We start from the raw sequence: 224,381 nt of genomic DNA, 5'->3' as shown, positions 1-224,381 counted from the left end.
GAGAGTGATTCGAGTCACATTTCACGCTGCGCGGGGACTCGAGGGTTTGATTTCCGGCGCTTGCACTTGTTCGCATGGTCGGGAAGGCCGGGATCGGGACCGATCCGGTCGGCAGCCGGAGCGGGTCATCGTGAGCGCTCCGGACACCGCAGGACCGCGGTGCGTCACCACTGCAGGGGCGCACCGCGTTTCGTTGGGATCAGCGGTGGCCGGCCGCCCCGAGGCCCGGGCAGAACGACGTTCGGAGAATCGTGCCTGCTGCACGCGCCGCCCTCAGCTCCACCTTCGGCAAGCTCGCACCCCTGGTGCGGCGGGCCGTCCACAGCAAGGTCGCACTGGTCGCCACGGCAGCCGTGGTGGTCCTCGCGGTCGCCGGCACCACGCTCGGCTACCAGTCGCTCAAGACGACCGTCACCCTCTCCGTGGACGGGGAGGAACGCGAGGTCTCCGTGATGGGCGGCAGCGTCGCCGACGTCCTGGATGCCGAGGGCATCGACGTCAGCGACCGTGACGTGGTCCAGCCCGACCTCTCCGAGGACGTCTCCGACGGGAGCAAGGTCTCCGTCCTCTACGCCAAGCCGGTCGAGCTGACCGTCGACGGCGAGACCAGCACCCACTGGGTCACCGCGACCGACGTCCAGGGCGCACTGGCCCAGATCGGCCCGCAGTACACCGACTCGCGGCTCTCCACCAGCCGCGACCTGGACATCGACCGCGACGGCGCCTCGATCGACGTGGTCACCCCGAAGAAGCTGACGCTGGTCCTGGCCGGGGACAAGCCGGTCACCCGCGACATCACCGCGCTGACCGTCAAGGGCGCCCTGAAGCAGCTCGGGATCGAGCTCGACAAGCACGACTCGATCAACCTCGAGCCCAAGGCCACCCTGGCCGACGGCGACCGCCTGGTCTTCACCGACGTCGAGGTGAGCAAGAAGAAGGTCAGCGACGAGGCCTTCGACGTGGCCACCATCGAGCGCGAGGACTCCTCCTCGCCCGAGGGCACCGAGACGGTCGTCCGTGAGGGCAGCTCGGGCCTGCGCGACGCGACGTACCGGGTCGTCACCCGCAACGGCGAGGTCGTCCGGCGCGAGCTGATCACCAGCAACGTGACCACCGAGGCGGTGGCCCGGATCGTCGAGATCGGCACCAAGGAGGAGACCGTCGCCGCGAACTACGCCGGCGGGAGCACCGTGTGGGACCAGCTCGCGCAGTGCGAGTCCGGTGGCAACTGGGCGATCAACACCGGCAACGGCTACTACGGCGGCCTCCAGTTCAACCTGGGCACCTGGCAGTCCTACGGCGGCAGCGGCTACCCGCACCAGAACTCGCGTGAGCAGCAGATCGCGATCGCGGAGAAAGTGCGCGCGGCGACCGGCGGCTACGGCTCCTGGCCCGGCTGCGCGGCAAGCCTGGGCCTGCCGACCTGATCGCCGACGACCCGACAGCTCCGACGGCCGGCCGTCCCGACCCCACCACGGGGACGGGGCGGCCGGCCGCGGCGTTGACATGTCATCCACCTCGGCCTGCACCGCTCGCCTGCTCCCCCTACGCTGGTGTCATGTCCGACGCGATCGATCAGCCCGCGGGTCTCCGGCTGCTCGGTCCGGCGGAGGTCCGCGAGCTCGCCGCCGCCCTCGACGTGCGGCCCACCAAGCAGCGGGGCCAGAACTTCGTCATCGACGCCAACACGGTCCGGCGCATCGTGCGCGAGTCCGGGGTCGGGCCCGGTGAGGCGGTGGTCGAGGTCGGTCCCGGTCTCGGCTCGCTCACCCTCGCCCTGCTCGAGGCGGGCGCCGACGTCACCGCGATCGAGGTCGACCCGGTGCTCGCGCAGGCACTGCCCGGCACCATCGAGCGGTTCGCGCCCGCGGCCGCCGACCGGCTCCGGGTGGTCGAGGCGGACGCGCTCCGGGTCACCGAGGTGCCCGGGCCCTCGCCGACCGCGCTGGTCGCCAACCTGCCCTACAACGTCTCGGTCCCGGTGCTGCTGCACCTGATGGCGCTGCTGCCGGACCTGCGGCACGGGCTGGTGATGGTGCAGTCGGAGGTCGCCGACCGCCTCGCCGCTCCTCCCGGCTCCAAGACGTACGGCGTGCCGTCGGCCAAGGCCGCCTGGTTCGCCGAGGTCCGGCGGGCCGGCGCGATCGGGCGCAACGTCTTCTGGCCCGCGCCCAACGTTGACTCCGGGCTGGTCGCGTGGACCCACCGACCGCCGCCCTCGACCGCGGTCACCCGACCGGAGGTCTTCGCCGTGATCGACGCCGCCTTCGCGCAGCGACGCAAGGCCCTGCGCGGTGCGTTGCGCACCCTGGCCGGGTCGTCGGAGGCGGCCGAGGGCGCGCTCCGGACCGCCGACGTCGACCCCCTGGCGCGCGGCGAGTCGCTGGGGATCGAGGAGTTCGTCGCGATCGCCGAGGCGGTGGCGGCCCAGCGGGCGGACCAGTCGGCGTCCGGGGGTGAGGCGGGATGACGGCCGCCGCGCTGCCTCCCTCGGCCTCGGTCACCGTCCGGGCGCCCGCCAAGATCAACCTGCACCTCGGCGTGGGTGCCGCCCGCGAGGACGGCTACCACCCGCTGAGCACGGTCTACCAGGCCGTCGGCCTCTACGACGACGTCACCGTCACCGAGGCCGAGGGATGGTCGGTCGAGCTGGTCCGCGCCGACGACGCCGTGCCGCTGGACGGGGAGAACATCGCGATCCGCGCCGGGCGGCTCCTGGCCGAGCACCACGGGCTCGACCTGGCCGCCGCGATCAGCATCGACAAGGGGATCCCCGTCGCCGGCGGCATGGCCGGCGGGTCCGCCGACGCGGCGGCCACCCTGGTGGCGCTGGACCGCCTCTGGGACCTGCGCACCCCGGACGACGCCCTGCTCTCCCTCGCCGCCGAGCTGGGTAGCGACGTACCGTTCGCGCTGGTCGGCGGCACGGCGCTCGGCACCGGCCGCGGCGAGATCGTCGAGCCGGTCCAGGACCGCACCGAGTGCTGGTGGGTGGTCGTCCACTCCGACCGCGGCCTCTCCACGCCCTCGGTCTACGAGCGGTTCGATGTGGTGGCGCCCGACGCTTCGGTCGAGCCGGAGGTGCCCGTGGCGCTGCTGGGCGCCCTCGAGGAGGGCGACGTCGCCGCGCTCGGAGCGGCGCTCGGCAACGACCTGTGGGCGCCGGCGCGGGACCTGCGGCCGGACCTGGCCGAGGTCGAGGCCGACCTGCGCTCGATGGATCCGATCGGGCTGCTGCTCTCCGGCTCGGGCCCGACGCTGCTGATGCTCTACGACAACGTCGACGCGGCGCGGCGCGCCCTGGTCGACGTGGTCGACCTGGGTCTGCAGGCCTCCATCGCCCCGGGGCCCGTCGCCGGGGTGCACCTGGTCACCTACGGTTCGGCCTGACGGGCCTGGGCCGTCAGCACCGTCCGAACCCGACTCCACACCTGCGAAGGAGCAGTGGACTCCGTCCGATGAGCCACCCCACCCGATCCCCGAGCTGGCCCGCCGTGCTCGTCCGCACGACCATCGATCGCGAGGACCGATGAGCAACCTGGTGAACCTGGAGCGCGTGTCCAAGGCGTTCGGCGTGCGCCCGCTGCTGACCGACGTCTCGCTCGGCGTCGCGGCGGGGGAGCGGATCGGCGTGGTGGGCCGCAACGGCGACGGGAAGTCCACCCTGCTGCGGGTGATGACCGGCGAGGAGACGCCCGACGAGGGCCGGGTCTCGCGCCAGCGAGGTCTGCTGATCGGCTACCTGCGACAGGCCGACGAGTTCGCCGACGACCACACCGTCCGCGAGATCGTCCTCGGCGGACGCTCCGACCACGAGTGGGCGGCGGACTCCGGACTGCGCGAGATCGTCGAGGTGCTCCTGGCCGGGGTCGAGCTGGACCGTGCGGTCGCCGGTCTCTCCGGCGGCGAGCGCCGCCGCTGCTCGCTGGCCCGGTTGCTGCTGGGCGAGCACGACCTGATCGTGCTGGACGAGCCGACCAACCACCTCGACGTCGAGGCGATCGCCTGGCTGGCGCGTCACCTGACCGCCCGTTCCTCCGGCCTGATCGTGGTCACCCACGACCGCTGGTTCCTCGACGCCGTCTGTCAGCGGACCTGGGAGGTCCACGACGGCGTGGTCGACTCCTACGAGGGCGGCTACGCCGCGTTCGTCCTCTCCAAGGCGGAGCGTCAGCGGCAGGCCGCCGCCAGCGAGGTGCGGCGTCAGAACCTGGTCCGCAAGGAGCTGGCGTGGTTGCGGCGCGGAGCCCCGGCACGGACCTCGAAGCCGAAGTTCCGGATCGACGCCGCCAACTCCCTGATCGAGGACGTGCCGCCCCCGCGGGATCGCCTCGAGCTGCAGCGCTTCGCCACCCAGCGTCTCGGCAAGGACGTGGTGGACATGGAGGACGTCGACCTCAAGCGTGGCGAGCGGGTGCTGCTCGACCACGCCACCTGGCGGCTCGGCCCCGGCGACCGCGTCGGCATCGTCGGCGTCAACGGAGCCGGCAAGACCACGGTGCTCTCGCTGCTGGCCGGCGAGCTCGCCCCCGACCACGGCCGGGTGCGCCACGGACGGACGATCGCGTTGCAGCACCTGGGCCAGCACGTCGAGGTGGTCGACCCGGAGGCGCGGGTGCTGTCGACCATCGAGTCGATCAGCCGGGTGACCCGCACCGCCGACGGCGACATCTCCGCCTCCTCGATGCTGGAGCGGTTCGGGTTCACCGGCGACAAGCTCACCGCCCGCCTCGGCGACCTCTCCGGTGGTGAGCGCCGCCGCTTCCAGCTGCTCCGCCTATTGCTGACCGAGCCGAACGTGCTGCTGCTCGACGAGCCGACCAACGACCTCGACATCGAGACCCTCAACGTGCTCGAGGACTTCCTGGACGGCTGGCCCGGCACGCTGGTCGTGGTCTCCCACGACCGGTACTTCCTGGAGCGGGTGACCGACTCGACCTGGGCCCTGCTCGGCGACGGCCAGATCGCGATGCTGCCCCGCGGGGTGGACGAGTACCTGGAGCGGCGCGCGGCATCCCTGGCGAGAGGTCAGGAAATCACGGCCGAGAGGTCAGAACCCGCGGGTCGAGTGTCCACACCGGCCACCGGCACCGGTCCGGGAGTGACCTCTGGGGCGTCCGGGCCTGACCCCTCGCCGAAGGCACGCTCGGGTTCCGCCGAGGAGCGGGCCGCACGGAAGACGGTCGCCCGGCTGGACAAGGTGCTCGCCCGGATCACCGAGCGGGAGGCCGCGTTGTCCGAGCAGCTGGCCGTGCACGCCACGGATCCCGACCGGCTCGCCGAGCTCGGTCGCGAGCTGGCCGCGCTGGGCGAGGAGAAGGAGACGGCCGAGCTGGAGTGGCTCGAGGCCGCCGAAGTGCTGGAGTAGCCGGCGGGCCGGGAGAGCGCTCCTCCCGGCCCGCCGAGGTCACTGCCGGTCGTTCACTGCCGCTTCACCGCCGGCCCTTGACCACGCGCAGGACGGCGAACGCGACGTCGCGCCGCACCTGGGCGTCGCCGGCGTAGACGACCTTGATCCGGTGCTTGCCACGCGGAAGGCGCGGCAGGGTGACCGTGGCCGCTCCGCGCTTGTTCAACGTCGCCACCCGCAGCAGCTTGCCCTTGCTCAGCAGACGAGTCTTCCCGGTGGGGACGACCCCACCGGCTGCCGTGACCCGGATGGTGGCCTGCGCTCGGTGTCCCGCCCGGACCTTCCCGGGACGGAGCCGCAAGCTCGCCTCCGAGCGGACCTTCGCCACCGGAGCTCCGGCCGTGGTCTCCAGCATGACCGGGCCGATCAGGCCGGCGTCCTGAGGCGTGTCCATCGCGTAGGCACCGTCGCTGTTCACGTCGGCCGGGAAGTAGCGGTTCTTCTTCCGCGGCGTCACGGTGATCTCGACCGTGTTGGATCCGTCGACCACCAGGTCGGTGACGTCCACCTCGTAGGGTGCCCACAGCGCAGCGCCGGCGTCCTGCCCGTTCACCGTCACCCTAGCCGCCGAGTGGACGGTGCCGAGGTCGAGCACGTAGCGCTCGCCGGCCCGCTTCTCGACGGTCACCTCGGCGGTGTAGGTGCCGTCCTCGGCCACCGAGCGCAGGCGGCCGTCGGCGACGTCGGCGTTCTTCCAGTTGCCGAGGACCGAGCCGGTGAAGGTCTCGGTCGTCACCGCGCCGCCGCGAACGCCGTCGAGGCTGTCGGAGGTCACGGTCAGCGACGTCGGCTCGACGGGCGTGCTGGCGTCGGGCGCCGCCACGTCGACACCGGTGGGCGTGCCCTCGGTGAGGTCGTCCGTGGCGATCGGGCTGTCCGTGGCGAGCAGTGCGATCCCGTTGCTCGGCGGCGTCGGGCCACCGAAGGTTCCGACGCCGTCCTGGCCCGCTGCCAGGGTGAACGACAGGTCCCCGCCGTCCGACTCCGCCTCGTGCACCGATCCGTCGTTCTGGTCCAACCAGTAGAGGTGTTCGTAGTCCTCCCCGCCCTGGAGCGCGACGGTGGTGGTCTCGGGCGAGAGGTTGCGCACGAACATCAGCTCACTGCCGTCGGACAGCGTCCGGCGCACGGTGCGCAGGTCGTCGTTGGCGGCGTGGGACAGCTCGGGGTCGACGACCCGGCGCAGCATGTTGGTCAGTGCCACCTCCGTGGTGCGGTGGTAGGCCGACGATCCGGTGAGCAGCACCTGCTCGGCGAGGTCGGCGACCTTCGCGTCCCTGGCGGCGTAGTCGCCGCCGGCGTAGCCGTCCTGGGCGTCGGGGAGAGCGCCGTAGAAGACGATCGGAGCGCCTTGGTCCGCCAACCGCTGGAGCGCCTGCATGGTGGCGACCGGGACGGTGTTGCTCTGCACGACAAGGGCGTCGTAGGCGATGGTGTCGCCGTTGACCCGGAGCTCGCCGTCGACGTACTCGGTGCTCCCGGCGGTGAGGCTGGCGTCGTTGATGACGTCCCAGGTGTAGCCGTTGCGGTGCAGCACCGGCGTCGCCCCGTCGGCGGTGGCGGTGGTGTCGAAGGGCGCGTAGACGGCCACGTCGACGCTGGGGTCGCCCTGCTGGCCGACGTAGTTGAGCCGGGCGGCGTAGTCGTTGAGCTCCCCGAAGTACGGCGACAGCGTGTTCTTCTCGGACATGTTCACGCCGATGGTCGGGAACGCGGCCCAACCGTTCTCGCCGTACTCGTCGGAGTCCACGCCGTAGGGGTAGTTCAGACCGTGGTAGAAGAAGTTGTTCACGCCGCTGGTGGCCATGATCTCGAAGCCGTTGCGCAGCGTGTCGAGCGTGTTGAGCATCGGCGTGAGACCGAGCGTGTACTGCTCCGCGGTGACCAGGTTGCGTCCGTAGAGGTGGCCGCCCGAGGCCGCGGTGCGCAGGTTGTACTCGTCGGCCTGCTCCTGCTCGGGGATGTCGACGTACTTCGCGGCGCCGATCTGATCCATCGGCGGGTTGTAGGCCTGCTGGCGGAACTCCAGGCCGTAGGAGTTGGTCGCTCGCTGGAAGCCCTGCAGGCCCTTCGCGAACAGCGTGCCGAGCAGACGACGGAAGTCGTTGAGGATCCGCGCGGAGACCTCGGTGTCGGCGCTGAAGGTCAGGTAGGGCTCGGTCGAGCCGGAGAGCTGGTTGCCGCGATAGGCGGGCATGTCGAGGTTCTGCCGGTAGACGGTGGCCAGGTACGGCGAGAAGTCGTAGCCCAGACCGTTGTTCTCGGCGTCGGCGGCCAGGTCGAAGAGGGCATCGGTGTAGTAGAGGTCCGGGCCGAGCTCGAGGCTGTCGTTGAAGAGCGCGCGGACGTTGTCGTGCTCGTTGACGATGGAATTGAGCCGTTCCTCGCCGACCCATTCGGTGACGTAGTCGTAGGTCTCACGGGCGTCCATGTGGTCGACGACGTACCAGTCAGGGCGCGCGGCGTCGACCGGCTTGGCTCCGGCGGGCAGGGAGTAGAGCGCGACGACCTCGTAGTCGGCGTCGTCACCGAGCTGGTCGGCGACCTCGGTCGGCACGTCGAAGCTGCTGGCGCCCCGGGGCACGTCGATCATGTAGCGGTCGGTGTCGTCGAGGGAGATCCGCTCGTCCCAGACGGTGGCACCGTCGTCGAAGAGCGCGGCGTCCCCGGTGACCGAGCCGACCACGCCGGTACGACGGGCCAGCAGCACACCCTGCAGCTTCGCCTCCTCCGGCGCCCACGTGGAGCCGTTGGAGTAGTGCATGCTCTTCGCCGGCGCCGGTACGGCGATCCCGCCGGCCTTGACCTCCGCGCCGCTCAGCACGGTGCGGCCGAGCGCGAGGTTGCCCTCGGCGTCTTCCAGCGTGACGTCGGCGCTGTTGGCGTTCCAGCCGGTGCCCATGTTGAGGTCGACGGTGATCCCGAGGTCCTCGGCCTTGGCCACGGCGTACTCGAGCTTGTCGTAGAAGGTGTCGGTGTAGACGTCGCGGACCTTCTCCTCGTCGCCGGGCAGCGCCTCGACGCCGAAGGGGTTGATCTCGACCGTGCCGAATCCGTGCTCGGCCAGGTAGTCGAGCTGCTCGCCGAGCACCTCGGTCTCCACCGCGCCGCCGGGCCACCACCAGCGCACCCCGGGTCGGTACTCGATGCTCGGGTCGGCGAACCCGGCGACCGAGAAGGCCCCGGGCGCGGAGGTGTCGTCGTCGGTCGCCGCGGCCGACCCGGCAGTGGGCAGCGCCGTGACGGCCATCGTGCTCAGAGCGAGCGCGGCGCCCATTCCGAGCGCGACCAGTCGCTTGCTGTTGCGTCTCATCGTCCTGCTCCTATCCGAGCGGGCCGCGGTTCGAGCGCCCCACCCATGAATCGATTCATCACAGATGTGAGGCTAGTCACGGGCATTCGTCACAGTCGACGGTTCGCGCACAGGTTGATCGAAAGCGGACGCCGGGCCGGTGGACCGACCGTGCCGGCTCAGATCAGATGCGCGCGCAGCGCGATCACCACGGCCTGGATCGTGGTGCGTGCGCCCAGGCGCTCGCGCACGCCCGCCACCCGACGCTGCACCGTTGCTTCGGAGAACCCGAGTTCGCGTGCGAGCCGGCGTCCGTCGTAGCCCCGGGCGAGGTAGCGCAGCAGACGCAGGTCGTCGGCGTTGAGCATCCCCGGGGAGCTGTGCGGTCCGCAGGTGCGGGGGGCGGTGTCCATGTGCCGACGGTGGCCGGTTCCCGGCCCGCCGGCCACCCGAAAGAGGGTCGATCTGCTGATGAGCACCATGGGGATCGCTGATGCGCAGCGCGGGAGCGCATGCGGATCTGAGCAAGGTGGTGCCCGGCCGGGGTGGGGGACGGGATAATCGACCGGTGTCCGGCATCCGCAACATCGACGTCCACCTGCTGGCGACGCTGGACCACCTGCTGCGGGAGCGATCCGTCACCCTGGCTGCTCATCGCCTGGGCGTGAGCCAGCCCGCGGTCAGTGCGTCGTTGGCTCGACTGCGCCGCCATTTCGACGACCAGCTGCTGTTGCGCCGTGGAGGTGAGTACGCGCTCACCCCGTTGGCGCAGACACTGGCCGAGCGCGTGCCCGGTGCGCTCGCCGAGCTGCGCGCGCTGCTGGACGCCGAGCACGCGTTCGACCCCGCCACCACGACACGGGAGTTCGTACTGGTCTGTTCCGACCACGTCACCACCGTCTACGGCAGCGGCCTGGTCGCGCGTCTGCGTGAAGCAGCCCCGGGGGCCTCCGTCCGATTCGTCGCGATCGGTGGTACCGGGCCCGGTGGGCCCGCCCTCGCCGACGTCGACGGACTGGTGCTCCCACGTGCCTCGATCCCGGATCTCCCCAGCATCGACCTCGCCCGGGGGGCCTGGGTGCTGGTCGCCGATCCGGACCACCCGGTTCCTGCGGGTGAGGAGGGAGTGGCGAAGATAAGCGCGCGGCCGTGGGTCAGCTTCCGCGGCGCGGGTGGCGGCCACGTGCCGCCGGTCGAATACCTGCTCAGCCAAGGGGTCGCGCTTGACCTGGACCTCCTCGTCCCGGACTTCGGCAGCATCCCGTTCCTAGTGCGGGGGACGCCGAGGATCGGCATCCTTCCCCGACGCCACGCGCAACTGTTGGCCCGGGCCGCGGGCGTGGCGGTCTTCGAGCCCCCGGTCGTGCTTCCGGAGCTGATCCTGACCATGGTCTGGGACCCGTCCAAGACGCCGGATCACGGGCATGCATGGTTCTGCGAGCTGCTCGGCCGGGAGGAGCTGTTGGCGGTCGGAGACGCCTGAGGGCTGCCGCGGCCCGTCGCGCGCCTCAGCCGCCGAACGGTGCGAGCAGCTGGCGCAGCAGGCCGGCCAGGGCGGTGCGGTCGTCCTCGGGCAGCCCGGCGAGGAGGTCGCGCTCGGCGGTGAGCAGGGCGGAGAAGGCGCCGTCCACGGCGTCCTTGCCGTCCGGGGTGAGGCGCACCAGCACGCCGCGGCGGTCCGAGGGGTCGGGGTTGCGCTCGACCAGCCCACGGGTGACCAGCCGGTCCACCCGGTTGGTCATCGTGCCGCTGGTCACCAGCGTCTCGCGGAGCAGCTTGCCGGGGGAGAGCTCGTAGGGGTCGCCGGCGCGGCGCAGTGCGGCGAGTACGTCGAACTCCCAGGACTCGATGCCGTGCGCGGTGAAGGAGGCTCGGCGGGCCTTGTCGAGGTGATGCGCCAGCCGGGAGATCCGGCTGAAGACGGCCACGGGTGCCAGGTCCAGGTCTGCACGCTCGCGCGCCCAGGCCTCGATCAGCTCATCGACCTCGTCCCTCACCCCAGGAACGATAGCGGATCTGCAAAGAATCTTGATATCAAGATACGACGGTCGTACGGTGAGCCCATGGATACGCTCGTGACCGACCTCACGCGGGTCCGGCTGACCAGCCTGACCTGGGGTGATCCGACGGACGCGGATCGCCCCCTCGCGCTGCTGCTGCACGGCTTCCCCGACACCGCGCACACCTGGCGCCACCTCGGGCCGGCGCTCGCCGAGGCCGGCTATCGCGCGGTCGCGCCCTTCACCCGCGGCTACGCACCGAGCACCCTGGCCACCGACGGCGTCTACCACCCGGCGGCCCTGATGTCCGATGCGCTCGCGCTGCACCAGCGTCTGCGCGGGGACGCCCGCGCGGTCGTGGTCGGCCACGACTGGGGCGCGATCACCGCCAACGGCGTGGCCGCGCTGCCGAGCAACCCCTTCGGCCGGGTCGTGTCGATGGCGGTCCCGCCGATCCCCGCGCTGCGGGCGCGGCCCGGTGACGCGTGGGGGCTGCTGCCGCGCCAGGCCGCGATGAGCTGGTACACACTCTTCAACCAGCTCCCCGTGCTCCCCGAACGTCGCGCCGAGCGCTTGGTCGCCCACCTCTGGCGCCGCTGGTCACCCGGGTACGACGCAGGCGAGGACCTCGAGCACCTCCGGGCCAGCCTCCCGCCCGGCGCCCACCGCACGGCCGCCTTCGGCTACTACCGCGACGCGCTCCGCCGTCGCACCCTCCCGGCCCCCTACGACTCCTGTGCCGAGCACTGGCTCGCCGCGCCGCGCGGCCCCCTGCTCTACCTGCACGGCGAGGACGACGGCTGCTGCGACGTCCGGTGGGCGGCCCGCGCGGAGGCCGCGCTGCCCTCATCGGCGCAGGTCGCCGTGGTGGCCGGTGCCGGTCACTTCCTGCAGCTAGAGCGGCCGGAGATCGTGAACGCGCGGGTGCTCGAGTTCCTCTCCCGGTCGGCGCCGGCGGAGCCGGTCCGGTCGGACTCGGCATCGTCGGAGGCCGGCGATGAGCGCTGACTGGGACCCCCAGCGCTATCTCACCTACGCCGACGAGCGCGGCCGGCCCTTCGTCGACCTGATCGCCCGGATCGACGCCGACCCGGCCGAGGGGGTGGCGTCGGTCGTCGACCTGGGCTGCGGACCGGGCAACCTGACCGCGCTGCTCGCCCGGCGCTGGCCCCGGGCGGGGGTGACCGGGGTGGACAGCAGCCCGGAGATGATCGCCCGCGCCCGGTCCGAGGTCCCCGGCCTCGACTTCCGCGTCGCCGACCTGCGCGACTGGATCGCCGACCCGGGGCGTGGACCGGTCGACGTGCTGGTCTCCAACGCCACGCTGCAGTGGGTCCCCGGACACCTCGACCTGCTCCCCGCGCTGGTCGCCGCGGTGCGACCGGGCGGGTGGCTCGCCCTCCAGGTCCCGGGCAACTTCGAGCAGCCCAGCCACACGCTGCTGGAGGAGGTCGCGGACCTCCCGGCCCATCGCGAGCACACCCGCGGCGCCGCGCGGCCCGCCGCGCACGACGCCGCCACCTATCTGGATGCTCTCGCCGCGCTCGGCTGCGCCGTCGACGCCTGGGAGACCACCTACCTGCACGTGCTCCGCGGCGAGGACCCGGTCTTCACCTGGGTGAGCGGGACCGCGGCGCGGCCGGTGCTGCAGGCGCTGCCCGACGAGCTGCGCCCCGGGTTCGTCGAGGCGTACAAGGCGCGGTTGCGGGCGTCGTACCCGATGGTGCGGGTGGGGGACGAGCCCGGTGTCGTCCTCCCGTTCCGCCGGGTGTTCGCGGTGGCCCGGGTGCCTGACCACGAGGAGGAAGCATGACCACGATGAGACTGCACCACGTCCAGGTCGCCTGCCCGCCCGGCGGCGAGCACGATGCGCGCCGGTTCTACGGCGAGGGCCTCGGCCTGACCGAGGTGGACAAGCCCGCCGACCTCGCCGGCCGGGGCGGCTGCTGGTTCCGCTCGTACGACGACAGCGGTGCCGTCGTGGCCGAGCTGCACGTCGGTGTGGAGGAGCCGTTCGCGCCGGCACGCAAGGCGCACCCCGCGCTCGTGGTCCCGGATGCGGCGGCCCTCGACGCGCTGGCCGAGCGCCTCGGCGTGGCCGGCTTCGAGGTCGACACCTCGCAGCGCACGACCTTGGCCGGCTACCTGCGCTTCCACACCTTCGACGGTGCCGGCAACCGGGTGGAGGTGCTGGCTGGGGTGTGAGCGACCGCGCCCCATGCGGATTGGTCGAGAATTCGCCCAGATCACGACCAATCGGAATGGGGCGCGCGAAGACGCCGACCACCCGACCACTATTACCGAGCGGTAACATCGGCGCCATGAGCCAGGTCCACTCCCTCTGGAAGACCGCCACCGGCCTGCCGCTGATCGGCAGCAGCCTGGGCAAGCGGGTCTTCTCGATCGCGTTCAGCCAGAAGGCGCCCTACTTCGCCACGATCCGCCCGCGGTTCACGGTGGTCGAGCCGAACCACGTCGAGCTGGTCATCCCCAAGCGGCGCGGGGTGCAGAACCACATCGGCACCGTGCACGCGATCGCCCTCTGCAACGGCCTGGAGTCCGCGATGGGCGCGCTGGCCGAGGTGACCATCGCCGCGGACCAGCGCTGGATCCCCAAGGGGATGGAGGTGGCCTACACCGCCAAGGCGACCACCGACATCACCTGCATCGCCGAGACCGACCAGGCGCAGTGGGACGCCGCCGACGGTGACCTGCCGGTGCGGGTGCGCGGGGTCCGGGAGGACGGCACCGTGGTGATCGAGGGCGTCATCAAGCTCTGGGTGACCGCCCGCAGGTGATCCGCGCTGCGGACGGCCGACGGCCCGGGCGAGCAGTGCTCGGCCCGGGCCGTCTCGTGGTGGTAGGGGAGGGTCAGCGCAGAGCGACCACCACCACGGTCGAGGTGGCACCGGTGTAGGTGTCACCGGCCCCGAGGACGGCGCGGACCCGCAGGTAGGGGACCTTCTTCGCCGTGGGCGCGGTGATCCGTGCCGAGACCGCGGTGCCGTTCAGCGACCGCGTGGCGACCGTCCGGAACGCGCCGTTGCCCTTCGCGACCTGGATCTTCACGGTGCCGGTCACCGGGGTGCCGGCGACGGCCCCGGTCACCTTGGTCCGGACCAGCGCCTTCTTGCCGCGCTTGACCGCGTCCTTCGTGGCCACCGTGAGCGCCGTCGGCGCCTTGGTGACCGCGTAGGCGGCGGTCAGCCGCCCGCTGGGTGCCAGCTCGTCGGTGCCCGCGAACTCCGCCGTCACGGTGTGCTCGCCCACCGCCAGGGTGGCGGGCAGGGTGAAGGTGGCGCTGTCCTCGTCGTCCAGGACCAGCGTCTCCTCGGTCCCGTCCACGCTCACGGTGACCTCGGCGCCGCTGCCGTCGGGGACGGTCACGGTGCCCTCCGCCCCGGTGCCGTACGTCGTCGCGCTCGCCGACAGCGAGAGCGACAGCGTGGTCTGGCGCCGGCTGAGCACGAAGGTGACCGCGTTGGAGGTGGACGACTGCGACGTCGCGGTCGCCGCGAAGACCGCGCTGACCTCGTGGGTGCCCGCCCTGAACGACGGCACGGTCAGGGTGGCGACCCCGTCCACCGCCTCCGCGGTGCCCAGCGACTCGGTGCCGTCGAAGAACTCGACGGGCCCGTCGACCTCGACCCCTTCGGCGCCGGAGACCGTGGCGGTGAGCTCGATCGGCTGCCCGATCTCGATCGCCTCGGGCGCCCAGGTCAGTGCGGTGCTGGTGGCGTCCAGCGCCGCGAACCGGCCCTCGGCGGACCGACCCGTCGCTGCCGCGGTCGCGGTCACCTCGACCGTTCCCCGGGTGACATCGGTGGGCACGGTCAGCTCCGCAGCGGCCAGGCCGGTGCCGTCGGCGACGGCGGTGACCGGGTCGATGCCGGCGGCGGTGAAGGTCACGCCCTCCCCGGCCCGGAAGCCGGCGGCGGAGAGGGTGATCGTGTCGCCGGGCAGCGGGGTCTCGTCGCTGGCGGTGACCACGCCGGTCTCGTCGAGCGAGGCCAGCTCGGCGCACACGTCGCCGGGCACGCCGTACGGCGGGAGCTCGGTGCCGACGGTGACGCCGTCGTCCTCACGGATGGTGGTGAAGACGATCGCGGACCGCCCCATCACCGCGCCGCGGGTGTTGGTGACGCTGGCCTTGAGCGAGGTGCCGGACGAGCTGCTCGCCGTGGTGTCGCCCTGCAGGGCGGCGGTGACCACCTTGCAGGTCTCGCCGGGTGCGAAGGTGACCTTCTCCATCGCGGCGCCGGCCCGGCTGCCGGTCGAGGACGAGCCGAGCAGCGAGACGTAGCCGGTGACCGGCGCGGTGGCCGGACCGTCGAGGTGGACGGCGAGGTCGTAGGTGCCGGCGGCGTCGCCCTCGTCGACGTACGGCGCGTAGACGTCGAGCACGGGCTCGGCGCCGACGGTCGCGGTGCCGACCGCGGAGCTCTCGAACGCGAGGTCGGAGAGGTACGCGGCGCCGGTGTCGACCCCGGTGAACCGGACCTCGCGCACGTCGGAGAGGTCCACGCCGGCCTCGGCGATGGTCGAGGTCGGCACCATGACCTGCTGCAGCACGAGCTTCTTCAGGTACGTCGTGCCCGTCGAGGTCTCCGAGGTGGGCAACCGGACCAGTGCCTGCGGGTTGGTCTCGGAGACCAGCCCGCTCCAGCTGACACCCGCGCCGTCGATGACGCTCAGGGTCAGGTCGGTCGCCGTGCTGACCGACTCCGCCGCGGCCATCTTCACCGAGAGGTGGTCGGCGTCGGCGACGTCGCGCTTGGCGGCGGGGACGGCCACCCGCAGCTCGCCCGAGGACGTGGTCCAGGAGAGCTGGGTGACCGGGGTCGCCGGGACGTTGCCGCCGTTGCTGGCCGGGGTCCAGTGCGGGACAGTCGAGGACGCCATCGCACCGGAGGCGCACGCCGGCAGCACCTGCGGCACCGCGCGACCGGCGAGGCTCGCGCAGAGCGTGGAGGTGGCGCCGCCGAAGGGCCGGATCAGCGAGCTGGTGCGCTCGAAGTCGGCGATCGTGGTGCGCGCGGAGGACGGCGCGGTGGCCTGGGTCCGGATGTCCTCGTCGCCGAGGCTCTCGGGCACCGCGCCGGTGCCGTCGAACATCGGCAGGAACCGCTCCTCGCCGCCCAGGGTCAGGCGGAACCAGGCGGTCATGTACGCCGAGCCCTGGTCGTACTGCTCCTGGGGCGTCATCCGGATCGAGGTCGCGGCGACGCTGGCGTCGGTCCCGCAGATCGGCTCGGTACGACGCGCGGTCGAGCCGCTCCAGTCGTCGCTGACGCTGTACTGGTAGACGCCGGGGGTCCACACCGTGTTGTAGAAGTTGTGGTTGGCGCCCATCGCCCAGGTGCCGGTGCGCAGCACGTCGTCACCGAACGCGTAGCGGCTGTCGTCCAGCATGTGCTGGCCCTGCTGGTTGGACACGTCACCGTCGCAGTAGGGGAGGATCACGTTCATCGCCACGTCCGGCACGGTCATCCGGCCGAAGTCGACCGGAGCCAGCGGCAGGATCGTCTCCAGCCCGAAGGGCTTCTCGCGCATCGTGTTGAGCACGGCGGCGGAGGTGACGCCCTCGCCGCCACGGGAGTGGCCCATCATGCCGACGTGGTCGAGGTCGAACCGGCCGACCAGGTCCGCCGGGACGACGGTGTCCAGTGCCGCGGGTGCCTCGACGAAGCCGGCCGCTCGCTCGGCGAGTGCGGCGGTGCCGCTGCTCAGCGCCTGCGCCAGGCTGACGTCGGCGTCGGTCGCGTCGTCGTGATAGCCGACGGTGCGTCCGGCGTTGGCGTCGCCGAGCATGTCGAGGGTGTCGAGGATGAGCTGACCGCGGGCCTGAGCGCCCTGGTCGGCGGCGAGCTGGTTGTCGTTGGCGTTGATCGCGTTGGCCGAGATCGAGACCACGGAGTAGCCGTGGCTGGCCAGGGCGCGAGCGGTGCCGTCGTAGCCGAGATAGCTGGGGATGGAGAGCTGGGTCGACGAGCAGGGCCAGCGGTTGGGGTTGCTGGCGCCGGTGCCGTAGCAGTAGCTGTGCCGTCCGTGCAGCAGCAGGACGACCGGGCGCTCCCCGCCGGTGGTGGGCAGGTAGAGCTTGCCCTCGAGCTCGCCCCGGATCCCGCCGATCGCGGCCAGGTCGACCGACTGGTCGCCGAACTTGTAGATCGACTCCGTCCAGTCGTAGTCGCCGGGCGCGGTCGGGTCGGCCGGTAGCGGCTCGGCGGCGCTCGCCGCGGGCAGCACCTCCTCCGTCACGGCCGCGGTGGACGGGCCGACGGCCTCGCTGGTCCAGCCGGCCTCGACCGAGCTCGCCCGGGCGACCGAGGGGTCGGCGGTGAACACGGTCAGTGACCCTCCGTCCGCCGACTCGGTGGCGATGCCGACGGTCTCCCCGTCCACGACCAGGGTCGGGGCGTCGGAGACGACGGGCAGCGGCTTGTCGAGCTCGAGGGTGATCTCGTAGCCGCCGGGTGCGGTGGCGACGGTCCACCCGTCGCCGTCGGCGACCGGGTCGGGTGCGGCGCTCGCCGCTCCGGTCAGCGGGGAGAGGGGGCTGAGGGCGGCCAGGGAGAGCGGCACGGCCAGGGTCGCCGCAGCGATCCTGGCGCGCATCCGGCCGTGGGCGCGTTTCGCAGGGAACAAGGGTGGTGACCTCGCGGGGGAGAAGGGATCGCCGCAGGGACACCCGAGACGGATGCGGCCCCGAACGTTCGCAGCGCCAGGTTTCGCGCCTCGACTTGAACCGTTTCAAAAGTATGTCGAGAGGGGCCGCTCGGTGAACGGGAGCGACATTCGAACGAGACCGCCGCCGGCCCCCGGAACGGCGACTGCCCGGCACCGCCGAGGGGCGGGGCCGGGCAGCCGGTGAGGTCGCGGGTGCGCGCGGGGCGCCCTAGTCCTGGCCGGCAGCCGCGGCTGCGACGTCGATCCGCTTCTCGCCGACGAACTTCTTCTGCACCCAGGTCGCGATCCAGGTGAGGATCAGGTTCATCACGATGTAGAGACCGGCGGTGACCAACACGGTGGGAATGATGTTCTGACCGTTGGACGGACTGTTGTAGGTCAACTTCGCCACGTTCGTGAGTCCCGGCGCGGCCACCGCGTAGCCGAGGCTCGTGTCCTTGAGCGCGACCACCATCTGGCTGATCAGCGCCGGCAGCATGATCTTGACCGCCTGGGGCAGCTGGATCTGCATCATCACCGCGGTCTTGCGCATGCCGAGGGCGTACGCGGCCTCGACCTGACCCTTCGGCACTGCGTTGATGCCCGCGCGGAACACCTCGGCCAGCACGGCTCCGTTGTAGAGCATGAGCGCGACGACCACGCTCCAGAAGGCACCGGTGTCGCCGCGGTCGATGCCCCAGACGTAGAAGACCAGCACCATTGCCAGCAGCACCGGCACTGCTCGCCAGAACTCGACGACCAGCCAGCTGAACCACCGAAGCGGGCGGTGCTCGGAGAGCTTTCCGATGCCGAAGAGTGCGCCGAAGATGACGGCGAGGATGATCGCCGCGACCGCCATCTTCAGGGTCTCGAGGACGCCGTCCACCAGGAACCGCTCGATGTAGACCGGACTGACGAAGGGCTCCCACTTGCGGCCCTCGAACTGGTTGTTGTCGGCCAGGCGCATCACGGCGACCGCGAGCAGACCGAGCAGGACGACGACGGCGAGAACCGTGTAGATCCGGTGGCGCGCAGCCGCCTTCGGGCCGGGTGTGTCGAAGAGGACGCTGTTGTTGCTCATGCGATCCTCCACCTCCGCTCGAGTCGGTGGGCCGCGAACGAGTACACCTCGACCAGCACCACGAAGATCAGGGCGAACGCGATGAAGATCTCGATCCGCGAGCCCGCGTAGTTGTTGGTCATCGAACGCATCACGTTGAAGGCTTCGACCACGCCGACCGCACCGGCGACGGTCGTGTTCTTGATCAGCGCGATCTGGACGCTGGCCAGCGGCGGGACGGTGGCGCGGAACGCCTGCGGCAGGATCACCTCGCGCATCACGCCGCCGAAGGGGAGTCCGATGGCGCGGGCAGCCTCGGCCTGGCCGAGCGGAACCGCGTTGATGCCCGACCGGATCGCTTCGGCCACGAACGCCGCGGTGTAGATGCTGAGGCCGATCACACAGGCGGTGAAGATGTTGTTGAGCCGGATGTCGCCGGCAGTGGTGGGCACCACGATGTCGACGAAGTCGAACTTGATGTTCAGCTTCGGCAGTCCGTAGCGGAACAGCAGCAGGACCATCAGCAGCGGGGTGTTCCGCACCAGGCTGACGTAGATCACGGCTGCGACGCGCAGCACGCCGATCGGGCCGACCCGCATCGCCGCGATCACGGTGCCGAGCAGCAACGAACCGATGCCGGCGATCAGGAACAGGAGCACGGTGTGCGTGAAGCCGATCAGGATGGCTTCACGGTTCTCCCAGACCACGTCCACGTGGGGACTTCCTCTCTGCTGGTCCATCAGGACCGCGGGGTGGTGCGGGGCCCGACGGGCCCCGCACCACCCTGGTGTTCAGTGGCGGGTGCCGCTCAGGCCTGGCACTCGTCCAGCGCCGGCGGCTCCGGGACCTCGACGTCGTCGCCGCCGAGCGTGGCGTTGAACGCGTCCTCCCAGTCGCCGTTCTCGAAGGACTCCTCGAGCACGCCGTTGATCCACTCGCACATCTCGGGCTCGTCCTTGGAGTAGCCGACGCCGATCCGCTCCTCGGAGAACTCGTCGCCGACGACCTTGAGCTCGCCGTCGTACTGGGCGGCGAGGCCGAGCAGGATGGAGCCGTCGGTGGACATCGCGGGAACGGTGCCGTTGGCGACGTCCTCGGCGCACTGGCCGTAGGTCTCGGCCGGGACGCCGACCGCACCCTCCTTGTTGACGTTCTCCAGCGATGTCGAGCCGGCCGCGGAGCAGACCTCCTCACCCTTCAGGTCGGCGATCGACTCCACGTCGGAGTCGGCCGGCACCAGGATCTGCTGGCCGGTGACCATGTAGGGACCGGTCTGGCCGACGATCTGGCGGCGCTCGTCGGTGATCGAGTACGACGCCAGCACGAGGTCGACGCGACCCGACTCCAGGTACGGCTCCCGGTTGTCGGAGATCGTCTCCTCGTAGTTCACCGCGTCGGTGTCCTCGGGGTCGATGCAGAGGTCGGCGACCAGCAGCTTGGCGATCTCCACGTCGAAGCCCGTCGGGATGTCCGACCCGGCGTCCATGAAGCCGAGACCGGGCTGGTCGTACTTGACGCCGACGTTGATGGAGCCGGCGTCGGCCAGCTCAGCCATCGGGGTGCCGTCGTCGAACTTGCCGTCGCAGTCGTCCTCGGCGGAGACATCGACACCGCCGTCGCCGTCCTCGCCCGCGTCTCCGCACCCAGCGAGCGTGCTTCCCGCGACGAGCAGGGCCGCCGCGGCCATTCCGAATTTCAACCTGCGCATCTTCTCTGTCTCCTCAGTGTTTGAGGATCTTGCCGAGGAAATCCTGGGCACGATCGCTCTGGGGGTTGGTGAAGAAGGACTCGGGGTCCGACGTCTCGACGATCTGGCCGTCGGCCATGAAGATCACCCGGTTGGCCGCGGTGCGGGCGAACCCCATCTCGTGGGTCACCACGATCATGGTCATGCCCCGCTCCGCGAGGTCGACCATCACGTCGAGGACCTCCTTGATCATCTCCGGGTCCAGCGCCGAGGTCGGCTCGTCGAAGAGCATCACCTTCGGGTCCATCGCCAGCGCACGGGCGATCGCCACGCGCTGCTGCTGGCCGCCGGAGAGCTGGGCGGGGTACTTGTTGGCCTGCGCTCCGACGCCGACCCGGTCGAGGAGCTCCTTGGCGCGCTTCTCGGCCTCGGCCTTGGGCTTCTTGCGCACCTTGATCGGGCCGAGGGTGACGTTCTCCAGGATCGTCTTGTGGGCGAAGAGGTTGAACGACTGGAAGACCATGCCCACATCGGCACGGTGGGCGGCGAGCGCCTTGCCCTCCGCGGGCAGCGGGGCGCCGTCGATCGAGATCGCACCTTCGTCGATGGTCTCCAGACGGTTGATGGTGCGGCACAACGTGGACTTTCCGGACCCGGAGGGCCCGATCACCACGACCACCTCGCCGCGGGCGACCTCGAGATCGATGTCCTGCAGGACGTGCAGGTCGCCGAACCACTTCTGGACACCGGCCATGCGCACCAGCGCGTCGTTGCCGCTCTCTTCGCGCACCGTCATGCGCAGTGACGCTAGCCGCGCCGGAAGGGCCGCGGCTAGTGCGACACGGGCCCCGAGACCAATCCGTGACCCGCGTGGAAGCGGCCGGGCCACCGACCCACGATCCGCTGGCCGGGGTCGCGGAGTCCTTCGCGCAGGCGGGCATGGACTTCGCGGACGTGCCGGTGATCGAGGTCGAGTTCACCCGGGCGGGCGGCAAGAGCGCCGCGGAGCGGATCCTCGCCGACCACCCCGAGGTGACCGCGATCCTGGCCATGAACGACGACATGGCGATCGGGATCCTCTCCGTGCTGCGGTCGCGCGGTGTCGACGTCCCCGGGCGGATCTCGGTGACCGGATTCGACGACGTGGCGGTCGCCGGCGACCTGGCGCCGTCGCTGACCACGATCCGGCTGCCGATGGTGACCATGGGGGAGCACGCGCTGGAGCTCGCGCTGAAGGAGCCGGCCGCGCGGGCACGGTGACGCACAGCCGGCTACGAACTGGTGGTGCGCGACTCCACCGGGCCACCGGCCTGACCGGGCCGCCGGTGCAGAGTCGCGGAGTCGTGTCGCGGAGTCGTGTCGCGGAACGGTGTCGCGGAACAGGCGGGTCGGGAGGCGGGTTGGACGTGCATGGCTGACGGCAGCGCGATGGACCCGTTCCGGGCGGTCGATGCGGTGGTGCTCGACGTCCTCGGCACCATGGTCGATGAGGCCTCCGGGATCCGCCGGGCCCTGCGTCGACACCTGCCCGGCGCGGACGAGGACGAGATCGGTCGACTCACCGCCCGCTGGCAGGAGGTCGCCGGGACGGCGCAGACCGCGGTCGTGGACGGACGCCGTGGCTTCGCCCGGGCCGCGGCTCTCGACCACGAAGCGGCGGCGACCGTCCTCGCGGAGGGGGACGCCGCCGTGGACCGCGCCACCGTCGCCGGGCTGGTGCGTGCCGCGCGGTTGCCCGACCCGTGGCCGGACTCCGCGGACCTCCTCGACCGGATCGCGCGCGACCGTCTGGTAATCGGGCTCTCCAACGCCGGGCTCGGCCAGCTCGCGCGGCTGAGCGCGCACGCGGGACTCCGCTGGCACCTCGCCCTCTCGGCCGAGGCCGCCGGGACGTTCAAGCCCGATCCCGCGGCGTACCGGCTCGCGGTGGACGCGGCCGGGGTGGCGCCGGAGCGGGTCCTGATGGTGGCGGCCCACGCGTGGGACCTGCGTGGCGCGGCGCGGGCGGGCATGCGGACGGCGTACGTGCCGCGCCCGGTCGCGGACCCGCCGCTGAGCACGGATCGCTTCGACCTGGTCGTGGGCAGCGCGGCCGAGCTGGCGGACGCGCTGGCGCCTTGATGAGGGCGGCTCGGGGCGACGGAGCCGGGTCGGGCGATCCGGGTCGGGCGATCAGGGTCAGGGTGGTCGGGTGCCGATGGGGTCGGTGAGCCACGCCTGCCCGTGCGGATCGCGCCAGATGAAGGTGCCGGGGGACTGCGTGGCGTAGGTCCAGCCGCCATGCGTCTTGGCACGGTGGTGCCCACGGCACAGTGGCGCGAGGTTGCACGGACAGGTGGAGCCCCCACCGGCGTGAGGGATGACGTGGTCGCTGTCGCAGCGCGTGGCGTGCCGGGTGCAGTGCGGGAAGACGCAGCGGGTGTTGCGCATCCGCACCTGGTCGTGGAGGCGTTGCGGGATCTCGTAGGCGTCGACCGGTGCGCAGGCCGCGAGGTCGAGCACCGGACGGACCAGGATCGTGCCGGCGGAGCCGCACCAGGCGCGGACCTGGTCGACGGTGACCGGTGCCCGGGTCTCCTCGAGCCGCGCCACGGCGCCACCGCCGGTGAGTGCGGCCTCGGTGAGATGCACGTGGAGCACCACCGTGCGGGACCGTCGTGCCCGACGACCGGTCCTCGGGCGTTCGCGGGTGTCCGGTGCGCCCAGGTCGAGGGGCTGGTCGGCACGGGCGAGGTCGCCGAGGGCCCGGGACCGCCGCACGTCGAGGGCGTCGGCGCAACCGAGGTCGGCGAGCTCGCGCGCCCGCGTCCCGATCACCGCTTCGAGGTCGAGGGCGTCCGCGGTGTCCAGCACGCCGTCGATGCCGACCGTGCCAGCTGTCCCGGCCTGGTCGAGGTGGATGTCCAGGCGGCGTCGCTCAGCAGCATCCCGGCGACGCTGCTGGGCCGCGTCCGGGTCGAACCGGGTGAGTGCCGCGTCGAGCAGCCGATCGATCTGCGCCCAGGAGCAGCCATGGGCGACGGGCGCCAGGTGGCGGTCGACGTACGCCGCGGCGACGGCAGGGAGCGGCCGGGTGAGGTCGGCGATCCGCAGACCCTTCCAGGTGGCCACCTCGCCGGCGGTGACCCGGCGCCAGGTCCGCGGCAGCCGGTGCGCCAGCTCGACGACCTGACCCACGTAGTGGCGTCCGGAGTCCAGGGAGCGTCCCAGGGTGGCGGCGAGCTCGGTGACCGCGAAGTCCGAGATCAGCGGTGCACCCTCGCCCGCGACGGGAAGCCCGGTGTCCAGCCCGCGCTCGGTGAGCGTGCAGGCGTCCTCCCCGGACCGCACCACGTGATGCTCGGCCCAGGCCGCGATGGCGACCACCTGTGCGATGCGCAAGCGGGTGAGCCCCGCCTCGGTCGCGGCGATGTCGGCGAGCCGACCGGCCTCGGTGCAGGCGTCCTCGGCTCCCGTGGGGTCGAGGACGGTGCCGAGGGCCATGACCCGATTTCATCAACCGGGTCCGACAGAAGTGCTGGTGAAGCCCCGTCGTGCGGGCGCTACGGTCGGCGGGTGGTCGACGACGACATCGCACAGTGGGACGCCGAGGCGGCCGCGTTCGACGAGCCCGCGGATCATGGCCTCCGTGATCCGGTCGTGCGCGACGCGTGGCGGGAGTTGTTGCTGAGCAGGCTCCCGGAGCCGCCGGCAAACGTCGCGGACCTGGGCTGCGGCACCGGAACGCTCTCGGTGCTGCTGGCCGAGGTCGGCTACTCGGTGACCGGTCTGGACTTCTCGCCGCGGATGATCGAGCTGGCCGAACGCAAGGCGGAGGGCGTCGACGGGGTGCGGTTCGTGCAGGCCGACGTCGACGATCCACCGGTCCCGGCGGCGTCGTACGACGTGGTGCTGTGCCGCCACGTGCTCTGGGCGCTGCCCGATCCCGGCATGGCGCTGCAACGGTGGCTCCGGCTGCTGAGGCCGTCCGGAAGGCTCCTTCTCGTCGAGGGCCTCTGGTCCAACGGTGCCGGCCTCCGGGCAGAGGAGACCGTCCGACTGGTCCGCGAGACGGGCCGGAGCGCACACCTGACGCGGTTGGCGGACCCGACGTACTGGGGGCGGACGATCAGCGACGACCGCTACCTGGTGACGAGCCTGCCGGCGCCCGCAGACCGCCCCTGAGAGCCTTCCGCCTCAGCGCCGCCACTCGTACGGCGTCGTCGCGGAGACCCGGAGGAACCCGTAGCGCTCCAGGATCGGGCGCGAGTCCTCGGTGGAGTCGCTGTGGATCAGGGTCCTGCCGCGGCGCAGGGCCGAGCGGGCCCGGGCCGCGGTCAGCGCGCGGTAGATCCCGCGTCCTCGCCACGCGGGCAGGGTGCAGCCACCCCAGATGCCGGCGACCTCGGTGCCGGGCACCGGCTCGAGGCGTCCGGCCGAGACCATCGCGCCCCCGGCCTCGGCGACCCACAGTTCCATGGCGTCGTCCGTGCCGTCCTCCAGGGCCAGGCGACGCAGCAACGCATCGGCCAGCTCCGCGCCCTCGGCGGGCGGGTCGCCGAACGCCTCGGCACACATCGCGCTCATCGCCTTGACGTCCTGTTCCGCGCGCACCTGCCGCAGCACCACCCCCTCCGGCAGCGGTACGTCGACCGTCAGCCGCGCGGCCTCCCCGATCATGATCGACTCGGTCTCCTCGGCCACGAACCCGTGCCGCAGCAGGCTCTCGTGCAGGCCGGGCGCGTCGTCGTGGGCGCGGGTCTTCCACTCCACCCGGGTGATCCCCGGGTCGGTCCGGAAGTGGTCGAGGGCGTCGACCACCAGGCGCTCGATCCCTTCGGCGTCCGCGCCGCCGAGGTCCTGGTAGGTGACGAAGCCGCGTCCGCCGGCGAAGGTCACCAGTCGCAGCGGACCGTGCGCACGCACCGCGACCGCGCTCGGCGTCTCTGCGTCGGTGCGCAGCTGCTCGTCGTAGGCGGCGAGGTAGCGGGTGCGCAGGTCCACGCCCCCATGATCCCCGGCGTCGCTCCCGCGGCGCCAGCCGATTGCCGGCGTGGGACCAGGTGCCGGACGCAGGTCCCGGACACCCGTGCGGAGGGTGTCTGCGAGTTCACGGATGGGCCGGGCGGCGCCGTACCCTGGGACGGTTATGAGCACCGCCGCGTCCGCCCGTCCGCGCACCTACGAGGTCCGCACCTACGGCTGCCAGATGAACGTCCACGACTCCGAGCGGATCGGTGGACTCCTCGAGGACGCCGGTTACGCCCCGTTCGACCGGGAGGCCTCGGACGCGGCCCAGGCCGACGTCGTCGTCTTCAACACCTGCGCGGTCCGGGAGAACGCGGACAACCGGCTCTACGGCAACCTCGGCCACCTCGCCCCGGCCAAGGAGGCCAACCCCGGCATGCAGATCGCCGTCGGCGGCTGCCTGGCCCAGAAGGACCGGACCACGATCACCCGGAAGGCGCCCTGGGTCGACGTCGTCTTCGGCACCCACAACATCGGCTCGCTGCCTGCGCTGCTCGAGCGCGCCCGGGTGCAGGAGGAGGCGCAGGTCGAGATCCTCGAGTCGCTCGAGGTCTTCCCCTCCACCCTGCCCACCAAGCGGGAGTCCGCCTACGCCGCCTGGGTGAGCGTCAGCGTCGGGTGCAACAACACCTGCACCTTCTGCATCGTGCCCAGCCTGCGCGGCAAGGAGAAGGACCGCCGTCCCGGCGAGATCCTCGCCGAGATCGAGGCGCTCGTCGCCGAGGGCGTCTCCGAGGTCACCCTGCTCGGCCAGAACGTCAACTCCTACGGCGTCGAGTTCGGCGACCGGCAGGCCTTCTCCAAGCTGCTCCGGGCCTGCGGCGACATCGACGGCCTGGAGCGCGTCCGGTTCACCAGCCCGCACCCGGCCGAGTTCACCGACGACGTCATCGAGGCGATGGCCGAGACCCCGAACGTGATGCCGCAGCTGCACATGCCGCTGCAGTCCGGCTCGGACCGGATGCTCAAGGCGATGCGCCGCTCCTACCGCCAGTCCAAGTACCTCGGCATCATCGAGCGGGTCCGCGCGGCGATGCCCGACGCGGCGATCACCACCGACATCATCGTCGGCTTCCCGGGCGAGACCGAGGAGGACCACCAGGCGACGATGGACGTGGTCCGCGCCGCCCGGTTCTCCGGCGCCTTCACCTTCCAGTACTCCAAGCGGCCCGGCACCCCGGCGGCGACGCTGCCCGACCAGATCGCCCCCGAGGTGGTCAAGGACCGCTACGGCCGCCTCGTCGAGCTGGTCAACCAGATCGCCTGGGAGGAGAACCAGCGGCTGGTCGGCAACGAGGTCGAGCTGCTGGTCGCCGAGGGAGAGGGCCGCAAGGACACCGAGACGCACCGGCTGTCGGGCCGCGGACCGGACAATCGGCTGGTCCACTTCGAGGCCGACTTCTCGGCGGTCGGCGGCGAGGCGCCGCGGCCCGGCGACCTGGTCACCACCCGGATCACCTACGCCGCCCCGCACCACCTGGTCGCGGACGGGCCGGTGCTCGGCCTGCGCCGCACCCGTTCCGGCGACGCCTGGGACGCCCGGGTCAACGGAGCGGCCCCGGCCGGCGCCGGTCAGGTCGGCCTGGGCATGCCGCAGATCGGGGTGCCGGCACCGCTGCCGCCCGCCCCCGCCTGCGGCTGACCTCGGCGAGCCCCTCCGCTCGCCCCGCATCCACCGCCGTGCGTGCGGGATCAGGTGCGTTTGGCAGGATCGGAGGATGCCCGCCGACGCACCGACCATCCTGGCGACCTCCGGAGGCGTGCTGCCCGGGGACCGGACCCGCTGGCGGGTCGGCCCGCTGACGACGTACGCCGTCGACCTGGCCGGCGTGCAGGGCCGCCCCCGAGGGTCTGCTTCCTGGCCACCGCCTGCGGCGACGCCCCCGAGCTCGTCCGCGACTTCTACGACATGGCCACCGCGGCCGGGTGGAGCCCCAGCCACCTGAGCCTGTTCCCGATGCCGAACGTCCCCGACGTGGCCGCCCACCTGCGCGCGCAGGACGTCGTGTGGGTGTGGGGTGGCAGCGTCGCCGGGCTGCTGGCGATGTGGCGGCTGCACGGCGTCGACACCGCGCTGCGCGAGGCCTGGGAGTCCGGCGTGGTGCTCACCGGGGTCTCGGCCGGGTCGATCTGCTGGCACACCGGAGGCACCACCGACTCCTTCGGGCCCGACCTGCGGCCGATCACCAACGGTCTCGGGCTGGTGCCCTACGCCAACGGCGTCCACTACGACTCCGAGGAGCAGCGCCGGCCGCTGTTCCAGCAGCTCGTCGCCGACGGCACCCTGCCCACCGGCTACGCCACCGACGACGGGGTCGGGGTGCTCTACCGCGGCACCACGTTCGTCGAGGCGTTGACCGAACGAGACGGCGCCGGTGCCTACCTGGTCGAGCGCGACGGCGACCGCGCCGTGGAGACCGCGCTCCCGGTCCGCCGGCTGCGGTGAGCGGACGCGCCCGCTGATGGGGTTCGAGGACGGTCTGGTCGGCTTCGAGCCGCTCCCCGGTGGCTGGTCGGGAGAGACGTTCCTGGCCGAGACCGCGTCGGAGCGGTCGGTGGTGCGGATCTTCGCCGCACCCCACCACCGGTCGGAGGCACCCGAGATCCAGGCGGCGCTGCACCAGCTGGTGCGCGGACTCGTCCCGGTCCCCGCCGTCAAGGAGGTACGACGCCGCCGCGACGCCGACGCGCCCGGACTCCTGGTGACCGAGCACCTGCCCGGGGTCCGCGGCGACCTGCTCCTCGCCGATCTCGACGCCGGGGACCGTGCCCGGGTCGGGGCGGTGGCCGGGGAGGTCGCGGCGACGCTGGCCGGCATGGCGACCCTGCGCTCGGGCACCTGGGCCGACGCCGACCTGCGGATCGCGCCGTACGAGATCTCCTTGCCGGGTTGGGTCGAGGACCATGCCGCCGCGCTGGCCCGGCACGGCTGGAGCGCTGCGGACCTCGGAGCTCTGGGGTCGCTGGCCGCCGAGGCCGACCCCCTGCTCCTCGCGGTGGGCCGGACCTGCGTGGTCCATTCCGACCTCAATCCGAAGAACCTGCTGTTCGACCCGTCGACGCTGCGGGTGACCGGCGTCGTCGACTGGGAGTACAGCCACAGCGGCCACCCCTGGACCGACGTCGGCAACCTGGTCAGGGTCGAGGGTGACACCGCCTTCAACGAGGCGGTGCTGTGCCAGTGGCGCGAGCGGCACGGCGGCGATCGATCCACCCTGCTGTCCGGCGCACGGGCGGCGGACCTGGTGGCGCTGGTCGAGCTCGCCGCCCGTGCCGAGGAGAACCCGGTGGCCGAGGCGGCAGCAGTGCGACTGCGGGCGGCGGTGGCCGACCCGGCCGGCTACCTCACCGGCTGAGCGGCCCGACCGCGCTCAGAGGCCGAACCCTCAGAAGCCGAACGCTCAGAAGCCGAACGCCGTCAGCGGGGCGAGGTCGCCGTCGCGGATGCCGCGCAGCACCTGCGCCTCGTGCGGGACCAGCGGCTCCGGCAGGGCGGCCAGTGGCCACCAGCCCAGGTCGGCGCACTTGGCCGGCTCCACGATCCGCGGATCGCCCAGCCAGGAGCGCGCCACGAAGAAGAAGTCGATCCGCTCGTCGATCGGCAGGTCGTGGGCGGTGCGCTGCATCGCGGTGGCGAACTCCAGGACGAGGTCGCTGACCCCGATCTCCTCGGCCGCCTCCCGCGCGGCGGCCTCGGGGGCGGTCTCCCCGGCCTCGACGTGCCCGGCCGCGGCGGCCGCCCACCGACCGTCCATGTAGCCGGTGTTGCGGCGCAGCTGGAGCAGCACCTCGGTGCCGTGCAGTCCGTCGCGCACCAGGAAGACGTAGGCGGCCGGCACGATCGCGAAGCGGGTCTTGCCGGTGGTCGGGTCGGTGATGCTCACCGGGCAGGCGGGGGCGGCGGCGGGGGAGGCGTCGGGCCGTCGGAGTCGCGCGGGTCTCCCGGAGCGCCCGGGCCGCCCTGATCGCTCTCGAACCTGTCCAGGGTCTCCTTGGCCTTGGAGGCCCCGCCCTGGATCTTGTCGCGGTACTTGCCACCGGTCTTCTGGTCGGCCAGGCCGGCCGCCTTGTCGATGCCGGCGTCGATCTTCGAGCCGTGCTTGTCGACCGCCTCGGTCAGCTTCTTCTTCGCGTCGTCGAGAAAGCCCACGAGTTCCTCCCTTTCGAATCACCGGGTCCGCCCGGTACGGCTCGTTCCACCCTACCCAGCGCGCCGCACGGGACCCTTGCCAGACTGGCCTCCGTGGGTACCCCGAAGCCGCCGATCGTCGCGATCGTCGGCCCGACCGCGAGCGGCAAGACGGCGCTCTCCCTGGACCTCGCCGAACGGCTCGGTGGGGAGATCGTCAACACCGACGCGATGCAGGTCTACCGCGGGATGGACGTCGGCACGGCGAAGCTGCCGGTCGCCGAGCGCCGCGGCATCCCGCACCACCTGCTGGACCTGCTCGACGTCCGCGAGCCGGCGACGGTCGCGGAGTTCCAGGGATGGGCGCGCGACGCGATCGAGGGCCTGCGCGAGCGCGCGACGACGCCGGTGCTGGTCGGCGGATCGGCCCTCTACACCCGGGCCGTGCTCGACCGGTTCGAGTTCCCCGGCACCGACCCGGTCGTCCGGGCCCGCCTGGAGGACGAGCTCGACCGGGTGGGCAGCGCGGTGCTGCACGCCCGGCTGACCGAGCAGGACCCGGAGGCGGCCGCCCGGATCGAGGTCGGCAACGGGCGCCGGGTGGTGCGTGCGCTGGAGGTCATCGAGATCACCGGACGCCGGTTCAGCGCGTCGCTGCCGGTGCTGGAGTACGTCGACCCCGCGACCGTCCAGATCGGGGTGGCGATCGAGCGGGACGTGCTCGAGCAGCGGATCCGGCTGCGGGTCGAGCAGATGTTCCGTGACGGCCTCGTCGCCGAGGTCGAGCGGTTGCTGGCCGACGGGCTGGCCGAGGGACGCACCGCCGCGGCGGCGATCGGCTATCGCCAGGTGATGGCCCATCTGGCCGGCGAGACGACCCTGGAGGAGGCCGCTGAGCGCACCGTGATCGCCACTCGCCGCTTCGCCCGGCGGCAGATGGCGTGGTGGCGCGACGACCCGCGCATCGTGTGGGTCGACCACGACGACCCGGGGCGGGCCGACCGGGCCGTCGAGCTCGTCCGGAGTGTCGGCGCCCGGGCTTAGGGTCGCGGCGCACCCGGAGGAAGGAACCGTCGTGACCCGCACCGTCTTCTACACCGCCACCACGCTGGACGGCTTCATCGCCGACCCGGACGACTCGCTGGACTGGCTGATGCGCCAGGACCAGGACGAGCAGGGTCCACTGAGCTATCAGGAGTTCATCGCCGGCGTCGGCGCACTGGTGATGGGCTCGACGACGTACGAGTGGGTGATGCGCCACGAGGAGGGCCGGTGGCCCTACCGCCTGCCCTGCTGGGTGCTGACCACCCGTGACCTCGCGCCGCCGTCCACCGAGGGCGCCGACGTGCGGTTCGCGCGCGGCGATGTCCGGGAGCTGTACGACGCGCTGGCCGCGGCTGCCGGGGACAAGGACGTCTGGGTGGTCGGTGGCGGGGACCTGGCCGGCCAGTTCGCCGACGCGGGCCTGCTCGACGAGCTGATCGTCTACCTGGCCGGCGTCACCCTCGGCGCCGGCCGACCGCTGCTCCCGCGCCGTCTCGACCTGGAACTGGTCGAGACGGCGCGGAACAAGGCGTTCATCGCCGCGCGATACCGGGTCCTCGGCACCCTGGCCGAGGACCGCTGAGGCGCGACGTCACCGCGTCAGATCCCGCACTGCGAGGCGCTCCAGTACTTCGAGGACTGGATGCCCAGGTGGATGTGGTCGCTGTGGTCCGGGTAGCCGGGGCCGAGGATCTGGCGGACACCGACGTAGCGGGCCTGCTGGGCGATCTTGCACATGGTCACCCCGCCGCCCGCCGGCACCAGGTCCAACCCGCGGCCGTAGAGGTGGTTGCTGTTCGACGCGCCGCCGACCCGGTCGTTGCAGGCCCGGCTGCGGTAGGCGGAGGTGACCCGCAGCGGCTGGTCGCCGAGGCGGTGCCGCAGCGCCTCGGCCCGCCACATCATCTGCATCAGGTTGCTCTTCACGGTCGCCACCGAGGTCCCGGAGACGGGGGTCGGGAAGCCGCCGTAGCAGACGTCGTCGACCTCGCTCCACGCGAAGTGGATCGGGGTGCAGTCGTTGTCCTGGAGGGCATAGATCTTGCTGAAGGTCTGGGAGCCGGCCACGCCGTCGGCGCTCAGCCCGTAGGCCTTCTGGAAGTTGATCACCGCGGTCCTGGTGGCCGGTCCGAAGGAGCCGTCGATGGCGAAGCCACGGTCGTAGCCGGCCCAGCCGGCGACCCGGATCTGCAGCTGGGTGACGTCGCTGCCGGTGGCGCCCTGCTGCAGGGTGCGGCTCCACGTGTAGCAGCCGTCGGCCTGTGCCGGCGCCGCGGTCGTGGAGACCACCGCCGCGGGCAGCAGCGGCAACAGCAACGCCGCGAGGACCAGGCCGAGAACATGTCGCGGCGAGCGCCGCGAGCGGGACGGACGAGGGGCAGGGTGCATGGCTTCACTCCTGGGGTTCCGAGATTCCGAGAAGCCCCACCCGTCGGTACGACGAGGGCGGGACGCCTCCGACGCAACCACGTCCCGCGGCGCGGCGCCAGTGGTGCGCGCGTGAACGATCGGTGATCGCACCCGCTCGCGCGGTGGAAACGATGCGGGCCGGCGGACGCCGACGCCGTAGGCTCCAGGGATGAGCCAGTGGACCGAGATCACCGACGAGACGACCCTGGTCGACCTGCTCGGGGAGCCCAACGAACGGGCGCTGGCCAAGGAGCGGGCCACCCTCACCGACATCGACCGGGCCTGGCTGGACGCCTCCCCGTTCTGCCTGCTCGCCACCAGCGGCGCGGCCGGCGGCGACGTCTCGCCCAAGGGCGACCCGGCCGGCAGCCTGGTTCACGTCCTGGACGACTCCACGATCGCCATCGCCGAGCGCCCCGGCAACCGGCGGGCCGACGGCTACCGCAACATCCTGGAGAACCCGCAGGTCGGGATGATCTTCCTGATCCCCGGTCGCGGCGACACGCTGCGGATCAACGGCCGCGCCCGGCTGGTCTCCGACGCGCCGTTCTTCGACGACCTGGTGGTCAAGGGGCACCGCCCGCAGCTCGCGGTCCTGGTGCGGATCGAGACGGTCTTCTTCCACTGCTCCAAGGCGTTCCTCCGCTCCCGGCTGTGGGACCCCGCCACCTGGGACCCCGAGGGTGAGGTGCCGCGCCGTGCGGTGATCGCCGAGCGGCTCGAGCCGTCCGGCAAGACCGTCGCCGAGCTGGACGAGTACTACGGATCGGGCTACGAGGCGGGTCTCTATGAGCAGCGCTGAGCCGGTCGTGGCCCACGGCTACCCGTACCTGAAGGGACACGGCACCCAGAACGACTTCGTGCTCCTGCCCGACCACGACGGCGGGCTGCATGGCCGCCTCGACGACGTCCGGGTCCGCGCCCTGTGCCACCGGCGGGCCGGGATCGGAGGCGACGGTGTGCTGCGGGTGATCCGCACCGAGGCGCTGGCCCGGGTGGTCGGTGAGCCGGAGCTGGCCGACCAGCACGCCGAGTGGTTCATGGACTACCGCAACGCCGACGGCTCCCTCTCGGAGATGTGCGGCAACGGGATCCGGGTCTTCGGCCGCCACCTCGCCGAGGCCGGCCTCGCCGACCCCGCCGGCCCGGTGCCGGTGGGCACCCGCGACGGCGTCAAGGTGCTCACCTTCGCCGACGGCGCCGTCGACGGCGAGATCACCGTCGACATGGGCACGCCCCGGCTGCTCGGCGACACGGCGGTCTCGATCGACGACCTGCGCTGGTCGGCGGTCGGGGTCGACCTGGGCAACCCGCACGCGGTCGCCTTCCTCGGCCCCGACCAGGACCTGGCCACGGTCGGTCCGCTGCTCACGCCGCCCGAGCACGACGCCGAGCTCTACCCGCACGGCGTCAACGTGGAGTTCGTCGTACGACGCGGGGAGCACCACGTCGCGATGCGGGTCCACGAGCGCGGCTCGGGGGAGACCCGCTCCTGCGGCACCGGTGCCTGCGCGGTGATGGTGGCGACCGCCGTCGCCGACGGCGCGGACGGGGGTCCGGACGGGGTGCGGGACACGCCGTACCGGGTGGATCTGCCCGGCGGCTCCCTCTCCATCACCTGGACCGGCGAGGACCGGATCCTGATGACCGGCCCGGCGGTGGTGGTCGCCGCGGGGACCACCGCGCTGTAGCGACCGGAGCGCAGCGGTCGGTTCCGGACAGTGACACCGATGGTGTCACGATCGGGGGTGGCCCCTATGCTCGCCGCCATGGAACTCACCGGATCCTCCGCCATCGTCACCGGCGGCGCCTCGGGCATCGGCGCCGCCGCCGCCCGCCAGCTCGCCGCGAAGGGCGCGACCGTCGTCGTCGCCGACCTCCAGGCCGACAAGGGCGAAGCCCTGGCCGCCGAGATCAACGGCGTCTTCGCCCAGGTCGACGTCACCGACACCGAGCAGATCGCCGCCGCGGTCAAGGCCGCGGCCGAGATCGCGCCGCTGCGCGCCGTGGTCAACTCCGCCGGCATCGGCTGGGCCCAGCGCACCATCGGCCGCGACGGCCAGCTCGAGTCCGCGCACTCGCTCGAGGCGTTCACCAAGGTGGTCGCGATCAACCTGATCGGCACCTTCGACATGGTCCGTCAGGCCGCGACCGCGATGAGCACCAACGAGGGCGACGCCGACGGCTGCCGGGGCGCCATCGTCAACCTGGCCAGCGTGGCCGCCTTCGACGGCCAGATCGGGCAGGCGTCCTACTCGGCCTCGAAGGGCGGCGTGGTCGGGATGACCCTTCCGGTCGCCCGCGACCTGGCCGCCGCCGGCATCCGCCTCAACACCGTTGCCCCCGGCCTGATCGACACCCCGATCTACGGCGAGGGCGAGCAGGCCGAGGCGTTCAAGGCCAAGCTCGGCGAGAGCGTGAACTTCCCCAAGCGACTCGGCACCCCCGACGAGCTGGCCAGCATGGTCGTCGAGTGCCTCACCAACTCCTACATGAACGGTGAGGTCATCCGCGTCGACGGTGGCATCCGGATGCCTCCGAAGTAGCGCCACCCGGCAGCACCTGCCAGCACCCGGGAGCGCCGCCGGCGCGGTCGTCCCGATTGCTCGGCCGCTGTTCACCACCACGTCCCCGCGCATCCGCCGCCGGTCTCCCGGCACCGGTTGCGTGCGGGGACGTGGTGCTTCTCGGTGCGACACGGCAGACCGTCCTCGACCTCCACCTGCGGCGGCGGGCCACCATCGTCGGCGGTCTGGCGACCGGTGCGATCCCGCTCGCCGCACGCCTCGGCCCGGCACTGCTGCCGCAGCGCAGCGAGCCGACCGAGGGCGTGCGCACCGGGGAGGTCACCACCAGCAGCGCGGTGGTCTGGGCGCGCGCCGCCCGTCCCGGCCGGATGATGGTCCGGGTGGTGAGCGGATGCCGCCGCGGGCTGGTCCGGGGACCGATCGCCCGCACCGAGACCGACCTGACCGCCCGGGTGCACCTGCAGGGGCTCCGGCCCGGACGTGACCACCGGATCGAGGTCTGGTTCGCCCAGCCCGACGGTGAGCGGTCGGTGCCGATGCCCGCCTCCTTCCGCACCGCGCCGATCCACACCGCGGGACAGAGCCTGGTCTGGTCCGGCGACACCTGCGGCCAGGGCTGGGGGATCGACCGTGCTCGCGGCGGACTCACCACCTACGCGGCGATGCACCGGCTCCGGCCGGACCTGTTCGTCCACCTGGGCGACACGATCTACGCCGACGAGCCGATCGAGGAGTCGGTGCGCCTCGACGACGGCAGCACCTGGCACAACCACGTCACCGCCGAGGTCAGCCGGGTCGCCCAGAGCCTCGACGACTTCCGCGGCCGGCACCGCTACCCCTTGGCCGACGACAACGTCCGCGCGTTCTACGCCGACGTCCCGACCATGGCCATGTGGGACGACCACGAGACCTGCAACAACTGGTGGCCCGGGGAGACGATCACCGACGACCGCTACACCGAGCGGCGTGCCGACGTGCTCGCGGTGCGTGGACGGCGCGCCTGGCAGGAGTACCAGCCGGTCCCGGTGCGTCAGCTGGTCCCCGCGGACGGCGACGGCTTCGCGCCCACCCGGATCCACCGTCGCGTCCCGCGCGGTCAGCACCTCGACCTGTTCTGCCTGGACATGCGTTCCTGGCGCGGACCCAACCCCGACACCGACCCGGCGATCGCGGCCGACCGGACCCCGGCCGGCATCCTGGGACGCCGGCAGGAGGAGTGGCTGATCCGGTCGCTGCGCGACTCCACCGCCACCTGGAAGGTGGTCTGTGCCGACATGCCGCTGTCCACCCCGACCAGCCGCACCACCGACCTGGACACGGTGGCCAACACCGACCACGGCGCGCCGATGGGACGCGAGCCCGAGATCGGCCGGATCCTCGCCGCGATCAGGCGGCACCGGGTGCGCAACGTGGTCTGGCTGACCGCGGACGTGCACTACACCGCCGCCCACCACTACTCCCCGGAGCGTGCCGCCTTCACCGACTTCGACCCGTTCTGGGAGTTCGTCTCCGGACCGGTCGCCGCCTCCCCGTTCTGGACCAAGGACGCCGACCTCGACCGCACCTTCGGCCCGGAGGTCGTCTTCTCCCAGGGCGAGTCCGAGGTCGGCAAGCTGGACACCGCACCGCGACCGGAGAACCAGTACTTCGGGCAGCTCGAGATCGCCGCGGACGGCCTGCTCACCGTCACCCTGCGCGACGGCGCCGGGACGGCGCTGTGGCGCCGTGGGCTCGAGCCGGACCCGGTGCTGTCGTGACGGGTGCTGTCGTGACAGGTGTTTCGTGACGGGCTGCCGGGCGCCTGGTCAGGGGCGCGTGGTCAGGGGCGCGCGTCGAGGTGCGCGGCGACCGCGTCCTCGACGGTGCCGCCGCGGGCGATCGCCGCACCGGCCACGCCGATCACCACGGCCAGGGCCAGCATCATCACGATCCCGACCTGCCAGTCGCCGGTCGCGTCGTGCAGCAAGCCGGTGGCGAAGGTGGCGGCCGCGGCGATGAAGTAGCCGACGCCCTGGGTCAGCGCCGAGAGCTGGGAGGAGCCCTCGGGCGAGCGGCTGCGCCGTGCCAGCATCGCCAGCACCCAGGTGAACGCGCCGGCCCCGAAGCCGAGCAGCACCGCCCAGAGCACACCGCCCAGTGCCAGCGGCGCCAGCAGCACGCCCAGCCAGCCGATCACGGTGCTCACCGAGAAGGCCAGGGGGAGCGCGGCGGAGTCCCGGGTCACCCGGATCAGCAGCGGCAGCGACAGCGTCACCGGGATGCCGACCGCCGTGATGATCCCGAGCAGCACGCCGGCGTGGGCAGCGTCCGCGCCGAGGTCGGTCAGCATCAGGCCCCACCAGCCGAACTGCACGTAGGCCTGCGCGGACTGCGCACCGAAGCAGATGATGAACGCCCACCCGAGCGGGGTGCGCACGATCCGGCCCAGGGTCGGTGGAGCGGCGGCACCGGCCGAGGCGCTGCCCGAGGTGCCCTCCGGGGTGGAGGCGCCGGTCGGGGCGTCGGCCGGCACCGAGCCGGTCTCCGGGGTGCGCAGCGTCGGCAGCCACCCCAGCAGCGCCAGGGCCGGCAGCACCGCCCAGGTGGCCAGGGCCACCCGCCAGCCGTCGGTCGCGTCCGCGATCGGCACGGTGAGCGCGGAGGCGAGGGTGGCGCCGCCGACCAGCGCCGCGCCGTAGACCGCACTCACGCCGGCCTCGTGCCGAGCGAAGTGCAGCTTGGTCAGCGGCGGCAGCACCACGTTGCCGACCGCGGCGCCGGCCATCGCCACCATGGTGCCGATCCCGAAGATCCACCAGGTGTCGGCGAGCGCGCGTCCGACCAGGCCGACCACGAGCGCGGCCAGCAGGGCGACGGTGATCCGGTGCACGCCGTACCGGAGGACGAGGCGGCCGGTGCCCAGCCCGACCACCGCGAAGCAGAGTGGCGGCAGGGTGGTGAGCAGGCTGACCCCGGCCGGGGAGATGGCGAGCTCGTCGCGGACCGTCGGCAGCAGCACGCTCAGGCTGCTGATCCCCGAGCGCAGCGACAGCGCCAGCAGGATCAGCGCGGCGAGCAGCACGACGGTCCCGGCGCCCCAAGTACGGCGGGAGCGGGCGACGTCGGACACACCCCGATTGTGGTCCGCGCAGGTCGGGACGAGAAAACGGGAAGCCTTCGGCGCGCCGCGCGGTTAGGGTGGTGAACGCTTATGACGAATCCTGCACAGAACTTCTCCCTCGACGCCGAGCTCGCCGCGACCGAGGCCTGGGACGACACCGACGACCTGACCGACGAGCCACGCGCCGACGCGGCCGACGACGGGTGGGAGTCGGGCATCGACCCCGAGGCCCGCTCCGTCGACCCGAGCACCGGGGCGATGGACCTCGCCGAGCGGCACGAGCTGCGCCGCGTGGCCGGCCTGCGCACCGAGCTCGAGGACATCACCGAGGTCGAGTACCGCCAGCTCCGCCTGGAGCGGGTGGTGCTGGTCGGTGTGTGGACCGAGGGCACCGTGACCGACGCCGAGAATTCGATGGCCGAGCTCGCCCTGCTCGCCGAGACGGCCGGCTCGGAGGTGCTGGAGGCGATCTACCAGCGCCGCCAGTCGCCCGACCCGGCCACCTACATCGGCCGCGGCAAGGTGGAGGCGGTCGGCGAGATCGTCCGCGCCACCGGCGCCGACACCGTGATCTGCGACGGTGAGCTGGCCCCCTCGCAGCTGAGGAACCTCGAGGACCGGGTCAAGGTCAAGGTGGTCGACCGGACCGCGCTGATCCTGGACATCTTCGCGCAGCACGCGAAGTCCAAGGAGGGCAAGGCGCAGGTCGAGCTCGCCCAGCTCAACTACATGAAGCAGCGGCTGCGCGGCTGGGGTGGCAACCTCTCCCGGCAGGCCGGTGGTCGCGCCGCGGGCGGTGACGGCATCGGTGGCCGTGGCCCCGGTGAGACCAAGATCGAGACCGACCGCCGCCGGATCAACGACCGGATCGCCAAGCTCCGCCGCGAGCTGCGTGCGATGGAGGGCACCCGGGCCACCATGCGGCAGGAGCGCCGTCGCAACGAGGTGCCGTCGGTGGCGATCGCCGGCTACACCAACGCCGGCAAGTCCTCGCTGCTCAACCGGCTCACCGGCGCCGGTGTGTTGGTCGAGGACGCGCTCTTCGCCACCCTGGACCCGACCACCCGGCGCACCCAGACCGGCGACGGCCGCGTCTACACGATGAGCGACACCGTCGGCTTCGTCCGGCACCTGCCGCACCAGCTGGTGGAGGCGTTCCGCTCCACCCTGGAGGAGGTCGCCGACTCCGACCTGATCGTGCACGTGGTCGACGGCTCCCACCCCGACCCGGAGAGCCAGCTCTCCGCGGTCCGTGAGGTGCTCGCCGACATCGGTGCCGCCGACATCCCCGAGCTGGTCGTCGTCAACAAGACCGACATCGCCGACCCGATGACGGTCGCCCGCCTGCTGCGCGCCGAGCCGCACGCGGTCGCGGTCTCCGCCCACACCGGCGACGGCATCGACGCGGCGATCGCCGCGGTCGAGGCGGACCTGCCGCGCCCGGCGGTGCCGTTCGATGCCCTGGTGCCCTACGCCCGCGGCGACCTGATCGACCGGATCCACAAGGACGGCGAGATCCGCACCCTCGAGCACACCGCGGACGGCACCCGGGTCGCCGGGCTGGCCACCGAGGCGCTCGCCGGTGACCTGGCGGCGTACGCCGTCTGACGTCACCCCCGTCGGCCGGGTCGCCACCCGGCCGGCCACCCGGTCGTCCGGCCCGGTCAGGTAACGGTTGCGCAAAGCCTGCCCCGCGAGCCCCGGATCGGGATGCGCCGCCGCGGGTGAGGACGGAGGATGGTGGTCGTGACGACCACGATGCTCCGACGGCGGCCGCGCGTCCTCGCGGCGCTCGCCGCGGCGCTGGTGGTCGCCGGGCTCAGTGCGGTCCTGGTCGACCGTGCCGGCGCGGACGAGGACCGGTGCGTGGCCTTCAGCCAGGGCGCACGCGACCGGTGGACGCTCGCCGCCGACGACGCCGCGCGGGCCGGCGAGGGTGCGCTGCGGACGCTGGTGATCGGTGACTCCTACTCCGTCGGTCTGGGCGTGGAGCCGGGCCAGAGCTGGCCGACGCGGCTGGACGGCGCGGTCCTCGTGGACGGCTTCTCCGGGTCGGGGTTCAGCCGGGAGGCGAGCGGCTGCGGCGAGCTCTCCTACGCCACGCGTGCCCCGCGGGCCCTGGCCCGTGCCGGCGACGTCGACCTGGTGGTCGTCGAGGGTGGGCTCAACGACTTCGACCAGCCCGAGGCCGACCTCCGCAACGGCGTACGACGCCTGCTCGAGGAGCTGGGCGACCGGCCCGTCCTCGTGGTCGGCCCGGTCCCCGCTCCGGCCCGCGCCGCGCAGGTCCCCGGGGTGGACGCGGTGCTCGCCGAGCTGAGCGCCGCGCACGGGGCGTCCTACCTCTCGATGGCCGAGGCCGACCTGCCCTACCTCCCCGACCTGCTGCACCTGACGCCGGAGGGGCACGCGGAGTTCGGCGACCTGGTCGCCGACGCGGTGGCCGACCTGGCCACCGTGCCGCGCGGCTGAACGCGGCCCGCCGGCCTACTCGGACTGCTTGCTGAACGCCGCGTCGAACGACGCCGCCGGCGGGGCGTAGTCGAACCGACGGAGGAACTCCAGCGCCTCGGGTGCGCCGTGCAGGCGGTCCATCCCGGCGTCCTCCCACTCCACCGAGATCGGGCCGTCGTACCCGATCGCGGCCAGCGCGCGGAAGGCGTCCTCCCAGGGCACGTCGCCGCGACCGGTGGAGACGAAGTCCCACCCCCGGTGCTGGTCGCCCCAGGGGAGGTGGGAGGAGAGGATGCCGTTGCGGCCGCCGCCCATCCGCATCCGGGTGTCCTTGCAGTCCACGTGATAGATCCGGTCCGCGAAGTCGGTGATGAACCCGACCACGTCCAGGCCCTGCCACAGCATGTGGCTGGGGTCCCAGTTGATCCCGAACGCGGGGCGGTGACCGACCGCCTCCAGGGTGCGCTGGGTCGACCAGTGGTCGTAGGCGATCTCCGAGGGATGCACCTCGTGGGCGAAGCGCACCCCGTGCTCGTCGAAGACGTCGAGGATCGGGTTCCACCGGTCGGCGAAGTCCTGGTAGCCGGCGTCGATCCGGTCGGCCGGCACCGGCGGGAACATCGCGACGTACTGCCAGATCGAGGAGCCGGTGAAGCCGACCACGGTGTCGACGCCCATCGCGCGCGCCAGTCTGGCGGTCCGCTTCATCTCCTCTGCCGCCCGGGTCCGCACCCCCTCGGGATCGCCGTCGCCCCAGACCCGGTCGCGGACGATGGCGCGGTGCCGGAAGTCGATCGGGTCGTCGCAGATCGCCTGCCCGGTGAGGTGGTTGGAGATCGCCCAGCACCGCAGGCCGTGGCGGCGCAGGATGTCCAGGCGCTCCTCGACGTAGCCGTCCTCGTCCACCCGCCAGGCGTCCAGGTGCTCGCCGGAGACCGCGATCTCCAGGCCGTCGTAGCCCCAGCGTGCGGCGTGCTCGGCCACCTCCTCCAGGGTCAGGTCGACCCACTGTCCGGTGAAGAGCGTGAAGCGCTTGCCCATCAGAGTCCCTTCCGCGTCGTCGACGAGGTGACCGCGTCCATGTCGGCCACCCCCACCTTGGCACCGTCGCGCTCCGCGGACTCCTCGATCGCGGCGAGGACCCGCTGCACCGCGAGGCCGTCCGCGAATCCGGGGGACGGGTCGGTGCCCGCCTCCAGTGCGGTCAGCAGGCCGGCGGCCTGCAGCGTGAACGTGTGCTCCCAGCCGAGCACGTGGCCCGGCGGCCACCACGCGCCGGGGCCGGGGTGGTCCGGCTCGGTCACCAGGATCCGCCGCTCCCCGTTGTCGCGGCCGGCCAGCCCGTCGGTGAAGCCGAGCTCGTTGAGGCGCTCCAGGTCGAAGCGGAGCGCGCCGCGGTCGCCGTACAGCTCCAGGGTGAGGCCGTTCTTGCGGCCGGTCGCCACCCGCGAGACCTCGACGCCGGCGGTGACGCCGCCGGCGGTCTCCAGGGTCGCCCAGGCGGCGTCGTCGACGGTGACCGGCTCGGGACCCGACGGCCCGTTCCGGGTGTCGACGAAGGTGCGCAGGTGCCCCCGCGCGCTCACCACCGGGTCGCCGAGCAGGAAGTGGACCAGGTCGACCACGTGGGAGCCGAGGTCGCCCAGCACACCGGAGCCGGCCGTCTCCCTCCGCAGCCGCCAGGTCATCGGCGCCGAGGCGTCGGCCAGCCAGTCCTGCAGGTACGCCGCCCGCACCTGCCGCACCGTCCCGATCCGCCCGTCGGCGACCAGCTCCCGGGCCAGTGCGAGGGCCGGCACCCGGCGGTAGTTGAAGCCGACCATCGAACGCGCCCCGCGCTGCGCCGCGGTCCGTGCCGCCGCGACCATCTGCTCCGCCTCGGCGACGGTGTTCGCCAGCGGCTTCTCCACCAGCACGTGCTTGCCGGCGGCCAGCGCGGCGAGCGCGATCTCGGCGTGGGAGTCGCCGGGGGTGCAGATGTCGACCAGGTCGACGTCGTCGCGGTCGAGCACCGCGCGCCAGTCGGTGGCCGCCTCCGCCCAGCCGTGGCGCGCCGCGGCGGCGTCGACCGCTCTCCGGTCGCGACCGACCAGCACGGCCTGCCGGACCGCGGGCACGTCGGGGAAGAAGGCGCCCACGTTGCGCCACGCGTTCGAGTGCGCCCGGCCCATGAAGGAGTAGCCGATCACCGCGATGCCGAGCGCGCTCATCGGTGGGCTCCTCGGGTCGCGCCGACGGCGGTCGCGGACCCGCGCTCGGGGAGGGAGCGGAGGAAGGCCAGCCCGTCGCCGGCCAGGTCGTCGGGGGAGGGGGCCAGCGGTCGCCAGATCGAGGCCGCGACCGCGATCGCGGCGTTGTCGGGGGTGAAGCTCTCGATCACCAGTGGACCGGCGTAGCCGACCTCGTCGAGCGCGCCGACCAGCCCCGGCCAGTCGGTCTGGTCCCCGCCCGGGGCGCCACGGTCGCTGCCGCACACCTGGACGTGGACCAGGTGGCCGGCGGCGCGTCGTACCGCATCGGCGCTGGAGCGCTCCTCGATGTTGAGGTGGTAGGTGTCCAGGGCCAGGCCGAGGTGCTCCCCGAGCAGGTCGTCGAGGGCTTCGAGGCCCTGGTCGACGGTGTTGACCAGCGAGGTCTCGTAGCGGTTGAGCGGCTCGATGCCGATCCGGACCCCCCGCCGCGCCGCGTGCTCGACGACCGGCGCCAAGTTGTCGCGCAGCTCGGCGTAGGCGGCCCGCCGCTCGCCAGGATCCATCCGCCAGGTCCGCCCGGTGCTCGCCGTGAACGGGCCGCAGACCGCGCCGGCGCCGACGCCCGCGGCCAGGTCGATGCAGGCCCGCAGGTAGTCCTGGGTGGCCGCCACCACCTCCGGGGCGGCGGCCACCAGGTCACGTCCCGGCGCCATCGCTCCGACCAGGTACGCCGCCAGCCCGGTCTCCTGCAACGCCGCACCGACCGCGTCGACGGTGAGGTCACCGGCGTTCTCCAACGGCAGCTCCACGGCGTCGAAGCCGAGCCCGGCGATGTGGCGGAGCAGGCCGGGCAGGTCGGGGTCGGTCAACGGCGAGGTCCACACCCAGGTGTTGACGCCGATCTCTCTCACGATGTTGGCCTTTCGGGGGAGGGAGGGGCGGCTGCGAGCCGCACCGGCGCCCGCACCCGACCACCGGCGACGGTGGTCGGGTGCGAGGCCGGCGGCGGAGCCTCGCAACCGTGGCGCGACGCGGCGCCGACTACGGGATCTGGCGGTCCTGCCAGACCTGCGGGTAGCCGGGCAGGTCCTCGCCACCGAACTTCGCGTAGTGGCCGTCGGGCATCCCGTCGTTGGCGTCGAGGTAGGCGGCCCGCTCCTCCTCCGTGATCGGGGTCTGCGGCAGCACCCACTCCGTCGGCACCTGCTCTCCGGCGGCGATCATCTCCAGCGCGAGCAGCGGGGTGCGCCACTGGAAGTTGGAGTAGACCGGAGCCAGGCCGTTGAGCCCGGTCTCCTCCCACTTGCGCAGGAAGCTCATCTCGTCCTCGCCGGTCATCACCGGGTAGTCCATCCCGGCGTCCTCGAAGGCCTCGATCGCGGCCACGGCACCGTCTCCGGCATCCATCCAGACCCCGGCCACGTCACCCTTGGTGAGCTCGTCGGTGATGATCGACTTGATCGTCTCCGGGTTGGCCTCGGTGAAGTGGTCCACGGCCTCGATGCCGGCCTCGTCGAAGATCTTCTCCGCGGCTGCCCAGCGGGTCTCCAGCACGTCGACCCCGGGCAGGATGCGCAGCGCGATGACCTTGTCCCCCTCCTCGAGGTTGTCGACCAGGAAGTTCGCGGTCGCGATGCCCCAGGCGTAGCCGCCGATCGGGTGGATGAAGGTCGTCGGGCAGTCGGTCTGCACGCCGCGGTCGAAGACCACCACCGGCTTGCCGGTCTCGCAGGCCCGCTCGACCGCCGGGGTCATCGCGGCGGTGGAGTTGGGGGAGATGACGAAGGCGTCGCAGTTGCCCTCGGAGATGAAGTAGTCGATGTCGGCGATCTGCTGGTTGTCGTCGTCACCGGCGTCGCGGGTCTCCATGTCGGAGACGACGCCGTTCTTCTTCAGCACCTCGAGCTGCTGGTTCATGGTGATCCAGCCGGTCTGTCGCCACGGGTTGGAGATCGACGCGTTGGCGAAGCAGACCTTCATCGGCTTGTTCGTCTTCCAGTCGGCGGTGTCGGTCATCGGCCCGTCGATGTACTGCAGCCACGGCTGGTCCTCCGGCCCGGAGAAGGTGGCATCCATCTGCTCCATCTGCTCGTCGTAGTCCGCCTGGACGAACCATTCCTCGCTGCTGGTGTCGCTCTCCTCTCCGGAGGTCGACTCGTCGGTGGCGTCGGTGCCGGACTCGTCGGTCGAGCACGCGGTCAGCACCGCCAGGACGGCTGCTCCGGCGAGCAGTCCCTTGAGTGGGGTTCTACGCATCAAATGCCTCCTGTTGTCGGGCCCACGGTGGGCTCGTCGGTGGTACTGGGTCCGCTGGTGCGTCCCGGGGAACCTGGTGGCGACGTCGCAGGGCGCCGGCCCACGGTCCAGGCCCGGGCGGCGAAGGCGACGGCGACGATGATGATCAGGCCCTGCACGGTGTCGCGCCAGGTCGAGGCGACCTCGAGCACGGTGAGCAGGGTGAAGAGGAGCTCGAGGGCGAAGGCGCCGGCGACCGCGGAGAGCACCCAGCCGCGTCCGCCGCCGAGCACCACGCCGCCGAGCACGACCGCGGTGATCGCCGCGAACTCGTAGCCCTCGCCGACGGTGGGGTGCACCCCGGCGTAGCCGACCAGCAGGATGCCAGAGACGGTGGCGGCCAGGGAGGAGAGCACGAACGCGCGGGTGGTGACCCACCAGGTGCGGGCCCCCGAGATCCTGGCTGCGGCCGGGTTGTCGCCGACGGCCAGCAGGGTGCGTCCATAGGGGCGGCGCATCAGCCACACCGCCGCGGCGGCGAGCACCACCAGCACGATCAGCGGGTAGGGGACCACCTCGACCACCGGGACGTCCTCGATCACGCCGCGTCCGATCTGGCGGAAGTCGTCGTTGGGTGGCGCGTCGGCGGCGCCGCCGGAGAGGTAGCGGACCAGGCCGAGCAGGGCCAGCATCATCGCAAGGGTGACGATGAAGCTCGGCACCCGCAGCAGGGTGGTCAGCAGGCCGTTGAGCAGCCCGATCCCGGCGCCCAGCGCGAACATCAGCAGCAGGCCGGTGACGTTGCGGCCGGTGTCGTCGCCGATGAAGTTGCCGGCGATCACCACCTGCGCCGCGATCACCGCGCCCATCGAGAGGTCGAACTCGCCGGCCACGATCACGTAGTACTGACCGATCGCGGCGATCGCGATCGGCGCGGTGCGACCCAGGAAGCGGATCAGCACCCCCGGGTCGCCGAAGTTGGGGTTGGCGATGACGGTGGCGACCAGCAGCACCAGCGCCAGCACGTAGATCGCGCCACCCGGCGTGGTCGCCGCGGTGAGGAAGCGGCCCAGCGGGGAGCGGGCGTGTGCGGGCAGCGGGCGGGTCCGTGGCGCGACGTCGGTGCTCATCGGGCCTCCTCGAGGGCGGAGTCGAGGACCCCGGGTCGGTCGAAGCGGGCCGGCCGCCGGTCGATCTCGCGGCGGGCGTAGACGGCCACCGCAGCCACGATCACCACGCCGCGCACCACGTTGCGCAGGAACGGGTCGACCTGCATCACGGCCATCACGTTGTCCATCACCGCGAAGATCGCGACGCCGGCGATGGTGCCGGTGACGTTGCCCTTGCCGCCGGCGAGCAGGGTGCCGCCGAGCACCACCGCGGCGATCGACATCAGGTCGTACTGGCCCTGGCTCCCCACGTTCGGGTTGCCCACCGAGAGCCGGGCGAGCAGCAGCAGCCCGGCGCACCCGGCGAGGACCGAGCAGAGCACGTGGGCGGCCAGCAGCGGGATCGTCGTACGGATCCCGGAGAGGCGGGCGACCTCGGCGTCCCCGCCCACGGCGTAGAGGTGGTGGCCCAGCCGGGTACGACGCAGCAGCAGCACCGCCCCGGCGGCGCAGGCCAGCATCAGCAGCGTCGAGACCGGCAGCGGACCGACGAAGGAGATCCCGATCATCCGGAACGACTGCGGCGCCGAGCCGTGGTTGCCCTGGTAGTTGGTCGCCAGGTAGCCGCTGATGATCAGGCCGGTGCCGAGGCTGGCGATGAAGCCGTGCACCTTGAGCACGCTGACCACGAACCCGTTGACCAGTCCGACGACCGCGGCGACGCCGAGGCCGACCACCACGCCGGGGACCATGTTGCCGCTCTCGCCGGCCATGACGCCGCCGGCGACCACCCCGGTCAGGCTGGCCACGAACGGCACGGAGAGGTCCAGGCTGCCGCCGAGCACGACGAGCGTCTGTCCGATCGCGATGAGGCCCAGGATGCTCATCGCGGTGAGGATGTCGCGCAGGTTGCCGGTGGAGAAGAAGTTCCGGCCCTCCAGCGCGGTCAGGATCGTGCCGAGGACGACCGCGCCGACCAGGACCAGGCCGACGATGCCGGTCGAGGTCAGGCCGTGCAGGCGACCGCTGGTGCTGCTGCTCACGGGCCCACCTCCTCGCCGGCCGCCGCGCTCGCCCCGGTGGCCAGCTGCAGCACCGTCTCCTCGCTGGACCCGGCGGGCAGCTCCCCGGCCACCCGGCCGTCGCGCATCACCAGGATCCGGTCCGACATCCCGATCACCTCGGGCAGCTCGGAGGAGACCATCAGCACCGCGACGCCCTCGGCGGCCAGCACCCGCATCAGCTCGTAGATGGCGTGCTTGGCGCCGACGTCGATGCCGCGGGTGGGCTCGTCCATCAGCATCACCCGCGGCTCGGTCACCAGCCACCGGCCCAGCACCACCTTCTGCTGGTTGCCCCCGGAGAGGAACTGCACCTCCTGGTCCAGCGCGCGAGCGGCGACGGCCATGTTGGAGAGCAGCCCGGGCACCTCGCGCCGCGCCCGCGGGGTCCGGAACGGGAAGACCGCGCGCACCGGACCCAGCGCGTTGTCCAGGATCGACTGGTTCAGCGCGAGGCCGGTGGCCTTGCGGTCCTCGGTGATCAGCGCCAGCCCGGCGCGGACCGCGGCGCGCGGTGACCCCGGACGCACCGGACGCCCGCCGACCCGCATCTCACCGCGGGTGAAGGGCTGGACGCCGAAGACCGCCTCCATCAGCTCCGTGCGGCCCGAGCCCTGGAGGCCGGCGATCCCCACGATCTCCCCGGCGCGCAGGGTGAGGTCGACCCCGTCGACGTACCCGTTGCCGGCGGCGCGCAGCTCGAGGCGCGGCTCGCCGACCTCGGTGCCGGGGGCGGGGTCGGGGAAGAACGCGCTCATCTCCCGGCCCACCATCAGCCGGATCAGCTCGCTGCCGTCGAGGTCGTCCGCGGCCCGGGTGGTCACCTGCCGGCCGTCCTTGAGCACCGTGATGGTGTCGCAGAGGTCGAAGATCTCCTTGAGTCGGTGCGAGACGTAGAGGATGGCCACCCCGCGCCCGGTGAGCTCCCCGATGATCCGGTAGAGCAGCTGCACCTCGTGATCGGCCAGCGCGGCGGTCGGCTCGTCCATGGATATGATGCGTGCGTCGTAGGAGACGGCCTTGGCGATCTCGACGACCTGCTGCTCGGCGACCGAGAGGCTGCGCACCGACTGCTGCGGCCGGAGACCGTCGACGCCGAGCTGGTCGAGCAGGTCCTGGGTGTCGCGGTGCATCCGGGCCACGTCGACCAGGCCGCGCCGGCGCGGCTCGCGGCCGAGCCAGAGGTTCTGGGCGACGGAGCGCTCGGGCAGCAGGTTGAACTCCTGGAAGACCGTGGAGATGCCGGCGTGCTGGGCCTGCAGCGGGTGGTGGAACGTCACCGGCTGCCCGTCCAGCTCGACGGAGCCGCGGTCGGCCACGTGCACGCCGGCGAGGATCTTCATCAGGGTCGACTTGCCCGCCCCGTTCTCACCGACCAGTCCGTGCACCTGGCCGGCCCGCAGGTCGAGGTCCACGTCGGCGAGCACGGTGTGGCCGACGAACGACTTGGTCAGGCCGCGGGCGCGGAGCAGCACCGGCGCCTGCGCGCCGGTCGCGGTCGGGTCGATCGTGGCGTCGGGGCTCGACGGTGAGCGGGTCACGGCGACACTGTGACACGCGTCACGCACTTCTGTCGAGAGTCCGGCAAAAGTCGTGAGGTAGACGTGTCGAAGTGGCGCGTGGTTGACTCCGCAGCGTGCGCGCCAGTGACGTCTTCGACCTGCTCAGGGACGGTCGGCCGCGCACCCGGGCCCAGCTCGCCGAGGTCACCGGCCTCGCCCGGTCCACCGTGTCGGCGCGCCTCGAGGCACTGATGGCACTGGGGCTGGTGGTGCCGGTCGAGGGCGTGTCCACCGGTGGTCGCCCGCCCGCCCTGCTCACCTTCAACCCCGGCGCCCGGGTCGTCGTCGGCGTCGACCTCGGCGCCACCCACGCCCGGGCCGCGATCGCGGACCTGGACGGGCGGGTGCTGGCCGAGCGCGGCACCGCGCTCGACATCGCCGAGGGTCCGGACCCGGTGCTGGCCTGGGTGGAGCAGGCCATCCGCGCGCTGCTCGCCGAGCAGCGGCGACCGCTGGCCGACCTGGCCGCGGTCGGGATCGGCCTGCCCGGTCCGGTGGAGCACTCCACCGGCCGCGCCATCAACCCGCCGATCATGCCGGGCTGGGACCGGTACGACGTGCCGGCGGCCGTGCAGCGCGCCTTCGCCGTCCCGGTGCTGGTGGACAACGACGTGAACGTGATGGCGCTGGGCGAGCAGCACGCCCACCTGCGCGACACCACCGACCTGGTCTTCATCAAGGTCGGCACCGGCATCGGCGCCGGGATCATCTCCGGCGGCGCCCTGCAGCGCGGTGCCCAGGGCACCGCCGGCGACCTCGGCCACGTCCAGGTCGCCCGGGCCGGCGAGGTGACCTGCCGGTGCGGGAACCAGGGCTGCCTGGAGGCGATCGCCGCGGTGCCCGCGGTGGCGGCCGCGGTGCGGGCCGCCGGTGTCGAGGTGCCCGGCGACCACGACGTGGTGGCGCTGGTGCGCGCCGGGGACCAGTCCGCCGTGCAGGCGGTGCGGCAGGCCGGCCGCGACCTCGGCGAGGTGCTGGCGACCCTGGTGAACCTGGTCAACCCCTCCTCGATCGTGATCGGAGGGTCGTTGGCGAGCGCCGGTGAGGGGCTCCTCGCCGGCATCCGCGAGGTCGTCTACCGTCGCTCGCTGCCGCTGGCCACCGAGCACCTGCAGATCACCACGTCCCGCGCCGGCGAGCGCGCGGGTGTGATCGGTGCGGCGGCGCTCGCGATCGGGCACGTGCTGGCGCCCGAGTCGATCGACGGCGCGGTCGAGGGCGGTGCCCCCGGCGCACCACTCGCCGCCCACGCCTGACCCGTTGACTTGGCCTTTCGCCCCGTTGACTTGGGCTTTCGGGCCCGTTGACTTGGGCTTTCGGGCCCGTTGACTTGGGCTTTCGCCCCGTCGAGTCGCCCGTTCGCCCCCACGAGTCGGCCTCTGGGGACCGTCGGGTCGATCCGTGTCCCCGGTCTCAGCCGTCCCGTGGCCGCGGACCTGTGGAGGGCCTCGGTCGACGGGGAGTGCCCACGGCTAGGGTTCTCTGGTGTCCGCCGAGCCCTCCGAGTCAACCCCGAGCAGCCCGGTCCGCGACACTCTGGCGGCCGCGGTCAGCGCACTGGGCGGCCAGCAGCGCGACGGCCAGGTGACGATGGCCGAGGCCGTCGCTGCCGCGATGACGGACCGACGGCACCTGCTGGTCCAGGCCGGCACCGGCACCGGCAAGTCGCTGGGCTACCTGGTGCCCGCGCTGCTGCACGACGACCGGGTGGTGGTGGCCACCGCGACCCTCGCCCTCCAGCACCAGCTGGTCGAGCGGGACCTGCCGCGGCTGATCGAGGCCGTGGGCACCCGCCCCGGCGTCGACAGCTCCTTCGCGGTCCTCAAGGGCCGCTCCAACTACGCCTGCCTGCACCGGGTCCGTGAGGGCGCGCCGGACGACCAGGGCGAGCTGATCCGCTCCGAGGATGCGCTCGGAGCGATGGGCAAGAAGGTCCTCGAGCTGCGTGAGTGGGCCGAGGAGCAGGCGTCCGCGAGCGGCTCGGGGGAGAAGGACGCCGCACCACGACACACCGAGAAGGAGTGGCGCCAGGTCAGCGTCAGCCACCGGGAGTGCCTGGGAGCGGCGAAGTGCCCCTTCGGGGAGGAGTGCTTCGCCGAGCGGGCCAAGGAGAAGGCGCAGCGCTCGCACCTGATCGTCACCAACCACTCCCTGCTCGCGATCGACGCCGTCGAGGGCGTCCCGATGATCCCCGACTACGACACCGTGGTGATCGACGAGGCCCACGAGCTGGTCGCCCGGGTCACCCAGGCGGCCACCGACGAGCTGTGGGTCGCCGAGGTGGAGCGGACCGCGCGCCGAGCGATGCGGCACGCCGACGGTGAGGCCCCGAACGACCTGGCCGATGCCGCCGACGCCCTCCGCGATGCCATCGCCGAGGCGCGGCCGGGACGCTTCGACGTCGTACCGGAGGAGCTGGCGGACGCGCTGACGCTGGTCCGGGATGCCGCGCGGGCCTGCGTCTCGGCGTTCCCGAAGCAGAAGGCCGACGAGGCCGACGCGGCCTTCACCCAGGCCAAGGGCGCGGTCCAGGAGCTCTTCGCGACGACCGAGCGGATGGCCGCGGGCTCCGACGCCGACGTCCTGTGGCTCACCGAGGGCACCGACCGGCTGCCGCCGCGGCTCTGCATCGCACCGCTCCAGGTGTGGGGCCAGATGCGGGACAAGCTGCTGACCGACAAGACCGCGGTGATGACCTCCGCGACGTTGATGCTGGGTGGGGACTTCAACTCGGTGGCCACCGGCGTCGGACTGAAGCCGACCGAGCGCGCCGAGCCGGGATCGCCGGTCGGGGAGGTCCGTGAGGGCGTCGAGCCGTGGATCGGCATCGACGCGGGCAGTCCGTTCGACTACCCCCGCCAGGGCATCCTGTACGTCGCGCGCCACCTGCCCCCGCCCGGGCGGGACGGGCTCGGCTCCGCCCAGCTGGACGAGATCGTCGAGCTGGTCGACGCCGCCGACGGCCGTGCGCTGGGGCTCTTCTCCAGCCGCCGCGCCGCGGAGACCGCCGCCGAGGAGGTACGCCGCCGCCTGCCGCACCTGACCACGCTGGCCCAGGGAGACGCTCAGTTGCCGGAGCTCGCTCGGCAGTTCGTGGCCGACCCGTACACCATCCTGTTCGGCACGCTCGGCCTCTGGCAGGGCCTCGACGTCCCCGGCGACACCTGCCAGCTGGTGATCATCGACCGGATCCCGTTCCCGCGTCCCGACGATCCGTTGATGAGCGCCCGTCAGCGGGCCGCCGACAAGGCGGGCGGCAACGGGTTCATGCAGGTGGCGGCGACCCATGCGGCCCTGCTGCTGGCCCAGGGGGCCGGCCGGCTGATCCGCACGCACGCGGACCGCGGAGTGGTCGCGGTGCTCGACCCCCGTCTGGCCACCGCGCGCTACGGCGGCTTCCTCAAGGCGAGCCTGCCGGCGATGTGGCCGACCACCGACCCCCAGGTGGTGCGCAAAGCGCTGGCCAGGCTGGCCGGCTCGACCAGCGCCTGAGCAGCCTGATTCAGCGCACGGGGTTCAGCGCAAGGGATCAGCGCACGAGTGCGGCGCGGACCACCTGCTTGCGGGCGTCGTCGCGTGGCACGCCCTGGCAGGTCCGGCTCCACGGGTAGCCCAGGTCGCAGCGGTAGCGGGTGCTGGCATTGACGATGCTGATCTCGATCCACTTCACCTGGCTGCGCCGGAAGTCGAACCGCTTGAACCGGTCGCCGTCCTTCTTCAGCCAGATCCGGTGGGTCGTGGCGGGTTGGCCGCGCTTCTTGACGGTGGCGAGCACCGCTCCGCCCTGGGCCACGTCGTTGAGGTCGACGCCGACCCGCAGCGCCCAGTTGCCGCGGGCGCCCGGGACGAATCGGTAGTGCCGCGCGGCCAGGTGGTCCAGGCGGGAGGTCTGCACGGTGCGGACCCGCTTCTTGGTCAGCTTGACCCGCTTGCTCAGCGGGGCGGTCGGGTACTTGTTCGCCGCGGCCTCGTCGTACGTCCGGTTCGGTCGCCGGTTGTCGGCCGCGAACCGCGGGAAGACCCGGTTGAGTGTCGTGCCGCGGGCCGCGAGCGCCTTCTCGACGCCCTGCACGCTGTAGTAGCCCTTCGCGCCCGCGCCGTCGTGCGCGAGGGACTCCCACAGCTCGCGGATCAGGTCGGGCAGCCCGGCGGTGGCGGCAGGGTAGCGGTCGGTCAGGTAGCGGAAGAAGATCCAGGTGCCGTAGTGGGCGGACCCGCCGAAGGTGTCGAGCGACTGCGCCGGACGCCCGAGCGGCCCGTAGCGCAGGTAGTTCACGTTGTCGTTGACGTCGTCGTAGAGGTAGTCCTCGGCCCACGTCGCGGTCGCTTCGAGGATCCAGGAGTCCTCGTCCACGTCGTAGGCGTACTGCACGGCGTGGAAGTACTCGTGGGCCGCCGTCACCTGCATGTTCCCCAGCGGCGTGTGCGCGGGGAACTCGCTGGCGGCGTAGTCGTTGTCGAGGACGCAGTAGGCCCAGCTCGCGACGTGCGCGGTGCCGTCCTGGTCGTCCTCGAGGACAGCCGGGTCGTCGGTGGTGCAGTAGCCGTAGAGGCCCTGCTGGCCGATCTCGCCGAGGTAGATGTCGGGCAGGTCGTTGCCGCCGAGCCCGTCGTCGGAGACCACGCTGCGATAGCCCGCGTCGGCGTAGGTGCCCACCACGTGGCTCATCTCGGCGAGCACGACCTCGACGTAGTCGGGGATGCCGTCGCCGGCGGTGCCGTCCCACGCGCCGCCCGGGCCGTCGTCCTCGGTGGGGACCGCGTTGTAGCTGTCGCCCTTCTCGCCGGCGCCGAGGGCCGATCCCTTGTTCACCCAGTGCACGCAGACCACGTCGGAGCAGGTGCTCTTCGGGGTCGCGGCCTCGCGGTAGCAGGTGACGTCGCCATAGGTGCCGTGCAGCGAGCACTTGCCGGTGCTGCCGTCGCCGGCAGGTCGGGCCAGCAGCCGCTCCGCCTCCGCCCGCTCCTCGCCGGTCAGCGAGCTGGCGCGCACCGCCAGGTCGCGCAGCGCCAGGGTCAGGTCGGACTCGGTCACCGTGCTGGTCGCGCCGTCGGCGGTGGTGGTGCCGGGATCGGCCAACGTCTCGGGCGTGGCAGTGCCGTCCTCGAGCAGGTCCTCCACCGTTGCCAGCGCGTCCTCGGCCAGGGCGGTCGGCTCACCCGGTGCCGCAGGATCGGCCGGGTCCGTCGGCGAGCTGCTCAGCCCGGGGTTGTCCATCGGGGTCGGTGCAGCCACGCCTGCAGGCATGCCGATCAGGACGAGGGCGGCGGTGGTGGCGAAGGCGGCACCGATGGACGCCGTACGACGAGAGCGCAACGTGGGACTGCTTTCGCTGGGGGAGCAGACGGAGGAGGGACCGCCTGAGCCTACGCAGCCGGTCCCTCCAACTCCATCTGACGCGACACCCGGGGCCACCCGGACGGGCGACCGGGGTGTCGCGTCAGACCCGACGCAGCACCGCGGTGACCTTGCCGAGGATGGTGGCGTGGGTGCCGTCGATCGGGTCGAACGACGCGTTGTGCGGCAGCAGCCAGACCTTCCCCTCCTTGCGCTGGAACGTCTTGACCGTCGCCTCGCCGTCGATCATCGCGGCCACGATCTCGCCGTTCTCCGCGGTGTTCTGCTGGCGGATCACCACGTAGTCGCCGTTGCAGATGGCAGCGTCGATCATCGACTCGCCACTGACCTCGAGCAGGAAGAGTTGACCGTCGCCGACGAGCTGGCGCGGGAGCGGGAAGACGTCTTCGACGCGCTCCTCGGCGAGGATCGGTCCGCCGGCGGCGATCCGCCCGACGACCGGGACGTTGGTGGCCTGCGGGTTGGCATCGCCGACGCCGGTCTCGTCGACGCTGCTCTCCTCGGCCCCGGAGATGGAACGGCGTGCCGCCATCACCTCGGGCAGGAACACCTCGATCGCGCGGGGGCGGTTCGGGTCGCGCTTGAGGAAGCCCTTCTCCTCCAGCATCCGCAGCTGGTGGGCCACGCTCGAGGTGCTGGTGAGGCCCACCGCCGCGCCGATCTCGCGCATGCTGGGCGGATAGCCGCGGACCTCGATGGAGTCCTTGATGGTGGCCAGGATCCGCTGCTGACGCGGGGTGAGGCCGGTGGCGTCCGGCGGGCCGTCGGGGAACTCGCGCACGGCTGCCTTGCCGGGAGTCTTCTTGCCCGTCATCGGATCCTCCTGGGAGTGCTGGGTGCCGTGCTGGCGCAGCGTCGGGACAGCCGTGGGGCGGAGCGAGCTGCGGGCCGGCTCGTGTGTCGACGGTAGCGCCCATCCGCGACTCGGATCAAACACCTGTTCGAAGCGGGCGTGTCGGCGCCGCGGTCGCTCGTCGCCGCCCCGAGCGGTCGCCGGTCGCCGCCGTAGGGTTCGAACATCGATTCGAACAACCTCTTGACCTCGTTCGAACAGATGATCTAACGTCGTACAGGTGTTCGATTCGAACTGATGGTCGAGAGGCCCGCCGGACTTCCCGTCGGACGCAGTCCGCGGGATCTGTCGGGGGCCTTCGCCAGAGTCTCGATCGCACGCCAACCGACCCGAGGTTCCGCTCGCGGAGCCACTTCCCCCGGAGGTCACCATGAGCACGATCACCCTTTCCCCCGTTTCCCGTACGACGCCGGCCCGCGACGTCCGCCGTGCGACGAGCTCACGCCGACCGGGTGTCCGGCTCACCCGCCGCGGGCGTGCCGTGGTCTTCGCGCTCGGGCTGATGGTCGCCTTCGGCCTCGGCATCTGGCTGGCCTCCGGCTCGATCGCCACCTCCGAGCAGGGAGAGGCGCCGGTCGAGGTGGTCACCGTCGGGCACGGCGACACGCTGTGGGAGATCGCGAGCGACGCCGCGGCGAGCACCGGCGACGGCGACGTCCGCTCGGTGATGGACCGCATCCAGGAGCTCAACGCCCTGGACTCGAGCGTGGTCTACGCCGGTCAGGACCTGCGCGTCCCGACCGAGTGACGGTTGACGGCTGAGGCGCCACGGGCCCTCGCCACCAAGACTCGTGTCCATCGCTTCGACCCCGGTGGACGCAGGGGCCCTGCCAAGGCCCACAGGGGAAGACGAGGGGCGGGATCGCCGAGATCCCGCCCTCGCGCTGTTCGCTGGGTCCGAGGTCGCACCCTCGGTGATCGCCGCGGCGTTCAGCGCGACGCGCGCCGCCCGCCCTTGGGTGTCGAGGGGTCGCGCTTCGGTCGTGGCTCCGGTGCGTGAGTCAGTCCGAGCGCGCGGGAGAGGCGCACGATGAGCATGAAGGAGAGGAACAGGCACGCCACGGCGCCGATGGCGGCCAGCACGAGGAATCCCCAGGCGGCGGCGTCGCCGTCCTGGCGGGCGGTGGCGCCGAAGTCGATCGCGGCGTACACCAGGTAGCCCCACGCGACCAGGCTGAGCGTGATGCCCCCGGCGAGCAGGAGATAGGTGGGGCGGAACCTCCGCTGCTGTCGATCGCCGGCGCGCTTCCCACTCACGGGTTCATTCTCCCTGATCGGTGGGTGCGCGTCTGCCGCAACCCGCCAGCCGGGGCGACCGGATCGGCTCGCGACACGCCTCCGCCGGCCCGCGCCGGAACGTCCGGCGCCGCGGTGACCTGCGCAAACGAGTGCGCGAGGGAGTCGGTCGAGAAGTCTTTACCCCCGGGTGTTGCATGGCTTGGGGCACAGGCGTACGGTTACCACTACATCTAGTAGTTACAGCGGTGTAGTTCTCCACATCTAGTTCACAGAACGGGTGCTGAGTACTCACAGTTCTCGACTGGATCTCCACAGCATCACCTCGTTTTTCCACACGCCACCACCGTGTCCGGCCGTCATCGACGTGCTGGACGTGCCCCCGGGAGGAGGACCCTGTGCACTGCCCGTACTGCAAGCACTGCGACACCAAGGTCCTCGACTCCAGGGTCGCCGACGACGGCGGGTCGATCCGCCGGCGCCGGATGTGCCAGGCGTGTGAGAAGCGGTTCACCACCGTCGAGGCGATGCAGTTGACCGTGCTGAAGCGATCGGGCACCACGGAGCCCTTCGATCGCAACAAGGCCGTCTCCGGCGTGCGCAAGGCGTGCAAGGGGCGACCCGTCTCGGAGGACGCTCTCGCTCGCCTGGGTCAAGAGGTCGAGCACCAGCTGCGCCTGGCCGGGAGTCCTGAGATCGCCGCTCACGAAGTGGGCCTGGCGATTCTGCCTCCGCTGAGAGCGCTGGACGAGGTCGCCTACCTGCGGTTCGCCAGTGTCTACCGTGGCTTCGAGTCCGCCGAGGACTTCGAGGCCGAGATCGCCGTGCTGCGCGCCGATCATGCGCTGCAGTCGGCCCAGCCCGATCCCGCCGTACTGGCGTCGCGGTCGGGCTGACCACAAGCTGCCCGGCAGGTAGTGGGGAAGCTGCCTGCCGGGCACCAAAACATCTCACCGGCACCCTCGCTCGGGTCGAAAGTGTCGGTGCACCCGGGGAGACTCGGAGTCATCGGGTCCGCCACCGGTGACCGCCCCGTCGCACCATTCGACCCACCGCAATTCGTCCCGCAAGTCGCCCAACCAGCCGCACCAACCAGGGGAGTACGAACAGACCATGACCGAGACGGTGAACACCTCCGCCGACACCGGCGCGTCCAGCGGCCTGAAGATCGAGCGTGTCTTCAGCACCGAGGGCGTGCACCCCTACGACGAGATCACCTGGGAGCGGCGCGACGTCGTCCAGAAGAACTGGAAGACCGGCGAGACCGTCTTCGAGCAGACCGGTGTGGAGTTCCCCGACTTCTGGTCGCTGAACGCCTCGACCATCGTCACCACGAAGTACTTCCGCGGTGCGGTCGGCACGCCGCAGCGTGAGAGCAGCCTCAAGGACCTGATCGACCGTGTGGTGAAGACCTACACCAAGGCAGGTGTGGACAACGGTTACTTCGGCTCCGCGGCGGACGCCGAGGTGTTCGAGCACGAGCTCACCTGGCTGCTGGTCCACCAGTACTTCTCGTTCAACTCCCCGGTCTGGTTCAACGTCGGCACCAGGTCGCCGCAGCAGGTCTCCGCCTGCTTCATCCTCTCGGTCGACGACTCCATGGACTCGATCCTGAACTGGTACAAGGAGGAGGGGTTCATCTTCAAGGGCGGCTCCGGCGCCGGCCTCAACCTCTCCCGGATCCGTTCGTCCAAGGAGCTGCTCTCCTCCGGCGGCACCGCCTCGGGCCCGGTCTCCTTCATGCGTGGCGCCGACGCCTCGGCCGGCACCATCAAGTCCGGCGGCGCCACCCGCCGCGCGGCGAAGATGGTCGTGCTGGACGTCGACCACCCCGACATCGAGCAGTTCGTGATGACGAAGGCGCGTGAGGAGGACAAGATCCGCGCGCTGCGCGACGCCGGGTTCGACATGGACCTCGGCGGCGAGGACATCACCTCCGTGCAGTACCAGAACGCCAACAACTCGGTGCGGGTCAGCGACGAGTTCATGCGGGCGGTCGAGGACGGTGCCGAGTTCGGCCTGCGCTCGCGCAGCACCGGCGAGGTGATCGAGACCGTCGACGCTCGCGACCTGTTCAAGAAGATCTCCCAGGCCGCCTGGGAGTGCGCCGACCCGGGTCTGCAGTACGACGACACCATCAACGACTGGCACACCAACCCGGAGACCGGTCGGATCACCGCGTCCAACCCGTGCTCGGAGTACATGTCGCTGGACAACTCCTCCTGCAACCTGGCCTCGCTCAACCTGCTGAAGTTCTTGCGCGACGACGACACCTTCGACGCGGACACCTTCCGCAAGGCCGTCGAGTTCGTCATCACCGCGATGGAGATCTCGATCTCGTTCGCCGACTTCCCGACCGAGTCGATCGGCCAGACCACCGTCGACTACCGCCAGCTCGGCATCGGCTACGCCAACCTGGGTGCGCTGCTGATGGCGATGGGCCTCGGCTACGACTCCGAGGGCGGTCGCTCGATGGCGGCCACCATCACGTCGCTGATGACCGGTACGTCGTACCGCCGGTCGGCCGAGCTCGCCGCGGTGGTCGGCCCGTACAACGGCTACAGCCGCAACGCCGAGGCCCACCAGCGGGTGATGCGCAAGCACCAGGCTGCCAACGACCAGGTGCGCACCATGCACGTCGCGGACTCGACCGTGCACAAGCTGGCCACCGAGGAGTGGGCCAAGGTGATCGAGCTGGGCAAGGTCAACGGCTTCCGCAACGCGCAGGCCTCGGTGCTCGCCCCGACCGGCACCATCGGCTTCATGATGGACTGCGACACCACCGGCATCGAGCCCGACTTCTCGCTGGTGAAGTTCAAGAAGCTCGTCGGCGGCGGCTCGATGCAGATCGTCAACCGCACCATCCCGCGCGCTCTGAAGAAGCTCGGCTACCAGCCCGAGCAGGTCGAGGCGATCGTGGACTACATCGCCGAGCACGGCCACGTCGTCGACGCCCCCGGCCTGAGGACCGAGCACTACGAGGTCTTCGACACCGCGATGGGTGAGCGTGCGCTGAAGCCGATGGGGCACGTGAAGATGATGGCGGCGACCCAGCCGTTCCTCTCCGGTGCGATCTCCAAGACCGTCAACCTTCCCGAGTCCGCGACGGTCGAGGACATCGAGTCCATCTACCTGGAGTCGTGGAAGCTCGGCCTGAAGGCCACCGCGATCTACCGCGACAACTGCAAGGTGGGTCAGCCGCTGGCCGACGGCGGCGGCAAGGCGAAGAAGGACGCGGCCGACAAGGCAGCGGCCGGAGCCGCCGCGGCCGAGGTCGTGGAGAAGGTCGTGGAGAAGGTCGTCTACGCCCCGACCCGCAAGCGTCTCCCCAAGTCGCGGACCGCCCGGACCACGTCGTTCACCGTTGCCGGCGCCGAGGGCTACATGACCTCCGGCGCACACGACGACGGCAGCCTCGGCGAGATCTTCCTCAAGCTGGGCAAGCAGGGCTCGACCCTGGCCGGCGTGATGGACGCGTTCTCGATCGCGGTGAGCATCGGCCTGCAGTATGGCGTGCCGCTGGAGACCTACGTCTCGAAGTTCACCAACCTGCGGTTCGAGCCTGCCGGTCTCACCGACGACCCGGACGTCCGGATGAGCCAGTCGATCATGGACTACGTGTTCCGCCGCCTCGCGCTTGACTACCTGCCGTTCGACGAGCGTGCTGCCCTCGGCATCTACTCGGCCGAGGAGCGTCAGCGCCACCTGGAGACCGGCTCCTACGAGCCCGTCGAGGAGACCGGAGCCGCCTCCGAGCTGCTCGAGGCCGCCCCGACGGCGAAGGGCACCCCCGCCCCGGCGGAGTCCGCTCAGCCCGCTGCCCCAGCCGAGGTGGTCGACGAGTCCGACGACGGTGAGGACCTCCTCGCCGGCGCTCCCCAGGTGGCCCGCACGACCGCCGAGCTGCTCGAGAAGATCAGCGGCCACGCCGTGGACTCCCCGCTCTGCATGACCTGCGGCACCAAGATGCGTCCCGCCGGTTCCTGCTACGTCTGCGAGGGCTGCGGAAGCACCAGCGGCTGCAGCTGATGTCAACGGCCAAACAATGTCCACGCTGGATCGGTCGCTAATGTCCTGACCTCGGCCAGCAATGTCCGGGAATCGGTCATGCGGACATTCCAGTAGGGCGTGAGACGGCCCGGTCACCGCGATGCGGTGGCCGGGCCGTCGTCGTTGGAGCGGTCTGCGCGGTCGCGGAGTGTCCCGCGTCAGCGGTCCCTGCGCCCGCGCAGCTCAGGGCGCCTGCGAAGGCCCGCAGGAGCATTGAGAGTGGCGCCGGCGTGGTGAGCGGGGGATGGGGGCAGTACGTGGGTATCCGCGGTCGATGCGTGAAACGCGGCGGATCGACTGGCCTCTACGCGGCGGAACGACGCGGCGAGACGGAGACAGCAGCGATGGCGCCTGGTCTCAACGTCCCTCGCCATCTGATCGCCGGGCTAGCCGGTTCCATATCCGTCCGAGGCGTGGAGCGAAGGCGCGATCGATCGCTGCATCGAGTTCCGCAGCCCATGTGTTCACCTCAGGCTGCCGGGAGTCGTAGTGCCGGTTTCCATGTGCGTCGAACGGGACGCTGCTGCGCGTGACCAGACGTCTGTCGTCGTGGTGAAGGAGATTTCTGTACGGGTATGCCGCTCGCCTGGCCTGAGCGAGGTCCGGCCAATCCAGCTTCTCAAGAGGTGTCTCGTCGATAACCGAGTCGGCCATCAGGAGGTATCCGGACATGTCCCCAGGACTCGTTGGAACTCCCTCAGCGCGATTTCGCCCTCGCGGCGACGTGTGCGATCACCTCGCCAGTTGTCAGCAGTGATAGCGATGGCTGCGGCGATGACACCAGAAGCCAGCGTGGTTCCCAGAGTGGCGATGACGGACACGGTTGAAGTATCGCGAGGCGCGCAGTCCGTAGGTCAAGAATCGACCCCGCGAGGTGGCGCTTTGGCACTGGTCTTGAGTGACGCCGATCCGTGCAGCCGTAGTGAAGTCTATTTCAGCGACCTGACCGACTCGTTTAGCTTCTTGAGTTGCTTCGTGATCCCGTTGATCGTTCCTGGCGGAGTGGCCGAAGCCCTTCGGTATTCATCGACGTCGAGCTCGTAGGCAATTGGCAGCACGGCGCCGAAGGGACCGCTGGATCTGACGGTGACCTTGAACCGCTTCGCCGACGCCCCGTTGAGCCAGTCAGGCGCCAGGTTGAGGTGCCATCTCATCGTGCGACCGGGTGGCATGCCGACGATCCGATATTCCGATGAGCTGCCGGACCCGCCGATCTCGCGAGGAAGCGGCGGATCGAACGCGACTGAAACGTCCGTGGCTGTCGTGGGACCTTCGTTGTGCACCACGAGCATCATGAGGTGCATTGACTCGTCATTGGGTCGAATGTCGGCCCAAACGTACGGTTGGGCCTGGTCTTCTCGCATCTGCTGCTGCAACGCGGTCTGCTGCCTCGCCGAGGCCGTCTGCTGACTGGTGAAGTACAACGCCGCCAGCGCTAGAAGCGCCGAGATTGCCGCGATCCATCCGGAGGGATCCATGTGGTCCACCCTATGCGCCAAATTTGAAGTCGATCCCATTGTGCGGCGGTAAAACGCAGCCGCTACCAAGTCTTCACATCGGCCCGCACCGCCGCGCTGGATCGTGCCTGCTCTGGGTCGTGCCTGCTCAGCGTCAGGGCGGCTTCGTCGCTTCGTGGCTCCGTTGTCTCGTCTCGCCGGCGGCTTGTCGGTCGACGCGAGTCGGCCCTTCGCGATATCTGTTGACCCGTCGTAGGAGGAGAGACGTGGCTGAAGACGAGTATCGGTACCTGTACGAGCGGCTGAGCCCAGGCGAGTTCCAGCAGCTCGTCTCGGCCTTGCTGTCGTACAAATACGCCGACTTCCGAGCGTTCCCCATCGGACAGGCGGACGGTGGACGCGACGGTTCTATCGACGACCCTGGGGCGGCCATCGTGTTTCAGGACAAATGGTCGAAGCGGGGCCGCGAGAAGGACCCGGTCAAGTGGCTGACTGACGCCATCGAAGGCGAAGAGAAGAACATTCGGGCGTTGGCCGGCAAGGGCGTGCGTCGGTACATCCTAGTAACGAACCTCGAAGGCACGTCGATGCGTGACCAAGGCCAGATGGACAAGTTCGACGTCGAGTTGCGCAAGTTCGAGAAGAAGTACGAGATGCCCCAGATGGAGTGCGTCTGGCGCCCGACGCTGAACGCCTGGGTGAACGGCGCACCCACCGAGATCGTGTGGGCGTTTGCCGACATGCTTGCCGGCTGGGACCTAGTTCGATACCTGATCAGCGAGTTCGTCGGGTCGAACCAAGACACCAGAACTCGACACCTCGTTCGCAAGATCGCCGCGGTCGCTTGGAAGGATGACGAGAAGCTCAAGTTTTCGCAGTTGGCCATCGGCAAGCACCGAGTTGCCGACCTGTACGTCGACGTGGGCGCCCGCCAGCTCCACGCTCCCGTTGCCGCCGCCGGTCAGCGCTTCAGCGATGCGAAGACCATCCCGATCTCGAGCACCCGGGTGTTGCCAAGCGCCTCGGACCACGTTGTCACCAGCGTGCTGCCGTACACCCTCGTCCTGGGTGCTCCCGGGCAGGGCAAGTCGACGCTGACCCAGTACCTCTGCCAGTCACACCGAGCGAGGTTCGTGTCAGACGACGTTCGCAAGGACGGCCTTTTCGAGCTGAAGGACGACCAGGTGCGGTTCCCTGTCCGGGTCGAGCTCGGCATGTACGCGGCCTGGTTCGAGGGCGAGGACGTTTTCGAGGAGGAGGCGCCCAAGGGCAAGCGGAAGTCGTTGAAGGACGGCTCCATCGAGCTGTTCCTCGCGGACGTCTTCGCTCACGCGACCGGCGACGCGAGCATCGACTCCCGCGCCGTGGACGACCTGTTGAACTTGGTGCCGGCGTTGGTCGTCTTCGACGGGCTCGACGAGGTCGGCAACTTCAACGCACGCAAGCGGGTCGTGGAGGAGATCGAGCGCTTCTGCGCGGCCGGCGCGGCGTACAAGACCCGGCCACGCGTGCTGGTGACGTCACGACCGAACGCGAGCGACCTGCCGGAGCCGTCGGAGGACATGTTCGAGATGGTGGCGCTGGAGCCCTTCACCGACAAGCAGATCTCGACGTACATGCAGCGTTGGTGCCTCGCGAACGAGATCAAGGCTGCCGACGGCCGCAAGGTAAGAAAGGCATTCCGGGCACGCGCCCAGGAGGCCTACATCGGGGAACTTGCGAGCAACCCGATGCAGCTGACCATCCTGCTCGACCTTCTGAACCGGGATGGCGAAGCGGCACCCACGCAGCGAACCGACCTGTACGACAGCTACGTGGAACTTCTCCTCATCCGGGAGGCGAACCGGCACCCGAAGAGCGTGAAGAACCATCAGGGCGATCTGAAGGACATCGTCCCGTTCCTCGGGTGGTACATCCAGTCCCGCAGCGAAGAGCACAACCTTTCCGGTCGCATGTCGAAGGCGGAGATCGAAGCTGCGATGGAGCACTTTCAGATCACGTACTCGAAGCCGACCGCCGTAGTCGGAGAGCTTCTCGACGCCGCCAGTGACCGGCTCTGGGCGTTGACGAGCAAGGAGCAGGGCACCTACGAGTTCGACATCCAGTCGCTGCGCGAGTACTTCGCCGCCAAGTTTCTATACAGGTTCGCCGGCGAGGAGAACCGGGAGTTCGACAAGACCGACGTTCTGCGGGCGCTCTTGTGCCGGCCTTACTGGTTCAACACCGCGCGGTTCTACGGTGGCAACGCTGACACGACCGACCTATACGTCCTCGCTGGAGGCATCGAGGATGCGGTGGAAGGCGAGTCTGACCGGCAGACCTTGATCGTGGCCTGGACGCTCCTGACGGACGGCGTGTTCAACGCCCGACCCAGACAAGCCAACCAGGTGTTGAAGGCGCTTCTGCGGGACGACTACATCCCGGTGCTCCGCGAAGCGCTCAGTCGACGTCAGATCGTCTCGCTGCCGGGTTTGCCTACTCCATCGAGCAATAGCCCGGTGTGGGACGACCTCACCCAACGGACCCTCGAGCGGTGGAGCCCGCAAGGTGTTCGAGCTGTCCGCGCCATCCATGACCTCCTGGGCTGCGGACGTGAGTTCGGCGAGTGGTGGCGCGCACAGCTGCCGTCTTTCATCGGCACCGAGCGAGAGCACGATTGGATGCGGACCGGTGCTGCGTTCGAGTCCGGCACTGGGCACGTCGACGACTCGGTCCTCGCACGTATCGCGTTGGCGAACGGCGGAGCAGAGATGTTCCTGAACGCCGGGCTGTCACCGTCACCGGGAAGCAGCCTGGAAGCGCAGCTCGTCAGCGAGGTTCTGGACGGCCAGGTCCAAGCCCCCAGCTCAACGAACTCACATCCAGCCAGGGTCGCCGTCGCCCTGTCTCCCGCTGAGATGTTTACCGACTCTCCGAGCGGCTTCACGGACAGCGGCGAGGCCGCCACGCGGCGGCGCAACGACGCAATCCGGGGACTGGGCCGGGTCCACTCACCGTTCCAGACCATCGCCAAGGAAAGGGTGTTCAAGAAGGGCGAGAAGGGTTCGACCTTTCCCTGGAGCAGAACGGCGACCGCTCTGTTCGATGAGGTCGGACACTGCTGGCTCGCGTCGACGATCGCGGTGATTGGCGCTGCGCATCCGCACAATACCGGTGCCGCGGTCTTCAACGGCACAACGGCCTTCGGCCCCAAGCACCACCCCGCAACGCTGCTCCGCGAGACTCGGGCACACGCCGACGATGAGGGTTGGTGGAAGGCTCAGCTGGACGCCGCTCAAGAGGACCTCGCCCGGGCGGAGTGGGCGTTGGCACTATGGGCCGTCGCGACCACCAAGGTTCTGGATGTGCTGTTGCCGACTTGGGCGCTCGTAGCTGGCGCTCTTCCATCCAACCGACGGACGGCGCTGGACCAAAGCGTCACATTGCTGAACGCCAGCGGTGTACTGCGTTCCCGGCCGATCCATACCGCCACTAGCGGTGGAACGACCGAGAGACTCGTATTGGCGCGGGGCGGCCGCCGCGGTGGTGGTGGGGTGAGCTTGCCATCGAGCGAACCGCCGCCGGCCCTTGCCATCACGGCGCGCGACGAGAAGTGGCTCCTTGTCGACAAGATCTCGCCGGCGCGGTACCGGTAGAACCTCACCAGACCTCTCCCCAGCGGGACGGCGCCGACCGGCTGAAAGCTAGCGACGAAACCGACGACGACGGCGCGATCCTTGTACTTGTCGGGTTGGGAGACGGAGTGCCCGTGGTCTTCTACATGCAAAACGGCGATGGCGACAGCACGACCTGCCCCATAGTGGGCGCTATGACCGCTCTAGCCCCCTGGGTAGTCGCAGAGGGTGTCGGGCGTGGCGGGGATGGTTTGGCTGGTGTCGACGAGGCCGGTGCGGGCGAGGTTGGGGAGGGTGATTTCGCGGTCGGTCTTGCTCAGGCTGCGGCGGACGTCTTCGCCTCTTTGGATGCGTCGTAGGAGTCGGGCTTGGTTGACGTTCATAGGGCCCGTGGGGTGCGCCGACGCGGCTGGCGTGGCGGTTGCCGGTGGGTGGACGTTGAGCGGGTTGAGTCGCAGGGTTTCGCCGTGGCGGGCGAGGCTGATCCCGAGGGCGTGGAGGTGGTCGGTGAGCGCCTCCAGTTCTGCTTCGACGGTCTCGATGGGGGTGTCGAGGGTGGCGGCGAGGGCGCTGAGGGTGGTCCCTGTGGTGGCCAGGGTGCTGCCGATGCGTTGGCGCAGGCGGCGCGACCGCTCCGCGGAGGTGTCAGTAGGTCTTCCGGTGCCGGGGACGGGGTGGTCGTCTGGTCCGGTTTGGTCGGGTGGGCGCAGGAGCGTTGCGGGCGGGACGCCGAGCGCTGTGGCGATGCGGTCGAGGACGCGTAAGGGGAGGTCGCCGGGGTCGGCGCCGTCTTCGACGCGGCGGATGGTGGCGGGGTCGACGCCGGCGGCTTTGGCGAGGTTTCGTTGGGAGTAGCCGCGGTCGGTTCTGAGGACGCGGAGGTGGGTGGTGTCGATCATGGGAGCTGGTGGAGCGTGATGCCGAGCTGGCGCAGGGCTCTGGTGGTGTGGTTGCGGGTTCGTTCGGCTCGGCGGCCGTGGACGTGGATGCCGAGGTCGGTCTGGGCGTCGGTGAGCGCTTTGGCCAGTGCTTTGGTGTTGTGTGGCAGCAGCGGGTCGCCGGGGGTGGCGCCGTGCTTGCTGCGTAGGTGGTGCTGGGCGCGCAGTGCGGTTGCGGCGGCGGGGCTGAGCTCGATCTCTGTGCTGGGGCAGTGGATGGTGCCGTTGGTGGGGTCGGTGTCGCCGAGGGTGATGGTGGTCAGGTCGGCGACGCCGTATCCGTGGCGGGTCAGGGCGGTGGTCAGGGCCCGGTAGGGCTGGCGGTAGGCGAGCATGGCGGCGTCGACGTGGTCCTGGGTGTGGATGGGTCGTTCTTCGTGGTGGTGGAGCCGGGTGTGGTCGACCTTGAGGTAGAGGTCGTGGTTCCAGGCGGCGATCTGCAGGCCGCGGATGTCGATGGCGAGCTCGGGGTCGCTGGGTGCGTGGTTGAGGATCGCGAAGACGAGGTCGGCGATGGTGGCCTCGGTGGCGCCGGTACGGGCGAGCGCCGTGCTGGCGTGGCCGACCGCAGTCGCGAGTCGTTGACCGACTTTCTGAAGTTGGGCGGGGTCGAGCTGGTTCTGGCAGGCGGCCCAGAAGTGGGTGAACTCGACCTGTGGGACGGCCCGAGTGACCCAGTCGGACGGGTCGGTCGGGTCTTCACCGCGTCTCTGTGCGCGCTGTGGGAGCTGTGCGTGCCGGTGATGCTGCGGGCGCCATGAGCGCTGGGGTCGGTGGTGGTGTCGTGGTTGTCGTGGTTGTCGTGGGTGGTGTTGGGGCTGGCGGTTTGGGGGATCTCGCCGGTGGTGCCGGTGCGTGTGGCCTGCCGGTCGAGGGCGTGGGCGATGGAGTCGCTGCGTGGTGGGGCGTGCAGGAGCCACAGCCGTTCGACGCCGCCTTCGTGGGCGAGTTCGCGCAGTCTGCGCAGGGTGTTGGGCCGGAGTCGTTGGGTGTGGTGGATGGTCAGGTCGGGGGTCTGGTGGGCGTGCAGCCACGCTTGGGCGTGGTCGATGTCCTCTTGCTCGTTGTGGCCCTTGCCCGCGATGTCACGGCGCTTGCCGATCGCGGCGAGGACGTCGCCGGCGATGACGTGCAGGCGGCGCAGGTTGGGGCGGATCTCGATCGCCAGCGGCCCGGTCGGGTCTTGCGCGGGTGGTGGCGCGGGGACCGGGGTGTGCGTGGTGTCGATGGTGATGGTGTCCATGTCCGGGGGTCCTGGTCGGCTTCTTGGTCGGCTTCTTGGTCGGCTTGGTGGTCGGTTTTTTGGCGGCTCAGGTGCATTGGAGCGCCTGGGGTGGGGTTACCTGCGGGGCTGGGGCAGTTGGCGAAGCGCTTGGAGGGTGGCTTTGGCGAGGGGTACGTCGAGGCGGGGGTGGTCGTTGTCCAGTGAGTCAGGCAGAGCCGTGTGTTGGGCCTGGTGCTGGTGGTGGAGTGCGAGTGCGCGGTCCAGGAACCGGGTCCAGTGGCCCAGGTTGCCGTGGCAGACCTTGTCGTCGATCCGGATCAGGAGTTGGGGGTCGGCGGTGAGGAACAGCGGATGCAGGCTTTGCAGGGTGCTGAGTAGGTTGCGGTCCTTGAGTGGGCCGACGCGTACGGTGCCGGTGATGGCGTTGGCGAGTAGCGGGTCGCGGTGGATTGCGGTGCCGACGGTCTCGTTGCCGATCAGGATCAGGGACCAGGCTGCGTCGGGTCTGTCGTGGAGCCACTGAAGTTCGCCTGCGGCCTCGGTGGTGAGGCGTTCGGCATGTCGGATGACAAGGATCCGGGGTTGTGCGGCGAGAGCGTCGACGAGGTCGTCTTGTACGTCGCGCTGCGGGAGGTCGACGTCGTCGGTGGCGACCTGGCGCAGGAGGCGGGTGTCGAGCTGTTTGGCGCTCAGGCCCGGAGAGAGGTCGAGCCAGTGCCACGGCAGTGCCTGCTCCTGGAGGTAGGCCTTCACGGCGGTCGATCTGCCAGTGCCGATAGGGCCGTGGACGAGCATTCCTTCCGCGCGGGGGATCACGTAGCCGGCGGTTTGTCGGACGTCCTTCACGGCGGGCGTGGCAACCAGGCGACGGCCGTCGCCGGACCCATGTTCGGGTCCGGCAACGGTCGCGCTCAGTGCCGCCACCGGGGCGGCCACGGGGGCGGCCACGGGGACTGCCACGGGGACTGCCACGGGGACTGTGGCGGGGGTGTTCACAGCGGGAGGGTCGGTTGGCCGGGGTCCTCGCCGATGTAGCTGGCCAGGGCCTCGTCGTTGCTGGTGAACAAGTCGGAGTAGTCGCCGGGCACGGCGGCCTCGCTGGTGGAGGGGGTGGGGACGGTGTGGTACTTGCCCTTCTTGTTCTTGGCGATGCGGATCGCGCCGTCGTGATTGTGTCGGACGCGGTTGGCGACGGTGAACCGCTGCTGGGCGGCCTGTCGTGCCTGCTTGCGGCGGGCCAGGAACTCCTCGGTCTGGTCGGCGTTCAACGCATTCTTGGGGTAGGCGGTGCCGAGGTGTTCGCCGTCGAGGAAGACCTCGATGTAGCTGCGGTCGTGGGGCAGGTGGCGGATCTCGACCTTGCGACCCGCGAAGGCGTTCATGTCGCGGTCGGGGATGACCCAGTCGATGGTGTCGAACCGGATGCCGTTCTTGCTGACCTTGCAGGCGTGCTTGGCGGTCAGGAAGTCCTGCCACAGCTGTTCGGGGGGAACCTCGGTGGTTGGGTACGGGTCGGACTGCCACATTTGCAGCGGTGTCTGCTGGGTGGTGCTGATGACGTGGTTGATGGCGTAGGTGTCGGCCCAATCGGCCAGCCAGACCAGGAGCTCGTCCTCGCTGGTCGCGTGGGTTGCCAAGGCGCTGTTGCCGCGCAGGTCGTGGGGCCCGTCGGTGTAGCCGGGGAGCTCGGCCAGGGCGGGCTTGAGGGTGCGGAAGAAGCGTTCGACGCGGCCCTTGAGGTGGGGTGCGTAGGCAGGCAGCGCGACCGGATTGATCCCGAGCCGGTTGCACGACTCGTTCATCAGGTCGGAGAGGAACTCCAGCCCTCGGTCCCACACAACCCGTACGGGGAGTCCCCCGACCACGGTGGTGCCGTCGGGGGCGGTGCGCAGGGTGATGGCCTGCATCAGTGCGACGCGGACCTCTTCAGCGGTGGGCCGGCCGAAGGTCACGACCCAGGAGAGCAGGAACCGGGTGCGTCCGTCGAGAACCACGGTCAGCCACGGCTTGACCGCCTGGGTGTGACCGTTGGGCACGACGTAGAGGGGGAGCTCGGAGTGGTCCATGAGCAGGTCGCTGAGCCGGTGGGGATAGGAGTTGCTGAGATAGACCTGCGCATTGCGATAGCCCTGGGTTCCTTCGCGTGCGTAGGCGAGCTGGCCGCTTCCCATGACGCGGTGGACCACCCGCCGGAACGTGCGGATGCTGGGGAGCTGGAGGTCCGGGCAGTCCTTCGCGAGCAGCCTCAGGGCGGCGGCCATGTTCCCCGCGCAGAGGAACACCGCGGTGCTCACGACCGCCTCGTCCAACACGGTCGTCGTGGCTCGTCCATCCCACGCGTCCCGGTCGTCCCGGTCGCAGACGGCGTTGCCGCGCTCGCCCAGGGCGCAGTGGGCCGCGTGGGCGGCGTAGGCGGTCCGAACCACTCGGTTCGGGCGGTTCGGGCGGGCCGGAAGGGGTGTGTGGGCGGGGTCGGTCGGGTGCGTGGCGGCGAGGGTGCGGCGGATGTGGCGCGTGGAGTAGCCCGAGGTCTGGGCGTGCTGACGGACCAGGGCGGGGGTCACGGTGCCACCCTCGGCCTGGATCAGGCAGAGGGCATCGATCACTTCGTTGAGGAGCGGGCGCAGGTGCTTGGGCTTGTTGGACATGGTGGTCACTTCCGGTAGGGGGTGGTCTCGAGGGCGACTGCCTCGAGGGCGGGGTCGATGAACATCGACGATGCGGAGTCGAACGTGGAGAGCAATCGCGCACCGAGGAACTTCTCGGGCCAGATCTCGGCCGCGGCGAGGACGTAGCCGGCGACCTGCAGGCGGGTCCGGGTCAGGTCGAGCACGCGGGGGCTGCCGGTCTTGATCTCGTCGAGCAGCACGCGGCCCGTGGGGTCGCGCCAGAGCAGATCGACCCGCCCGGTGCCGAGTCGGTTCTCGGAGCCGATGTACTTCCACTCGGGGGCAGTGCGAGGTGGGTGAAGTACGAGCTGACGGCGGCGAGCAGGTTTTGCCGGTGTGCCCGCGCCTCGACCGGCCGGAACCCGCTCAGCACCGAGGACACCGCCCGCGTGATGTCGGGCCAGGTCGGAGGGATGCCGCGGGCGGCGAGCGCGGCGATGGCGTGATGGGCGCGCGAACCCACGTCGGCCGCGCGGGAGAGGCCCTCGTCGTGTGGGGGGATGGTGGTGTCGTAGTTGGGGAACATGCTCGGCGACCGTCGCCACGACGCCCGAGCGTGCAATACCGGCACGTCCCCACCCCGACGGGCGCTTTCGGCCGCGGCGCCTCGAACGCGTGCACCCCGGGCGTGCTCGGGCCGGCCCCCGGGAACCGGCTCGGACCGGCAGGGCTCAAGGTGCCGAACGTGCCGGACGACTGGACCGGGGACGGGACTGGAGACGGGACTGGAGACGGGACCGGAGATGAGGCCGACCAGTCGGCTGGCGACCGTGCTGGCGCGCTCGGGGCGGGCCAGACCGTGGAACGCGCCCCCGCGTCAGTTGGCGCGGACGGACGTGGCTCGGCTCAGGCGAAGACCCGATCCGTACCAACACGGTGGTCCTCGAACCAGCCCCCGACGCAGGGAGGTCTGGAAGCTGGCGCGGTGCATCCGCCGAACCGACCGGGAGGCGCAACTGTGGCCGGACGCCCTACGCCGAACCGGCGAGGTTCTGGGAAGGCCGGTAGACGGTCGCGAGCACCGCGCAGGCCGCGACGCTGGGCGGCGACGCGGCAGGTCGGCAGTGAGGACACCACGTCACCAGCCGACCACCAACGCGGAGCCCACCTCAACCATGGGGCACATCGTCCACCGAACCGTCAGGTTCGCGGGACGAGCCTTTCGGCGACTACCTCCCAACCGTTGCAAGTCCCAGGATCGTCAGACGCACCTACTCCCGCACGCCCCCAATGGCTGTGTTCGCCGCCTGCCGGCACCATTCGGGACCCGACGTGCGACATCGAGCTTGGAGAAGGAGGAACGTGGTGAATCCTTGTGGACCGGCCTCGAGAAGATGTGCGGCACCGCCGATCGCTTCTTCCTAGCCGATCGGTTCTTCCTACACAGAGTCTGCGTGCTTTTCGGGTATGAGCATCCTTGGCCGCCACCCGGTACGCAGCATGTCGGTGACCGCGGCCGGCGCCCGGGGCGTCGCTGGACTGGTCGCGGACGCGGAGCGCGGCGAGGACACCATCATCGAGCGGCACGGCCGTGCCGTCGCCGCTGTCATCTCGTTCCAGCACTTCGCCGAACTCAACAACCTTCGCGTGGATCTGACCGCCGCCGGTCTGGTCCTAGCCCGCGAGCTCACCGACACCGGACGCCGAACCGACCTCGACGACGCCATCGTGGCCTTCGGGTTCGACCGCGCCGACCTCGAGACCGAACTCGAGACCGACCTCGAGACCGAGCGCGAGACCGAGGCCGAGGTCGAGCTTGAGGCTGAGGCCGAGGTCGACGCTGACATCGACATCGACATCGCCGCCGGTCGCGAGGACTCCCGGGCATGACCCGTTGTCGCCCAGATTCCGACCCGGTAGCGGTGGGGTGCGGTTGGTGCTCCCTCCGACGGTACGACCCAGAGCGGCCCGACCGACGACTTCCAACCGCCCCACCGCGGCATCGGTCACCGCGTCCGTCGCCCCCTGACCGACGGCGAACTCAACACCATCCGCGACGCAGCACGTCGACGCGGCAAGCACGGCGGCCTCGACGGCGCATTTCGCGCCACCTGGGATCTCTTGCTCGGCGAAGCCGAAGGCATGACGATGGCCGAAGCCCACGAACGCGGGCACCGCTTCCACCCCGCCGAGTACGCCATCCCGCGCTCACAGAGTCACGAGCTGATGCGTATCTGGATCGACCTGCGCGGGCCCCGCTACGTCAAGAAGTCCGCCGCCGGCCTCCTGTGGCTCAACATGGGGCCTGGAAGAGCGGGGCGAAGCAGAGCCACACCACGAGGGCGTCCTACGACGACACCGACCAACAGGTCGGTGTTCAGGCCGGAACGGACCTCAAGCCGGAGTCTTCCGAGTAGAACCCTAGTTTCCGACCGAGACGGGCGTGACCGGGAGGATTGGACACTCCCGCCAGATGCCGCATCTCGCGGCCGAGCTTCCCTTCCAATGCTCGCGACCATCGCCCGACCATCGCCCGACCATCGCCCGACCATCGCGCGACCGAAGTGCATGGCCGCCGAACTCAAGCCGAGACAGGCTGGACAGACCCTGCGAGGGCGTTCGGTCCATCGGGTCCGCCGTGAGAGTGGACGTTCGGGTGCGGTTCTGTCGACCTAATGCGGCGGAGGGTGACGATCGGGGATGGACGTGAACGAGCTGCGGTCCGGCGAGACCGGCTGTTGGGTGGTGTGCACGGTCGGTTCGATCCACTACGTGGATCTCGATCGTTGGTTGTACATGCGTGTTCCTGGCGAGGGCAGGAGCGCGATGGAAGGGGATCGAGAGTGGCTCCGACTGCTGCGCATCGAGCGGTGGCCGCGGGTGGGTGGTTCCTTCCTGCTGTTCGTCGACCCGCCCGATGAAGAGCTGGCACGCACGACGGAGTTGTGGCGCATCTCCTCGGAGGTGATGTCGATCGAGAGGCAGCCCTTGTGACCAGCTTGTTGACCGTGCTGACCGTGGGGATGGAGCACTGGGCGTGGGCCCCAGAGGCCGGCTGACGGCTCGACCCAGCCGGCTCCTGCTACGCCGTAGCGATGGCTCCGTGTGTGCGTCACGATGCTGGTCTCCGGTCCCGATCTCAGTCCCGGTTGGGAGGTGGCCATTGGAGAGCTCGGCCCACGACGAGTGTCGCCGCCGCGGCCCAGACCGGTTGCGGCATCCAGGCGTGACCGTTGAGGCAGGAGGACCACAGTTGCTTGGAGAAGCCGAAGCGTTCGGTCAGTCTCGCGGCGTCGTGGGGGCGGGCGTGGGTTCTGATCAGGCAGGCGATGGTGTGTTGTGCCTGGGCGACCTGCCGGGACCGCTCGTCTCCTTCTGCCGGCAGATGGGAAGCGAGATCCGGCCGCTGCCCGAACTCGTGAGGATTGGTGAAGTACGCCCTCGGATAGAGAAGGCGGGTGTCGAGGCGTCGGCGTCGTGCAGGCATGGGGCGGACCGTGACTCCGTGAACGGTGCGTGCAATGGCTCGGCGGATGGAATGACAGACGGGTCGACGGGAGGCTTGGACGGATGGCTCGGCGGCTGGCCGGTGACGACTCCGCGCTCCGGTCGCGCTCCGGTGGCGCTCCGGTGCGGTGCGGTCGCGCTCCGGTGGTGTGGTGCGGTGTGGTGTTGATCGCTGCCCGATCGGATCGGTGCCGGCGGTCCTGCTGGGTCGGAGGCGGTACCGACCGGCCGACCGGCCGACCGGCCGAGTGATCCAAAGGTCAGCACAGCCGTGTCGGGCCGTGAACCGGCGGGACGGAACGTCCACTCAGCCCGCTCGTTCACTGGACAGTCCGCGCCAGCTCGGCTGCAGGCTCGGCGATCACAAGTGCGGCGAGCACACTGACCGAGAGCGGGCCCCAGCGCGGCCCTCGGGGTGGCCCAGAGTTCGGCGTCGAGGCGGCGGAGCGGGGCTCGATCGGAATCGGAGGCGTGTTGACCGGACCGGAGCCGAGCGACCCGGCACGCGGAGCGTGGTGGCTGGAGCAGGACACCATCCGCGCGCTGATGGCGATCGATCGTGCCGATGTGTACAAGGCCGGTCGTCTCGCGGCTCACCTGAGCCTCACCCCGGACGGGGGCGTGGAGTTCGGATACACCCGGGAGTGGCTGCGCAACCGGGGCGCCGCGATCGCCACGACTCTGCCCCTACGACCCGCACCGGTTCGTGGGGACCGGGTGCCGGTGTTCTTCGCCGGCTTGCTGCCCGAGGGCCGACGCTTTCAGACGCTTCTCGGTGCCGTCCGAAGGGCCGGGCACGGCACCGGGCCGGGCGGTCGCGCCGGCACGCCAGGCCCGCGTGCCCCGCTCGACCTTCGGCCCGAGCAACCACCTACCCCGGGCGAGGAGTTCCGCCTCCTCCTGGCCGTGGGCAGCAACACCGTCGGCGACGTCCAAGTCGTGCCCGCCGATCACCCACCAGCATGGGCGAGGCCGTGCCTACGTGGGCCTGACTTCGCCCACTTCTCCCAGATGTCCTTCACAGATCTGGTCACTGCTCTCGGGACGCAGGTGGACCCGGTCGCCCTGCCTGGCGTGCAGGACAAGGTCTCCGCCGGCCTCACCCACGATGCGTGCAGAGTCGCCAAAGATGGCGGCGAGCAGCACCTGCTGCTCAAGCTGGTGGCGCCGCGGTACCGCTACCTCGTCGAGAACGAGCACTTCTTCCTCACCGCCGCCCGTGGTCACGGCATCCCCGCGCCCACCACACGGATCGTGCACGACAGCGACGGTGCTGCTGCGCTGGCGGTGTCCAGGTTCGACCGTGTCCTCACGTCCGAAGGGGTGCAGGCGTTGCCGGTCGAGGACGGCTGCCAGGTCCTCGGTCTGCGGCCGGAAGCGAAGTACACTGTCGGCACCGGGCAGGTACTGGCTGCACTGGCAGCGGTGTGCGAAGACCCCGCGGCCGCAGCCGAGCAACTCCTTGCCCAGGTCGTGTTCGCCTATCTGAGCGTGAACGGCGACGCGCACGCCAAGAACTTCTCCATCCTCGGCGACCACGATGGCCGCTGGCGACCCTCCCCGGCCTACGACCTGCCCTCCACCTTCTTCTACGGCCAACACACCGCCGCGCTCGGTGTCGCGGGAATACGCGGCCCCAACATCACCGGCCGCAGATTCATCGCCCTCGCCGAACAGCATCTCGGGCTCTGCGCCACGAGGGCCCGACAAACCATCGACCGGGTAGCCGCTACCGCCGACCACTGGCTGACCGCGGTCGACCAACTGCCCTTCGACCGCCGGCGAGCCACAAAGTTCCGCAGGGTCGTCCGCACCCGCCAGCAGTTCCTCATGCTCCACTAGCACCAGTCCTGGAGCCAGCCCGGAGTCAGCCCGGAGTCAGCGCCAACCAGCGCCAGACCAGTGCCGTTTCGCCAAGGCGACCCGGGCTTATAGCACCGTATAGCAGCTAGAGCACCGTCGTGCGAAGGCCATCGCTCACGCGACGTCCCCCACGACGGCTGGCGGTGTCCGGCACCAGGGACGCGGTGGACGTCACCCGTTCGCGCAGCAATCGCGGCCTACGTCGGGTCCGTGTGTGTTTCTGTGGGCGGCGCTGCTGGGGCGATGAGGTCGATCCGGCCGCCGTGCCGCAGATGGACCCGCCAGGCTGGGCCGAGGGCACGAATCCAGTAGGCGAGTGCGCGCCAGTCCCAGTCGGGCCCGGCGCCGTTGGTGAGGGCGATGACGTCGACGGGATGTCCGTCGAGGGCCTTGGGCCACCGTTCGCACTTCCAGGGCAGTGCCTGCTCCCACAGGTCGGTCCCGCCTGCGGGCGACCAGGCGAGTTGCTCGTCGGTGAGGTCGGTGTCCCAGAGGGCGTCGAGCTCCTCGGAGGATTCGTAGGCGTGTGGTTCGCGGGGGTCACTCACTACTACTCCTCTGCGGGGGGATACCTGCTCGCGTTGTTCTGGCCGGTCTTGGCCTGGTGACCGGCAGGGAATCGGTCGGGTACGCGGCGCGGAGCCCGTCCGGTCGGTGCTTTCGGCTGCCGGTGGATGAAGAAGGCGTTCGGTTACGGTTCCGCCGCAGCCAAGGTCTATGCGGATCCCGTGCGCCGTCGAGTCCTCACTCCTCCCAGTCTGCGCCGTGGCTAGCGGGCCCGTCGACCCGGTGGAGACGGCCGTCGATCCACCACTGCTGCGCCGTTCGGGTAGTGCAGGGCCGGGCCGTCGAGACGGTGCAGGTTCCCAGCCGGGCAGCGCCAGACTTGGTTGCCCGAGCATGCGGGGCAGCCGGTACCTTTACGGTGCCGGTTCTTGCCGGACGCTGCCCATTGGTGGTCTGGGCCTGCTGGGCAGATCCAGTAGAACTTCGTGGTCGCACCGGGCAAGACGCTGTCCGGGTCATCACGGTTCCGCTCCCAATCCCACTGTTCCAACAGGTCTGGACGAATCGCGGCGAGAGACGTCTCCCCAGGGATGGCGCGTCTTCCGGCACAGAACGGGCATCCCTGCCCCAGGGTGGTCCTCCCTTGAACCGGCGCCTCCCAACGGTGTTCGACAGCGCATATCCACGGGAACTTCCGAGACGACCGCGGCGCAACCTCACTTGGCCCTACTCCAGCCCGACCCGAGTCAAACTCGGCGGCAACCAGCGGATACTCAGACAGGAGCGAGTGTGAGCGTTGCTTCGAAGGCACCGAGAGACGGTGCCGCCGAATGGACCCTGGGCAGTGGAGGACCCCCACGTGCAGCTGCACGTGGGGGTCTCTGCTCAGTAGGCGATGCCAGCGAACGGCGAGCGGGACGGTCGCGCCGGCAGGATCGGATCACCTGTCTGCGTGTAGGACGCCAGCGGCTTCACCTTCCCAACCTCGATGGCCTTCTCAGAAAGCAGGTCATAGTACTGACCCCGCAGGCCCTCTGGGTTGGAGTCGAAACGCATCGGGACGAACGGTATGTCCGAGGAGTTTCGCGTCTTCAAGAAGATCAGGCGCGCTCGATCATCTTCCAGACGCATCTTCTTGGTGACCGGATCGACGATCTTCGAGTTGGCCTGGGGCCGGGAACGGTGCGCGACCGTCAGACTGGACAAATGATTCGCAAGGACCCCCGAACCGCGGACCTCCCCTCGGACGGGAACAACGAAGTCCCCAGTCTTGACGGACCATCCTGGTGCTCCATCAGCGTTCTCCACCGTGAAGTCACCTGCCGACATTCCCTTGATCTCGGGATTGTAAAACTCGGGACGGGTGAGCTTCCGCAACTGGACGAAAGTGAGAACCGCAGGCTTGAAATTCTCCATCCCGGTCGGCCAGGTCATGCCGGCGTACTCGGAAAAGGATTCTCCTGAGAACTGCTCCATTTCCTGGATGCGCCAGCCGCACAAGCCACGCATGATCAGATTGGCGGTGTTCTCGATGGCGGTGGTGTCGCCGCCTTCGCCTGCCTCAACGATTCCGCCGATGTAGTCGAGGACAATGAACTCAGGAAGTCCGCAGTCCACGATCGGTCGGCCGGTTGCTTTGGACAGGTGGTAGGCGTCAATGACGCAGTCCCACACTGCTTGAACGAACCGTCGGCGTGATGCTCCGACGTCGGCGATGACGACGTTGTCGCGGAGGTGGTGAAAGGGCTGGCCTTTGGATAGGCCCGCGGCCTTGTACACGATCTTGGGCGCCTCTTCGGTAATGGCGATGAGGACTTTGGCGTGTTCGTGGCCCCACCCGTTGACGAGGTCTTCGGCGGCGGCGGTGATGAGTCGGCGGGAGAGCGCTGACTTTCCGTGGCCGGTTCCTGCGGCGATGGCGTGGAACTCTCCAGGTGCCCAGGCGCCTAGTGCTTCGGCTGGTTTGCCGTAGGCGTCTTTGAGGGTGAAGACGTAGTCGAGGGTGCGGTAGCCGGAGGAGATCCGGTAGGTGGGTCGTTCCGCTTCGGCTTCTTCGTCTTGAAGTTCCCACGCGCCGGCGGACTGGGAGAACGTGGAGTTCACGATGGTCTTCTGGGTGGTGGGTGGTTCGAGTGCGGTGAAGACCTTCATGAGTTCGTCGGCTGGGAGGTCGGACTCGATGGCGTCGATGAGCGTTCGAGCTCCGTCTTTGGCGGACGTCTTCTGGATCTGGTCGCACAGCGCGCGCCACGTGCTGGTGGGGTTGGTTGGGGTGGAGTCGACCTGGATGCGAGCCCGGATCGTCTTCACCTCGGTGACAACCTTGGGGTGGGCGGCTTCGAGGTCGGGAAGGTCGTCGATGTCGAAGTCGCCGTCGGGGTTGTCTCCCGCAACGGCGACGAAGACCTCTCCTACTCGCTTGAAGGTACGGCGCGTTGTTTCGTCCAGGTACCCCATCGCCTTGTCCGAACCAAGGAGGTACCGGACGAGGTCGGTCACTTCGTCACCGACGCGGCCGTGCGCGGCCGCGAAGCAGCTGCGGAGCGTGTCGATGACCCGGTTGGTCATCTCCGGGTCCGCTTCAGTTCCGCGCCGTTCTCCGCGGCCGTCCCGGAAGGGCAGGTCGAGGTCTGCGGCCGCAAAGTCAGGTGCGAACTCGTCGGCGAACTCGTGGGGAAGCTCGGCGGCCGTCGCGGCCACCTCGTCCCACGCGAGGTCGACGCCTTCGGGGTAGGTGTTGTGGTCGAGCGGCTCGTCTGCGACGAACGACGCTTCGTCGGCGGGCATCCAGTCCTCGTCGAGAACGGGAACTCCACCCGGAATCGGGGCATCGTGGTCCGTGTCATTCATCGACAAGGCTCCTTCTGGGTCGGTTGTGGTTACCCGAAGGACCGTTGGGGCGGTGCGGACTGCAACCAACCATCTGCCGGCGTGCGTTGTTGACCTCGACTCGTTTGCCCGACTCCTGCTCGCGCGTCGGGCTTCGTGCAGGCGGGCGGCCAGCTGGTGGAGGGCCTACCGGTCGAGCTGACGTCGTGCCGCCGGTGTGCCGTCGAACTTGCTCAGTGGTGCCCGTCGACCAGGTGCTAGCACGATGGGGTGACGTCGGCGTCGACTTCCGTGCCGCACATCGCGATCTCCCACGGTACGTTCAGGACGTAGGTCTCGTCGTCGGCGGTGTAGGTGATGTCGAAGCTGGTGGCGAGGCCGCCCTTCTCGTCCGCGTAGGCGGTGAGGAGGAGTTCGGTGTAGTCGTATCCGGACCCGGTCCGAGTGCTGCACGGCTGGTCGACGGTTGCATCCTCGAGGGGCTGCACTTCTCCGGCGAGTGGATCCGGGTTGCCTGAGTAGCTCTCTGCGAACTGCGGTGGCGTTCCGCGCGCCCCGAGGAGCGGGGCGGTCGACTCTCCTGGTGCGGCGGCTTCGCGGAGAGCAGGCGTCATTCGCCGGATCACACCGGTCACGCCCTGTGGTGCCGGGTCTCCGGTCGCGGTGGCGCCTTGCAGGGTCACCGTGACGTCAGGGTCGTCGACGCAGAGCGCCAACCCGCCGACGGTGAGCGCCCACGTGTCACCGACCCACTTCCGCCGCGGCGGGGCGTAGTCCCCGACGCCTCCGCCGCCCTCTCCGGAGAGTGTCAACGGCCCGTCTTCTCGGGGATGCCCGTCGTCGCCGGTGTCCGCGTCACATCCGGTGAGGACTGCGCACAGCACGGCGAGCACGCCGGCCCGGGCCGCGTAGCGGCTTCGGGCCGGCGGACTTGTCAGTAGCTTCGGGCTCGCCATCCGCGCTCCATCATCTTTCCGGCCAACCCGGGCCAGGTGGTGTCGCCGCAGATCGCTCGCCTCTTGTTCGCTGTGTAGAACAAGCGCGCACCTCTCGAGTATCCCCGCTCGGACTTCAGGTTGAAGCCGAGGACCTTCTCGAACTTCACTCCGTACGAAAGGGTGTAGGACTGCCCGGTTGTCGAACCGCGCCACCACTTGTGGCTCACGACGGGCGCGCACTTGCTCCGCCAGCTCGGACGGGACGAGAGTATGTTCCGGCCGATTCCACCCGTTTGCCCGACTGGAATCAGCTTCTGGCTGAGGATCGTGCCCCACTTGGCGCTGGTGCAGGTCTGCTTCCGGTAGATGACGTGGACGCGATACGAGCGCAGGCGGTGGCTCTTCTGGAACGAGGAGCCCCAGTTGTCGGCGGTCGCGGTGACTCCGCCGCCTTGGTACCAGCCGTCGCCGACGTTGACCGCGGTCCCGAACGAGCTCGACGTGGAGTTGTTGTAGGTCAGCCACGACTTCGATCCCTTGAGCATCGGGTAGCTGGTCCCAACCGTCGCCGACCGGATCCGTTCCTTCTTCGCGAGCGAACAGTTGCTGGCTGCGACGGCGCGAGCGAGGTCGTGTGGCGGCAACGCGCTCATCTCCGAGGCGACGCGAGCGAGCTTCTCGTCTGAGGTTGGCTGCATCCGGGACGTGGCGTGCGGCAGGGCATCGGCCAGAACCTCCTCAACTGGGTTCTCATCACCGTCGAATGCTGCGTAGACGGCGCGGGCAGTCGTCGCTGGTGCCTTCGCGGCGACTGCGCGAGCCTGCGCTGCGGTTCGCTTCGCAGGCGGAACTGACAGCGACTCCGCGGAGTACATCGGTGGCGCCCACTGCTGACTGTTCGCGATGGTCACGCGTCGCACGCTCGACAGCACGGTGCCGTACTTCCCGTGTTCGGCGTCGGCAGCGTCAATGACCACGGTCACGAGGCCGCCTTCGTCGACGTACGCGTCCGGCAGATCCTCGGGTGGGAACCGAACTTCGATCTCGTCGCCGTTGCGGTAGACCGCCTCCGTTGGCAGCACGAAGCGCGAGTACTGCTGACCGCCGGCGAGCTTCGCCAGGCGAGACAGCGCCGGCTCTACGCTCGCGGTCACTGCTCCGTCCGGCAGGTCAGCGGACCCGGTGAGCTTTGCTCGCATCATCAAAGGGTCGCCGCGCTCGGCGTTTGCCGGTGCGCGTACTCCCGCCGAGACCGCGATGAGCAACGACGCTGCGACCGCAACAATCGTCAACAGAGCCAAAGGGACGCGCGTCGCATTCTGACGCATTCTGACCATCTCCCGAGAAGGTGTCGCAGCGTGATGCTGCACGAAGTTGTCAGGCCGCACGCTAACGGCTTCACCTTCTGGACGGTAGGAGAAGTCCACAACACCTGTGGACAACCCGGTACGCCGGCTGTGCGGCATCTGCACTCTCAACGCGACCCCTCCCGACCATCGCCCGGCCATCGCCCGGCCATCGGTCGGTGGTCGCAGGCGACTGTCACAGGCGGCGGGCGCTGCCATCTGTGGCGGCCGGCGGGCCGGGCGTGGGTCGCGATTGTGTGACGCCTGATGGCGGGCACGGTCTGCCACAGCAGCCACCAACCCACCAGGAGGAGCAATGAGTGCAACGACTTCGGTTCCGCACCGCACCCAGACCGACCGGTCCGAGCGGACACCGGTCACGGTCGTCCACTACTTCTACCGTGACGGCGACAACAACAAACAGGGCCGGTACGTAGAACTGCTGGGGGCGCTGAGCGTCGAGCAGTCAGCTCAGGTCAAAGCGGCCCTGGACCTCGGATACCGGTTCGTTCCCGACCAGATCGGGTGGCCTCACCTCGGGGTGGACGCGTGGGACTCGTTCCCCGGCGAGGTCGACCACCCGTGGCACGAGATCGAACTCGATGACGTCCTCATCACCACGACCCGCGAGCCGCTCGCGCGCGAGTCCGTCGACGACTGGGTGACCAGCGTCGTCGAAGCTGCGGCGACCGGGTGGAAGCCCGAGGACCACTCGGTCGAGCAGTACTCGCGCAAGGCGTGACTCGCAGCTTCTGCGCGCCGTCAGCGCGATCGACCGCCAGGGCGCGTCTCGCACCCCACTTCCTCTGACACCCACGCAGAAGGAGGCCCTACGTGGCCATCAGCCCGTCCCAAGTGACCAGCAACGCGAACTCGAAGCTGTGCCAGATCGAACTGCTGCTCGCTGACCGATCCAGGCCCAGTGTTGAGCGGATGGGTCTGCTGCACGAACGGGTGACAGGCTAGTCACCTATCCGTGCAGCAGACCCCTGTGTGAGCCAAGGGCGGATGGGGTTGGCGTTGGATCGCCGTTGGACGACTCGGGCGTCGGGGGCGGATGGCAGAGGTAGTTGGGGCGCCCCGAGATGCGCCTTTCGCCTGTGCTGTCGGTGCCGGTGGGCTCGCCGTTCCACGGCGAATCCAGGCGTGACAATGTCCGGATGACCGTTGGATGGACATTGGATGACCGTTAACAGCTGATGTCAACGGCCAAACAATGTCCACGCTGGATCGGTCAGTAATGTCCTGACGTCGGCCAGCAATGTCCGGGAATCGGTCATGTGGACATTCCAGTAGGGCATGAGACGGCCCGGTCACCGCGATGTGGTGGCCGGGCTGTCGTCGTTGGAGCGGTCTGCGCGGTCGCGGAGTGTCCCGCGTCCGCGGTCCCTGCGCCCGCGCAGCTCAGGGCGCCTGCGAAGGCCCGCAGGAGCATTGAGAGTGGCGCCGGCGTGGTGAGCGGCGGATGGGGGCAGTACGTGGGTATCCGCGCTCGATGCGTGAAACGCGGCGGAGTGCAGCACCCGAGCGCCCGCGATCGGGGCCACCGCGGTGGAGCCCTTCTGCGCCTCCAGGGCGGACCCCAAGCGCAACCGGCAGCCCTGGCGCCAGAGAGTTTGTGGTTCGTGCGCGGCCCTATGCCCGCCTTCACCGCAGCGAACCGTGGTCCTGACGGCCCTCGTAGCCGCCTCCGACGGGCGGTGACTTGATACCAAGCCATGCATCGGTGTCCTCGGCCCCTACCTGCCAAGCATCACCGTTTCTCGGAAGGCGACCATTCCCATGAAACTCGCGAAGACCCTTACCGCCCTTGCAGGGCCCGCCGCGCTCGTTGTCACGCTCAGTGCCTGCGGTAGTGAGTCCGATGGGGACACCGAAGCGGGGGTGTCGGAGACCCCTGACCCTTCCGCTTGCGAGCCCGCCCCGGCTGCGACCGTCGCTGCCATCTCCGAGGGCTTGTATCCGGGGAGCAGATTCAAGCTCACCGACGCGCAGATGGTCGAGACCGACCCCGAGAACGAGCGGAACACCAGCGGCTTCCCCACCCATATCGTCGCGGCAGACATAGACGGCAACGTTGCGACATTCGCGGTGGACTCCGGCACAGCGCCCGGCACGATCCTCGCCATCAATCAGACCGCACAGGACGCGACCACTTGGGGCGACGCGATTGAACCTGGCTCCCGCATGGCCGAGGTCGTGGACCTCATCGCGACCTTCGACGCAACCGCCGCCGCCGAGGCGTGCTGAAGACGAGGGGGCGCATCGCGGCGAAAGGGACGCTGTTCGATCTGCTCGTGCCAAGGCAGATCTAAGGTCGTGACGTGAGCGAACTCCCCGTCCTCGATGCGACTGACCAGCGCATCCTCGGCAGCCTGCTGGAGAAGCAGACGACCGTGCCCGCCACTTATCCCCTCTCCGCGAACGCGCTGGTGTCGGCGTGCAATCAGAGGAGCAGCCGCGACCCCGTCACCGATCTCGACCAGCACACCGTCGAGCGGACCGCGAAGTCGCTCAAGGACCGCGGGCTGCTGCGGATCGTATGGTCCGACACCGGGCGTCGGACACTGAGGTACCACCAGATGCTCCACGAACATCTCGGCCTCGAGCCCGATGAGCGGGCGCTGCTCACGGTGCTACTGCTCCGCGGCGCGCAGGCGCCGGGTGAGCTGCGCACCCGCACCGAGCGGTTGCACGGGTTCGCCGACCGTGGCCAGGTCGAGGAGTGCCTGCGCCGGATGGCGAGCCGCCCGCAACCGCTGGTGTGCGAGCTCGAGCGCCGGTCGGGCCAGCAGGATCCGCGCTGGATTCACCTCCTGGGACCCGTGACGGGGCAGACCTCTGGCGAAACCGGCTCAGCTGAAAGTGCCGACACGTCGCGCGTCCGCGTTACGCAGATCATCGCCGACCTTCGCGTACCCGACCTCCCCGCCTCTAGGAGCTTCTACAGCGACTACCTCGGGTTGGCCGAAGAGGAGTTCAACCTGGGTTGGGTGGCCCGCCACACCTCGCCGGTATCCAGGGCGACGCTCCAGGTGATGACCAGCGATGCCACCGCGCCCGTGGACCCTGTGGTCTCGGTCATGGTCGACGACGTCGAAGCCGCCTACCGCCAAGCACAGGAGCGTGGGTACGAGATCGTGCATCCCCTGACAACCGAGACATGGGGTGTGACTCGCTTCTTCGTCCGCGCTCCCGATGGCAACGTGCTCAACGTCGTTCAGCAGCACGCAGGCTGAGGGTCTCGGTCGGCCGCGGGGTTAAGACGCGACCGGACGGTACGCGGCGGATCGACTGGCCTCTACGCGGCGCTTAGACACGGCCGCGAGCCGCAGACCATTCGCGGGGGAACGACGCAGGTCATCAGTCCCGCAGATCGATGGGCTCGCGGAGCGACCCGGTGCGGGATGGGCTCGCGGAGCGACCCGGTGCGGGATGGGCTCGCGGAGCGACCCGGTGCGGGATGGGCTCGCGGAGCGACCCGGTGCGGGATGGGCTCGCGGAGCGACCCGGTGCGGGATGGGCTCGCGGAGCGACCCGGTGCGGGATGGGCTCGCGGAGCGACCCGGTGCGGGATGGGCTCGCCGAGCGACCCGGTGCGGGATGGGCTCGCCGAGGAGCGGCCATGAGGCGTACTAGGCCCAGCTGCGACCCGCTTGCGTCCATGCATTCATGTCGGTCGGCACCGCTGAGCGCTCAAGCCAAGCGGCGACCTGACGGGCCGTCTCCTCAGGCGGTGCGGAGCCGGACTCCAACTGCAACGCGCCGTCCCAGAACGGGTAATTGGCGACACGCTCACGCAGGCTGCTCTCGTCGAGGTCCGTGGCCTCGCTACGCCCGCGAAACCTAGCAAGTGCCTCATTCCCTGAGACTCTCAACTCGGCAACGCGTAGCGGGGACGGACTAAGGCCGGCCAAGGCCTCCCTCAGCATCATGCGTTGGTCCTTTCGGGCGTAAGTGCACTCGAGTACACAATCGCGGTCGTTCTTCAAGAGCGTCCGCACAAGTGCGTGTGAGGCCTCGTAGCCCAGCAGTCGATCAGAACGAGCTCGGTCGGACGCGGGCAGGAGAAGGTCAAAGACCCCGTCCACTTGAACAAAGGGAACCGGCTGAGCTCGCATTCGCTCGGCGACTAAGCGACCCACGGTCGACTTGCCAGCGCATGGCGGACCAGCGATGACGAGGACCATGGCGCCGGGCACGTGCAGCATTCTGCTACAGGGTGACCATGGCCCACTCATTAGAGCGGCGGTGTGCAGACCGCCACGGACGAGGAGCATCTCGCAAGCGGAACCCCCAAAGACGGTGCCAAAGGCCAGAGGCGTCGACGTCCGACGACCGTTCCGGTTGCCCCGTCCGGAGATGATCCCGGGACCGGGGTGTCATGTCACCTACCCGTGCAGCAGTCCCCACATCTCAGGGTGCAGCCACGGTCACGGTGACAGTGTCCGTTTGCGATTCGACCCGGGACTGATCAGTGTCGCTTCTGAATCAATGCGACGTAGCCAAGTGCGACGCCGATCCCCGCCACGATCGGGCCGAACGCTTCGGCGGTGCCAGAGCCGGCGAGAGTCCAGATCGCGCCGAGCACGATCATGGCGAGCGCTATCAGCGCTCCCGAGACCTTCATCGCGACGTTCGGACCGCCGTAGCGGTCCTTGGGATCCAACTCGTTCATCGCGGCAAGGGTAGCCCCGTGAATCGCCCCAGGTTCGTAGAGGCTCGGTTACTTGGAAACCCCGGTCGGGGCGGGTAATCGACGTAGTTGGTGACCCGGCGGGTATGCAGGCGCGACGCAGATCGACCGGATGCGACGTCCTCTCAGCTGATTGCCGTGAACTCAGTCGTGTGGCCGCCGGCGACGTCGTACCTGTGCCACACCTCGGCAATGACAAGCTCTCCGGGCGCGTTGTCATCCGGCAGGATCAAACGGACGCGTGAGCCGACGGCGAGTCCCGGCGCGGCGGTGTGGCATCGCGCCTCCGATCGGTCTGCGGTCCGGCGCGCGGTGCACGCTGTGATCTCGGCACCGAAGCGGAGCGGTACTGGCTCTTCGGGTCCAGCTCTCGGCGCCGTTCCATCGGCGAGGAGGACGGTGGACGGCAGTCCGTCAGAAGGCATCCGCGTCTCGATCTGAACGGCTCGACCGTTGAACGCTTCTGGGGAATCCGCGGTGTGGATTGCGATGGTGGTCGACCCGGGTGCCACCCCAACCAGGTATCTGTTCGGCACGCCGAGAACTTCGATCTCGGCAGTTGCGTGCCCGCCTGTGTCGTGGATGACCACCGAGACGAGGTCTGGACTCAGAGCGGGATACGTCAGGCCTTGGATAGCGATCAGGGGGACGCCCGAGGCTGGCGGACGGTCCGGATCCTCCCTCAGGAAGATCTCGTTCAAGCGTTGGCTGCTTCCTGGGCCGAGCACACCATCGTGCTGCGTGAGGCCAGTCGGGAGGCCCAGATCCTGGTCGACCTTGAACCGCTGGACGCTGGATTCGGTGGCGCTGTCGAACACGCCACTGGGCAGGACCTGATATCCGAGAGCCCTCAAGGCCGCCTGGACTGCAATGACTGCGCCGATGTCATTCGGTTCGTCAACGGCAAGATCGCCGTTCGAGTCGAAGCCCGCGGAGGTCATCCGGCCCCCATCAAGGCATCGCTCGAACTGGCTGATCCCAGCGAATCGCTTGGCGATCATGGGTGAGTTCACCTCCGAGACCATCGGGTCCCTCGGACGCTAGTCATGCCGCCTCGTGTCGGCAATCGACGTGGCACCGGGGCGACGCGCCCACGGGTCCTACCGCCTCTACCCAGACGCTGGTCGGTGCCCTGGCCAGAGAGTTGCGAAGTGTGGGGCGGGTGAGCGGCGGAGTGGGTCGGGACGTCCGACGCAACAGATGCGGCGAGTCGAGGCAGGCCGGTCGTGCCGCGCGAGATCTCAACGGGAGGGCGGTCGTTGCCCGGAAGGTCGTCGCCGGCGCGGTCGGCTCAGGGGGACGTCACCGAGGGCGTTGGGGCATCGGCGGGGAGCGCGGGTTCGCGTCGTTGGATGCGCAGGCCGGCGGCTGCGGCGATGATCATGGCGGCCGCGACCGTGTACCAGGCCCGGTCGAACGCGATCTGTGACGTCGTAGCGTGCGAGTCGATGAGGGTGACGAGGATGCTCACTCCGAAGGCCAGCCCGACCTGGCGTGCCATGTTGACCACGCCGGCGCCGGTGGAGGTCTGGTCGGGTGGGAGTCCGGCGGTGGCGGCGGCGACCAGGTTCGGCATCGCCAGTCCAACCCCGACGCCGGCCAGCACCCAGGCGGGCAGGAAGTCGGTCAGATAAGCGGGAGTCGGGCCCAGCGTCCACGACTGCCACAGGACTGCGCCGGCGAAGACCAGGCTGCCGGCCGCGATCATCGAGCCGGGGCGGACGTTGGGCAGGACGCGGTGGGCCAGGATCGAGGTCACCGGCACCGCCAGCGGCCCGAGGGCCACGGCCAAGCCGGTCTGCAGCGCGCCGTACTCCCACTCGCGCTGCAACCACAGGATCGCGCCGAGCAGCGCGGCGCCGAAGCCGATGTTGAAGGCCAGGGTGGCGATGTTGGCCCACCGGAAGTCGGGCACGGTCAGCAGCGCCGGCGAGATCACCGGCGAGCGGTGTCGAGTCGTACGACGCGCGAAGAGTCCCAACGCCATCAGAGCCGTGGCGAAGCAGCCGAGCACTTCGAGCGATCCCCAGCCCCATTTGGCGCCCTGGACCAGCCCCAGCATCAGGGCGCCGACGGCCACGGCGAGGACGACGGCTCCCAGCAGATCGGGGAGGGGCGTGTCGGCGTCAGGGCGTACGTCGGGGACGAGTCGCACGGCCCCGAGGATGAGCAGCGCGCCGATGGGCAGGTTGATCCAGAACGCCCAGTGCCACGAGATCTGCACCAGGAAACCGCCCACAGCGGGGCCGAGCGCGGCGGCCACGGCCCCGGTGAGCGCCCACATGCGGGCGGCCGGAGCTCGTCGCTCGGGAGCAACGGCGGCCAGCAGGAGGCCGAGGCTGGCCGGCGTCATCGCGGCCGCGCCCACCGCCTGAACGGCTCGGAACGCCACCAGCCACCACACCCCCGGGGCCAGTCCACACAGCAGGCTGGCCACGACGAAGACACTCATCCCCGCAACGAACCCACGCTTCTGCCCGAAGCGATCGGCGAGCCTGCCCATCGGGACCAGCATCGCGGCGTACACGACAGCGTAGGCGCTCAGGATCCAGCTCAGCGCGGACAGGTCGGCGCCGGCGAAGTCGGCGCCGATCTGGTCGAAGGCGACATTGACGATGAACAGGTCGACCCCGGCCAGAAACGCCGCGCCGACCAGGACCACTGCCAGCATCGGCTGACTCTGCTGTCGCATAGCCAGAACAGTACGGACCTGACTATGGCTGTGGCAAGGTAGGCTGGTGCTGTGAGTGTTCAGCTGGCTGGTCGACTGGCCGCGCGGGCCGATGAGCCGTTGGGCGATCGGTGCCCGATGGATCGCGCCCTGCAGCTGGTGGGCAACCGCACCTCGCTACTGCTGCTGCGCGAGGTGTTCTACGGAGTCTCGAGGTTCGACGCACTGGTCAAGCGGGTCGGGGTCACCGAGGCCTCTGCTGCGCAGCGCCTGCGCGAGCTGGTCGAGATCGGGGTGCTCGCCAAGGAGCCGTACAAGGAGCCGGGCCAACGCACTCGGTACGCCTACGTCCTCACCGAAGCCGGTCACGACCTTCTGCCCGTCGTGCTCGCGCTCGTCCAGTGGGGCGCCCGGCACACCGATGGTCCCGCCCCCCGCATGCGCCATGCCGACTGCGGGAAGCCGATCAGTGTGGCACTGCATTGTGCCGCCGACCACGACGTCGTAGAGGACGACGTCATCGTCGGCTGAAGCCGCATTCCGTCGGACCCCGGCTGCGACCCCTCGGCCGACCGCCGGTCAGGCCCCCGCTCTGGCGCTGGGCGGGGTTGTGCCGATGATCGTCAGGTCGTCGGCTCGCGCCACGTCGCCACAGGCGCGGCATGCCAGCGCCGGATGGAACTCCTGGCCACAGGAATGCACGATCTCCAGCGGCGGGCCGTCCGGTCCGGCGAGGTGGCGGTCGCCGAACTCTCGCAGGGTGGCGATGACCGGCATCAAGGCTCGACCCAGGTCGGTGAGCCGGTATTCATAGCGGGGCGGGTGGTCCTCATAGCGGACCCGCTCCACGAATCCGTTGTCCTCCAGCTTTCGCAGCCGGTCGGTGAGGATGTCGCGAGGAGCCCCGGTGTTTCGTCGGATCTCGTCGAACCGGTGGCACCCGAGCATCAGTTCACGCACTGCGAGCAGGGTCCACTTGGTGCCGACCAGTTCGAGAGTCCGGGCCACCGAACACTCACGAACCTGTTGTGTCATGCGTCCAGCCTACCGGGTTGGAATATCCAACCGACCGCACTAGGTTGGAGAAACAAACTCACTCGGTGGATGGGCGGGGTGCTCCACGAGGCTCTCGGGCCGCCACCTTCACGAGAAGGACGAATGATGCCGACACTTGCTGACTCGGTCGTGCTGGTCACCGGAGCCAACGGCGGACTTGGGCGACACTTCGTTTCGCAGGCCCTGGAGCGCGGTGCGTCGAGGGTGTACGCGGCGGCTCGCAAGCCCGCCGTCTGGGACGATCCCCGGATCGTTGCCCTGCATCTGGACGTCACCGACCATGAGTCCGTGCGGGCTGCCGCCGACCGGGCAGAGGGCGTGACGATGGTCATCAACAACGCCGGCGGTTCGAACGGCGCGAGCGTGGTGGGCGATCTCTCCGCAGCGCGCGAGCTGTTCGAGACCAACTTCTGGGGCGCGCTCGACGTCACCAACACCTTCCTGCCTGCCCTGAGCGCTTCGCGGGGAACAGTGCTCAACGTGCTCTCGGCGCTGAGCTGGTGGGGTGTCGGTGACGGGTACAGCGCGACCAAAGCAGCACTGTGGTCTGCCACCAACACCCAGCGGATCGCCCTGCACGGTCGCGGGATCCACGTCGCGTCGCTGCACCTCGGCTACACCGACACACCGATGACCGCCGGGGTCGATGCCCCGAAGAACGATCCGGCCGACGTCGTACGGAGCGCCTACGACGGCATCGAGGCAGGGATGTTCGAGATTCTCGCCGACCGAGCCAGCATCGACCTCAAGGCCGCGCTGTCCCAGCCCGTCGAGGCGCTGTACCCCCAGCTGAGCACCGCCACCCCGGCTGGTCGGGTGGCCCGATGAAGGCCTTCGTCGTCACCGACTACGGTCCCGAAGGACTCGAGCAAGCCCATCTGCCGACACCGGTCGCTGGCGGCGATGACGTCCTTGTCGACGTCAGGGCCACCAGCATCAACCCTCTGGACGCGATGGTACGCAACGGCGAGTTCAAACAACTGCTGAGATACAAGCGCCCCTTCCCCTCGGGCACGACGTGTCGGGAGTCATCACCCAGGTCGGCGAGCGCGTCCGGGGTTTCGAGGTCGGCGACGAGATCTACTCACGCCCCCGCGACCTGCGGATCGGCACCTTCGCAGAGACCATCGCCATCGACGCGGCCGACGTGGCGCTCAAACCCGCCACCCTCTCGTTCGAGGAAGCAGCCGCAGTTCCCCTCGTCGCGCTCGCCGCCTGGCAAGCACTTGTCGATCTGGCCCAGGTACGACCCGGCCAGAAGGTCCTCGTCCACGCCGGAGCCGGAGGGCTCGGGTCGACTGTCATCCAGGTCGCCAAGCACCTCGGTGCCCACGTGGCCACAACCGCACACACCAAGGACATCGACAAGGTCCGCGGACTGGGCGCCGATGAGGTCGTCGACTACACCCAGCAGGACTTCGCCGAACTCCTCACCGGCTACGACGTCGTCCTCGACTCGCTCGGCCCCGCCAGCCTCGAGAAGTCAATGACGGTCCTCGCCCGCGGTGGCATCGCGATCAGCGTCGTCGGCTCACCGGACCCCGCCTTCGCTGCCCAACTCGGTCAGCCCCTCCTCAAACCGGTGATGGCCCTGATGAGTCGCAAGGTCCGCCGCCGCGCCAAGAAGCTCGGTGTGCGTTACTCCTTCTTCTTCATGCGCGCGAACGGCGACCAACTGAAACTGCTCGCGGACCTGTACGACAAAGGCGACCTGCGCCCGGTCGTCGATCGGACCTTCGCGTTCGAGGACACGATCCACGCGCTGGCCTACGTCGAGCAGGGCAACGCCAACGGCAAGATCGTCATCACTCGATAGACGACAGGCAGGGGCGTTCCCAGGCCCGCCGGGCGGCCGAGACTGGCCGCCTCGGCCTCGGCCCCACTCAGTCGTCCATCGCTTCGATGCCGAGTGCTTTCAGCTCGGCTGCGTTCGCGCGCATGCGCTCGACCATGGCTGGGTCGGGCACCGGGAGTCCGGCGACCTCCTCGACCACTCGCAACGGCTCTTGGGTGCGGTAGGAACGAGTCGGGTTGCCGGGGAACTTCTTGTCGGTCACGTTGGGGTCGTCATAGATCGGACCCAGCGGCTCAACACGGTAGACCCGTGGCGGACCTTCACCCGAGGCCAGTGCCGCGGCCAGCGGAGCGCCGGACTCAGAGGCCGTGAGATAGACATGCCGCGACTGTTTGCCCGACCCGTAGTTCGTCTCCCATCCGGGGGTGAGCAGGTCACCGGGTCGCAGATCTGCCCTGGTGCCATGGAAGAACGGCCCTGCGTCGTCGGCGGCCCGGGGCTCGGGCGCCGGGTCGCGGATCAGTCCGTCGAGGCTCGACATGAGCTCGGCTACCCGCGTGCGTCCGGCGGGTGCCCGCGGGTAACGCTCAAGTACGTCCCGGACCGCGGGGGTGATGCGCCGCGCGGCGCCGTAGAGCATGTACTGGGCTACCACCGGGTCGTCGCCGCGCGTCAGCTCGGCCGCGCGGGCGGCGTGCGCCGCAGCGCCGAGGATGTGGCGGACCTGCGTCGCGTTCGCGAGCGGGTGGAGGTAGGCCGAACCAGCCGCGTCACCGGCCGCGGTCGCGGCGTGCCCCCCTGCTTCAGTGGGCGCCTCCCGGCCCGCCCGGTGGGCGTCGACCGCGGCGGCGCGCTGCAGGTTCGATCGCGGGGCGCCGTCAGCGAAGACCCGTGCAGCCTCGAGCGCCGTCGCTGAGCGCGGGTCGCCGGGCATGACCTTCGCCACGATGCTGAGCGTCGGTGACGCACAGGCCACGGCGTAGGCCGTCACCGCGCGCAACTCCTCGATGGTCAACTCGAAGTCTCCCGGGGCGGTCACCACACGAGTCTCGCAGAGACTCGAGGACGCAACCGGAGCGCGACGGGCTGCCCACGCGGCGGTGAGACGCAACCGGTCTCTTCCGAGCTCGGGTCTGACGTCTGGGGTGGCTCATGGGTCAGGCCGTGGTGAGGGCCGTTGGTGTCCAGGTTGGCCATGAGTGCGCGCCGTGTGCGCCGCCTCCGCTGAACCGGGCGACGAGTATTGGCCGGCGACCGGTGTTGTCGTAGACGTCAGCGGCGTCACACAGGTGGATGGCCTCGACGACGTTGCCCCACAGACGGTGGTAGCGGCTGCGGATCTTCGCCTCGGGCACCTGGTGCCCACCTTGACCCACTCGCTTGGCTACCCGCGTGACGGCGTCGTCCTCGGGGAGCATCAACACGTGCAGATGGGCTCGATAGCCGGCGGTGAGCGCCTCACGGATCAGGTCGAGCTTCGAGGAGTGTGAGAAGACGGTCTCGGTGATGAAGGGCTCCTGCATCGCCAGGAACGCCGTGCGGAGCACGTCAGCGAGGCGGGCAGCGACCAGGGACTTCTCGACTTCGTCGCCCGGCCAATACAGCTTGGCGATCTCATCGGCGTTGACGAACGCCTTGTGCGGCAGGGTGGGAAGAAGAACGTTGTCGACGAAGGTCGACTTCCCGGCGCCGTTGGGGCCGACGACGAGGTCCAGTCGCGTCACCGACCGGCCTCGCCCGACTGCTGCTGGTCGAGGACCTGTTCAAGGTCGGTCAGAGCTTCGCGAAGCCGGTCACGGGCGCGCGCGCCGAGTTGTGCGCGTGAGGCGAGGTCGGCCAGGACGCTGTGCGGGTCGGGCGAGACGGCGGAGAAGTCCGGGAGGGGTGCGGAGGCGAAGTCTGCGCCCGCCACGGCGTCGTCGATACGAACAGCGATGGCAGCGTCGAACTGGCGCGCTTCGTCGAGCGTCAGGTCTCGCTGGGCGATCGTACCCTCGAGGGCGAGCCTGACCCGATTGACGGGTGAGTCCACCTGGGCAGAGAGAGCGGCGCCGAGCCGCGCCCAATGCTCGAGCTGCTGTCGAGCAGACCGGGACTGTCGCGACCCTTCAGCGGCCGCGGTCTCGAAAAGGGCCTCGTCGAATCGGGTGACCCGTTCGGTCTTGCTTCCCATGGCACAACTCCTCGTGCAACTGCGTTTGTAGCAGTCGTCTACACAAGCGTAGCAAACTGCTACACGCGTCCGTGGTGCCAACGGAGGAGGAATTACTTGGCAGGGTGCTGGCGCAGCTTCTGTCTCGGCAGCGGCCGTCTCAGGCGGGCCCTCCTTGATCGACGTCGTCCGCGAGTCGATCGAGGTCGACGGTCCTGCCCTCGGAGATCGCCGTCACCACGTCGTTGCGCTGCTCGTCGGTCAACGTCAGGTTCGCCTCGCGCAGGGCATCGTCGAGTTCGGTCCGGATCGTTCCGCCGGGGGCGGTCTCCTGCCACGCGGTCACTCGCTCGATCACGCGGCGCAGCGCCTCGCGCCGCGCGGCGTTCTGGTCCATTTCAGCCATACCTGCGCCCGTACCCCGATCGGCCGGCATCGAGCCCCTCCACCTTCCAGCCAGCGGCGCCGACGCGAACGGGCCGGCCCCGCCCGGGCGCGTGAGGTCTGCTGCGCAGGCCGCCGCCGTGTCGAGCGGGCTGTCTTCGTCGCGACACCACCTACGACGTACAGGCCGCTGGGCGGGCCGGGATCGGGTGCATCGGTGTGCGGACCGGAGGCAGGGGAGCCGCGGAGTTGACTCGCCCGAGCAACTGCGTGGACTCCACTGGGAGGACCACATCACTCCGACCCGTCCGCGCGACCACAGCTGGTCCACAGACCTCGAGAACAGCCCGGAACAGCAGGAGTGACACCGCTACTGCGCTGGACAGTCCTCGATCATGGACGGCGCCGACAATTCCGAGGATGCCGCAGACGCCGCGGATGGCGGGCCCAAGGCGTCAGCCCCGAGCGTCGCGTCGCTCCTGGAGACGTGCGCGGGCTTCGGGCAGGTAGTTCAGGCACGGGGCCGTGGCGTCGGGGTGCTTGGCGGTGAGGTGGAAGATCCATCGATCCATCGCAGCCATGTAACCGTTGTCCTTGCCCGACCGGCGTGTGCTCCAGGGGCGCGTGCCACTCCCCGGCCGCGGGACCTCGCATTGTGTGCACGAGATCTTGTAGGCGTAGGAGTTGTCGGGACTCACGTCGATGCGGACCTCGGCCAGCGCCCCTGCTTCGACGCTGGCCTTCCTCTGTCGCGCGGAACGACTGGCGGGCACGGGCACCTCGGTTCGTGGTCGGGGATGACGGACCCAGCCTAGGCATCGGCGACCACATCGGAGGGGATCAGGCCGGCGTGGGGGCGTTCGAAGCGCGGTAGAGATCGCGCAGGGTCGCGATCTCCGCGCCGTGGTGGATGACCTCCCTGTTGATGTGCAGCACGAGAGTAGCCCGAGGGCGCCGTGCCCACGGACCCTCCGCCTCGCCGCACTCCTCCGCGATGCCGTGCTCGCCCCATGAGTGGACACCTGCCACCCATCGGTCATACGCCTCGTCCAGGCGCGCGAGCGCGTCGACGGCGCTGCCAGGCCAGTCCAAGGACTGCAGGCGCTCGCCGTACTCCTGCTGGGAGACGCCCTCGAAATGCGTGGCGACGCGGAGCCCGAGCACGAGGATGCTGATGTGTGCCAGTCGCCAGGCGATGGTCGTGACCGGCGGTGGGCTGGGCTCTGCCGGCGCCCAGTCGCACGAGAAGGTCCCGTCTCCCCGGGGCCGGATGGACCAGCAGGCGTCCACGGGTTCCCAGAAGTACTCGGCATCGGTCAGCACGTCCAGCCGTGGCCGCAACTGGTTCGTCCAGTGCCACTGCAGCTGGTCGAGGAGCTCACGATGGAAGTCGACGTCCATGGCTCCGACGGTACGGGAAGTCGACTCGCGGGGTCGGGCGCTGAGCGGCGCAGCGGGGATCGGGATCGACGATGCTGCCACCGTGTTCACCGCCGGACGGCCGGTGGGGTCGCCGAGGCGATAGTCACGCTGAGCGCGAGGATGGCGTCAGTCCTTCGGCTGGTCCTCCTCACCCTCCTCCGAGTCGGACTCCAGCGGCGACTCCGGTTCGGCCGCGATCTGGGTCTGCGGATCATCCTGAGGGTTCGCGCTCGGGTCGTTCAGCGGTCGGCTGTTCGAGGACATCTCCATCATGGTGGTGACGTACCCGGAACGTGGGGATTCAGAAGCCGCCCCGGTCGCCGAACGCCGAGGTCCCCGGATGGGGTACGGCGTCGCCGACGTCCGGGACACCGCTGGATGGGCCGCAACCGACCGCTCACAACTGCGAGGATGACGACGTGAGCGTTCACGGGGGAGTCGAGCAGACCGGCAGCACGCCACCGCTGCCGCGCTCGATCTGGGTCGTTGCCTGGGCTTCGCTGGTGGTCCAGGTGATGATCCTGGTCCGTCAGGGTGTCCGGCTGGACGACGAGGTGTCGCTCGTGGCGTCCGTCGTCATCGGCGCCCTCGTGGTGGGCTACGTGTCGGCCGGCGTCGTACGGGCGCGCACCGTCCGACTCGTGGTGGCCTGGGTGGTGCTGCTGCTGGGTGTGGCCGCCGGAATCGCCGGGCTGGTATCGGCCGGGGACCCGGCTGAGGTCGTCCTGTCCGCGACGTCGCTCGCGGCCACGGGGGCGGCGATCGGCGGACTGGCAGCCTTCCACCGCACCGCCTGGTTCGACTGGCAGCGCACCAGGCCGTCGACCGACGAGGGTGCCCGGATCGGCCGGCTGGTCGCGATCGGGCTGCTCGTCGGGGTGCTCGGGGGTCTGATCGGACCGGTCGACAACGGACTCGACGTACGGATCAACGTCGCGGGTCGATGACCGGCGACCCCGCTCAGCTCACTCCTCCCGCGGCAGCGGGAACGGGCCGGCCTCGGGGTCGCGCCGGGAGCGTCGTACCGGCACGAAGAGCTGGGCCGGCCGACCGACCGTGGCCGAGGTGTAGAGGTCCTCGCCGCGGCTGTCGGTCGCGGGCTCCAGGAACTCGCGCATCCGCCGGTTGAAGGTGTCGCGGCGCAGCGGGGTGTCGAGGACCGCCTCGTGGGCCCGCCGCAGCTGACTCAACGTGTACGGCGCCCGCAGCAACCCGAGCGGGTCGGGTGAGCGTTCGTAGCGGCGTCGCAGCCGCCGGACGGCGGTGGTCACCATCTGATCGTGGTCGTAGGCCAGCGACTCCCGGGTGACCCGCCGGCCCCGCTCGGCCGCGCCGTGGACCCCGATCACCTCGGCGCCGCTGTCGATCGCGCGGGCGACCTCGTCCTCCCGCAGCCCGGTGGAGTAGGCGACGGAGACCGCCCAGGCCCGCTCGTCGCGGTCGGGGGCGTCGTAGACGTCGAGCATGGCGAGCTCGATCCGGCGGCGGGGGCGCAGCCCCAGCTTCGCGTCGAGCAGCTCGGCCACCGTGGCCTTCACGGTCTGCCGCTCGCGCACGAAGCGACCGGGGAGCGCGGCCGTGCTGTCGGAGCGTCGGAGCACCACGAGGCCCAGCTCCGGTGTGCGGGCCCCGACGCCGGCGGGTCCCAGGGTCAGCGCCACCAGGTCGACGGCGAGATGGGGGCGGGGGTAGGAGGCGAGGTCGGGCACGGGCACGAGATTAGCGCAGATTCGCACAAACGTGTGATATGTTCATATCCGCGCAAAGTTGGCCGGTGGATTGTCGTTTCCAGAATCCTTCGCCGACGCCCGGTATTTGCGCAGATCTTAGATAAGGAGAACGAGATGAGACTTCACCTCGGACGCAGCGCCACCTCGGGCGCCGTCACCGTGTTCCCGGTCTGGCACGACCGGCCCGTCGCCGCGGACCGCGGCTACACCACCCGCACCGCCCACCTCGACGTCGGGGAGGCCGACGGCGGCCCCGACGTCGGCCGGCTCGTCGCGGCCAACAGCGGCGCCGAGCCGGTCCTGATCCTGGAGGGACAGCTGTTCGAGGGCGGTTGGCAGCACCGGATGGCGCTGTCCTCCACCCTGGTCCCCGCCGGCGCCCGAGCGGCGATCGACGTCGCCTGCGTCGAGGAGGGCCGCTGGCACGGCGCCACCGCCCAGCGCACCCGCGGTCGCCGGGCCACGACGCTCGTCCGGAGCGGGTACGACGCCGGCGGGCAGGGGCGGTCTGGGAGCGTGTCGGGCGCTACGGCCCGTCCGCGACCGGCTCCCTCGCCGAGCGACTCGACCGGCCGGATCTCGACCGCGCGGTCGACCGCCTGGTTCGCCGCGCACCGGTTCTGTCGGGCCAGTGTGGTGTCCTCGTCGGTGTGGGGGGTCAGCCGCTGGCACTCGAGGTCTTCGACCACCCGCGGACCCTGGGGGAGCAGTACCGTCCGCTTCTCCGGGCCGCGGTGCTCGACAGTCTCGATGTGCCGGCGGCGTCCACGCCGGGACGCCGCGCTCGTCGGTTCGTCGCCCGGGCCGAACGGGTGCTGCGCCAGCAGGCGCCGACCGCCGGTCGGACGGACGGGGTCGAGGGGTGTGTCCGGATCGCCGACCCGATCCTCGACGCGCGGGTCCTGGTCGGTGCCGCCACCACCGTCCACCTGCGCTGCACCCACCTGCGTCACCCACTGCTCCTCGCAGCCTGACCGCCCGCCTGACCGCCCGTCTCGGAAGGAGACGTGATGACTCCCATCTCTCGCACCCTGCGTCGCTACCGCGACGGTGAGGTGACCCTCCAGCAGGCCGGCTCGATCATCCGGGACCTGATCGAGCCGGTTGACGCCGCCGGCCGTCCGACGGCGCGCACCACCCTGCTCCGGATGGCCGGCGCGCTTCCCGACCGCGACATCCAGGGCAGCTTCCTCGAGGTCGAGGCCGCCTACGTGAACCACCAGCTCACCCGCGACGAGTACGCCGCGATCCAACGGATCGTGGCCGGACAGGAGCTCGCATGAACCACCCGCGCACCCTCACCACCGCCCAGGTGGACCGTGCCGCCGGCGTCCTGCTGGCCACCGCCGCCGGAGACGCCCTCGGCGTTCCGTACGAGTTCTCCCGGCCGCCGGCGGTCGGCGAGCCCGCCGCGATGACCGGCGGGGGCCTCGGCGGATTCGCCCCCGGCGAGTGGAGCGACGACACCGCGATGGCGGTCGCCGTCGCCCGGGTCGCCGCCACCGGTGCCGACCTGGCCACCCCGGCGGCGCTCGACGAGATCGCCACCGGCTTCCTCGCCTGGTACGACGCCGGCCCGGCCGACATCGGCATCCAGACCTCCGCGGTGCTGGCCGCCACCCGCCGTCGCCTGGACGCGGGGAGCGGGGCGCCGGTCGGGTGATGACCGAGGAGGCGGCCGCCTACGCCCGGGTGCACCGGCACTCCGCCGGCAACGGCGCCCTGATGCGCACCGCCCCGGTGGCGCTCGCGCACCTCGACGACCGCGACCAGCTGGCGCGAGCCGCCCGCGCGGTCGCCTCGCTCACCCACGCGGACCCGCTCGCCGCCGACTCGTGCGTGCTCTGGTGCGAGGCGATCCGGGTCGCCGTGCTGCACGCCCGCACCGACGTGCGCGCCGGCCTCGACCTGATCCCCGCCGAGCGCCGGGAGCGCTGGCGCACCTGGCTCGACGAGGCGACCGAGCCGACCGCGCTCGCCCGCCCGGTGCCCGGCGACCGGTTCACGCCGAACGGGTTCACCGTGACCGCCCTCCAGGCCGCGACGGCCGCCATCGAGGGCACCCCGATCCCGGTCGAGGAGCCGTGCCGGCGGCTCCAGGACGCGCTGCACAACGCGGTCCGGATCGGCAACGACACCGACACGGTCGCCGCGATCGCCGGCGGGTTGCTCGGTGCCCGCTGGGGAGCGAGCGCGGTGCCGTGGCACTGGCGGCGCGCGGTGCACGGGTGGCCCGGCAGTGACGCCGTCGACCTGGTCGCGCTGGCCACCCTCGCCGTTCGCGGCGGTCGCACAGACGGCACCGGCTGGCCGGCCGCCGGAGCGGTCGACTACCCGGAGGAGTGGGCGGGCGTCGTACCGCACCCGTTCGATCGCGGCGTGCTGCTCGGCTCGGCGGCCAGCCGCGACCACGGGGCCGACGCGGTCGTCTCCCTGTGCCGGGTGGGCCGCGAGCAGCCCTGCTTCGACGGAGCCGCCGAGGTGGTGCACGCGCGACTGATGGACAGCGACCGCCCGGAGGACAACCCGCACCTGCGCTTCGTACTGGCCGACGCGGCGGAGGCGGTGCGTGCCCTGCGGGCCGAGGGCAAGCGGGTGCTGGTGCACTGTGTCGCCGCGCAGCAGCGGACACCGAGCGTCGCCGTGGCCTACGCGGTGCTGCTGGGGGTGGAGCCGGAGGCGGCCCGCGCCGCGGTCCGCGCAGCGCTCCCGCAGGCGCGTGGCCGGGGTCTCGTCTGGGAGGCGGCCGACCTTCGGTGAACGGCCACCTTCCGTCGGGCCCCTGGCCTACCTTGGCCCGGTCCCCGTTCCCGTCGAGGAGGCGACCATGCCCCGCCTGATCCCTGAAGCGCCCAGTTTCGCCGCGGCCTCCGAGCAGGACGTGTGGGAGATCCTGCGCGACCAGCTCGGCCCCGACGACGTGCTGATGACCAACGTGCGCCTCACCACCTCCGACCGGGACCACGAGGCCGACCTGGTGGTGCTGATGCCCGACTACGGCGTCCTGGTGCTCGAGATCAAGGGCGGTTCGGTCTGGCACGACGACGGCTGGTGGCAGTCCGACGCCAGCCAGCGACGCCGGATCGACCCGGTCCAGCAGGCCCTCGACAGTAAGTACGCCCTCCGCTCCTTCGTCGAGCACCGAGCGGGCTGGGGAAGCCGGGGCCGGATCGCCTGGTCGCACGGCGTGGTGGTGCCGTACTCGTCGTTCCCCGCCGACGACGCGCTGCCCGAGCTTCCCCGGTTCGCCCTGCACGACCGGGACGACCTCGCCCACCTGGCGACCCGGGTCCGGCAGAACGCGCACGGCCTCGACCAGCAGCACCGGGTGCCGACCCTCGACGACATCGAGGCGGTGGTCCACTGCCTCGCCGGACGGTCGGTGCGCGGCTATCGGGATCCCAACGCGGAGTCGGCGGAGCGCGCCGCGGAGGCGGACCGGTTGACCGAGCAGCAGTCACTGATCCTGCAGGTCACCCGGCTGTTGCGCCGGGTGGAGGTGCGCGGGGGCGCCGGCAGCGGCAAGACCGTCCTCGCCCTGCAGAAGGCCAAGGAGCTGCAGCGCGGACGCGGCGACACCCCGCCGCAGCGGGTCGCGCTGCTCTGCTACTCGCTCGGCCTGGCCGAGCACTTCAAGCGGGAGGTGGCCGGGTGGAAGCGCCGTGAGCGGCCGTCGTTCGTCGGCACCTGGGAGGAGCTCGGCCGCAGCTGGGGTGCGCCCGAGGGCACCCGGGAGGACAGCGCCTTCTGGGAGGAGCGGCTGCCCGCGATCATGACCGAGCTCGCCGGCGAGCTGCCGGACGGCAAGAGGTTCGACGCGATCGTGATCGACGAGGCGCAGGACTTCGCGGACTCGTGGTGGCGTCCGCTGCTGCGGTCACTGCGCTCGGAGGAGCGCGGCGGGATCTATGTGTTCGCGGACGAGAACCAGCGGGTCTTCTCCCGGTTCGGACGCCCACCGGTGGAGCTGGTGCCGCTGGTCCTCGACCACTGTCTGCGCAACACCAAGCAGGTCTTCGAGGCGTTCGGGCCGATGACCCCGAGCCGGATGTACGCCCGCGGTGGCGAGGGCCCCGAGGTCCGGTTCGTTCCGGCCACCGCCGACCAGGCCCTGGCGAAGGCGGACGACGAGGTCGACCGCCTCCTCGACGAGGGCTGGGACCCCGGACGCGTCGCGTTGATCACCACCGGCCACCGCCACCCGGTGCAGGTGGAGGTCACCGAGCGCCACGGCCAGGAGGCCTACTGGCAGCGGTACTTCGACGACGAGGACGTCTTCTACGGACACGTGCTCGGCTGCAAGGGCCTGGAGCGCGCCGCAGTGGTGCTCTGCCTCAACGAGGACGGCTCCCGCGACCGCGCCCGGGAGCGCCTCTACGTCGGCATGTCCCGCGCCACGGACCAGCTGGTGGTGGTGGGCGACCCCGAGTTCGTGGTGCGCGCGGGTGGTCCCGAGGTCGCCAAGCGGCTCGGCATCGCCGCCACCTGAGGGGCATCGGCCGCCGTCGGCCGGAGTGGGCCGACATCCGATCGGCCCGTGGCCCGAATCACGCCGCCGCCACCTCCGCGAAGGCTCGCGTCGTCCCGGATCATGGACCCCGATGAGGACCACGGGACGTTCGGCGACCGCGGTGCGGGCCGAGGAGTCCGCTCCGCCGGCCGGGCCACCCCACTCCCTGGTCGACGACGCCTTCGCGGTGGCCTGCGGCACCATCGTCGTCTCGCTCGGGCTGTTCCTGCTCCGGGAGGCCGAGCTGGTCACCGGCGGCACCGCCGGCCTCGCGCTGCTGGTCTCCTACGCGGTCGATGTGCCGTTCGGCGTGCTGTTCGCGGTGATCAACCTCCCGTTCTTCGTCCTCGCGCTGCGGCGCAAGGGGTGGCGCTTCACGCTGCGCAGCCTGATCTCGGTCGGACTGGTCTCCGCGCTCTCCGAGGTGCACCCGCGGATGGTCGATCTCTCCGGCGTCGACCCGCTCTACGCGGCGGTCGTCGGCAACCTGATCGTCGGCCTCGGCCTGCTGATCCTGTTCCGCCACGGCTCGAGCGTGGGCGGCTTCAACATCGTGGCGCTGATCGCCCAGGAGCAGCTCGGCTGGCGCGCCGGCAACGTGCAGATGTCCCTGGACCTGCTGGTCGTGCTCGGCGCACTGCTGGTCGCCGGCCCGGTCGTGGTCGCCTTCTCCGCGCTCGGCGCCGCCCTGCTCAACCTGGTGCTCACGCTCAACCACCGCCCGGGGCGCTACCTCGGCATCTGAGCCGGTTGTCCAAGCTCAGCCGAAGTCGAGGACGAGCCGTCCGCGCACTCCGCCGTCCGCCAGCCGCTGGTGGGCCTCGTCGGCCCGCTCCGCCGGGAGGACCTCCGCCACCCGCAGCGACAGCACCCCGGCCTCGGCCTGCTCCCGCAGCCGGTCCAGTAGGTCGCGGCGCTCGGCGACCTCGGCCACCAGCACCGGGTGGAACCGCAGGCCGCGACGCCCGTCGCCCTTCCAGAACCGCACGGTGGCGACGGCGCCGCCGTCCCGGACCGCCGGGAGGACCGCCTCGTCCTGCACCGCTCCGTCGGCCAGACCGTGGACGCCGTCGGGGTACAACGCCCGGATCCGGTCGGCGACGTCGTCTCCGCGGCGCACCACGTGGTCGGCCCCCAGCGAGCGGACCAGCTCCTCGTCCCGCTCCGCGGCGTCGGCCACGACGATCAGCCCGTCGGCCTTGGCCAGCTCGATCACATAGCCGCCGAAGGCGCCGGCCGCGCCGGTCACCGCCAGCACCTCGCCCGGCGCCAGGCCCATCGAGTCCAGGGCCAGCCGCGCGGTCAGGCCGTTCATCGGCAGGGTCGCCGCCTCGGCGTGCGTGGTGTCCGCGGGTGCCCGTACCACCGATCCGGACGGCAGCACGACGTCCTCGCGGTAGGCGCCGTGCTGACCTCGCGGCACCACCACCGCCATCACCCGCTCTCCCGCGACCAGGTCGGTCCCGGCGTCCGGTCCGACCTCGGCCAGCACGCCCGCCACGTCCATCCCGGGCACGTCGGCGACGTCCCGGGGCACTCCGGCGCGGTTGCGGGAGCCATTGACGACGTAGGTGTCCGTCGGGTTCACGGCCGCGGCGTGCACCCGCACCCGGACCTGACCCGGGCCGAGCGGCTCCTGCGGCAGGTCGACCTCCCGCAGCGCCTCGGGTCCTCCGTACTCGGTCACTCCGATTGCTCGCATGCCCCCTTGTCTACGGGGTCGGATCCAGCCGTTCAGCGCGGGGTGCCGTTGACGGCCGGGAGCACCGTCTCGGAGATCAGCCTCAGGCTCTCCCAGGACGGCTCGGCCGGCAGGCCGCCGCAGGCCGGGTGGCTGGTGATCAGCCTGATCTCGCCGGACCGGCACCGCTGGACCACCTCCTCGGCGGTCGCGACCAGGTAGGTCCCGGCCGCGCGCATCTCCTCGACCGTCCGCGAGGTGTCGACCACGTACGACGCCGCCTCGCCGTGCCACTCCTGGTAGGCCAGCGCATCGGCCAGCAGGTGGGCGCCGTACCGCTCCCAGAAGGCGTCGGGGTCGTCGGCGCAGAAAACGTAGGCGGGGCCGCTGCTCGGCGCCCGGAGCACCAGTCCCGGCTCGCGTCCGGCGGCGCGGCAGGCCGACTGGTAGGTCTCCTTCAGCGCCGGGTCGCCGTGCTGCGGCTGGAAGTTCAGCCCGAGCCGGGCCGCACGCCGGGCGGCCGCCGCGGAGCCGCCGCCGTAGAGGAGGAAGGGGTGCGGCTGGGAGTACGGCGTCGGCAGCACGCGCACCCGGCGACCCTCGTGCTCGAACTCCTCGCCGGTCCAGGCGCGCAGCAGGGTCGCGATGCGGTCCTCGACGTCCCTGCCCCGGCTCGACCAGTCGCGCCCGTACATCGCGTACTCCTCGGGCCGGTAGCCCAGTCCGAACGTGTAGCCCACGCGGCCGCCGCTGAGGTGGTCGAGCACCGCGATGTCCTCGGCGAGGCGGAGCGGCTCGTAGAAGTTGACCAGCAGGGCCGAGACGGTGATCGGGATCCGCGAGGTCGCGGCCACCATGGCGCCGGCGACCACCAGGGGGCTCGGCAGGTAGCCGTCGTCGGAGGCGTGGTGCTCGCTCAGCATCAACGCGTCGTGGCCGTGCCGGTCGACGTACGTGGCCTGCTGCAGGGCGCGCGCGTAGATCTCCTGACGCTGTGCGGGCGTGGCGCCGGGCGCGCGGAAGTCGTAGCGGACGGCGGTGTGGACCATGGCGCCAACAGTAGAACCTGTTGCAGTCGGGCTCTTGTCCCGCGACACCCTGTCGCGTGCATTAGCGCAGAACGGGCGAAAATGGAACCTGTTCTCTTTTTCGCGAATGTGATTCCCTCAGCGCGGAGGGTCCGGTCGGCGCGGGAGGGTGCCGGTCCGGACGACAGGGAGGGCTGGCGTGTGCGGCCACGTCTGCACAGGTCGACGCGGTGCGAGCCGGGGAGACCGTCGTACGGATGTCGGGAGGTCCCGCGCCCGTGCGAACGGGCCGCGCACGGCAGGTCCCCCTGATCCCGGGACGCGCATCGGGCGCTTCCCGCTCCGGCCGACGCCTGCTCGGCCGGGAAACACAGGGGAGGGGAACCCGCACCATGGCACTTGTCCACCGCAGAGCCCGTACGGCGCTCGGCGCGCTCGGGGCCGTCCTGCTCGGCAGCCTCGGCGCGGTGACCGCCGCGACGCCGGCCACCGCAGCGTCCGGCGAGCTCGGCTACACCTGCCGCATCGACGCGCTCGACTTCGGCTACCGGATCAGCATGGACACCGACGCGCCCGCCGAGCTGGCCGCCGGTGCGAGCGCGAAGCCCAAGGTCACCGCGAGCATCACCATGCCCACGGTGGTGGCGGACTGGATCCGCTTCCGCGGTGCCCAGACCGTCACCGGCACCGCGAGCGCCAGCTTCGTGGTGGGCGGCGTCGCCCGCGACGTCGAGCTGCGCGTGGGCGAGGCCAGCACCGGCTGGGGCAAGGACACCGGCAAGCCGCTGACCGTCACCGCCACCGGCAACCTCGGTGACGTCTCCGGCCCCGTCGCGGGTGGGTCGGTCACCATCGTGGCGGACGCCATCGCCTCCATCGAGCTCGACCTGGCCGGCGCCCTCGGGCCGCTGCCGATCGACCTCGGCTCGCACACCGCGAAGCGGTGCTCGGTCGACGGCGGGCAGGCCGCCGCCCGCACCATCGACGTGATCGAGATCGGCGAAGGGTCGACCAGTCCGACCAATCCCGACCCGACCCCGGTCGACCTCGACTACGACTGCCAGGTGCCGGTGCTCGGCGCGAAGACCTTCGGTGCCACCTTCCACGTGAAGGCACCCGGACAGGTCGCGCCCGGCACGACCGTCGACCCGGCGCTCGACGTCGCCCTCAGCGTGCCGCGCAACCTGGTCGACACGATGCAGCAGTTCTACGGGACCAAGGCGATGGGCGGCCGGATCGTCGCCGACCTGACGGTCGCCGGCGAGGCGCGCCGGACCACCGTCCAGATTCCGACCTCCGCGGTGCCCTCGACCGGTGACATGAGCCTGGCCGGCACCGGTCGGATCGGCCCGATCACCGCCGGCGCGGACGGCGAGGAGATCGTGGTGAGCGCCGGTCAGGAGGCGGTCACCATGAACCTCTACAAGAACGCCGACGGGTCCGGCACGCCGGACGCCTTCGAGCTGACCTGCTCGCTGAGCAGCGGCCAGGACGCCACCCTCGCCACCATCAAGGTCTCCGACGGCACCGACCCGACGGACCCGACCGACCCGACCGACCCGACCGACCCGACCGACCCGACCGACCCGACCGACCCGACCGAGCCGACCGACCCGACCGAGCTCACCGGCACCACGACCACGGCGTCGACCCTGGTCCGGCGCAACGGGACGGTCGTCCTGCGCGGCGTGGTCGCCGCGGACGCGGGAGGATCGGACCGGGTGGCCGGGAGGGTGGAGTTCACTCTGCAACGGGTGGGGCAGCAGCGCGCGATCTTCTCGACGGTGCGCAGCCTCCCCTCCGGTGGCGCGGTCGTGGTCCAGCTCCCCGAGCGCCGGGCGAAGAAGATGCTGCGGCCGGGGCACCGCTATGCGCTCGTCGTGCAGTACCGCGGATCCGAGGCGTTCGAGGCGTCGAAGAAGGCGGTGCGGTTCCGCATCCCGCGGCGCTGACCTCGTGCGGCCGGTCGCACCGCCAGGGTGTGGCCGGCCCACGCCGGCTCGGCCCTACGCGCAGGGCAGAGTCAGCCGCAGTTGTCGCAGATGCCGGTCGCGGGGAGCGCCATGAAGCAGGTCGGGCAGACCGGGGTCACCGGCTCCGGCTTGGCGGCCGGCTTGGGCTTGGCCGCCTTCGGTGCCGCTGCGCGCCGGGGCCGGTTGGTCTCGGCAGGCACCGTGGTCTGCACCACCGGGGGTGCCTCGACCACCGGCGGCACCCATCCCGGGGGCGCCGCGTCGGTGATGCCGAACCCGCCCAGCACCTCACGGGCCGCGTCGGTCGGACGGTGCTTGGGCCGGGTGACGATGTCGAAGGCGGAGGCAGCGCCCTCGAGGAAGGTCTGCGCGTCGGGCCGCAGCTGGGCCGGCAGCTGGCGGTGCCGCCACCGCTGGGGCGCCTCTCCGCGCTGGGTGATGCAGACCAGCTCGGGCCTGTTCCACGCCACCAGGGTCCAGTCGTTGCGGTGGCTGACCGCCCAGATCGCCACCGGTCGAGCCGCGTCCGCGGCCGCCTGCAGCGCGATGCGCTCGGTGTTGGAGAACCGGCCCTCCACCCGGAGCACGCCGGGGAGGGGCTGCTCCACGACGTACTCGGCATCGGTGAGGCTCTCGATGAGCCGGGCGAGCGGGTCGGCGGCCGCGTCGGGCTGCTCGGTGTGGCTGTCCATCGGTGCCGACGGTATCCGCACCGGGTGACCGACACGCCGTCCGGGTCGGCGAGAATCGCCACATGCGCTCCGAACCGACCACCGTCGACGTCGTGGAGGCGGCCCGCTCCCTGCTCGGCCGCCACCTCGCCGGCCACGGGGTGACGGTGCGGATCACCGAGGTGGAGGCCTACGGCGGCCAGTCGGACCCCGCTTCGCACGCCTACACCCGCACCGCACGCTCGGAGATCATGTACGGGCCGCCGTGGCGGCTCTACGTCTACCGCTCCTACGGGATCCACCACTGCGCCAACGTGGTGACCGGACCGACCGAGCAGGGAGCGGCGGTGCTGGTCCGCTCCGGCGAGGTGATCGAGGGCCACGCACGCGCCCGAGCCCGGCGGGGCGGGGTGCCCGAGGCGCGGCTGGCCCGCGGCCCCGGCAACCTGGCTCAGGCGCTCGGGATCAGCCTGGCCGACAAGGGCACCGACCTGCTCGATCCGGCCGCGGCGGTGCACCTGGGGGAGCCGGCGACATCGCCGCCCCGGATCGCGGCCGGTCCGCGCGTCGGCGTCTCGAAGGCCGCCGACGTCCCGTGGCGCTTCTGGATCACCGACGACCCGACCGTCTCCGCCTACCGGCGCAGCCCGCGCGCCCCCGCCGCACCCCGTTGACCCCGGAGCCGGACCGCGCGCTCAGGCGGCGAGTGCGCGTCGTACGTGTGCGATCAACTCCGTGCGCGCCCGCTTGCCCTCGGGGGCGGGGAGCAGGGGGAAGACGTGCAACGCACCCGGACCCTGGTGGTAGTAGACCGTGCCGACCTCGGCCAGCGCGTCGCGCAGCAGCTGGCAGTCGGGCAGGCAGATGTCGCGTTCCCCGATCCACAGGTCGACCGGCGGCAGCCCCTCGAACGACCCGAACAACGGGCTGACCGACGGGTCGTCCAGCGGCGTTCCGTCGGCCCAGGAGCGGGCCACCTCGGGCAGCGCGGCCCTCGCCAGCCACGGGTCGTCGTCCTCCATCGCGTCGACCTCGGGGTTGGACAGGGTCAGGTCCAGCCACGGTGCGATCAGGGTGGCGCCCTGCAGGCCGGTGACGCCCCGCGCCACCGCCTGCTGGGCCGCGACCAGCGCGAGGTTCCCGCCCGCCGAGTCGCCCATCAGGTACGACGCCCGCCGGTCGGCCTCGACCCGGTCGACCAGTGTCGCGAGCAGGGAGCGGGCCTCGGCGGCGTGGTGGTCGGGGGCCAGTCCGTAGAGCGGCACCTGCACGGTCACGTCGAGCTCGCGGGCGACCTGCGCGACGAGCTGCCAGTGCTGTGGGGCGATCGCCTTGCAGAAGGAGCCGCCGTGCACGTAGATCAGCGTCGGGAGGTCGAAGTCCTCCAGGCCCTCGCGGGTGACCGAGTGCACCGGGAAGCCCTGGACCTCCTCCTGGCGCACGGTCAGCCCGCGCATCGTGCGCGGCGCCGGGTCGGGCCGTCGTTTCGGCATGGCCAACATCCGACTGCCGCCGGCGGGGTCGGTGAACGTCCGCTTGCTGGTGGCCCGCATGTAGAGCCCGACCGCCTGCATCTGCAGCGACATCGGCGCCTCCTCGTCTCGCTGTCCGTGGAGCCTGCCATGAATCGGTTCAACCCTGTCAGCCGGCGCCCGTGCACCGCCGGCGCCAGCCCACCACGGCGTGCTGCGACGTCAGGCGATCATCGTGCTGCCGCCCTCCACCACCGCGCGCGGCAGCAGGCGACGTACCCGCCGCCGGTAGCGCCAGATCTGCGCCGCGCCCAGTGCCCAGAGGACGTACTGCACGGACATCGCGGCGTGGAACGCGGCCGGGGTGTAGGCGCTGGAGCCGCTGGGGGTCATCGCGTCCAGCACGATGCCGATGCCGAGGACCGCGACCAGTGCGGCGATGAAGCCGCCCTGGTTGATGATCCCGCTGGCGCTGGCCAGGCGTTCGGGCGGGTTCGAGGTGCGGGCGACGTCGAACCCGATCATCGAGACCGGCCCCGCCGACCCGCACACCACCATGAGCAGGGCGAGCAGCCACAGCGGTGCCGTGCCGGGCCAGGCCAGGACGGCGGTCCAGGTGAGGGCGGTGACGGCGACCGCGATCAGCGCGGTGGTCGAGCGGTGCCACGGGTGCCGGCCGACCAGCCAGCCCAACAGCGGACCCGACGACACGGTCGCCACCACGATCAGGCTGAGCAGCAGTCCGGCGGTGGTGGCCGAGACGCCCTCGCTGACCACCAGGAACGGGAAGCCCCACAGCAGGGCGAGCACGTGGCCGCTGAACGGGGTCGCGAAGTGGACCCAGAAACCGAGTCGGGTCCCGGGCTGGGACCACGAGGCGCGCAGGCTGCCGACGAGCACCCGTCGCGACATCGGCTGGCCGGTGAGGTGCCGCTGCACCGGGCTGTCGTCGACGAACAGCAGGAGCAGCGCGAGCAGGACCGGTCCGATCGCGGCGGCCACCAGGTAGGCCCCGCTCCAGCCGAGCTCGCGCAGCGCCCAGGTCATCGGCACCGCCGCGGCGATCGCGCCGATCTGACCGGTGCTGCCGGTCAGCTGCACCACCAGCGGGATGCGACGTGGCGCGAACCAGCTGCTGACCAGGCGCAGCACGCAGATGAAGGTCATCGCGTCGCCCATCCCGACGAAGAGCCGCGCGGTCAGCGCCTCGGGGTAGGAGGAGGCGAGCGCGAACCAGGCCTGCGCGAGGCTGACCACGGTGACGCCCACGGTCAGCACGGAGCGCGCTCCGAACCGGTCGACCAGCAGCCCGACCGGGATCTGCATCCCCGCGTAGACCAGCAGCTGGAGCATCGTGAAGGAGCTCAGCTGGCTCGCGGTCAGCCCGAACCGCTCGGTGGCCTCCAGGCCGGCCACCGCGAGGCTGGTGCGGTGGAAGACCGCCAGCACGTAGATCGCCAGGGCGATGCCCCACACCAGCCACGCGCGACGCGGGGTGGTGGCGGGCGGCTGGTTCACGAACGGAGCCTACGGCGCCCGCCGGCCGCGGATCCGCGCGCGACCGTCAGGCGGTCGGGGCCGGCCGGCCCGCGTTCCGTACGATTCCGGCCATGACGGGCAGGTCGCCGGACCGGGACGGGAACGGGCGGTACGGAGGCGACGGCGCGCAGGAGTGGCGCCGCTACCGCCGGCCGGGCGACCCCCGGGACGAGGACGGCAACGAGATCGCCGCGCCGGGCGGGTCCGCGCGGGAGTCGAAGGTCCACCAGTACTCGGCCAGGGCGAAGCCCCGACCGAGCAGCACGTCGGGCAGCACGTCGGGCAGCACGTCGGGCAGCAGGTCGAACAGGTCCGCCGCGAAGAAGTCGGACCGGAGCGGGGTGATCACCGCCCTGGTGGTGGCCACCGTGATCGGCGTACCGGTCACCATCGGGGTGGTCGGGGCGGCCACCAGCGGCGGTGACTCCGACTCCAGTTCGGGTTCGGGCTTCGGCGACCTGGACACCGAGTTCCTCGACGACGGCCTGATCACCACGGCGATCGAGGAGGCCGAGTCGTCCGCCGCCGCGGTCAAGGGGGCGACGCCGGTGGAGCTGAGCGTCGACGAGTACGGGCTGACCATCACCTACTACGACCCGAACCGCGACCAGGTGCGCACCTTCGAGAAGGACGCGTACGACCCGGCCGGCTACCAGGTCCAGGTCGAGGACAACTACTTCGAGGACTATCGACCGCGCCCGCTGCCGCTGGAGGACCTGGACCCTGCCGTCTTCGTCGAGGTCGGCGAGGGCGCCATCGAGGAGAGCGAGGAGCCCTACAGCTATCAGGTCAGTGCGAAGGCCGACCTCGACTCCGGTGAGCTGCGGATCCGTGCGGACGTCTCCGACGGCGGCGGGGACGACGTCGTGGAGGTCACCGACGCCGACGGCGACGTCGTGGAGCGGTGAGCGCCCCGACACCACGCTGGTCGCGGTACCGACCCGACCGGCGGCGTCGTGACGAGGCGGGCAGGTACGTCGACCGGGCCGACGCCACGGACCCGGACGCCACCCCCGCTGCCGGCGCCCGGGACGCCCTTCCCGCCGAGTCGGGACTCAGCGTGTCGACGATCCTGTTCGGCGCGGTCTTCGTGGTGGCGTTGGTGGTCGGCGTCCTCGGCGGCGCCGTCCTGCTCACCGCCGACGACTCCGACGGTCCGGACCTGGCTCCCACGACCAGTGCGCCGCCCGCCCCGGCACCGCCTCCCGAGCCGCTCGACCCCGACGAGCTCACCACGACCCTCACCGAGTTCGCGGCCGCTCCCGAAGTGCGGGGCCTCTCCGTGGCCGAGGTCCACCTCTCGCCCGACCGGACCACGGTCGACTTCTACGACCCCCGGGCGGACCGGACGGTCGAGCTGTCGGCGAACTCCTACGAGCCGGGCTACACCGTCCGCGTCCGGGAGCCCTCACCCCGCCCGGCGCGGGAGGAGCTGTTCGATCTCGACCTCCTCCGGCCCTCCGTGCTGGTGACGGTCTCGGCGCAGGGGCTGGAACGCGCCACCGACCCGCGCTGGTACGGCGTGATCGTGGTCCACGACCCCGTGGCCGAGCAGGTGCAGATCTCCGACGTGGTCAGCCAGGCCGACGACACCAGCCTGGTCCTCCGCGCCGACCTCGACGGCAAGATCGTCGACGAGGCGATCGTCGACTGAGCACGTGGACCCGGGGCTGATTCCAGGCTGAGCCGCCACGGCTTTGTACGATGCGGGCCGTGGCGAACGACTCCGGCGGCAGCGGCTCCCCGACCTGGCGGCGATACCGCCGACCCGGCGACCCGCGCGACGAGGAGGGCCAGACGTCGGGGGCGAAGCCCTCTCCCAAGGCCGCCGGCGGGTCCGCGAGCACGAAGTCCCCGAGCACGAAGTCCCCGAGCACGAAGAGCGGGGCAGCGGCGAAGCCGCGCTCGGACGCCAGGTCCGGGTCCTCGGGCAGGCGCCGCGGTGCCTACCTGGGTGGGGGAGCGGTGCTGCTGACCCTGGCCGTGATCGGCATCGCCGCGGCCGTCGACGGCGACGGGGACGGCGGCTCCGACGAGCCCGAGATCGACACGACCTTCCTCCAGGCCGACACGCTGACGAGCGTGATCGAGGAAGCCGAGGAGGCACACACCGACATCCAGGGCAGCCCGATCTCGGTGCGGATCGGCGAGAGCAGCGTCGACGTCGAGTACTACGACCGGACCAGCGACGAGCTGTGGACCTACAGCAGCACCGACTACCTGGACGGCTACACGATCCGGGTGCGCCGCGACGCCGACGCCGCCCGGTTCGGCCGCCCGCGCCCGATCGACCTCGACGCCATCGACACCGCGGCGCTGGAGACCGTTGCCGAGCGGCTGGTCGAGGACGCCGACGATCCCGACTACTACACCGTCACCATCGAGGCCGACGACGAGACCGGCGAGATCACCTACGACATGACGGTCAGCTCCGGTGACGACTACCTGCGGGTGACCACCGACGTCGACGGAGACGTGATCTCCGAGGACGAGTAGCGCAGCCACCCCGGTCGTGCAGGTCGCGGCCCCGACCCGCCCGGAGGTCTCCATGTCCGAGCAGCACCCGCTCCTGGTCGTGATGGGCGTCTCCGGGTCGGGCAAGTCGACCGTCGGAGCCGCCCTCGCGCAGCGTCTCTGCGTCCCGTTCACCGACGCCGACGACCTCCACCCCGCCGCCAACATCGCCAAGATGAGTGCCGGTACCCCGCTCGACGACGAGGACCGCAGGCCCTGGCTCGCCGCGGTCGGCCGGTGGCTGGCCGGCCACACCGCCACCGGTGGCGTGGTGAGCTGCTCCGCGCTCAAGCGCTCCTACCGCGACCAGCTCCGCGACCACGCCCGGAAGGCGATCTTCGTCCACCTCGACGGCAGCCGGGAGGTGATCGCCCGGCGGCAGGCCGACCGCCCCGGCCACTTCATGCCGGCTGGACTGCTCGACTCCCAGTTCGCGGCGCTCGAGCCGCTCGGGGACGACGAGCGCGGCGTCGTACTGGACGTCGCCCGGAGCGTGGAGGAACTCGTCGACGAGGTGCTCGCCCAGCGCGACGCGGGCCGCTCCGGCTGACCGCGGTCGTTCGCGGGTGCCATCATCGGTGCCATGGCTGGCGACCGGCACGATCACGGCACCCGCCGGCAGCGGTTCTTCGCGCGCTGGTACCCCTCGTCCGGGCAGCGGTTCGAGGACGCGGGACAGTCCGCGTTGCGCGAGCGGCACCTGGCGCGGGCCCGCGGACGCACCCTGGACCTCGGCACCGGCAACGGATTCTCGGTGCCGCACCACCCGACCACCGTCACCGACCTGGTGATGCTCGAGCCCAACCCGCGGCTGCGCGCGGACCTGCAGCGGGTGACCTCCCGGATCCGGGCGCCGCGGTGGGAGATCGTGGACGGTGACGCGGCGGCGCTGCCGTTCGCCGACGCGACCTTCGACACCGTCGCCGCCTCGCTGCTCTTCTGCTCGCTGCCAGCCCCGGAGGTGGCGCTCGCCGAGGCGCACCGGGTGCTGCGGCCGGGCGGCGAGCTCCTCTTCCACGAGCACGTGCGCGGCACCGGCGTCCACCGCGTCCTGCACGAGGTGATCACCCCCGTGCAGCGGCTGGTCGCCGACGGCTGTCACCCGAACCGGGACTTCCTGGGCCTGTTGGAGCGCTCGTCGTTCCGGCTGGTCGACGTCGAACGGCTGCCGATGCCCGGCACCCCGACCGGACTGGTGCCGCTGGTGGTCGGGGCGGCCGCACGCGACTGAGCGCCGCGTCTCGTCCGCGGGGAACGTGGCGCCGGCGTCAGAGCAGGCCGGCGGCGCTCCCGACCTCGGCGTAGGCGCGGGCCAGCGAGGCGACCGTCTCGTGGGCGTTCAGCCCGCTCGGATTCGGCACCACCCACAGCTCGGAGCCGCCCAGCGGCTCGGGCTGGCGCCCCGGCGTCGCCGTACGCCGCCCGAACGCGGTGCGGTACGCCGTGATCCCGGCGACCGCGACCACGCCGGGCCGCTCCCGCTCCACCAGCGCGGTGAGCGCGGCGCCGCCGGCGCGCAGCTCCTCGGCGTCCAGCTCGGAGGCCTTCGCGGTGGCCCGGTGCACGATGTTGGTGATCCCGATGCCGCGTTCGCGCAGCAGGTCCCGCTGTGCGTCGTCCATCCCGTCGGCGGGATCGATCGGGGTGGTGATCACGCCGCCGGCCAGCAGGGCCGGGTAGAAACGGTTGCCCGGGTGCGCGAAGTGGGTGCCGGTCGCCGCCGTCCACAGTCCCGGGTTGATCCCGACGAAGAGCAGCCGCAGCCGCTGGCCGGGTCGGTTCGGCAGGAGGTCGGGGACCGCCACGTCGCGGAAGGACTCCAGCTCGGCCCGGGAGAAGGTACGGCGTGCCACCCGGCCACCCTGCCGCACGCCGGGGAACCGCGGCCGCGCGGGTAGCGTCGAAGGGGCATGCCACGAGGAGAGCGGGAGCAGCGGCGGCAGCGACGGCACGGCATCCGGCCCGGCGGTCGCGCCGGAGTCCGACGCGCCCTCGCCGCCACCCTCACCGCCACCGCCCTGGGGACGGCCGGAGCCGTCCTGGCCGCGTGCGGTGCGGAGCAGGACCCCGACCCGCGGGACGCCGGCAGCGGGACACCGACCGACCACGACGGACCGGTCGAGCACCGGCTGGTCGAGGTGGTCACCGTGACCGGGGCCGGCGGGAAGGTCAGCACCAGCCCGACGCCGCTGCCCGACTCGCCGTCGCTGCTGCGCTACGCGGCGCTGCTGCGGGGCGGCGACCCGTCCGGTGACGCCGGGGACGTGCTTGCCGACGAGGTCACCGCCGTGGTCGAGGGGGCGACCGTCGCCGAGGGCGACGTACTCGCCGCCGCGGTGGTGCGGGTCGGGTGCGGCACCCCGACGGAGGTCGTCGTCGAGCGGGTGGACGGTCGTCTCGAGGTGTCCGCCGAGCCGGCGCCCGACGCCGCGGTGTGCGAGGCCCCGGAGACCTCCGTCGCGGTGGTCGAGGTGCCCGCCGGGCTGCTGCCCGTCGAGCCCGGTGCCACCCGGAGCATCGAGCCTCCCGACCCGGACTGACGCAAGCGCCGTCCGCCGCGGCCCCGCGTCGGCGAGGATGGGGCCGTGCCGGCACCGTGGAACACCTTCGTCGAAGGCGACAACCTCGAGGTGCTGCGCCTCCTCCCGGAGGGCTCGTTCGACCTGATCTACATCGACCCGCCCTACAACACCGGCAACGAGTTCGCCTACCGCGACGACTTCCGCGGCGACCGCGGCACCGGCCGGTCCGGGCGGCACGCGGCCTGGACCGCGATGATGCGTCCGCGGCTGGAGCAGGCGCACCGAGTCCTCGACCGGCGCGGGGCGCTGGCGATCAGCATCGACGACAACGAGGTCGCCCACCTCCGCCTGCTGCTCGACGAGATCTTCGGCGAGACCAACCTGCTCGGCCAGGTCGTGGTCAACCTCAACCCCAAGGGCCGCCAGCTCGGCCGTGGCTTCGCCACCTCGCACGAGTACCTGCTGGTCTACGCCCGCGAGCTGCGCGACTGCGTGCTCGACGCGTCCTCCCGCACCACCGTGCGGGAGGCGGACTTCCCGCTGGCCGCGCCCGACGGCCGGCGCTATCGTCGGCTGCCGCTGCGCAACACCAACAAGAAGTTCAACCCGTTGACCGCGCCCACCCTGCACTTCCCGGTCTGGGGCGACCCCGTCTCCGGTCGGGTCGCCACCGCGCCGTTCGACGGTGCGAGCCGGATCGAGCCCGTCTTCGGCGACGGGCGGCCGGCGGTGTGGCGCTGGTCGGCGCCACGGATCGAGGAGCGCCCCGACGACCTCGAGTGCCGCCTGGTGCGCGGCACCCGCGGTGAGCGGGTCGACGTCTACCAGCGCGACTGGCTGCACCCGCCGCACGGCCACCGCCGCAAGAAGCTCAGCACGATCTGGCTGGCCGAGGAGGTCGGGTCGACCGACACCGCGGTCGCGGAGCTGAAGGCGATCCTGGGTCCGGTCTTCGAGTCGCCGAAGCCGACCGGACTGCTGCGCCGGCTGCTGGAGACGATGCCCGACGATGCCCGGGTGCTGGACTTCTTCGCCGGCAGCGGCACCACCGGTCACGCGGTGGCGCTGGCGAACGCGGCCGACGGCGGTCGTCGTACCTGCGTGTCGGTCAACTCCGCGGAGCCCACCCGGACAGGCAGCAACGCGGCACGAGCCGGCTACGCGGACGTCGCCGCGATCACCCGCGCTCGACTGCGGGCGGTCGCCGAGGGCGTCGGTGGCGGGTTCGCCGAGCTCCCCTCCGACGCTCCGTCGGCCTGATCGGCGTCAGTCGATCCCCGCCGCCACCTCCAGCGCGGTCACCTCCTCGTCGAGGAAGGTCAGCAGCCGCTGCAGGCTCGGCACCGTACGCCGGCAGCCGGTCAGCCCGAAGCCCATCTTGCCGTCATAGCTGGTGCAGGTGATGTTCAGCGCCATGCCGTGGATCGGGATCGAGAGGGGGTAGTTCCCGACCAGCTTGGCCCGGTTCCAGTAGTGCGTGGTGCTCGGCCCCGGCACGTTCGAAATGACCAGGTTGAACGGCGGCCGCACGATCCCCTCGAGCTGCAGCATCGGCACCACGATCGAGGGCGCCATGCCGATCGCGCTCATCGCCAGGATCTGGGTCGGGGTCATCGAGGAGAGGGCCTCCTTGCCGTCGCGCATCGACCGGCTGATCGTGGTCAGCCGGTCGGCCGGGTCCGCACGGTCGGTGGCCAGCCGGACCATCACCGACCCGAGCGCGTTGCCGCCCTCCGCGGAGGCGTGGCCGGCCTGCTTGGCCTTCAGGCCGACCGGCACCATCGCGACCATCGAGGTGTCGGGCAGGGCGTCCAGCTCGCCCAGATAGGTGCGCATCGCTCCGCTGCACATCGCCAGCACCACGTCGTTGATGGTGGTGCCGGTCGCGCTGCCGATCGCGCGCAGACGCTCGACCGGCCAGTCCTGCGCTGCGAAGCGGCGGGCACCGGTGATCCGCTGGTTCAAGATGGTGCGAGGCGCGGCCAGGGAGACCGCCGAGGTCTCGTTGCGCAGTCCCTTGTTGAGGGTGCGGGCGAGCGCGAGCGGCATCCCCGCGGCCTCGGCGCTGATGCCCAGCGCCGTGCGCCACGCATCGCCGGGGAGGTCGGCGAGGGTGCGGGCGACGGCCGCCGTCGCCGGGCCGGGGTCTCGGCAGGGGTGCTGGGCGGGAGCAGCCCGGCGCCCTCGGCGAACGGTGCCGGCATGCCGGTGCGGTCGGGGTCGGTGGTCAGCACGCTGGCCAGGAGCCGCATCGCCGAGACGCCGTCGACCAGGCCGTGATGGATCTTCGTGTAGAGCGCGACCCTGCCGTCGGCAAGACCCTCGATCACGTGCATCTCCCACAGCGGCCGGTCCCAGGCCAGCCGGGTGGAGTGCAGCCGCCCGCACAGCTCCAGCAGCTCCCGGATCCGGCCCGGGTGCGGCAGCGCGCTGTGCCGGACGTGGTGCTCGATGTCGAACTGCTCGTCCTCCCGCCAGACCAGTGCGCCGCCGGTCCGCAGCGAGCGGTGCGGGTGGCGCAGGAAGAGCGGCGCGATCGCCGGGGTCTCGTGCATCGTCGAGAAGATCTCGCGGGTGTAGTCGGGGCCGGCGTCGGCCGGGTTCTCGTAGAGCTGCAGTCCACCGACGTGCATCGGCTGGCTGCGATTCTCGGCCAGCAGGAAGCCGGTGGCGGTCGGATCGACGGGGCGGATCGCAGGCACGGAGACCACGGCGACGCCTTTCGGAGCTCGAGGGCGGGGAGGCGATCCTCCCGCGCCGTGACGACGGTCACAAGCGGTCCGTCCTCCCGGTCCAGGCTGTGCAGCGACGGTGTGGTCGGCCGCCACCGCGGATAAGGTTTCCGCGGAGCGATTTCTGGTGATGGGTCTCCCCGTGCTTGCTTCGCGGCGGGCGGGACCTCGGCACCCGCGAGTCGTTGGAGCGGCGCCGGCCCTCGGCCCCGGATCGCGGGCGGATCGGCCTCCGTGCAGGACTGGAAAGGAAACGACGTGAACAACAACTACTCCACGCCTCCCGGGTGGTATCCCGACGGTGAGGGCTGGGAGCGTCGTTGGGACGGGGCGGCCTGGACCGACGACCGTCGGCGTACCTCGCAGCAGCCGCCGTCCGGTCCTGCCGCCAGCGGCCAGCGCCCCGGCGCCTGGCCCCAGACTCCCTCTCCCCAGGCCCCTTCGCCCTACGGCCCGCCGAGCGCCGGGTCCACCCCCGCTCCCGGTGCACCCGCCGGCCCCCGCCGGGCGCGGCACCCGGCGGCCCGCCCCCGAGCGGCTACCCGCCGGGCGGGTTCGGGCCGAGCGGGCAGCAGCCCGCCGGCGGCTACGGCCAGATCCCCGGCCCGCCGACCGGGTTCCCGGGCGCCCAGCCCGCACCCGGCGGCTACCAGCAGGGTCCCGGCGGACCCGGCTATCCGGGAGGCCCGGGCGGCTACGGCGCCCCGCCCAAGAAGAGCAAGCTCTGGCTCTGGCTGGTGCTGGCCGTGGTCCTGGTGCTGATCGTCGGTGGCGGCGTCACGCTCGCGGTGACCCAGCCGTGGTCCGGGGACGACACCTCGGCCGGCTCGGGTGACGGCGACGGAGCAGGCGAGGGTGACGGCGACGACGGCGGTGACGACGGCGGCGACGAGGGACCGGGCGCGGTGGTGACCGGCGACCTCGACGGCGACGGCCTCGGTGACGTCCTCGCGAACGTCCAGCTCGACTACGACCGCGTCCAGGTCGTCGAGGGCATCAGCGACGGGGAGACCTTCGCGACCAACGAGTACGTCGGCAACCCCGACACCGACCAGGACAGCACGCTCTACGTCGACTGGAACAACGACGGAGCGCTGGAGGAGCTGAGCTACGACTACTCGGCGGGCACCAACAGCTTCGCGCTGCGCTCCAGCGACGGCCTGCCCGGCTCGAAGGGCGTGAAGATCCCGTTCCGCTCGCTCTCGGAGTACGGCGACTACATGGACCCGGTCGTGGAGAGCGGTGACTTCGACGGCGACGGCAACGCCGACGTGGTGGTCTTCGGCCAGCAGGACAAGGTCGTCGAGTCCTACGTGATGCTCGGTGCCGGCGACGGCACCTTCTCCGCACCGACGCTGTGGGCGACGGTGCCGAACGCGCTGATCGACGAGCTCATGGTGTGGCCCGGTGACTTCGACGGCGACGGGGACGACGACCTGATGGTGCACACCGTCGCGGAGAAGCTGAAGCCCAAGGACTACCGCGAGGCGTACGTCAGCGACATCGACATGGGCTTCACCCAGCTGACCTCGGGCGGCGACACCTTCGAGACCGGCGGGGTCACCCCCTCGGAGCGCTACCCGGGCTCCAACCCGCTGCTCGTCGCCGACCTCGGCGGGGAGAAGGACGTGGTCCTCGAGCTCGAGCTGGACTACTCCGGCGGGCTCGCGATCGGCGTGATGGAGTTCCTGGAGGGCCGGTTCGTGGACGACGCGGCCAGCTCCAGCACCGTGCAGATCGGCGAGGCGACCCTCTCGGCGGCGGCCCTCAGCGATGTGGACGGTGACGGCGACGACGACCTGATCTACGTCTACAAGCCCTTCGAGGGCAAGCGGTTCAGCGACATGACGGTCTCGCTGTCCGACGAGGGCACGTTCGGCGAGGGCGCGGCCTGGGGTTCGCTGCCGCGGTGCCCCGACGACTACTGCGACCTCTACCTGTTCTGAGCGCCGACCGGCGCGAGGAGTGACCATGACCGGCGGGGTGGGCCCGAGCAGGCCCACCCCGCCGGTCCTCCATGTGGACCTCGACCAGTTCCTCGCCGCGGTCGAGATGCTGCGCGACCCGTCCCTGGCCGGGCGCCCGGTGGTGGTCGGTGGCCGGGGCGATCCCAGCCTCCGCGGCGTGGTGTCGACGGCGTCGTACGAGGCCCGGGCCTACGGTGTCGGCTCCGGCACCCCGCTGCGGGTGGCCGCGCGCAAGTGTCCCGACGCGGTCTTCCTCCCCGTCGACTTCGCCGCCTACGAAGAGGTGTCGGCCCGGGTCTTCGACGCCATCCGGTCGGTGCAGTGGGGCGGGCGCCCGGTGGTGGTCCAGGTGCTCGGCTGGGACGAGGCGTTCGTCGGCGCCGACCCCGGAGCGAGCGCGGGGACCGAGGCCGCCGAGGAGGTCGCGGCCCGGATCCGCGCCCGCGTGCTGGAGGCCGAGCGGCTGACCTGCTGCGTCGGCATCGGTGACAACAAGCTGCAGGCCAAGCTCGCCACCGGCTTCGCCAAGCCGCGGCCCGGGGCGCCGGGGGAGGGGCGGATCGAGGGGCCCGGGGTGCACCGGCTCAGCGACGAGACCTGGTTCCCGGTGATGGGCGACCGCCCGACCCGGGCGCTGTGGGGGGTCGGGGCCAAGATCGCGCAGCGCCTCGCCGCGATCGAGGTGCACACCGTCGAGGACCTGGCCCGGGCGGACCCGCACCGACTCGCCGCCGCCTTCGGCCCCACCACCGGTCCCTGGCTGCGCCGGCTCGGTCGCGGGGTCGACCCCAGCCCGGTCGACCCGACGCCGTGGGTGGCCCGCGGGCACGGGCGGGAGGAGACGTTCCAGGACGACCTGACCGACTGGGCCGAGGTCGCCACCGAGGTCGACCGGATCGCGCGCCGGGTGGTCGAGGACATCCACGCGGAGGGCCGGCCGGCCGTGCGGGTGGAGATCAAGGTGCGCTACACCAACTTCTTCACCCTCACCCGCAGCCACAAGCTGGCGGCGGCGAGCGACGACCCCGACCTGCTCGCCGCCGAGGCCGTCGCGCTGCTGGCCCGGGTGGAGCAGGATCGGGCGGTGCGGCTGCTGGGGGTGCGGCTGGAGATGACCGCGCCGGAGTGAGCGGGTGCGGGTTTCCCCGGTCAGCCGGTGAAACCCGCGCGACACGCCGGCCCCGCTCGGCGTGTCGTGCGGGTTTCGGCTGACAAGTACCCACCGCCGGCCCGCCCACGGCCCCCCTCAGCGGGTCAGGTCAGCCCGGTCCGCAGCTCCTGCACCACCGAGTCGACCACCGCCACCAGGTCCCCGCCGGACGCCTCGGCCACCCGGCGCTGCCGCATGTACGACGGGCCGCGGTCCAGGATGTCGAGGACGGAGGCCAGCTCCGCCGCACAGCCGAGCCGCTCCGCGACCGGCATCAGCCGCGGCACCAGGTCGGCGAGGTCCTCGGTGACCAGTCGTTCGGTCGAGGCGGCATCGAGGATCACGATGGCGTCCACGCCGTAGCGCGCCGCCCGCCACTTGTTCTCCTGCACGTGCCACGGCGGCATCGTGGGCAGCCTCTCGCCGGCCGCCGCGCGCTCGTCGAGCCAGACCACCAGACAGTGGGTCAGCGCGACCAGCGCGGCCATGTCCGCCACGCTGGAGACCCCGTCGCAGACCCGCGTCTCCAGTGTCCCGTGGTGCGGCGCCGGGCGGACGTCCCAGCGGATCTCGCTGAGGTCGTCGATCACCCCGGTGGTCAGCTGGTCGTGCGCGAACGACTCGAACTCCTCCCACCGCTGGAACTGGAACGGCAGGCCGGCGGTCGGCAGCTGCTGGAACATCAGCGCGCGGTTGGAGGCGTAGCCGGTGTCGACGCCCGCCCAGATCGGCGAGGAGGCCGACAGCGCCTGCAGGTGCGGGTAGTAGGCGAGCAGCGCGGAGAGCACCGGCAGCACCCGCTCCCTGGCCGGCATCCCGACGTGGACGTGCACGCCCCAGATCAGCATCTGGCGTCCCCACCACTGGGTCCGGTTGATCAGCTCGGCGTAGCGCACGCCCTCGGTCAGCTGCTGCCCGGTCCAGGAGGCGAACGGGTGCGTGCCGGCGCCGTACAGGTCCAGGTCGAGCTCGTCGCAGGCCGGCACCACGTAGGAGAGCGTGCGCTGCAGGTCGGCCATCGCCTCCGGCACGGTGCGGCACACGTCGGTGACCACCTCGACGGTGTTCTTCAGCAGCTCCTTGTGCAGCCGGTGCGGATCGGGCATCCGGGCCTTGGCCCGGGCGAAGAGGTGGGCGGCCTCGTTGCGCAGGTCGCGGGTACGACGGTCCACCAGCGCGAGCTCCCACTCGACGCCGAGCGTCGGGGAGGGGAGGCGTGGAAGTCGATCCGCACAACCGAAGGCTTCCACACCGAGGGCCCGGCGTGCAGTCCGCCGCGGCTCTTCACGTGGGAGGATCGTCGCGTGGACGCGCCGCTGGACCGGATGTGGGCACGTGGACGGCTCTCGATGCGGCAGCGGGTCGCTCGGCTGCGCAGCAAGTGGTGGGCGGTCGCCCAGTGTGCCGTGGCCGCCGGCATCGCCTGGTTCGTCGCCGCCGACCTGTTCGGCCACACCACCCCGTTCTTCGCGCCGATCGCCGCGGTGGTCTCGCTCGGCACCTCCTACGGGCAGCGGCTGCGACGCGTCGTCGAGGTGACCCTGGGGGTGGCGATCGGGGTCTTCGTGGCCGATGTCCTGGTCGCCTGGATCGGCACCGGCGGCTGGCAGCTGACGCTGGTGGTGGCGCTGGCGATGTCCACCGCCCTGCTCCTGGACGCGGGCATCCTCTTCGTCACCCAGGCCGCCGTGCAGTCGATCGTGGTGGCCACGCTGCTGCCCGACCCCGGCGCCGCCCTGACCCGCTGGACCGACGCCGTGATCGGCGGGTCGGTCGCACTGGTCGCGGCGACCGTCGTACCGGCGGCGGCGCTGCGGCGGCCGCGGGAGCAGGCGGCTGCCGTGGCTCGCAAGATCGCCGGCCTGCTGCGGGCGGCGAGCCACGTGATGGTCGACGGCGAGATCGACCCGGCCCTGGAGCTGCTCGCGGACGCCCGGGCCACCGACCGGATGATCAGCGAGCTCAACGAGGCGGCCAGCGAGGGGATGTCGGTGGTGACCTCCTCGCCGTTCCGGCGCCGGCACAAGGGGCCGGTGCGGCAGATGGCCGAGCTGGTGGAGCCGCTGGACCGCGCCCTGCGCAGCACGCGCGTGCTGGTGCGGCAGGTCGGGGTGGCCGCCTATCGTCGTCGCCCGCTGCCCAGTGCCTATGCCGACCTGGCCGCCGACCTGGCGCTCGCGGTCGAGGCGGTGGCCGACGAGCTGGCCGAGAACCGGATGGCGACCGCTGCCCGCGACGAGCTGCTCGCGGTCGGTCAGGCCTCCGGACTCGTGGAGCGGACCAGCGAGCTGACCGGGGACGCCGTACTGGCCCAGATCCGGTCCATCGTGGTGGACCTGCTGATGGTCACCGGGATGGGCCAGCTGGAGGCGACCGACGCACTTCCCCCGCCGGCGCGGTGATTCTGCGCACGTTCGGGCCCCTGGCGGCCCGGAGCGCCGGTCGGACTTTCGTGCGCCGTCAGGGTGAGTGCGACCATCGGCGACGTGACCGAATCACGGCAGATCGCCCAGACCCTGGACCTGTGTCTCAGGGTCGGCGAGGTGCTGCTCTCCTCCGGCGCGGGAGCCGCTGACGTCACCGCCACGATGCGGGCGGTCGCGCTCGCGCTGGGCCTGCGCAACCCGCAGATCGACGTCACCTTCACCTCGCTCGCGATGACCGCGCAGGCGGACAGCGACGACCCGCCGGTCTTCCAGATCCGCCAGGTCACCCAGCGCGAGATCGACTACGAGGACCTCACCAAGGTCGACCACCTGGTGCGTGACGTGATCGCGGACCGGATCGACCTGGCCGAGGCCCGCGCGCAGGTCGCCCGGATCGTCTCCTCCGGCCACGCCCGCCCCCGCTGGGCGGCCACCCTCGGCTACGGCGTGATGTGCGCCGGCATCGGCGTCATGCTGGGCGGCTCGGCGACCGTGGTGCTCGCGGCGCTGCTCGCCGCGGTCGCCATCGACCGCCTCCAGCACTCGATGACCCGGCGCCGGTTGCCGCTCTTCTACCAGCAGATCGCCGGCGGCGCGCTGGCCACCCTGCTGGCCGCGCTGACCACCCGGGTCGCGGAGATGTGGACCGCTCTGGACGCCTCGCTGGTGGTCACCGCGAACATCATCATGCTGCTCGCCGGGATCGGCTTCATGGGCGCGATCCAGGACGCCCTGTCCGGCTTCTTCGTCACCGGGAGTGCCCGTCTCCTCGAGGCGGTGCTGGCCACCGCCGGCATCATCGCCGGGGTCGGCGGCGGGATCAGCGTGGCCTCGAGCATCGGCCTGGAGCTCCCTGCGCTGGAGCCGGCCCAGGTCTCCCTGGCCGGCGTCGGCGTCAGCGCGTTCGGCGCCGCGATCGCGGCCGCCGCGTTCGCCTACGCCAGCTATGCGCCCAAGCGCACCATGGCACCGGTGGGCCTGCTGGCCGGCCTCGCGCTGGCGATCACCACCACCATCGAGCTGAACACCTTCGGCCGCACCTGGGCGGTCGGCGTCGCCGCCTTCACCGTCGGTCTGCTGAGCTTCGCGATCGCGGGCCGGCTGCGGGTGCCGGTCCTGGTCGTGGTGGTGCCCGCGGTGGTCCCGCTGCTGCCGGGACTCTCGATCTACCGCGGACTGTCGCTGCTGGGCGAGCAGACCAACCGGTCGGCTGCCGAGGGCCTGCTCGCGATGGTCACCGCGGCCTCGGTCGCGATCGCCCTCGCCGCCGGCGTGATCCTGGGTGAGTACGTCGCCCAGCCGGTGGCCCGGGAGGCCCGCAAGATGCCGAGCCGGCTGGCCGGACCGCGGATGGTCGGCGTCACCCGCAACCGGCCGTTGCGGCCCCGCCGCGAGCGCCGGGAGCGCCGGCGGGGGAGCCGCGCCGAGGCCGGGTAGCCGGGGCGGTCGAGCGCCGCGGCGTCCTCAGACGACCTTGGCGGGCATCACCTTGGCCGAGACCTTGGCGACGATGTCCTGGTAGCGCGAGCCGGTCAGCTTCTGGAAGTGGTGCAGGGCGTGGGCGTCCATGCCCACCAGCACTCGGGCCTGGTCGCGCAGGATGCCGCGGACGATGATCTCGGCTGCCCGCTCCGGGGTCATCTTGGCGAGCTTCTCGTCGAACAGCTTGGCGGTCGCGGCCTGGTCCTCCTTGTCCGAGACCCGGGCGCTGCGGGCGATCGCGGTCTTGATGCCGCCCGGGTGGACCGCGGTGACCCCGACCGGGTGGCCGGCGATGAGCATCTCCTCGCGGACGGCCTCGGTGAAGCCGCGCACCGCGAACTTGGTCGCGTTGTAGGCGCTCTGACCGGGCATCGCGAGGAGGCCGAAGAGCGAGGAGAGGTTGACCAGGTGCCCGTCGCCGGAGGCGATCAGGTGCGGCAGGAACTCCTTGGTGCCGTGCACGACGCCCCAGAAGTTGATGCCGACGATCCAGTCGAGGTCCTCGTAGGCGAGGTCGACGAAGTCGCCGGCCAGCGCGACGCCGGCGTTGTTGACGACCACGTTCACCCGGCCGAAGTGGGCGACGACCGCGGCGGCGTACGCGGTGAACGCGGCCCGGTCGGCGACGTCGAGGGCGGCGGTGTGGACCTCGCGGGCGCCGGCGTCGCGCGCCAGCGCCGCGGTCTCGGCCAGTCCGGCCTCGTCGACGTCGGAGAGGGCGAGTCGCGAGCCCCGGCGGGCGCAGTCGAGGGCGAGCGCCCGGCCGATCCCCGATCCGGCGCCGGTGATCACGACGACCTTGTCGTTCAGAGTCTTCATGCGGTCACGTTCTCCTTCGTCGGGTGTCGACCTCGCCGCGACGCTACTGGCGCTATTGAACAAACGTCAATAGAGTGCGGCCCGTGACCGCGCACACGCCGGCGCCCCGCACCCGGCTCACCCCGGAGCAGCGGCGCGAGCAGCTGCTGGGCCTGGGCGTCGAGCTGTTCAGCAGCGGCTCGATCGAGGAGATCTCGATCGATCGGCTGGCCGAGGTCGCCGGCGTCTCCCGCGGCCTGCTCTACCACTACTTCGGCAGCAAGCAGGGCTTCTACGAGGCGGTCGTGCAGCGCGCCGCCGACGACCTCGTCGTGCAGACGGCCCCGATCGACGACCCCGACCCGCTGGCCCGGCTGCAGCGCTCGATGACCGCGTACGTCGACTACGTGGTCGCCAACGAGCAGGGCTACCGATCGCTGGTCCGGGCCGCCGCCGGCGGGAACGAGGCGCTGCGCCGGATCTACGACGACGCCCGGCTGGCGCTCACCGACCGGATCTTCCGCGACGACACCGCCGGGGACCTGATCCCGGACACCCCGGCCACCCGGCTGGTGGTGCGCGCCTGGTCGGCGTACGCCGAGGAGGCGGTGCTCGACTGGTGCGCCGATCCCCGCGGGATCGACCGCGCGGGGATCGTCCGGCTGGTCACCGACGCGCTCCCCGCGCTGGTCGCCGTGGCCGGCTGAGCCTCTTCGTCTCGTCGCCTTGCGCCTCAGCGCGCTTCGGCGAGGACGTCGGCCAGCTGGTCCAGGCCCCAGGCGAGGTCCGCGGGCTCGATCACCAGCGGCGGGGCGAACCGGATCGTCGAGCCGTGGGTGTCCTTGGCGAGGACGCCGCGCGCCATCAGCCGCTCGCAGATCTCCCGCCCGGTGCCGAGGGCCGGGTCGATGTCGATGCCGGCCCACAGTCCGCGCACCCGCACGCCGACCAGGCCGTGGCCGAGCAGCGCCTCGAGGCGCTCGCGCATCAGGTCGCCGAGCTCGGCCGCCCGGGCCTGGAACTCGCCGCCGGCGAGCATCCGCACCACCTCGGTGCCGACCGCGCAGGCGAGCGGGTTGCCGCCGAAGGTGGAGCCGTGCTGGCCCGGCGCGAGCACGCCGAGCACGTCGCGGTCACCGACCACGGCCGAGACCGGCACGATGCCGCCGCCGAGCGCCTTCCCCAGCACATACAGGTCCGGTACGACGCCCTCGTGGTCGCACGCGAAGGTCCGCCCGGTCCGGCCCAGACCGGCCTGGATCTCGTCGGCGGCGAAGAGCACGTTGTTCGCGGTGCAGGCCGCCCGCACGCCGCGCAGGTAGCCGTCGGGCGGGAGGACGACGCCGCCCTCGCCCTGGATCGGCTCGATCAGCACGGCCACGGTCTCCGGGGTGATGGCGGCCTCGAGGGCGGCCAGGTCGCCGTACGGAACGGTGTCGAAGCCGGGGGCGAACGGCCCGAAGCCGTCACGGGCGTCGGGGTCGTCGGAGAATCCGACGATCGTGGTGGTGCGGCCGTGGAAGTTGCCGGAGGCGACGATGATCCGGGCCGCGTCGGCGGGGACGCCCTTGACGTCGTATCCCCACTTGCGGGCCACCTTGATCGCGGTCTCGACGGCCTCGGCGCCGGTGTTCATCGGCAGCACCAGGTCCTTGCCGCACAGGTCGCCGAGCTCGGCGCAGAAGTCGGCGAAGCGGTCGTGGATGAAGGCGCGGCTGGTCAGGGTGAGCTGGCCCAGCTGGGCGCGGGCCGCCTCGACCAGTCGGGGGTTGGAGTGTCCGAAGTTGAGGGCGGAGTAGCCGGCCAGCAGGTCGAGGAACCGGCGCCCGTCGACGTCGGTCATCCAGGCGCCCTCCGCGTGCTCGATCACGACCGGCAGCGGGTGGTAGTTGTGCGCCGTCCGCGCCTCGGCCCGGTCGACCGCCGCGGGTGTGGCCGGAGCCGGGGTGGTGCTGGCGGAACCGGTCTCGATCGTCGGCTGGAACGTGCTGGTCATGCGGGCCTCCTTCGGGTGCGGGATCTCCTGGTGCGCTCGCCGCCCAGGATTGTCAGACAATCTGCGGACCACGGTAACCCACCGTCGCTGTGAACCCCACCCCGGCGACGTCATCCGGACGGTGTCGGGTCCGCACGGTGTCGGGTTCGCCATCGCGCGGATCAGCCGGGACAATGGGCGCGCTGTGAAGATCACCTACCCCGCCGAGCTGCCGGTCAGCGGCCGCCGCGACGACATCGCCGCCGCGATCCGCGACCACCAGGTGGTGATCGTGGCCGGGGAGACCGGCTCCGGCAAGACCACCCAGCTGCCGAAGATCTGTCTCGAGCTCGGCCGCGGCGGCGAGGGCCCCGACGGCCGCCCGCGGATGATCGGCCACACCCAGCCCCGTCGGATCGCCGCCCGGTCGGTCTCCGAGCGGATCGCCGACGAGCTCGGCGTGGAGCTCGGCGCACCGGACAGCCCGGTCGGCTACCAGGTGCGGTTCACCGACCGCACCTCGCGGGGCACCCGGCTCAAGCTGATGACGGACGGCATCCTGCTGGCCGAGCTGCAGCGCGACCGGGAGCTGCGCCGCTACGACACGATCATCATCGACGAGGCGCACGAGCGCAGCCTCAACATCGACTTCCTGCTCGGCTACCTCCGGCAGCTGCTGCCGCGCCGGCCGGACCTGAAGCTGGTGATCACCTCGGCCACCATCGAGACCGAGCGGTTCGCCGAGCACTTCGCCGACGCCGACGGCCGGCCGGCGCCGATCATCGAGGTCTCCGGCCGGACCTTCCCGGTCGAGGTCCGCTACCGCCCGCTGATGGACCTCGCCGCCGGTGCGGACGACAACGACGACGACGGCGAGGTGGTGGTCCGGGACCAGACCGAGGCGATCGTGGACGCGGTCCGCGAGCTCTCCGCCGAGGGCCCCGGCGACATCCTGGTCTTCCTGCCGGGCGAGCGCGAGATCCGCGACACCGCCGAGGCGCTGGCGCCGCTGGGCGCCGACGGGCGAAGTCCCCGGGGCGTCGACGTGCTGCCGCTCTACAGCCGGCTCTCGGCCGCCGAGCAGCACCGGGTCTTCCGCCCCGCCGCGAGCTCGCGCCGCCGGGTGGTGCTGGCCACCAACGTCGCCGAGACCTCGCTGACCGTCCCCGGCATCCGCTACGTCGTCGACAGCGGCGTCGCGCGGATCTCGCGGTATTCGGCCCGCACCAAGGTGCAGCGGCTGCCGATCGAGCCGATCAGCCAGGCGTCGGCCAACCAGCGCTCCGGCCGCTGTGGCCGGGTCGCGGCCGGCATCGCGATCCGCCTCTACAGCGAGGAGGACTTCGAGGGCCGGCCGGAGTTCACCGACCCCGAGATCCTGCGCACCAACCTGGCGTCGGTGATCCTGCAGATGACCAGCCTCGGACTCGGCGACATCGGCCGGTTCCCGTTCGTGGAGCCGCCGGACCGGCGCAACGTCACCGCCGGCACGCAGCTGCTCGAGGAGCTCGGTGCGGTCTCGACCAGCCCTGCCCCCGGCCGCGCGGGTCGGCTCACCGGCACCGGTCGTCGCCTCGCCCGGCTCCCGATCGACCCCCGGCTGGGCCGGATGCTGCTCGAGGCCGAGCGGCTCGGCTGCCTGCGCGACGTCCTGGTGATCACCGCCGCGCTCTCGCTGCAGGACCCGCGCGAGCGCCCCGCCGAGTCCCGGGCCCAGGCCGACCAGGCGCACGCCCGGTTCAAGGCGGAGCGGTCGGACTTCCTCACCCTGCTCAACCTCTGGCGCTACCTGCGCACCCAGCAGCGCGAGCTCTCCGGCAGCGCCTTCCGCCGGATGTGCAAGCGCGAGCACCTCAACTACCTGCGGGTCCGGGAGTGGCAGGAGTTCGAGTCGCAACTGCGGCGCGTCGCCAAGGAGATGGGCCTCGCGCTGGAGAAGACCGGCGACGCCCGGCAGCGCGACCGCGCTCCGGAGGACGGAGGCGCGCCGTACGACGCCGACGGCATCCACCAGGCCCTGCTCTCCGGCCTGCTCAGCCACGTCGGCGCGCTGGAGGAGCGGGAGAAGAGCGAGAAGCGGGCCTCGGGCGGCCGCGGCCGCGACGCCCGGCGACCCGGACCCCGGGAGTACCTCGGCGCCCGCGGAGCGAAGTTCGCGATCTTCCCCGGCTCCGGCCTGGCCCGGAAGAACCCGTCCTTCGTGATGGCCGGGGAGCTGGTCGAGACCGGGCGCCTCTGGGCCCGGCAGAACGCCGAGATCCGGCCGGAGTGGGCCGAGCGCCTCGGCGCCCACCTGGTCAAGCGGACCTACTCCGAGCCGCATTGGTCGCGCAAGCGGGCCGCGGTGCTGGCGCGCGAGCGGGTCACCCTGTACGGCGTCCCGCTGGTCGCCGACCGCACCATCGCGTTCGGGAAGGTCGACCCCGCCCTCTCCCGCGAGCTCTTCATCCGGCACGCCCTGGTCTACGGGGAGTGGCACACCCGGCACCGGTTCTTCCACGACAACCGCACGCTCCTGGAGCAGGCCGAGGAGCTCGAGCACCGGGCTCGCCGGCGCGACCTGGTCGTCGACGAGCACACGCTGTTCGACTTCTACGACGCCCGGGTCGGCGCGGAGGTGGTCAGCGGCGCCCACTTCGACCAGTGGTGGAAGCAGGTCCGCCGGGAGCGCCCCGACCTGCTCACCTTCGACCCCTCGATGCTGACCCACGACGCGGCCGAGGAGGTCAGTGCCGCCGACTACCCCGAGCAGTGGCAGGCATCGGAAGGACTGACCTTCCCGATCAGCTATCACTTCGAGCCGGGCTCGGCCGAGGACGGCCTGACCATCGACATCCCGGTGGCCACGCTCAACCGGGTCGCCGACGACGACTTCTCCTGGCACGTGCCGGGGCTGCGCGAGGAGCTGGTCACCGAGCTGATCCGCGGCCTGCCGAAGGCGCTGCGGGTGCAGTGCGTGCCGGCGCCGAACACGGCTCGCGAGTTCCTCGCCGCGGTGCCGCCGGGGGAGGAGCCGCTGCTGGTCGCGCTCAGCCGCTACCTGCGCTCCAGCCGGGGCGTGCACGTCCCCGCCGAGGCGTGGGACACCGCTGCGCTGCCGGCCCACCTGCGCCCGACGTACCGGGTGGTCGACGAGCGGGGCCGCGAGCAGTCGCGCGGCAAGGAGCTGGCCGGCCTCAAGGCGCCGCTGGCCGGTGAGTTCCACCGCGCCCTCGCCGAGGTGGCCACCGACGCCGGCCTCGCCCGCACCGGGGAGACCGGCTGGGCGTTCGGCACCATCCCCGCCGAGGTCACCGAGACCCGCGCCGGGCACCAGGTCACCGCGCACCCGGCGCTGGTCGACGAGGGGACCACCGTCGGGCTGGAGATCTTCGGGTCGGCCGAGGAGGCCGGCGACCGGCACCGGCACGGGGTGGCCCGCCTGCTGCTCCTGGCGCTGGGGGAGAAGCCCCTGAAGGGACGCCTGGACGCGCTCTCGATGACCGATCGGCTGGCGCTGGCCGGTTCGCCGTACCGGACCACCGAGGCGCTGCTCGCCGACTGCCTGCGCGCCGTGGTGCTGGCCGCGCTGCCGGCGGCCGCCGCGGACCTGCCCCGCACCCCCGCCGCGTACGACGCCCTGCTGGACCGGCTGCGCGCCGGGGCGGCGACCGCGGTCGGTGACCATCTCGCGCTGGTGCTGCGCACGCTGGAGGCGCACCGCGAGACCGACCGGGTGCTGAGCGGGCGGGTGGAGATGGCCCTGCTGCCGGCCCTCACCGACCTGCAGGCGCAGCTCGGCCGCCTGGTCTTCGACGGCTTCATCGGCGGTGGAGCCGGCACCGGCCCGGCGCGCCTGCACCGCTACCCGACCTACCTGGCGGCCATGCGGCAACGTCGTGCCCGGCTGGGTGAGGGCACCGCGGCGGTGCTGAAGGATCGCGAGCTGATGGCCCGGTTCGTCGGCCTGGAGGAGGCCTACCTGCACCGGGTGGCGGCGTTGCCCGACGGCCGGCCGGCCGGGCCCGCGCTGGAGGCGGTGCGCTGGATGCTGGAGGAGTACCGGGTCTCGCTGTGGGCCTCGGCGATGGGCACCGACGGCAAGGTCAGCGACGTCCGGATCCGCAAGGCCCTCGACGCCCTCGGCTGATCCACCGCACCACGCGGGCCGGCGGACCGCGTCCTAGGCTGGAGAGCGTGTCCGATCCCAGCCCCCGCGACCCCACCACCGTCCGTCGCAGCGTGACGGTGCGTTCTTCGAGTCGTTCGTGGGCGGCACCGACCCGGCGCAGGTGAGCGAGGCGGCCGACCGTGCGGCGACGCTGCTGGTCCGCGGGGCCCGGCAGGCCGAGGACGACGCGGTGGCCGAGCGCCTGGTGCGACTGGCCGACACCGAGGGCATCGAGGCGATCGCGGAGGTGTGGTCTTCGTCTCCCGCGGACTCCTTGGCCGGGTGCCTCTGGCGCCTCTTCCTGCTCCGTTCCTGGGTGCACGCGGACGCGGTGGGGGTGGCCGCGGAGTTCGAGGCGGGCCGGGCCAGCGCCGAGTTCGCACACGTGGTCGCCGGGGTCGCCGACCCGCCCGGGCCGGACGAGCTGCGGGCGATGGTCGACGCGGTGCTGCGCGGGATCGCGACGAGTGACTTCGCCGACGTCCTGTTCCGCGCGGCTGCCTTCGCCCGTGTCGTTTCCGCAGGTCGGGCGGCATCTTCGGGCAGCAGCGAGGCGTCGGTGCAGCGGATGCTGGCGCTGGCGGAGCAACTCGAGGCAGCCGGTCACCAGGAGATGCGCCAACGGCTGGTGTGACCCTTTAGAGTGGACCACTGAGCACGCCGGGCTGCGGCAGCCCCGGGTCCCAATATTCGCCGCTACGAGCGGCCGTGCGCCGTGAGGCGCTCCCGGTCCGGCGTGCTCGACCAGGTCTCCGCGACTCCCCGCGGCTCCCCGCGCCACCTCGCGACTCCCCGGCGCCACGGTGGCCGGCTGGCCCGAGGGGCTGGGACACCTCGGTAGGGTTTGCCCGGCGCAACCATGGGATCGCCGGACGAGGGGATGAGCAAGGGATGACTGCGGAGACGTCGGATGAGCGCGGCCTCGGGCGCGCAACGATCGGCGTCGTCGCCGTGGTCGTGGTGGCCGTGCTCGCCGCGATGCTCTACCTCTCCGAGACCCGGGAGACGCCGGTCGCCGCGCCCGCGCCGACCGAGCCCGAGGTGGTCCGCCTCGACTTCGCCGTCTACGGGCCCCAGGCCGAGATCGACGCCTACGAGAAGGTCGTCGAGGAGTACAACCAGGCCTCGGAGTACGTCGACGTCACCGTGGAGTCCTGGCCGGACGCCGAGTCGATGCTGGCCGACCTGAAGGCCGGCGCGGTCTCGCCCGACCTCTACCTGCTGCCCCGGTCGGCGCTGAAGGACACCATCGACAACGAGCGCAACATCGAGCTCCTCGACCTGCTCGACGCCCGCGGCATCAGCCTCGGCGACGACTTCTCCCGCGACTCGGTGGCCGCCTACTCCTACGACGACGACCTGCAGTGCATGCCGTACGCGACCTCGCCGATGGTGATGTACTACAACACCGACCTGATCGACTTCGACCGGATGGCCGCCCGCGGGCTGCCGGTGCCGAACGAGGAGCGCAGCGCCTGGACCCTGGACATGTTCCGGGCCGCGGCCGAGTTCGCCAGCCGCCCGCGTAAGGGCAGCCGCGGCGTCTACATCGACCCGACGCTGGAGGGGATCTCGCCGTTCGTCCTCTCCGGCGGGGGAAGCGTCTACGACGACCCGGTCTCCCCGACCAGCCTGGCGCTCAGCGAGGGCGACTCGGTCGACGCGCTGACCCGGACCCTGGAAGTGCTCCGGGACCCGCAGCTGACCCTCACCTCGCAGCAGCTCGACCGCAGGTCGGGGCTGGAGTGGTTCGAGCAGGGCAAGGTCGGGATGATCGCCGGCTACCGGGACCTCACCCCGCAGCTGCGGGACGTCGACGGGCTGCGGTTCGACGTGATGCCGATGCCCAACCTGGGCACCACCGCCACCGTGGGCAACCTGACCGGCGTCTGCATCGGTGCGGGCGCCGCCGGCAACGCCGGCGAGGCCGCGGACTTCCTGGTGCACCTGGTCAGCGACGAGGCGGTCAGCGAGATCAGCGAGGTGGGCTACCTCCAGCCGACGAACGTCAAGGTCTCCTACTCCGAGGCGTTCCAGCAGTCCGACCAGCAGCCGGAGCACTCCGAGGTCTTCACCTCGGCGGTGCGGGCGATTCAGCTGATGCCGCTGCTGGACGACCCCGACGCGCTGGAGAGCGTCGTCGCCCCGCAGATCCGCCAGCTCTTCTCCAAGCCGGTGCTCGGCCCGGAGGAGCTGACCGAGCTGCTCGGGTCGATCGATGCGGCCTCGGCCGAGGTGCTCGCCGACCCCGCCGACGAGGAGACCGAGGACCCGTCGGACGGTGCGTCGGAGACCGCCTCGCCGAGCGAGGACGCGACCGACTGAGGCTGCGCCGGTCAGTCGTCGGCGTCGAGGATCGCCCGGGTGAGGGCGGGGGCGGTGAGGCCGACCTGCCAGCTGCGCGATCCCAGAGCACTCAGCTGGTCGATCACCGCCTCCAGGAGCGCGACCGGCTCACGGGTGGCCGGCGGCGTCCACATGGTGCGTCGCAGGTGGTCCGGGGTGAGCAGGTTCTCCGGCGGCAGGTCGTGCTGCTCGGCGAGCTCGGCGATCGATGCCCGCGCCTGCTCGAGGCGGCGCGCCGCCACCGGGTCCTTGTCGGCCCAGGCGCGCGGCACCGGCGGGCCGTCGCTGCGGCCGTTCCGGGTCGGCAGCTGGTCCTCGGGCAGGGCCTGGGCGTCCTCGATCGCGCGCAGCCAGATCTTGGCGTAGCGCGAGGCGCCGCGCCCGTGGAACCCCTGGGTGCCCATCAGCGCGCCGCGGTCCTTGGGCAACGCGGAGGCGGCGGCGACGATCGCCGAGTCGGGGATCAGCCGGCCGGGCGTCACGTCGCGCTCGGCGGCCAGCTCGTCGCGGGCCTCCCACAGCGTCTTCACCGCCGCCAGCGAGCGGCGGCCGCGCACCTTGTGCATGCCGGAGGTACGCCGCCACGCGTCCTTGCGCGGGGACGGCTCGAAGGCGCGCACGTGGTCGAACTCCTGCCGCGCCCAGTCCAGCTTGCCGGCCTCGGTGAGCTGGTCGACCAGGATCTGCCGCAGCTCGACGAGGACCTCCACGTCGAGCGCGGCGTACTCCAGCCACGGGTCGGGCAGCGGCCGGGTGGACCAGTCCACGGCGGAGTGCTCCTTGAGCATCTGCACGCCGATCAGGGTCTCCACCAGCGTGGCCAGGCCGACCCGCGGGTAGTTGAGCAGCCGGCCGGCCAGCTCGGTGTCGAAGAGGCTCGCCGGCCGCAGGCCGACCTCGCCGAGGCAGGGCAGGTCCTGGGTGGCCGCGTGCAGGATCCACTCGGCGTCGCCGAACGCCTCCTGGAGCGGGCGCAGGTCGTCGAAGGCGATCGGGTCGATCAACCCGATCCCGGCGCCGGTGCGCTTGACCTGGATCAGGTAAGCGCGGCTGGAGTAGCGGTAGCCCGAGGCACGCTCGGCGTCGATCGCGATCGGTCCGGAGCCGGCCGCCACCGCGGCGCAGTAGCTGGCCAGCGCCTCGTCGGTCTCGATCACCGGCGGCAGGCCGTCGGCGAGACGGAGGAGCGGGACCTCGACGGTCTCCTCCTGGTCGGCGTCCGGGGAGCCGACCTCCGCTGTCCGATTGTCGTCCTGGTCGGCCATCAGCTCGTCGTGCCCCGCTGTCCGCGCCGTGACGGCATCACCGCGACGCCCTCCGGCACCGGCTCGAGTCCGCCGGCGGTGCAGAGCAGCTCCGCCCACGCCTCGACGTGCGCGGTGGTGTCCGCGGGGTCGACCGGGGTCCACGACGCGCGGATCTCCACCTGCGCCGAGCCGGGGTCGTCGGCCATCGCGCCGAAGCTCTCGGTGGACACCCGGGTGACCGTGCCGGAGGCGGCGACGTGCTCGGCGCCGTGGGCCTCCAGGGCGTCCTGCAACCAGGTCCACCCGACGTCGGCCAGCATCGGGTCGGTGGCCAGGCTGTGGTCGATCTCGGCGCGGCAGTAGGCCACGCAGCGGAACGTCCCGTGCCAGGCGTCGTTGCCGGCCGGGTCGTGCAGCAGCACCAGCCGGCCGGTGGCCACCTCGTCGTCGTCCTCGTCGGTCACGTCGGCGGAGAGGGCGGCCGCGTAGGGGGCGATCCGCTGCGGTGCGGGCATCTCCTCGCAGAAGATCTCCGAGCGGAAACGGGCCGAGCGCAACTGGGCGACGGCGGTGGCGAACTCCGCAGGGACGGCTTCGCCGGCCCCCGGTCGCTTCTCCTGCCGGGCTACCATGAGGCTCACCCTAGGAGATGGGGCTCGCTCGATGTGCGCCCCACGCCGTGACCTGGGAGGCTTGTGCCGTGGTCGATCTTCACGACAGCGCGTTCCTCCGGGCGGCCCGGGGGGAGGCGGTGGGGCACACCCCGGTGTGGTTCATGCGCCAGGCCGGGCGATCGCTGCCGGAGTACCTGAAGCTGCGCGAGGGCATCGCGATGCTCGACGCCTGCGCCGACCCCGAGCTCATCGTCGAGATCACCCTGCAGCCGGTGCGCCGCTACGGCGTGGACGCGGCGATCTTCTTCTCCGACATCGTGCTGCCGCTCAAGGCCGTCGGCGTCGACCTGGACATCGTCCCCGGGGTCGGACCGGTGGTCGCGAACCCGGTGCGCACCCTGGCCGACGTGGAGGCGATCCCCGACCTGAGCCCGGAGCAGATCCCCTACATCACCGCGGCGGTCCAGGGCCTGGTCGCCGAGCTGGCCTCGATCAACGGGGGGACCCGCTGATCGGGTTCGCCGGCGCGCCGTTCACCGTGGCGTCGTACCTGGTCGAGGGTGGGCCGTCCAAGGAGCACGCCAGGACCAAGGCGCTGATGTTCTCCCAGCCCGACGTCTGGGACGCGCTGATGCGGAAGATCTCCGGGATCTCTGCCGCCTTCCTGCGCACCCAGGTGGACGCCGGGGCCTCGGCGATCCAGCTCTTCGACTCCTGGGCCGGCGCGCTGACCCCGGCCGACTACGTCCGCCACGTCCAGCCGCACTCGGCCCGGGTGCTGGCCGAGATGGCCGAGCTCGGGGTGCCGCGGATCCACTTCGGCGTCGGTACGGCGAACCTGCTCGACGTGATGGGCGAGGCCGGCGCCGACGTGGTCGGTGTCGACTGGCGCACGCCGCTGGACCGGGCGATCGGGGTGGTCGGGGACCGCGGGGTCCAGGGCAACCTCGACCCGACCCTGGTCTTCGCCCCGACGGAGGTGATGACCGCCCGGGCCGCCGAGGTGATCGAGGCCGGGCGGCCCGCCCGCGGGCACATCTTCAACCTCGGTCACGGGGTCATCCCCAGCACCGACCCGGACCAGCTGGCCCGGCTGACCGAGTTCGTGCAGTCCTACCCGCTCTGAGCGCTCGACTTCTTCGCCGCGCTCTTCTTGGCCGGGGACCTCTTCACCTGCGCCTTCCCCTTCAGGCACACCTGGACCTCGCTCCCGGAGCCCTGGGTGACCAGGTAGGGCTGGGCGTGGACCAGGTCGGTGAGCTTCCCGAACCCGTAGAGGCGGGGGTCGAAGGAGGAGTTCGCCGAGCGCAGGTACTGGCCGATCGCACCGACCGAGGCCCAGCCGTCGTCGGCTGACTGCTTGTTGATGGCCCGGGCGAGCAGGCTCTCCAGGTTGGGCAGCGGCGTCTCGTCGTCCTCGCTGGCAGCCGCGGCGGAGGCGTCCTCTTCGTCGGAGGCCTCATCGCCGAGCATCTCCAGGTAGATGAAGGTGTCGCAGGCCGCGACCAGGGAGGCCGGGGTCTTGCGCAGGCCGAGGCCGAAGACCGTCTTGCCGGCCTCGCGCAGCCGGGTGGCCAGCCGGGTGAAGTCACTGTCGCTGGAGACCAGGGCGAACGCGTCGAGGTTGCCGGAGTAGAGCAGGTCCATCGCGTCGATGATCAGCGCGGAGTCGGTGGCGTTCTTGCCGGTGGTGTAGGCGAACTGCTGGACCGGCGCGATCGCGTGCTGGTTGAGCTGCCCCTTCCAACCGGTCAGCTGCGGGGTGGTCCAGTCGCCGTAGGCCCGCTTGACCGTGGCGACGCCGTACTGGGCGAGCTCGGCCAGCAGCGCGCTGGCGTGCTTGGGGGAGGTGTTGTCGGCGTCGATCAGGACGGCGACGCGGAGGTTGGGACTCGTAGTGCTGCTCGCCATGGGCCAAGCCTCCCACGGGCGACCCGCCGCGTCAGGACGCCGCGTCCTCTGGGCGTCAGGACGCCATGTCCTCGACGTGCCGCGTCGCGGTGGCGACGAGGACGTCGATCAGGTCGCGCACAGCGGGGGCGGTCTGCAGCGACCGCCGCTGCCGCAGCACCAGGTCGATCTCGGTCCGGTCACCGGCGATCGGCCGGGTCGCGATGAGCCCGCTGCGGTGCAGCGGATCGCCGTGCACCGAGTAGTCCGGGAGCACGGTGACCCCGAGCCCGTCCGCGACCAGTGTCTTGCCCATCTCGGCGCCGTCGGTGCTGTGCCGGACCGGCGGCAGGTCGGTGCCGAAGACGCGATGCACGTAGCGGTGCATCAGGTGGCCGGCGCGCATCATCACGAGACGCTCGCGGCGCAGGTCCTCGATGCCCACCTGGCCGCGCTCGGCGAGCGGGTGCCCCGCCGGCAGTACGACGACGGGCTGGCCCCGCAGCAGCGTGCTCCCGGTGAGCTCCGCCGTCGGGTCGTCCCCGCACAGCACGTTGACCAGGCCGAGGTCGAGGCTGCCCTCGGCGAGTGCCTCGTCGATCTGCGACTGCTGCAGCGAGAGGACCTCCACCGCGATGCCGGGGTGGCGCTCGCCGAACTCGCGCAGCGCGGGCACCAGCAGGGTCGAGGTGGCGCCGTGCACGGTGCCCAGCCGCAGGTGACGGGTGGCGGCGAGCCGGCTGCCCGCGGCGACGCGGAGCCGGTCCACGGCGGCGAGCACCTCGACCATCGCCGGCAGCAGGTCACGGCCCTCCCGGCTGATCCGGGCGCCGGAGCGGCGCCGGTCCAGCAGGGTCACCCGCAGCTCCCGCTCCAGCTTGGTGATCGCCTCGCTCAGGGCGGGCTGGGAGAGGTGCAGCTGCTCGCTGGCCCGGCGCAGCGAACCGTGCTGCGTGACCGCGGTGAGGTACTCCAACTGTTCGATCCGCACGGGGTGCCTCCTGGGTCGGGACCGGTCGGTCTCGGGTGGTCTGCATCGGGTGGTCTGCCTCGGGTGGTCTGCCTCGGGTGGTGCTGCGTGGCTGGGCCGATCGCGGTGCACGGGGACACCGACCTTCCGGTCCTTGCCCTCGGCCTTAAGGCTAGTAAGTTACTAGACAAAGGTAGTGGATGTCAGCACCTGGCTCACCAGGGCGGATGCCGGTGACCGGGTCGAGGAGGAGACGAGTGAGCGTGAGCACGATGCGAGCCGATGTGCGGCCCGCCCCGCTGGCCACCAACCAGGATCTGGACCCGGTCCGGCTGCGGCAGTCCTTCGGCGTGTTCCCCAGCGGCGTCGTCGCGGTGGCCGCCGAGGTCGAGGACCGGCTGGTCGGTCTGGCCGCCAGCTCGTTCACCTCGGTCAGCCTGGACCCACCGCTGGTCTCCGTCTCGGTGGCGAACGGCTCCAGGACCTGGCCCGACCTGCGACGCGCCGGCGGCCTCGGGCTGACCGTGCTCGCCGAGCACCACGCGCCGCTGTGCCGGCAGCTGGCCGGACCGGTCGCCGACCGCTTCGACGGCATCGCGGTCACCGTCGCCGACTCCGGCGCGGTCACCATTCCCGAAGGGCTGGCCCGGTTCGACTGCACCGTGTACCGCGAGGTCGAGGCCGGCGACCACACGATCGTCCTGCTCCGGCTGCACGCCGTCGAGGACGACAGCGAGGCCGACGCGCCGGGCGCGCCGCTGGTCTTCCACCGCAGCGGATTCGGTGGGGTCGCGCCCGGCGCACCGGCCCCGGGAGCGATGACGCCGCCCGCGCACCGGCCCGGACCGGAGTGAGCCCCGGGCACCGACCGCGGCGGAGCTCTGAGAGGCTGGGAGGGTGCAGGACCCCCAGCGCTCCCAGCGGCGCGTCGTCGTGGTCGGCGGTGGCCTCAGCGGACTGGTCGCCGCTCTCGACCTGGTGCGCGCCGGGGCCCGGGTGCTCCTGGTGGAGGGCACAGACCGGGTCGGCGGCAAGCTGCGCCGCGGCACGGTCGCCGGTGTCACCGTCGACGTGGGCGCCGAGGCGATGGTCAACCGCAGGCCCGAGGGCGTCGAGCTCGCCCGCTCGCTCGGCCTCGATCTGGTGCACCCCACGACGGCCACCTCCCGGGTCTGGACCCGGGGCGCGCTGCGACCGCTGCCCCGCACCCTGATGGGCGCACCGCTGGACCTCGACCAGCTCGCGGCCAGCGGCATCCTCGGCGCGGACGGCCTCGACCGCGCCCGCCGCGAGCCCGCGCTCGCCGCCACCCTCACCGCCGCGCTCGCCGCCACCCTGGCCGAGCGCGACGACCTCTCCGTCGGCGACCTGGTCGACGCCCGCTACGGACCCGAGGTCACCGACCGCCTGGTCGAGCCGCTGCTCGGCGGGGTCTACGCCGGGCGCGCCCGCGCCATCTCGGTCCGCGCCGCGATGCCGGCGCTGCTGACCCTCGCCGAGCGCGGCTCGATCACCGCCCAGGCCGGCACCGCTCCGGCGCCCAGCGCCGCCGGCCCGGTCTTCGCCGGCCTTCCCGGCGGCATGTGGCAGCTGCCCGAGGCGTTGCGTGCCGCGCTCGAGGAGGACCGGTCCGCCGAGGTGCGTACCCGGACCACGGCGACCGGGCTGCGTCGTACCGCCGACGGGTTCGGGCTCACCCTCACCGACGCCACCGGGGCGGAGACGGTCGAACGGGCCGACGCCGTGGTGCTGGCGACCCCGGCGCCGGCGGCGGCGCGCCTGCTCGGGAGGTCGCCCCGGGTGCCGCCCAGCGGCTCGGCACCGTGGAGTACGCCTCGTCGGCCGTGGTCACCCTCGCGTTCGGTGCGGACGCGGCCGCCGCCGCACTGGACACCGGGGCGTCCGGGCTGCTCGTACCGCCGGTGGACGGCCGCCGGATCAAGGCGGCGACCTTCTCCTTCGCCAAGTGGGACTGGGTGCGTGCGGCCGGTCGTGGCGGCGCGGTCGGGGGCGGCGACCTGCTGCTGGTGCGGACCTCGCTGGGCCGGGCCGGCGACACCGCCGCGCTGCAGGTCTCCGACGAGGAGCTCGTGGCCGCTTCCCTGGACGACCTCGGGCTGGCCACCGGACTCACCGCGACTCCCACCGACAGCCTGGTGCAGCGGTGGGGCGGCGGTCTTCCGCAGTACGCCGTCGGCCACCTCGACCTGGTCGCGGAGATCCGTCGCGAGGTCGCCGGGGTGCCCGGTCTCGCCGTCTGCGGCGCGACGTACGACGGCGTCGGCATCCCTGCGTGCATCGCCTCCGCGCACGCCGCGGCGACCCGGGTCCTCGACGGAGACTGATCCCCGGGGCCCAGCGTCACCGTGGTCCGGCGTCCCGGCCATGTCCCGGGACCGCGGCCGAACGTTGCCCCGATGTCCCTCCACGACGGGACTCCGGGTCCGCCACTGTCGGGTCATCGCACACCACCACCCGAGAGGAACCACCGCGATGAGCATCCGCAGCCCCCACCTCGCCGAGACGCTGACCGACGCGCTGACCGACGTCGGCACCCGTCCGGCCCGCACCGATCTCGACACCGATCTCGGCCACGGCACCGGCCCCGGCGCCGGCCGCACGACCGCGTCCGGCGCACCCCGCGCCGCGAGCCGCGGCTGGGCACTGGCCGGCCTGGTCTCCGGCCTCGCCGGGATCGGCGCGATCGCCGCGTCGATGGCCGTCTCCGCCGTCTACGACCCGGCGCTGGACGCTGACCCCGCGCGGATCAACGACGCGCTCGGCGACATGGTGCCGCAGATCCTGACCTTCCACGTGCTCGGCATGGTCAGCGCGGTGCTGATGATCGTCTTCGCCGCCGGATTGCTGCGCCGGCTCCGTGCGGGGACCGGGCCGGACAGCCTGGTCCCGACGATCGCCACCGCCGGGGTGTTCGGCACCGCCCTGATGCTGGTGGTCGGCACCGCCCTGGACACCGAGTTCGTCTTCGGCGCCGGCACCGACGAGGTCGTGCCCGAGTCCGCGGTCTTCTTCAACCACTGGATCGGCACGGTGCCGTGGTGCTGGGGCCTGCTCGGTCTGGCCGGGGTGGCGCTCTTCGCCGCCGCTCGCCACGGTGACCTGCCCCGGTGGATCGGCCTGGTCGGGCTGCTCGGTGGCGGCCTGACCCTGCTGCTCGGGATCAGCCCGCTGCAGTACATGGCCGGGATGACCGGGCCGATCGGTCTCGTCGTCATCGCGCTGGGCTTCCTGCTCGGCGACCGGGCCCACCGCCACGCCGGGTGAGCCGACTCGATCCGGAGCAGTCCGCCGGTCCGGCCCCACGAGGGCCGGGCCGGCGGCACAATGCTGCGGTGGACCAGCCGACCGGCCGCACCAGCGGCCGCCCCGCCCTCGGCGTGTTGATCCTGCCCGCACTCTGCGTCCTGCTGGTCCCCGCCGCCGCCTGGCTCGACTCGCTGGCACCCGCGAGCGGTCCGGGCGTGGAGATCGCGGCCGGCGACGGCTGGGCCTGGGCCCTGATGGGGGCGCTGCTCGGGGTGCTCGCCGGGATCGTGCTGATCCACGACCGGCGCCAGCTCTTCGGCTGGGTGCTGGCCGGCTTCGGGCTGTTCTGGTCGCTCGACGGGTTCGCACAGAGCTACATCCACGCCGGGTTGACCTCCACCGGCGCCTGGCCGGGGATGACGCTCGCACTCTGGTTCCTGAACCGGTTCGGCGCCTACCTCACCGTGGTGACCGCGGTCCTGCTGATGGTGTTCCCCACCGGCCGCTTCCTGCCCGGCCGCTGGGCCGTCGCGTGCCGGGTCGCCGTGGCGCTGATGGTCAGCGCCGGGCTGACCTTCCTGGTGATCCCGTCCGCGGGCCGGATGCGCGCGCAGCTGCCGCCCGACGTCGATCCCGACCCGACCTCGATCGACGCCCTCGCCGGGGTCGCCGACACCTTGGTCTCGATCTCGCTGGCGACGATGGTCTCCACGCTGGTGTTCGCGCTGGTGACCGTCTTCGTGCGCTACCGCAGGTCGCAGGGGGCCGCGCGCGACCAGATGCGCTGGCTGGCGTGGAGCGCGGTGGTGCTGCTGGTCGCGGTGCCGGCCGGTGCGGTCTTCCAGGTCCCCGGCATCGACTACCTCACCCTGCTGCTGGTCACCGTGCTCCCGCCGGCGGCGATGACCGTGGCGATCGTCCGCCCGTCCGTGCTGCCGATCCAGGAGCTGCTCGGCCGCACCGTCGTGCTCGCCGTGGTCGTCGCGGTCCTGGTCGCCGCGGACGCGCTGGTGCTCGCGGCGCTCACCCTGCTCCTCGACGACGAGCTCACCCAGGCACAGGTCGTCGCCGTGGTCCTGGCCGTGGCGGTGCTCCTCTACGGTCCGCTGCGCTTCCGGCTCTCCGCGGCCGTGCGCCGCCGGATCCTCGGCGAGCGCGGCCGGCGGTACGACGCCGTGGCCGGCCTCGCTTCCACCCTGGAGTCCACCGACGACGCCTCCGACCAGCTGGGGGCGGTCGCCTCCGCGGTGGCCGCGGCGTTCGGCGTCACCTTCGTCAGCGTCGAGGTCGACCGCGGGCCCGACGACCGGGTCGTGGTCACCCACGGGTCCCGCCCCGACGCGGTCCGGCTGCTCCCGATCGCCTACCGCGGCCGGCCGGTCGGTCGCCTGGTGCTGCCCGCCCGCGGCCTGCGCAGCCGCCTCTCCGCCCGCGACGAGCGGCTGCTCGGCGACCTGGTCCGCCAGGCCGCGACCGCGGTCCGCACCGCACAGCTGGCCGAGGAGCTGCAGCGCAGCCGCGAGCGCCTCGTCGCCGCCCGCGAGGAGGAGCGCCGCCGGATCCGGCGCGACCTGCACGACGGGCTGGGGCCCACGCTCAGCGGGATCGTCTTCGCCGTCGACGCCGCGCGGATCACGCTGGACCGGGACCCTGCGGGTGCCGCGGACCAGCTCGCCGCGGTCAGCGCCCAGGCGCAGGAGGTGGTCGCCGACGTGCGCCGGCTGGTGCACGACCTGCGGCCGCCCGCGCTCGACGACCGCGGCCTGGTCGGCGCGCTGCGGCAGCAGGCCGAGGCGCTCGCGGTGCCGCTGCGGGTCCGGGTCGCGGACGACGTACCGGCCCCGTTGCCGGCGGCGGTCGAGGTCGCCGCGTTCCGGATCGCCGGCGAGGCGCTGGTCAACGTGTCCCGGCACGCCGAGGCCGCCAGCGCCGCGCTGTGCCTGGAGCGGGACGGTGCCGACCTGGTCCTGGTGGTGGCCGACGACGGCGTCGGCATCGCCGCGGAGGCGGTGGCCGGCGTCGGGCTGGTGAGCATGCGGGAGCGCGCCGAGGAGCTGGGCGGATCGCTGGACGTCAGCTGCCCGGAGCCGCGCGGCACCCGGGTCCGGGTCCGGCTGCCGCTGGGAGCCAGCGTGGTGCACGAGGGGAGCCGATGATGACCGAGGACGTGTCGAGCGTGGACCGGGCCGCACCGATCACGGTGGTGGTGGTCGACGACCACCGCATCGTCCGCGACGGACTGCGGGCGCTGCTGGCCGCGCTGCCGGGGATCGCCGTCGTCGGGGTGGCGGCCGACGGTCGTGAGGCGATCCACGTGGTGGGGGAGAGCGCACCGGACGTGGTGGTGATGGACATCCAGATGCCGGAGCTCGACGGCATCGAGGCGACCCGCTTCCTGGTCGGCCGTCGACCCGACCTACGGGTGGTGATGCTGACCATGAACGAGGACGACGAGACTCTCCTGGCCGCGGTCCGGGCCGGGGCGGTCGGCTACCTGCTCAAGGGCGCCGGGGCCGACGAGGTGGAGCGGGCGGTCCGTGCCGCCGCCGGCGGCGGCATGGTCTTCGGCGCCGCGCTGGCCGCGCGGGTCGCCGCGTTCTTCAGCGGGTTCACGCCGGGACCGGCGGTGGCGGCCGAGCCCTTCCCCGACCTCAGCGAGCGGGAGCGGGAGGTGCTCGGCCTGCTCGCCGGGGGACGCTCCAACGACCAGATCGCCGCCGCGCTCCACGTCTCCAACAAGACCGTGCGCAACGCCGTCTCGGCGATCTACGCCAAGCTGCACGCCAGCGGCCGGGCCGAGGCCATCGTGAAGGCACGTGAAGCCGGTTACGGCCGGTCCGAGGAGTGACCGGCCCCGGTCGGCGTCGTGCCGGCCGCAGGGCACAATGAACCCATGAGCGACGCCCCCGCCGAGCAGAACGACCCGCAGGCCGACATCAAGTCGAACGCCGCGAGGATCAACGAGCTCAACGCGACGATCCGCTACACGATGTGGTCGGTCTTCGCCCTGGAGACCCCCTTCGGGCCCGGCAGCGACGCGGACCGCAAGGCCGAGCTGGCCGAGCTCGAGGAGCTCCTCGCCGAGCTGGCCGCCGAGGACGTGGTGGTCCGCGGCCTGTACGACGTCGCCGGCCTGCGCGCCGACGCGGACCTGATGGTGTGGTGGCACGCCGCGGACAGCGACCAGCTGCAGCGGGCGTACCACCGGCTGCGTCGTACCGCCTTCGGGTCGCGGCTGGCGCCGGTGTGGTCCCAGATGGCGCTGCACCGCCCCGCCGAGTTCAACCGCAGCCACCTGCCGGCCTTCCTGGCCGACGAGCGCAGCCACGCCTACGTCGCGGTCTACCCCTTCGTCCGCTCGTTCGAGTGGTACCTCCTCGACGACGCCGAGCGCCGCCGGCTGCTCGCCGAGCACGGCCAGATGGCGCGCGGCTACCCGGACGTGCGGGCCAACACGGTGCCCAGCTTCGCGCTCGGCGACTACGAGTGGATGCTGGCGTTCGAGGCCGACGACCTGAGCCGGATCGTCGACCTGATGCGTCACCTGCGGGGCTCGGAGACCCGTCGCCACGTGCGCGAGGAGGTGCCGTTCTACACCGGTCGCCGGGTGGAGGCGGCCGACTACCTCGCCGAGCTGCCCTGATCGGCGTCCCACCGCTCCCGGAGTAGATTCGAGCCATGGCTTACAACGTCGACAAGTCGGACGCCGAGTGGCGCGCGGAGCTGTCCCCGGAGGAGTACCAGGTGCTCCGCGAGGCCGGCACCGAGCGGGCGTTCACCGGTGAGTACACCGACACCGAGACCACCGGCATCTACCGCTGCAAGGCCTGCCAGGCGAAGCTCTTCGAGTCCGACACCAAGTTCCACTCCGGGTGCGGCTGGCCGAGCTTCTACCAGCCGATCAGCGACACGATCGAGTACCTCGAGGACGACTCGCACGGGATGAAGCGGGTCGAGGTCCGCTGTGCCAACTGCGGCTCCCACCTAGGCCACGTCTTCCCCGACGGCTACGGCACGCCCACCGGCGACCGCTACTGCATCAACTCGATCAGCCTCACCCTGGAGTCCGACGACGCCTGAGGCGACTAACCTCGCCCCATGGCCAAGACCCCCGCGGCGACCGTCCAGGCAGGCGAGCGTGAGGTCCGGGTCTCCAGCCCCGACCGGGTGATCTACGAGGCGACCGACCGCACGCCGGAGGTCACCAAGCTGCAGGTCGCGCAGTACTTCGCCGCCGTCGAGGACGGACTGATGCGAGCGCTGCGGGACCGTCCGACCGCCCTGGAGCGGTGGCCGTCCGGCGTCCGCGAGGGCTTCAAGCTGGCCACCGGACCGCAGGACCGGAACGCCGAGGCGTTCTACCAGAAGCGGGTGCCGAAGGGGGCGCCGGACTACCTGGAGACCGCCCGGATCGCCTTCCCCTCCGGGCGGGGGCCGACGAGGTCTGCCCGACGGAGATCGCGGTGCCGGTCTGGTGCGCCCAGATGGGGACGCTGACCTTCCACCCCTGGCCGGTACGGCGCACCGACGCCCCGGCGAGCCTGGACCACCCCGACGAGCTGCGGATCGACCTCGACCCCCAGCCCGGCACCACCTTCACCGACGCGGTCCGGGTGGCCGGTCTGGCAGCCGAGCTCCTCGACGAGCTCGGCCTGCGCGGCTACCCGAAGACCTCCGGCAACCGCGGGGTGCACATCTACGTCCGGATCCGGCCGGAGTGGGAGTTCACCGACGTGCGGCACGCCGCCATCGGCTTCGGCCGTGAGCTGGCGCGGCGCGACGAGCAGGTCACCACCGCGTGGTGGAAGGAGGAGCGGGGCGAGCGGATCTTCGTCGACTTCAACCAGAACAACCGCGACCGCACCATCGCCTCGGCCTACTCGCTCCGGCCGGTGCTTGGCGCGACGGTCTCCACCCCGATGACGTGGAGCGAGCTCGCCGGGGTGAGCGACCCGCGCGACTTCCACCTCTTCTCGGTGCCCGACCGCCTCGCCGACGGCGACCCGTGGGCCACCGTCGACGACGAGGCGTTCTCGCTGCAGCCCCTGCTCGACCTCTGGGAGGAGCAGGTCGCCGCTGGCGAGGGCGAGCTCAACTTCCCGCCGGACTACCCGAAGATGCCCGGGGAGCCGCCCCGGGTGCAGCCGTCGAAGAAGCGCGAGGACCACTGGGACGCCGACGGCAACCGGCTCGAGGGAGCCTGACCCGGGTCAGATGATCTCGGCGCCCTCGCCGCCGCCGGCCTGCTCGTCGAACGTCTCGTGCTCGAGCAGGTGCAGCACCGGGACACCGACGTGGCGCCGCGCGCGGGAGGTCCAGTCCAGGTGGAAGAACTCCGCGACCAGGTGCGGGCGGGTCAGGATGATCGCCTCGCGGCCGTCGACCCGCTGTACGGTCTCGGCCAGCGCGTCCACCGGGGACCCTCGACCACCGAGGCGCTCCCGACCGTGGCGCCGGCGGCCCGCAGCTGGGTGACCGAACCCGCGAGCTCGCCCTCGGCCTCGTGCTGGAAGTCGTCGTGCAGCCGGTTGATCTCGTCCGGCTCGTAGGTGCGGGTCGGGGTGAGCACGTCGCCACCGCCGATCACGCCGAGCGATGCCTCGACCGCCGCCGCCGCGTCGGCCATCGGCAGCAGCAGGTGGTAGGTGACCGGGGCGTCGATGCCCTCGTGGAGGGAGCGGACCTGGCGGGCGTCGAGCTCGCTGAGCGTCTGCTCGACGAGCAGCACGACGTCGTACCGCTCCGCGTCGGCGGGCGTGGGGGTCTCTTCGTTGGCGGCGTCGCTCATGCCCCCATCTTCCACCTCCTAGCCGCCCAGCACATCAGCGAGGTCGTAGCGAACCGGTTGCTCCAGCTGGTCGTAGCCGCAGGAGGCGGGGTCGCGGTCGGGGCGCCACCGCTTGAAGTGGGCGGTGTGCCGGAAGCGCCGGCCCTCCATCGCGTCGTACTTGACCTCGAGGACGCGGTCGGGGCGCAACGGCACGAAGGAGAGGTCCTTGCCCTGGCTCCACCGGCTCTGGGTGCCGGGTTGGCGGCCGGGGTTGGCGATCAGGAACTCCTGCCAGCGCCCCACGGGTGCTCGGCGATCGGGACCACCAGCTCCTGCAGCTCGGCGAAGAGCTCGGCGCGACGGGCCGCGGTGAACGACGCCGACACCCCGATGTGCTGCAGCTCGCCGTCCTCGTAGAGGCCCAGGAGCAGGGAGCCGATCAGGGGCTTCTCGGCGGTGCTGGTCTTGTGCTCCCGGTAGCCGGCGAGCACCACGTCGGCGGTCCGCTCGTGCTTGATCTTGAGCATGGTCCGCGCGTTGGGTGCGTACGGCGCGCTCATCGGCTTCGCGATCACCCCGTCCAGACCTGCTCCTTCGAAGGTGTGGAACCACTCCTCGGCGACGACGGGGTCGGTGCTGGTGCGGGTCAGGTGGCACGGGCCGGTCGCGTCGAGGTGGCCGAGCGCGTCGGCCAGCGCCGCCCGGCGTTCGTGGAAGGGGCGGTCGAGGAAGCTGGTGTCGTCGAGGGCGAGCAGGTCGAAGGCGACGAAGCTGGCGGGCGTCTGCTCGGCGAGCAGGGTGATCCGGGACTCGGCCGGGTGGATCCGCTCCTGCAGCACCTCGAACTCCAGCCGTCCCTTCCCGTCGCGGACCGTGGAGGCCACGAAGATCTCGCCGTCGAGCACGCAGCGGCGGGGCAGCTGCTCGCGGATCGCGGCCACCAGCTCGGGGAAGTAGCGGGTCAGCGGCTTGGTGTTCCGGCTGGTCAGCTCGACCTCGTCGCCGTCGCGGAACACCAGGCAGCGGAAGCCGTCCCACTTCGGCTCGAAGGAGAGCCCGAGGGGGTCGAGCCGGGCCGGGTCCGGCACGCCCTTGACCGCCTTGGCGAGCATCGGCTGGACGGGCGGCATCACTGGCAGGTCCACGACCGCACCCTATGCCGTCGCTCCGACAGCAACCCGGCGCGCGCGGCGCCGGTGGCGGGGCCGGTGGCGGGGCCGCGGCGTGCCTCAGGGCTCCAGCAGCACCGCGCCGGTGCCGCGCTCGGCGGCCTCGTCGCCGGGGTTCATCAGCGAGCAGCTCTTCAGGCTCAGGCAGCCGCACCCGATGCAGCTGTCCAGCCGCCCACGGAGCAGCTCGATGCGTCGGATCTGCTCGTCCAGGCGGGGCCGCCAGTCGCGGCTGATCCGGTGCCAGTCGGCCTTCGTCGGGGTGCGCTCCTCGGGCAGTGTCGCGAGCGCGGCGGCGATCTCCTCCAGGGACAGTCCGACCTGCTGCGCGGCGCGGATGAAGGCGACCCGGCGCAGGGTCGCGCTGGCGTAGCGCCGCTGGTTGCCGGTGGTCCGCTCGGAGGCGACCAGGCCCTTGGACTCGTAGTAGCGGATCGCGCTGGTCGCCACGCCGGCACGTTCGGCGAGCTGTCCGATGGTGAGGGCCACCGGACCATCCTGCTGTGGCGACCGGGAGACTTCAACCTCTCTTCAAGTACGCCGCGGACGCCGGGCCGATCGATCCGTTGCCGGGACGGCGCTGCGTGGAGCCGCGTGCGAGAGTCGAACTCGCGACATTTCGTTTACAAGACGAACGCTCTGCCAACTGAGCTAACGCGGCACGGCCTCGGGTCGGGGCCGGCGACCATCGTAGGACCGCGGCGGACCGGACCCGTCGTCCGGGTGCTCAGCGCACCCGGGTGACCTCGAACCGCTCCGGCGGGTTCGCGATGACCTCCTGCGCGGCGACGATCTGCAGCTCGCGCTCGCCGGAGGTCAGCGTCTCCTCCAGCACCCCGAAGATCGACGCGGCGGTCCGCCCGAGCGCCTGGGCGGGGGAGCCGGTGGTGTGCAGGTGGGCGGTGAACAGTGCGGCGGTGACGTCGCCGGAGCCGTTGGCCTTGAGCGGCAGCCGCGGTGTGGTCACCGACCACGCTCCCGCCTCGGTCACCGCGATCATCTCGATCACGTCCTCGGGGGTCTCCTCGCGGTCGACCGAGGTGATCAGCACGGTGCCCGGGCCCATCGCGCGGACCTGGTCGGCGGCGGCCAGGATCTCGGCCAGCGGCGAGGGCTCGCCGAGCGCGTCGCGGCCCGTGATGAAGCCGAGCTCGAACTGGTTCGGCGTGACGATGTCGGCGACCGGGACCACCCGCTCGCAGATGATCGGGGGGATCTCCGGGTTCACGAAGCAGCCCGACTTGGCGTTGCCCATCACCGGGTCGCAGGTGTACGTCGCCTCCGGGTTGGCCGCCTTCACCCGCGCCACGGCGTCCAGGATCACGTCGGCGACCGCGGGGAGCCCTGGTAGCCGGAGAGGACCGCGTCGACCGAGGGGAGCACGCCGCGCTCCTCGATGCCGACGATGACCTCACGGACGTCGGCCGGGTCGAGCAGCGGGCCGCGCCAGGCGCCGTACCCGGTGTGGTTGGAGAAGTGCACGGTGAAGACCGGCCACACCTCGTGCCCGAGCCGCTGCAGCGGAAAGACCGCCGCGGAGTTGCCGACGTGGCCGTAGGCCACCGAGGACTGCACCGACAGGATCTGCATGGGCCCATCGTCGCACCTGGTGCGGACACCTCGCCGAGTGCCGCCACCGCGGGCACGCACGAAACAGTTTCACATTCCGCGGACACCTATACGCAAAGGACTAGAACGCGTTACAGTGACCGGGCTCATACTGGGCTGACACCTGGTCGTGCCGTGACGACGCCACCGTCGCGCTGCGGGCGGCCGCCGATCGAAGGGGACGGGACATGGCCAAGCGCGCAGTAGCGAGGGACCGGTACAGCAACGAGGCCGACTACGTGGTGGTCGGATCGGGCAGCTCCGGCTCGATCGTGGCCGGCCGGCTCGCGGAGTCCGGCGCGTCCGTGATCCTGCTCGAGGCCGGCAAGTCCGACGACAAGGGCATGCACGGCTACTTCACCAAGAAGCCCGGGATGATCGGCCCGATGCACTCCGAGCCGAGCCTGGAGGCGAAGTTCGACTGGGGCTACCGCTCGGTGCCCCAGCCGGGTCTCGACGGCCGCCGGATGCCGGCGCCCCGGGGCAAGGTCGTCGGCGGCTCGTCGTCGGTCAACGGCATGGTCTACGTGCGCGGCAACCGCGCCAACTACGACTCCTGGGCGGCCGAGGGCAACGCCGGTTGGTCGGCCGACGAGGTGAACGCGGCGTTCAAGCGCTACGAGGACTTCGAGGACGGCGAGAACGAGTACCGCGGCGCCGGCGGCCCGATCAAGATCGGCCGCAAGAAGAAGCCGCAGGAGGCCACCCTCCAGTTCATCCAGTCGACCGCCGACACCCTCGGCGTGAAGATCCTCGACGACTACAACGCGGCCGAGCAGGAGGGCATCGCCCGGATGCAGCAGAACGCCGTCGGCGGACTGCGCTACTCCTCCTCCCGCGGCTACGTGCACCACCTCAACCCGCCCACCCTCGAGCTGCAGACCGAGGTGCTGGCCACCCGCGTCGTCATCGAGAACGGCCGGGCCACCGGGGTCGAGGTCCTCGACCAGGGGAAGAAGGGCGGGACCCGTCGGCTGATCCGGGCCGCCAAGGAGGTGATCCTCAGTGCCGGCTTCATCAACACCCCGCAGCTGCTGATGGTCTCCGGTGTCGGCCCGGCCGACCACCTGGCCGGCCTCGGCATCGACGTGCTGGCCGACCTGCCGGTCGGTGACAACCTGCACGACCACATGTTCCACCCGATGTCCTTCCACGTGCCGAGCGTGGAGTACCAGGGCAACCCGTGGACCTTCGCCAAGGGCGTGTTGCGTGACCGCACCATCGGCGGCTCGTTCCTCGACGACTCCGTCTTCGAGTCGGTCGGCTTCGTGCGCAGCTCGCTGGCTCAGGACATCCCGGACATCCAGCTCCACGCGCTCCCGTGGATCTACCCGAGCCCGCCGACCGACGAGCCGGTCCGGCACATGCCCGACCCGCGGCCGGGGCTGACCGTCTTCTCGACGCTGATCTATCCCAAGAGTCGCGGCACCATCCGGCTCGCCTCCTCCGACGTCACCGTCGCACCGCTGATCGACTACGGCTACCAGACGCACCCCGACGACGTCGAGGTGCTCGCCCAGGGCAGCGAGATGATCCGGGAGATCATGGCCGGGGCCGCGTTCGGCGGCGGGGTGAAGGCCGAGATCCACCCCGGCCCCGAGCTCGGCAACGGCAAGGACCTGCGGGTCGCCCTCAAGCAGCGCTCGATCTCGGTCTACCACGGCGTCGGCACCTGCCGGATGGGCGTGGACGAGCGCGCCGTCGTCGGTCCCGACCTCAAGGTCCGCGGCGTCGAGGGGCTGCGCGTCGCCGACGCCTCGATCATGCCGAGCATCACCGGCGGCAACACCAACGCGCCCTGTTACATGATCGGCGAGCGCGCCACCGACTTCATCCTCGGGAGGGCGTGAGCATGGCGGCCGACACCCCCACCGGTACGACGAACGCCTCGACCACGAGCGGAGCCCCGGCCCGCCCGGCGGGGCTGACCCCCGACTTCCTCGACAGCCTGGTCGCGCGGGTCCCGGGTCGAGCGGCAACACCTGGAAGCTGACCGAGGTCTACACCGGTGAGGCGCTGGTCGAGCTGCCGCAGTCGACGCCGGCCGACATCGAGGAGGCGTTCGCCAGGGCCCGCGAGGCGCAGCGGCTGTGGGCGCAGTGGCCGCTGGCCAGGCGGCTCGAGGTCTTCGACCGCGCCCACACGCTGCTGGTCGACAACGCGCACACCACCGCCGACCTGCTCCAGGCCGAGAGCGGCAAGAACCGGCGGATGGCGATCGAGGAGACCTGCGACCCGCCGATGGTGATCAGCCACTACCTCAAGCGCGCGCCGAAGGTGCTCGCGCCGACGAAGCGCGGCGGCCCGATCCCGTTCGTCTCGAGCTCGACCGAGGTGCACGTGCCCAAGGGCGTCGTCGGGATCATCGCGCCGTGGAACTTCCCGTTCGCGACCGGCCTCTCGGACGCGATCCCGGCGCTGATGGCGGGCAACGGCGTGGTGGTGAAGCCGGACAACAAGACCGCGCTGTCCCCGCTCTTCGGGATCCGGCTGCTGGAGGAGGCGGGCCTGCCCGAGGGGCTGTTCCAGGTGGTCTGCGGCGAGGGGCCCGACGTCGGGCCGACCCTGATCGACAGCGCCGACTACGTGATGTTCACCGGCTCCACGGCCACCGGCCGGGTGATCGGCGAGCGCGCCGGGCGCAACCTGATCGGCTGCTGTCTCGAGCTCGGCGGCAAGAACCCGATGATCGTGCTCGACGACGTCGACGTCGACGAGTGGCTCGAGGGCGCGGCGTTCGGCGTCTTCGGCAACACCGGTCAGATCTGCATGCACATCGAGCGGATCTACCTCCCCGAGGCCCGCTACGACGAGCTGCGCGACGCGTTCGTGCAGCGAGCCGCCACGATGACGATGGGCGCGGCGTACGACTTCGGACCCGAGCTCGGCTCGCTGGTCTCGCCGGACCACTGCGAGCGGGTCGCCTCCCACGTCGAGGACGCCGTCGCGAAGGGTGCCACCGTGCTGACCGGGGGCCGCGCCCGCCCCGACGTGGGCCCGGCCTTCTTCGAGCCCACCGTGCTCGAGGGTGTCACCAAGGAGATGCTCGCCGGTTGCACGGAGACCTTCGGCCCGGTGGTGGCGCTGCACCCCTACCGGAGCGTCGACGAGGCGGTCCGGCTGGCCAACGACACCGACTACGGGCTCAACGCCTCGGTGTGGGGCACCGATCTGGAACGGGCCGAGACGGTGGCGGCGCGGATCGAGTCCGGCAACGTCAACATCAACGACGCCCTGGCCACCGCCTACGCCTCCAAGGGCACGCCGTCGGGCGGGGTGAAGAACTCCGGGGTCGGTGCCCGCCACGGCGACCAGGGGCTGCTGAAGTACACCGACGTGAAGAACGTCGCGGTGCTCAGGAAGCAGGTGCTCGGCGCCCGGCCGGGGCAGGACTACGACGCCTACGTCAAGCAGATGCTCTCGTCGCTGAAGCTGATGAAGCGGTTGCGGGTGCGCTGACCCGATCCCGGGCCCGGGCCCGGGATCAGGCCATCTGCAGCGACCGCTTGGAGAGCCCCATCCAGAATCCGTCGATCACCTGGATCCCCGCTGCGCCCGGGTCGGTGGCCGCGCCGAGGGTGACGAAGAGCGGGCTGAGGTGCTCGACCGTCGGGTGCGCGTACGGCATGCCCGGCGCCTTCGAGCCGTAGGCGGCCAGCGTGTCCACGTCGCCGCGCGCCAGCGCCTCACCCGCCCAGGCGTCGAATTCCGCGGACCAGCCCGGCACCCGGGCGCCGATGCGCCACTCGGTCAGGAACGGCAGCCCGTGGGTCAGGAAGCCCGAGCCGACGATGAGGACGCCCTCCTCGCGCAGCGGACGCAGCCGCTCCCCGAGTCGCAGCAGCCGCTCGGGGTCGTGGGTGGGCAGCGACATCTGCAGCACCGGGACGTCCGCCTCCGGGTACATGATCCGCAGCGGCACCCAGGCCCCGTGGTCGAGGCCGCGGGAGGTGTGCTGGTGGACGGGCTCGGTGTCCGGCATCATCGCGGCGATCCTGGTGGCCAGGGAGGTGGCGTCGGGTGTCCGGTAGGTCATCGCGTAGTACTTCGGGTCGAAGCCGCCGAAGTCGTAGACCAGGTCCGCGCCGCTCGCGCTGAGCGAGACCGGTGCCGACTCCCAGTGCGCGCTCACGATCAGGATCGCCTTGGGGCAGGGCAGGTCGGCCGCCCATGCGGCCAGCTGCCCGGACCAGATCGGGTCGTCGAGCAGGGGCGGTGCGCCGTGTCCGATGTAGAGGGCCGGCAGGCGGCCGGGGGCCGAGGGGGCTTCGCTCATGTCAACTCCAATGATTTAACATTGAACTATATTCCCGCTCAGCCGTCGAGCACCTCGGTCCGGTCGATCAGCTCCCCGATCTCGTTGCGGACCTTCTTGAGCACGCCGGGCGTCACGTGGTTGCCGTCCCGCCAGACCACCGAGCCGCGCAGGATCGGCCGGCAGTACGGCGCGTCCGGGCAGATCACCGGGTTGACGTCGATCGTGGCGACGCTCTCCCGCTCGGTCTCCAGCGTGTCGTAGTAGCCGTCGACCTCGGGATGGTCGAGCGGCGGGTTGACGACGCAGTCGCGCTGGCTCGACGCCCGGGCCAGGCAGTCCAGCGGATCCCAGCCGTCCCGGTCCCACCCGTTCGTGCCGAGCACGCTGTGCACGATCAGGGAGCGGGCGCCTGCCTTCTCGACGGTCTCTACGGTGCGCTGGGTGGCCTCCAGCTGGAGCCGATGACGGTTCTTCGTCCGCCCCCGGTCGTCGACCAGGACGCCCTCCCAGGCCTCGGCGCTGCGTGCAAGGTTCACGAAGACCACCAGGTCCGGCTCCATCGCGGGCAGGGTCTCCTCGTAGAAGTCCTGGCGACCGTCGCGGCACACGTTCTCGCCCGGTTCGGTGCTGTAGAGCCCTGCTGCCACGGGCAGGCCATCACCACGCTGGTCGACAGCGTCCAGTCACGCTCCTCGGCCAGCCTGGTGAAGGCGGGCACCATCGCCCGCGCCTGGCTGTCGCCGACCAGGACCACGTGCGGGCCCGAGCCCTCCACCCGTCGGCAGGACTCCAGGTCGTCGGGCGTGCAGGTGCCGCCGGCCGTGCCGCGGTCCTTCGCCACGGCGTCGAAGTCGATGTCGGGCACCGGCTGGTCGAGGGCCTCGGCGACCTCCGCGGAGACCCCGGCGTCACCCGTCCCGGCCGAGGTCACCGCGGGCGTCCGCGAGCTGTTCAGCACCGGGCTCACCAGGAACGCCGCGGCCAGCACCGAGACCGAGAGCCCGGCGCCGACCGCACGCCAGGCGAAGCCGTCCAGGCGCGGGTTGCGCCGGATCGGGGTCTCCAGGAGCTCGTAGGAGAGCGCCGCGACCCCGGTGGCCAGCGCGCCGGCGAGCACTGCGATGACCAACGGACGCACGTCGAGGATCTCCTGCAGCACCAGGATCGTCGGCCAGTGCCACAGGTAGGTGCCGTAGGAGATCTTGCCGAGGTAGACCACCCCGGGGACGGCCAGCAGGCGTCCGACCGGGGATCCATCGGCCAGGTAGACGACCACCACCAGGGCGGTGCTGACCACGGTGGCGGCCAGGTTGCGGTGCGAGGTGGTCATCGTGAGCAGCTCGCTGCCGAGGATCAGGTAGGCCGCCAGCACGGCGGCCGCCAGCCAGGTGAGCGACCGCGGCTCGGGACGGGGCAGCACCCGTCGCCCGGTGCGCGTGCGGCCGCGCAGCACCAGCGCCGCGATCGCGCCGGCCAGCAGCTGGAAGGCCCGGGCATCGGTGGCGTAGTAGGCGCGCCCCGGGTCGGCCTGTCCCCAGTACAGCTGGGACCAGACCGACAGCGCGGCCAGCGCGACGAAGGTCAGCAGCAGCGCGCGCCGGTTGCGCGGGAAGAACCGGAAGACCGCCAGGATCAGCAGCGGGAACAGGATGTAGAACTGTTCCTCGATCGACAGCGACCAGTAGTGCATGAACGGCGAGTCGCGCATCGCGCCGGCGAAGTAGTCGCCCTGCTCGGCGATGAACTGCCAGTTCGCCACGTAGAGCAGGGCCGCCTGGGCGTGCCGGGCCAGCCCCATCCGCTCCGGCTCGGAGAAGAAGAGCACCCACACCACGCTGGTGGCCAGGATCGCGACCACCGCCGCGGGGAGCAGCCGGCGTACCCGTCGGGCGTAGAAGCGACCGAGCCGGAACCGCCCGTTCTCGTCGAACTCGGTGAGCACCACGTTGGTGACCAGGAACCCGGAGAGCACGAAGAACAGGTCGACACCGATGTAGGTGTTGGCCCAGCCGGCGACGTCGGCGTGGAAGAGGATCAGCGAGATGACCGCCAGTGCACGGAGGCCGTCCAGCTCGGGCCGATACCTCCATGCCATGTGCATCGACCCTACAAGCCGGCCCGGCGCCGGCCGAATCGGGTTCGGCTCAGGCCGGGAGGGTCCAGTCGATCGGCTCCGCGCCCTGCGCGACGAGCAGCTCGTTCACCCGGCTGAACGGCTTGGAGCCGAAGAAGCCGCGGTACGCCGACAGCGGGGAGGGGTGCGGGGACTCCACCGCGGGGACCGACCCGAGGTGGCGGCGCAGGCCGCGCGCGTCCGCTCCCCACAGGATCGCCGCCATCGGTACGCCGGCGTCCGCACGCCGGACCAGCGCCTCGATCGCGCAGGCGGTCACGTGCTCCCACCCCTGCCCGCGGTGCGAGCCGGGCTCACCCGGTCGCACGGTCAGCACCCGGTTGAGCAGCATCACGCCCTGGTCCGACCAGGCCGAGAGGTCGCCGTGCTCGGGGGGTGTCACGCCGAGGTCGTCGGCGAGCTCGGTGTAGATGTTCGCCAGGCTCGGCGGGAGCGGCCGGACGTGGGACTCCACCGCGAAGCAGAGCCCGATCGGGTGCGCCGGGTTGGGGTAGGGATCCTGCCCGACGACCAGCACCTTGACCTCGGCCAGGGGACGCCGGAACGCGCGGAACACCCGGTCGCCGGTGGGCTGGTAGGGCCGGCCGGCGGCGACTTCGGCGCGCAGGAACTCGCCCAGGGCGGCGATCCGGTCGTCCACCGGGCGCAGCGCCTCGGCCCAGTCGGAGGCGATCAGGCCGCGCTCGAGAAGCTCGTCGAGTCCGCTCACGGCGCTGACCCTAGGGGGTCGCCAGCGCCGTGAGCGAGCCCGGCCGCGGGCTCCCATCGGCACGCCCGCCCCGTCGCCGTCCCACTCCCTCCGCGGGACGCCGCCGGTGTGGCGGGGATGCCACCCGTGACTGAGGTCACTCTAGCGCCACCGGTCGCGACAGGCGGTCCAGGAACGCCACCAGGACCGCCTCACGCAGCGCCGGCGGGGCGGCGTCGAGCAGCGCGTTGACCGGCGCCATCTGCTCCGGCAGCCCGGGGGCGTCGCCCTCGCCGGCCAGGCCGCCGGCGGCGAGCAGCGCGTCGAACTCCGCCTCGCTGAGCGTGGTGGGGTCCAGGGAGTGGAGCAGCGCCACCACGTCGGCGTCGACCGGGACCGGACCGGTCTCGCGGGCGACGGTGACGGCGCGGGCCAGTGCGTCGAGGAAGTCGGCCACCCCGTCCAGGGTCGCGGCGCTCACCGAGAGGTGCAGCGACGGCGGCTGGCCGGCGTAGGAGAGCTGGGGCTGCACGAACCAGCCGCGCGCGGTCATCTCGTCGGCCACCGTGAACACGTCCAGGCCGGGGCCGGCGGTCATCGCGACCAGCGTGGACTCCGGCGCCGCGACCAGGTCGAGCCCCTCGAGCCGCTCGATCCCCTCGGCGATCAGGTCGGTGGCCTCCAGCGCCGCGCGGGTGAGCTCGAGGTAGCCGTCCACGCCGATCGCCTGCACCGTGGTCCAGGCGCCCGCCACCGGTCCGCCGGACCGGGTGGACTGCATCGTGGCGTTGAGCATCGTGTAGCCCGGCCAGTCGGCGTGGGCGAAGAACTGCGGGCGGCGCAGCTCGGCGGTGCGGTGCAGCAGCAGCGAGGCGCCCTTGGGGGCGTAGCCGTACTTGTGCAGGTCCGCCGAGATCGAGGTGACGCCGTCGACCGCGAAGGTCCACGGGGTCACCGGCCGCCCCAGCCGCGACTTGAACGGCAGCACCCAGCCGCCGATGCAGGCGTCGACGTGACAGCGGATCCCGCGTGCCGCGGCAGCACCGGCGACCTCGGTCACCGGGTCGATCACCCCGTGCGCGTACGACGGCGCGCTGACCACCACCAGCACCGTCGAGTCGTCGCAGGCAGCGTCCATCGCGACCGGGTCGGCGCGGTGGTCGGGACCGGTGGGCACCACCCGGATCTCCATCCCGAAGTAGTGCGCCGCCTTGTGGAACGCGGCGTGCACGGTGTCCGGCACGACCAGCGAGGCGCGGGCGATGTCCGGACGGGCGTCGCGCGCCGCCTGCACCGAGAGCAGGCACGACTCGGTGCCGCCGGAGGTCAGGGTGCCGACCACCGTCTCCGGGCCGTCGAGGAGACCGGCGGCGAAGCCGACCAGCTCGTTCTCCATGGTCAGCAGGCTCGGGAAGGCGGTCGGGTCGAGACCGTTGCTGCCGGCGAAGGCGGCGACGGCCTCCCGGGCCAGGGCGTCGGTCTCGGGCAGCCCGGCGTCGTAGACGTAGGCCAGGGTCCGGCCGCCGTGGACCGGGAGGTCCCGGACTGCAGGGCGGCGAGGCGGGTGCGGAGCTCCGCAGGGGTCATCGGGTCGGTTCCTCGCTGTCGGGGACGGGGTGGGGAGGCGTGTGGGGGTCGCCGCGGCGGCGCTGGCGTCGACGGTGCGCTCGTCGAGGGAGTAGCCGCGCAGCCAGAGCAGGCTCAGCAGCACCAGGGCGGCCGGCAGCAGCGAGAAGCCGATGGTGATCGCGGTCAGCGCGCTGTCCGGCTGCACCACCTCGCCGCCCGCGCTGGACCGGTAGCCGCCGATCGCCAGCACGACGGCGAAGAGGCCGGGGCCCAGCGCCAGGCCGAGCGTCTCGCCGGCGGTCCAGACGCCGGTGTAGACACCGACCCGCGAGGAGCCGGTCCGGGCCGCGTCGACGGCGGCGGCGTCGGGGAGCATCGAGAGCGGGAAGACCTGCACCCCGGCGTAGCCGACACCGACCAGTGCGACCGCGGCGAAGACGGCGCCGGCCGGGGCGGACCCGGCCGCGGTCGCCAGTGCGGCCCCCGCGGCCAGGATGACCGAGGCGATCAGGTAGCCCGTCCTCTTGCCGGTGCGACGACCCAGCGCCGCCCAGGCCGGGGTGAGCAGCAGCGCCGGCCCGACGAAGCAGACGAAGAGGACGGTGCTCGCGCTCTGCCGGCCGAGCACGTCGCCGGCCAGGTAGTCGACCCCGGCCAGCATGCAGCCGGTGGCCAGCGCCTGCAGCACGAAGGTCACCAGCAGCAGCCGGAAGTCACGGGCGCCGGCGACGATGCGCAGCTGGTCGCGCAGCGACCCGGCACCGGGCGTCACCGCGCCCAGCGGGGCGTCCCGGGTGCCGCGGTAGGCGAGCAGCACGCCGACCAGGATCACCACCGCCATCGCCACGCCCATCACCCGGTAGCCGTCCCGGCCACCGACGGCGTCGCGCAGTGCCGGCGCGCTGGCGCCGGCCAGCATGATGGTGAACGCCAGGATCGCCACCCGCCAGGTCATCAGCCGGGTCCGCTCCGCGGCGGTCGAGGCGATCTCCGCGGGCATCGACACGTACGGCACCTGGAAGAAGGCGTACGCGCTCGCGCAGGCGAAGAAGAAGACCAGCACCCACGCCGCGTCGGCCGCCGTCGAGCCCAGGTCGGGGCCGGCGAAGAGCAGCGCGAAGCAGACCGCGAGCAGCACGCCCGCCCGCAGCAGCCACGGTCGCCGTGGCCCGCGCGGGTCCACCGTCCGGTCGCTGATCCGGCCGGCGACCGGGTTGAGGAACACGTCCCACGCCTTCGGCCCGAAGACGATCACCCCCGCCAGCAGCGCCGGTACGGCGAGCTCGTCGGTCAGGAACGGGAGCAGCATCAGCCCCGGCACGGTGCCGAACGCTCCGGTGGCGACCGAGCCGGCGCCGTACCCGATCCGGACCCGGGTGGGCAGACCCGGGCCGTGCGGCTGCGCGCTCATCGGGACAGCGCCCGGGAGGCGGCCGAGGTGTGGCGGCGGCGTCGGTTGGTGCCGATCGCGGTGTCGTCGCCGGTGTCGGTGTCGGTGTCGTCGTCGCTGCCGTCGCTGCCGCCGGTGGCCTCGGGCGTGCCGGAGCGGCCGGACCACTCCTCGAACCAGTCGTCGAGCACCGGCCAGGTGGTGTCCCGGGCGGCGCGCCCGGTCAGCATCCCGAGGTGACCGCCGGGGACGACCTCGAAGCGGACCTCCGGTGCGGCGGCGAGCAGCGGCACCATCGCACGCACCGCGGGGATCGGAGCGATGCCGTCGGTCGACCCGCCGAAGACCAGCACCGGGACCTCGATGTCGGCCAGCCGGATGGTGCGGCCGCTGAGCTCGAACTCGCCCGTGGCGAGCTGGTTGCCCTTGGCCATCCGGTGGTAGAGCTGCCCGAACGTGCGGCCGGGGTAGGCGATCATGTTGGCGGTGAACCGGTCGACCGCCTCCACCTGGGCCAGGAACTCCTGGTCGTCGATGTGGGTGGCGAGCGCGATCGGCCTGGTCACCAGCTTCTGGAAGGCCGAGAGCTGGAACGCCCACTTCACCAGGGGCTTCGGCGCCCCGCCCATCGCCTGGTAGGCCCGGGTGACCAGGCCGTTGCCGGTGTAGCCGGCGCCGCTGGCCAGGTGCAGCAACGGCCGGAACGGCGCGATCAGGGGCACCTGGGTGACGTCCACCGGGGAGCCGAGCACGCTCAGCGAGGCGATCGGCAGGTCAGCGCCGGCGTCGGCGGCGGTGAGCAGCGCGAAGATGCCGCCCAGGCTCCAGCCGACCACGTGCACCGGACGGCCGCCGGCGTGCTCGGAGACCGCGCGGATCGCGGCCGGGACGACCTCGTCGACCCAGTGCTCCATGCCCAGGGCCCGGTCGCGGAAGGAGACCTCGCCGTACTCGACCAGGTAGGTGGGGCGACCCCGGCTCACGAGGTGCTCGGCGAGCGAGCACCCGCGGCGCAGGTCGTAGCAGAGCGCCGGGGCCGCCAGCGGGGTGACCAGCAGCACCGGCTCGCCGGACTCCCCGCTCGTCCCCGCCGGGCGGTAGTGGTAGACCTCCCGGAGCAGGCCCTCGTCGATCAGCGTGCGCGGCATCGGCCGCAGGTCGGCGATCCCGCCGTAGAGCAGCCTGTGCGCCACGTTGCTCGCCGCGGCGACCACCTGGCCGGGCTTGGGCACCAGATCCATGCGGGCAAGGTACCCCGACCACCGACGACCGGGGCGGCCGATCAGCGGTCCTGGGTCCCGGCTTCCCGGCTGTCGTCGGCCAGCGAGGTGAGGAAGCTGTCCGCCCACGCCTTCACGTCGTGCTGGGCGATCTGCTTGCGCATCGCCTTCATCCGCCGGGACAGCTCCTTGGGCTCGGCCCGGTAGGCGTCCAGCAGCGCCGCCTTCATCCCGTTGATGTCGTAGGGGTTGACCAGCCAGGCCTGACGCAGCTCGTCGGCGGCGCCGGCGAACTCGCTGAGCACCAGCGCACCGTCCTCGTCGATCCGGCAGGCGACGTACTCCTTGGCGACCAGGTTCATCCCGTCCCGGTAGGGGGTGACGACCATGATGTCCGCGGCCCGGTAGAGCGCCGCCATCTCCTCCCGCGGGTAGGAGGAGTGCAGGTAGCTGATCGCCGGTCGCCCGATCCGGCCCAGGTCGCCGTTGAGCCGGCCCACCAGACGGTCGATGTCGTCGCGCAGGATCCGATACTGCTCGACCTGCTCCCGCGAGGGGACCGCCACCTGCACGAAGACCGCGTCCTCGACGCTGAAGTGCTCGTCGCGGACCAGCTCGCCGAACGCCCGCAGCCGAGCGTGGATGCCCTTGGTGTAGTCGAGGCGGTCGATGCCGAGGAAGATCTTGCGCGGGTTGCCGAGCGCCTCGCGGATCGCGGCGGTGCGCTCGGCGACCGACTCGGACCGGGCCAGCTCCTCGAACCCGGCGGCGTCGATCGAGATCGGGAAGGCCGCGGCCCGCACCTCGCGGCCGTCGGGCAGGTGCACCCGGTCGCGGTGCGTCTTGTGGCCCACCCGCTGCCGGACCAGGCGGACGAAGTTCTGCGCGGCCCCGGGGAGCTGGAAGCCGATCAGGTCCGCGCCGAGCAGGCCCTCGAGGATCTGCCGACGCCAGGGCAGCTGCTGGAACAGCTCGGCCGGCGGGAACGGGATGTGCAGGTAGAACCCGATGCGCAGGTCGGGGCGGAGGTCGCGCAGCATCTGCGGCACCAGCTGCAGCTGGTAGTCGTGCACCCAGACGGTGGCGCCCTCGGTGGCGAGCTCGGCGGCCCGCTCGGCGAAGCGGCGGTTGACCCGGGTGTAGGCGTCCCACCACTCGCGGTGGAACTCCGGCTTGGCGACCACGTCGTGGTACAGCGGCCACAGGGTCCCGTTGGAGAATCCCTCGTAGTGCTCGGCGATGTCCTCGGCGGTCATCGACATCGGCACCAGGTGCAGGCCGTCGTCCTCGAACGGCTCCAGGTGCTGCTCGGTGCCGCCGGGCCATCCGACCCAGACGCCGTCGCCGGCGCGCATCACCGGCTCGATCGCGCTGACCAGGCCGCCGGGGGAGCGGCGCCAGCTGGTCTCGCCGTCCCGACCGGTCACCCGGTCGACGGGGAGACGGTTCGCGACGATCACCAGGTCGTGGGCCACGTCGTGCACCCTATCGGTGGGTGCGTCGGTGGCTACCCGCCGGCGGGAGGGCCGTCGAAACGCACCCCGACCTGGGCGCGCAGGTCGTCCATCTGACGCAGCACCGTGAGCGTCTGGCTGTGCGGCACCAGCGGGCTCTCCCGGAGCCCGGCGCGCACGCACCGGTTCACCTCGGCGATCTCGTTGCCGTAGCCGATGCCGATCACCGGCTCCTCGGCGGTGATGGCGACCGCCCGGTCGGGCTGCGGGCCAGCCGCCGGGTCGTGCGGCACGAAGACGGCCCGTTCGGGGTGGTAGAACTCGGCGATCTCGATCCGGCCCAGGTCCGTGGCGATCGCCGCGCTGCTCGAGGACCACGACGTCATCGAGGCCGACAGGTTGGCGACCGCGCCCGGGTAGCGGCCGGCGATCGCGACGTCCAGGTCGACCCCGCGACCGGAGAGGGTCGCGGTCGCGCTCAGCGACTCGGCCTCGCCGAGCATCAGGTGCGCGAAGGTCAACGGGTAGATGCCCATGTCGAGCAGCGCGCTGGCGCCCAGCGCCGGGTCGAGCATCCGGTCACCGGGGGGCGCGTCCACCCGGAACCCGAGCTCGGCGCGCAGGTGGCGCGGTGTGCCGAACCGGCCCGAGGCCAGGTGGTCGCGCAACGCCCGGATCACCGGGTGGCAGGCGGTCCACATCGCCTCCATCAGGAACCGGTCGTGGGCGACGGCGAGCTCGACCATCGTCGCGGCGTCGGCGGCGTCCAGGGCGATCGGCTTCTCGCACAGGACGTGCTTGCCGGCGGCGAAGGCCGCCCGGGCGTTGTCCAGGTGGAAGGCGTGCGGCGTGGCGACGTAGACCACCTCGACCGACGGGTCGGCGAGGAGCGCGTCGTAGGAGCCGTGCGACGCGGTCCGGTCGTCGCCGTGCTCGGCCGCGAAGGCCGCCGCCGCGTCGCCGTTGCGGGAGCCGACGGCGGCCAGCCGAGCACCCGGAGTGACGGCGAGGTCGCGGGCGAAGGTGCGGGCGATCTTGCCGGTGGCCAGGATGCCCCAACCGACGTCGGTGCCGGGCAGGTCGGTGTCAGCCATGTCGGCAACCTACCCACCCCTGCGGCGGGCCGGGCGGTGTGACCTGGGAGACTCGCGGGTCGCGCCCGGAGCGATCTGAATGACATGCGTGTGATTCGCCGTTTACAGTGGTCGTCACGATGGGGTCGATCGCACGTGTTCCCGCAGGTGCGAACAGGAGGAAGCAGATGAACGCCGAACCGAGCAGCCAGTCCGAGGCGACCGGTGCCCAGGCGCCTGCCGACGGCCTGAGCCAGCGTGATCGCGACATCCTCGAGTTCGAGCGCCAGTGGTGGAAGTTCGCCGGCGCGAAGGAGAGCGCGGTCCGCGAGAAGTTCGACATGAGCTCGACCCGCTACTACCAGGTGCTCAACGCCCTCATCGACCGTCCGGAGGCGCTCGCCGCCGACCCGCTGCTGGTACGCCGACTGCGGCGGCTGCGCTCGCAGCGCCAGCGCCAGCGCTCGGCCCGCCGTCTCGGATTCGAGATCTGACCCGACCCAGGAAGGACCGGCGGCCATGACCTTCCCCACCTGGCCCTCTGCGTTCAGTCCGCGCCCCCGCTCCCGCCGCGCACGCGGCCAGCGTGGTGCGGTGCTGCCCTCGCCCGTCGTACTGCTCAGCATCGTGGCGGTGGCGCTCGCCGCCGTCGCCTTCGTGGTGACCCGCGACACCGATCCCTCGGAGCGGGAGATCACCACCGTCGCCGAGGCCGACCCCTCCGCGTCGGCGGACCCGACCGACGACGCCGCGGAGGAGCCCGAGACCGAGCCCACCGCGGAGCCGACGAAGAAGGCCAAGCCGCCGGTGCAGCGCGACGAGGTCGGCGTCGTGGTCTTCAACAACACCTCCATCGCGGGCCTGGCCGGCGAGGTCGGCAACGAGGTCTCCGAGATCGGCTGGAACTTCGTGGCGGCCGACAACTGGTACGGGACAGTGCTCTCCACGACCGTGTACTACCCGCCGGGGATGAAGCGAGAGGCGCGTCAGCTCGCCCTCGACCTGGGCATCCAGCGGGTGATGCCGGCCGACGTCGACTCCGACATGAGCTCGGAGAACCTGACCCTGATCCTCACCGGCGACGTGGGCTGACCCCCGCCGCGAGGGTGAGGTTGGCCTCCCGCGCTCCTGCCGGGCCCCGCGACGTGGTGGGATGAGGGTGTGCAGTTCTCGTCGCTCGAGGGTGAACGCCGCTACACCGCGCTGGTGCGAGCGGCCGCCGACTCCGTGGTCGGACTCGACTTCGACGGCACGCTGGCGCCGATCGTGGAGGACCCGACCCGGGCGCACATCCACCCGGAGGCGTCCGAGGTGCTGGTCGACCTCGCCTCCGAGGTGCGGGCGATCGCGGTGATCACCGGCCGTCCGGCGCGCCAGGCGCTCGACCTCGGCGGACTCGAGGAGGTCGGCGACGCGATCCAGGCCTCCGGCAAGGAGCTCTACCTGTTCGGCCAGTACGGCAACGAGAGGTGGACGGCGGGTCGCCGCCGGATCGTCAGCCCGCGCCCGCCGCGGGGACTGGCGACCTTCGAGCGCGAGCTGCCCCGGGCCCTGCGCCGCGCGGACGCCGCCGACGCCTGGATCGAGGACAAGGGGCTGGCCGTCGCCGTGCACACCCGGCGGATGGCCGATCCGGAGGCCGCCTTCCAGCGGCTGCTGCACCCGCTGCGCGACCTGGCCGCCCACCACGGCCTGGTCCTCGAGCCGGGGCGGCAGGTGCTCGAGGTGCGCTCCTCGGGGGCGCACAAGGGCATCGTCGTGGAGAGGCTCGCCGCCGACCTGCGGGCCCGCGGCTTCTGCTTCGCCGGCGACGACCTGGGCGACCTGGAGGCGTTCGAGGCGGTCGAGGTGCTGGAGAAGCAGGGGCTGGCCGCGCTCCGGGTCTGCTCGGCCTCGCGGGAGCAGAGCGCCCTGCTGGATCTCGCCGACGTCGTGGTGCGCGGGCCCGCGGGCGTCCTGGACTTCCTGCGCCAGCTGACCCAGGACGCGCGGTCGGCCCGGGCCGGGGCGTGACCCCACCGCCTGCCAGCCACCGCCTTGTCCCATCATCCGGACGCGAGTATCGGATGCTGGGATCTCGATTTCGGTCCCGCGACGACCGCCCGTAGTCTGAGCGTGCTCATCCAGAGGGACTGAGGGAACGGCCCGATGAAGTCCCGGCAACCGCCACGAACTCCCCGTCGCTGACGCGACGGACGTGGAAACGGTGCCAAATCCGACCCGCCGCGAAGGACGCGCCGGGGCAGATGAGAAGGAGGAAATCCATGAGCGCCGCCGTGACCGAGGCAGACCAGACCACCTCGACCGAGAACACCGGCCCCCGCGAGGGAGCGTTCGGCAACGCCGTCGCCCTCGCCTGCCGTGAGTGCAGCCACCGGGTGGACCTCGGCCCCTTCTACGCCTGTCCGGAGTGCTTCGGTCCCCTGGAGATCGCCTACGAGTTCCCCGCGATCACCCGCGCGGAGATCGAGGCCGGCCCGCGCAACATCTGGCGCTACAAGGCGCTGCTGCCGGTGCCCACCGACATCGAGGCCAGCCCCAACACCGAGCCCGGGTTCACCCGGCTGCTCGAGGCGAAGAACCTCGCCGCGGAGCTCGGCCTGGCCCGGCTCTGGGTCAAGGACGACTCGACCAACCCGACCAACTCCTTCAAGGACCGCGTCGTCGCGTGCGCACTCAGCGCCGCCCGCGAGCTCGACGCCAAGGTCTTCGCCTGCCCCTCGACCGGCAACCTGGCCAATGCCGTGGCCGCCGCCGGCGCCCGGGCCGGGATCAAGACCGTCGTCTTCATCCCGTCCAACCTGGAGCAGCCCAAGCAGGTCAACTCCGCGATCTTCACCGAGTCGCTGGTCGCCGTGGACGGCAACTACGACGACGTGAACAAGCTGGCCTCGGAGATCGCCGGCGAGGAGGAGGGCTGGGCCTTCGTCAACGTCAACGTGCGGCCCTACTACGCCGAGGGCTCGAAGACCCTGGGCTACGAGATCGCCGAGCAGCTCGGCTGGCGGCTGCCCGACCAGATCGTGATCCCGGTCGCGTCGGGCTCCCAGCTGACCAAGGTCGACAAGGCGTTCCAGGAGCTGATCAAGCTGGGCCTCGTCGAGGACAAGCCCTACCGGATCTTCGGGGCCCAGGCCGAGGGCTGCGGCCCGGTCGCCACCGCCTTCAAGGCCGGCACCGACGCCATCCGCCCGGTCAAGCCGGACACCATCGCCAAGAGCCTCGCCATCGGCAACCCGGCCGACGGCATCTACGTGCTCGACATCGCGCGGCGCACCGGCGGCGCCGTCGAGGAGGTCACCGACGACGAGGTGCGCGCCGGCATCGTGCTGCTCGCCCGGACCGAGGGGATCTTCACCGAGACCGCGGGCGGCACCACCGTCGCGGTCACCCGCAAGCTGGTCGAGACCGGTCAGCTCGACCCGGAGCTCGAGACCGTGGTGATCAACACCGGTCACGGCCTCAAGACGCTCGACGCGATCTCGGGCCAGGTCGGAGCCGCCGCCACGATCGCCCCCACCTACGAGTCCTTCAAGGCCACCGGCATCGCCTGAGCGAGGCCGCTCCCGAGACCACCACCGAGAACCAGAGGAACAACCATGGCCGTCAGCGTCCGCATCCCCACCATCCTCCGCACCTACACCGGAGGTGACTCCGAGGTCAGCGCCGAGGGCTCCACGCTGGCCGAGGTCCTCGACGACCTGGACGCCCGGTTCGCCGGCATCAAGGGCCGGGTGGTCGACGAGGACGGCAAGCTGCGCCGCTTCGTCAACGTCTACGTCGGCAACGACGACGTCCGCTTCCTCGACGACCTGGCCACCCCGACCCCCGAGGGCACCCAGATCTCGGTGATCCCCGCCGTCGCCGGCGGCTGCTGAGCCGCTCCGCACCACGCAGCACCACGACGAGCGCCCCCGTCCGGCCAGGACGGGGGCGCTCGACGTACGCGTGCCGGTGGACCGGCTCCGGTCAGCCGAGCAGCTCGACCGCCAGGGCGGCGCTGGCCGGATAGTCGACCTTGCTCACCGGGGTGCGCGGCACCTCGTCGATGAAGAGGACCTTCTTCGGCACCTTGTAGTTCGAGATGAGTGCCTTGCAGTGGTCCCGCAGCTCCTCCTCGGTGACCCCCGAGCCGTCGCGGACCTGGACCAGCGCGGTGACCTGCTGGCCCCAGCGCTCGTGGGCGGTGCCGACGACCACGGCGTCGAAGACCTCCTCGTGCCGGAGCAGGACCCCCTCGACCTCCTCGGGGTGGACCTTCTCGCCGCCGGTGTTGATGCACACCGAGCCGCGGCCCAGCACCGAGATCTTTCCGTTCGCCTCCTTGCGGGCGAAGTCGCCCGGGATCGCCCACCGGACGCCGTCGATCTCCTTGAACGTGGCGGCCGTCTTCACCGGGTCCTTGTAGTAGCCCAGGGGCACCGGGCCGGAGCGGGCGAGCATCCCGTCCTCGCCGACCGCGGCCGGCTTCAGGTCGGGGGTGAAGACCTCGACCTGGTCGTTGACGTCGAACTGGGGCGCGGCGGTGCCGCCGTCGGTGCCGTCGTCGACCCGCGAGCCGGCCGCGCCCGACTCCGAGGCGCCGTAGGAGTCGAGGATGAACCGGCCGGGCAGCGCCTTGCGGATCTCCTCCCGCACGCCCTCGGAGAGCGGTGCGGCACCGTTGGAGACCGCCATCAGGCTGCTCAGGTCCCACCGGTCCGGCTCGGCCAGGATCGCCTCGGCGACCGGCCGTCCCATCGCGTCGCCGAGGAAGGTCAGCGAGACCACCTTGCCGGCCTGGACCAGGTCCAGGATCGCCTCCGGGTCGAAGTGGACCTGGTCGTAGAGGCAGACGGTGAAGCCGGCGACGTGACCGTTGCCGAGGATCCACTGGCTGCCGCCGTGCATCATCGGGCCGCAGGCCAGCAGCACCATCGGGTTCTCGTTGGCCTCGGCCTCCGCGGCCAGCGCCTCGACCGACTCGATCGGTGCGCCGAACCGGCTGGCGTTCAGCGCCGCCCGCATCAGGTCCTCGTTGCGCCACACCACGCCCTTGGGGTTGCCGGTGGTGCCGCCGGTGTAGATCACGTAGTGGTCGTCGCCGCTGCGCCCGGTGATCCGGCGCTCGGCGGAGGCGGCGGCCAGCGCGGCGTCGTACTGCTCGCCCAGGATGATCCGGTGCCGCAGGGTGGGCAGGTCGAGCTCGTCGACAGCGGCGGCGTACTCGGGTGCGATCACCGCGGCGACGCAGTCGGCGTTGTCGTAGAGGTAGGCGAGCTCGTCGTGCTTGTACTTGTAGTTGATGTTGATCGGCACGGCACGCGCCTTGAGGCAGCCGTAGAAGGCGTCGATCCACTCGATCCGGTTGGGGGAGTGCACCGCGACGTGGTCGCCGGGCTGCACCCCGAGCGAGACCAGGTGGTTGGCGAACCGGGTGGCGCGCTCGTCGATCTCGGCGAAGGTGTAGGAGCGGTCCATGGTGAACACGGCGATCCGGTCGGGGATCCGGTCGGCCATCGCTTCCAGGACGTCGGCGAGGTTCAGCGGGCGGGCGGGGCAGCGGTCCCGCCGATGGGGGCTTGTGTGGGCTCGGTCACAGGGACAGGGTGCCAAGTAGAACCTGTTCTCGCCAGCGTTTGCGCCCGATGAGTGGGACCTTTCGGCACACTGGCCGGATGGAGCACCGCTACCGGCTCGACGTGACCTGGCAGGGCAACCGCGGGGCGGGGACCGCCGGTTACCGCGACTACGGCCGGGAGGTGCTGCTCCGCGCCGACGGGAAGCCGGACCTGCAGGGCTCCGCCGACCCCGCCTTCCGGGGCGACGCTTCGCGGTGGAACCCCGAGGAGATGCTGCTCGCCGCGCTGTCGCAGTGCCACCTGCTCTCCTACCTGCACTCCGCCGTGCGGCACGGGGTCGTGGTGACCGCCTACGCCGACCGGCCGACCGGCACGCTGAGCCAGGTCGGTCAGGGCGGCCGCTTCACCGAGGTCCTGCTGCGCCCCGTGGTCACCATCGCCGATGCGACCCTCGTCGACACCGCCCGCGCCCTCCACCGGGAGGCCGCCGAGAACTGCTTCATCGCCGCCTCGGTGAACTTCCCGGTCCGGCACGAGCCGGAGATCGAGGTCGGCTGAGCGGTCGACCGAGGATCGGCCGAGCGGTCGGCCGAGCCCGTGCGTGGGACCGGGCCGCCCCAGGGGTCACCGCCCTGCCACGCCCGCGACACCTCGGCGCCCCGGCCCGTTCAGGGCCGCATGGTTGAAACGGTGGCATGCCTGTCTCCTCGCCGCCCCGGGTGGTGGTGCTCATCGGCGTGCTGGTGACCGGTCTCGGGTTCGTCGTCGGCGCCGTCGGCGGCGCCCGGGTCCTGCTCGCCCGGCAGGCCGCCACGGCGCGCCGCCTGATCGGCAAGCCACTGGGGGAGCGGGCCCCCGACGCCGACCGCGTCTGGAAGAAGTCGTACGGCGACCCGCTCGACCTGCTCGTGCTCGGCGACTCGATCGCGGCCGGGCTCGGCGCCGAGCGCCGCAAGGACACCCTGGGTGGACGGCTGGCACGGGGCCTGGCGCGGAGCCTGCAGCGGTCGGTCCGCCTGCGCACCGCCGCCGTGGTCGGCTCGGAGAGCTCCGCACTGGCCGGTCAGCTGGAGGCGCTGCCGAGCGACTACGCCCCCGATCTCGCGGTGATCGTGGTGGGTGGCAACGACGTCACCCACCGGGTCCCGGTCGCGACGTCGGCGGGGCACCTGGAGGCCGCCATCGCGCAGCTGCGGGAGCGCGGCGCCGAGGTCGTGGTCGGCACCTGCCCGGACCTCGGGGCGCTGCGCCCGGTGCCCCAGCCGTTGCGCAGCCTCGGGTCGCGGATGTCGCGCCAGCTGGCCGCCGCCCAGGCGGCCGCGGCGGTGCGCAGCGGGGCGCACGCCGTCTCGCTGGCGCACGTGGTCGGTCCGTTCTTCATCACGAACCCGGAGGAGATGTTCAGCCTCGACCGGTTCCATCCCAGCGCGCTCGGCTACAAGCGCACCGCCAAGGCCCTGCTGCCCTCGATGCTGACCGCGCTCGGGGAGCGCGACGAGGTGCCGTTCGGGCACCGCCCGCCGGCGTCGTGATCCACCGTCCCAGCCCTCGGCCCCGCTTGCACTCGCCTAGGGCGAGTGCTAAACATGAGGCTGGCACTCTCCTCAGGAGAGTGACAACCAGACCCCGGTCCGGGGAGTTGAGGTCAGCAGCGTCGGTGGGAAGGGACCACCGGTTCGGCCTGGCCGTCCGTCGCGGGCAGCGAACCGGATCACCACGACTCGACTGCGTGAGGAATCGCAAGAGTTATGTCGAAGCTGATTGCTTTCAACGAGGAGGCCCGTCGCGGGCTCGAGAAGGGTATGAACACCCTTGCCGACGCCGTGAAGGTCACCCTCGGCCCCAAGGGCCGCAACGTGGTGCTCGAGAAGAAGTGGGGCGCCCCCACGATCACCAACGACGGCGTCTCCATCGCCAAGGAGATCGAGCTCGAGGACCCCTACGAGAAGATCGGCGCTGAGCTGGTCAAGGAGGTCGCGAAGAAGACCGACGACGTCGCCGGTGACGGTACGACGACGGCGACCGTGCTGGCCCAGGCGCTGGTCCGCGAGGGCCTGCGCAACGTCGCGGCCGGCGCGAACCCGATGGGTCTCAAGCGCGGCATCGAGTCCGCCGTCGAGGCCGTCTCCGAGCAGCTCCTCGGCCTCGCCAAGGAGGTCGAGACCAAGGAGGAGATCGCCTCCACGGCGACCATCTCCGCCGGTGGCGACTCCACCGTCGGCGACGCCATCGCCGAGGCGATGGACAAGGTCGGCAAGGAAGGCGTCATCACCGTCGAGGAGTCGAACACCTTCGGGCTCGACCTCGAGCTCACCGAGGGCATGCGGTTCGACAAGGGCTACATCTCGGCCTACTTCGCCACCGACCTGGAGCGCATGGAGGCCGTGCTGGAGGACCCCTACATCCTCATCGCGAACTCCAAGATCTCGACCGTCAAGGACCTGCTCCCGCTGCTGGAGAAGGTCATGCAGTCGGGCAAGCCGCTGCTGATCATCGCCGAGGACGTCGACGGCGAGGCGCTGTCGACCCTGGTCGTCAACAAGATCAAGGGCACCTTCAAGTCCGTCGCCGTCAAGGCCCCGGGCTTCGGTGACCGCCGCAAGGCCATGCTGCAGGACATCGCGATCCTGACCGGCGGCCAGGTCATCTCCGAGGAGGTCGGGCTCAAGCTCGACACCGCCACCGTCGACCTGCTCGGCCAGGCCCGCAAGGTCGTCATCACCAAGGACGAGACCACCATCGTCGACGGTGCCGGCGACCAGGGTCAGCTCGAGGGCCGGGTCAACCAGATCCGGGCCGAGATCGAGAAGTCGGACTCCGACTACGACCGCGAGAAGCTGCAGGAGCGGCTGGCCAAACTGGCCGGCGGCGTTGCCGTGATCAAGGTCGGCGCGGCCACCGAGGTCGAGCTCAAGGAGCGCAAGCACCGCATCGAGGACGCCGTCCGCAACGCGAAGGCGGCCGTCGAGGAGGGCATCCTCCCCGGTGGTGGCGTCGCGCTGGTGCAGGCCGCTGCCGCCGCGTTCGAGAAGCTCGAGCTCTCCGGCGACGAGGCCACCGGTGCCCAGATCGTCAAGGCCTCCGTCTCGGCCCCGCTCAAGCAGATCGCGGTCAACGCCGGTCTCGAGGGTGGCGTCGTCGTGGAGAAGGTCGCCGGCCTGCCGGCCGGTCAGGGCCTCAACGCCGCGACCGGTGAGTACGTCGACCTGCTGGCCGCGGGCATCATCGACCCGGCCAAGGTGACCCGCTCGGCGCTGCAGAACGCCGCGTCGATCGCCGCGCTGTTCCTCACCACCGAGGCCGTCATCGCCGACAAGCCGGAGAAGGCTCCGGCCATGCCCGGCGGCGGCGACATGGGCGGCATGGGCGGCATGGACTTCTGATCCAGCGCCCGTCGCTCCGCTGAGGGGCGACAGCACGCAGCACCACCCGAACGGCCCCGGTCCTCGCGACCGGGGCCGTTCTGGCGTCGTCGGGGCGCCGAGCCCGCGATGAATCCGGGGTGCGGCCGCGGACCGACAGGTGGATACTCGGGTATGCCCTCGGGCGGGGACACTCCGAGGCCGGTGCACGTGGCGGTGGTGGGCGTCGATGGCGCCGGTCGCACCCATCGGCTGGACGAGCTCGCCCGCGGTCGCCCGTGCGAGGCGCTGGACACCGGCGCCGACCCCGCGCAGGCGCGCGATGCGGTGGAGCGGGCCCGCCAGGGCGGGGCGGTGCTCCTGCTGGACGACGCCCACCGGATGTCGGCACCGGTGCTGGAGCTGCTCGCGGCCGCCGTCCGCAGCGGGGTGCCGGCGCTGCTGAGCAGGCGGCCGAGCCTCGTCTCGCCGCAGCTGGCGGAGCTGGATGCCGCGATCGCGGCCTCCGGGCGGGTGGAGCAGCTCGGACCGCTGGTGCCGGCCGAGGTGGCGGCGACGCTGGCCCGGGTGTGCGGTCACCCGGTGGACCCGGACCGCGCCACGGCGGTGCACGGCGCCACCGCGGGGCGACCGGCACTGGTGGTCGCGATGGCCGCCGACGACAGCGCGCACCTCGCCTCCCGCGTCGCCCGCCAGCTGGCGCGCAGCGGCGCCGAGCCGCTCGCGAGACTGCTCGCGCTGCACGCCGACGCGGTGGACGACGTGATCGCGCGGGCGATCGGCCTGGAGCCGGACCGGTTCGCGGGGGTGCTGCGCGAGCTGCGCGACGCCGGTCTGCTCACCGCGGAGGAGGACCGCCTCCTCCCCGCGGTCGCCGAGGCAGTGCTCGCACTGGCGACCCCGACCGAGCTCCGCGACGGCCACGACGCCCTGGCCCGGTCCCTGGCGACCTACGACCCGGTGGCGGCGGCCGAGCACCTGCGGGCCGCCGGCGGCCGCTCACCCACCGCGGCGGCGACGTACCTCGCGGCGGGGCAGGCGCAGCGCCACCCCGATCCCGGCGACGCCGACGGCTGGTACGACCTCGCGCTCGCCTGCGGAGCCGATCCCGCGGAGCTGGTGGTGGGCCGGGCGGAGGCGGCCCTGCGGCTGGGCCGGGCGCCGGCCCTCGACGTACCGGCGGGCAGTGCGGAGGCGGCGCCGATGGCGGTCGTGGCCGGGATCGCTGCGGCGCACCAGGGGCGGGCCGCACGCGCGGCCGAGCTGCTCGTGGCCGCCGGTACGCCGGGGCCCGTGCTCGCCGTGCCGTCGCTGGTGGCGACCGGGTCGCTCGAGCCGGCCCGCGAGGCGGCCCGCGAGGCGGCCCGCGAGGCGGCCCGCGATGCCCCGCACGCCGCGCGGCTGCTCGCCGGTGCGGCGCTCGAGCTGGCGACCCCGGACCGGGCGGTGCCGCTGCTGATCGAGGCCGCGGAGGCACTCGAGGCCTCGCCGCACCTGCTGCTGCCCGACACACCCCACGCGATCGGGGCGCTGGCGGCGGTCGCCGCCGGGGACCCGGCGACGGCGGAGCACCTGCTGAAGCGTGCCTGCGCCGCCGGCCTGAACGGGCCGCACGGCGGGGTGCGGCACCGGTTGCTGCTGGCCTGGGTGCGCCTGCGGGGCGGGCGGCCGGACACCGCGCGGGAGGAGCTGGCACGGGTGGGCGCGGCGTCGCTCCCGGGCCGCGAGGCGCTGCTGGTCGCGGCGCTGACCGCAGGCCTCGCCCGGCGCAGCGGCGAGGCGTCCCAGCTGCGCTCGGCCTGGTCCGTCGCGAGGCCGGTGCTGGCCCGTCGTGCGGTGGACCTGCTCGTCGCGGAGCCGCTCGAGGAGCTGCTCGTCGCGGGAGCCCGGCTGGGCGAGCCGGACCACGCGGTGCCCGACGACCTCGACACCGTCCTGGACCGGCTGGGCCGGCCCCCCGCCTGGCAGGCCGTGGTCGCCTGGACCCGGCTGCAGGCGGCGATCGCGGTGGAGGACGCGCCCGCCGCTGCGGCGGCGGCACGGGCGCTGCCCGCGCACGGTGCCCTCCGCCCACGGGCCCAGGCGCGAGCGGCCGCGTTGTGGGCGGCCGCCCTGCGGGCCGAGGTGGAGGAGGCACAGGTGTCGGCGGCGGCCGAGGGCCTGGTCGCCGTCGGACTGCCGTGGGAGGCATCGCGGCTGTGCGGGCACACGGCGATCCGCACCGGCGACGCGGCCGTCGCCCGGCGGCTGCTCTCCCGCGCCCGGGACCTGGGCACCCCGGACCCTGGGCACCAGGCGCTGTCGTCCGCCGCGGGGTCCCCGGCGGACGACCCCACCAGCCTGCTCTCCGAGCGGGAGATCGAGGTGGCGCGCCTGGTCCTGGCCGGCCAGACCCACAAGGAGATCGGCGCTCAGCTGTTCCTGTCCCCGAAGACCATCGAGCACCACGTCGCCCGGATCCGCACCAAGGTCGGGGCGGGCACCCGGGCCGAGCTGCTGGCCGCCCTCCGGCCGCTCGCGCCATGAGCAGGCGCCACGCCGCCGCAACCCCCTTCCCGGTCGGCAGCGGTATCACCCACCCCCCGTCGGTGATCCGAGAGCAGGGGGGAATCCCCGATCCGCCCGCCGCGACTTCGGCGAAGGATCGAACGCACAGCCCCGGCACAAGCCGGAGCACCCCAACGAGGAGATCGAGATGAACAACATCAATGTGACGTCGGCGGTGCACGACCAGCTCGTCGACTTCTTCCAGAGCGTCTTCGGCGACGAGCAGACCACCGAGGCGTTCCTGGCCGATCCGGAGGGGGCGTTCGCGGCCCACGGACTCGACCGGTGCGAGACCGCCGGCGTCGACATCGACCAGGTGGTCCACCAGGCCGTCCCGCACAGCGGCGGCGGCGGTGGCGGCAGCTGGGGCGGTGGCTACCACCCCTCCGGGGACACCATCCAGCAGGTCAGCCAGGTGACGAACCAGTACTTCGACGACCACTCGACCGACGTGAACGTCTTCGGCTCGAACAACGACGTCGACGTCAGCAGCAACCACGCCGAGGGCGACGGCTCGTTCGCGGGCGACGACAACGAGGGCGTCGCGGTGGGTGACGGGTCGGTGGCCGCCGGCCACGACGTGCACAACGCCGCCACCGGCGACGGCGCCCAGATCATCGACGGGGACAACCACGGTCAGGCCAACACCGGCGACAACGTGATCCAGGAGCAGGTCCACGGTGACAAGCTCACCGCGGACAACGGCTCGGTGATCGCCGAGGACGTCAGCGCGCCGATCAACACCGGGGAGAACCACGGGATCATCGCCGACGGTGACGTCGACAACGCGGTCGTGGGCGACCACAACAGCGACATCAACCAGGTGGACGGCGACGCCAACGACGCCAACTTCGGCACCAACTCCGGGCTGATGGGCGGGATCGACATCGACACCGGCTCCGGGAACACCACCGGCGGCACTGGTGGCGCCGGAGGTACGTCGACCGGGGGCGGCTCGGGTGCGGCCACCGGGGGTGCCGGCGCGGCCGGCGGAGCGGCCACCGCGGAGAGCGCGGGCGGCGGCAGTGGCGGCGGCCTGTTCAGCGGCGGCGGCCTGTTCGACAGCAAGGACGGCGGCAGCGGTAGCGCGACCGCCACCGGAGGCGCCGGCGGGTCCGGCGGCGCGGGAACCTCGGGCGACGGTGGGTCCGGCGGCTACGCCGGCGGCGGGAGTGTCGGGGGCACCACGGGTGGGGACAGCGGCGACGTGAACCTCAACCTGAACTTCGGTGACTCGCAGAACGCGAACAACCAGTCCGAGCTCGACGACGTCGCGCAGGGTGACGCCGCGGCCAACACCTCCGACAACGAGCTCGACGAGGGCTCGGCGCTGGCCAACCAGGGGGACGCGACCGGGTCGGCCGACGAGATCGTCGACGTCGACGTCGCGCCCGTCGAGCCGGCGTACGTGGCTCCGCCGGCGCCGGAGCCGGAGCCGCCGGCCACCGACACGGCGGACATGACCGAAGCGGGCATGTGAGGAACCACGGACGCGGGCGGGTGCACGGGCCGGGCGACTCCGGTCCGTGCACCCGTGCGCCCCGCTGACCGGGGCGCGACACGAGCAGCAACCGAGCATCCGAGGAGCACGTCATGGCCGCGAACCCCATCATGGACCGGGCGGAGGCACTGGTCGACCACGGTCTGCGCGCCTGCGAGGCCTTCGACCGCGCGGACCTCGCCGAGCCGCTCCACCGGGCCCGGCGCCGCCTCGCCGAACCCTCGGTGCACGTGGTGGTGGTCGGTGAGTTCAAGCAGGGGAAGAGCTCGCTGGTCAACGCCCTCGTCGGGGCCGCGGTGTGCCCGGTCGACGACGACATCGCCACCGCCATCCCGACCTACCTCCGGTACGGCGAGCGCCCGGCCGCAGCGCTGCTGGTGCGCGAGGAGGGCCGGCCCGACCCCACCGAGCCGCTGCGTCGGGTCCCGGTGGAGCTCGGCCGGCTCCGGGACGTCGTGCTCGAGCACCGCTCCGACGGCGCGGCCGCCGAGACGCGGGCGATCGGCGCCGAGGTGTGCGTGCCCCGCCCGCTGCTCCGGGGCGGGGTGGTGCTGGTCGACACCCCGGGTGTCGGCGGACTCGGCTCCGCCCATGCCGCGGCCACGCTCGCCGCGGCCTCGCTGGCCCAGGCGCTGGTCTTCGTGACCGATGCGTCCCAGGAGCTCACCCGCGCCGAGCTCGACTTCCTGGTCCAGGCGCGCGCGGTGTGCGGCGCCGTCGTCTGTGTGATGACCAAGACCGACCTCTACCCGCGTGGCGGGAGATCAGGGACCGCACCGACCGGCGGCTGCGTGAGGCCGGCATCGACCACGGGGTGGTCCCGGTCGCCTCGCCGCTGCGCGAGGCCGCGCTGCGCGAGGCGGACGCCGCGCTGGACGCCGAGTCCGGCTTCCCCGACCTGGTCCGGGCACTGCAGGAGCGGGTCGGCGGGAGCGTCGAGGAGAGGCTGGCCGCGGACGCGGCCGCGGTCGTGGTCACCACCTGCGCCCAGCTGGAGGCTCAGTTCCGTGCCGAGCGGGCGGCGCTCGCCGACCCCGAGGAGGCCGCCCGCGTGGTCGCCGAGCTCACCCTGGTCCAGGAGCAGGTCAAGGGCCTGCGATCCGCCGCGGCGAAGTGGAACCAGACGCTCTCCGACGGCATCGCCGACCTCAACGCCGACATCGACCACGACCTGCGCCGCCGCATCCGCGAGGTGGTGGCGGCCGCCGGCGAGGCGATCGAGCAGACCGACCCGGCCGACACCTGGGGCGAGATGCAGTCGTGGCTCCAGGCCGAGGTGGCCCGGGAGATGCTGGCCAACTTCGAGCTGCTGCGCCGGCGCGCCGTCGACCTCTCCGAGCTGGTCGGGGAGCACTTCCGCGACGCCTCGGGCGACGTGCTCAACCGGATCGCCCTGCCCGACCCACGCGCCACCGTGGTGGGCGAGGAGGTCGAGCACAAGATCGAGCTGTCCCGGATGGGGGCGGGCAAGCAGGCGATGACCGTGCTGCGCAGCGGCTACGGCGGCACCGTCATGTTCATCATGCTCGGGATGACGCTCGGGGTCACCCTCGGGCCGATCGCCCTCGGCATCGCACTGGTGATGGGGCACAAGGGCCTCAAGGAGGAGAAGAAGCGTCAGCGGGAGTCCCGCCAGCGCCAGGGCGTCGCGGCGGTGCGCACCTACTGCGACCAGATCGGCTTCGTGATGAGCAAGGAGTCCCGCGACACGCTCCGCGGTGTCCAGCGCCAGCTGCGCAACCACTACTCCGAGCTCGCCCAGCAGATCGAGGCGTCCAATGCGGTCGCGCTGCAGCGGGCCTCGGAGGTGGCGCGCACCGGCGAGCAGGACCGCAAGCGGCGCCTGGCCGACGTCGACGCCGAGCTGGAGCGGCTGCGGACCCTGCGCGAGCAGGCGGAGAAGGTCGCGCGATGAGCATCCTGCAGGAGACCCGGACGCTGCTGGCGGCCGCGACCGAGGAATATCGGGCACCGGCCGACCGGGAGCGCCTCGCGCTCCTCGAGCGCCGGCTGGCCGAACCGTTGCGGCTCGCCGTGGCGGGCCGGGTCAAGGCCGGCAAGTCCACCCTGCTCAACGCGCTGGCCGGCGACCGGCTGGCTCCCACCGACGCGGGGGAGTGCACCCGGGTGGTGACCTGGTACGCCGACAGCCACACCAGCCGGGTGACCGCGGAGCCGTACGACGCCCCGCCCCGCCAGCTGCGCTTCGAACGCACCGAGACGGCGGTCCGGGTCGACCTCGCGGACCTGGCACCGGAGCAGGTCGCCCGGCTGGTGGTCGAGTGGCCCTCCCGGGGGCTGCGCACCGCGACGCTGATCGACACCCCGGGGATCGGGTCGCTCACCGAGAACACCGCGCGGCGGGCCTGGGACCTGATCGCGGCCGAGGACGAGCCGACTCCGGCGGACGCGGTGCTCTACCTGGTGCGCCACCTCCACCTGGACGACGTCGACTTCCTGCGGGCCTTCCACGACGACGCGGTCAGCCGGGTGAACCCGGTCAACGCCATCGGGGTCCTCTCCCGGGCCGACGAGGTCGGGGCGGGCCGCCTCGACGCGATGGGCTCCGCGCGCGACGTCGCCGCCCGGATGTCGGCGGACCCGACGGTGCGGCGGATGGTGCAGACCGTCGTGCCGGTGGCCGGGCTGCTCGCGGAGACCGGGGCGACCCTCACCGAGGCCGAGTTCGCCATGGTGAGCGCCGTCGCGCGGCTCGACGTACCGACGGCGGAGCGGTTGCTGCTGACCGTCGACCGGTTCGTCGGTCCGGCGCCGGAGCTCGACCTGTCGCCGGAGGCGCGACGGCACCTGCTGGACAGGTTCGGGCTGTTCGGGGTCCGGCTGGCCGTCTCGCTGGTCCGTCACCGGGTGGTGGGGACCTCGTCGCAGCTCGCCGCGACCCTGCTGGAGCGCAGCGGCATCGACGACCTGCGCGCGGTGCTGGAGTCGATGTTCTGGCAGCGCGCCGACGTGCTCAAGTGCCGCTCCGCGCTGCTCGCGCTGGAGGGGCTGGCGCGGTCGTCACCGGGGCCGGCGGCGACCGGATCGTCGCGGAGGTCGAGCGGATCGTGGCGTCCGCGCACGCGTTCCGCGAGCTGCGGGTGCTGGCCGCGATCCGCGCCGGCTGGGTCGACGGCCGGCCGCAGGTGCTGGTCGAGGCCGAGCGCCTGGTGGGCGGCCAGGGTGTGCAGCCGGCGGTCCGCCTCGGACTCGCCGCCGACGCCGACGACGGCACCGTGCGGCAGGAGGCCGCGGCCGCGCTCGCCCGCTGGCAGCGCCGCGCCGAGAGCCCGATGACCGACCACCAGCTCGCCGCGGCCGCGCGCGTCGTGATCCAGTCCTGCGAGGGCCTGCTCGCCGACCAGTACGGCTGGCGGTGATCCGGATGCGCGGCTCACTCGCCGGTCTCGGCGTCGTCGGCCGCCTCGCCGTCGCGCCCGTCGCCCTCGGAACCGTCGGGAGCCGCCGGGTCACCGAGATCCAGCCATCCGCCGGCGGCGGCGTCGTCGAACGGAGGGTCGTCCGTCCCGGGCTCCGGGTCGGACGCCGCGGCGGGCTCGTCGGCCACCTCGGCGACATCCTCGGGCGTGGGCAGGTCGATCTCGGTCGTGCCGGTGCCGAAGCCCAGGTCGAGCCCGCTGCCCAGCTCCCCGTCCAGGTCTGCGGCCGGCCCGCTGTCGGATGCCGGCTCGGACGTCGGGTCCGTCGGCACCGCGGGGCCGAGCAGGTCGTCGGCGAGCTCCTCGTCCCCCGGTCGCGGGGCGTGGGCGAGCAGGTCGAGGCCGGCCCGGACCGCGTCCGCGTCCGCGTCACCGGCGGTGGCTCCGGTGACGAACCCCTCGAGGTGCTCGGCGACCTCGATCGGCGCGGTGTCGGCGTATCCCACCAGCGCCTCGGCCACCAGCTCCGGCTCCAGGCCGGCGAGCGCGTCGGCCTCGCCGGCGCCGGAGCCTCCGGCGGCCAGCCTGGCGAACACCTCCCGCAACGGCTCCATCCCAGCAGCATAGGAAGCCCGCGGCCCCGGACGTTAGGGGACATCCCCCGCATCGTCCGCACGATCGGAGCCGGCGACCGCGTCGACGGGTCCCCCGCCCACCACCCGCCACCACCATCCCGCGTCCCACCTCGGGACCGGTCCAGGAGGACACCATGACCTACGTACTCGGTGTCGACATCGGCACCACCTTCACCGCGGCCGCGGTGCTGCGGGACGGACACGCCCAGATCGTGCCGTTGGGCGAGCGGGCCGACGCGATCCCGTCGGTGGTGCTGCTCCGGGAGGACGGGACGCTGTTGACCGGGGATGCGGCGTCGCGCCGGGGGACGAGCGAGCCGCACCGGTTGGCCCGTGAGTTCAAGCGCCGGTTCGGGCAGCCGGAGCCGATCCTGCTCGGCGGCACGCCGTACTCGCCGGAGGCGCTCACCGCCGGACTGCTGGCCTGGGTGGTCGACGCGGTCGCCACCCGCGAGGGTGGTCCGCCCACGCGGATCTGCCTGTCCCACCCCGCCAACTGGGGGCCGTTCAAGTGCGACCTGCTGCGTCAGGTGGTCCGGCTCTCGGGCGTCGACGTCCCGGTCGACTTCACCACCGAGCCGGAGGCGGCGGCGATCTTCTACGCCGGCGAGCAGCGGGTCGACCCCGGCTCCGTGGTCGCGGTCTACGACCTCGGCGGCGGCACCTTCGACGCCGCGGTGCTGCGCAAGACGGCGGACGGGTTCGAGATCCTCGGCCGACCCGAGGGCATCGAGCAGCTCGGCGGCATCGACGTCGACGCGGCGGTCTTCCACCACGTGCGCGAGGCGCTCGGGGACCGGCTCGCCGAGCTGGACGAGGACGACCCGGACGCCGTCGCCGCGGTGGCCCGGCTGCGCCGCGAGTGCGTGGACGCCAAGGAGGCGCTCTCGGCGGACACCGATGTCGCGGTGCCGGTGCTGCTGCCGGGTCTCGCCACCGAGGTGCGGCTGACCAGGGCGGAGCTGGAGTCGATGGTGCGGCCGATGCTCGGCGGCACCCTGCTCGCGCTGCGCCGTGCCCTGGAGTCGGCGGGCATGGAGGACGCCGACGTGGACGCGGTGCTGCTGGTCGGTGGCGGCTCGCGGATGCCGATCGTGGCGCAGATGATCGGTGCCGAGCTGGGGCGGCCGGTGGCGGTCGACGCTCACCCGAAGCACGCCGTGGCGCTGGGCGCGGCCGGGGTGGCCGCGGCGGCCGAGGCGTCGCACCTCCCGGCACCCGCGGCGGCACCCACCGAGGAGCAGCCGGTCGCCGACCCGGCCCCTCGGGCGGCGCCCGAGACGATCCTGATGGACCTGACCGAGGCCCACGACGAGCCGGCCGGTCCGCCGCCCGGTGCCGACCGCCCGCCGGGCCGCCGTCGGCTGCCGCTGGTGCTGGGCGGGGTGGCCGTGCTCGCGGTCCTGGCCGCAGGGTGGGGGGTCGGCGACTCCCTGGGCTGGTGGCCGGCCTCCAGCGAGGACGTGGCCCCCGTCGCGGACCGGGTCACCGCCGAGGAGCGGATGGAGACGGTCGTGGCCGAGGACCGCGACCAGGTCGAGCAGGAGATGATGGACGTCTGGGCACCGCAGCTCAGCGTCCGCAAGCTGGGCAACACCGACCCCGAGAGCGGGGTCACCTACGACCACGAGGCGATCCTGGCCGAGTACGACCGGCTGGCCGGGGACCACGACGTGGTGCTGGTGGCGACGGACGACTACCCCAGTTCCTTCCTGCTGCGCGGCGCCTACGCCACGCTCGCGACCCAGACCTTCCCGGAGGCGGCCGGCGCGCTCGGCTGGTGCGCGGCCGAGGGGTACGACGCCGAGGAGTGCCACGCGAAGCGCGTGAGCCGTACCGGCGACCCGACCAGCAACAGCGTGGAGGGCTCCGGAGCGGTCGGTCCCGACCCCACCGCCGCCCCGACCGGCGAGGCCACCGAGCCGACGACCGAGCCCACCACCGAGCCCACCACCGAGCCGACGACCGAGCCGACGACCGAGACCACCACGGACGCGCCCACCGAGGCGCCGACCGGGGAGCCCGCCGAGGAGGCCGTCGAGGAGGCCGTCGAGGAGGCCTCCGGAGAGGCCGTGGCGCCGGGGACGTGAGCATCCGGCTCCGGCGCGGCTCTCGGTGTGGCCCCCGACATGGCTCCCGACATGGCTCCCGACATGGCAGGGTCGGGCCATGACCCACGCACTGCTGCTCGCCGCCGGCGCCGGGCGTCGGATGGGTCGGCCCAAGGCGCTGGTCCGCGACGCGAGCGGCCGGCCCTGGCTGCACCGTGCGGTGGCCGTCCTGCACGAGGGCGGGTGCACGGGCATCACGGTGGTGCTCGGCGCGGAGGCGGCACGGGCGCGTCGGCTGCTCGAGGGACTGCCGCCCGGGGCGTCGGCCGAGCTGGTCGAGGTGGTCGAGGCCACCGGGTGGGCCAGCGGGATGGGGGCGTCGCTGCGGGCCGGTCTGACCGCCCTGGACGGCACCGCCGCGGACGCGGTCCTGGTCCACCTCGTCGACCTGCCCGACGTCGGCGCCGACGTGGTCGGGCGGGTGCTGGCGCAGGCGCCGGGCGGTCCCACGGCGCTGGCCCGGGCGTCGTACGAGGGGCGGCCGGGCCACCCGGTGCTGATCGGTTGCGACCACTGGGCGCCGCTGCTGGCGTCGCTGGGCGGCGACCGCGGCGCCCGCGACTACCTGGCGACGCAGCACGTCGCGGCGGTCGAGTGCGGTGACCTCGCGACCGGGCGCGACGTCGATCGGCCAACCGGTGACCAACGCACCACTCCCTAGCCTCGCCCCATGAACGCCCGCGTCGCAGACCTGGCCGCCCGCCTGGAGCGGACGGGATACCTCGCCGACGAGGACCTGGCCACGGCGCTCTTCCTGGCGCTCGAGATGCAGCGCCCGCTGCTGCTCGAGGGCGAGCCCGGCACCGGGAAGACGGCGCTGGCCGAGGCGCTCGCGGCGGCCAACGACCAGCCGCTGGTGCGGCTGCAGTGCTACGAGGGCATCGACGCCACCCAGGCCCTCTACGACTGGGACTTCCCGCGCCAGATCCTGCACCTGCGTGCGCTGGAGGCCCTGGCCGCCGACCGCCGCGGGGACGCCGCCAGCGTGGAGGAGGCCGAGCGGAGCCTCTACGACGAGCGCTTCCTGCTGGCCCGGCCGGTGCTCTCGGCGCTGCAGCGTGCGCCGGCGGTGCTGCTCGTCGACGAGGTGGACCGTGCCGACGACGAGTTCGAGGCGTTCCTGCTCGAGGTGCTGGCCACCTACCAGGTCACCATCCCCGAGCTGGGCACGATCCGCGCGGCGGTGCCGCCGACGGTGATCCTGACCTCCAACCGCACCCGCGAGCTGCACGACGCGCTCAAGCGACGCTGCCTCTACCACTGGATCGACCATCCCGGCCTGGACCGGGAGGTCGCGATCGTGCGGTCCCGGGCGCCGGAGGTCGGCGAGGCCCTGGCCCGCCAGGTGGTCGCCGTCGTGCAGCAGCTGCGCGCGGGGACCGACCTGCTGAAGCCGCCCGGTGTCGCCGAGACCCTCGACTGGGCGCGCGCCCTGCACCACCTGGGCACCGCCGAGCTGGACCTGGAGACCGCGGCCCGCACGCTCGGCGCGCTGGTGAAGTATCGCGACGACGCCGATCGGGTGAAGGCCGCGCTGGACCGGATGCTGGCGGCGTGAGCCGATGAGCGGCACCGAGACCGGGACCGGCATCGACGAGGTGCTGCTCGGCTTCACCCACGCGGTCCGCGCGGCGGGCGTGGGGGTGACCTCGGACCGTGCCCGCGCCTACCTCGAGGCCGCCTCGATCGTCGGCGTCGGCGACCCGGCCGCGACCCGGTTCGCGGGTCGCGCCACGCTCTGCGCCTCGCGCGACGACCTGGACCGGCACGACCGGGTCTTCGAGGAGTGGTTCCGAGCCGATCTGGCCGACCCGGCGGGCAGCCCGCGGCCCCGGGAACGCCCACCCCGTGCGCTGCTCCCCGACGAGCTGCGGGACGGCCCGGGCGGCCGAGCCGACGAGGACGAGCCGGACGACCCGGTCCGGGCGGCGGCCAGCGCGGTCGAGATCCTGCGCCACCGCGACGTCGCCACGCTGGACCAGGCGGAGCGAGCGATGCTCGCCGCGATCGTGGGCGCGCTGCCGGTCCGCCTGCCCACCCGGGTGGCGCTGCGTCGTACGCCGCACCGGAGGGGGCAGGTCGACGCCTCGCGTACCCTGCGCGCCAGCCTGCGCCGGATGGGCGAGCCCGACCGGGTGCACCGCCGCCGTCGCGGGGTGCGGCCGCGTCGGGTGGTGCTGCTCCTCGACGTCTCCGGCTCGATGAGCGGGTACGCCGACCTGCTGCTCCGCCTCGGCCAGCGACTCGTCGTCGCCGGGGCCGTCGGCCAGGTCGAGGTCTTCAGCCTGGGCACCCGGCTCACCCACCTGACCCGTGCGCTGCGGGCACGCGACCCGGAGCGAGCGCTGGCGGCCGCGGGACGCACCGTGCCCGACTGGTCCGGCGGGACCCGGCTGGGGGAGACCGTGGCCGCGTTCAACGACCGGTGGGGCCGTCGCGGCCTCGCACGGGGTGCGGTGGTGGTCGTGGTCAGCGACGGCTGGGAGCGGGGTGACCCGGCGCTGCTCGGCGAGCAGGTCGAGCGGCTGCACCGGGTGGCGCACCGGCTGGTCTGGGTGAACCCGCACCGGGGCAAGGACGGGTACCTTCCGGTGCAGGGCGGCATCGTCGCGGTGCTGCCCCACGTCGACGACTTCCTCGCCGGACACTCGCTGGCGACCTACACCCGGCTGCTGGAGGTGATCGCCGATGCGTGAGGTGCTGCCGCAGCTGCTGGGGTGGTGGGAGGCGGGCGAGAGCGTCGGCGTGGGCACCGTGGTGGCCACCTTCCGCTCCGCGCCCCGGCCGCCGGGCGCCTCGATGCTGGTCGGACCGGACGCCTCCGCGGTCGGCTCGGTCTCCGGCGGGTGCGTCGAGGGGCCGTCTACGACCTCGCGCAGGAGGTGGTCGGCAGCGGTGTCCCGGTGCTGCACCGCTACGGCGTCTCCGACGACGACGCGTTCGCGGTGGGACTCACCTGCGGCGGGATCCTCGACGTCTACGTGGAGAAGGTCGACCGCACCACGTTCCCCGAGCTCGGTGCGATCGCCGCCGACATAGACGCCGGCCGACCGGTCGCGGTGGCCACCGTCGTCGAGCACCCCGAGGCCGGGCACGTGGGTCGCCGGATGGTGCTGCGCGCCGAGGACGGCACGACCACGGGCTCGCTGGGCAGTCCGCGGATCGACGACGCGGTGCGCGACGATGCCCTCGGGCTGCTCGCGTCCGGGCACAGCGCCACCCTGGTCTACGGCCCGGACGGCGAGCGGCGCGGCGAGGGGATGCGGGTCTTCGTGTGGGCCTTCGCGCCCAAACCGCGGATGCTGGTCTTCGGGGCGATCGACTTCGCTGCGGCGGTGGCCCGCGTCGGGGGTTTCCTCGGCTATCACGTCACCGTGTGCGACGCCCGCCCGGTCTTCGCCACCGCCAGCCGCTTCCCCGGCGCCGACGAGGTGGTCGTGCAGTGGCCGCACCGCTACCTGGCCGCCGAGGCCGAGGCGGGCAGGATCGACCGGCGCACCGTGATGACGGTGCTCACCCACGACCCGAAGTTCGACGTGCCGCTGCTCGAGGTGGCGCTGCGGCTGCCCGAGGTCGGCTACATCGGGGCGATGGGGTCGCGCCGCACCCACGACGACCGGCTCGCCCGGCTCCGCGAAGCGGGCCTGACCGACCCCGACCTGGCCCGCCTCTCCAGTCCGATCGGCCTCGACCTCGGTGCCCGGACCCCGGAGGAGACCGCGATCAGCATCGCCGCCGAGATCGTCGCCGGACGGTGGGGCGGCACCGGCGAGCCGCTGGCGTCGCGCACCGGCCGGATCCACGGGGCGGAGGAGTGAGCGCGATCCGGTGACCGGGGTCACACCCGCGCGCTAGGGTGCGCCCATGGGCGAACTCGACCAGCGCAGGCGGACCTGCCTCGCGGCCTGGACCACGTTCGTCGAGGCGGGCGACCCGGCCGCGCCGCTGGTCCGGCCCGAGATCCTGGACAGCTGGAACCGCTCCGGGGCCTCGGTGGCCACCGACGTCGGCCACGCGCCGCTGGCCGACGAGCAGGACACCGACCGGTTCTGGCGCGGCTCCCCGCTGCAGGTCGCCGTGGAGCGGGTCGAGTCCGACCTGCGCCGCACCGCCGAGGACGGCGACCTGGTGGTCGCGGTCACCGACCCCGACACCCGGGTGCTGTGGACCTACGGCGGCCGGGTGATGCGCCGTAAGGCCGAGAGCGTGAACTTCGTGGCGGCCGGCCGGTGGGACGACGCGTCGGTCGGCACCAACGCGCTCGACCTGGCCAACCGGCTGGAGCGGCCGGCGATGGTGTTCAGCGCGGAGCACTACGCCCCGATCGTGCACAACTGGGTCTGCTGGGCAGCACCCCTGCACGACCCGGTCAGCGGGGCCAAGCTCGGCGTGCTCGACATCTCCACCACCTGGGACCGGACCCACCCGATCGGCCTGGCCACCGCGCGGGTGCTCGCCCGACTGGTCGAGCAGGCGATGCCGCGCAGCTCCTACTACGGCGGTGAGCCCGTCGAGGAGACCCACGAGCCGGGGCTGGTGCTGAGCCTGCTCGGCACCGCGGAGGCGCGGGTCGACGGCCAGCGGCTGCTGCTGAACCGTCGGCAGAGCGAGATCCTCGCCCTGCTCGCGCTGCACCCCGACGGGCTCTCCCTGGAGCAGCTGCACGCCCTGCTGTACGGCGACCACGCGGTCACCTTCTCCACCCTCAAGGCCGAGGTGTCCCACCTGCGCCACGCCCTCGCCGGCCAGCTCGCCTCCCGGCCCTACCGGCTGCTGATGCCGATCTCCACCGACGTCGAGCACGTGCTGGGCCTGCTCCGGCGCGGCGACGTGGGCGCCGCGGTGCACGCCTACGGCGGCGACCTGCTGCCCGGCACCGAGAGTCCCGCGCTGGCCGAGATGGGGGAGTACGTCGCGGTCGCGGTGCGCGAGGCGCTGCTCGCCGACCCGCAGCCGGATGCGGTGCTGCAGTACAGCGAGCTGGCGCCGTACGACACCGCCGTGCTGGAGGCGTGCCTGGCGCGGCTGAGCGCGCAGAGCCTGCGCCACCCGGCGGTGCCGCTGCTCAAGGCACGGCTGGCCGTCGCCGGCGGGTGACCCCGGCCCTGACCACGGCCCTGACCACGGCCCTGACCACGGCTCGACCCCGGCTGACCCCCGGATGACCCGGCCCCACCGCCGCCTCACCTGGGGGACAACCTCCGACCAACCAGGACTCCCTAGCGTGAGCCGGGTCACAGGTCCCACGCGCTCAAGGGAGAGTCATGACCCGGATCAGCCTCACCGTCGACGGCCAGCAGGTCAGCGACGACGTCGAACCGCGCACCCTGCTCGTGCAGTACCTGCGCGAGCACCTCGGCAAGACCGGCACGGTCATCGGGTGCGACACCAGCAACTGCGGCGCCTGCACCGTGCACCTGGACGGCACCAGCGTGAAGTCGTGCAACGTGCTGGCCGTCCAGGCCGACGGCTCCGAGGTCACCACCGTGGAGGGCCTGGCCGGCGAGGACGGCGCCCTGCACCCGGTGCAGGAGGCCTTCCGCGAGTGCCACGGCCTGCAGTGCGGCTTCTGCACCCCCGGGATGATCATGCAGACCGTCGACCTGCTCGCGGAGAACCCGGACCCCTCGGAGGAGGCGATCCGGCTCGGGCTGGAGGGCAACCTCTGCCGGTGCACCGGCTACCACAACATCGTCCGCGCGGTGCAGCACGCCGCCGGCGCGCAGAGCGGCCAGGACGCGGAGGTGACGGCATGACCGCCGTGCAGGAGCCGGCCGCCGGAGCGGAGATCGGACGGGACCGGCGGCGCAAGGAGGACCAGCGGCTGATCACCGGCCGCACCCGGTGGACCGACAACCTCACCCTCCCGGGCATGCTGCACCTGGCGATGGTGCGCAGCCCCTTCCCGCACGCCCGGATCACCTCGATCGACACGGCGGCCGCCAAGGCCGCGCCCAACGTGGTCGCGGTGCTCACCGGCGCCGACCTCGCCGAGACCCAGGGTGCCTGCATCAACGCGTGGCCGGTGGTCGAGGACCAGGTCACCCCGGTGCACCTGCCGATGCCCACCGACCGGGTCGCCTTCGCCGGCGAGACGGTGGCGGTGGTGGTCGCTCGCAGCGCCGCGGCGGCGCGCGACGCCAGCGAGCTCGTCGAGGTCGACTACGACGAGCTCCCCGCCGCGCTGGACCTGAAGGAGGCCGCGGCGGCCCACGAGGCCGGCGGCACCCTGGCCCACCCCGACCTGGGCACCAACGTCAGCGCGGTCTGGCGCTTCGACTCCGCCGAGGCCGGCACCGGCGGCGACGTCGAGCAGGCGATCGCCGAGGCCCGCAGCGGCGGGATCCTGATCGAGCGGGAGTATCGCCAGCAGCGGCTGATCCCGGCGTTCATGGAGCCGCGCAGTGTGGTCGTGGACCCGACCGGTGAGCAGATCACGGTCTGGTCGGCCACCCAGATCCCGCACATCCTGCGCTTCGCGATGGCCGCCAGCACCGGCGTGCCGGAGTCGAAGATCCGGGTGATCGCCCCGGACGTCGGGGGCGGCTTCGGCGGCAAGCTCCAGCAGACCCCGGAGGAGATGATCGCCTTCGCGGTCGCCCGCCGGCTCGGCAAGCCGGTCAAGTTCACCGAGACCCGCAGCGAGTCGCTGCTCACCGGCCACCACGGTCGCGACCAGTGGCAGCGACTCACCCTGGCCGCCACCAAGGACGGCACCGTCACCGGGCTCAAGGTCGACCTGCTGGCCGACCTCGGCGCCTACGTCGCGATCGTCGGCGGCGGTGTCCCGGTGCTGGGTGCCTTCATGTTCAACGCGATCTACAAGTTCCCCGCCTACCAGTTCCAGACCACCAACGTGCTCACCAACAAGACCTGGACCGACGCCTACCGGGGCGCCGGGCGGCCGGAGGCGACGTACGGGATCGAACGGCTGATGGACGAGCTGGCCGCGGAGATCGGGGTCGACCCGCTGGAGATCCGGGAGCGGAACTGGATCACGCACGAGGAGTTCCCGTTCACCACCGTGGCCGGGCTGGAGTACGACTCGGGCAACTACGAGGCCGCCACCGCGCGCGCCAAGGAGATGCTCGGCTACGACGAGCTCCGGGCCGAGCAGGCCGAACGTCGCGCCCGCGGCGACCGGGTCCAGCTCGGGATCGGGGTCTCGACGTTCACCGAGATGTGCGGCCTCGCCCCCTCGCGGGTGCTCGGCTCGCTCAACTACGGCGCCGGTGGCTGGGAGCACGCGGAGATCCGGATGCTGCCCACCGGCAAGGTCGAGGTGATCACCGGGGCGTCGGCGCACGGCCAGGGCCACGAGACCGCCTTCAGCCAGATCGTCGCCGACCGGCTCGGCGTGCCCTTCGAGGACGTCGAGGTGCTGCACGGCGACACCCAGATCTCGCACAAGGGGCTGGACACCTACGGCTCGAGGAGCCTGGTGGTGGGTGGCGAGGCCCTGGTCAGGGCGGTGGACAAGGTGATCGAGAAGGCCCGCCCCGTCGCCGCGCACCTGCTCGAGTCCTCCGCCGACGACCTGGAGTTCAGCGGTGGCTCGTTCACCGTCCGCGGCACGGACAGTGCGCTGGCGATCACCGAGATCGCCACCGCGGTCTTCGCCGCCCACAACCTGCCCGACGGGATGGAGCCGTCGCTGGACTCCGAGGCCACCTACGACCCGGTGAACTTCAACTTCCCGCACGGCACCCACCTCTGCGCCGCGGAGGTCGACACCGAGACCGGTCAGGTCAAGCTGCGCAAGTACGTCTGCTGCGACGACATCGGGGTGGTGATCAACCCGCTGATCGTCGCCGGCCAGGTGCACGGCGGACTGGTCCAGGGCATCGCCCAGGCGCTCTGGGAGGAGGCGGTGTACGACGACTTCGGGACCCTGGTCTCGGGCTCGTTCACCGACTACCTGCTGCCCACCGCCGCGGACACGATCAGCTTCGAGATCGATCACACCAGCTCGCCCTGCACCACCAACTCGCTCGGTGCCAAGGGCGTCGGCGAGGCGGGCACGATCGCCTCCACCCCGGCGGTGGTCAACGCCGTCGTCGACGCCGTGCGCCACCTCGGGGTCAACGACGTCCAGATGCCCTGCACACCGGAACGGGTCTGGCGTGCGATCAACAGCGGATCGGCCGGTGGGTCCACCACCGAGGCGGCCGCGCCCCACTTCGACGCCTCGGAAGGAGAAGCACTGTGATCCCCGCCAGCTTCGAGTACGTCGCGCCGACCTCGGTCGAGGAGGCGCTGGCCGCACTGGCCGAACACGGCGACGAGGCCAAGATCCTGGCCGGTGGCCAGAGCCTGCTGCCGGTGCTGCGGATGCGGCTGAACGCCCCCGAGTGGGTGATCGACCTCGGCCGGATCGAGTCTCTGCGCGGCATCCGCGACGCCGGCGACCACCTGGCCATCGGGGCGATGACCACCCACCACGACGTCGGGCACGACCCGCTGGTGCACCAGCACGCGCTGTTGATCAGCAAGGCGGTCACCCACCTCGCCGACGCCCAGGTGCGCCACCGGGGCACCTTCGGCGGTGCCCTGGCGCACGCCGACCCGGCCGGTGATCTCGGTGCGCCGGCCTGCGCCCTCGGCGCCCGCTTCGTGGTGCAGGGGCCCGGCGGCACCCGCACGGTGCCGGCGGAGGAGTTCTTCGTCGACCTGTTCGAGACCGCGATCTCCGACGACGAGATCCTCACCGAGGTGCAGGTGCCCAAGTTCGACGGCTGGGGCGCGTCGTACGAGAAGTTCGTGCGGGTCGCCCACCAGTGGCCGATCGTGGCCGTCGCGGCCACCGTGCGGATGGAGGGCGACACCATCGCCGAGGCGCGCGTCGGCCTGACCAACATGGGCTCCACCCCGCTCCGGGCGACGGCCGTCGAGGAGGCGCTCGCCGGGTGCGCGGCCACCGAGGAGGGGGTGGCGGACGCCGCCGCCCTGGCCGCCGAGGGCACCGAGCCGCCCAGCGACCTGAACGGCGACGCCGACTACCGCCGTCACCTGGCCGGCGTGCTCACCCGGCGGGCGGTGCTGGCGGCCGCGGGCCGCAACGGCACCGTGGCGCCGGTCTGAGAAGGGGACGGGATGGAGCTCACCCACTCCTTCAGCGTGGCCTCACCGGTGGAGGCGACCTGGGAGCACTTCGGGGACATCGGCGCGCTCGCCGAGTGCTTCCCCGGTGCCCAGGTGACCTCGGTCGGCGAGAGCGACGACGGCGCGCCGACGTTCGACGGCACCTGCAAGGTCAAGCTCGGCCCGATCGCGCTGGTCTACACCGGCTCGGGCCGCTTCGTGGAGCGTGACGAGGCGGCGCGACGCTTCGTGGTGGAGGCCAAGGGTCGCGACAAGCGGGGCAACGGCACCGCCGGAGCGACGGTCACCGTGCAGATGGCGGCCGAGGGTGACGGCACCCGGGTCGAGGTGGCCACCGACCTGGCCATCACCGGCAAGCCCGCCCAGTTCGGCCGGGGCGTGATGCAGGACGTCTCGGACAAGCTGCTCGGCCAGTTCGTCACCTGTCTGGAGCAGAGGCTCGCCGGACCTCCCGCCGAGGCTCCGCCCGAGGCGCCCACCGACGCCGACGCCGGACCGTCCTCGGTGCCGACCGGCGCCGCTGCCGCCGAGGCGCCGGCCGATCCCGACGCCGGCCCCTCCTCGGTGCCGCCGCCCGAGCCGCCGCGTGCAGCGCCGATGCCCGCTCCGGTCGCGCCGGCCGACGACGACGCCCTCGACCTCGGTGCCGCCGTGCTCCCCGTCCTGCTGCGCAGCTATGGCAAGCAGGTCGCCGCGGCGCTCGGCGTGCTGTTCGTGGTGGTGCTCTGGCGGCGCCGGCGGCGGCGCTGAGCGGTCGCTAGGCGACGGCGTCGGGCTCCGTCTCCCGGCGCCGCAGCCGGGAGTGGCGATAGCCGTAGCCGACATAGACCAGCAGGCCGAGCACCAGCCAGACCACGAAGCGCAACCAGGTCTCCACCGCCAGGCTGGCCATCAGCCCCAGACAGCAGACGATCGAGGCGACCGGGACCAGCGGCACCAGCGGGGTGCGGAAGGGGCGCTCCATCTCGGGGCGGGTCCGGCGCAGCACCAGCACCGCGATCGAGACCACCAGGAACGCGAAGAGCGTGCCGATGCTGACCATCTCGGCGAGCACCGCGATCGGCACCAGGCCGGCCAGCAGCGCGACCCCGCCGATGGTGAGCAGCGTCATCACCACCGGCGTGCCCCAGCGGGGATGGACCCGTCCGATCACCGGCGGCAGCAGACCGTCCCGCGCGATCGCGAAGCCGATCCGGCCCATCGCGACCAGGTCGACCAGGATCACCGAGGTCAGCCCGGCCACCGCGGCGATCCCGATCAGGATGCCGGCCCAGGTGAGCCCGACCTGGTCGAACACGTCGGCCACCGCGTCGCCCTCGGAGAGGTCGGTGTAGTGCACCATCCCGGTGATCACCAGGCAGACCCCGACGTAGAGCAGCGTGCACAGGCCGAGCGTGCCGAGCAGGCCGCGGGGCATGTCCCGTCCCGGGTCCCGGGTCTCCTCGCTCAGGTTGGCCACCGCCTCGAAGCCGCTGTAGGCGAAGAACACCACCGCCGCGGCGACCAGGACGCCCGCGATCCCGTACGACGACGGTTCCGCCCCGGTCACGAACTGCCACAGCGGCGCGGTCAACGAGCCGGAGTCGGCGTCGCTGGGCTGCGGCTCGGGGATGAAGGGCACCCAGTTGCCGGTGTCGACGTAGAACGCGCCGACGGCGATCACGAAGAGGCAGACCACCACCTTGACCACGACGAGTCCGTTGGTGACCCACTTCGACTCGCGGATCCCCCGCATCGCCACCCAGCCGAGCAGCACCACGATCGCGATCGCGCCGAGGTTCACCACCGAACCCTCCTCGGCGAACCACTTGTCCGGGAGGTCGAAGACACCGGCCATGTAGCCGGACCAGCCACGGGCGACGACCGCACCGCCGAGGGCGAACTCCAGGATCAGGTCCCAGGCGATGATCCACGCGAAGATCTCGCCCATCGTGGAGTAGGCGTAGGTGTAGGAGCTGCCCGCGGTCGGCACCGCGGCGGCGAGCTCGGCGTAGCAGAGGGCGGCCAGCAGGCTCACCGCCGCCGCGATCAGGAAGCTGATCACCACGGCCGGTCCGGCGTTCTCCTTGGCCTGCAGCCCGGTGAGGGTGAAGATGCCGGTGCCGATCACGATGCCGACGCCGAAGCCGACCAGGTCGCGCGAGCGCAGGTTCTGATGCAGCTGCCCGGCCCCCGTCTCGGGTCGGGTCGGGTCGGTCCTGTTCTGCCCGATGACGTCCTCGACCGGTTTCGTCCGGAGCAGCTCGGCGAATCGCACCCGGTGACGCTAGCGGGTGGACAGGGCCCTCACCTAGCCTCGATAGCCTCGCCACCGTGGACGAGATGGGCACCGTGCTGGAGCGGATCGCCGGCGACCTGACGGCGGTGCAGCCCGAGCCGTCGCCGCGGACCCTGCTGCTGACGATGCTGCTCGGCGCGTTCCTGGTCGTTTGGGGGCCGGCCTGGCGTCGTACGCGACACGTGGTGACGATCGCCCATGAGGGCGGGCACGCGGTCGTCGCGATGCTCTGCGGACGTCGCCTCCAGGGGATCCGGCTGCACTCCGACACCTCCGGCCTGACGGTGTCGCGCGGTCGGCCCACCGGGCCGGGGATGGTGGCGACCGCCTTCGCCGGCTACCCGGCCCCGGCGGTGGTCGGGCTGATCGCCGCCCTGCTCGTCGCCGACGGCCGCGCGTTCGCCGCGCTCTGGGCCACGGTGCTCCTGCTCGCGCTGATGCTGGTCGCGATCCGCAACCTCTACGGGCTGCTGGTGATCCTGGTCGCGGGTGGAGCGACCATCGCGGTCTCCTGGTGGGCGGCGCCGGAGGCGAAGGTCGCGGTCAGCTACGTGGTGACCTGGGTGCTGCTGCTCGGGGCCCCGCGAGCGGTGCTGGAGCTCGCGGCCGAGCGGCGTCGTACCAGATCGGGGCGGTCGGACGCCGATCAGCTCGCCCGGCTCACGCCGATCCCGGCGGGGCTGTGGGTGGCCCTCTTCCTGGTCGCCACCGGTGCGGCGGCGGTGGTGAGCGCCGGAGCGCTCAGCGCCAACGCCCGCCTCTGAGTCCGATCACCACTCGGGCTGGTAGCCGCCCGACTCCTTCTGCCGCTCGTAGCGCTGCTTCTGCTTCTCGGCGCGCTCGTTCTGCTTCTCCAGCTCGCGCTCCTTGCGCTCGCGCTCCTGCTTCTTCTTCTGGTCCTCGTCGTTCTCCTTCTGGTCGTCCTTCTTCTTTTTCTGCTGTTGTTGCTGCTGCTGCTGCTCGATCTTCTTCTCCAGGCGCTCCTCGACGGCGGCGGCATCCTCCGTCTGCGCCTCGCCGCGGCCGGAGTCCTCGGGGCAGTCGCCGTCGCGCAGGGCCGTGAGACCGGCGTCCCAGGAGGCGATCGCGTCCTCGACGTCCTGCTCGTCGGCGTCCTCGTCCTCGACCAGCCCGTCCCCGACCGACTCGTGCGCCAGCGCCAGGTTGATCCGGACGGTGCACTCCTCGGCGGTGGGCACCGTGGTCAACGCGCTCTCGTACAGCTCGATCGCCGCGTCCAGGTCGCCGTCGGCGTGCTCGGCGGCGCCCCGGTCGAACGCGGTGACCCACTCCTCGAACGGGTTCACCCCGCCGGCGCTGTCGAAGGAGGCGGCCGCGTCGGCGAAGTCACCGCTGTCGAACGACTCCTCGCCGGCGCCCTGGCTGGTCAGCATCCGGGTCACCAGCACGGCGAGGACCACGGCGAGCACGGCCGGCACGACCCCCGCCAGCAGCAGCACCTTGCGCAGTCGTGGTCTCATCCTCGGCCTCCCTTGCCGCGGCGCCCGGCCAGCGCGCTGCGCGAGGTCCACAGTGCACGCCAGCCGGAGCGGAGCTCGAGCAGGACCAGCGGGAGCAGCGCCAGCCCGGCGATCCAGGTGACCTCGTTCTGTGCCCGCTCCTGGTCATCGTCGCCGCCCGGGACGTAGGTCGCCTCGAACTCGTCGGCGAGCGCGGCCATCCCCCCGGGCTCGGTGCGGGCGACGTAGTCGACGCCCAGCTGCCCGGCGAGCTCGCGGAGCGCGTCCGGGTCGGCCTTGGAGATCGCGTCCTCGCCGGTCGAGGGGTCCTGGACGAGCTCCCCGGGCTCGTCCAGGTCGTCGCCGGCCGGCATCGGGGCTCCCTCCGTGGTGCCGTAGCCGAGCACCAGGCCACCGGCGACCAGCTCGCCCACCTCGTCGTACGACGCGGTGTTGCCGTCCATCGTCCGCTCCCCGTCCGAGACGAACACGATCATCCGCCGCCGGTCGGGCCGCTGCTCCTGGGCATCGGTGAGGATGTCGACGAGCTGCTGACGAGGACGGTCCAGCGAGGAGCCGACACCACCGGTGGGCGACTCCAGCTGCATCGTCTCCATCGCCGAGGTGAACGCGTTGACGTCGGTGGTGAACGGCAGCTCGAACTGCACGTCCAGCCCGTAGGTCAGCAGTCCGAACCGGGCACCCGGCAGCGACCGGGCCAGCTGCTCCAGGTCCGCGCGGGCACCGTCGATCCGGGGCTGGTCGCCGTCGTAGTCCAGCGCCGCCATCGACCGGGTCCGGTCCAGCACCACGACCACCTCGACGTCCGCCACCTGGGTCGGTACGTCGGCCTCTCCGGCCGTCGGACGGACCAGGATCACCATCAGTGCGATCAGGATCGCCACGCGGCGGGCGATCACCAGCCCGAGCCTCAGTCGCGGGCTCATCGTCGGCCCCCTCGGCGGTCCTCGCCCTGGCGGTCGACCAGCGCGAGCACACCCTGGACCGCCCAGACGATCACCAGCAGGCCGACGCCCAGGGCGGTCACCACGATGCCGGTCTGGGGGCGCTCCAGGGTCTGCACCAGCGGCGGCTTCTCGATCTTCTTGGCCTCGAGGTCGTTGATGGACTCCACGATCCCGGAGGTGCCGCCGTCGATGCCGACCAGGGAGAACGTGCCACCGGTGTCGGTGGCCGCCTTCTCGAACTCGGCCTCGTCGCCCGGGCGCTCGGCGGTCGCGGGTGCGGCGATGGCGTGCACCACCGCGTCGTTCTCCTCCGCGTACTCCGTGGCCTCGGGGACGGTGAAGATGCCCTCGCCGATCGGGTCGTTGTCCGAGGCCAGCACGACCGCGCGGGCCCGGTCCTCGTCGGCGCGGTCGAAGCGCTGGACGCAGGAGACGAGGCCGTCGCCGAGCTGGGACGCGACGTCCTCCTTGATGTAGGTGCCCTCGACGTAGTCGATGTAGGAGTCGCCGTAGGCGAGCGCCGAGCCGAACGCCGTCTCGGCGACGCGCAGCTGCTCGCTGACGAAGTCGTAGTCGTCGGTCAGCGGGAAGACGGTGATCGCGGTCCCGTTCCAGATGGTCAGTCCGATCCGCTCACCCTGGAGCTGGGTCACGATCTCCTGGAACTGGGCGACCACATCGGCGTTGACCTCGGCCATCGAGTACGAGGCGTCCAGGCAGAGCATGATGTCGCGGTTGGCCTCGGACTGCTCCTTGGTCTGGGTCTCCTGCAGCCGCCCGGAGAGCAGGATCGCGCCGGCACAGGTGACCAGCGCGGCCAGCGTGAGCGCGGCGCCCAGCGCCGTCTGCCGGCGGACCAGCGCGCGGAAGCGCGGCAGCGAACGCAGCCGCGCGGTGTGCGCGACGTAGGTGGCGTCCTTCGGAGCGGGGCGCCACCACACCCGCAGCCAGACCACCAGCAGGGCGACGACCAGCACCGTCAGCGCCACCATCAGCCAGGGCCACAGGTAGGAGACGTCGCCCTCGGTCCACTCGTTCATCGGCCCACCACCTGGCGGGCCTGGTCCAGTGCCTCGTCGAAGACCTCGACCGCGCGGCCGTCGTCGTCGGGGGCGAACTCCGGCGGATACATCACGGTCAGGGCGTCCACCAGGTGCGGCGCCTGGAGCCGGAAGTCGGCGAGCGCCATCCGGGTGGCGGGCAGCGGGGAGACCTTCTCGACGTAGGAGCGGACGATCTCGCTCAGCCGCTGGTGTCCCGCCCGGGCCGGCAGCGCGCCGGACCGGACCTCGTCCTCCACCTGCTGGATCCGGCCGAAGTAGTCGTGCCGGATGTCCGGCGTGGTGTGCCAGGCCCGGGCGTCGGCACCGGCGCCGCGGCGCAGGCCGAGCAGCAGGACCACGGCGTAGTAGACGACGACCAGGCCGAGCGCGCCGACCGCGAGCCACACCCAGGCGCCGCTGAAGCCGACCGGACCGGCGAACTCCTCGGGCAGGTCAGCGGCGGCGAGCATGACGGTGCCTCTCCAACAGCCGGAAGACGGCGCTGATCGCGGACTCGGTGTCGCGCACCCGCTCGTGGACCACCCCGAGCTGGTCCAGCCGCCGCCGCATCCCGGACTCCTCGTGGCTCACCAGGGCGGCGTACTGCGCGGCCAGCCGGCGGTCGTGCCGGAGCCACTCGGGCACCTCGACGCCGCCGTCGACGTCGTACAGCCGGCCGGTCAGCGCCGCGTCGGTCGGGTCGACGTCGCCGATGGTGAAGAAGAGCAGCTCGTGCTGGGCCAGCAGGCGGCGCAGCAGCTCGGCCGTCTCCTCGCTCACCGTCACCTCGTCGGCGACGATCACCATGATCGTGCGGCGCTTGACGGTGCGGATGGCGTAGCGCAGCAGCGCGGCCAGATCGCTGGCCGGCGCGTCCGGCGTGGTCGCGTCGTGGACGGCGGCGAGCAGGTGCTCCAGGTGCAGCTCGGTGGAGTCGAGCGGCCGCATGTGCTGGCGCTCGCCGTCGCCGAAGACCAGGCCCACCCGGTCCCCGTGGCGCACCGCGAGGTAGCCCATCATCCCGGCGACGAAGACGGCGAGCTCGCGCTTGCTGACCATCGCGTCGTTCGAGGCCGCCATCGACCGGCCGGTGGAGACGCAGAGCATCACGGTGTGCTGGCGCTCGGCGACGTACCGCTTGACCAGCAGCTGGCGGCCGCGCGCCGACGCCTTCCAGTCGATGTCCTTCACGTCGTCGCCGCGCACGTACTCGCGCAGGTCGTTGAAGTCGATGCCCCGCCCGATCTGGGCGGCGGCGTACTCACCCTCCAGCACCCCGCGCACCTTGCGGTGGGCGTGGATGGAGAGCTTGGACTTGACCTTCGTCAGGTGGGCCATCGCAGCGGCCCGGTCAGGGGGTGGGGATCGCCCGGAACACCGCGTCGATCACGGTCTCCGGCGACACCCGGTCGGCGAGCGCCTCGAAGCTGAGGTGGATCCGGTGGCGGAGGATCCCGTAGCGCAGCTCGCGCACGTCCTCGGGGATCACGTAGTGCCGTCCCTGCACCACCGCCATCGCCCGGGCCGCCTGGAAGAACGCGATCGAGCCGCGCGGACTGGCGCCGACCTCGACGTAGGCGGCGAGCTCGCGGCCGAGCAGCTGATCGATGTTCCGGGTGGCGCCGATCAGGGCGACGATGTAGCGCTTGATCGCCGGGTCGACGTAGACCCGGCGGACCATCGACTGCAGGTCCATCACGTCGGTGGTGCTGATCGCCGGCTGCACCTTGTCCATGTGCTGGCCCAGGGTGCCGTCGCCGATCCGGTCGAGGACCTGGATCTCGTCGGCCTCGGCCGGGTAGTCGACGATCTCCTTGATCAGGAACCGGTCCATCTGCGCGTGCGGGAGGACGTAGGTGCCCTCCTCGTCGATCGGGTTCTGGGTGGCCAGCACCATGAACGGGTCCGGCAGCGGGTGGATCACGCCGGCGATCGACGTCTGCCGCTCCTGCATCGCCTCGAGCATCGCGGACTGCGTCTTGGCGCTGGACCGGTTGATCTCGTCGAGCAGCACGAAGTTGCTGTGCACCGGACCGAGCTGGGTCTCGAACTCGTGGCGACGGGGGTCGTAGACCTGGGTGCCGATGATGTCGGAGGGCAACAGGTCCGGTGTGCACTGGATCCGGGAGAAGCGGGCCGAGACCGCCTGGGCCAGCGTCGACGCGGCGAGGGTCTTGGCCAGACCGGGCACCGACTCCAGCAGCACGTGGCCCTCGGCCAGCAACGTCACCAGGAGGGCGGTGCGGACCTTCTCCTGGCCCACCACGCGCCCGGAGAAGGTGGCGTTCACCCGGTCGATGGCGGCCTTGGCCCGGGCCAGCTCGGCGCTGGTGAGGGGCCCGGCCTCGGCGGCGGCGCCGGCGGGGTTGGTGTGGTCGGTCAGGTCGGTCTGGTCAGCCATGGGTCGAGCGGCTCCTGGGAGTCACGGGCACGGACGATGCCCGGGAAGCGTGACCGACCCGAGCCGTTCCCAAACCTACTGAGGCCGTCCGCGCGATCATCCCTGCGGTGTCCACAGCCGTCGACGCAGCTCCTCCTCGCGGGCCAGCCGTCGCCGGTCCCGCTCGCGGCGCTCGGCCAGTACCGCGCACAGGACCCGCTCGGCCGGGGCCCCGCGCGGCGGCGCCGGGGCGACGTACGGCGTCAGCTCGGCCGCCAGCGATCGGGCGACCTGGTCCCGGGAGACCGGGTCCACCAGGTCGGCACGCCCGAGGAACTGCCGGATCGCCAGCGCCAGGCCGGTCGGCAACGCGGTGATGTCCGCGCCGGCGGCCCACCCGGCCAGCTCCGGCGGCATCGGTGCGGGGGACGGCAGCCGCAGGACGACCCGCTCCCGCACCACGTGGGTGCCGGCGGCGTAGTCGCCCAGCCGCTTGCCGCGCTTGCTGAGCAGGATCGAGAAGAACGCCGGGGTGCCGGCGAACGCGTAGATCTCCACGTAGCCGATCAGCGCGCGGACCAGCGCGTGGTGGAACGTGATCGGACCGCCGTCGTCGCGGACGGTGCGCAACCCGAGCGCGAGCTTCCCCAGCGACCGGCCGCGGGTCAGCGTCTCCAGGGTGGTGGGGAAGATCGCGAAGACCACCACCGAGAGCAGCACCACGGCGGCGTCCACCAACGCCGCGTCCGCGCCGATCGTCGCGATGGAGAGGACCACCAGCACCACGACCAGCAGGAGCACGGTGACGGTCACGTCGATCAGGCCTGACGCCATCCGGACGCCCAGCGAGGCCGGCGGCAGGTCCAGTGCGACGCCCTCGCCGGTCACCAGGTCGTCGTCGGTGACCGTGGCGAACTCGGTGGTGGGTGGGGTGCTCATCGCGGCCAGCCTAGGCGCGGCAGGGTGCCCGCCGGTCGCGTCACTGTCCGTAGGGTGTCGACGTGCCCCGGATCGACCTGGACGCCTACGTCGACGCCCACGCCGCGCAGTGGGCGCGGATGGAGGCGCTGCTGCGGACCCGGCGCCGTACCGGGGCCGAGGCCGACGAGCTGGTCGACGGCTACCAGCAGGTCGCCACCCACCTCTCCGTGGTGCGCACCTCCGCGCCCGACGCGGAGCTGGTCGCCTACCTCTCCTCGCTGCTGGGCCGTGTCCGGGTCAGCATGCTGGCCGGCAAGGTGATCGGGTGGCGCAACGTGGGCCGGTTCTTCACCGAGCGCTTCCCGGCGGCGCTCTACCGGATGCGCTGGTGGTGGCTGGGCTGCCTGGCCGGCAACGTCGTGGTCACCGGCGTGATGATGGCCTGGCTGGTGCAGCACCCCGAGGTGGAGCAGTCCCTGCTGCCGCCGGAGCAGGTCGATCAGCTGGTGCAGAACGACTTCGCCAGCTACTACAGCGAGAACGCCGCCGGGGCCTTCGCCACCCGGGTGTGGATCAACAACAGCTGGGTGGCCGCACTGTGCATCGCGCTCGGCATCCTGGGGCTCCCGGTGATCTGGCTGCTGTTCAACAACATCGCCAACCTCGCCATCATCGGGTCGATCATGACCCGCCACGACCGCGCCGACCTGTTCTGGGGCCTGATCCTCCCGCACGGACTGCTCGAGCTCACCGCGGTCTTCGTCGCCGGGGGAGTGGGCCTGCGCCTCTTCTGGTCCTGGATCGAGCCGGGGCAGGTGAGCCGGGCGGCCTCGCTCGCCGAGGCGGGACGGACGGCGATCACGGTCGCCCTCGGCCTGGTCGTCGTGCTCGCGCTCAGCGGGGTGATCGAGGCGTTCGTGACGCCGTCGCCACTGCCGACCTGGGCGCGGATCGCGATCGGCGTGCTCGCCGAGGTCGCCTTCCTCACCTACGTCTTCACCCTCGGCCGCTCCGCCGCGCGCCGCGGTGGCACCGGAGACCTGGACGCCGACCTGCTCGAGGACCGCGCGGTCACCCAAGCCTGAGCACGGGCCTGAGCCGGCCCGACCGCTTCAGAGCCGGCCCTGGGCCTTCAGCGCCAGGTAGTGGTCGGCCAGCGCCGGCGGCAGGTCGGCCGCCTCGGCGTCCACCACGTCGACCCCCATCCGCTCCAGCACCCGACGGGTGCGGTCGCGCCGGTCCAGCTCGGCCGCCGCGGCCGCCGCGTCGTAGACCGCGTCCACGGTCAGCTCTCCGTCCCCGTCCCCGGCTCCAGCCGCGGCCAGCCGCCCGAGCTCCGGATCCCGCACCGAGGCCAGCACCACGTGGTGGTGCCGCAGCAGCGGGCCGAGCACCGGCAGCAGGCCCTCGCTCACCGCCGCCGGCTCCAGCGCGGTGAGCAGCACGACCAGGGCCCGCTGGCGGCCGAGCCGGGCCAGCGCTCCGGTCAGCACCTCCCAGTCCGCCTCCACCAGCGCCGGCTGCAGGTCCGCCATCTGCTCGGCCAGCCGGCCGGCGACGTCCCGGGCCCCGGCCAGCCGCTCCCGGGCGCGGACCCGGTCGTCCCCGGCGAGCAGGTCCACCCGGTCGCCGGCCCGGGCGGCGAGCGACCCGAGCAGCAGCGCGGCATCCATCGCCGCATCCAACCGCGGTACGGCGCCCACCCGGCCCGGCTCGTCATCGGCCGCGCCGACCAGGGCACGCCCGGTCTCGCTGTCCACGCCCACCCGCCCGGCCGAGGTCCGCGCGGTGTCCAGCACCAGCACCACCCGGCGATCGCGCTCCGGCTGCCAGGTCCGCACCACCACGTGGGCGGAGCGGGCCGAGGCGCGCCAGTCGACGGAGCGGACGTCGTCGCCCCGGACGTACTCGCGCAGCGAATCGAACTCGGTGCCCTGGCCGCGCACCCGCACCGCGGCGCGGCCGTCCAGGTCCTGGAGCCGGGCGAGGCGGGAGGGGAGGTGCTTGCGGGAGGCGAAGGGGGCAGGGCGCGCACCGAGCCGGGCACGTCGTACCGGCGCTGACGGGCGGCCAGGTGCAGCGGACCCCAGGAGCGCAGGGTGACCCCGTCCGCGCGCAGGTCGCCGCGGCGCTGCGGGTGCAGCGGGGTGCGGACCAGCCGGGTCTGTGCGCCGGCCACCCGGAGGCGGTGCCGGTTCTCCCGCGCCCCGGCGCTGGGCTGCCACGCGTCGCGCAGGTCGACCCGCATCCGCCGCGTGCCGGTGGCCGTCGCCTCCAGGGTCGACACGGCCGGGTCGCCGAGCCGGACCGGGGGGACGGGGCGACGCCGCAGGGCGAGGCGCCGGGTGCTCGGGGCGAGCAGCAGGTCGAACCCCGTCAGCAGCGCCACGGCGAGCATCCAGAGCGCGACGGTGCCGCCCTGCGGACGCAGCACCACGGCCACCCCCCGAGCAGGAGCAGGAGCGGGACGCGTCCGGAGATCATCACCACGGCACGGCGTCCGGTCTCAGCGGGGCACCGGGACGGCGGCCAGCGCCGCGTCGAGGACCCGACCGACCTGGACCCCCTCCAGCTCGGCCTCCGGGCGCAGCCCCAGCCGGTGGGCCAGGGTCGCGTGGGCCAGGGCCTTCACGTCGTCGGGGGTGACGAAGTCGCGCCCGGAGAGCCAGGCCCAGGCACGGGCGGCGCGCAGCAGCGCGGTGGCGCCGCGGGGGCTGACCCCGAAGGAGAGTGAGGGCGACTGCCGCGTCGCGCGGGCGATGTCGACGATGTAGGCGGCGACCTCGGCGGAGACCTGCACCCGGCCCACCGCGGCGCGGGCCGCGGCGATGTCGTCGGCCCCGGCGACCGGGGTGATCCCCGCGGCGGTCACGTCGCGCGGGTCGAAGCCGTCGGCGTGGCGGGTCAGGATCTCGATCTCGTCACTGCGCGGCGGCACCGGCAGCACCACCTTGAGCAGGAACCGGTCGAGCTGGGCCTCGGGCAGCGGGTAGGTGCCCTCGTACTCGACGGGGTTCTGGGTGGCGGCCACCAGGAAGGGCCGGGGCAGCGGCCGGGTGACGCCGTCGGCCGAGACCTGACCCTCCTCCATCGCCTCCAGCAGCGCCGACTGGGTCTTGGGCGGGGTCCGGTTGATCTCGTCGGCGAGCAGCAGGTTGGTGAAGACGGGGCCCTCCCGGAAGGCCAGCTCGCCGCCGCCGGCGTCGATCACCAGCGAGCCGGTGATGTCGCCGGGCATCAGGTCCGGGGTGAACTGCACCCGCCGGGTCTGCACCGCCAGGCTCGCGGCGAGGCTGCGCACCAGCAGCGTCTTCGCCGTACCGGGCACGCCCTCGAGGAGCACGTGACCGCGGCAGAGCAGGGCGACCAGCAGCCCGGAGACCGCGGCGTCCTGGCCGACCACCGCCTTCGCCACCTCGTGGCGCACGGCCAGCAGGCGCGACCGCAGCTCCGGGTCGGCTCCTGGGGTCGGGTCGATCTGCTCGCTCATGCGCGGTCGTCCTCTCTCGATGGCTGGGTCAGCTGGGTCAGGTGCTGCAGCTCGCGCGCGAGGCGGAGCAGCTCCTGGTCGGTGGCGGGCGGGGGAGCGTCGTCGGCGAGCAGCGCGAGGAGTCCACGCTCGTCGCGGGGCTCAGCGGTGTCAGCGGTCTCGGCGGCGTCGCGGGCGGCCAGGGCGGCGGCCAGCGCCCGCGCCTGCTCCGGTGCGGTCGCGGTGCGCGGCAGGCCGAGCCGCTCGCCGAGGTCGCGGCGCGCGGCCGCCCGGAGCGCGGCCGCGGCGTGGGCGCGGTCGTCGGCCCTGCGGTACATCCGGCCACGGCTGCGTGCGGTCTCGGCGGCGCGCACCACCACCGGCAGCGGCTCGGTGGACAGCGGGCCGAACCGCCGTCCGCGCCACAGCACCAGCGCGATCCCGGCGGCCAGCACCAGCACCAGGGAGGGCAGCAGCGCCCGGGGGAGCAGCGAGGCGAGGCCGACCGCCTCGTCGGCTGTCGCGTCGGTGGGGTCGGGGACGTACCAGACCAGGCGGTCGCGCGGCCCGAGCAGCCGCAGCGCCACCGCGGCGTTGTCGCCGCGCAGCACCTGCTCGTTGGTCAGCGCCTCGGCCCCGCCGAAGGCGCGGACGGCGTCGTGTCCGTCGGCGTCGACCGCCGCGAGGAGCGAGCCGTCCTCGACGGTGAAGCAGCCGGCGCCGGGGTAGGCGTCCGCGACGTCGACCACCAGGTCGACGTCGCGCAGGAAGTCGAGCTCGGCGGAGTCCGAGGCGCACCGGACCTCGACGTCCTCGACGGCCACCGGCCCGGCGGTCCCCGGATCGACCCGGCGCAGTGTCGGGTACGACGGCTCGACCAGCAGCAGGTCGCTGGACGCGGCGTCGTCGAGCATCCGGTCCGTGGCGCTCGGAGCCAGGTCGTCGGTGGAGGTGACCACCACGGTGGTCGACCCGTCCGGTGCCGCCCCGGCGAGCTCCTCGGCGCTGCGCACGATCTCCACCGTGACCCCGGAGTCGGCCAGCACCTCGGCGACCGCCTGCGCGCCGTCCGGCCCGGGGTTGCGCGGGTCCAGCCGCGCGCTGTACTCCGGCCCGCCCCGGCCGGCCCAGGCCGCCAGCCCGACCGCGAGGACGGTGGCCAGCGCCACCGCCGCCCACAGCCGCCACGAGGTACGACGCCCGCTCATCGCCGCGCCCCGGCCAGCGTGTCGTCGAGGTCGAGTACTCGGCGCGCGGCCTCCGCGGACGCCGGGTGGTCCCCGTAGTGGACCGCGTCGAAGCCGTCGGCGGCCGCGGCGAGCTCGGTCGCGCGGTCCGGCCGGGCGACCGCGATCGCGTGCCCGAGCTCGTGGGCGGTGGCCTGCGGCGCTCCCTCGATCGTGCCGCTCTCGACCTGCCGCAGCGCCAGGGCCCGGAACCCCTCGACCACGGCGGTCCGGGCGTCGCCGGAGGCCAGCGCCGCCTCGGCCCGGCCCCGGAGGGTGGCGGCGTCCACCGCCTCCCCGGTCAGTGCAGGTCCGGGCGAGCGGCGGCCGCCCGCCCGGCCGCCGCGGGCCCGGGAGAGCAGCCAGGCGGTGCCCAGCACCAGCAGCAGCACCACCAGGATCGCGGCGAAGGTGGTCAGCGCGGGCCATCCCTCGGCGGCCCCGATCCCGCGGTCGATCGTCCGGCCGATCCAGTCCAGCAGCCGCTCGACGATGCCGCGGTCGACGTACCGGGGGTCGGCCAGCTCCTCGGTCAGCCGGCGTCGCGCCTCCTCGCCGCTGGGGTCCAGCGGCGGTTCGGTCGCGACCAGCGCGGTGAGGGCGGGACTCATCGGGGCAGCAGGCCTGCCTGCCGCATCAGCTCGACGTCGTACCCCTCCTTGCGGATGCGCAGATCCAGGTACTGCAGCGAGCTCACCGCGCCGGCGAACGGGGTGACGAAGGCGTTCTGGATGACGCTGGCCAGTGCCTGGGTGGCTGCCAGGATCACGAAGACGTACTCCGGGGCGAGCACCGTGCCGATCTGGCCGGCCAGGCTGATCGGGGTGGTCAGGATGCCGGCCGCGATGCTGGTGATCAGCATCGTGAGCAGTGCGATCCCCAGCGTGCGCCAGTAGTGGCGCCCGGTGATCCGCCAGCTGCGACCCAGCGCTCGGAAGACGCCGCCGTCCTCCAGCATCAGGATCGCGCTGGTCAGGTAGGTGAGCTTGATCCACAGCCAGCCGAAGAGGCAGACCATCGCCACCCCGACGACCACGGCGAGTCCGACGGTGGCGAGCACCTCGCCGGTGAGCACGGCGACCAGGACCACCGGGACGACCAGCAGGCTGATCAGCAGCAGGCCGCCGAGTCCGACCAGCAGGCTCAGCCCGATCAGGCGCCAGCGCTTGCCGTGGGTCGCCGCCCAGGCCTCGCCCAGGCTCATCCGGCGGCCCAGGGCCGCTGCCCGGGTGACGTGGGCGACCATCCCGGTCACGAAGATCAGCCCGAGCTGGGTGGCGTAGAGGCCGAGCAGGAGCGCGCCGACCGATCCGAGCAGGCCGATCGCCTCGCCGGCGCTCAGGTCGTCCTCGGGGCTGCCGCCGGCGTCCAGGCCGGTGCCGAGCGTGAGCGTGAACAACAGGCTGAGCACGATCGGGACCGACATGCCGATCGCGGTGACGAGGGCGGCGGCACCGACGGTGGCCTTCGGGTTGTAGCGGATGATCCGGAAGGCGCCGTCGTACATCGAGCCGAGGGTCAGCGGGCGCAACGGCACCGCTCCGGGGCGGTGCGCGGCACCGAGCATGCCGGGCGCGGGAGGCGCCGTCGGTAGGCCCGGTGGCACCGGGTGGCCGGGCGGCGCGATGCCGGGCGGTGGGATGTACGTCGGCTGCGGCGTCGGTCCGTCGTCCTCGGGCGGTGGCGCACCCGGCGGCGGGAAGGACGTCGGACTCATCGGGCTTCCTTCTCGCGGAGCGGGCGCGGACGGCGTCATCCTTGCATCCCGCACCTTGCCCAAGAGCCCGGCGGGAGCGGGTCCGGGCCCGGGGTGCTTTCCGATTTGGACCACCTGCGGATCTCTGCCAAGATAGTCAGGTTGCTCCGGCGGGTCGCCGGGGTGCGCCACACCTTGACTACTGAATCGTGTCTCCCGCGCGGCTCGCACTTTGCGACATCGCACAGCGCGCCGCGGTGAGCCTCCTCGGTGGTCGACGTGTGTCACACCCCGTCCCCGAGGGAGATCCTCGTCCGTTGCTCGCAGCGGTCGGGGGAGACGCTCGGGGGAGACCCGATCAGTCCGACGCCCAGCTCCGCCAGGGGCAGGTGTCGGGCGGCCCACAACACACCAGTTCCACCCACGACCGGTTCGGTCGTGCGCGTTGCACAACGCGACACGCCCGACCTCGGGGGTCGGACACGGCAGACCCGGTTACGACGAGTAAGGACGAGAGAGACCTATGGCGGGACAGAAGATCCGCATCAGGCTCAAGGCCTATGACCACGAGGTGATCGACACCTCGGCGCGCAAGATCGTGGACACCGTCACCCGCACGGGTGCCAAGGTCGCCGGCCCGGTGCCGCTGCCGACCGAGAAGAACGTCTTCTGTGTCATCCGTTCGCCGCACAAGTACAAGGACTCGCGCGAGCACTTCGAGATGCGCACGCACAAGCGACTCATCGACATCATCGACCCCACGCCGAAGACGGTCGACTCGCTGATGCGCCTCGACCTGCCCGCCGGTGTCGACATCGAGATCAAGCTCTGAGGTATCTGCGATGACCGCCACTTTCGAACGCAACGTCAAGGGTCTGCTGGGCACCAAGCTCGGCATGACCCAGCTGTGGGACGAGAACAACCGGATCATCCCGGTGACCGTCGTCGCAGCGTCCACCAACGTGATCACTCAGGTGCGCAAGCCCGAGGCGGACGGCTACAACGCCATCCAGGTCGGTTTCGGCGAGATCGAGGGTCGCAAGATCAACAAGCCGCAGGCGGGCCACTTCGCGAAGGCCGGGACCACCCCGCGCCGCCACGTGGTCGAGATCCGCACCGCGGACGCCGCGGAGTACGCGATCGGCCAGGAGATCGGCGTCGACACGTTCGAGGCCGGCCAGGCCATCGACGTGACCGGCACGAGCAAGGGCAAGGGCTTCGCCGGTGTGATGAAGCGTCACGGCTTCTCCGGCGTCGGCGCCTCCCACGGTGCCCACCGCAACCACCGCAAGCCCGGCTCGATCGGCGCCTGCGCCACCCCGGGCCGCGTGTTCAAGGGCCTGCGGATGGCCGGTCGCATGGGTACCGACACCGTCACCACCCAGAACGTCACCGTGCACGCGGTCGACGTGGAGAAGGGCCTGATCCTGCTCAAGGGCGCCGTTCCCGGCCCCAAGGGCGGTCTCGTGGTCCTCCGCACGGCTGCGAAGAAGGGCTGATCGAGATGGCCAAGACCGTTTCCGTTGAGTTCCCCGCCGAGATCTTCGGCGTCGAGCCCAACATCCCGCTGATCCACCAGGTGGTCGTCGCCCAGCAGGCCGCGGCCCGCCAGGGCACGCACGCCACCAAGACCCGCGGCGAGGTCCGCGGCGGTGGCCGCAAGCCCTACAAGCAGAAGGGCACCGGCCGCGCCCGTCAGGGCTCGACCCGCGCGCCGCAGTTCGCCGGCGGTGGCGCCGTCCACGGCCCGCAGCCGCGTGACTACAGCCAGCGCACGCCCAAGAAGATGAAGGCCGCCGCCCTGCGCGGTGCCCTCTCCGACCGGGCCGCGAACGACCGGATCCACGTGGTCGAGGCGCTGGTCTCGGGCGAGGTCCCCTCGACCAAGTCCGCGCTGTCGGCCCTGTTCGAGCTGAGCGACCGCCGCAAGTTCCTCGTGGTGCTCGAGCGCACCGACACCGTCACCTGGCTGTCGCTGCGCAACGCCCCCGAGGTGCACCTCGTGGCCGTCGACCAGGTCAACACCTACGACGTGCTGGCCAGCGACGACGTGGTCTTCTCCAAGGCCGCGTACGACGCGTTCGTCGCCGGCGCCAAGCCCGCCAAGGAGGCCGACAAGTGAGCACGCTCCACAAGGACCACCGCGACATCCTGATCGCGCCGGTCGTCTCCGAGAAGAGTTACGGCCTGCTCGACGCGAACAAGTACACCTTCCTGGTGCACCCCGACGCCAACAAGACCGAGATCAAGATCGCGGTCGAGAAGGTGTTCAACGTCAAGGTCACCTCGGTCAACACCCTCAACCGTCCGGGCAAGACCCGCCGGACCCGCTACGGCATCGGCAAGCGCAAGGACACCAAGCGCGCGATCGTGAGCCTGGCCGAGGGCGACCGCATCGACATCTTCGGAGGTCCGGTCTCCTGACCGGGCGAGTGAAGGACTGAAGACATATGGCTATCCGTAAGTACAAGCCGACCACCCCGGGCCGTCGTGGCTCCTCGGTGGCCGACTTCGTCGAGATCACCCGGACCACGCCGGAGAAGTCGCTGACCCGTCCGCTGCCCAAGAAGGGCGGCCGGAACAACCAGGGCCGGATCACCACCCGGCACCAGGGCGGCGGGCACAAGCGCGCCTACCGGATCATCGACTTCCGTCGCTACGACAAGGACGGCGTGCCGGCGAAGGTCGCGCACATCGAGTACGACCCGAACCGCACCGCGCGCATCGCGCTGCTGCACTACGCCGACGGCGAGAAGCGCTACATCGTGGCGCCGAAGGACCTGAAGCAGGGCATGCGGGTCGAGGCCGGCGTCGGTGCCGACATCAAGCCGGGCAACAACCTGCCGCTGCGCAACATCCCGGTCGGTACCACCATCCACTGCGTGGAGCTCCGTCCCGGCGGCGGCGCCAAGCTGGCCCGCTCGGCCGGCAACAGCGCCCAGCTGGTCGCCCGCGAGGGCTCCCGCGCCACGCTGCGTCTGCCCTCGGGCGAGATGCGGTACGTCGACGTGCGCTGCCGCGCCACGGTCGGCGAGGTGGGCAACGCCGAGCAGTCCAACATCAACTGGGGCAAGGCCGGCCGGATGCGTTGGAAGGGCAAGCGCCCGACCGTCCGCGGTGTCGTCATGAACCCGGTCGACCACCCGCACGGCGGTGGTGAGGGCAAGACCTCCGGTGGTCGCCACCCGGTCTCGCCGTGGGGCAAGCCCGAGGGCCGCACGCGCAAGCGCAAGGCCTCCGACTCCCAGATCATCCGTCGTCGCAAGTCCGGCAAGGGTAGGAAGTAACTGACATGCCTCGCAGCCTGAAGAAGGGTCCCTTCGTCGACGACCACCTGATGAAGAAGGTGGACGCGGAGAACGACAAGGGTTCCCACAACGTCATCAAGACCTGGTCGCGCCGCTCGATGATCGTGCCGGCGATGATCGGTCACACCATCGCGGTGCACGACGGTCGCAAGCACGTGCCGGTCTTCATCTCTGACTCGATGGTCGGCCACAAGCTGGGCGAGTTCGCCCCGACCCGCACCTACCGCGGACACGTCAAGGAAGACCGGAAGGGACGCCGTCGATGAGCACCACTGAGCGTCACCGCACCAGCGCGCGGCGCGAGTCGCTGCTCGGCGACCAGCCGGGCGCGTTCGCCAGCGCGCGGTTCGTGCGGATCACCCCGATGAAGGCGCGCCGCGTCGTCGACCTGGTCCGCGGGCTGCCCGTGGACGAGGCGCTGACCAGCCTGCAGTTCATGCCGCAGGCCGCTGCCAAGACCGTCTACAAGGTCCTGGAGAGCGCCGTCGCCAACGCCGAGACCACCGAGGGTCTGTCCAGCGACGACCTGATCGTCTCGGTCGGCCGGGTCGACGAGGGCCCGACCATGAAGCGCTGGCGCCCCCGCGCCCAGGGTCGCGCCACCCGGATCAACAAGCGGACCAGCCACATCACCCTCGCGGTGCAGCCGGCGGACGTCGTCAAGAAGGGGAGCACGAAGTAATGGGTCAGAAGATCAACCCGAACGGCTTCCGTCTGGGCATCTCCACCGACCACAAGTCGCGTTGGTACGCCGACAAGCTGTACAAGTCCTACGTCGGTGAGGACGTCGCGATCCGCAAGCTGCTCTCCAAGGGCATGGAGCGGGCCGGCATCTCCAAGGTGGAGATCGAGCGCACCCGGGACCGGGTCCGCGTCGACATCCACACCGCCCGCCCGGGCATCGTCATCGGTCGCCGCGGCGCCGAGGCCGACCGGATCCGTGGCGAGCTGGAGAAGCTCACCGGCAAGCAGGTCCAGCTGAACATCCTCGAGGTCAAGAACCCCGAGACCGACGCTCAGCTGGTCGCCCAGGGTGTCGCCGAGCAGCTCGCCGGCCGGGTGCAGTTCCGCCGTGCGATGCGCAAGGCGATGCAGACGGCCATGCGGTCGGGCGCCAAGGGTGTCCGGGTCCAGTGCTCGGGCCGCCTCAACGGCGCCGAGATGTCGCGGACCGAGTTCTACCGCGAGGGTCGGGTCCCGCTGCACACGCTGCGCGCGGACATCGACTACGGCTTCTACGAGGCCCGCACCACCTTCGGCCGCATCGGCGTGAAGGTGTGGATCTACAAGGGCGAGGTCGCCGGCACCCGTGCCGAGCGTCAGGCCCAGGCCGCAGCCCGCGCCGGTGTCCCCGGTCGCGGTGGCCGCCCCAACCGTGGTGACCGCCCGACCCGTGGGTCGCGTGGGGACCGCCCGAGCCGCTCGGACCGTGAGGCTCCGGCGTCCGCCCCCGCGGCCGCCGAGGCCGGCGCCGCCGAGCCGACCACCGGAACGGAGTCCTGAGTCATGTTGATGCCGCGTCGCGTCAAGCACCGCAAGCAGCACAGCCCGAAGCGTCGGGGTGCTGCGAAGGGCGGTACCTCGCTGGCGTTCGGTGACTTCGGTATCCAGGCGGTCGAGGGTCACTACGTGACCAACCGCCAGATCGAGTCCGCTCGTATCGCCATGACCCGCCACATCAAGCGAGGTGGAAAGGTGTGGATCAACATCTACCCGGACCGCCCGCTGACCAAGAAGCCTGCCGAGACCCGGATGGGTTCCGGTAAGGGTTCGCCCGAGTGGTGGGTCGCCAACGTCAAGCCCGGCCGAGTCATGTTCGAGCTGTCGGGAGTCTCGGAGGACGTCGCCCGCGAGGCGATGCGCCGGGCGATCCACAAGCTGCCCATGAAGTGCCGTTTCATCACGCGAGAGGCTGGTGAGTTCTGATGGCGAACGCCACGCGCGCGTTTGAGCTGGACGAGCTCAACGACATCGACCTCGAGGCCAAGCTCCGCGAGGCCAAGGAGGAGCTGTTCAACCTGCGGTTCCAGGCGGCCACCGGCCAGCTGGAGAGCCACGGGCGGCTCCGCACGGTCAAGAAGGACATCGCCCGGATCTACACCGTGGTGCGCGAGCGTGAGCTCGGCATCCGGACCGCCCCGGGTTCTGAGGAGGAGAACTGATGAGCGAGCACTCTGAGCAGACGCCTCTGCGCAACTCGCGCAAGACCCGTGAGGGACTCGTCGTCAGCGACAAGATGGACAAGACCGTGGTCGTGTCCGTCGAGGACCGTGTCAAGCACGCTCTGTACGGCAAGGTCATGCGGCGCAACACCCGCCTGAAGGCGCACGACGAGCAGAACGACTCACGTGTCGGCGACCGGGTCCTGATCATGGAGACCCGCCCGCTGTCGGCGACCAAGCGCTGGCGCGTCGTCGAGATCCTCGAGCGCGCCAAGTAATTCACCAGTTCGGCCAGGCTCGTCCCGCGTGACGGGGCGAGAACCGGCACGACAATCAGGAGAAATCGATGATTCAGCAGGAGTCGCGACTCAAGGTCGCCGACAACACCGGTGCCAAGGAGATCCTTTGCATCCGGGTTCTCGGCGGTTCCGGTCGTCGCTACGCCGGGATCGGCGACACCATTGTCGCCACCGTCAAGGACGCCATCCCCGGCGGCAACGTCAAGAAGGGTGACGTCGTCAAGGCGGTCGTCGTGCGCACCGTCAAGGAGCGCCGCCGGCCCGACGGCTCGTACATCCGGTTCGACGAGAACGCCGCGGTGATCCTCAAGAACGACGGCGAGCCCCGTGGTACCCGCATCTTCGGCCCGGTGGGCCGCGAGCTGCGCGACAAGAAGTTCATGAAGATCATCTCGCTCGCCCCGGAGGTGCTGTGATGGGTAAGCCGAACCTCCGGATCAAGAAGGGCGACACCGTCAAGGTGATCGCGGGCAAGGACAAGGGCGCCGAGGGCAAGGTCATCAAGGTGCTCCGCGAGGAGCAGCGGGTGGTCGTCGAGGGCGTCAACCGCATCAAGAAGCACACCAAGGTCGTCGACCAGGGTGGTCGGGCCGGCAACACCGGCGGCATCATCACCACCGAGGCGCCGATCCACGTGTCGAACGTGATGCTGGTCGAGGGTGACGGTGTGACCCGCGTGGGTTACAAGCGCGTCGAGGTGACCAAGCGTCGCCCCGACGGCTCGGAGTACAGCTCCAGCCGTAGCGTCCGCATCTCCCGCAAGACCGGTAAGGAGATCTGAGGATGACCGAGACCACCGTGGCACCCGAGAAGGTGACCCCCGTCTCAAGACGCGGTACCGCGAGGAGATCCTCCCGGCGCTGAAGTCCGAGTTCGAGATCGCCAACGTCATGCAGGTCCCCGGTCTGACCAAGATCGTGGTCAACATGGGCGTCGGCGAGGCCGCTCGCGACTCCAAGCTGATCGAGGGCGCGATCCGCGACCTCACCGCGATCACCGGTCAGAAGCCGGCCGTGACCAAGGCCCGCAAGTCGATCGCGCAGTTCAAGCTGCGCGAGGGCATGCCGATCGGCGCGCACGTGACGCTGCGCGGCGACCGGATGTGGGAGTTCCTCGACCGGCTGCTGTCGCTCGCCCTCCCGCGCATCCGTGACTTCCGCGGTCTCTCGCCCAAGCAGTTCGACGGGCGTGGCAACTACACGTTCGGTCTCACCGAGCAGGTCATGTTCCACGAGATCGACCAGGACAAGATCGACCGAAGCCGCGGCATGGACATCACCGTCGTCACCACGGCCACCAACGACGACCAGGGTCGCGCGCTGCTCAAGCAGCTCGGATTCCCGTTCGCCGAGCGCTGAGAAGGCAGGGAGAGAAGACATGGCGAAGACCGCGCTGAAGGTCAAGGCCGCGCGTAAGCCGAAGTTCGCGGTGCGTGGGTACACCCGCTGCCAGCGGTGTGGCCGCCCCAAGGCCGTCTACCGCAAGTTCGGCCTGTGCCGCATCTGCCTGCGGGAGATGGCGCACCGCGGCGAGCTTCCCGGCGTCACCAAGTCCTCTTGGTGAGCTGACCACATCACACGAAGTTGCAGGTCCACCCGCCGGTGAGCGGGTGGAAACCACAGCAGAAGGAAACACATCATGACGATGACTGACCCGATCGCAGACATGCTCACGCGTCTGCGCAACGCCAACCAGGCGTACCACGACGCGGTGACCATGCCGTACAGCAAGCTGAAGCAGGGCGTCGCGGAGATCCTCAAGCAGGAGGGTTACATCACCTCCTTCGACGTCGCGGACAACGAGAACGGCGTCGGCCAGTTGCTGACGATCACGCTCAAGTACGGCCGCAACCGGGAGCGCTCCATCGCGGGCGTCCGCCGGATCAGCAAGCCGGGCCTGCGGGTGTACGCCAAGCACACCGGCCTGCCGAAGGTCCTCGGCGGCCTGGGCGTGGCGATCATCTCGACCAGCCAGGGTCTGCTGACCGACCGTCAGGCCAACCAGAAGGGCGTGGGTGGGGAAGTCCTCGCCTACGTCTGGTGACGAGGACCAGGAAGAAGGAAGCAGAACAATGTCGCGCATTGGCAAGCTCCCGGTTCCGGTCCCGGCCGGAGTCGACGTCCAGATCGACGGTGCGGTCGTGACCGTGAAGGGCCCCAAGGGCAGCCTCACGCACACCGTGGCCGCTCCGATCACGGTGGAGAAGGGTGACGGCGTCCTCGACGTCCAGCGTCCCGACGACCACCGCGAGAGCAAGGCCCTCCACGGCCTCTCCCGGACGCTCATCAACAACATGGTCGTCGGTGTCACCGAGGGCTACGAGAAGAAGCTCGAGATCGTGGGCGTCGGTTACCGCGTCCTCTCCAAGGGGCCGACCCAGCTCGAGTTCCAGCTCGGCTACTCGCACTCGATCATCTTCGACGCGCCCGACGGCATCACGTTCGCCGTCGAGGGCCCCACCAAGCTGGGCGTCCAGGGCATCGACAAGCAGCTGGTCGGCGAGGTCGCCGCCAACATCCGCAAGCTCCGCAAGCCCGAGCCGTACAAGGGCAAGGGCGTCCGGTACGCCGGCGAGCACATCCGTCGCAAGGTCGGAAAGGCTGGTAAGTGACCATGGCGATCACCCTCAAGCACCAGCGGAACCTGTCCGCTCGCGCCTCCTCGCGCCTGCGCCGCCAGATCCGTGGTCGCAAGAAGATCTCCGGCACCGCCGAGAAGCCCCGCCTGGTGGTCACCCGTTCCACCAAGCACATCACCGTCCAGGTCGTCGACGACCTCGTCGGCAAGACCCTCGCGTCCGCGTCGACCATGGAGGGCGACCTGCGGTCGCTCGACGGCGACAAGACCGCGAAGGCCAAGAAGGTCGGCGAGCTCGTCGCCGCCCGTGCCAAGGACGCCGGGATCGACGCGGTCGTCTTCGACCGTGCCGGCAACAAGTACCACGGTCGCATCGCGGCCCTTGCTGATGGCGCCCGCGAGGGCGGCCTGAGCTTCTGACCGCGAGAAAGACAAGGGAGACATACTCATGAGCGGACCCCAGCGCGGACAGCGTTCGGGCGGCGACCGCCGAGGCGGCCGTGACGACCGCCGCGGCGGCGCCGACAAGAACCAGTACGTCGAGCGCGTCGTCGCGATCAACCGTGTGGCCAAGGTCGTGAAGGGTGGACGTCGCTTCAGCTTCACCGCCCTCGTCGTCGTCGGTGACGGTGACGGCCTGGTCGGCGTCGGCTACGGCAAGGCCAAGGAGGTGCCCGCGGCGATCGCCAAGGGTGTCGAGGAGGCGAAGAAGAACTTCTTCCGCGTTCCCCGGATCCAGGGCACCATCCCGCACCCGGTCCAGGGTGAGAAGGCTGCCGGCGTGGTGTTCCTGCGCCCCGCCGCCCCCGGTACCGGTGTGATCGCCGGTGGCCCGGTGCGCGCGGTGCTCGAGTGCGCCGGCATCCACGACGTCCTGAGCAAGTCGCTCGGTTCGTCGAACCAGATCAACATCGTCCACGCCACCGTCGAGGCACTGCGGATGCTCGAGCAGCCCGAGGCTGTCGCTGCCCGTCGCGGCCTGCCGGTCGAGGACGTCGCTCCGGCGGCGCTGCTCAAGGCGAAGGCCGAGGGCGAGGCCGAGGCTGCCGCTGCGAAGACCGAGGTGAACGTCTGATGGCGCAGCTGAAGGTGCAGCAGAAGAAGTCGACGATCGGCTGCAAGGCCAACCAGCGCGAGACCCTGCGCACGCTGGGCCTCAAGCGGATCGGCGATGTCGTGATCAAGGAGGACCGTCCCGAGATCCGGGGCATGGTCCAGACCGTCCGTCACCTGGTGACGGTCGAGGTTGTCGGAGGCGAGTGACCATGACTCTCAAGCTCCATCACCTCCGCCCGGCGGAGGGTGCGAAGAAGGCCAAGACGCGCGTCGGTCGCGGTGAGGCCTCGAAGGGCAAGACCGCTGGCCGCGGTACCAAGGGCACCAAGGCTCGCAACCAGGTTCCGGTTGCGTTCGAGGGTGGCCAGATGCCGCTGCACATGCGTCTGCCCAAGCTCAAGGGCTTCAAGAACCCGTTCAAGGTGACCTTCCAGGTCGTCAACCTCGACCGGATCAGCGAGCTGTTCCCCGAGGGTGGCGACGTCACCCCGGAGACCCTGGTGGCCCGCGGTGCGGTGCGCAAGGGCGAGCCCGTCAAGGTGCTCGGCCAGGGCGACCTGACCGTGAAGGTGTCGGTGAGCGCGAACGCGTTCTCCAACTCCGCCAAGGAGAAGATCGAGGGCGCCGGCGGGACCGTCACGGTTCTGTGACCCGTTGTGGAGGGCGCGGCAGTAAGGTGTGAAGCCGACTGCCGCGCCCTTCGCGGATCCGGTGCGCCTTTCCGGCGCACCCCGAGCTCGGCGCCCCTGCGCCGGACTCGTGACGGTAGGCCGACCCCCTGCCTGTTAGGCTTCCCCGCGGCCGCTCGCACCCCGGAACAGTGGTCACCCGATGACCGGTTCCACGGCATGTGCCCGCGGCAGCCAGGAGTAGAAAGAGGACCCGAGTGCTCAGCGCGTTCGTGAACGCATTCCGGACACCGGACCTGCGGCGCAAGCTGTTGTTCGTCCTGTTGATCATCGTGATCTTCCGGGCCGGTTCGCAGATCCCGGCCCCGGGTGTGGACGTGGCCAACGTCGAGAGGTGCATCCAGATCGCCCAGGAGGGCGACAACGCCGGGCTCTACAGTCTGGTGAACCTCTTCTCCGGCGGCGCCCTGCTCCAGCTGACGATCTTCGCGCTCGGCATCATGCCGTACATCACCGCGAGCATCATCCTGCAGTTGCTCGTGGTCGTGATCCCGCGGTTGGAGGCCCTCAAGAAGGAGGGTCAGGCCGGCCAGACCAAGATCACCCAGTACACCCGTTACCTGACCCTCGGCCTCGCCGTGCTCCAGGCGACCGGCATCGTCGCGCTGGCCCGTTCCGGCGACCTGCTCCAGGGCTGTCCCGACCCGCTGCTGCACAGCGACGGCACGAAGACGTTCCTGGTCATGGTGATCACGATGACCGCCGGCACCGCGGTGATCATGTGGCTGGGCGAGCTGATCACCGAGCGCGGCGTCGGCAACGGCATGTCGATCCTGATCTTCTGCCAGGTCGTCGCGACCTTCCCGACCGCGCTGTGGCAGGTCGGCAAGCAGCAGGGCTGGTGGGTCTTCTCGGTGGTCATCGCGATCGGCCTGGTCATCGTGGCCGCGGTCATCTTCATCGAGCAGGCGCAGCGCCGCATCCCGGTGCAGTACGCCCGCCGGATGGTCGGCCGCAAGATGTTCGGCGGCAGCTCGACCTACATCCCGCTGAAGGTGAACCAGGCCGGCATCATCCCGGTCATCTTCGCCTCGTCGCTGCTCTACCTGCCGGCGATGGCGGTGCAGTTCAACCAGAACAGCGGCGCCGGCTGGGTCGGCTGGGTCGACAAGTACCTGGTCGACCAGGGCAACCCGGTGCACATGGCGATGTACGTCGGCCTCATCATCTTCTTCACCTACTTCTACGTCTCGATCACCTTCAACCCTGAAGAGGTGGCGGACAACATGAAGAAGTACGGCGGCTTCATCCCCGGGATCCGGGCGGGCAAGCCGACCCAGGACTATCTGTCCTACGTCCTCTCCCGCATCACGCTGCCGGGCGCGATCTACCTCGCGCTCATCTCGCTGGTCCCGCTGGTCGCGTTCGTGATGATCGACGCCAACGCGAACTTCCCCTTCGGCGGTACGTCCATCCTGATCATGGTCGGTGTCGCGCTCGACACGGTGAAGCAGATCGAGAGCCAGCTGCAGCAGCGCAACTACGAAGGATTCCTGCGGTAATGCGTCTTCTCATCATGGGCCCCCCGGGTGCCGGCAAGGGCACTCAGGCCAAGTTCATCGCCGAACGTGCCGGCATCCCGGCGATCTCCACCGGGGACATCTTCCGGGCCAACGTCTCCCAGGGCACGCCACTCGGCGTCGAGGCCAAGCGCTACATGGACGCCGGCGAGTACGTGCCGGACACGGTCACCAACGACATGGTGCGCAACCGGATCGCCGAGCCCGACGCCGCAGCGGGCTTCCTGCTCGACGGCTACCCGCGGACGCTCGCGCAGGTCGAGGAGCTCGACTCCATGCTGGCCGGCTCCGGTCACGACCTCGACGCGGTCGTGGTGCTGACCGCGGACCCCGACGAGCTCGTCGCGCGACTGCTGCAGCGGGCCACCATCGAGGGTCGGGCGGACGACACCGAAGAAGTGATCCGCCGGCGCCAGGAGGTCTACCTGGCCGAGACGGAGCCGCTGATCGCGGTCTACACCGAGCGCAACCTGGTCCGCGCCGTGGACGGCATGGGCGAGGTCGACGAGGTCACCGAGCGGATCCTCGGCGCCCTCGAGCTCACCGCGCAGGGCTGATCCGCCTCGTCGGGAGGTCACCTCGTGTTCGGCGATCGTCGGATCCAGATCAAGACACCCGACCAGGTCCGCTCCATGCGGGCGGCCGGTCTGGTGGTGGGCGAGACGTTGGAGCTGCTGCGCTCCAGCGTCCGGCCCGGGATCAGCACCGCCGAGCTCGATCGGATCGCGGCCGAGAGCATCCGGTCCCACGGGGCGGAGCCCTCGTTCCTCGGCTACGGCGAACCGCCGTTCCCGGCGACGATCTGCGCCTCGGTCAACGAGGAGGTCGTGCACGGCATCCCCGGTGACCGGGTGCTCGCCGAGGGCGACGTGATCTCCATCGACTGCGGCGCGATCGTGGACGGCTGGCACGGCGATGCTGCGATCACGGTGCCGGTGGGCGCCGTCGCCGCCGAGGTGGCCGAGCTGCTCCGAGTGACCGAGGACGCCCTGTGGGCGGGGCTCGCCGCCGTGCACGACGGTGGCCGGGTCAGCGACATCTCGCACGCCGTGGAGACCTCGGTCCGTGCCCGCGGCGGCTACGGCATCGTCGAGGACTACACCGGGCACGGGATCGGCACCGCGATGCACATGGCCCCCGACGTGCCCAACCACGGCCGTCCGGGTCGTGGAGCCCGGCTGAAGCCCGGCGTCGCGCTGGCGGTCGAGCCGATGGTGGTGCTCGGGGACCAGGCGAACGGGATCGCCGAGGACGAGTGGACCGTGGTCACCCTCGACGGCTCCTGGGCCGCCCACTACGAGCACACCTTCGCCCTCACCGCGACGGGGGTGTGGGTGCTCACGGCCCTCGACGGCGGCCGGGAGCGGCTCACCGCCCTCGGCGCCCCGTACGGCGGTCCGGCAGACTGACCGGGTGGACACCCCCGACGTCATCACCCCGGCCGGGCTCGCCGCCCGTCCGATGCTCTTCGCCTCCGGGCCCGACGCCTACGTCGTCGACCGCGTGGTCCGGACGTGGTCCACGCCCGACGGGTCCTCGCGGAGCTGGGGCGAGCAGGTGGTGGCGGCGCTGGAGCCGGGGGAGCGGGCACTGGGGGCGCTCTCGTTCGCTCCCGGAGCACCCGGCATCCTGCACCAGGTGGTGGGTGCCGAGCGGGCACTGCGCGGTCCGGCCGCCCCGGCGGCGGACCGGGAGTGGCGGGTGCGGGAGTTCCCCACCTCCGCCGAGTACGCCGACATGGTCCGCGCCGCGCTCGACCAGATCGCCGACGGTGACCTGCACAAGGTGGTGCTGGGCCGCTGCCTGGACGTGGTCAGTGATCCGCCGCTCGACCCGACCGAGCTGCTCGACCGGCTGCTGGAGACCCGACCCGGGCGCTATGTGTTCTCGGTGCCGCTGAGCGCGGGGGATGCGGCCGGCCCGCTCCTGGTCGGGGCCAGTCCCGAGCTGTTGGTGCGTCGTACCGGTGAGCACATCCAGTGCACGCCGCTGGCCGGGTCGGTGCCCCGGTCCGAGGACCCGGAGGAGGACCGGCAGCGCTCCGAGCGGCTGCTCGACTCCGCCAAGGACCTCGCCGAGCACGCCTACGTGGTCGACGCCATCGTGACCGCCCTGAAGGAGGTCTGCGTCGAGGTGGAGGCGCCGGTCCGGCCCGAGGTGATCGCGACCGACACCGTCTGGCACCTGGCCTCCCCGATCACCGCCCGGCTGTCCGCCGGCGTCGCTGGTCCGAGCGCGCTGGCCCTCGCCCAGATGCTGCACCCGACCCCGGCCGTGGGCGGCGTACCGGTGGAGGCGGCGCAGGCGACGATCGCGGCCCTGGAGGGCGACCTGCGCGACTACTTCGCGGGCTGCGTCGGCTGGGTGGACGGCGCCGGCGACGGCGAGTTCGCGGTCACCATCCGCGCCGCGGTCATCGACGGCGCGCACCTGCGGCTCTTCGCGGGCGCCGGCATCGTGGCCGGCTCCGACCCCGACTCCGAGGTGCGCGAGACCGGCGCCAAGCTCGCCACCATGGCGCGGGTCACCGGCCTGCCCTGACCGCGACCCCGCTCAGGCCGGCTCACCGCCCGCACCGAGCGGGTGCTTGAAGGTGCGTCCCGAATCACCGATGCTGGGCAGCACGTGGGAGGATGACGCCACCAGGGGGAGTACTCCTTCGCTCCGGGGTCGTCATCACGACCGGTCAGTGACGACCGGTCCGGGCCCGGAGGTCGCCTGTCCGGCGGCGGAAGAGACCTCGGGCGATCGAACGACCGCTCAGAAAAGGACTCTCAAGGACCCCATGGACGTCTCCACCCTCGAATGGACGATCACCATCGCCGTCACCGTCGGCGTGCTGATCTTCGATGTCATCGTCATCGCCCGCGACCCGCACGAGCCCTCGATGAAGGAGTGCGCGATCGCGCTCTCGGTCTACATCGGCGCCGCGGTGCTCTTCGGACTCTGGACGCTCTCCTTCCACGGCCACGACTACGGCATCGAGTTCTACGCCGGCTGGCTCACCGAGTACAGCCTCTCGATCGACAACCTGTTCGTCTTCATCATCTTGATGTCGGCGCTGAAGGTGCCCCGCAAGTACCAGCAGGAAGCCCTGATGGTCGGCATCGTGCTGGCGCTGATCTTCCGCGGCATCTTCATCGCGGTCGGCTACACGCTCATCGAGAACTTCAGCTTCATCTTCTACGTCTTCGGCGCCTTCCTCGTCTACACCGCCTACACCCTGGTGAAGGGCTATCGCGACGACGAGGAGGAGCACCCCGAGGACAACAAGGTCGTGAAGTTCGCGCAGCGCCACCTGAACGTGGGCACCGAGTACCGCGGGCTCAAGCTGTGGTGGGTGGAGAACGGCACCCGGGTGGTCTCGCCCATCCTGATCGTGATCATCGCGCTGGGCGTCACCGACATCCTCTTCGCCCTGGACTCGATCCCGGCGATCTTCGGCATCACCCAGGAGCCCTACCTGGTCTTCACCGCGAACGTCTTCGCGCTGATGGGCCTGCGCCAGCTCTACTTCCTGCTCGGCGGGCTGCTGAAGAAGCTGGTCTACCTCGCGCTGGGACTGGCGTTCATCCTCGCCTTCATCGGCGTCAAGCTGGTCCTGCACGCGCTGCACGAGAACGAGCTGCCGTTCATCAACGGCGGCGAGCACGTCGCCGTACCGGAGATCTCCTCGCTGCTCAGCCTGGGCGTGATCATCGCGACCCTGGTGCTGACGGCGGTGGCGAGTCTGCTGAAGACCCGCAACGACCCCGAGTACGCGGTGGTCGCCCCGGACCCCGAGGACGTCGACGACACCGAGGGCCCGGACTGGAACCGCTGACCCTCGCATAGGGTTTCCTCGTCCGCGCCCCGACGTCGACGAGGAACCCTGTGGATCGCATCCAGGTGCAATGGGCCGGTGTCTCGCGCACCTTCGCCGGCCCGCGCGTCGTGATCGGCCGCGAGGCCGGGTGCGACGTGGTCGTCTCCGACACGCGGGCCTCCCGGCACCACGTCGCGCTGCAGCGGGAGTCGTCGGGATGGGTCCTGGTGGACTCCTCCAGCAACGGCACCTACGTCGACGACCGACCCGTCACCCGTCACCCGCTCACCGGCTCGCCGCTCCGGATCCACCTCGGTGGACCGGACGGCGAGCCGGTGGTGGTGACGGTGGTGACCGCGCCACCACCCGCGCCGCCCGCACGTCCGGCACAGCCCCCGGCGCGTCCGGCACAGCCTCCGGCGGACCGCCCGCTCGCCCCGGCGACACCGCCGGTCGCCTGGAACCCCCAGGCGGTGCTGCCGCCGGGCCAGCTGGCCCACGGCCACTCCGTGGTGCGCCCGCAGCTGGTCGGCGCGGGGCGGAGCCTGACCATCGGGCGCGACCGCACCAACGACATCGTCCTCGACGACCCGCTGACCAGCCGGCGGCACGCCCGGCTGGACCCGGCGGCACCGGGCCGTCCGGCGGTGCTCCACGACCTGGGCAGCTTCAACGGCACCTTCGTCAACGGCCGGCGGGTCTCCGGCGCCGCACCGCTGGCGGACGGCTGCGAGGTGATCATCGGCAACCAGACCTTCCGCTGGGACGGTCAGCGCCTGGTGGCCTCGGCGACCACTCATGAGTTCACCCTCTACGCGGACGGCCTGACCCAGGTGGTGGCCGACGGCCGACGCCTGATCGAGAACGTCTCCTTCCAGCTCCAGCCGTCCAGCCTCACCGCCGTGATCGGCCCGTCGGGTGCCGGCAAGTCGACCCTGCTCGGCGCCCTCACCGGGCTCAGGCCGGCCAGCCAGGGGCGGGTGATCTGGCAGGGGCACGACCTCTACGCCCACTACGACCAGCTCCGGTTCCAGATCGGTCTGGTGCCGCAGCAGGACATCCAGCACCCGCAGCTCAAGGTGCGGGAAGGACTGGGGTACGCCGCTCGGCTGCGCCTGCCACCCGACACCACCCCCACCGAGCGGGAGGCGAGGGTCGGGTTCGTCGCGCAGCAGCTCCAGCTGACCGAGCGCCTGGACAACCGGATCGGCACCCAGCTCTCCGGCGGGCAGCGCAAGCGGGTCTCGATCGCCACCGAGCTGCTCACCGCCCCGCCGCTGCTCTTCCTCGACGAGCCCACCTCGGGGCTGGACCCGGGCCTCGACCTGGAGGTGATGCGGCAGCTGCGCGGGCTGGCCGACGACGGCCGGGTGGTGATGGTGGTGACGCACTCCGTGCTCGCCCTCGACCTGTGCGACAACGTGATGGTGCTCGCGCCGGGCGGCCGGATCGCCTACTTCGGCCCGCCGGCGGGGGTGCTGGGCCACTTCGGCCGGGACAACTATCCCGAGGTGTTCGACCTGCTCGACGACCCCGACCTCTGGCGTCGGATCCCGGCGCAGCAGCGGAGCATGGACACCGGTGCGGTGCGACCGGTGCAGGCCCCGCCCGCACCACCGCACCAGTCGTTCGGGCGGCAGCTGGCCACGCTGGTGGCCCGGAACGCCGCGGTGGTGCGCAGCGACCGGCTGCTGCTCGGGATGCTGCTCCTGCTGCCGCTGGTGCTCGGCGCGCTGAGCCGCCTGGTGCCCGGCGGCGACGGTCTCTCCCTGGACTCGACCAGCGAGGTGATCACCCGTCCCGACGGCACCACGGTGACGGTGCTGCAGGCCGCGGAGGCCACCCAGCGGCTGGTCGTCCTGATCGTCGCGGCGTGCCTGAT

218 protein-coding genes, 1 tRNA gene, 7 pseudogenes and 1 riboswitch (1 of these 227 only partly in view) are annotated in these 224,381 nt (G+C 71.7%); of the genes and pseudogenes, 131 read left to right on the top strand and 95 right to left on the bottom strand.

The genetic code is table 11. From position 1 onward, the window contains the following. Positions 1-251 precede the first annotated feature (251 nt). The 4 genes from FIV43_RS23185 to FIV43_RS13175 all read left to right on the top strand — a co-directional run bounded on the left by FIV43_RS23185 (position 252) and on the right by FIV43_RS13175 (position 5,368). On the top strand, positions 252-1,427 hold the full coding sequence (locus FIV43_RS23185) for a resuscitation-promoting factor (RefSeq protein WP_141014512.1): 1,176 nt from the start codon (positions 252-254) through the stop codon (positions 1,425-1,427). A gap of 131 nt (positions 1,428-1,558) precedes the next feature. Then, positions 1,559-2,470, top strand: a complete 912-nt coding sequence (rsmA, locus tag FIV43_RS13185) for a 16S rRNA (adenine(1518)-N(6)/adenine(1519)-N(6))-dimethyltransferase RsmA (RefSeq protein ID WP_141014511.1) — start codon at positions 1,559-1,561, stop codon at positions 2,468-2,470. Further along, positions 2,467-3,390: a 4-(cytidine 5'-diphospho)-2-C-methyl-D-erythritol kinase gene (locus FIV43_RS13180; protein WP_141014510.1), complete on the top strand. Its 924-nt coding sequence runs from the start codon at positions 2,467-2,469 to the stop codon at positions 3,388-3,390. The genes rsmA and FIV43_RS13180 overlap by 4 nt, the downstream gene beginning before the upstream one ends. A gap of 139 nt (positions 3,391-3,529) precedes the next feature. Next, positions 3,530-5,368: an ABC-F family ATP-binding cassette domain-containing protein gene (locus tag FIV43_RS13175; protein WP_141014509.1), complete on the top strand. Its 1,839-nt coding sequence runs from the start codon at positions 3,530-3,532 to the stop codon at positions 5,366-5,368. Positions 5,369-5,432: 64 nt separating this feature from the next. Here the strand turns inward: FIV43_RS13175 and FIV43_RS13170 are convergent, their stop codons facing one another. Both FIV43_RS13170 and FIV43_RS13165 read right to left on the bottom strand, forming a co-directional pair. Beyond that, the gene (locus tag FIV43_RS13170) at positions 5,433-8,723 is read right to left on the bottom strand and encodes a glycosyl hydrolase (RefSeq protein WP_141014508.1); all 3,291 of its coding nucleotides are present in this window, start codon (positions 8,721-8,723) and stop codon (positions 5,433-5,435) included. Positions 8,724-8,881: 158 nt separating this feature from the next. Then, positions 8,882-9,115 carry a LuxR C-terminal-related transcriptional regulator gene (locus FIV43_RS13165; RefSeq protein ID WP_196780787.1) on the bottom strand — a complete coding sequence of 78 codons (234 nt, stop codon included), beginning with the start codon at positions 9,113-9,115 and terminating at the stop codon, positions 8,882-8,884. Between the two features lie 155 nt (positions 9,116-9,270). Between FIV43_RS13165 and FIV43_RS13160 the strand changes: the two genes are divergently transcribed. Next, positions 9,271-10,185 (top strand): LysR family transcriptional regulator, encoded by a 915-nt coding sequence (locus FIV43_RS13160; RefSeq protein ID WP_181407477.1) that lies wholly within the window; start codon positions 9,271-9,273, stop codon positions 10,183-10,185. A gap of 25 nt (positions 10,186-10,210) precedes the next feature. Here the strand turns inward: FIV43_RS13160 and FIV43_RS13155 are convergent, their stop codons facing one another. After that, positions 10,211-10,699 carry a MarR family winged helix-turn-helix transcriptional regulator gene (locus FIV43_RS13155; RefSeq protein ID WP_141014506.1) on the bottom strand — a complete coding sequence of 163 codons (489 nt, stop codon included), beginning with the start codon at positions 10,697-10,699 and terminating at the stop codon, positions 10,211-10,213. A gap of 66 nt (positions 10,700-10,765) precedes the next feature. Between FIV43_RS13155 and FIV43_RS13150 the strand changes: the two genes are divergently transcribed. The 4 genes from FIV43_RS13150 to FIV43_RS13135 all read left to right on the top strand — a co-directional run bounded on the left by FIV43_RS13150 (position 10,766) and on the right by FIV43_RS13135 (position 13,500). Next, on the top strand, positions 10,766-11,710 hold the full coding sequence (locus FIV43_RS13150; protein WP_141014505.1) for an alpha/beta fold hydrolase: 945 nt from the start codon (positions 10,766-10,768) through the stop codon (positions 11,708-11,710). Beyond that, a complete protein-coding gene (locus FIV43_RS13145; RefSeq protein ID WP_141014504.1) occupies positions 11,700-12,515 on the top strand; it encodes a methyltransferase domain-containing protein in 816 nt (271 codons plus the stop codon). Before FIV43_RS13150 ends, FIV43_RS13145 begins: the two co-directional genes overlap by 11 nt. Continuing rightward, positions 12,512-12,907 (top strand): VOC family protein, encoded by a 396-nt coding sequence (locus FIV43_RS13140; RefSeq protein WP_231123245.1) that lies wholly within the window; start codon positions 12,512-12,514, stop codon positions 12,905-12,907. The genes FIV43_RS13145 and FIV43_RS13140 overlap by 4 nt, the downstream gene beginning before the upstream one ends. A 116-nt stretch (positions 12,908-13,023) precedes the next feature. Continuing rightward, positions 13,024-13,500, top strand: a complete 477-nt coding sequence (locus FIV43_RS13135) for a hotdog fold domain-containing protein (protein ID WP_141014503.1) — start codon at positions 13,024-13,026, stop codon at positions 13,498-13,500. A gap of 73 nt (positions 13,501-13,573) precedes the next feature. On the opposite strand, the gene FIV43_RS13130 is transcribed toward FIV43_RS13135, so the two are convergent. The 5 genes from FIV43_RS13130 to FIV43_RS13110 all read right to left on the bottom strand — a co-directional run bounded on the left by FIV43_RS13130 (position 13,574) and on the right by FIV43_RS13110 (position 20,881). Next, the gene (locus FIV43_RS13130; RefSeq protein ID WP_141014502.1) at positions 13,574-17,320 is read right to left on the bottom strand and encodes an Ig-like domain-containing protein; all 3,747 of its coding nucleotides are present in this window, start codon (positions 17,318-17,320) and stop codon (positions 13,574-13,576) included. A 280-nt stretch (positions 17,321-17,600) separates the two neighbouring features. Further along, positions 17,601-18,452 carry an amino acid ABC transporter permease gene (locus FIV43_RS13125; protein WP_141014501.1) on the bottom strand — a complete coding sequence of 284 codons (852 nt, stop codon included), beginning with the start codon at positions 18,450-18,452 and terminating at the stop codon, positions 17,601-17,603. Further along, positions 18,449-19,144: an amino acid ABC transporter permease gene (locus tag FIV43_RS13120; RefSeq protein WP_196780786.1), complete on the bottom strand. Its 696-nt coding sequence runs from the start codon at positions 19,142-19,144 to the stop codon at positions 18,449-18,451. Before FIV43_RS13120 ends, FIV43_RS13125 begins: the two co-directional genes overlap by 4 nt. A 95-nt stretch (positions 19,145-19,239) precedes the next feature. Beyond that, positions 19,240-20,139: a transporter substrate-binding domain-containing protein gene (locus tag FIV43_RS13115; RefSeq protein ID WP_141014499.1), complete on the bottom strand. Its 900-nt coding sequence runs from the start codon at positions 20,137-20,139 to the stop codon at positions 19,240-19,242. 13 nt (positions 20,140-20,152) lie between these two features. Continuing rightward, positions 20,153-20,881: an amino acid ABC transporter ATP-binding protein gene (locus FIV43_RS13110; RefSeq protein ID WP_181407796.1), complete on the bottom strand. Its 729-nt coding sequence runs from the start codon at positions 20,879-20,881 to the stop codon at positions 20,153-20,155. Between the two features lie 98 nt (positions 20,882-20,979). Between FIV43_RS13110 and FIV43_RS13105 the strand changes: the two genes are divergently transcribed. Together FIV43_RS13105 and FIV43_RS13100 are read left to right on the top strand one after the other, a co-directional pair. Then, positions 20,980-21,378, top strand: a complete 399-nt coding sequence (locus FIV43_RS13105) for a substrate-binding domain-containing protein (protein WP_231123244.1) — start codon at positions 20,980-20,982, stop codon at positions 21,376-21,378. A 150-nt stretch (positions 21,379-21,528) separates the two neighbouring features. Then, complete coding sequence (locus FIV43_RS13100) at positions 21,529-22,239, top strand: haloacid dehalogenase type II (protein ID WP_231123237.1); 711 nt, start codon at positions 21,529-21,531, stop codon at positions 22,237-22,239. Between the two features lie 57 nt (positions 22,240-22,296). Here the strand turns inward: FIV43_RS13100 and FIV43_RS13095 are convergent, their stop codons facing one another. Beyond that, positions 22,297-23,601, bottom strand: coding sequence for an HNH endonuclease signature motif containing protein (locus FIV43_RS13095; RefSeq protein ID WP_196780785.1), 1,305 nt, complete (start codon positions 23,599-23,601; stop codon positions 22,297-22,299). 72 nt (positions 23,602-23,673) lie between these two features. Here FIV43_RS13095 and FIV43_RS13090 point away from each other — a divergent pair, with 72 nt between their 5' ends. Beyond that, positions 23,674-24,282, top strand: coding sequence for a class I SAM-dependent methyltransferase (locus FIV43_RS13090; RefSeq protein ID WP_196780784.1), 609 nt, complete (start codon positions 23,674-23,676; stop codon positions 24,280-24,282). Between the two features lie 12 nt (positions 24,283-24,294). On the opposite strand, the gene FIV43_RS13085 is transcribed toward FIV43_RS13090, so the two are convergent. Next, entirely contained in the window at positions 24,295-25,101 is an 807-nt protein-coding gene (locus FIV43_RS13085) for a GNAT family N-acetyltransferase (RefSeq protein WP_141014495.1), read from the bottom strand. A 145-nt stretch (positions 25,102-25,246) separates the two neighbouring features. Here FIV43_RS13085 and miaB point away from each other — a divergent pair, with 145 nt between their 5' ends. Genes miaB through FIV43_RS13070 form a run of 3 tightly spaced genes read left to right on the top strand, consistent with a single transcriptional unit; the run spans position 25,247 to position 28,481 of the window. Then, complete coding sequence (miaB, locus tag FIV43_RS13080) at positions 25,247-26,767, top strand: tRNA (N6-isopentenyl adenosine(37)-C2)-methylthiotransferase MiaB (RefSeq protein WP_141014494.1); 1,521 nt, start codon at positions 25,247-25,249, stop codon at positions 26,765-26,767. A 60-nt stretch (positions 26,768-26,827) separates the two neighbouring features. Beyond that, positions 26,828-27,571 (top strand): Type 1 glutamine amidotransferase-like domain-containing protein, encoded by a 744-nt coding sequence (locus FIV43_RS13075; RefSeq protein WP_196780783.1) that lies wholly within the window; start codon positions 26,828-26,830, stop codon positions 27,569-27,571. A gap of 16 nt (positions 27,572-27,587) precedes the next feature. After that, positions 27,588-28,481, top strand: a complete 894-nt coding sequence (locus tag FIV43_RS13070) for an aminoglycoside phosphotransferase family protein (RefSeq protein ID WP_141014493.1) — start codon at positions 27,588-27,590, stop codon at positions 28,479-28,481. A 45-nt stretch (positions 28,482-28,526) separates the two neighbouring features. Here the strand turns inward: FIV43_RS13070 and FIV43_RS13065 are convergent, their stop codons facing one another. Continuing rightward, positions 28,527-29,009, bottom strand: coding sequence for an NUDIX domain-containing protein (locus FIV43_RS13065; RefSeq protein ID WP_231123230.1), 483 nt, complete (start codon positions 29,007-29,009; stop codon positions 28,527-28,529). Continuing rightward, positions 29,006-29,275, bottom strand: a complete 270-nt coding sequence (locus FIV43_RS13060; protein WP_141014492.1) for an antitoxin — start codon at positions 29,273-29,275, stop codon at positions 29,006-29,008. The genes FIV43_RS13065 and FIV43_RS13060 overlap by 4 nt, the downstream gene beginning before the upstream one ends. Positions 29,276-29,368: 93 nt before the next feature. On the opposite strand from FIV43_RS13060, the gene miaA reads away from it, so the two are divergent. Together miaA and FIV43_RS13050 are read left to right on the top strand one after the other, a co-directional pair. Next, positions 29,369-30,298, top strand: coding sequence for a tRNA (adenosine(37)-N6)-dimethylallyltransferase MiaA (miaA, locus tag FIV43_RS13055; protein WP_196780782.1), 930 nt, complete (start codon positions 29,369-29,371; stop codon positions 30,296-30,298). 31 nt (positions 30,299-30,329) lie between these two features. Beyond that, positions 30,330-30,881: a dihydrofolate reductase family protein gene (locus FIV43_RS13050; protein ID WP_141014491.1), complete on the top strand. Its 552-nt coding sequence runs from the start codon at positions 30,330-30,332 to the stop codon at positions 30,879-30,881. Between the two features lie 17 nt (positions 30,882-30,898). Here FIV43_RS13050 and FIV43_RS13045 read toward each other — a convergent pair whose 3' ends face one another. Beyond that, the gene (locus FIV43_RS13045) at positions 30,899-31,687 is read right to left on the bottom strand and encodes a M15 family metallopeptidase (protein ID WP_141014490.1); all 789 of its coding nucleotides are present in this window, start codon (positions 31,685-31,687) and stop codon (positions 30,899-30,901) included. 190 nt (positions 31,688-31,877) lie between these two features. Between FIV43_RS13045 and FIV43_RS13040 the strand changes: the two genes are divergently transcribed. From FIV43_RS13040 to FIV43_RS13025, 4 genes are all read left to right on the top strand, one after another. Further along, complete coding sequence (locus FIV43_RS13040) at positions 31,878-32,510, top strand: MSMEG_1061 family FMN-dependent PPOX-type flavoprotein (protein ID WP_141014489.1); 633 nt, start codon at positions 31,878-31,880, stop codon at positions 32,508-32,510. After that, positions 32,497-33,399 (top strand): diaminopimelate epimerase, encoded by a 903-nt coding sequence (gene dapF, locus FIV43_RS13035; protein ID WP_141014488.1) that lies wholly within the window; start codon positions 32,497-32,499, stop codon positions 33,397-33,399. The genes FIV43_RS13040 and dapF overlap by 14 nt, the downstream gene beginning before the upstream one ends. A 78-nt stretch (positions 33,400-33,477) precedes the next feature. Then, positions 33,478-34,254 carry an SDR family NAD(P)-dependent oxidoreductase gene (locus FIV43_RS13030; protein WP_141014487.1) on the top strand — a complete coding sequence of 259 codons (777 nt, stop codon included), beginning with the start codon at positions 33,478-33,480 and terminating at the stop codon, positions 34,252-34,254. A 131-nt stretch (positions 34,255-34,385) separates the two neighbouring features. Further along, positions 34,386-35,993: an alkaline phosphatase D family protein gene (locus tag FIV43_RS13025; RefSeq protein WP_196780781.1), complete on the top strand. Its 1,608-nt coding sequence runs from the start codon at positions 34,386-34,388 to the stop codon at positions 35,991-35,993. 62 nt (positions 35,994-36,055) lie between these two features. Here FIV43_RS13025 and FIV43_RS13020 read toward each other — a convergent pair whose 3' ends face one another. Beyond that, positions 36,056-37,345, bottom strand: a complete 1,290-nt coding sequence (locus tag FIV43_RS13020; protein WP_141014486.1) for an MFS transporter — start codon at positions 37,343-37,345, stop codon at positions 36,056-36,058. Positions 37,346-37,426: 81 nt separating this feature from the next. On the opposite strand from FIV43_RS13020, the gene hflX reads away from it, so the two are divergent. Then, a complete protein-coding gene (hflX, locus tag FIV43_RS13015; protein WP_141014485.1) occupies positions 37,427-38,944 on the top strand; it encodes a GTPase HflX in 1,518 nt (505 codons plus the stop codon). A gap of 138 nt (positions 38,945-39,082) precedes the next feature. Then, on the top strand, positions 39,083-39,808 hold the full coding sequence (locus FIV43_RS13010) for an SGNH/GDSL hydrolase family protein (RefSeq protein WP_181407476.1): 726 nt from the start codon (positions 39,083-39,085) through the stop codon (positions 39,806-39,808). A gap of 15 nt (positions 39,809-39,823) precedes the next feature. Here the strand turns inward: FIV43_RS13010 and FIV43_RS13005 are convergent, their stop codons facing one another. The 7 genes from FIV43_RS13005 to FIV43_RS12975 form a co-directional block, all read right to left on the bottom strand. Continuing rightward, complete coding sequence (locus FIV43_RS13005) at positions 39,824-40,831, bottom strand: sugar phosphate isomerase/epimerase family protein (RefSeq protein WP_141014483.1); 1,008 nt, start codon at positions 40,829-40,831, stop codon at positions 39,824-39,826. Beyond that, positions 40,831-42,000: a Gfo/Idh/MocA family protein gene (locus FIV43_RS13000; protein WP_141014482.1), complete on the bottom strand. Its 1,170-nt coding sequence runs from the start codon at positions 41,998-42,000 to the stop codon at positions 40,831-40,833. The genes FIV43_RS13005 and FIV43_RS13000 overlap by 1 nt, the downstream gene beginning before the upstream one ends. Continuing rightward, positions 41,997-42,893: a sugar phosphate isomerase/epimerase family protein gene (locus FIV43_RS12995; protein ID WP_141014481.1), complete on the bottom strand. Its 897-nt coding sequence runs from the start codon at positions 42,891-42,893 to the stop codon at positions 41,997-41,999. The genes FIV43_RS13000 and FIV43_RS12995 overlap by 4 nt, the downstream gene beginning before the upstream one ends. A 130-nt stretch (positions 42,894-43,023) precedes the next feature. Next, positions 43,024-44,238 carry a substrate-binding domain-containing protein gene (locus FIV43_RS12990; protein ID WP_141014480.1) on the bottom strand — a complete coding sequence of 405 codons (1,215 nt, stop codon included), beginning with the start codon at positions 44,236-44,238 and terminating at the stop codon, positions 43,024-43,026. Then, a complete protein-coding gene (locus FIV43_RS12985; protein WP_141014479.1) occupies positions 44,238-45,347 on the bottom strand; it encodes an ABC transporter permease in 1,110 nt (369 codons plus the stop codon). The genes FIV43_RS12990 and FIV43_RS12985 overlap by 1 nt, the downstream gene beginning before the upstream one ends. Then, positions 45,344-46,369 (bottom strand): ABC transporter permease, encoded by a 1,026-nt coding sequence (locus tag FIV43_RS12980; RefSeq protein ID WP_141014478.1) that lies wholly within the window; start codon positions 46,367-46,369, stop codon positions 45,344-45,346. The genes FIV43_RS12985 and FIV43_RS12980 overlap by 4 nt, the downstream gene beginning before the upstream one ends. After that, positions 46,366-47,928: a sugar ABC transporter ATP-binding protein gene (locus tag FIV43_RS12975; RefSeq protein WP_141014477.1), complete on the bottom strand. Its 1,563-nt coding sequence runs from the start codon at positions 47,926-47,928 to the stop codon at positions 46,366-46,368. The genes FIV43_RS12980 and FIV43_RS12975 overlap by 4 nt, the downstream gene beginning before the upstream one ends. 95 nt (positions 47,929-48,023) lie before the next feature. Here FIV43_RS12975 and FIV43_RS12970 point away from each other — a divergent pair, with 95 nt between their 5' ends. Together FIV43_RS12970 and FIV43_RS12965 are read left to right on the top strand one after the other, a co-directional pair. Beyond that, positions 48,024-49,205, top strand: coding sequence for an ROK family transcriptional regulator (locus FIV43_RS12970; protein WP_141014476.1), 1,182 nt, complete (start codon positions 48,024-48,026; stop codon positions 49,203-49,205). A 229-nt stretch (positions 49,206-49,434) separates the two neighbouring features. Next, the gene (locus tag FIV43_RS12965; protein WP_231123223.1) at positions 49,435-51,441 is read left to right on the top strand and encodes an ATP-dependent DNA helicase; all 2,007 of its coding nucleotides are present in this window, start codon (positions 49,435-49,437) and stop codon (positions 51,439-51,441) included. A gap of 37 nt (positions 51,442-51,478) precedes the next feature. On the opposite strand, the gene FIV43_RS12960 is transcribed toward FIV43_RS12965, so the two are convergent. Continuing rightward, positions 51,479-53,185 (bottom strand): MXAN_6640 family putative metalloprotease, encoded by a 1,707-nt coding sequence (locus FIV43_RS12960; RefSeq protein WP_141014475.1) that lies wholly within the window; start codon positions 53,183-53,185, stop codon positions 51,479-51,481. A 205-nt stretch (positions 53,186-53,390) separates the two neighbouring features. Continuing rightward, positions 53,391-54,122, bottom strand: a complete 732-nt coding sequence (gene lexA, locus FIV43_RS12955; protein ID WP_141014474.1) for a transcriptional repressor LexA — start codon at positions 54,120-54,122, stop codon at positions 53,391-53,393. Positions 54,123-54,531: 409 nt separating this feature from the next. On the opposite strand from lexA, the gene FIV43_RS12950 reads away from it, so the two are divergent. Continuing rightward, positions 54,532-54,909, top strand: a complete 378-nt coding sequence (locus FIV43_RS12950; RefSeq protein WP_141014473.1) for a LysM peptidoglycan-binding domain-containing protein — start codon at positions 54,532-54,534, stop codon at positions 54,907-54,909. A 182-nt stretch (positions 54,910-55,091) separates the two neighbouring features. Here FIV43_RS12950 and FIV43_RS12945 read toward each other — a convergent pair whose 3' ends face one another. Next, positions 55,092-55,418 carry a hypothetical protein gene (locus tag FIV43_RS12945; protein WP_141014472.1) on the bottom strand — a complete coding sequence of 109 codons (327 nt, stop codon included), beginning with the start codon at positions 55,416-55,418 and terminating at the stop codon, positions 55,092-55,094. A 377-nt stretch (positions 55,419-55,795) separates the two neighbouring features. On the opposite strand from FIV43_RS12945, the gene nrdR reads away from it, so the two are divergent. After that, entirely contained in the window at positions 55,796-56,293 is a 498-nt protein-coding gene (nrdR, locus tag FIV43_RS12940; RefSeq protein WP_141014471.1) for a transcriptional regulator NrdR, read from the top strand. A gap of 217 nt (positions 56,294-56,510) precedes the next feature. Then, positions 56,511-59,426 (top strand): vitamin B12-dependent ribonucleotide reductase, encoded by a 2,916-nt coding sequence (locus FIV43_RS12935; RefSeq protein WP_141014470.1) that lies wholly within the window; start codon positions 56,511-56,513, stop codon positions 59,424-59,426. 950 nt (positions 59,427-60,376) lie between these two features. Here the strand turns inward: FIV43_RS12935 and FIV43_RS12930 are convergent. After that, the gene (locus FIV43_RS12930) at positions 60,377-60,925 is read right to left on the bottom strand and encodes a hypothetical protein (protein WP_141014469.1); all 549 of its coding nucleotides are present in this window, start codon (positions 60,923-60,925) and stop codon (positions 60,377-60,379) included. A 245-nt stretch (positions 60,926-61,170) separates the two neighbouring features. Here FIV43_RS12930 and FIV43_RS12925 point away from each other — a divergent pair, with 245 nt between their 5' ends. Then, positions 61,171-64,539 (top strand): NACHT domain-containing protein, encoded by a 3,369-nt coding sequence (locus FIV43_RS12925; protein ID WP_141014468.1) that lies wholly within the window; start codon positions 61,171-61,173, stop codon positions 64,537-64,539. Positions 64,540-64,721: 182 nt separating this feature from the next. Here FIV43_RS12925 and FIV43_RS12920 read toward each other — a convergent pair whose 3' ends face one another. Continuing rightward, a complete protein-coding gene (locus FIV43_RS12920) occupies positions 64,722-65,417 on the bottom strand; it encodes a helix-turn-helix domain-containing protein (RefSeq protein WP_141014467.1) in 696 nt (231 codons plus the stop codon). Continuing rightward, positions 65,414-65,791 carry a hypothetical protein gene (locus FIV43_RS12915; RefSeq protein ID WP_141014466.1) on the bottom strand — a complete coding sequence of 126 codons (378 nt, stop codon included), beginning with the start codon at positions 65,789-65,791 and terminating at the stop codon, positions 65,414-65,416. The genes FIV43_RS12920 and FIV43_RS12915 overlap by 4 nt, the downstream gene beginning before the upstream one ends. Before the next feature lie 12 nt (positions 65,792-65,803). Between FIV43_RS12915 and FIV43_RS12910 the strand changes: the two genes are divergently transcribed. Beyond that, a complete protein-coding gene (locus FIV43_RS12910) occupies positions 65,804-66,217 on the top strand; it encodes a hypothetical protein (protein ID WP_141014465.1) in 414 nt (137 codons plus the stop codon). A 578-nt stretch (positions 66,218-66,795) separates the two neighbouring features. On the opposite strand, the gene FIV43_RS12905 is transcribed toward FIV43_RS12910, so the two are convergent. Genes FIV43_RS12905 through FIV43_RS12895 form a run of 3 tightly spaced genes read right to left on the bottom strand, consistent with a single transcriptional unit; the run spans position 66,796 to position 69,550 of the window. Then, a complete protein-coding gene (locus FIV43_RS12905) occupies positions 66,796-67,629 on the bottom strand; it encodes an AAA family ATPase (protein ID WP_141014464.1) in 834 nt (277 codons plus the stop codon). A 44-nt stretch (positions 67,630-67,673) separates the two neighbouring features. Then, a complete protein-coding gene (locus tag FIV43_RS12900; protein WP_231123962.1) occupies positions 67,674-69,329 on the bottom strand; it encodes a Mu transposase C-terminal domain-containing protein in 1,656 nt (551 codons plus the stop codon). 5 nt (positions 69,330-69,334) lie between these two features. Further along, positions 69,335-69,550 carry a hypothetical protein gene (locus FIV43_RS12895; RefSeq protein ID WP_141014462.1) on the bottom strand — a complete coding sequence of 72 codons (216 nt, stop codon included), beginning with the start codon at positions 69,548-69,550 and terminating at the stop codon, positions 69,335-69,337. A gap of 1,207 nt (positions 69,551-70,757) precedes the next feature. On the opposite strand from FIV43_RS12895, the gene FIV43_RS21040 reads away from it, so the two are divergent. Next, positions 70,758-71,180 (top strand): hypothetical protein, encoded by a 423-nt coding sequence (locus FIV43_RS21040; protein WP_196780780.1) that lies wholly within the window; start codon positions 70,758-70,760, stop codon positions 71,178-71,180. 810 nt (positions 71,181-71,990) lie between these two features. Continuing rightward, on the top strand, positions 71,991-72,284 hold the full coding sequence (locus FIV43_RS12885) for a hypothetical protein (RefSeq protein WP_141014461.1): 294 nt from the start codon (positions 71,991-71,993) through the stop codon (positions 72,282-72,284). Positions 72,285-72,429: 145 nt separating this feature from the next. Here the strand turns inward: FIV43_RS12885 and FIV43_RS12880 are convergent, their stop codons facing one another. After that, on the bottom strand, positions 72,430-72,777 hold the full coding sequence (locus tag FIV43_RS12880; RefSeq protein WP_141014460.1) for a hypothetical protein: 348 nt from the start codon (positions 72,775-72,777) through the stop codon (positions 72,430-72,432). A gap of 491 nt (positions 72,778-73,268) precedes the next feature. On the opposite strand from FIV43_RS12880, the gene FIV43_RS12875 reads away from it, so the two are divergent. Next, positions 73,269-74,639 (top strand): type II toxin-antitoxin system HipA family toxin, encoded by a 1,371-nt coding sequence (locus FIV43_RS12875; RefSeq protein ID WP_141014459.1) that lies wholly within the window; start codon positions 73,269-73,271, stop codon positions 74,637-74,639. Positions 74,640-74,857: 218 nt separating this feature from the next. Here FIV43_RS12875 and FIV43_RS12870 read toward each other — a convergent pair whose 3' ends face one another. The 5 genes from FIV43_RS12870 to FIV43_RS12850 all read right to left on the bottom strand — a co-directional run bounded on the left by FIV43_RS12870 (position 74,858) and on the right by FIV43_RS12850 (position 80,226). After that, positions 74,858-75,208 carry a hypothetical protein gene (locus FIV43_RS12870; RefSeq protein ID WP_141014458.1) on the bottom strand — a complete coding sequence of 117 codons (351 nt, stop codon included), beginning with the start codon at positions 75,206-75,208 and terminating at the stop codon, positions 74,858-74,860. 221 nt (positions 75,209-75,429) lie between these two features. Then, positions 75,430-75,978, bottom strand: coding sequence for a zinc-ribbon domain-containing protein (locus FIV43_RS23840; RefSeq protein ID WP_141014457.1), 549 nt, complete (start codon positions 75,976-75,978; stop codon positions 75,430-75,432). Between the two features lie 74 nt (positions 75,979-76,052). Then, positions 76,053-78,017, bottom strand: a complete 1,965-nt coding sequence (locus FIV43_RS12860) for a hypothetical protein (protein WP_141014456.1) — start codon at positions 78,015-78,017, stop codon at positions 76,053-76,055. Positions 78,018-78,253: 236 nt separating this feature from the next. After that, positions 78,254-78,889, bottom strand: coding sequence for a hypothetical protein (locus FIV43_RS12855; RefSeq protein WP_141014455.1), 636 nt, complete (start codon positions 78,887-78,889; stop codon positions 78,254-78,256). A gap of 41 nt (positions 78,890-78,930) precedes the next feature. Continuing rightward, positions 78,931-80,226: a hypothetical protein gene (locus tag FIV43_RS12850; RefSeq protein WP_141014454.1), complete on the bottom strand. Its 1,296-nt coding sequence runs from the start codon at positions 80,224-80,226 to the stop codon at positions 78,931-78,933. 370 nt (positions 80,227-80,596) lie between these two features. Here FIV43_RS12850 and FIV43_RS12845 point away from each other — a divergent pair, with 370 nt between their 5' ends. The 3 genes from FIV43_RS12845 to FIV43_RS22480 all read left to right on the top strand — a co-directional run bounded on the left by FIV43_RS12845 (position 80,597) and on the right by FIV43_RS22480 (position 83,519). Continuing rightward, positions 80,597-81,022: a hypothetical protein gene (locus FIV43_RS12845; RefSeq protein WP_141014453.1), complete on the top strand. Its 426-nt coding sequence runs from the start codon at positions 80,597-80,599 to the stop codon at positions 81,020-81,022. A gap of 1,040 nt (positions 81,023-82,062) precedes the next feature. Next, entirely contained in the window at positions 82,063-82,530 is a 468-nt protein-coding gene (locus FIV43_RS12840) for a hypothetical protein (RefSeq protein ID WP_141014452.1), read from the top strand. Positions 82,531-82,604: 74 nt separating this feature from the next. After that, positions 82,605-83,519: a DUF480 domain-containing protein gene (locus FIV43_RS22480; protein ID WP_141014451.1), complete on the top strand. Its 915-nt coding sequence runs from the start codon at positions 82,605-82,607 to the stop codon at positions 83,517-83,519. Positions 83,520-83,915: 396 nt separating this feature from the next. Here the strand turns inward: FIV43_RS22480 and FIV43_RS23835 are convergent, their stop codons facing one another. The 4 genes from FIV43_RS23835 to FIV43_RS12815 all read right to left on the bottom strand — a co-directional run bounded on the left by FIV43_RS23835 (position 83,916) and on the right by FIV43_RS12815 (position 87,647). Continuing rightward, a complete protein-coding gene (locus tag FIV43_RS23835) occupies positions 83,916-84,470 on the bottom strand; it encodes an AAA family ATPase (RefSeq protein WP_407938900.1) in 555 nt (184 codons plus the stop codon). Positions 84,471-84,754: 284 nt separating this feature from the next. Next, positions 84,755-84,958 (bottom strand): hypothetical protein, encoded by a 204-nt coding sequence (locus tag FIV43_RS12825; protein ID WP_141014449.1) that lies wholly within the window; start codon positions 84,956-84,958, stop codon positions 84,755-84,757. Between the two features lie 143 nt (positions 84,959-85,101). After that, positions 85,102-85,977: a peptidoglycan-binding protein gene (locus FIV43_RS12820; protein WP_181407474.1), complete on the bottom strand. Its 876-nt coding sequence runs from the start codon at positions 85,975-85,977 to the stop codon at positions 85,102-85,104. Positions 85,978-86,267: 290 nt separating this feature from the next. Further along, positions 86,268-87,647, bottom strand: a complete 1,380-nt coding sequence (locus tag FIV43_RS12815; protein WP_181407473.1) for an MFS transporter — start codon at positions 87,645-87,647, stop codon at positions 86,268-86,270. Positions 87,648-87,719: 72 nt separating this feature from the next. Here FIV43_RS12815 and FIV43_RS12810 point away from each other — a divergent pair, with 72 nt between their 5' ends. Next, positions 87,720-88,178 (top strand): winged helix-turn-helix transcriptional regulator, encoded by a 459-nt coding sequence (locus FIV43_RS12810; protein ID WP_141014447.1) that lies wholly within the window; start codon positions 87,720-87,722, stop codon positions 88,176-88,178. A gap of 48 nt (positions 88,179-88,226) precedes the next feature. On the opposite strand, the gene FIV43_RS12805 is transcribed toward FIV43_RS12810, so the two are convergent. Continuing rightward, complete coding sequence (locus FIV43_RS12805; protein ID WP_141014446.1) at positions 88,227-88,682, bottom strand: winged helix-turn-helix transcriptional regulator; 456 nt, start codon at positions 88,680-88,682, stop codon at positions 88,227-88,229. 126 nt (positions 88,683-88,808) lie between these two features. Between FIV43_RS12805 and FIV43_RS12800 the strand changes: the two genes are divergently transcribed. After that, positions 88,809-89,531, top strand: coding sequence for an SDR family oxidoreductase (locus FIV43_RS12800; RefSeq protein ID WP_141014445.1), 723 nt, complete (start codon positions 88,809-88,811; stop codon positions 89,529-89,531). Positions 89,532-89,721: 190 nt separating this feature from the next. Continuing rightward, positions 89,722-90,519, top strand: a complete 798-nt coding sequence (locus FIV43_RS12795) for an NADP-dependent oxidoreductase (RefSeq protein WP_196780779.1) — start codon at positions 89,722-89,724, stop codon at positions 90,517-90,519. A 67-nt stretch (positions 90,520-90,586) separates the two neighbouring features. Here the strand turns inward: FIV43_RS12795 and arr are convergent, their stop codons facing one another. The 6 genes from arr to FIV43_RS21030 form a co-directional block, all read right to left on the bottom strand. Continuing rightward, positions 90,587-91,513 (bottom strand): NAD(+)--rifampin ADP-ribosyltransferase, encoded by a 927-nt coding sequence (gene arr, locus FIV43_RS22475; protein WP_231123221.1) that lies wholly within the window; start codon positions 91,511-91,513, stop codon positions 90,587-90,589. A gap of 142 nt (positions 91,514-91,655) precedes the next feature. After that, complete coding sequence (locus FIV43_RS12785) at positions 91,656-92,222, bottom strand: AAA family ATPase (RefSeq protein ID WP_141014444.1); 567 nt, start codon at positions 92,220-92,222, stop codon at positions 91,656-91,658. Next, the gene (locus FIV43_RS12780; protein ID WP_141014443.1) at positions 92,219-92,671 is read right to left on the bottom strand and encodes a TA system antitoxin ParD family protein; all 453 of its coding nucleotides are present in this window, start codon (positions 92,669-92,671) and stop codon (positions 92,219-92,221) included. The genes FIV43_RS12785 and FIV43_RS12780 overlap by 4 nt, the downstream gene beginning before the upstream one ends. A 139-nt stretch (positions 92,672-92,810) precedes the next feature. Continuing rightward, positions 92,811-93,086: a hypothetical protein gene (locus FIV43_RS12775; protein ID WP_141014442.1), complete on the bottom strand. Its 276-nt coding sequence runs from the start codon at positions 93,084-93,086 to the stop codon at positions 92,811-92,813. 788 nt (positions 93,087-93,874) lie between these two features. Beyond that, positions 93,875-94,435 carry a DinB family protein gene (locus FIV43_RS12765; protein WP_141014440.1) on the bottom strand — a complete coding sequence of 187 codons (561 nt, stop codon included), beginning with the start codon at positions 94,433-94,435 and terminating at the stop codon, positions 93,875-93,877. A 147-nt stretch (positions 94,436-94,582) separates the two neighbouring features. Then, on the bottom strand, positions 94,583-94,720 hold the full coding sequence (locus tag FIV43_RS21030; protein ID WP_181407472.1) for a hypothetical protein: 138 nt from the start codon (positions 94,718-94,720) through the stop codon (positions 94,583-94,585). Positions 94,721-94,875: 155 nt separating this feature from the next. Here FIV43_RS21030 and FIV43_RS12760 point away from each other — a divergent pair, with 155 nt between their 5' ends. Then, on the top strand, positions 94,876-95,403 hold the full coding sequence (locus FIV43_RS12760) for a hypothetical protein (protein ID WP_141014439.1): 528 nt from the start codon (positions 94,876-94,878) through the stop codon (positions 95,401-95,403). A gap of 18 nt (positions 95,404-95,421) precedes the next feature. On the opposite strand, the gene FIV43_RS12755 is transcribed toward FIV43_RS12760, so the two are convergent. Further along, positions 95,422-96,165, bottom strand: a complete 744-nt coding sequence (locus FIV43_RS12755) for an NrtR DNA-binding winged helix domain-containing protein (protein ID WP_141014438.1) — start codon at positions 96,163-96,165, stop codon at positions 95,422-95,424. Here FIV43_RS12755 and FIV43_RS23555 point away from each other — a divergent pair. The 6 genes and pseudogenes from FIV43_RS23555 (at position 96,133) to FIV43_RS12730 (ending at position 101,441) form a co-directional block, all read left to right on the top strand. Next, positions 96,133-97,160, top strand: a pseudogene (locus FIV43_RS23555) (ARPP-1 family domain-containing protein). The gene FIV43_RS12755 and the pseudogene FIV43_RS23555 sit on opposite strands and share 33 nt — an antisense overlap. A gap of 36 nt (positions 97,161-97,196) precedes the next feature. Continuing rightward, complete coding sequence (locus FIV43_RS12745) at positions 97,197-97,469, top strand: hypothetical protein (protein WP_141014436.1); 273 nt, start codon at positions 97,197-97,199, stop codon at positions 97,467-97,469. Next, positions 97,466-97,849 carry an ADP-ribosylglycohydrolase family protein gene (locus tag FIV43_RS22470; RefSeq protein ID WP_231123208.1) on the top strand — a complete coding sequence of 128 codons (384 nt, stop codon included), beginning with the start codon at positions 97,466-97,468 and terminating at the stop codon, positions 97,847-97,849. The genes FIV43_RS12745 and FIV43_RS22470 overlap by 4 nt, the downstream gene beginning before the upstream one ends. Next, on the top strand, positions 97,849-98,946 hold the full coding sequence (locus FIV43_RS22465) for an ADP-ribosylglycohydrolase family protein (protein WP_231123206.1): 1,098 nt from the start codon (positions 97,849-97,851) through the stop codon (positions 98,944-98,946). The genes FIV43_RS22470 and FIV43_RS22465 overlap by 1 nt, the downstream gene beginning before the upstream one ends. Before the next feature lie 67 nt (positions 98,947-99,013). Further along, positions 99,014-100,675 (top strand): nuclease-related domain-containing DEAD/DEAH box helicase, encoded by a 1,662-nt coding sequence (locus FIV43_RS12735; protein WP_141014435.1) that lies wholly within the window; start codon positions 99,014-99,016, stop codon positions 100,673-100,675. A 112-nt stretch (positions 100,676-100,787) separates the two neighbouring features. Beyond that, positions 100,788-101,441: a YitT family protein gene (locus tag FIV43_RS12730; protein ID WP_141014434.1), complete on the top strand. Its 654-nt coding sequence runs from the start codon at positions 100,788-100,790 to the stop codon at positions 101,439-101,441. A 15-nt stretch (positions 101,442-101,456) separates the two neighbouring features. Here FIV43_RS12730 and FIV43_RS12725 read toward each other — a convergent pair whose 3' ends face one another. Next, complete coding sequence (locus FIV43_RS12725) at positions 101,457-102,398, bottom strand: quinone oxidoreductase family protein (protein ID WP_141014433.1); 942 nt, start codon at positions 102,396-102,398, stop codon at positions 101,457-101,459. A 32-nt stretch (positions 102,399-102,430) separates the two neighbouring features. Beyond that, positions 102,431-103,426, bottom strand: coding sequence for an LLM class flavin-dependent oxidoreductase (locus FIV43_RS12720; protein WP_141014432.1), 996 nt, complete (start codon positions 103,424-103,426; stop codon positions 102,431-102,433). Positions 103,427-103,797: 371 nt separating this feature from the next. On the opposite strand from FIV43_RS12720, the gene FIV43_RS12715 reads away from it, so the two are divergent. Further along, complete coding sequence (locus tag FIV43_RS12715; protein WP_141014431.1) at positions 103,798-105,357, top strand: DUF6801 domain-containing protein; 1,560 nt, start codon at positions 103,798-103,800, stop codon at positions 105,355-105,357. A 71-nt stretch (positions 105,358-105,428) separates the two neighbouring features. Here FIV43_RS12715 and FIV43_RS12710 read toward each other — a convergent pair whose 3' ends face one another. After that, complete coding sequence (locus FIV43_RS12710; RefSeq protein ID WP_141014430.1) at positions 105,429-106,070, bottom strand: hypothetical protein; 642 nt, start codon at positions 106,068-106,070, stop codon at positions 105,429-105,431. Positions 106,071-106,132: 62 nt separating this feature from the next. On the opposite strand from FIV43_RS12710, the gene FIV43_RS12705 reads away from it, so the two are divergent. Continuing rightward, positions 106,133-106,723, top strand: coding sequence for a DNA-3-methyladenine glycosylase (locus tag FIV43_RS12705; RefSeq protein WP_141014429.1), 591 nt, complete (start codon positions 106,133-106,135; stop codon positions 106,721-106,723). Positions 106,724-106,744: 21 nt separating this feature from the next. Here the strand turns inward: FIV43_RS12705 and FIV43_RS12700 are convergent, their stop codons facing one another. The 3 genes from FIV43_RS12700 to FIV43_RS12690 all read right to left on the bottom strand — a co-directional run bounded on the left by FIV43_RS12700 (position 106,745) and on the right by FIV43_RS12690 (position 109,409). After that, on the bottom strand, positions 106,745-107,635 hold the full coding sequence (locus FIV43_RS12700; protein WP_141014428.1) for an alpha/beta hydrolase fold domain-containing protein: 891 nt from the start codon (positions 107,633-107,635) through the stop codon (positions 106,745-106,747). Between the two features lie 108 nt (positions 107,636-107,743). Then, positions 107,744-109,039, bottom strand: a complete 1,296-nt coding sequence (locus tag FIV43_RS12695) for an MFS transporter (RefSeq protein WP_231123199.1) — start codon at positions 109,037-109,039, stop codon at positions 107,744-107,746. 163 nt (positions 109,040-109,202) lie between these two features. Continuing rightward, positions 109,203-109,409, bottom strand: coding sequence for a hypothetical protein (locus FIV43_RS12690; protein ID WP_141014427.1), 207 nt, complete (start codon positions 109,407-109,409; stop codon positions 109,203-109,205). Here FIV43_RS12690 and FIV43_RS12685 point away from each other — a divergent pair. From FIV43_RS12685 to FIV43_RS12665, 5 genes are read left to right on the top strand one after another with little or no spacing between them, the layout of a single operon-like run. Further along, on the top strand, positions 109,402-109,968 hold the full coding sequence (locus FIV43_RS12685; RefSeq protein ID WP_141014426.1) for a hypothetical protein: 567 nt from the start codon (positions 109,402-109,404) through the stop codon (positions 109,966-109,968). The genes FIV43_RS12690 and FIV43_RS12685 overlap by 8 nt on opposite strands. Then, the gene (locus tag FIV43_RS12680) at positions 109,965-110,714 is read left to right on the top strand and encodes a hypothetical protein (RefSeq protein WP_141014425.1); all 750 of its coding nucleotides are present in this window, start codon (positions 109,965-109,967) and stop codon (positions 110,712-110,714) included. The genes FIV43_RS12685 and FIV43_RS12680 overlap by 4 nt, the downstream gene beginning before the upstream one ends. A gap of 59 nt (positions 110,715-110,773) precedes the next feature. Continuing rightward, the gene (locus FIV43_RS12675; protein ID WP_141014424.1) at positions 110,774-111,556 is read left to right on the top strand and encodes a hypothetical protein; all 783 of its coding nucleotides are present in this window, start codon (positions 110,774-110,776) and stop codon (positions 111,554-111,556) included. A gap of 52 nt (positions 111,557-111,608) precedes the next feature. Beyond that, positions 111,609-112,124 carry a gluconokinase gene (locus FIV43_RS12670; RefSeq protein WP_196780778.1) on the top strand — a complete coding sequence of 172 codons (516 nt, stop codon included), beginning with the start codon at positions 111,609-111,611 and terminating at the stop codon, positions 112,122-112,124. A 33-nt stretch (positions 112,125-112,157) separates the two neighbouring features. Beyond that, positions 112,158-112,805, top strand: coding sequence for a class I SAM-dependent methyltransferase (locus tag FIV43_RS12665; protein ID WP_141014423.1), 648 nt, complete (start codon positions 112,158-112,160; stop codon positions 112,803-112,805). A 37-nt stretch (positions 112,806-112,842) separates the two neighbouring features. Here FIV43_RS12665 and FIV43_RS12660 read toward each other — a convergent pair whose 3' ends face one another. Beyond that, positions 112,843-113,427 carry a mismatch-specific DNA-glycosylase gene (locus FIV43_RS12660; RefSeq protein WP_141014422.1) on the bottom strand — a complete coding sequence of 195 codons (585 nt, stop codon included), beginning with the start codon at positions 113,425-113,427 and terminating at the stop codon, positions 112,843-112,845. A gap of 57 nt (positions 113,428-113,484) precedes the next feature. On the opposite strand from FIV43_RS12660, the gene FIV43_RS12655 reads away from it, so the two are divergent. Together FIV43_RS12655 and FIV43_RS12650 are read left to right on the top strand one after the other, a co-directional pair. Continuing rightward, entirely contained in the window at positions 113,485-114,114 is a 630-nt protein-coding gene (locus FIV43_RS12655) for a hypothetical protein (protein ID WP_141014421.1), read from the top strand. A 45-nt stretch (positions 114,115-114,159) separates the two neighbouring features. After that, positions 114,160-115,356, top strand: a complete 1,197-nt coding sequence (locus FIV43_RS12650) for a site-specific DNA-methyltransferase (protein WP_141014420.1) — start codon at positions 114,160-114,162, stop codon at positions 115,354-115,356. A gap of 6 nt (positions 115,357-115,362) precedes the next feature. Here the strand turns inward: FIV43_RS12650 and FIV43_RS23180 are convergent, their stop codons facing one another. Together FIV43_RS23180 and FIV43_RS23175 are read right to left on the bottom strand one after the other, a co-directional pair. Then, entirely contained in the window at positions 115,363-116,439 is a 1,077-nt protein-coding gene (locus FIV43_RS23180; protein ID WP_269204012.1) for a WS/DGAT domain-containing protein, read from the bottom strand. Next, positions 116,361-116,729 (bottom strand): annotated as a pseudogene (locus tag FIV43_RS23175) (wax ester/triacylglycerol synthase domain-containing protein); the annotation flags it as partial. The pseudogene FIV43_RS23175 and the gene FIV43_RS23180, both read right to left, overlap by 79 nt. 419 nt (positions 116,730-117,148) lie before the next feature. On the opposite strand from FIV43_RS23175, the gene FIV43_RS12640 reads away from it, so the two are divergent. After that, the gene (locus tag FIV43_RS12640; RefSeq protein WP_141014419.1) at positions 117,149-118,774 is read left to right on the top strand and encodes an FG-GAP repeat domain-containing protein; all 1,626 of its coding nucleotides are present in this window, start codon (positions 117,149-117,151) and stop codon (positions 118,772-118,774) included. A gap of 25 nt (positions 118,775-118,799) precedes the next feature. Continuing rightward, positions 118,800-119,924, top strand: a complete 1,125-nt coding sequence (locus FIV43_RS12635) for a DNA polymerase IV (protein ID WP_141014418.1) — start codon at positions 118,800-118,802, stop codon at positions 119,922-119,924. A 125-nt stretch (positions 119,925-120,049) separates the two neighbouring features. On the opposite strand, the gene FIV43_RS12630 is transcribed toward FIV43_RS12635, so the two are convergent. Then, positions 120,050-121,195, bottom strand: coding sequence for a glutamate--cysteine ligase (locus FIV43_RS12630; protein WP_141014417.1), 1,146 nt, complete (start codon positions 121,193-121,195; stop codon positions 120,050-120,052). A gap of 54 nt (positions 121,196-121,249) precedes the next feature. On the opposite strand from FIV43_RS12630, the gene FIV43_RS12625 reads away from it, so the two are divergent. Both FIV43_RS12625 and FIV43_RS12620 read left to right on the top strand, forming a co-directional pair. Then, entirely contained in the window at positions 121,250-122,347 is a 1,098-nt protein-coding gene (locus FIV43_RS12625; RefSeq protein ID WP_141014416.1) for an FUSC family protein, read from the top strand. 84 nt (positions 122,348-122,431) lie between these two features. Then, positions 122,432-123,808 carry a threonine/serine exporter family protein gene (locus FIV43_RS12620; protein WP_141014415.1) on the top strand — a complete coding sequence of 459 codons (1,377 nt, stop codon included), beginning with the start codon at positions 122,432-122,434 and terminating at the stop codon, positions 123,806-123,808. A 27-nt stretch (positions 123,809-123,835) separates the two neighbouring features. Here the strand turns inward: FIV43_RS12620 and FIV43_RS12615 are convergent, their stop codons facing one another. Next, the gene (locus FIV43_RS12615) at positions 123,836-124,672 is read right to left on the bottom strand and encodes an SDR family NAD(P)-dependent oxidoreductase (RefSeq protein ID WP_141014414.1); all 837 of its coding nucleotides are present in this window, start codon (positions 124,670-124,672) and stop codon (positions 123,836-123,838) included. Positions 124,673-124,755: 83 nt separating this feature from the next. On the opposite strand from FIV43_RS12615, the gene FIV43_RS12610 reads away from it, so the two are divergent. Further along, positions 124,756-125,358, top strand: a complete 603-nt coding sequence (locus FIV43_RS12610; RefSeq protein WP_141014413.1) for a TetR/AcrR family transcriptional regulator — start codon at positions 124,756-124,758, stop codon at positions 125,356-125,358. A 26-nt stretch (positions 125,359-125,384) separates the two neighbouring features. On the opposite strand, the gene rocD is transcribed toward FIV43_RS12610, so the two are convergent. After that, positions 125,385-126,647 (bottom strand): ornithine--oxo-acid transaminase, encoded by a 1,263-nt coding sequence (gene rocD, locus FIV43_RS12605; RefSeq protein ID WP_141014412.1) that lies wholly within the window; start codon positions 126,645-126,647, stop codon positions 125,385-125,387. Between the two features lie 184 nt (positions 126,648-126,831). On the opposite strand from rocD, the gene hrpA reads away from it, so the two are divergent. The 3 genes from hrpA to FIV43_RS12590 all read left to right on the top strand — a co-directional run bounded on the left by hrpA (position 126,832) and on the right by FIV43_RS12590 (position 133,101). Continuing rightward, positions 126,832-130,755, top strand: a complete 3,924-nt coding sequence (hrpA, locus tag FIV43_RS12600; protein ID WP_231123197.1) for an ATP-dependent RNA helicase HrpA — start codon at positions 126,832-126,834, stop codon at positions 130,753-130,755. Positions 130,756-130,873: 118 nt separating this feature from the next. Then, entirely contained in the window at positions 130,874-131,410 is a 537-nt protein-coding gene (locus tag FIV43_RS12595) for a hypothetical protein (protein ID WP_141014411.1), read from the top strand. Between the two features lie 257 nt (positions 131,411-131,667). Further along, complete coding sequence (locus tag FIV43_RS12590; RefSeq protein WP_141014410.1) at positions 131,668-133,101, top strand: extracellular solute-binding protein; 1,434 nt, start codon at positions 131,668-131,670, stop codon at positions 133,099-133,101. Between the two features lie 11 nt (positions 133,102-133,112). Here FIV43_RS12590 and FIV43_RS12585 read toward each other — a convergent pair whose 3' ends face one another. Both FIV43_RS12585 and FIV43_RS12580 read right to left on the bottom strand, forming a co-directional pair. Continuing rightward, positions 133,113-134,387: a ribonuclease D gene (locus tag FIV43_RS12585; protein ID WP_141014409.1), complete on the bottom strand. Its 1,275-nt coding sequence runs from the start codon at positions 134,385-134,387 to the stop codon at positions 133,113-133,115. Continuing rightward, positions 134,387-135,001: a DUF3000 domain-containing protein gene (locus FIV43_RS12580; protein WP_141015918.1), complete on the bottom strand. Its 615-nt coding sequence runs from the start codon at positions 134,999-135,001 to the stop codon at positions 134,387-134,389. Before FIV43_RS12580 ends, FIV43_RS12585 begins: the two co-directional genes overlap by 1 nt. 17 nt (positions 135,002-135,018) lie before the next feature. Here FIV43_RS12580 and hemE point away from each other — a divergent pair. After that, positions 135,019-136,109 (top strand): annotated as a pseudogene (gene hemE / locus FIV43_RS23830) (uroporphyrinogen decarboxylase). Here hemE and FIV43_RS12570 read toward each other — a convergent pair. Beyond that, positions 136,097-136,894 carry an NYN domain-containing protein gene (locus FIV43_RS12570; protein WP_141014408.1) on the bottom strand — a complete coding sequence of 266 codons (798 nt, stop codon included), beginning with the start codon at positions 136,892-136,894 and terminating at the stop codon, positions 136,097-136,099. The pseudogene hemE and the gene FIV43_RS12570 sit on opposite strands and share 13 nt — an antisense overlap. A gap of 55 nt (positions 136,895-136,949) precedes the next feature. Beyond that, on the bottom strand, positions 136,950-137,864 hold the full coding sequence (locus tag FIV43_RS12565) for a LysR family transcriptional regulator (protein WP_141014407.1): 915 nt from the start codon (positions 137,862-137,864) through the stop codon (positions 136,950-136,952). A gap of 251 nt (positions 137,865-138,115) precedes the next feature. On the opposite strand from FIV43_RS12565, the gene FIV43_RS12560 reads away from it, so the two are divergent. From FIV43_RS12560 to FIV43_RS12525, 10 genes and pseudogenes are all read left to right on the top strand, one after another. Continuing rightward, positions 138,116-138,697, top strand: a complete 582-nt coding sequence (locus FIV43_RS12560) for a flavin reductase family protein (RefSeq protein ID WP_141015917.1) — start codon at positions 138,116-138,118, stop codon at positions 138,695-138,697. A 43-nt stretch (positions 138,698-138,740) separates the two neighbouring features. After that, positions 138,741-139,577: pseudogene (locus FIV43_RS22450) on the top strand (protoporphyrinogen/coproporphyrinogen oxidase); the annotation flags it as partial. 89 nt (positions 139,578-139,666) lie between these two features. Beyond that, entirely contained in the window at positions 139,667-140,188 is a 522-nt protein-coding gene (locus FIV43_RS22445; protein WP_231124000.1) for a protoporphyrinogen/coproporphyrinogen oxidase, read from the top strand. A 148-nt stretch (positions 140,189-140,336) separates the two neighbouring features. Beyond that, positions 140,337-141,128: a hypothetical protein gene (locus FIV43_RS12550; protein ID WP_141014406.1), complete on the top strand. Its 792-nt coding sequence runs from the start codon at positions 140,337-140,339 to the stop codon at positions 141,126-141,128. 68 nt (positions 141,129-141,196) lie between these two features. Then, positions 141,197-143,266, top strand: coding sequence for a sensor histidine kinase (locus tag FIV43_RS12545; RefSeq protein WP_141014405.1), 2,070 nt, complete (start codon positions 141,197-141,199; stop codon positions 143,264-143,266). After that, positions 143,266-143,958: a response regulator transcription factor gene (locus FIV43_RS12540; RefSeq protein ID WP_181407471.1), complete on the top strand. Its 693-nt coding sequence runs from the start codon at positions 143,266-143,268 to the stop codon at positions 143,956-143,958. The genes FIV43_RS12545 and FIV43_RS12540 overlap by 1 nt, the downstream gene beginning before the upstream one ends. Before the next feature lie 45 nt (positions 143,959-144,003). After that, entirely contained in the window at positions 144,004-144,753 is a 750-nt protein-coding gene (gene hemQ / locus FIV43_RS12535; RefSeq protein ID WP_141014404.1) for a hydrogen peroxide-dependent heme synthase, read from the top strand. 35 nt (positions 144,754-144,788) lie between these two features. Next, positions 144,789-145,190: a peptide-methionine (R)-S-oxide reductase MsrB gene (msrB, locus tag FIV43_RS12530; RefSeq protein ID WP_141014403.1), complete on the top strand. Its 402-nt coding sequence runs from the start codon at positions 144,789-144,791 to the stop codon at positions 145,188-145,190. A gap of 18 nt (positions 145,191-145,208) precedes the next feature. Next, a complete protein-coding gene (ligD, locus tag FIV43_RS24060) occupies positions 145,209-145,607 on the top strand; it encodes a non-homologous end-joining DNA ligase LigD (RefSeq protein WP_456237729.1) in 399 nt (132 codons plus the stop codon). Then, on the top strand, positions 145,574-146,314 hold the full coding sequence (locus tag FIV43_RS12525; RefSeq protein WP_456237728.1) for a DNA polymerase domain-containing protein: 741 nt from the start codon (positions 145,574-145,576) through the stop codon (positions 146,312-146,314). The genes ligD and FIV43_RS12525 overlap by 34 nt, the downstream gene beginning before the upstream one ends. A 6-nt stretch (positions 146,315-146,320) precedes the next feature. Here FIV43_RS12525 and FIV43_RS22440 read toward each other — a convergent pair whose 3' ends face one another. From FIV43_RS22440 to FIV43_RS23540, 8 genes are all read right to left on the bottom strand, one after another. Next, positions 146,321-146,524, bottom strand: a complete 204-nt coding sequence (locus FIV43_RS22440; RefSeq protein ID WP_231123190.1) for a hypothetical protein — start codon at positions 146,522-146,524, stop codon at positions 146,321-146,323. Further along, positions 146,467-146,898, bottom strand: a complete 432-nt coding sequence (locus FIV43_RS12520; RefSeq protein ID WP_231123188.1) for a hypothetical protein — start codon at positions 146,896-146,898, stop codon at positions 146,467-146,469. The genes FIV43_RS22440 and FIV43_RS12520 overlap by 58 nt, the downstream gene beginning before the upstream one ends. An 18-nt stretch (positions 146,899-146,916) precedes the next feature. Next, on the bottom strand, positions 146,917-147,183 hold the full coding sequence (locus tag FIV43_RS22435; RefSeq protein ID WP_231123186.1) for a hypothetical protein: 267 nt from the start codon (positions 147,181-147,183) through the stop codon (positions 146,917-146,919). Next, on the bottom strand, positions 147,159-148,025 hold the full coding sequence (locus FIV43_RS12515) for an ATP-dependent DNA ligase (protein ID WP_231123184.1): 867 nt from the start codon (positions 148,023-148,025) through the stop codon (positions 147,159-147,161). Before FIV43_RS12515 ends, FIV43_RS22435 begins: the two co-directional genes overlap by 25 nt. 84 nt (positions 148,026-148,109) lie before the next feature. Beyond that, positions 148,110-148,538 carry a redox-sensitive transcriptional activator SoxR gene (gene soxR / locus FIV43_RS12510; protein ID WP_141014402.1) on the bottom strand — a complete coding sequence of 143 codons (429 nt, stop codon included), beginning with the start codon at positions 148,536-148,538 and terminating at the stop codon, positions 148,110-148,112. Positions 148,539-148,634: 96 nt separating this feature from the next. After that, positions 148,635-148,710 (bottom strand) — tRNA-Thr (locus FIV43_RS12505). A 66-nt stretch (positions 148,711-148,776) separates the two neighbouring features. Next, on the bottom strand, positions 148,777-149,373 hold the full coding sequence (gene pdxY / locus FIV43_RS12500) for a pyridoxal kinase (RefSeq protein WP_331251024.1): 597 nt from the start codon (positions 149,371-149,373) through the stop codon (positions 148,777-148,779). Next, positions 149,370-149,639 carry a carbohydrate kinase family protein gene (locus tag FIV43_RS23540; RefSeq protein ID WP_331251023.1) on the bottom strand — a complete coding sequence of 90 codons (270 nt, stop codon included), beginning with the start codon at positions 149,637-149,639 and terminating at the stop codon, positions 149,370-149,372. The genes pdxY and FIV43_RS23540 overlap by 4 nt, the downstream gene beginning before the upstream one ends. A gap of 206 nt (positions 149,640-149,845) precedes the next feature. On the opposite strand from FIV43_RS23540, the gene FIV43_RS12495 reads away from it, so the two are divergent. From FIV43_RS12495 to FIV43_RS12490, 3 genes are read left to right on the top strand one after another with little or no spacing between them, the layout of a single operon-like run. Beyond that, positions 149,846-151,507, top strand: a complete 1,662-nt coding sequence (locus FIV43_RS12495) for a GMC family oxidoreductase (RefSeq protein WP_141014401.1) — start codon at positions 149,846-149,848, stop codon at positions 151,505-151,507. Positions 151,508-151,509: 2 nt separating this feature from the next. Then, positions 151,510-151,650, top strand: coding sequence for a hypothetical protein (locus FIV43_RS22430; RefSeq protein WP_231123171.1), 141 nt, complete (start codon positions 151,510-151,512; stop codon positions 151,648-151,650). Further along, complete coding sequence (locus FIV43_RS12490) at positions 151,647-153,116, top strand: succinic semialdehyde dehydrogenase (protein WP_331251074.1); 1,470 nt, start codon at positions 151,647-151,649, stop codon at positions 153,114-153,116. The genes FIV43_RS22430 and FIV43_RS12490 overlap by 4 nt, the downstream gene beginning before the upstream one ends. Before the next feature lie 25 nt (positions 153,117-153,141). On the opposite strand, the gene FIV43_RS12485 is transcribed toward FIV43_RS12490, so the two are convergent. The 8 genes from FIV43_RS12485 to FIV43_RS12450 all read right to left on the bottom strand — a co-directional run bounded on the left by FIV43_RS12485 (position 153,142) and on the right by FIV43_RS12450 (position 163,464). Beyond that, entirely contained in the window at positions 153,142-153,933 is a 792-nt protein-coding gene (locus FIV43_RS12485; protein ID WP_141014400.1) for a dioxygenase family protein, read from the bottom strand. A 38-nt stretch (positions 153,934-153,971) separates the two neighbouring features. Then, positions 153,972-154,523 (bottom strand): SGNH hydrolase domain-containing protein, encoded by a 552-nt coding sequence (locus FIV43_RS23170; protein ID WP_269204011.1) that lies wholly within the window; start codon positions 154,521-154,523, stop codon positions 153,972-153,974. After that, on the bottom strand, positions 154,448-156,010 hold the full coding sequence (locus tag FIV43_RS12475; protein WP_181407470.1) for an acyltransferase family protein: 1,563 nt from the start codon (positions 156,008-156,010) through the stop codon (positions 154,448-154,450). The genes FIV43_RS23170 and FIV43_RS12475 overlap by 76 nt, the downstream gene beginning before the upstream one ends. A 49-nt stretch (positions 156,011-156,059) precedes the next feature. Then, entirely contained in the window at positions 156,060-156,758 is a 699-nt protein-coding gene (locus FIV43_RS12470) for a uracil-DNA glycosylase (protein WP_196780777.1), read from the bottom strand. Positions 156,759-156,894: 136 nt separating this feature from the next. After that, a complete protein-coding gene (locus tag FIV43_RS22425; protein WP_231123165.1) occupies positions 156,895-159,717 on the bottom strand; it encodes an MFS transporter in 2,823 nt (940 codons plus the stop codon). Continuing rightward, a complete protein-coding gene (locus FIV43_RS12460; protein ID WP_141014397.1) occupies positions 159,714-160,937 on the bottom strand; it encodes an alpha/beta fold hydrolase in 1,224 nt (407 codons plus the stop codon). Before FIV43_RS12460 ends, FIV43_RS22425 begins: the two co-directional genes overlap by 4 nt. A 41-nt stretch (positions 160,938-160,978) precedes the next feature. Next, positions 160,979-162,391, bottom strand: a complete 1,413-nt coding sequence (locus FIV43_RS12455; protein WP_407938823.1) for an alpha,alpha-trehalose-phosphate synthase (UDP-forming) — start codon at positions 162,389-162,391, stop codon at positions 160,979-160,981. Between the two features lie 32 nt (positions 162,392-162,423). Then, a complete protein-coding gene (locus tag FIV43_RS12450; protein ID WP_141014395.1) occupies positions 162,424-163,464 on the bottom strand; it encodes a Gfo/Idh/MocA family protein in 1,041 nt (346 codons plus the stop codon). Between the two features lie 167 nt (positions 163,465-163,631). Between FIV43_RS12450 and FIV43_RS12445 the strand changes: the two genes are divergently transcribed. From FIV43_RS12445 to FIV43_RS12425, 5 genes are all read left to right on the top strand, one after another. Further along, complete coding sequence (locus FIV43_RS12445) at positions 163,632-163,937, top strand: DUF3263 domain-containing protein (protein WP_141014394.1); 306 nt, start codon at positions 163,632-163,634, stop codon at positions 163,935-163,937. A 25-nt stretch (positions 163,938-163,962) separates the two neighbouring features. Next, positions 163,963-164,535, top strand: coding sequence for a LytR C-terminal domain-containing protein (locus FIV43_RS12440; RefSeq protein WP_141014393.1), 573 nt, complete (start codon positions 163,963-163,965; stop codon positions 164,533-164,535). Between the two features lie 69 nt (positions 164,536-164,604). Continuing rightward, positions 164,605-165,456 (top strand): trehalose-phosphatase, encoded by an 852-nt coding sequence (otsB, locus tag FIV43_RS12435; protein WP_141014392.1) that lies wholly within the window; start codon positions 164,605-164,607, stop codon positions 165,454-165,456. Between the two features lie 103 nt (positions 165,457-165,559). Then, a riboswitch (SAM riboswitch) is annotated at positions 165,560-165,696 on the top strand. 11 nt (positions 165,697-165,707) lie between these two features. After that, the gene (gene thrC / locus FIV43_RS12430) at positions 165,708-166,997 is read left to right on the top strand and encodes a threonine synthase (RefSeq protein WP_141014391.1); all 1,290 of its coding nucleotides are present in this window, start codon (positions 165,708-165,710) and stop codon (positions 166,995-166,997) included. 45 nt (positions 166,998-167,042) lie between these two features. Continuing rightward, on the top strand, positions 167,043-167,321 hold the full coding sequence (locus FIV43_RS12425) for a MoaD/ThiS family protein (protein ID WP_141014390.1): 279 nt from the start codon (positions 167,043-167,045) through the stop codon (positions 167,319-167,321). Positions 167,322-167,412: 91 nt separating this feature from the next. On the opposite strand, the gene FIV43_RS12420 is transcribed toward FIV43_RS12425, so the two are convergent. After that, positions 167,413-168,942 (bottom strand): AMP-binding protein, encoded by a 1,530-nt coding sequence (locus tag FIV43_RS12420; protein ID WP_141014389.1) that lies wholly within the window; start codon positions 168,940-168,942, stop codon positions 167,413-167,415. Positions 168,943-169,100: 158 nt separating this feature from the next. Here FIV43_RS12420 and FIV43_RS12415 point away from each other — a divergent pair, with 158 nt between their 5' ends. The 9 genes and pseudogenes from FIV43_RS12415 to FIV43_RS21480 all read left to right on the top strand — a co-directional run bounded on the left by FIV43_RS12415 (position 169,101) and on the right by FIV43_RS21480 (position 179,794). Next, positions 169,101-169,562 carry an OsmC family protein gene (locus tag FIV43_RS12415; RefSeq protein WP_141014388.1) on the top strand — a complete coding sequence of 154 codons (462 nt, stop codon included), beginning with the start codon at positions 169,101-169,103 and terminating at the stop codon, positions 169,560-169,562. A gap of 137 nt (positions 169,563-169,699) precedes the next feature. Further along, positions 169,700-170,536, top strand: coding sequence for an SGNH/GDSL hydrolase family protein (locus FIV43_RS12410; protein WP_141014387.1), 837 nt, complete (start codon positions 169,700-169,702; stop codon positions 170,534-170,536). 216 nt (positions 170,537-170,752) lie between these two features. Further along, positions 170,753-172,387 (top strand): chaperonin GroEL, encoded by a 1,635-nt coding sequence (groL, locus tag FIV43_RS12405; RefSeq protein WP_141014386.1) that lies wholly within the window; start codon positions 170,753-170,755, stop codon positions 172,385-172,387. 198 nt (positions 172,388-172,585) lie between these two features. Next, complete coding sequence (locus FIV43_RS23165) at positions 172,586-174,892, top strand: helix-turn-helix transcriptional regulator (RefSeq protein WP_181407469.1); 2,307 nt, start codon at positions 172,586-172,588, stop codon at positions 174,890-174,892. 169 nt (positions 174,893-175,061) lie between these two features. Further along, positions 175,062-176,393 carry a hypothetical protein gene (locus FIV43_RS12395; protein WP_141014384.1) on the top strand — a complete coding sequence of 444 codons (1,332 nt, stop codon included), beginning with the start codon at positions 175,062-175,064 and terminating at the stop codon, positions 176,391-176,393. A gap of 113 nt (positions 176,394-176,506) precedes the next feature. Then, a pseudogene (locus tag FIV43_RS23825) lies at positions 176,507-177,106 on the top strand (dynamin family protein); the annotation flags it as partial. A gap of 122 nt (positions 177,107-177,228) precedes the next feature. Then, a complete protein-coding gene (locus FIV43_RS22410; protein ID WP_231123163.1) occupies positions 177,229-178,329 on the top strand; it encodes a hypothetical protein in 1,101 nt (366 codons plus the stop codon). Further along, complete coding sequence (locus FIV43_RS12385) at positions 178,326-179,711, top strand: dynamin family protein (protein WP_196780776.1); 1,386 nt, start codon at positions 178,326-178,328, stop codon at positions 179,709-179,711. Before FIV43_RS22410 ends, FIV43_RS12385 begins: the two co-directional genes overlap by 4 nt. Next, positions 179,651-179,794, top strand: coding sequence for a hypothetical protein (locus tag FIV43_RS21480; RefSeq protein ID WP_196780775.1), 144 nt, complete (start codon positions 179,651-179,653; stop codon positions 179,792-179,794). Before FIV43_RS12385 ends, FIV43_RS21480 begins: the two co-directional genes overlap by 61 nt. A 14-nt stretch (positions 179,795-179,808) precedes the next feature. On the opposite strand, the gene FIV43_RS12380 is transcribed toward FIV43_RS21480, so the two are convergent. Beyond that, positions 179,809-180,408, bottom strand: a complete 600-nt coding sequence (locus FIV43_RS12380) for a hypothetical protein (protein WP_141014383.1) — start codon at positions 180,406-180,408, stop codon at positions 179,809-179,811. A 155-nt stretch (positions 180,409-180,563) separates the two neighbouring features. On the opposite strand from FIV43_RS12380, the gene FIV43_RS21025 reads away from it, so the two are divergent. From FIV43_RS21025 to FIV43_RS12325, 11 genes and pseudogenes are all read left to right on the top strand, one after another. Next, the gene (locus FIV43_RS21025) at positions 180,564-182,519 is read left to right on the top strand and encodes an Hsp70 family protein (protein WP_181407468.1); all 1,956 of its coding nucleotides are present in this window, start codon (positions 180,564-180,566) and stop codon (positions 182,517-182,519) included. Positions 182,520-182,598: 79 nt separating this feature from the next. After that, the gene (locus FIV43_RS12370) at positions 182,599-183,201 is read left to right on the top strand and encodes a nucleotidyltransferase family protein (RefSeq protein WP_141014382.1); all 603 of its coding nucleotides are present in this window, start codon (positions 182,599-182,601) and stop codon (positions 183,199-183,201) included. A gap of 9 nt (positions 183,202-183,210) precedes the next feature. Then, entirely contained in the window at positions 183,211-184,098 is an 888-nt protein-coding gene (locus FIV43_RS12365) for an AAA family ATPase (protein WP_141014381.1), read from the top strand. Positions 184,099-184,102: 4 nt separating this feature from the next. After that, positions 184,103-185,236, top strand: a complete 1,134-nt coding sequence (locus FIV43_RS12360; protein WP_141014380.1) for a vWA domain-containing protein — start codon at positions 184,103-184,105, stop codon at positions 185,234-185,236. Next, positions 185,229-185,339: pseudogene (locus FIV43_RS22405) on the top strand (XdhC family protein); the annotation flags it as partial. The gene FIV43_RS12360 and the pseudogene FIV43_RS22405, both read left to right, overlap by 8 nt. A 47-nt stretch (positions 185,340-185,386) precedes the next feature. Beyond that, complete coding sequence (locus tag FIV43_RS12355) at positions 185,387-186,358, top strand: XdhC family protein (RefSeq protein ID WP_231123156.1); 972 nt, start codon at positions 185,387-185,389, stop codon at positions 186,356-186,358. A gap of 46 nt (positions 186,359-186,404) precedes the next feature. Next, the gene (locus FIV43_RS12350; RefSeq protein WP_141014379.1) at positions 186,405-187,637 is read left to right on the top strand and encodes a sigma-54-dependent transcriptional regulator family protein; all 1,233 of its coding nucleotides are present in this window, start codon (positions 186,405-186,407) and stop codon (positions 187,635-187,637) included. 167 nt (positions 187,638-187,804) lie between these two features. Next, complete coding sequence (locus FIV43_RS12340) at positions 187,805-188,296, top strand: (2Fe-2S)-binding protein (RefSeq protein ID WP_141014378.1); 492 nt, start codon at positions 187,805-187,807, stop codon at positions 188,294-188,296. Next, entirely contained in the window at positions 188,293-190,749 is a 2,457-nt protein-coding gene (locus tag FIV43_RS12335; RefSeq protein WP_141014377.1) for a xanthine dehydrogenase family protein molybdopterin-binding subunit, read from the top strand. Before FIV43_RS12340 ends, FIV43_RS12335 begins: the two co-directional genes overlap by 4 nt. Continuing rightward, a complete protein-coding gene (locus FIV43_RS12330; RefSeq protein WP_141014376.1) occupies positions 190,746-191,621 on the top strand; it encodes an FAD binding domain-containing protein in 876 nt (291 codons plus the stop codon). Before FIV43_RS12335 ends, FIV43_RS12330 begins: the two co-directional genes overlap by 4 nt. Before the next feature lie 12 nt (positions 191,622-191,633). Next, positions 191,634-192,392: an SRPBCC family protein gene (locus FIV43_RS12325; RefSeq protein WP_141014375.1), complete on the top strand. Its 759-nt coding sequence runs from the start codon at positions 191,634-191,636 to the stop codon at positions 192,390-192,392. Between the two features lie 7 nt (positions 192,393-192,399). Here FIV43_RS12325 and FIV43_RS12320 read toward each other — a convergent pair whose 3' ends face one another. Beyond that, the gene (locus tag FIV43_RS12320; protein ID WP_231123154.1) at positions 192,400-193,899 is read right to left on the bottom strand and encodes an APC family permease; all 1,500 of its coding nucleotides are present in this window, start codon (positions 193,897-193,899) and stop codon (positions 192,400-192,402) included. A gap of 65 nt (positions 193,900-193,964) precedes the next feature. Here FIV43_RS12320 and FIV43_RS12315 point away from each other — a divergent pair, with 65 nt between their 5' ends. Beyond that, complete coding sequence (locus FIV43_RS12315) at positions 193,965-194,684, top strand: M50 family metallopeptidase (protein ID WP_141015912.1); 720 nt, start codon at positions 193,965-193,967, stop codon at positions 194,682-194,684. Positions 194,685-194,690: 6 nt separating this feature from the next. Here the strand turns inward: FIV43_RS12315 and FIV43_RS12310 are convergent, their stop codons facing one another. The 7 genes from FIV43_RS12310 to FIV43_RS12280 all read right to left on the bottom strand — a co-directional run bounded on the left by FIV43_RS12310 (position 194,691) and on the right by FIV43_RS12280 (position 200,710). Continuing rightward, entirely contained in the window at positions 194,691-195,401 is a 711-nt protein-coding gene (locus FIV43_RS12310; RefSeq protein WP_141014374.1) for a hypothetical protein, read from the bottom strand. Next, positions 195,398-196,327 carry a vWA domain-containing protein gene (locus FIV43_RS12305; RefSeq protein WP_141014373.1) on the bottom strand — a complete coding sequence of 310 codons (930 nt, stop codon included), beginning with the start codon at positions 196,325-196,327 and terminating at the stop codon, positions 195,398-195,400. Before FIV43_RS12305 ends, FIV43_RS12310 begins: the two co-directional genes overlap by 4 nt. Beyond that, entirely contained in the window at positions 196,324-197,388 is a 1,065-nt protein-coding gene (locus FIV43_RS12300) for a vWA domain-containing protein (protein ID WP_141014372.1), read from the bottom strand. The genes FIV43_RS12305 and FIV43_RS12300 overlap by 4 nt, the downstream gene beginning before the upstream one ends. Further along, a complete protein-coding gene (locus FIV43_RS12295) occupies positions 197,385-197,861 on the bottom strand; it encodes a hypothetical protein (protein ID WP_141014371.1) in 477 nt (158 codons plus the stop codon). Before FIV43_RS12295 ends, FIV43_RS12300 begins: the two co-directional genes overlap by 4 nt. Further along, complete coding sequence (locus FIV43_RS12290; RefSeq protein ID WP_141014370.1) at positions 197,845-198,729, bottom strand: DUF58 domain-containing protein; 885 nt, start codon at positions 198,727-198,729, stop codon at positions 197,845-197,847. Before FIV43_RS12290 ends, FIV43_RS12295 begins: the two co-directional genes overlap by 17 nt. Positions 198,730-198,742: 13 nt before the next feature. Then, positions 198,743-199,792: an AAA family ATPase gene (locus FIV43_RS12285; RefSeq protein ID WP_141014369.1), complete on the bottom strand. Its 1,050-nt coding sequence runs from the start codon at positions 199,790-199,792 to the stop codon at positions 198,743-198,745. Positions 199,793-199,888: 96 nt separating this feature from the next. Next, entirely contained in the window at positions 199,889-200,710 is an 822-nt protein-coding gene (locus FIV43_RS12280; RefSeq protein ID WP_141014368.1) for an RDD family protein, read from the bottom strand. Positions 200,711-200,772: 62 nt separating this feature from the next. Here FIV43_RS12280 and FIV43_RS12275 point away from each other — a divergent pair, with 62 nt between their 5' ends. Then, positions 200,773-201,777: a stage II sporulation protein M gene (locus FIV43_RS12275; protein ID WP_231123152.1), complete on the top strand. Its 1,005-nt coding sequence runs from the start codon at positions 200,773-200,775 to the stop codon at positions 201,775-201,777. A 27-nt stretch (positions 201,778-201,804) separates the two neighbouring features. Here FIV43_RS12275 and FIV43_RS22400 read toward each other — a convergent pair whose 3' ends face one another. From FIV43_RS22400 to FIV43_RS12250, 5 genes are all read right to left on the bottom strand, one after another. Then, positions 201,805-202,638, bottom strand: a complete 834-nt coding sequence (locus FIV43_RS22400) for a DUF58 domain-containing protein (RefSeq protein ID WP_231123150.1) — start codon at positions 202,636-202,638, stop codon at positions 201,805-201,807. 560 nt (positions 202,639-203,198) lie between these two features. Then, entirely contained in the window at positions 203,199-204,182 is a 984-nt protein-coding gene (locus FIV43_RS12265) for an AAA family ATPase (protein WP_141014367.1), read from the bottom strand. Beyond that, the gene (locus tag FIV43_RS12260; protein WP_141014366.1) at positions 204,179-205,369 is read right to left on the bottom strand and encodes a DUF4350 domain-containing protein; all 1,191 of its coding nucleotides are present in this window, start codon (positions 205,367-205,369) and stop codon (positions 204,179-204,181) included. Before FIV43_RS12260 ends, FIV43_RS12265 begins: the two co-directional genes overlap by 4 nt. Next, positions 205,366-205,998, bottom strand: a complete 633-nt coding sequence (locus FIV43_RS12255; RefSeq protein WP_141014365.1) for a DUF4129 domain-containing protein — start codon at positions 205,996-205,998, stop codon at positions 205,366-205,368. Before FIV43_RS12255 ends, FIV43_RS12260 begins: the two co-directional genes overlap by 4 nt. Beyond that, positions 205,995-207,104, bottom strand: a complete 1,110-nt coding sequence (locus FIV43_RS12250) for a hypothetical protein (protein ID WP_141014364.1) — start codon at positions 207,102-207,104, stop codon at positions 205,995-205,997. Before FIV43_RS12250 ends, FIV43_RS12255 begins: the two co-directional genes overlap by 4 nt. Before the next feature lie 502 nt (positions 207,105-207,606). Between FIV43_RS12250 and rpsJ the strand changes: the two genes are divergently transcribed. From rpsJ to FIV43_RS12115, 27 genes and pseudogenes are all read left to right on the top strand, one after another. Continuing rightward, complete coding sequence (gene rpsJ / locus FIV43_RS12245; RefSeq protein ID WP_007078637.1) at positions 207,607-207,915, top strand: 30S ribosomal protein S10; 309 nt, start codon at positions 207,607-207,609, stop codon at positions 207,913-207,915. A gap of 10 nt (positions 207,916-207,925) precedes the next feature. Beyond that, positions 207,926-208,582, top strand: a complete 657-nt coding sequence (gene rplC, locus FIV43_RS12240) for a 50S ribosomal protein L3 (protein WP_141014363.1) — start codon at positions 207,926-207,928, stop codon at positions 208,580-208,582. Positions 208,583-208,587: 5 nt separating this feature from the next. Then, positions 208,588-209,205, top strand: a complete 618-nt coding sequence (rplD, locus tag FIV43_RS12235) for a 50S ribosomal protein L4 (RefSeq protein ID WP_141014362.1) — start codon at positions 208,588-208,590, stop codon at positions 209,203-209,205. Further along, positions 209,202-209,507 carry a 50S ribosomal protein L23 gene (gene rplW, locus FIV43_RS12230; protein WP_141014361.1) on the top strand — a complete coding sequence of 102 codons (306 nt, stop codon included), beginning with the start codon at positions 209,202-209,204 and terminating at the stop codon, positions 209,505-209,507. The genes rplD and rplW overlap by 4 nt, the downstream gene beginning before the upstream one ends. 26 nt (positions 209,508-209,533) lie before the next feature. Next, the gene (gene rplB / locus FIV43_RS12225) at positions 209,534-210,370 is read left to right on the top strand and encodes a 50S ribosomal protein L2 (protein ID WP_141014360.1); all 837 of its coding nucleotides are present in this window, start codon (positions 209,534-209,536) and stop codon (positions 210,368-210,370) included. A gap of 5 nt (positions 210,371-210,375) precedes the next feature. Beyond that, entirely contained in the window at positions 210,376-210,657 is a 282-nt protein-coding gene (gene rpsS / locus FIV43_RS12220) for a 30S ribosomal protein S19 (RefSeq protein ID WP_141014359.1), read from the top strand. Next, positions 210,654-211,073, top strand: a complete 420-nt coding sequence (gene rplV, locus FIV43_RS12215) for a 50S ribosomal protein L22 (RefSeq protein WP_141014358.1) — start codon at positions 210,654-210,656, stop codon at positions 211,071-211,073. Before rpsS ends, rplV begins: the two co-directional genes overlap by 4 nt. After that, entirely contained in the window at positions 211,073-211,894 is an 822-nt protein-coding gene (rpsC, locus tag FIV43_RS12210; RefSeq protein WP_141014357.1) for a 30S ribosomal protein S3, read from the top strand. The genes rplV and rpsC overlap by 1 nt, the downstream gene beginning before the upstream one ends. A gap of 3 nt (positions 211,895-211,897) precedes the next feature. Then, on the top strand, positions 211,898-212,317 hold the full coding sequence (gene rplP, locus FIV43_RS12205; RefSeq protein WP_141014356.1) for a 50S ribosomal protein L16: 420 nt from the start codon (positions 211,898-211,900) through the stop codon (positions 212,315-212,317). Then, on the top strand, positions 212,317-212,553 hold the full coding sequence (gene rpmC / locus FIV43_RS12200) for a 50S ribosomal protein L29 (RefSeq protein WP_141014355.1): 237 nt from the start codon (positions 212,317-212,319) through the stop codon (positions 212,551-212,553). The genes rplP and rpmC overlap by 1 nt, the downstream gene beginning before the upstream one ends. After that, the gene (gene rpsQ, locus FIV43_RS12195) at positions 212,553-212,831 is read left to right on the top strand and encodes a 30S ribosomal protein S17 (protein ID WP_141014354.1); all 279 of its coding nucleotides are present in this window, start codon (positions 212,553-212,555) and stop codon (positions 212,829-212,831) included. The genes rpmC and rpsQ overlap by 1 nt, the downstream gene beginning before the upstream one ends. Before the next feature lie 68 nt (positions 212,832-212,899). Then, positions 212,900-213,268 (top strand): 50S ribosomal protein L14, encoded by a 369-nt coding sequence (gene rplN, locus FIV43_RS12190; RefSeq protein ID WP_136569994.1) that lies wholly within the window; start codon positions 212,900-212,902, stop codon positions 213,266-213,268. Next, complete coding sequence (gene rplX, locus FIV43_RS12185) at positions 213,268-213,633, top strand: 50S ribosomal protein L24 (protein WP_141014353.1); 366 nt, start codon at positions 213,268-213,270, stop codon at positions 213,631-213,633. The genes rplN and rplX overlap by 1 nt, the downstream gene beginning before the upstream one ends. A 37-nt stretch (positions 213,634-213,670) precedes the next feature. After that, positions 213,671-214,210, top strand: a pseudogene (gene rplE, locus FIV43_RS12180) (50S ribosomal protein L5); the annotation flags it as partial. A gap of 19 nt (positions 214,211-214,229) precedes the next feature. Then, positions 214,230-214,415, top strand: a complete 186-nt coding sequence (locus tag FIV43_RS12175; RefSeq protein WP_011757321.1) for a type Z 30S ribosomal protein S14 — start codon at positions 214,230-214,232, stop codon at positions 214,413-214,415. 75 nt (positions 214,416-214,490) lie between these two features. Next, positions 214,491-214,895, top strand: coding sequence for a 30S ribosomal protein S8 (gene rpsH / locus FIV43_RS12170; protein WP_141014351.1), 405 nt, complete (start codon positions 214,491-214,493; stop codon positions 214,893-214,895). Positions 214,896-214,923: 28 nt separating this feature from the next. Beyond that, on the top strand, positions 214,924-215,463 hold the full coding sequence (rplF, locus tag FIV43_RS12165) for a 50S ribosomal protein L6 (protein WP_141014350.1): 540 nt from the start codon (positions 214,924-214,926) through the stop codon (positions 215,461-215,463). Between the two features lie 2 nt (positions 215,464-215,465). Beyond that, positions 215,466-215,849 (top strand): 50S ribosomal protein L18, encoded by a 384-nt coding sequence (gene rplR / locus FIV43_RS12160; protein WP_141014349.1) that lies wholly within the window; start codon positions 215,466-215,468, stop codon positions 215,847-215,849. Positions 215,850-215,877: 28 nt separating this feature from the next. After that, a complete protein-coding gene (rpsE, locus tag FIV43_RS12155; RefSeq protein ID WP_141014348.1) occupies positions 215,878-216,504 on the top strand; it encodes a 30S ribosomal protein S5 in 627 nt (208 codons plus the stop codon). Beyond that, positions 216,504-216,692: a 50S ribosomal protein L30 gene (rpmD, locus tag FIV43_RS12150; RefSeq protein ID WP_141014347.1), complete on the top strand. Its 189-nt coding sequence runs from the start codon at positions 216,504-216,506 to the stop codon at positions 216,690-216,692. The genes rpsE and rpmD overlap by 1 nt, the downstream gene beginning before the upstream one ends. Positions 216,693-216,694: 2 nt before the next feature. Next, a complete protein-coding gene (gene rplO / locus FIV43_RS12145; protein ID WP_141014346.1) occupies positions 216,695-217,135 on the top strand; it encodes a 50S ribosomal protein L15 in 441 nt (146 codons plus the stop codon). A gap of 236 nt (positions 217,136-217,371) precedes the next feature. After that, complete coding sequence (gene secY, locus FIV43_RS12140; protein WP_141014345.1) at positions 217,372-218,676, top strand: preprotein translocase subunit SecY; 1,305 nt, start codon at positions 217,372-217,374, stop codon at positions 218,674-218,676. Beyond that, the gene (locus tag FIV43_RS12135; protein WP_141014344.1) at positions 218,676-219,251 is read left to right on the top strand and encodes an adenylate kinase; all 576 of its coding nucleotides are present in this window, start codon (positions 218,676-218,678) and stop codon (positions 219,249-219,251) included. Before secY ends, FIV43_RS12135 begins: the two co-directional genes overlap by 1 nt. Positions 219,252-219,275: 24 nt before the next feature. Then, a complete protein-coding gene (gene map, locus FIV43_RS12130; RefSeq protein ID WP_181407467.1) occupies positions 219,276-220,103 on the top strand; it encodes a type I methionyl aminopeptidase in 828 nt (275 codons plus the stop codon). 4 nt (positions 220,104-220,107) lie between these two features. Continuing rightward, on the top strand, positions 220,108-221,235 hold the full coding sequence (locus tag FIV43_RS12125; RefSeq protein ID WP_141014343.1) for an isochorismate synthase: 1,128 nt from the start codon (positions 220,108-220,110) through the stop codon (positions 221,233-221,235). 244 nt (positions 221,236-221,479) lie between these two features. Further along, entirely contained in the window at positions 221,480-222,517 is a 1,038-nt protein-coding gene (locus FIV43_RS12120) for a TerC family protein (RefSeq protein ID WP_141014342.1), read from the top strand. A 50-nt stretch (positions 222,518-222,567) separates the two neighbouring features. Continuing rightward, positions 222,568-224,381, top strand: the 5' portion of a protein-coding gene (locus FIV43_RS12115) for an FHA domain-containing protein (protein WP_141014341.1). The gene runs 592 nt beyond the window's last position; only the first 1,814 of its 2,406 coding nucleotides appear in the window; it begins with the start codon at positions 222,568-222,570; the stop codon falls past the right edge of the window.

Origin of the sequence: Nocardioides sambongensis, from assembly GCF_006494815.1 — a bacterium.
Classification (GTDB): Bacteria; Actinomycetota; Actinomycetes; order Propionibacteriales; family Nocardioidaceae; genus Nocardioides; species Nocardioides sambongensis.
The sequence above is the reverse complement of the archived record's forward strand: the minus strand, read 5'-3'. Positions and strand labels throughout refer to the sequence as shown.

Bases quoted from the DNA above. Each gene is read 5' to 3' on its own strand.
- rsmA (WP_141014511.1), top strand. From the start codon at position 1,559: ATGTCCGACGCGATCGATCAGCCCGCGGGTCTCCGGCTGCTCGGTCCG.
- FIV43_RS13180 (WP_141014510.1), top strand. From the start codon at position 2,467: ATGACGGCCGCCGCGCTGCCTCCCTCGGCCTCGGTCACCGTCCGGGCG.
- FIV43_RS13175 (WP_141014509.1), top strand. From the start codon at position 3,530: ATGAGCAACCTGGTGAACCTGGAGCGCGTGTCCAAGGCGTTCGGCGTG.
- FIV43_RS13170 (WP_141014508.1), bottom strand. From the start codon at position 8,723: ATGAGACGCAACAGCAAGCGACTGGTCGCGCTCGGAATGGGCGCCGCG.
- FIV43_RS13165 (WP_196780787.1), bottom strand. From the start codon at position 9,115: ATGGACACCGCCCCCCGCACCTGCGGACCGCACAGCTCCCCGGGGATG.
- FIV43_RS13150 (WP_141014505.1), top strand. From the start codon at position 10,766: ATGGATACGCTCGTGACCGACCTCACGCGGGTCCGGCTGACCAGCCTG.
- FIV43_RS13145 (WP_141014504.1), top strand. From the start codon at position 11,700: ATGAGCGCTGACTGGGACCCCCAGCGCTATCTCACCTACGCCGACGAG.
- FIV43_RS13140 (WP_231123245.1), top strand. From the start codon at position 12,512: ATGACCACGATGAGACTGCACCACGTCCAGGTCGCCTGCCCGCCCGGC.
- FIV43_RS13135 (WP_141014503.1), top strand. From the start codon at position 13,024: ATGAGCCAGGTCCACTCCCTCTGGAAGACCGCCACCGGCCTGCCGCTG.
- FIV43_RS13130 (WP_141014502.1), bottom strand. From the start codon at position 17,320: ATGCGCGCCAGGATCGCTGCGGCGACCCTGGCCGTGCCGCTCTCCCTG.
- FIV43_RS13125 (WP_141014501.1), bottom strand. From the start codon at position 18,452: ATGAGCAACAACAGCGTCCTCTTCGACACACCCGGCCCGAAGGCGGCT.
- FIV43_RS13115 (WP_141014499.1), bottom strand. From the start codon at position 20,139: ATGCGCAGGTTGAAATTCGGAATGGCCGCGGCGGCCCTGCTCGTCGCG.
- FIV43_RS13100 (WP_231123237.1), top strand. From the start codon at position 21,529: ATGGCTGACGGCAGCGCGATGGACCCGTTCCGGGCGGTCGATGCGGTG.
- FIV43_RS13095 (WP_196780785.1), bottom strand. From the start codon at position 23,601: ATGGCCCTCGGCACCGTCCTCGACCCCACGGGAGCCGAGGACGCCTGC.
- miaB (WP_141014494.1), top strand. From the start codon at position 25,247: ATGAGCACCGCCGCGTCCGCCCGTCCGCGCACCTACGAGGTCCGCACC.
- FIV43_RS13070 (WP_141014493.1), top strand. From the start codon at position 27,588: ATGGGGTTCGAGGACGGTCTGGTCGGCTTCGAGCCGCTCCCCGGTGGC.
- FIV43_RS13045 (WP_141014490.1), bottom strand. From the start codon at position 31,687: ATGCACCCTGCCCCTCGTCCGTCCCGCTCGCGGCGCTCGCCGCGACAT.
- FIV43_RS13040 (WP_141014489.1), top strand. From the start codon at position 31,878: ATGAGCCAGTGGACCGAGATCACCGACGAGACGACCCTGGTCGACCTG.
- dapF (WP_141014488.1), top strand. From the start codon at position 32,497: ATGAGCAGCGCTGAGCCGGTCGTGGCCCACGGCTACCCGTACCTGAAG.
- FIV43_RS13030 (WP_141014487.1), top strand. From the start codon at position 33,478: ATGGAACTCACCGGATCCTCCGCCATCGTCACCGGCGGCGCCTCGGGC.
- hflX (WP_141014485.1), top strand. From the start codon at position 37,427: ATGACGAATCCTGCACAGAACTTCTCCCTCGACGCCGAGCTCGCCGCG.
- FIV43_RS13005 (WP_141014483.1), bottom strand. From the start codon at position 40,831: ATGGGCAAGCGCTTCACGCTCTTCACCGGACAGTGGGTCGACCTGACC.
- FIV43_RS13000 (WP_141014482.1), bottom strand. From the start codon at position 42,000: ATGAGCGCGCTCGGCATCGCGGTGATCGGCTACTCCTTCATGGGCCGG.
- FIV43_RS12990 (WP_141014480.1), bottom strand. From the start codon at position 44,238: ATGCGTAGAACCCCACTCAAGGGACTGCTCGCCGGAGCAGCCGTCCTG.
- FIV43_RS12985 (WP_141014479.1), bottom strand. From the start codon at position 45,347: ATGAGCACCGACGTCGCGCCACGGACCCGCCCGCTGCCCGCACACGCC.
- lexA (WP_141014474.1), bottom strand. From the start codon at position 54,122: ATGACGGGCAAGAAGACTCCCGGCAAGGCAGCCGTGCGCGAGTTCCCC.
- FIV43_RS12950 (WP_141014473.1), top strand. From the start codon at position 54,532: ATGAGCACGATCACCCTTTCCCCCGTTTCCCGTACGACGCCGGCCCGC.
- FIV43_RS12935 (WP_141014470.1), top strand. From the start codon at position 56,511: ATGACCGAGACGGTGAACACCTCCGCCGACACCGGCGCGTCCAGCGGC.
- FIV43_RS12930 (WP_141014469.1), bottom strand. From the start codon at position 60,925: ATGGATCCCTCCGGATGGATCGCGGCAATCTCGGCGCTTCTAGCGCTG.
- FIV43_RS12920 (WP_141014467.1), bottom strand. From the start codon at position 65,417: ATGATCGACACCACCCACCTCCGCGTCCTCAGAACCGACCGCGGCTAC.
- FIV43_RS12915 (WP_141014466.1), bottom strand. From the start codon at position 65,791: ATGCTCGCCTACCGCCAGCCCTACCGGGCCCTGACCACCGCCCTGACC.
- FIV43_RS12900 (WP_231123962.1), bottom strand. From the start codon at position 69,329: ATGTCCAACAAGCCCAAGCACCTGCGCCCGCTCCTCAACGAAGTGATC.
- FIV43_RS21040 (WP_196780780.1), top strand. From the start codon at position 70,758: ATGAGCATCCTTGGCCGCCACCCGGTACGCAGCATGTCGGTGACCGCG.
- FIV43_RS12885 (WP_141014461.1), top strand. From the start codon at position 71,991: ATGGACGTGAACGAGCTGCGGTCCGGCGAGACCGGCTGTTGGGTGGTG.
- FIV43_RS12880 (WP_141014460.1), bottom strand. From the start codon at position 72,777: ATGCCTGCACGACGCCGACGCCTCGACACCCGCCTTCTCTATCCGAGG.
- FIV43_RS12860 (WP_141014456.1), bottom strand. From the start codon at position 78,017: ATGAATGACACGGACCACGATGCCCCGATTCCGGGTGGAGTTCCCGTT.
- FIV43_RS12845 (WP_141014453.1), top strand. From the start codon at position 80,597: ATGAGTGCAACGACTTCGGTTCCGCACCGCACCCAGACCGACCGGTCC.
- FIV43_RS12840 (WP_141014452.1), top strand. From the start codon at position 82,063: ATGAAACTCGCGAAGACCCTTACCGCCCTTGCAGGGCCCGCCGCGCTC.
- FIV43_RS23835 (WP_407938900.1), bottom strand. From the start codon at position 84,470: ATGGTCCTCGTCATCGCTGGTCCGCCATGCGCTGGCAAGTCGACCGTG.
- FIV43_RS12825 (WP_141014449.1), bottom strand. From the start codon at position 84,958: ATGAACGAGTTGGATCCCAAGGACCGCTACGGCGGTCCGAACGTCGCG.
- FIV43_RS12820 (WP_181407474.1), bottom strand. From the start codon at position 85,977: ATGATCGCCAAGCGATTCGCTGGGATCAGCCAGTTCGAGCGATGCCTT.
- FIV43_RS12815 (WP_181407473.1), bottom strand. From the start codon at position 87,647: ATGCTGGCAGTGGTCCTGGTCGGCGCGGCGTTTCTGGCCGGGGTCGAC.
- FIV43_RS12805 (WP_141014446.1), bottom strand. From the start codon at position 88,682: ATGACACAACAGGTTCGTGAGTGTTCGGTGGCCCGGACTCTCGAACTG.
- FIV43_RS12800 (WP_141014445.1), top strand. From the start codon at position 88,809: ATGCCGACACTTGCTGACTCGGTCGTGCTGGTCACCGGAGCCAACGGC.
- FIV43_RS12780 (WP_141014443.1), bottom strand. From the start codon at position 92,671: ATGGGAAGCAAGACCGAACGGGTCACCCGATTCGACGAGGCCCTTTTC.
- FIV43_RS12775 (WP_141014442.1), bottom strand. From the start codon at position 93,086: ATGCCGGCCGATCGGGGTACGGGCGCAGGTATGGCTGAAATGGACCAG.
- FIV43_RS12765 (WP_141014440.1), bottom strand. From the start codon at position 94,435: ATGGACGTCGACTTCCATCGTGAGCTCCTCGACCAGCTGCAGTGGCAC.
- FIV43_RS21030 (WP_181407472.1), bottom strand. From the start codon at position 94,720: ATGTCCTCGAACAGCCGACCGCTGAACGACCCGAGCGCGAACCCTCAG.
- FIV43_RS12745 (WP_141014436.1), top strand. From the start codon at position 97,197: ATGACTCCCATCTCTCGCACCCTGCGTCGCTACCGCGACGGTGAGGTG.
- FIV43_RS22470 (WP_231123208.1), top strand. From the start codon at position 97,466: ATGAACCACCCGCGCACCCTCACCACCGCCCAGGTGGACCGTGCCGCC.
- FIV43_RS22465 (WP_231123206.1), top strand. From the start codon at position 97,849: ATGACCGAGGAGGCGGCCGCCTACGCCCGGGTGCACCGGCACTCCGCC.
- FIV43_RS12735 (WP_141014435.1), top strand. From the start codon at position 99,014: ATGCCCCGCCTGATCCCTGAAGCGCCCAGTTTCGCCGCGGCCTCCGAG.
- FIV43_RS12730 (WP_141014434.1), top strand. From the start codon at position 100,788: ATGAGGACCACGGGACGTTCGGCGACCGCGGTGCGGGCCGAGGAGTCC.
- FIV43_RS12725 (WP_141014433.1), bottom strand. From the start codon at position 102,398: ATGCGAGCAATCGGAGTGACCGAGTACGGAGGACCCGAGGCGCTGCGG.
- FIV43_RS12720 (WP_141014432.1), bottom strand. From the start codon at position 103,426: ATGGTCCACACCGCCGTCCGCTACGACTTCCGCGCGCCCGGCGCCACG.
- FIV43_RS12715 (WP_141014431.1), top strand. From the start codon at position 103,798: ATGGCACTTGTCCACCGCAGAGCCCGTACGGCGCTCGGCGCGCTCGGG.
- FIV43_RS12710 (WP_141014430.1), bottom strand. From the start codon at position 106,070: ATGGACAGCCACACCGAGCAGCCCGACGCGGCCGCCGACCCGCTCGCC.
- FIV43_RS12705 (WP_141014429.1), top strand. From the start codon at position 106,133: ATGCGCTCCGAACCGACCACCGTCGACGTCGTGGAGGCGGCCCGCTCC.
- FIV43_RS12700 (WP_141014428.1), bottom strand. From the start codon at position 107,635: ATGTCGCTGCAGATGCAGGCGGTCGGGCTCTACATGCGGGCCACCAGC.
- FIV43_RS12670 (WP_196780778.1), top strand. From the start codon at position 111,609: ATGTCCGAGCAGCACCCGCTCCTGGTCGTGATGGGCGTCTCCGGGTCG.
- FIV43_RS12665 (WP_141014423.1), top strand. From the start codon at position 112,158: ATGGCTGGCGACCGGCACGATCACGGCACCCGCCGGCAGCGGTTCTTC.
- FIV43_RS12655 (WP_141014421.1), top strand. From the start codon at position 113,485: ATGCCACGAGGAGAGCGGGAGCAGCGGCGGCAGCGACGGCACGGCATC.
- FIV43_RS12635 (WP_141014418.1), top strand. From the start codon at position 118,800: ATGACCGGCGGGGTGGGCCCGAGCAGGCCCACCCCGCCGGTCCTCCAT.
- FIV43_RS12615 (WP_141014414.1), bottom strand. From the start codon at position 124,672: ATGAAGACTCTGAACGACAAGGTCGTCGTGATCACCGGCGCCGGATCG.
- rocD (WP_141014412.1), bottom strand. From the start codon at position 126,647: ATGACCAGCACGTTCCAGCCGACGATCGAGACCGGTTCCGCCAGCACC.
- FIV43_RS12590 (WP_141014410.1), top strand. From the start codon at position 131,668: ATGACTGCGGAGACGTCGGATGAGCGCGGCCTCGGGCGCGCAACGATC.
- FIV43_RS12585 (WP_141014409.1), bottom strand. From the start codon at position 134,387: ATGGCCGACCAGGACGACAATCGGACAGCGGAGGTCGGCTCCCCGGAC.
- FIV43_RS12580 (WP_141015918.1), bottom strand. From the start codon at position 135,001: ATGGTAGCCCGGCAGGAGAAGCGACCGGGGGCCGGCGAAGCCGTCCCT.
- FIV43_RS12570 (WP_141014408.1), bottom strand. From the start codon at position 136,894: ATGGCGAGCAGCACTACGAGTCCCAACCTCCGCGTCGCCGTCCTGATC.
- FIV43_RS12560 (WP_141015917.1), top strand. From the start codon at position 138,116: ATGCGAGCCGATGTGCGGCCCGCCCCGCTGGCCACCAACCAGGATCTG.
- FIV43_RS12550 (WP_141014406.1), top strand. From the start codon at position 140,337: ATGAGCATCCGCAGCCCCCACCTCGCCGAGACGCTGACCGACGCGCTG.
- FIV43_RS12540 (WP_181407471.1), top strand. From the start codon at position 143,266: ATGACCGAGGACGTGTCGAGCGTGGACCGGGCCGCACCGATCACGGTG.
- hemQ (WP_141014404.1), top strand. From the start codon at position 144,004: ATGAGCGACGCCCCCGCCGAGCAGAACGACCCGCAGGCCGACATCAAG.
- msrB (WP_141014403.1), top strand. From the start codon at position 144,789: ATGGCTTACAACGTCGACAAGTCGGACGCCGAGTGGCGCGCGGAGCTG.
- ligD (WP_456237729.1), top strand. From the start codon at position 145,209: ATGGCCAAGACCCCCGCGGCGACCGTCCAGGCAGGCGAGCGTGAGGTC.
- FIV43_RS12520 (WP_231123188.1), bottom strand. From the start codon at position 146,898: ATGAGCGACGCCGCCAACGAAGAGACCCCCACGCCCGCCGACGCGGAG.
- FIV43_RS23540 (WP_331251023.1), bottom strand. From the start codon at position 149,639: ATGCAGATCCTGTCGGTGCAGTCCTCGGTGGCCTACGGCCACGTCGGC.
- FIV43_RS12495 (WP_141014401.1), top strand. From the start codon at position 149,846: ATGGCCAAGCGCGCAGTAGCGAGGGACCGGTACAGCAACGAGGCCGAC.
- FIV43_RS22430 (WP_231123171.1), top strand. From the start codon at position 151,510: ATGGCGGCCGACACCCCCACCGGTACGACGAACGCCTCGACCACGAGC.
- FIV43_RS12485 (WP_141014400.1), bottom strand. From the start codon at position 153,933: ATGAGCGAAGCCCCCTCGGCCCCCGGCCGCCTGCCGGCCCTCTACATC.
- FIV43_RS12475 (WP_181407470.1), bottom strand. From the start codon at position 156,010: ATGGCATGGAGGTATCGGCCCGAGCTGGACGGCCTCCGTGCACTGGCG.
- FIV43_RS22425 (WP_231123165.1), bottom strand. From the start codon at position 159,717: ATGAGCGCGCAGCCGCACGGCCCGGGTCTGCCCACCCGGGTCCGGATC.
- FIV43_RS12460 (WP_141014397.1), bottom strand. From the start codon at position 160,937: ATGGATCTGGTGCCCAAGCCCGGCCAGGTGGTCGCCGCGGCGAGCAAC.
- FIV43_RS12450 (WP_141014395.1), bottom strand. From the start codon at position 163,464: ATGGCTGACACCGACCTGCCCGGCACCGACGTCGGTTGGGGCATCCTG.
- FIV43_RS12445 (WP_141014394.1), top strand. From the start codon at position 163,632: ATGAACGCCGAACCGAGCAGCCAGTCCGAGGCGACCGGTGCCCAGGCG.
- FIV43_RS12440 (WP_141014393.1), top strand. From the start codon at position 163,963: ATGACCTTCCCCACCTGGCCCTCTGCGTTCAGTCCGCGCCCCCGCTCC.
- thrC (WP_141014391.1), top strand. From the start codon at position 165,708: ATGAGCGCCGCCGTGACCGAGGCAGACCAGACCACCTCGACCGAGAAC.
- FIV43_RS12425 (WP_141014390.1), top strand. From the start codon at position 167,043: ATGGCCGTCAGCGTCCGCATCCCCACCATCCTCCGCACCTACACCGGA.
- FIV43_RS12420 (WP_141014389.1), bottom strand. From the start codon at position 168,942: ATGGCCGACCGGATCCCCGACCGGATCGCCGTGTTCACCATGGACCGC.
- FIV43_RS12415 (WP_141014388.1), top strand. From the start codon at position 169,101: ATGGAGCACCGCTACCGGCTCGACGTGACCTGGCAGGGCAACCGCGGG.
- FIV43_RS12410 (WP_141014387.1), top strand. From the start codon at position 169,700: ATGCCTGTCTCCTCGCCGCCCCGGGTGGTGGTGCTCATCGGCGTGCTG.
- groL (WP_141014386.1), top strand. From the start codon at position 170,753: ATGTCGAAGCTGATTGCTTTCAACGAGGAGGCCCGTCGCGGGCTCGAG.
- FIV43_RS12395 (WP_141014384.1), top strand. From the start codon at position 175,062: ATGAACAACATCAATGTGACGTCGGCGGTGCACGACCAGCTCGTCGAC.
- FIV43_RS12385 (WP_196780776.1), top strand. From the start codon at position 178,326: ATGAGCATCCTGCAGGAGACCCGGACGCTGCTGGCGGCCGCGACCGAG.
- FIV43_RS12380 (WP_141014383.1), bottom strand. From the start codon at position 180,408: ATGGAGCCGTTGCGGGAGGTGTTCGCCAGGCTGGCCGCCGGAGGCTCC.
- FIV43_RS21025 (WP_181407468.1), top strand. From the start codon at position 180,564: ATGACCTACGTACTCGGTGTCGACATCGGCACCACCTTCACCGCGGCC.
- FIV43_RS12370 (WP_141014382.1), top strand. From the start codon at position 182,599: ATGACCCACGCACTGCTGCTCGCCGCCGGCGCCGGGCGTCGGATGGGT.
- FIV43_RS12365 (WP_141014381.1), top strand. From the start codon at position 183,211: ATGAACGCCCGCGTCGCAGACCTGGCCGCCCGCCTGGAGCGGACGGGA.
- FIV43_RS12360 (WP_141014380.1), top strand. From the start codon at position 184,103: ATGAGCGGCACCGAGACCGGGACCGGCATCGACGAGGTGCTGCTCGGC.
- FIV43_RS12350 (WP_141014379.1), top strand. From the start codon at position 186,405: ATGGGCGAACTCGACCAGCGCAGGCGGACCTGCCTCGCGGCCTGGACC.
- FIV43_RS12340 (WP_141014378.1), top strand. From the start codon at position 187,805: ATGACCCGGATCAGCCTCACCGTCGACGGCCAGCAGGTCAGCGACGAC.
- FIV43_RS12335 (WP_141014377.1), top strand. From the start codon at position 188,293: ATGACCGCCGTGCAGGAGCCGGCCGCCGGAGCGGAGATCGGACGGGAC.
- FIV43_RS12325 (WP_141014375.1), top strand. From the start codon at position 191,634: ATGGAGCTCACCCACTCCTTCAGCGTGGCCTCACCGGTGGAGGCGACC.
- FIV43_RS12315 (WP_141015912.1), top strand. From the start codon at position 193,965: ATGGGCACCGTGCTGGAGCGGATCGCCGGCGACCTGACGGCGGTGCAG.
- FIV43_RS12310 (WP_141014374.1), bottom strand. From the start codon at position 195,401: ATGAGACCACGACTGCGCAAGGTGCTGCTGCTGGCGGGGGTCGTGCCG.
- FIV43_RS12305 (WP_141014373.1), bottom strand. From the start codon at position 196,327: ATGAGCCCGCGACTGAGGCTCGGGCTGGTGATCGCCCGCCGCGTGGCG.
- FIV43_RS12300 (WP_141014372.1), bottom strand. From the start codon at position 197,388: ATGAACGAGTGGACCGAGGGCGACGTCTCCTACCTGTGGCCCTGGCTG.
- FIV43_RS12295 (WP_141014371.1), bottom strand. From the start codon at position 197,861: ATGCTCGCCGCCGCTGACCTGCCCGAGGAGTTCGCCGGTCCGGTCGGC.
- FIV43_RS12290 (WP_141014370.1), bottom strand. From the start codon at position 198,729: ATGGCCCACCTGACGAAGGTCAAGTCCAAGCTCTCCATCCACGCCCAC.
- FIV43_RS12285 (WP_141014369.1), bottom strand. From the start codon at position 199,792: ATGGCTGACCAGACCGACCTGACCGACCACACCAACCCCGCCGGCGCC.
- FIV43_RS12280 (WP_141014368.1), bottom strand. From the start codon at position 200,710: ATGAGCACCCCACCCACCACCGAGTTCGCCACGGTCACCGACGACGAC.
- FIV43_RS12265 (WP_141014367.1), bottom strand. From the start codon at position 204,182: ATGAGCGAGCAGATCGACCCGACCCCAGGAGCCGACCCGGAGCTGCGG.
- FIV43_RS12260 (WP_141014366.1), bottom strand. From the start codon at position 205,369: ATGAGCGGGCGTCGTACCTCGTGGCGGCTGTGGGCGGCGGTGGCGCTG.
- FIV43_RS12255 (WP_141014365.1), bottom strand. From the start codon at position 205,998: ATGAGTCCCGCCCTCACCGCGCTGGTCGCGACCGAACCGCCGCTGGAC.
- FIV43_RS12250 (WP_141014364.1), bottom strand. From the start codon at position 207,104: ATGAGTCCGACGTCCTTCCCGCCGCCGGGTGCGCCACCGCCCGAGGAC.
- rpsJ (WP_007078637.1), top strand. From the start codon at position 207,607: ATGGCGGGACAGAAGATCCGCATCAGGCTCAAGGCCTATGACCACGAG.
- rplC (WP_141014363.1), top strand. From the start codon at position 207,926: ATGACCGCCACTTTCGAACGCAACGTCAAGGGTCTGCTGGGCACCAAG.
- rplD (WP_141014362.1), top strand. From the start codon at position 208,588: ATGGCCAAGACCGTTTCCGTTGAGTTCCCCGCCGAGATCTTCGGCGTC.
- rplB (WP_141014360.1), top strand. From the start codon at position 209,534: ATGGCTATCCGTAAGTACAAGCCGACCACCCCGGGCCGTCGTGGCTCC.
- rpsS (WP_141014359.1), top strand. From the start codon at position 210,376: ATGCCTCGCAGCCTGAAGAAGGGTCCCTTCGTCGACGACCACCTGATG.
- rplV (WP_141014358.1), top strand. From the start codon at position 210,654: ATGAGCACCACTGAGCGTCACCGCACCAGCGCGCGGCGCGAGTCGCTG.
- rpsC (WP_141014357.1), top strand. From the start codon at position 211,073: ATGGGTCAGAAGATCAACCCGAACGGCTTCCGTCTGGGCATCTCCACC.
- rplP (WP_141014356.1), top strand. From the start codon at position 211,898: ATGTTGATGCCGCGTCGCGTCAAGCACCGCAAGCAGCACAGCCCGAAG.
- rpmC (WP_141014355.1), top strand. From the start codon at position 212,317: ATGGCGAACGCCACGCGCGCGTTTGAGCTGGACGAGCTCAACGACATC.
- rpsQ (WP_141014354.1), top strand. From the start codon at position 212,553: ATGAGCGAGCACTCTGAGCAGACGCCTCTGCGCAACTCGCGCAAGACC.
- rplN (WP_136569994.1), top strand. From the start codon at position 212,900: ATGATTCAGCAGGAGTCGCGACTCAAGGTCGCCGACAACACCGGTGCC.
- rplX (WP_141014353.1), top strand. From the start codon at position 213,268: ATGGGTAAGCCGAACCTCCGGATCAAGAAGGGCGACACCGTCAAGGTG.
- FIV43_RS12175 (WP_011757321.1), top strand. From the start codon at position 214,230: ATGGCGAAGACCGCGCTGAAGGTCAAGGCCGCGCGTAAGCCGAAGTTC.
- rpsH (WP_141014351.1), top strand. From the start codon at position 214,491: ATGACGATGACTGACCCGATCGCAGACATGCTCACGCGTCTGCGCAAC.
- rplF (WP_141014350.1), top strand. From the start codon at position 214,924: ATGTCGCGCATTGGCAAGCTCCCGGTTCCGGTCCCGGCCGGAGTCGAC.
- rplR (WP_141014349.1), top strand. From the start codon at position 215,466: ATGGCGATCACCCTCAAGCACCAGCGGAACCTGTCCGCTCGCGCCTCC.
- rpsE (WP_141014348.1), top strand. From the start codon at position 215,878: ATGAGCGGACCCCAGCGCGGACAGCGTTCGGGCGGCGACCGCCGAGGC.
- rpmD (WP_141014347.1), top strand. From the start codon at position 216,504: ATGGCGCAGCTGAAGGTGCAGCAGAAGAAGTCGACGATCGGCTGCAAG.
- rplO (WP_141014346.1), top strand. From the start codon at position 216,695: ATGACTCTCAAGCTCCATCACCTCCGCCCGGCGGAGGGTGCGAAGAAG.
- FIV43_RS12135 (WP_141014344.1), top strand. From the start codon at position 218,676: ATGCGTCTTCTCATCATGGGCCCCCCGGGTGCCGGCAAGGGCACTCAG.
- FIV43_RS12120 (WP_141014342.1), top strand. From the start codon at position 221,480: ATGGACGTCTCCACCCTCGAATGGACGATCACCATCGCCGTCACCGTC.